This is a genomic window from Brevundimonas sp. NPDC055812 (genome assembly GCF_053616535.1).
On record NZ_JBSHDX010000009.1, the window covers coordinates 1 to 183,090 of the forward strand.

176 protein-coding genes and 3 tRNA genes are annotated in these 183,090 nt (G+C 68.5%); 81 read left to right on the forward strand and 98 right to left on the reverse strand.

Going from position 1 to position 183,090, the window contains the following annotated elements; genetic code table 11:
* Window positions 1-133 precede the first annotated feature (133 nt).
* A complete protein-coding gene (locus tag ACWGL1_RS14345; RefSeq protein ID WP_452112370.1) occupies window positions 134-1,471 on the reverse strand; it encodes a sigma-54-dependent transcriptional regulator in 1,338 nt (445 codons plus the stop codon).
* Window positions 1,472-1,485: 14 nt separating this feature from the next.
* On the reverse strand, window positions 1,486-3,336 hold the full coding sequence (locus tag ACWGL1_RS14350) for a sensor histidine kinase (protein ID WP_452112371.1): 1,851 nt from the start codon (window positions 3,334-3,336) through the stop codon (window positions 1,486-1,488).
* A 219-nt stretch (window positions 3,337-3,555) separates the two neighbouring features.
* Between ACWGL1_RS14350 and ACWGL1_RS14355 the strand changes: the two genes are divergently transcribed.
* The 3 genes from ACWGL1_RS14355 to ACWGL1_RS14365 are packed head-to-tail and all read left to right on the forward strand — an operon-like array spanning window position 3,556 to window position 9,350.
* Window positions 3,556-4,911 carry a dicarboxylate/amino acid:cation symporter gene (locus ACWGL1_RS14355; RefSeq protein ID WP_409450026.1) on the forward strand — a complete coding sequence of 452 codons (1,356 nt, stop codon included), beginning with the start codon at window positions 3,556-3,558 and terminating at the stop codon, window positions 4,909-4,911.
* Between the two features lie 56 nt (window positions 4,912-4,967).
* Window positions 4,968-8,003 carry a TonB-dependent receptor domain-containing protein gene (locus tag ACWGL1_RS14360; RefSeq protein WP_452112372.1) on the forward strand — a complete coding sequence of 1,012 codons (3,036 nt, stop codon included), beginning with the start codon at window positions 4,968-4,970 and terminating at the stop codon, window positions 8,001-8,003.
* Between the two features lie 18 nt (window positions 8,004-8,021).
* Entirely contained in the window at window positions 8,022-9,350 is a 1,329-nt protein-coding gene (locus ACWGL1_RS14365) for a hypothetical protein (protein ID WP_452112373.1), read from the forward strand.
* A 103-nt stretch (window positions 9,351-9,453) separates the two neighbouring features.
* Here ACWGL1_RS14365 and ACWGL1_RS14370 read toward each other — a convergent pair whose 3' ends face one another.
* Together ACWGL1_RS14370 and ACWGL1_RS14375 are read right to left on the reverse strand one after the other, a co-directional pair.
* The gene (locus ACWGL1_RS14370) at window positions 9,454-10,767 is read right to left on the reverse strand and encodes a metal-dependent hydrolase family protein (RefSeq protein WP_422388311.1); all 1,314 of its coding nucleotides are present in this window, start codon (window positions 10,765-10,767) and stop codon (window positions 9,454-9,456) included.
* 123 nt (window positions 10,768-10,890) lie between these two features.
* Window positions 10,891-13,824: a TonB-dependent receptor domain-containing protein gene (locus ACWGL1_RS14375; protein ID WP_452112458.1), complete on the reverse strand. Its 2,934-nt coding sequence runs from the start codon at window positions 13,822-13,824 to the stop codon at window positions 10,891-10,893.
* A 500-nt stretch (window positions 13,825-14,324) separates the two neighbouring features.
* On the opposite strand from ACWGL1_RS14375, the gene ACWGL1_RS14380 reads away from it, so the two are divergent.
* The 7 genes from ACWGL1_RS14380 (at window position 14,325) to mnhG (ending at window position 22,170) form a co-directional block, all read left to right on the forward strand.
* On the forward strand, window positions 14,325-15,812 hold the full coding sequence (locus ACWGL1_RS14380; RefSeq protein WP_312218703.1) for a catalase: 1,488 nt from the start codon (window positions 14,325-14,327) through the stop codon (window positions 15,810-15,812).
* Window positions 15,813-16,082: 270 nt separating this feature from the next.
* Entirely contained in the window at window positions 16,083-19,037 is a 2,955-nt protein-coding gene (locus ACWGL1_RS14385; RefSeq protein ID WP_291778523.1) for a monovalent cation/H+ antiporter subunit A, read from the forward strand.
* On the forward strand, window positions 19,034-19,378 hold the full coding sequence (locus ACWGL1_RS14390; RefSeq protein ID WP_291778524.1) for a Na+/H+ antiporter subunit C: 345 nt from the start codon (window positions 19,034-19,036) through the stop codon (window positions 19,376-19,378). Before ACWGL1_RS14385 ends, ACWGL1_RS14390 begins: the two co-directional genes overlap by 4 nt.
* A complete protein-coding gene (locus tag ACWGL1_RS14395; protein ID WP_338577724.1) occupies window positions 19,375-20,970 on the forward strand; it encodes a monovalent cation/H+ antiporter subunit D in 1,596 nt (531 codons plus the stop codon). The genes ACWGL1_RS14390 and ACWGL1_RS14395 overlap by 4 nt, the downstream gene beginning before the upstream one ends.
* Window positions 20,967-21,464, forward strand: a complete 498-nt coding sequence (locus tag ACWGL1_RS14400) for a Na+/H+ antiporter subunit E (protein WP_338577725.1) — start codon at window positions 20,967-20,969, stop codon at window positions 21,462-21,464. The genes ACWGL1_RS14395 and ACWGL1_RS14400 overlap by 4 nt, the downstream gene beginning before the upstream one ends.
* Complete coding sequence (locus tag ACWGL1_RS14405; RefSeq protein ID WP_291778532.1) at window positions 21,461-21,742, forward strand: K+/H+ antiporter subunit F; 282 nt, start codon at window positions 21,461-21,463, stop codon at window positions 21,740-21,742. Before ACWGL1_RS14400 ends, ACWGL1_RS14405 begins: the two co-directional genes overlap by 4 nt.
* Window positions 21,739-22,170: a monovalent cation/H(+) antiporter subunit G gene (mnhG, locus tag ACWGL1_RS14410; protein WP_291778536.1), complete on the forward strand. Its 432-nt coding sequence runs from the start codon at window positions 21,739-21,741 to the stop codon at window positions 22,168-22,170. The genes ACWGL1_RS14405 and mnhG overlap by 4 nt, the downstream gene beginning before the upstream one ends.
* On the opposite strand, the gene ACWGL1_RS14415 is transcribed toward mnhG, so the two are convergent.
* From ACWGL1_RS14415 to ACWGL1_RS14435, 5 genes are all read right to left on the reverse strand, one after another.
* Window positions 22,130-22,417, reverse strand: coding sequence for an HPr family phosphocarrier protein (locus tag ACWGL1_RS14415; protein WP_291778539.1), 288 nt, complete (start codon window positions 22,415-22,417; stop codon window positions 22,130-22,132). The genes mnhG and ACWGL1_RS14415 overlap by 41 nt on opposite strands.
* On the reverse strand, window positions 22,414-22,818 hold the full coding sequence (locus ACWGL1_RS14420) for a PTS sugar transporter subunit IIA (RefSeq protein ID WP_025976949.1): 405 nt from the start codon (window positions 22,816-22,818) through the stop codon (window positions 22,414-22,416). Before ACWGL1_RS14420 ends, ACWGL1_RS14415 begins: the two co-directional genes overlap by 4 nt.
* 77 nt (window positions 22,819-22,895) lie before the next feature.
* Entirely contained in the window at window positions 22,896-23,363 is a 468-nt protein-coding gene (locus ACWGL1_RS14425) for an HPr kinase/phosphorylase (RefSeq protein ID WP_291778549.1), read from the reverse strand.
* Window positions 23,360-24,970 carry an ATP-binding protein gene (locus ACWGL1_RS14430; protein WP_452112374.1) on the reverse strand — a complete coding sequence of 537 codons (1,611 nt, stop codon included), beginning with the start codon at window positions 24,968-24,970 and terminating at the stop codon, window positions 23,360-23,362. The genes ACWGL1_RS14425 and ACWGL1_RS14430 overlap by 4 nt, the downstream gene beginning before the upstream one ends.
* Entirely contained in the window at window positions 24,939-25,646 is a 708-nt protein-coding gene (locus ACWGL1_RS14435; protein WP_291778555.1) for a response regulator transcription factor, read from the reverse strand. The genes ACWGL1_RS14430 and ACWGL1_RS14435 overlap by 32 nt, the downstream gene beginning before the upstream one ends.
* Window positions 25,647-25,862: 216 nt before the next feature.
* Here ACWGL1_RS14435 and ACWGL1_RS14440 point away from each other — a divergent pair, with 216 nt between their 5' ends.
* On the forward strand, window positions 25,863-27,590 hold the full coding sequence (locus tag ACWGL1_RS14440) for a hypothetical protein (protein ID WP_338577728.1): 1,728 nt from the start codon (window positions 25,863-25,865) through the stop codon (window positions 27,588-27,590).
* A 13-nt stretch (window positions 27,591-27,603) separates the two neighbouring features.
* Here ACWGL1_RS14440 and ACWGL1_RS14445 read toward each other — a convergent pair whose 3' ends face one another.
* The 10 genes from ACWGL1_RS14445 to nepR form a co-directional block, all read right to left on the reverse strand.
* The gene (locus tag ACWGL1_RS14445; RefSeq protein ID WP_452112375.1) at window positions 27,604-27,945 is read right to left on the reverse strand and encodes a TFIIB-type zinc ribbon-containing protein; all 342 of its coding nucleotides are present in this window, start codon (window positions 27,943-27,945) and stop codon (window positions 27,604-27,606) included.
* Between the two features lie 146 nt (window positions 27,946-28,091).
* Entirely contained in the window at window positions 28,092-29,315 is a 1,224-nt protein-coding gene (locus ACWGL1_RS14450) for an NAD(P)/FAD-dependent oxidoreductase (RefSeq protein WP_452112376.1), read from the reverse strand.
* 39 nt (window positions 29,316-29,354) lie between these two features.
* Window positions 29,355-29,663: a GNAT family N-acetyltransferase gene (locus ACWGL1_RS14455; RefSeq protein WP_346486428.1), complete on the reverse strand. Its 309-nt coding sequence runs from the start codon at window positions 29,661-29,663 to the stop codon at window positions 29,355-29,357.
* A 20-nt stretch (window positions 29,664-29,683) separates the two neighbouring features.
* Window positions 29,684-32,584, reverse strand: a complete 2,901-nt coding sequence (gene polA / locus ACWGL1_RS14460) for a DNA polymerase I (protein ID WP_452112377.1) — start codon at window positions 32,582-32,584, stop codon at window positions 29,684-29,686.
* Window positions 32,585-32,635: 51 nt separating this feature from the next.
* Window positions 32,636-33,691, reverse strand: coding sequence for a GTPase ObgE (gene obgE / locus ACWGL1_RS14465; protein WP_343831619.1), 1,056 nt, complete (start codon window positions 33,689-33,691; stop codon window positions 32,636-32,638).
* 47 nt (window positions 33,692-33,738) lie between these two features.
* Window positions 33,739-34,869: an alanine dehydrogenase gene (gene ald, locus ACWGL1_RS14470; RefSeq protein WP_452112378.1), complete on the reverse strand. Its 1,131-nt coding sequence runs from the start codon at window positions 34,867-34,869 to the stop codon at window positions 33,739-33,741.
* A 138-nt stretch (window positions 34,870-35,007) separates the two neighbouring features.
* Window positions 35,008-35,145 (reverse strand): entericidin A/B family lipoprotein, encoded by a 138-nt coding sequence (locus tag ACWGL1_RS14475; protein ID WP_003169829.1) that lies wholly within the window; start codon window positions 35,143-35,145, stop codon window positions 35,008-35,010.
* Window positions 35,146-35,193: 48 nt separating this feature from the next.
* Complete coding sequence (phyK, locus tag ACWGL1_RS14480; protein WP_452112379.1) at window positions 35,194-36,879, reverse strand: sensor histidine kinase PhyK; 1,686 nt, start codon at window positions 36,877-36,879, stop codon at window positions 35,194-35,196.
* An 83-nt stretch (window positions 36,880-36,962) separates the two neighbouring features.
* On the reverse strand, window positions 36,963-37,565 hold the full coding sequence (locus tag ACWGL1_RS14485) for a sigma-70 family RNA polymerase sigma factor (RefSeq protein WP_312219402.1): 603 nt from the start codon (window positions 37,563-37,565) through the stop codon (window positions 36,963-36,965).
* Window positions 37,562-37,768 carry an anti-sigma T factor NepR gene (gene nepR, locus ACWGL1_RS14490; protein WP_291778589.1) on the reverse strand — a complete coding sequence of 69 codons (207 nt, stop codon included), beginning with the start codon at window positions 37,766-37,768 and terminating at the stop codon, window positions 37,562-37,564. The genes ACWGL1_RS14485 and nepR overlap by 4 nt, the downstream gene beginning before the upstream one ends.
* A gap of 197 nt (window positions 37,769-37,965) precedes the next feature.
* Here nepR and phyR point away from each other — a divergent pair, with 197 nt between their 5' ends.
* Window positions 37,966-38,757, forward strand: a complete 792-nt coding sequence (gene phyR / locus ACWGL1_RS14495) for an anti-anti sigma factor/receiver protein PhyR (protein ID WP_291778592.1) — start codon at window positions 37,966-37,968, stop codon at window positions 38,755-38,757.
* Window positions 38,758-38,877: 120 nt separating this feature from the next.
* Here phyR and ACWGL1_RS14500 read toward each other — a convergent pair whose 3' ends face one another.
* Window positions 38,878-39,144, reverse strand: a complete 267-nt coding sequence (locus ACWGL1_RS14500; protein WP_291778595.1) for a hypothetical protein — start codon at window positions 39,142-39,144, stop codon at window positions 38,878-38,880.
* Window positions 39,145-39,480: 336 nt separating this feature from the next.
* On the opposite strand from ACWGL1_RS14500, the gene ACWGL1_RS14505 reads away from it, so the two are divergent.
* Window positions 39,481-40,503, forward strand: a complete 1,023-nt coding sequence (locus ACWGL1_RS14505) for an NADP-dependent oxidoreductase (RefSeq protein WP_452112380.1) — start codon at window positions 39,481-39,483, stop codon at window positions 40,501-40,503.
* A gap of 17 nt (window positions 40,504-40,520) precedes the next feature.
* A complete protein-coding gene (locus tag ACWGL1_RS14510) occupies window positions 40,521-40,928 on the forward strand; it encodes a MaoC family dehydratase (protein WP_291778600.1) in 408 nt (135 codons plus the stop codon).
* A gap of 289 nt (window positions 40,929-41,217) precedes the next feature.
* Here ACWGL1_RS14510 and ACWGL1_RS14515 read toward each other — a convergent pair whose 3' ends face one another.
* Window positions 41,218-42,009, reverse strand: a complete 792-nt coding sequence (locus ACWGL1_RS14515) for a SapC family protein (RefSeq protein ID WP_291778603.1) — start codon at window positions 42,007-42,009, stop codon at window positions 41,218-41,220.
* Between the two features lie 164 nt (window positions 42,010-42,173).
* On the opposite strand from ACWGL1_RS14515, the gene ACWGL1_RS14520 reads away from it, so the two are divergent.
* Genes ACWGL1_RS14520 through ACWGL1_RS14530 form a run of 3 tightly spaced genes read left to right on the forward strand, consistent with a single transcriptional unit; the run spans window position 42,174 to window position 44,384 of the window.
* Window positions 42,174-42,671: a Fur family transcriptional regulator gene (locus ACWGL1_RS14520; protein WP_291778606.1), complete on the forward strand. Its 498-nt coding sequence runs from the start codon at window positions 42,174-42,176 to the stop codon at window positions 42,669-42,671.
* A gap of 5 nt (window positions 42,672-42,676) precedes the next feature.
* Window positions 42,677-43,564, forward strand: a complete 888-nt coding sequence (locus ACWGL1_RS14525; protein ID WP_452112381.1) for an alpha/beta hydrolase — start codon at window positions 42,677-42,679, stop codon at window positions 43,562-43,564.
* Window positions 43,565-43,613: 49 nt separating this feature from the next.
* A complete protein-coding gene (locus ACWGL1_RS14530) occupies window positions 43,614-44,384 on the forward strand; it encodes a hypothetical protein (RefSeq protein WP_452112382.1) in 771 nt (256 codons plus the stop codon).
* A gap of 3 nt (window positions 44,385-44,387) precedes the next feature.
* On the opposite strand, the gene ACWGL1_RS14535 is transcribed toward ACWGL1_RS14530, so the two are convergent.
* Both ACWGL1_RS14535 and secA read right to left on the reverse strand, forming a co-directional pair.
* Window positions 44,388-45,551 (reverse strand): kynureninase/PvdN C-terminal domain-containing protein, encoded by a 1,164-nt coding sequence (locus ACWGL1_RS14535; protein ID WP_452112383.1) that lies wholly within the window; start codon window positions 45,549-45,551, stop codon window positions 44,388-44,390.
* Between the two features lie 320 nt (window positions 45,552-45,871).
* On the reverse strand, window positions 45,872-48,724 hold the full coding sequence (secA, locus tag ACWGL1_RS14540; RefSeq protein WP_338577738.1) for a preprotein translocase subunit SecA: 2,853 nt from the start codon (window positions 48,722-48,724) through the stop codon (window positions 45,872-45,874).
* A gap of 277 nt (window positions 48,725-49,001) precedes the next feature.
* On the opposite strand from secA, the gene ACWGL1_RS14545 reads away from it, so the two are divergent.
* Genes ACWGL1_RS14545 through ACWGL1_RS14560 form a run of 4 tightly spaced genes read left to right on the forward strand, consistent with a single transcriptional unit; the run spans window position 49,002 to window position 51,939 of the window.
* Complete coding sequence (locus tag ACWGL1_RS14545; protein WP_452112384.1) at window positions 49,002-49,940, forward strand: peptidylprolyl isomerase; 939 nt, start codon at window positions 49,002-49,004, stop codon at window positions 49,938-49,940.
* Window positions 49,937-51,316, forward strand: coding sequence for a bifunctional glutamate N-acetyltransferase/amino-acid acetyltransferase ArgJ (argJ, locus tag ACWGL1_RS14550; protein WP_291778624.1), 1,380 nt, complete (start codon window positions 49,937-49,939; stop codon window positions 51,314-51,316). Before ACWGL1_RS14545 ends, argJ begins: the two co-directional genes overlap by 4 nt.
* On the forward strand, window positions 51,313-51,729 hold the full coding sequence (locus ACWGL1_RS14555) for a (deoxy)nucleoside triphosphate pyrophosphohydrolase (RefSeq protein ID WP_087139129.1): 417 nt from the start codon (window positions 51,313-51,315) through the stop codon (window positions 51,727-51,729). The genes argJ and ACWGL1_RS14555 overlap by 4 nt, the downstream gene beginning before the upstream one ends.
* A 27-nt stretch (window positions 51,730-51,756) precedes the next feature.
* Complete coding sequence (locus ACWGL1_RS14560; protein ID WP_291778631.1) at window positions 51,757-51,939, forward strand: Flp family type IVb pilin; 183 nt, start codon at window positions 51,757-51,759, stop codon at window positions 51,937-51,939.
* Window positions 51,940-51,942: 3 nt separating this feature from the next.
* Here ACWGL1_RS14560 and ACWGL1_RS14565 read toward each other — a convergent pair whose 3' ends face one another.
* Window positions 51,943-52,839, reverse strand: a complete 897-nt coding sequence (locus tag ACWGL1_RS14565; protein WP_291778634.1) for a methyltransferase domain-containing protein — start codon at window positions 52,837-52,839, stop codon at window positions 51,943-51,945.
* Between ACWGL1_RS14565 and ACWGL1_RS14570 the strand changes: the two genes are divergently transcribed.
* Genes ACWGL1_RS14570 through ACWGL1_RS14600 form a run of 7 tightly spaced genes read left to right on the forward strand, consistent with a single transcriptional unit; the run spans window position 52,838 to window position 57,022 of the window.
* Window positions 52,838-53,644, forward strand: coding sequence for a phosphoribosyltransferase family protein (locus tag ACWGL1_RS14570; RefSeq protein ID WP_452112385.1), 807 nt, complete (start codon window positions 52,838-52,840; stop codon window positions 53,642-53,644). The two genes, ACWGL1_RS14565 and ACWGL1_RS14570, sit on opposite strands and share 2 nt — an antisense overlap.
* A gap of 35 nt (window positions 53,645-53,679) precedes the next feature.
* Window positions 53,680-53,937: a glutaredoxin 3 gene (grxC, locus tag ACWGL1_RS14575; RefSeq protein ID WP_338577742.1), complete on the forward strand. Its 258-nt coding sequence runs from the start codon at window positions 53,680-53,682 to the stop codon at window positions 53,935-53,937.
* Window positions 53,938-54,777, forward strand: coding sequence for a carbon-nitrogen hydrolase family protein (locus tag ACWGL1_RS14580; protein ID WP_291778642.1), 840 nt, complete (start codon window positions 53,938-53,940; stop codon window positions 54,775-54,777).
* Complete coding sequence (locus ACWGL1_RS14585) at window positions 54,774-55,208, forward strand: DUF1178 family protein (protein ID WP_291778644.1); 435 nt, start codon at window positions 54,774-54,776, stop codon at window positions 55,206-55,208. Before ACWGL1_RS14580 ends, ACWGL1_RS14585 begins: the two co-directional genes overlap by 4 nt.
* A 6-nt stretch (window positions 55,209-55,214) precedes the next feature.
* The gene (locus tag ACWGL1_RS14590) at window positions 55,215-56,024 is read left to right on the forward strand and encodes an AraC family transcriptional regulator (RefSeq protein WP_452112386.1); all 810 of its coding nucleotides are present in this window, start codon (window positions 55,215-55,217) and stop codon (window positions 56,022-56,024) included.
* Between the two features lie 42 nt (window positions 56,025-56,066).
* Window positions 56,067-56,534, forward strand: a complete 468-nt coding sequence (locus ACWGL1_RS14595; RefSeq protein ID WP_452112387.1) for a DUF6265 family protein — start codon at window positions 56,067-56,069, stop codon at window positions 56,532-56,534.
* On the forward strand, window positions 56,489-57,022 hold the full coding sequence (locus tag ACWGL1_RS14600; RefSeq protein ID WP_452112388.1) for a GNAT family N-acetyltransferase: 534 nt from the start codon (window positions 56,489-56,491) through the stop codon (window positions 57,020-57,022). Before ACWGL1_RS14595 ends, ACWGL1_RS14600 begins: the two co-directional genes overlap by 46 nt.
* Here the strand turns inward: ACWGL1_RS14600 and ACWGL1_RS14605 are convergent.
* Window positions 57,009-57,554 (reverse strand): AAA family ATPase, encoded by a 546-nt coding sequence (locus ACWGL1_RS14605; protein ID WP_452112389.1) that lies wholly within the window; start codon window positions 57,552-57,554, stop codon window positions 57,009-57,011. The genes ACWGL1_RS14600 and ACWGL1_RS14605 overlap by 14 nt on opposite strands.
* Window positions 57,551-58,369 (reverse strand): bifunctional 2-polyprenyl-6-hydroxyphenol methylase/3-demethylubiquinol 3-O-methyltransferase UbiG, encoded by an 819-nt coding sequence (ubiG, locus tag ACWGL1_RS14610; RefSeq protein ID WP_452112390.1) that lies wholly within the window; start codon window positions 58,367-58,369, stop codon window positions 57,551-57,553. The genes ACWGL1_RS14605 and ubiG overlap by 4 nt, the downstream gene beginning before the upstream one ends.
* Before the next feature lie 56 nt (window positions 58,370-58,425).
* Here ubiG and ACWGL1_RS14615 point away from each other — a divergent pair, with 56 nt between their 5' ends.
* The 4 genes from ACWGL1_RS14615 (at window position 58,426) to ispG (ending at window position 64,506) form a co-directional block, all read left to right on the forward strand.
* Entirely contained in the window at window positions 58,426-59,715 is a 1,290-nt protein-coding gene (locus tag ACWGL1_RS14615) for an aspartate kinase (RefSeq protein WP_452112391.1), read from the forward strand.
* Window positions 59,716-59,778: 63 nt separating this feature from the next.
* Entirely contained in the window at window positions 59,779-62,058 is a 2,280-nt protein-coding gene (gene ptsP / locus ACWGL1_RS14620) for a phosphoenolpyruvate--protein phosphotransferase (RefSeq protein WP_291778665.1), read from the forward strand.
* Window positions 62,059-62,156: 98 nt separating this feature from the next.
* Window positions 62,157-63,293: a helix-turn-helix domain-containing protein gene (locus ACWGL1_RS14625; RefSeq protein ID WP_452112392.1), complete on the forward strand. Its 1,137-nt coding sequence runs from the start codon at window positions 62,157-62,159 to the stop codon at window positions 63,291-63,293.
* Between the two features lie 79 nt (window positions 63,294-63,372).
* A complete protein-coding gene (gene ispG, locus ACWGL1_RS14630) occupies window positions 63,373-64,506 on the forward strand; it encodes a flavodoxin-dependent (E)-4-hydroxy-3-methylbut-2-enyl-diphosphate synthase (protein ID WP_291778671.1) in 1,134 nt (377 codons plus the stop codon).
* A 30-nt stretch (window positions 64,507-64,536) separates the two neighbouring features.
* Here the strand turns inward: ispG and ACWGL1_RS14635 are convergent.
* From ACWGL1_RS14635 to prfA, 6 genes are all read right to left on the reverse strand, one after another.
* Window positions 64,537-64,611, reverse strand: a tRNA-Gly gene (locus tag ACWGL1_RS14635).
* Between the two features lie 98 nt (window positions 64,612-64,709).
* Window positions 64,710-65,663, reverse strand: coding sequence for a TraB/GumN family protein (locus ACWGL1_RS14640; RefSeq protein ID WP_338577751.1), 954 nt, complete (start codon window positions 65,661-65,663; stop codon window positions 64,710-64,712).
* A gap of 37 nt (window positions 65,664-65,700) precedes the next feature.
* Complete coding sequence (locus tag ACWGL1_RS14645) at window positions 65,701-65,898, reverse strand: helix-turn-helix transcriptional regulator (protein ID WP_291778678.1); 198 nt, start codon at window positions 65,896-65,898, stop codon at window positions 65,701-65,703.
* Between the two features lie 10 nt (window positions 65,899-65,908).
* The gene (locus tag ACWGL1_RS14650; protein ID WP_291778681.1) at window positions 65,909-66,367 is read right to left on the reverse strand and encodes a hypothetical protein; all 459 of its coding nucleotides are present in this window, start codon (window positions 66,365-66,367) and stop codon (window positions 65,909-65,911) included.
* A gap of 77 nt (window positions 66,368-66,444) precedes the next feature.
* Window positions 66,445-67,665: a DNA recombination protein RmuC gene (locus ACWGL1_RS14655; RefSeq protein ID WP_452112393.1), complete on the reverse strand. Its 1,221-nt coding sequence runs from the start codon at window positions 67,663-67,665 to the stop codon at window positions 66,445-66,447.
* A 72-nt stretch (window positions 67,666-67,737) separates the two neighbouring features.
* Entirely contained in the window at window positions 67,738-68,805 is a 1,068-nt protein-coding gene (gene prfA, locus ACWGL1_RS14660; protein ID WP_452112394.1) for a peptide chain release factor 1, read from the reverse strand.
* Between the two features lie 198 nt (window positions 68,806-69,003).
* On the opposite strand from prfA, the gene ACWGL1_RS14665 reads away from it, so the two are divergent.
* Window positions 69,004-69,621 (forward strand): response regulator, encoded by a 618-nt coding sequence (locus ACWGL1_RS14665; protein WP_312219437.1) that lies wholly within the window; start codon window positions 69,004-69,006, stop codon window positions 69,619-69,621.
* 78 nt (window positions 69,622-69,699) lie between these two features.
* The gene (locus ACWGL1_RS14670; protein ID WP_312219436.1) at window positions 69,700-70,479 is read left to right on the forward strand and encodes a sulfite exporter TauE/SafE family protein; all 780 of its coding nucleotides are present in this window, start codon (window positions 69,700-69,702) and stop codon (window positions 70,477-70,479) included.
* A gap of 6 nt (window positions 70,480-70,485) precedes the next feature.
* On the opposite strand, the gene ACWGL1_RS14675 is transcribed toward ACWGL1_RS14670, so the two are convergent.
* The 3 genes from ACWGL1_RS14675 to ACWGL1_RS14685 are packed head-to-tail and all read right to left on the reverse strand — an operon-like array spanning window position 70,486 to window position 74,161.
* Entirely contained in the window at window positions 70,486-71,088 is a 603-nt protein-coding gene (locus tag ACWGL1_RS14675) for a glutathione S-transferase N-terminal domain-containing protein (protein WP_452112395.1), read from the reverse strand.
* Window positions 71,085-71,378, reverse strand: a complete 294-nt coding sequence (locus ACWGL1_RS14680; protein WP_452112396.1) for a putative hemolysin — start codon at window positions 71,376-71,378, stop codon at window positions 71,085-71,087. The genes ACWGL1_RS14675 and ACWGL1_RS14680 overlap by 4 nt, the downstream gene beginning before the upstream one ends.
* Complete coding sequence (locus ACWGL1_RS14685) at window positions 71,378-74,161, reverse strand: M14 family metallopeptidase (protein WP_452112397.1); 2,784 nt, start codon at window positions 74,159-74,161, stop codon at window positions 71,378-71,380. Before ACWGL1_RS14685 ends, ACWGL1_RS14680 begins: the two co-directional genes overlap by 1 nt.
* A 399-nt stretch (window positions 74,162-74,560) precedes the next feature.
* Here ACWGL1_RS14685 and ACWGL1_RS14690 point away from each other — a divergent pair, with 399 nt between their 5' ends.
* Entirely contained in the window at window positions 74,561-75,829 is a 1,269-nt protein-coding gene (locus ACWGL1_RS14690) for a dicarboxylate/amino acid:cation symporter (RefSeq protein ID WP_338577757.1), read from the forward strand.
* Window positions 75,830-76,193: 364 nt separating this feature from the next.
* Complete coding sequence (locus tag ACWGL1_RS14695) at window positions 76,194-76,790, forward strand: helix-turn-helix transcriptional regulator (RefSeq protein ID WP_338577758.1); 597 nt, start codon at window positions 76,194-76,196, stop codon at window positions 76,788-76,790.
* A 10-nt stretch (window positions 76,791-76,800) separates the two neighbouring features.
* Here ACWGL1_RS14695 and ACWGL1_RS14700 read toward each other — a convergent pair whose 3' ends face one another.
* Together ACWGL1_RS14700 and ACWGL1_RS14705 are read right to left on the reverse strand one after the other, a co-directional pair.
* Entirely contained in the window at window positions 76,801-77,073 is a 273-nt protein-coding gene (locus ACWGL1_RS14700) for a hypothetical protein (RefSeq protein WP_312219428.1), read from the reverse strand.
* A 173-nt stretch (window positions 77,074-77,246) separates the two neighbouring features.
* Window positions 77,247-77,777 (reverse strand): hypothetical protein, encoded by a 531-nt coding sequence (locus ACWGL1_RS14705; RefSeq protein WP_346486257.1) that lies wholly within the window; start codon window positions 77,775-77,777, stop codon window positions 77,247-77,249.
* A gap of 149 nt (window positions 77,778-77,926) precedes the next feature.
* Between ACWGL1_RS14705 and ACWGL1_RS14710 the strand changes: the two genes are divergently transcribed.
* Both ACWGL1_RS14710 and ACWGL1_RS14715 read left to right on the forward strand, forming a co-directional pair.
* Window positions 77,927-79,129, forward strand: coding sequence for a threonine ammonia-lyase (locus ACWGL1_RS14710; RefSeq protein ID WP_452112398.1), 1,203 nt, complete (start codon window positions 77,927-77,929; stop codon window positions 79,127-79,129).
* Complete coding sequence (locus tag ACWGL1_RS14715; protein WP_338577761.1) at window positions 79,110-79,652, forward strand: FKBP-type peptidyl-prolyl cis-trans isomerase; 543 nt, start codon at window positions 79,110-79,112, stop codon at window positions 79,650-79,652. The genes ACWGL1_RS14710 and ACWGL1_RS14715 overlap by 20 nt, the downstream gene beginning before the upstream one ends.
* An 11-nt stretch (window positions 79,653-79,663) precedes the next feature.
* On the opposite strand, the gene queG is transcribed toward ACWGL1_RS14715, so the two are convergent.
* The 3 genes from queG to ACWGL1_RS14730 all read right to left on the reverse strand — a co-directional run bounded on the left by queG (window position 79,664) and on the right by ACWGL1_RS14730 (window position 82,534).
* Window positions 79,664-80,779, reverse strand: a complete 1,116-nt coding sequence (gene queG / locus ACWGL1_RS14720) for a tRNA epoxyqueuosine(34) reductase QueG (protein WP_452112399.1) — start codon at window positions 80,777-80,779, stop codon at window positions 79,664-79,666.
* 25 nt (window positions 80,780-80,804) lie between these two features.
* A complete protein-coding gene (gene fzlA, locus ACWGL1_RS14725; protein ID WP_312219418.1) occupies window positions 80,805-81,491 on the reverse strand; it encodes an FtsZ-binding protein FzlA in 687 nt (228 codons plus the stop codon).
* A 62-nt stretch (window positions 81,492-81,553) separates the two neighbouring features.
* Window positions 81,554-82,534, reverse strand: a complete 981-nt coding sequence (locus tag ACWGL1_RS14730; RefSeq protein WP_452112400.1) for a cation diffusion facilitator family transporter — start codon at window positions 82,532-82,534, stop codon at window positions 81,554-81,556.
* A gap of 127 nt (window positions 82,535-82,661) precedes the next feature.
* Between ACWGL1_RS14730 and ACWGL1_RS14735 the strand changes: the two genes are divergently transcribed.
* Complete coding sequence (locus ACWGL1_RS14735) at window positions 82,662-83,468, forward strand: undecaprenyl-diphosphate phosphatase (protein WP_338577806.1); 807 nt, start codon at window positions 82,662-82,664, stop codon at window positions 83,466-83,468.
* A gap of 75 nt (window positions 83,469-83,543) precedes the next feature.
* Here ACWGL1_RS14735 and ACWGL1_RS14740 read toward each other — a convergent pair whose 3' ends face one another.
* The 7 genes from ACWGL1_RS14740 to ACWGL1_RS14770 form a co-directional block, all read right to left on the reverse strand.
* The gene (locus ACWGL1_RS14740) at window positions 83,544-84,515 is read right to left on the reverse strand and encodes a complex I NDUFA9 subunit family protein (protein WP_291778731.1); all 972 of its coding nucleotides are present in this window, start codon (window positions 84,513-84,515) and stop codon (window positions 83,544-83,546) included.
* A gap of 130 nt (window positions 84,516-84,645) precedes the next feature.
* Window positions 84,646-86,313 carry an amidohydrolase gene (locus tag ACWGL1_RS14745; protein ID WP_452112401.1) on the reverse strand — a complete coding sequence of 556 codons (1,668 nt, stop codon included), beginning with the start codon at window positions 86,311-86,313 and terminating at the stop codon, window positions 84,646-84,648.
* 230 nt (window positions 86,314-86,543) lie between these two features.
* Complete coding sequence (locus tag ACWGL1_RS14750) at window positions 86,544-88,508, reverse strand: M1 family metallopeptidase (RefSeq protein ID WP_452112402.1); 1,965 nt, start codon at window positions 88,506-88,508, stop codon at window positions 86,544-86,546.
* Window positions 88,509-88,559: 51 nt separating this feature from the next.
* Complete coding sequence (locus tag ACWGL1_RS14755) at window positions 88,560-89,819, reverse strand: multidrug effflux MFS transporter (protein WP_291778739.1); 1,260 nt, start codon at window positions 89,817-89,819, stop codon at window positions 88,560-88,562.
* A 157-nt stretch (window positions 89,820-89,976) separates the two neighbouring features.
* Complete coding sequence (locus tag ACWGL1_RS14760; protein WP_338577810.1) at window positions 89,977-91,098, reverse strand: HlyD family secretion protein; 1,122 nt, start codon at window positions 91,096-91,098, stop codon at window positions 89,977-89,979.
* A gap of 13 nt (window positions 91,099-91,111) precedes the next feature.
* On the reverse strand, window positions 91,112-92,812 hold the full coding sequence (locus ACWGL1_RS14765; RefSeq protein ID WP_312219513.1) for an efflux MFS transporter permease: 1,701 nt from the start codon (window positions 92,810-92,812) through the stop codon (window positions 91,112-91,114).
* Window positions 92,809-93,369: a TetR/AcrR family transcriptional regulator gene (locus ACWGL1_RS14770; RefSeq protein WP_452112403.1), complete on the reverse strand. Its 561-nt coding sequence runs from the start codon at window positions 93,367-93,369 to the stop codon at window positions 92,809-92,811. Before ACWGL1_RS14770 ends, ACWGL1_RS14765 begins: the two co-directional genes overlap by 4 nt.
* Before the next feature lie 146 nt (window positions 93,370-93,515).
* Between ACWGL1_RS14770 and ACWGL1_RS14775 the strand changes: the two genes are divergently transcribed.
* Window positions 93,516-93,740, forward strand: coding sequence for a hypothetical protein (locus ACWGL1_RS14775; RefSeq protein WP_452112404.1), 225 nt, complete (start codon window positions 93,516-93,518; stop codon window positions 93,738-93,740).
* 25 nt (window positions 93,741-93,765) lie between these two features.
* On the opposite strand, the gene ACWGL1_RS14780 is transcribed toward ACWGL1_RS14775, so the two are convergent.
* From ACWGL1_RS14780 to hppD, 7 genes are all read right to left on the reverse strand, one after another.
* A tRNA-Leu gene (locus ACWGL1_RS14780) sits at window positions 93,766-93,850 on the reverse strand.
* Between the two features lie 89 nt (window positions 93,851-93,939).
* On the reverse strand, window positions 93,940-94,947 hold the full coding sequence (locus tag ACWGL1_RS14785; RefSeq protein ID WP_452112405.1) for a fumarylacetoacetate hydrolase family protein: 1,008 nt from the start codon (window positions 94,945-94,947) through the stop codon (window positions 93,940-93,942).
* 75 nt (window positions 94,948-95,022) lie between these two features.
* On the reverse strand, window positions 95,023-95,310 hold the full coding sequence (locus tag ACWGL1_RS14790; RefSeq protein WP_291778756.1) for a hypothetical protein: 288 nt from the start codon (window positions 95,308-95,310) through the stop codon (window positions 95,023-95,025).
* Window positions 95,301-95,774 (reverse strand): methyltransferase family protein, encoded by a 474-nt coding sequence (locus tag ACWGL1_RS14795; protein WP_452112406.1) that lies wholly within the window; start codon window positions 95,772-95,774, stop codon window positions 95,301-95,303. The genes ACWGL1_RS14790 and ACWGL1_RS14795 overlap by 10 nt, the downstream gene beginning before the upstream one ends.
* Complete coding sequence (locus ACWGL1_RS14800; protein WP_452112407.1) at window positions 95,771-96,871, reverse strand: isoaspartyl peptidase/L-asparaginase family protein; 1,101 nt, start codon at window positions 96,869-96,871, stop codon at window positions 95,771-95,773. The genes ACWGL1_RS14795 and ACWGL1_RS14800 overlap by 4 nt, the downstream gene beginning before the upstream one ends.
* A 99-nt stretch (window positions 96,872-96,970) precedes the next feature.
* Window positions 96,971-97,156: a hypothetical protein gene (locus ACWGL1_RS14805; protein WP_125900454.1), complete on the reverse strand. Its 186-nt coding sequence runs from the start codon at window positions 97,154-97,156 to the stop codon at window positions 96,971-96,973.
* A complete protein-coding gene (hppD, locus tag ACWGL1_RS14810) occupies window positions 97,157-98,242 on the reverse strand; it encodes a 4-hydroxyphenylpyruvate dioxygenase (RefSeq protein WP_452112408.1) in 1,086 nt (361 codons plus the stop codon).
* A gap of 223 nt (window positions 98,243-98,465) precedes the next feature.
* Here hppD and ACWGL1_RS14815 point away from each other — a divergent pair, with 223 nt between their 5' ends.
* Genes ACWGL1_RS14815 through ACWGL1_RS14825 form a run of 3 tightly spaced genes read left to right on the forward strand, consistent with a single transcriptional unit; the run spans window position 98,466 to window position 100,245 of the window.
* Window positions 98,466-99,047 (forward strand): YqaA family protein, encoded by a 582-nt coding sequence (locus ACWGL1_RS14815; protein WP_346486234.1) that lies wholly within the window; start codon window positions 98,466-98,468, stop codon window positions 99,045-99,047.
* A gap of 55 nt (window positions 99,048-99,102) precedes the next feature.
* Window positions 99,103-99,642 carry a disulfide bond formation protein B gene (locus tag ACWGL1_RS14820; RefSeq protein ID WP_452112409.1) on the forward strand — a complete coding sequence of 180 codons (540 nt, stop codon included), beginning with the start codon at window positions 99,103-99,105 and terminating at the stop codon, window positions 99,640-99,642.
* A gap of 12 nt (window positions 99,643-99,654) precedes the next feature.
* Complete coding sequence (locus ACWGL1_RS14825; RefSeq protein ID WP_452112410.1) at window positions 99,655-100,245, forward strand: demethoxyubiquinone hydroxylase family protein; 591 nt, start codon at window positions 99,655-99,657, stop codon at window positions 100,243-100,245.
* A gap of 26 nt (window positions 100,246-100,271) precedes the next feature.
* Here ACWGL1_RS14825 and ACWGL1_RS14830 read toward each other — a convergent pair whose 3' ends face one another.
* The 5 genes from ACWGL1_RS14830 to ACWGL1_RS14850 all read right to left on the reverse strand — a co-directional run bounded on the left by ACWGL1_RS14830 (window position 100,272) and on the right by ACWGL1_RS14850 (window position 107,718).
* Window positions 100,272-101,240: an esterase-like activity of phytase family protein gene (locus tag ACWGL1_RS14830; protein WP_452112411.1), complete on the reverse strand. Its 969-nt coding sequence runs from the start codon at window positions 101,238-101,240 to the stop codon at window positions 100,272-100,274.
* Window positions 101,237-103,135 (reverse strand): cobaltochelatase subunit CobT, encoded by a 1,899-nt coding sequence (cobT, locus tag ACWGL1_RS14835; RefSeq protein WP_452112412.1) that lies wholly within the window; start codon window positions 103,133-103,135, stop codon window positions 101,237-101,239. The genes ACWGL1_RS14830 and cobT overlap by 4 nt, the downstream gene beginning before the upstream one ends.
* A 48-nt stretch (window positions 103,136-103,183) precedes the next feature.
* Window positions 103,184-103,924 carry an NYN domain-containing protein gene (locus ACWGL1_RS14840; protein ID WP_338577822.1) on the reverse strand — a complete coding sequence of 247 codons (741 nt, stop codon included), beginning with the start codon at window positions 103,922-103,924 and terminating at the stop codon, window positions 103,184-103,186.
* Between the two features lie 127 nt (window positions 103,925-104,051).
* Window positions 104,052-106,904, reverse strand: coding sequence for a M16 family metallopeptidase (locus tag ACWGL1_RS14845; RefSeq protein ID WP_452112413.1), 2,853 nt, complete (start codon window positions 106,902-106,904; stop codon window positions 104,052-104,054).
* A gap of 76 nt (window positions 106,905-106,980) precedes the next feature.
* Window positions 106,981-107,718, reverse strand: a complete 738-nt coding sequence (locus ACWGL1_RS14850; protein WP_452112414.1) for a hypothetical protein — start codon at window positions 107,716-107,718, stop codon at window positions 106,981-106,983.
* A gap of 145 nt (window positions 107,719-107,863) precedes the next feature.
* On the opposite strand from ACWGL1_RS14850, the gene ACWGL1_RS14855 reads away from it, so the two are divergent.
* The 3 genes from ACWGL1_RS14855 to ACWGL1_RS14865 all read left to right on the forward strand — a co-directional run bounded on the left by ACWGL1_RS14855 (window position 107,864) and on the right by ACWGL1_RS14865 (window position 110,358).
* Window positions 107,864-108,259 carry a very short patch repair endonuclease gene (locus tag ACWGL1_RS14855; RefSeq protein ID WP_338577825.1) on the forward strand — a complete coding sequence of 132 codons (396 nt, stop codon included), beginning with the start codon at window positions 107,864-107,866 and terminating at the stop codon, window positions 108,257-108,259.
* A 96-nt stretch (window positions 108,260-108,355) separates the two neighbouring features.
* Window positions 108,356-109,423 (forward strand): DNA cytosine methyltransferase, encoded by a 1,068-nt coding sequence (locus ACWGL1_RS14860; RefSeq protein ID WP_338577826.1) that lies wholly within the window; start codon window positions 108,356-108,358, stop codon window positions 109,421-109,423.
* 53 nt (window positions 109,424-109,476) lie between these two features.
* Complete coding sequence (locus ACWGL1_RS14865) at window positions 109,477-110,358, forward strand: NaeI family type II restriction endonuclease (protein WP_452112415.1); 882 nt, start codon at window positions 109,477-109,479, stop codon at window positions 110,356-110,358.
* A gap of 3 nt (window positions 110,359-110,361) precedes the next feature.
* Here ACWGL1_RS14865 and lepA read toward each other — a convergent pair whose 3' ends face one another.
* Entirely contained in the window at window positions 110,362-112,170 is a 1,809-nt protein-coding gene (gene lepA, locus ACWGL1_RS14870; protein ID WP_291778800.1) for a translation elongation factor 4, read from the reverse strand.
* A gap of 332 nt (window positions 112,171-112,502) precedes the next feature.
* On the opposite strand from lepA, the gene ACWGL1_RS14875 reads away from it, so the two are divergent.
* From ACWGL1_RS14875 to ACWGL1_RS14890, 4 genes are read left to right on the forward strand one after another with little or no spacing between them, the layout of a single operon-like run.
* Window positions 112,503-113,225 (forward strand): hypothetical protein, encoded by a 723-nt coding sequence (locus tag ACWGL1_RS14875; RefSeq protein ID WP_312218834.1) that lies wholly within the window; start codon window positions 112,503-112,505, stop codon window positions 113,223-113,225.
* A 57-nt stretch (window positions 113,226-113,282) separates the two neighbouring features.
* The gene (locus tag ACWGL1_RS14880) at window positions 113,283-113,687 is read left to right on the forward strand and encodes a hypothetical protein (RefSeq protein WP_291778808.1); all 405 of its coding nucleotides are present in this window, start codon (window positions 113,283-113,285) and stop codon (window positions 113,685-113,687) included.
* Complete coding sequence (locus ACWGL1_RS14885; protein WP_452112416.1) at window positions 113,684-114,415, forward strand: C39 family peptidase; 732 nt, start codon at window positions 113,684-113,686, stop codon at window positions 114,413-114,415. Before ACWGL1_RS14880 ends, ACWGL1_RS14885 begins: the two co-directional genes overlap by 4 nt.
* 4 nt (window positions 114,416-114,419) lie before the next feature.
* Window positions 114,420-115,106, forward strand: a complete 687-nt coding sequence (locus ACWGL1_RS14890) for a hypothetical protein (RefSeq protein WP_452112417.1) — start codon at window positions 114,420-114,422, stop codon at window positions 115,104-115,106.
* Window positions 115,107-115,160: 54 nt separating this feature from the next.
* Here ACWGL1_RS14890 and ACWGL1_RS14895 read toward each other — a convergent pair whose 3' ends face one another.
* Both ACWGL1_RS14895 and ACWGL1_RS14900 read right to left on the reverse strand, forming a co-directional pair.
* Window positions 115,161-116,510 carry a transporter gene (locus ACWGL1_RS14895; protein ID WP_452112418.1) on the reverse strand — a complete coding sequence of 450 codons (1,350 nt, stop codon included), beginning with the start codon at window positions 116,508-116,510 and terminating at the stop codon, window positions 115,161-115,163.
* Between the two features lie 29 nt (window positions 116,511-116,539).
* On the reverse strand, window positions 116,540-117,295 hold the full coding sequence (locus tag ACWGL1_RS14900) for a Crp/Fnr family transcriptional regulator (RefSeq protein WP_291778820.1): 756 nt from the start codon (window positions 117,293-117,295) through the stop codon (window positions 116,540-116,542).
* A gap of 286 nt (window positions 117,296-117,581) precedes the next feature.
* Between ACWGL1_RS14900 and ACWGL1_RS14905 the strand changes: the two genes are divergently transcribed.
* The gene (locus ACWGL1_RS14905; RefSeq protein ID WP_291778823.1) at window positions 117,582-118,349 is read left to right on the forward strand and encodes an IclR family transcriptional regulator; all 768 of its coding nucleotides are present in this window, start codon (window positions 117,582-117,584) and stop codon (window positions 118,347-118,349) included.
* 12 nt (window positions 118,350-118,361) lie between these two features.
* On the opposite strand, the gene ACWGL1_RS14910 is transcribed toward ACWGL1_RS14905, so the two are convergent.
* Entirely contained in the window at window positions 118,362-119,546 is a 1,185-nt protein-coding gene (locus tag ACWGL1_RS14910) for an NAD(P)/FAD-dependent oxidoreductase (protein WP_452112419.1), read from the reverse strand.
* A 125-nt stretch (window positions 119,547-119,671) separates the two neighbouring features.
* On the opposite strand from ACWGL1_RS14910, the gene ACWGL1_RS14915 reads away from it, so the two are divergent.
* From ACWGL1_RS14915 to ACWGL1_RS14950, 8 genes are all read left to right on the forward strand, one after another.
* Complete coding sequence (locus ACWGL1_RS14915) at window positions 119,672-120,922, forward strand: aromatic ring-hydroxylating dioxygenase subunit alpha (RefSeq protein WP_291778830.1); 1,251 nt, start codon at window positions 119,672-119,674, stop codon at window positions 120,920-120,922.
* 2 nt (window positions 120,923-120,924) lie between these two features.
* Window positions 120,925-121,398 carry an aromatic-ring-hydroxylating dioxygenase subunit beta gene (locus tag ACWGL1_RS14920; protein WP_291778833.1) on the forward strand — a complete coding sequence of 158 codons (474 nt, stop codon included), beginning with the start codon at window positions 120,925-120,927 and terminating at the stop codon, window positions 121,396-121,398.
* Entirely contained in the window at window positions 121,395-121,724 is a 330-nt protein-coding gene (locus ACWGL1_RS14925) for a non-heme iron oxygenase ferredoxin subunit (protein ID WP_291778837.1), read from the forward strand. Before ACWGL1_RS14920 ends, ACWGL1_RS14925 begins: the two co-directional genes overlap by 4 nt.
* Window positions 121,725-121,728: 4 nt before the next feature.
* The gene (gene gtdA, locus ACWGL1_RS14930; protein WP_452112420.1) at window positions 121,729-122,781 is read left to right on the forward strand and encodes a gentisate 1,2-dioxygenase; all 1,053 of its coding nucleotides are present in this window, start codon (window positions 121,729-121,731) and stop codon (window positions 122,779-122,781) included.
* Window positions 122,778-123,476 (forward strand): fumarylacetoacetate hydrolase family protein, encoded by a 699-nt coding sequence (locus ACWGL1_RS14935; RefSeq protein ID WP_452112421.1) that lies wholly within the window; start codon window positions 122,778-122,780, stop codon window positions 123,474-123,476. Before gtdA ends, ACWGL1_RS14935 begins: the two co-directional genes overlap by 4 nt.
* 73 nt (window positions 123,477-123,549) lie before the next feature.
* Window positions 123,550-124,884: an MFS transporter gene (locus ACWGL1_RS14940; protein ID WP_346522368.1), complete on the forward strand. Its 1,335-nt coding sequence runs from the start codon at window positions 123,550-123,552 to the stop codon at window positions 124,882-124,884.
* Between the two features lie 4 nt (window positions 124,885-124,888).
* Window positions 124,889-125,518 (forward strand): maleylacetoacetate isomerase, encoded by a 630-nt coding sequence (gene maiA, locus ACWGL1_RS14945; RefSeq protein WP_452112422.1) that lies wholly within the window; start codon window positions 124,889-124,891, stop codon window positions 125,516-125,518.
* A 54-nt stretch (window positions 125,519-125,572) separates the two neighbouring features.
* The gene (locus tag ACWGL1_RS14950) at window positions 125,573-127,021 is read left to right on the forward strand and encodes an alginate export family protein (RefSeq protein ID WP_452112423.1); all 1,449 of its coding nucleotides are present in this window, start codon (window positions 125,573-125,575) and stop codon (window positions 127,019-127,021) included.
* A gap of 45 nt (window positions 127,022-127,066) precedes the next feature.
* Here the strand turns inward: ACWGL1_RS14950 and ACWGL1_RS14955 are convergent, their stop codons facing one another.
* From ACWGL1_RS14955 to ACWGL1_RS14965, 3 genes are all read right to left on the reverse strand, one after another.
* The gene (locus tag ACWGL1_RS14955; protein WP_452112424.1) at window positions 127,067-129,676 is read right to left on the reverse strand and encodes a M14 family zinc carboxypeptidase; all 2,610 of its coding nucleotides are present in this window, start codon (window positions 129,674-129,676) and stop codon (window positions 127,067-127,069) included.
* Window positions 129,677-129,704: 28 nt separating this feature from the next.
* On the reverse strand, window positions 129,705-132,215 hold the full coding sequence (locus ACWGL1_RS14960) for a TonB-dependent receptor (RefSeq protein WP_452112425.1): 2,511 nt from the start codon (window positions 132,213-132,215) through the stop codon (window positions 129,705-129,707).
* A gap of 302 nt (window positions 132,216-132,517) precedes the next feature.
* The gene (locus ACWGL1_RS14965) at window positions 132,518-132,733 is read right to left on the reverse strand and encodes a hypothetical protein (RefSeq protein WP_452112426.1); all 216 of its coding nucleotides are present in this window, start codon (window positions 132,731-132,733) and stop codon (window positions 132,518-132,520) included.
* A gap of 225 nt (window positions 132,734-132,958) precedes the next feature.
* Here ACWGL1_RS14965 and ACWGL1_RS14970 point away from each other — a divergent pair, with 225 nt between their 5' ends.
* Complete coding sequence (locus ACWGL1_RS14970; RefSeq protein ID WP_312219798.1) at window positions 132,959-133,351, forward strand: TadE/TadG family type IV pilus assembly protein; 393 nt, start codon at window positions 132,959-132,961, stop codon at window positions 133,349-133,351.
* Between the two features lies 1 nt (window position 133,352).
* On the forward strand, window positions 133,353-134,999 hold the full coding sequence (locus tag ACWGL1_RS14975; RefSeq protein ID WP_452112427.1) for a TadG family pilus assembly protein: 1,647 nt from the start codon (window positions 133,353-133,355) through the stop codon (window positions 134,997-134,999).
* A 19-nt stretch (window positions 135,000-135,018) separates the two neighbouring features.
* Here ACWGL1_RS14975 and ACWGL1_RS14980 read toward each other — a convergent pair whose 3' ends face one another.
* Entirely contained in the window at window positions 135,019-136,371 is a 1,353-nt protein-coding gene (locus ACWGL1_RS14980) for a M23 family metallopeptidase (protein ID WP_291778870.1), read from the reverse strand.
* Window positions 136,372-136,801: 430 nt separating this feature from the next.
* Here ACWGL1_RS14980 and ACWGL1_RS14985 point away from each other — a divergent pair, with 430 nt between their 5' ends.
* The 4 genes from ACWGL1_RS14985 to ACWGL1_RS15000 all read left to right on the forward strand — a co-directional run bounded on the left by ACWGL1_RS14985 (window position 136,802) and on the right by ACWGL1_RS15000 (window position 140,886).
* Window positions 136,802-139,912, forward strand: coding sequence for an intermembrane phospholipid transport protein YdbH family protein (locus tag ACWGL1_RS14985; protein ID WP_452112428.1), 3,111 nt, complete (start codon window positions 136,802-136,804; stop codon window positions 139,910-139,912).
* Between the two features lie 88 nt (window positions 139,913-140,000).
* A complete protein-coding gene (locus ACWGL1_RS14990; RefSeq protein WP_040346241.1) occupies window positions 140,001-140,189 on the forward strand; it encodes a YnbE family lipoprotein in 189 nt (62 codons plus the stop codon).
* A gap of 20 nt (window positions 140,190-140,209) precedes the next feature.
* The gene (locus tag ACWGL1_RS14995; protein WP_291778881.1) at window positions 140,210-140,569 is read left to right on the forward strand and encodes a YdbL family protein; all 360 of its coding nucleotides are present in this window, start codon (window positions 140,210-140,212) and stop codon (window positions 140,567-140,569) included.
* A gap of 8 nt (window positions 140,570-140,577) precedes the next feature.
* Window positions 140,578-140,886 (forward strand): hypothetical protein, encoded by a 309-nt coding sequence (locus tag ACWGL1_RS15000; protein ID WP_452112429.1) that lies wholly within the window; start codon window positions 140,578-140,580, stop codon window positions 140,884-140,886.
* A gap of 4 nt (window positions 140,887-140,890) precedes the next feature.
* On the opposite strand, the gene ACWGL1_RS15005 is transcribed toward ACWGL1_RS15000, so the two are convergent.
* The gene (locus ACWGL1_RS15005; protein WP_452112430.1) at window positions 140,891-142,042 is read right to left on the reverse strand and encodes a DNA cytosine methyltransferase; all 1,152 of its coding nucleotides are present in this window, start codon (window positions 142,040-142,042) and stop codon (window positions 140,891-140,893) included.
* A gap of 96 nt (window positions 142,043-142,138) precedes the next feature.
* Between ACWGL1_RS15005 and ACWGL1_RS15010 the strand changes: the two genes are divergently transcribed.
* The 5 genes from ACWGL1_RS15010 to ACWGL1_RS15030 all read left to right on the forward strand — a co-directional run bounded on the left by ACWGL1_RS15010 (window position 142,139) and on the right by ACWGL1_RS15030 (window position 145,833).
* Window positions 142,139-142,603, forward strand: a complete 465-nt coding sequence (locus tag ACWGL1_RS15010; RefSeq protein WP_452112431.1) for a COG3650 family protein — start codon at window positions 142,139-142,141, stop codon at window positions 142,601-142,603.
* An 82-nt stretch (window positions 142,604-142,685) separates the two neighbouring features.
* Window positions 142,686-143,819: an acyltransferase family protein gene (locus tag ACWGL1_RS15015; RefSeq protein ID WP_452112432.1), complete on the forward strand. Its 1,134-nt coding sequence runs from the start codon at window positions 142,686-142,688 to the stop codon at window positions 143,817-143,819.
* 32 nt (window positions 143,820-143,851) lie between these two features.
* Window positions 143,852-144,382 (forward strand): CHAP domain-containing protein, encoded by a 531-nt coding sequence (locus ACWGL1_RS15020; RefSeq protein WP_343831755.1) that lies wholly within the window; start codon window positions 143,852-143,854, stop codon window positions 144,380-144,382.
* Window positions 144,383-144,438: 56 nt separating this feature from the next.
* Complete coding sequence (locus ACWGL1_RS15025; RefSeq protein ID WP_312219474.1) at window positions 144,439-145,281, forward strand: tryptophan 2,3-dioxygenase; 843 nt, start codon at window positions 144,439-144,441, stop codon at window positions 145,279-145,281.
* 69 nt (window positions 145,282-145,350) lie between these two features.
* Window positions 145,351-145,833, forward strand: coding sequence for a PA2169 family four-helix-bundle protein (locus ACWGL1_RS15030; protein ID WP_452112433.1), 483 nt, complete (start codon window positions 145,351-145,353; stop codon window positions 145,831-145,833).
* A 102-nt stretch (window positions 145,834-145,935) separates the two neighbouring features.
* Here the strand turns inward: ACWGL1_RS15030 and rplS are convergent, their stop codons facing one another.
* The 4 genes from rplS to ACWGL1_RS15050 all read right to left on the reverse strand — a co-directional run bounded on the left by rplS (window position 145,936) and on the right by ACWGL1_RS15050 (window position 150,725).
* Entirely contained in the window at window positions 145,936-146,352 is a 417-nt protein-coding gene (rplS, locus tag ACWGL1_RS15035; protein WP_291778912.1) for a 50S ribosomal protein L19, read from the reverse strand.
* Window position 146,353: 1 nt separating this feature from the next.
* Window positions 146,354-147,079, reverse strand: a complete 726-nt coding sequence (gene trmD, locus ACWGL1_RS15040) for a tRNA (guanosine(37)-N1)-methyltransferase TrmD (protein WP_119412608.1) — start codon at window positions 147,077-147,079, stop codon at window positions 146,354-146,356.
* 38 nt (window positions 147,080-147,117) lie between these two features.
* A complete protein-coding gene (locus ACWGL1_RS15045; protein WP_452112434.1) occupies window positions 147,118-148,959 on the reverse strand; it encodes a DUF885 domain-containing protein in 1,842 nt (613 codons plus the stop codon).
* A 101-nt stretch (window positions 148,960-149,060) separates the two neighbouring features.
* Complete coding sequence (locus ACWGL1_RS15050; protein WP_452112435.1) at window positions 149,061-150,725, reverse strand: thiamine pyrophosphate-binding protein; 1,665 nt, start codon at window positions 150,723-150,725, stop codon at window positions 149,061-149,063.
* A 95-nt stretch (window positions 150,726-150,820) separates the two neighbouring features.
* Here ACWGL1_RS15050 and ACWGL1_RS15055 point away from each other — a divergent pair, with 95 nt between their 5' ends.
* Window positions 150,821-150,958 (forward strand): entericidin A/B family lipoprotein, encoded by a 138-nt coding sequence (locus tag ACWGL1_RS15055; RefSeq protein WP_291778924.1) that lies wholly within the window; start codon window positions 150,821-150,823, stop codon window positions 150,956-150,958.
* A 75-nt stretch (window positions 150,959-151,033) separates the two neighbouring features.
* Entirely contained in the window at window positions 151,034-151,465 is a 432-nt protein-coding gene (locus tag ACWGL1_RS15060; protein WP_291779882.1) for a YidB family protein, read from the forward strand.
* A 9-nt stretch (window positions 151,466-151,474) separates the two neighbouring features.
* Here ACWGL1_RS15060 and truA read toward each other — a convergent pair whose 3' ends face one another.
* The 7 genes from truA to pdxR (ACWGL1_RS15095) form a co-directional block, all read right to left on the reverse strand.
* Window positions 151,475-152,224 (reverse strand): tRNA pseudouridine(38-40) synthase TruA, encoded by a 750-nt coding sequence (gene truA / locus ACWGL1_RS15065; RefSeq protein ID WP_452112436.1) that lies wholly within the window; start codon window positions 152,222-152,224, stop codon window positions 151,475-151,477.
* Entirely contained in the window at window positions 152,224-153,198 is a 975-nt protein-coding gene (fmt, locus tag ACWGL1_RS15070; RefSeq protein ID WP_452112437.1) for a methionyl-tRNA formyltransferase, read from the reverse strand. Before fmt ends, truA begins: the two co-directional genes overlap by 1 nt.
* A 27-nt stretch (window positions 153,199-153,225) precedes the next feature.
* Window positions 153,226-153,456 (reverse strand): hypothetical protein, encoded by a 231-nt coding sequence (locus ACWGL1_RS15075; protein ID WP_291778934.1) that lies wholly within the window; start codon window positions 153,454-153,456, stop codon window positions 153,226-153,228.
* Window positions 153,456-154,028: a peptide deformylase gene (gene def, locus ACWGL1_RS15080; protein WP_452112438.1), complete on the reverse strand. Its 573-nt coding sequence runs from the start codon at window positions 154,026-154,028 to the stop codon at window positions 153,456-153,458. Before def ends, ACWGL1_RS15075 begins: the two co-directional genes overlap by 1 nt.
* Before the next feature lie 72 nt (window positions 154,029-154,100).
* Window positions 154,101-154,508: an acyl-CoA thioesterase gene (locus ACWGL1_RS15085; protein ID WP_338577858.1), complete on the reverse strand. Its 408-nt coding sequence runs from the start codon at window positions 154,506-154,508 to the stop codon at window positions 154,101-154,103.
* Window positions 154,509-154,606: 98 nt separating this feature from the next.
* Window positions 154,607-154,786: a hypothetical protein gene (locus ACWGL1_RS15090; RefSeq protein WP_452112439.1), complete on the reverse strand. Its 180-nt coding sequence runs from the start codon at window positions 154,784-154,786 to the stop codon at window positions 154,607-154,609.
* A 96-nt stretch (window positions 154,787-154,882) separates the two neighbouring features.
* The gene (gene pdxR, locus ACWGL1_RS15095; protein ID WP_452112440.1) at window positions 154,883-156,349 is read right to left on the reverse strand and encodes a MocR-like pyridoxine biosynthesis transcription factor PdxR; all 1,467 of its coding nucleotides are present in this window, start codon (window positions 156,347-156,349) and stop codon (window positions 154,883-154,885) included.
* A 117-nt stretch (window positions 156,350-156,466) separates the two neighbouring features.
* Here pdxR (ACWGL1_RS15095) and ACWGL1_RS15100 point away from each other — a divergent pair, with 117 nt between their 5' ends.
* The 3 genes from ACWGL1_RS15100 (at window position 156,467) to pdxY (ending at window position 158,899) form a co-directional block, all read left to right on the forward strand.
* Window positions 156,467-156,703 carry a thioredoxin domain-containing protein gene (locus tag ACWGL1_RS15100; protein WP_291778949.1) on the forward strand — a complete coding sequence of 79 codons (237 nt, stop codon included), beginning with the start codon at window positions 156,467-156,469 and terminating at the stop codon, window positions 156,701-156,703.
* 109 nt (window positions 156,704-156,812) lie between these two features.
* Entirely contained in the window at window positions 156,813-158,081 is a 1,269-nt protein-coding gene (gene glyA, locus ACWGL1_RS15105; protein WP_452112441.1) for a serine hydroxymethyltransferase, read from the forward strand.
* Between the two features lie 17 nt (window positions 158,082-158,098).
* The gene (gene pdxY / locus ACWGL1_RS15110) at window positions 158,099-158,899 is read left to right on the forward strand and encodes a pyridoxal kinase (RefSeq protein WP_452112442.1); all 801 of its coding nucleotides are present in this window, start codon (window positions 158,099-158,101) and stop codon (window positions 158,897-158,899) included.
* Window positions 158,900-158,905: 6 nt separating this feature from the next.
* Here pdxY and ACWGL1_RS15115 read toward each other — a convergent pair whose 3' ends face one another.
* The 4 genes from ACWGL1_RS15115 to pdxR (ACWGL1_RS15130) form a co-directional block, all read right to left on the reverse strand.
* Entirely contained in the window at window positions 158,906-160,063 is a 1,158-nt protein-coding gene (locus ACWGL1_RS15115) for a DegT/DnrJ/EryC1/StrS family aminotransferase (RefSeq protein WP_452112443.1), read from the reverse strand.
* A 43-nt stretch (window positions 160,064-160,106) separates the two neighbouring features.
* Window positions 160,107-160,868 (reverse strand): YggS family pyridoxal phosphate-dependent enzyme, encoded by a 762-nt coding sequence (locus ACWGL1_RS15120; protein WP_452112444.1) that lies wholly within the window; start codon window positions 160,866-160,868, stop codon window positions 160,107-160,109.
* Window positions 160,865-162,001, reverse strand: coding sequence for an alanine racemase (gene alr / locus ACWGL1_RS15125; protein WP_452112445.1), 1,137 nt, complete (start codon window positions 161,999-162,001; stop codon window positions 160,865-160,867). Before alr ends, ACWGL1_RS15120 begins: the two co-directional genes overlap by 4 nt.
* A 116-nt stretch (window positions 162,002-162,117) precedes the next feature.
* Window positions 162,118-163,608, reverse strand: a complete 1,491-nt coding sequence (gene pdxR / locus ACWGL1_RS15130; RefSeq protein WP_452112446.1) for a MocR-like pyridoxine biosynthesis transcription factor PdxR — start codon at window positions 163,606-163,608, stop codon at window positions 162,118-162,120.
* 115 nt (window positions 163,609-163,723) lie between these two features.
* On the opposite strand from pdxR (ACWGL1_RS15130), the gene hemA reads away from it, so the two are divergent.
* Window positions 163,724-164,971, forward strand: coding sequence for a 5-aminolevulinate synthase (gene hemA / locus ACWGL1_RS15135; protein ID WP_452112447.1), 1,248 nt, complete (start codon window positions 163,724-163,726; stop codon window positions 164,969-164,971).
* A gap of 3 nt (window positions 164,972-164,974) precedes the next feature.
* Here the strand turns inward: hemA and ACWGL1_RS15140 are convergent, their stop codons facing one another.
* A complete protein-coding gene (locus ACWGL1_RS15140; RefSeq protein ID WP_452112448.1) occupies window positions 164,975-166,666 on the reverse strand; it encodes a M1 family metallopeptidase in 1,692 nt (563 codons plus the stop codon).
* 105 nt (window positions 166,667-166,771) lie between these two features.
* Window positions 166,772-167,068, reverse strand: coding sequence for a 50S ribosomal protein L28 (gene rpmB, locus ACWGL1_RS15145; protein ID WP_291778975.1), 297 nt, complete (start codon window positions 167,066-167,068; stop codon window positions 166,772-166,774).
* Between the two features lie 228 nt (window positions 167,069-167,296).
* Between rpmB and ACWGL1_RS15150 the strand changes: the two genes are divergently transcribed.
* Window positions 167,297-167,782: a DUF3617 domain-containing protein gene (locus ACWGL1_RS15150; protein ID WP_452112449.1), complete on the forward strand. Its 486-nt coding sequence runs from the start codon at window positions 167,297-167,299 to the stop codon at window positions 167,780-167,782.
* A gap of 53 nt (window positions 167,783-167,835) precedes the next feature.
* Here ACWGL1_RS15150 and ACWGL1_RS15155 read toward each other — a convergent pair whose 3' ends face one another.
* From ACWGL1_RS15155 to fdxA, 3 genes are all read right to left on the reverse strand, one after another.
* Window positions 167,836-169,077, reverse strand: coding sequence for a benzoate/H(+) symporter BenE family transporter (locus ACWGL1_RS15155; RefSeq protein ID WP_452112450.1), 1,242 nt, complete (start codon window positions 169,075-169,077; stop codon window positions 167,836-167,838).
* A gap of 196 nt (window positions 169,078-169,273) precedes the next feature.
* Complete coding sequence (locus ACWGL1_RS15160) at window positions 169,274-169,813, reverse strand: CarD family transcriptional regulator (RefSeq protein ID WP_291778987.1); 540 nt, start codon at window positions 169,811-169,813, stop codon at window positions 169,274-169,276.
* Between the two features lie 309 nt (window positions 169,814-170,122).
* The gene (gene fdxA, locus ACWGL1_RS15165; RefSeq protein ID WP_003166185.1) at window positions 170,123-170,464 is read right to left on the reverse strand and encodes a ferredoxin FdxA; all 342 of its coding nucleotides are present in this window, start codon (window positions 170,462-170,464) and stop codon (window positions 170,123-170,125) included.
* Window positions 170,465-170,633: 169 nt separating this feature from the next.
* Here fdxA and ACWGL1_RS15170 point away from each other — a divergent pair, with 169 nt between their 5' ends.
* On the forward strand, window positions 170,634-171,284 hold the full coding sequence (locus ACWGL1_RS15170; RefSeq protein WP_291778991.1) for a YceI family protein: 651 nt from the start codon (window positions 170,634-170,636) through the stop codon (window positions 171,282-171,284).
* Here ACWGL1_RS15170 and ACWGL1_RS15175 read toward each other — a convergent pair.
* Both ACWGL1_RS15175 and ACWGL1_RS15180 read right to left on the reverse strand, forming a co-directional pair.
* Window positions 171,281-171,565: an RNA-binding S4 domain-containing protein gene (locus tag ACWGL1_RS15175; RefSeq protein ID WP_291778995.1), complete on the reverse strand. Its 285-nt coding sequence runs from the start codon at window positions 171,563-171,565 to the stop codon at window positions 171,281-171,283. The genes ACWGL1_RS15170 and ACWGL1_RS15175 overlap by 4 nt on opposite strands.
* Entirely contained in the window at window positions 171,562-174,081 is a 2,520-nt protein-coding gene (locus tag ACWGL1_RS15180) for a helicase-related protein (RefSeq protein ID WP_452112451.1), read from the reverse strand. The genes ACWGL1_RS15175 and ACWGL1_RS15180 overlap by 4 nt, the downstream gene beginning before the upstream one ends.
* Window positions 174,082-174,365: 284 nt before the next feature.
* On the opposite strand from ACWGL1_RS15180, the gene ACWGL1_RS15185 reads away from it, so the two are divergent.
* Window positions 174,366-174,442 (forward strand) — tRNA-Arg (locus ACWGL1_RS15185).
* Window positions 174,443-174,521: 79 nt separating this feature from the next.
* Here ACWGL1_RS15185 and ACWGL1_RS15190 read toward each other — a convergent pair.
* From ACWGL1_RS15190 to ACWGL1_RS15215, 6 genes are all read right to left on the reverse strand, one after another.
* Entirely contained in the window at window positions 174,522-174,698 is a 177-nt protein-coding gene (locus ACWGL1_RS15190) for a hypothetical protein (protein WP_312218230.1), read from the reverse strand.
* Between the two features lie 308 nt (window positions 174,699-175,006).
* Window positions 175,007-176,296: a copper resistance protein B gene (locus ACWGL1_RS15195; RefSeq protein WP_338577871.1), complete on the reverse strand. Its 1,290-nt coding sequence runs from the start codon at window positions 176,294-176,296 to the stop codon at window positions 175,007-175,009.
* Entirely contained in the window at window positions 176,293-178,080 is a 1,788-nt protein-coding gene (locus ACWGL1_RS15200) for a copper resistance system multicopper oxidase (protein ID WP_452112452.1), read from the reverse strand. Before ACWGL1_RS15200 ends, ACWGL1_RS15195 begins: the two co-directional genes overlap by 4 nt.
* 132 nt (window positions 178,081-178,212) lie before the next feature.
* Complete coding sequence (locus ACWGL1_RS15205; RefSeq protein WP_452112453.1) at window positions 178,213-178,767, reverse strand: RNA polymerase sigma factor; 555 nt, start codon at window positions 178,765-178,767, stop codon at window positions 178,213-178,215.
* A gap of 7 nt (window positions 178,768-178,774) precedes the next feature.
* Complete coding sequence (locus ACWGL1_RS15210; protein ID WP_291779014.1) at window positions 178,775-179,215, reverse strand: Spy/CpxP family protein refolding chaperone; 441 nt, start codon at window positions 179,213-179,215, stop codon at window positions 178,775-178,777.
* Window positions 179,212-179,493, reverse strand: a complete 282-nt coding sequence (locus ACWGL1_RS15215; protein ID WP_452112454.1) for a hypothetical protein — start codon at window positions 179,491-179,493, stop codon at window positions 179,212-179,214. The genes ACWGL1_RS15210 and ACWGL1_RS15215 overlap by 4 nt, the downstream gene beginning before the upstream one ends.
* 141 nt (window positions 179,494-179,634) lie before the next feature.
* Between ACWGL1_RS15215 and ACWGL1_RS15220 the strand changes: the two genes are divergently transcribed.
* Window positions 179,635-180,369, forward strand: a complete 735-nt coding sequence (locus ACWGL1_RS15220; protein WP_452112455.1) for a PepSY domain-containing protein — start codon at window positions 179,635-179,637, stop codon at window positions 180,367-180,369.
* Window positions 180,370-180,379: 10 nt separating this feature from the next.
* Here the strand turns inward: ACWGL1_RS15220 and copD are convergent, their stop codons facing one another.
* Both copD and copC read right to left on the reverse strand, forming a co-directional pair.
* Window positions 180,380-181,285, reverse strand: coding sequence for a copper homeostasis membrane protein CopD (gene copD / locus ACWGL1_RS15225; RefSeq protein ID WP_452112456.1), 906 nt, complete (start codon window positions 181,283-181,285; stop codon window positions 180,380-180,382).
* Between the two features lies 1 nt (window position 181,286).
* Window positions 181,287-181,664 carry a copper homeostasis periplasmic binding protein CopC gene (gene copC / locus ACWGL1_RS15230; protein ID WP_312218240.1) on the reverse strand — a complete coding sequence of 126 codons (378 nt, stop codon included), beginning with the start codon at window positions 181,662-181,664 and terminating at the stop codon, window positions 181,287-181,289.
* Between the two features lie 277 nt (window positions 181,665-181,941).
* Between copC and ACWGL1_RS15235 the strand changes: the two genes are divergently transcribed.
* Window positions 181,942-182,931: a cation diffusion facilitator family transporter gene (locus ACWGL1_RS15235; RefSeq protein WP_452112457.1), complete on the forward strand. Its 990-nt coding sequence runs from the start codon at window positions 181,942-181,944 to the stop codon at window positions 182,929-182,931.
* Window positions 182,932-183,090 lie beyond the last annotated feature (159 nt).

Consider the following 183,090-nt stretch of genomic DNA (forward strand, 5'->3'; position numbering starts at 1 on the left):
GTGCTGTGGCTGGCGGCCGACAATCTGTTCGACGCCGAGGTCGAGGTCTCCGAAACCGCCGGCGGCGTCGCCGGCTACGCCCCGCCGCGGACCCTCTCCCTGGGCCTGCGAGTGGAATACTGAAGCCGCCCCGCTAGCCGTTGCGAAAATCGCCAGGCTTCAGATTGTGACGCTTGAGCTTGTCGTAGAGGGTCTTGCGGGGGATCTTCAGTTGGAGGATGGCGTCGTTGACGTTGCCCCCCAGGGCTTCAAGCGTATCCTTCAGTATGCGCTTTTCGAACTGGGCGACGCGATCGACGAGGCCGCGCTCCTGTTCTCCAGCCGTCTCGCGACCTTCAAGACCCAGGGCGAAGCGCTGCGCGAAGTGGGAGAGTTCGCGGATGTTGCCGGGCCAGGCATGCTCCAGCAGGCGAGATCGGACGTCGTCCGTGATGATGGGCGTTTCGCCGTCGGCCTTGATCGGCGCGCGCGCCAGCAGGCTGGCGAACAGCAGGGGGATGTCGTCGCGACGCTCGCGTAGAGGCGGAACGCGAAGGCGCACGACGTTCAGGCGATAATAGAGATCCTCACGCAACTGGCCGTCGGACAGGGCGTGGTCGAGGTCGCCGGTCGCCGAGGCCAGCACCCGGATATCGACGGCGCGCGGTTCGGACGCGCCGATCGGATGGACTTCGCGTTCTTCCAGCACGCGCAGCATCTTGACCTGGGCGGCGGTGGGCATGGTCTCCACGGCGTCCAGAAACAGCGATCCGTTGTGGGCGCGTTCGACGTGGCCGACGCGGCGTCGCAAGGCGCCGGCGAAGGCGCCCAGCTCATGGCCGAACAGTTCGCTCTCGATCAGCCCGTCCGGCAGGGCGCCGCAGTTGACCGCGACGAAGGGGTGAGGCCGGCGGCGCCCCCCGTTGTGCAGGGCGCGGGCCACGGCTTCCTTGCCGACGCCGGTCTCGCCCTCGATCAGCACGTCCATGCGGGCGTCGGCGATCTGGGCGATAGTGGCGCGCAGCGACCGGATCGCCGGGCTGTCGCCCAGCAGCGGCAGCTCCAGTCCGGCCTCGGACGACAGGGCGGTCAGGCGCCGGTTGTCCAGAACCAGGGCGCGCTTCTCCAGCGCGCGCGTCAGGCTTTCGGACAGGCGTTCAAAAGCGAAGGGCTTGGCCACGAAATCATAGGCGCCGCCGCGCATGGCGGCGACGGCCTCGGCCACATCGCCGTGTCCGGTGATGAGGATGACCGGCAGGGCCGGGTCCAGAGCCTGAAGCCGGCTCAGCGTCTGGCGGCCGTCCAGGCCGGGCATCCGCAAGTCCGTGACCACCACGCCGGGGAAGTCGGCGTCGATGTCCGTCAGCGCCGTCTCGGCCTTGCGATAGGCGCGCACCGTCAGGCCCTCGACCTCCATCCGCTCGGCCAGGGCGCTGCGGAAATCATCGTCGTCCTCGATCAGGGCGACGGTCTCAAGACGCGGAAACTCCATGGCGCGCGCCTCCATCACGCGGCTTTCAGGCTGACGACGAAGACGGCGCCCGTTTCGGCCGGGCGCAGGTCCAGCTCGCCGCCGAATCCGGCGACGAGGTCGCGACAGATGACCAGGCCCAGCCCCAGGCCGTTGGCCTTGCTGGTCAAGAAGGGGGTGAAGAGCTGGTCGCGGATGGCGTCGGCCACGCCGGGGCCGTTGTCGGCGATGCTGAGTTCGACCAGCCCGCCGACCCGTCGGACCGTCAGATGGATCTTGCCGTCGGCGCGCCCTTCCAGCGCCTCGGCGGCGTTCTGCATCAGGTTGACGATGACCTGCTCCAGACGAAAGCGGTCGGCGATGACCTGCACGTCCCCGCCTCGGGCCCGCACCAGTCGGACGCCCCCCTGGCGCAGGCGCCCGCCCAGCAGCAGCAGGGCGCCGTCGATCGCTTCGTTCAGCGATACGGGGCGAAGCTGCGGCTCCGACTTGCGCGAGAAGGCGCGCAGTTCCTGGGTGATGGCCCCGATCCGGGCGGTCAGCTCGCCGATGCGGCCCAGGGCGCGCACCGCCTTGGCCCCCTGGTCCCGCTCCAGATAGGCCGACGCCGTCTCGGCCTGGGTGCGAATGGCGGCGACGGGCTGGTTGATCTCATGGGCCACGCCGGCGGCGATCTGGCCCAGCGCCGCCAGCTTGCCGGCCTGGACCAGTTCATCGCGCAGGGCTTCGCGACTGGCCTCGGCGCGCATCCGCTCCTCGATCTGGCGATTCAGGGCGACGTTGGCCTGACGCAGGTCGCGGGTCCGCTCCTCGATGCGACGCTCCAGCTCCTGGCGAGCGGCCTCGGCGGCGCGCTGCCGCACGACGGCCTGCTGGCGGCGACGCAGAAGCACGGCGGCGACGCCGAATGCGAGGGTCGCGATCAGGGCGGCCAGAACGCGGGCGTTTGCGACGCTCGTCTCTATGGCGCCTCGGTCGGGGGTGAGCAGATGCAGCGTCCAGCCCGGCGTCATGGTGTCGATGCGGGCGTGCATCCAGGGGCGATCGACGCCGTCCAGAGGCGCCTCGATCAGGCGCGTGGCCCCGTTGTCAGGCGTCCGGAAGGGCAGGGGCGTCAGGGCGCCGTCGCCTAGGGTCTGGTCGGCCAGGGTCAGGCGGCGGCTTTCGGCGTCCATCGGCCGCAGGGTCCGGAAGCGCCAGGTGGGAATGCTGGTGATCAGCACCACGCCGCCGGGATCGACCACATAGGCCGGTTCGCCCGAGGCGCGCCATTCGGCTTCCAGGGCGTCGAACTCGACCTTGACGACCACGACCCCGATGGCGCGGTTCCCGTAGACGACCCGACGGGCCAGGAACAGGCCGGGCGTGCCGCTGACCGTCCCCAGGGCGAAGAACTCGGCCGAGCCGTCCCGCATCGCCTTCACGAAATAGGGGCGGAAGCTGTAGTCGGCGCCGATGAAGCTGATCGGCTGGCGCCAGTTGCTGGCGGCGCGGGTCACCCCGTCGGTCCCGATGACATAGATGGCCGAGGCGCGGGTCTGGTCGGCCAGGGCCTCCAGCCGCTGATTCAGCATCGCCGGGTCGGGGCGAGAGCTCAGCAGCAGTCTGGCGACGTCGGCGTCGGTCGCCATGGCCGGCGCCAGGGCGCGATACTTCTCCAGTTCGCTGCGCAGAACCGCGGCGTGGAGGGCGGCGGCGGACTCCGATTGGCGCGCCAGTTCGGCCGAGGCGCCCTTCCGGGCGGTCTCGCCCAGCCCATAGGCCGCCGTCGTCGCCACGACCAGCCAGGCCAGGATCAGGGCGATCCAGAGTCTCGCATGTCGCCGTAGGAGACCTTCCGAATGTGATGAAGCCGCCGGGGTCGTCATCTTCTCAATGTGCGACATTCCGCACTTTTGCGCCACAAGTTCGAGCGGTATTTCGCACTAAACGCATGACCTTAAAGTGCGGTGTGTAAAAATAATATTTGTTATCAATAAGTTGTGGTATCTTTCGGGGGCCGTTTCCTCCTGGCGGCGCTGTGGCCACACTGGGGTCGAAGCGTGGCGAAGATCGCGCCGAGAGGAAATCCGCGAGCGTGCTGCTCGCCATCAGGAGCGACCTTCTTGATTCCCATCGCGTCAGAGACGGCGGCTGTCGCGCGCCGCCCCTTCTATCGGCATCTCTATTTCCAGGTGCTCGTCGCCATCGTACTGGGCGGCGCGATCGGCCATTTCTGGCCGAACGTCGGCGAAAGCCTGAAGCCGCTGGGCGACGCCTTCATCAAGCTGGTGAAGATGGTGATCGCGCCGGTGATCTTCCTGACCATCGTCACCGGCATCGCCGGGATGCGCGACATCGGCCGCGTCGGCCGGGTGGCGGCCAAGGCCTTTGGCTACTTCCTGGTCTTTTCGACCCTGGCGCTGATCGTCGGCCTGATCATCGCCAACGTCGTGCGGCCTGGCCACGGTCTGAACATCGATCCGGCCACCCTGGATAGGGGCGCGGTGGCCCAGTACGCCCAGGCGGCGCATGAAAGCACCATCGTCGGCTTCCTGACGGGCATCATTCCCGACACCGTGGTCAGCGCCTTTTCGACCGGCAACATCTTGCAGGTCCTGTTCGTCTCCATCCTGTTCGGCATCGCCCTGGCCATGATCGGCGATCTGGGCAAGCCGGTGATGACCTTCCTGGAGTCGGTCAGCGCGGCCTTCTTCAAACTGGTCGCCATCCTGATGAAGGCGGCGCCTATCGGCGCCTTCGGGGCCTTCGCCTTCACCATCGGCGCCTACGGCATCGCCTCGGTCGCGAACCTGTTCGCCCTGATCGCCACCTTCTATCTGACGTCCGCCATCTTCGTGGTGGGCGTGCTGGGTCTGGTCGCCATCGCCAACGGCTTCAACATCCTGAAGCTGATCCGCTATCTGAAGGAGGAGTTGCTGCTGGTGCTGGGCACCTCCAGCTCCGAGGCCGCCCTGCCCAGCCTGATCTCCAAGATGGAGCGCGCGGGCGCCGCCAAGTCGGTCGTCGGCCTGGTCGTGCCGACCGGCTATTCGTTTAATCTGGACGGCACCAACATCTATATGACTATGGCGGCCCTGTTCATCGCCCAGGCGCTGAACATCGACCTGAGCCTGCAGGACCAGATTCTGCTGCTGCTGGTGGCCATGCTGTCGTCCAAGGGGGCGGCCGGCATCACCGGCGCCGGCTTCATCACCCTGGCCGCCACCCTGTCGGTGGTGCCTTCGGTGCCGGTGGCGGGCATGGCCCTGATCCTGGGCATCGACCGCTTCATGAGCGAATGCCGCGCCCTGACCAACTTCATCGGCAACGCCGTGGCCACCATCGTCGTCGCCCGCTGGGAAGGCGAACTGGACCGCGATGCGCTGAAGGCCGCGCTGGACGGCGGGCCTCAGCCTCTGGCCGCCGCGCCGGATCCCGCCGCCGGACCGGGCGACGACCTGGTGCTGGCCGACGACTGACCCTGAACCACGACCTCAACGACATGATCGCCGCACACGGCGACTGGGAGAGAGACATGAGAAACCCATCCAAGATCGCCCTGATGGCGACGACCGCATCGACCGTCCTGTTCGCCGGGGCGGCCCTGGCCCAGGAGGCCCTGCCCGCCGAGCCCACCCAGGTCGAGGACATCGTCGTCGTCGGCACCAACATCCGCGGCGCGCGCACCACGGCGGCCCTGCCGGTGGTGGTGGCCGACCGCGAGCAGATCGAGGCCACCGGCGCCACGACCGGCGACGAGCTGATGCGGACCATCCCCCAGATGGGCGACGTCCTGTTCGATTCCGCCAACAATCCCCAGACCTCCAACTCGGCGCGCGGCGATGTGAACTCGGTCAATCTGCGCTCGCTGGGCGTGGGCAACACCCTGGTGCTGCTGAACGGCCGTCGTCTGGTCCAGCACCCGACCAGCCAGGGCACCTCGGACACCGGCACGGTGCCGGTGCTGAGCTACAACTCCAACGCCATCCCCGTGTCGGGGCTTGAGCGGCTGGAGGTCCTGCTGGACGGCGCCGCCGCCATCTATGGCGCCGACGCGGTGGCGGGCGTGGTCAACACCGTCTTGCGCGACAACATCGACGGCCTGACGGTCAGCGCCCGCTACGGCGGCGCCGAGGGCACGCAGATGCGCGACACCGAGTTCAACCTGTTCACGGGCAAGAACTTCGATCGCGGCAACGTCTCCCTGTTCGCCAACTACGCTCAGCGCACCGCCCTGTGGGCCTCGGATCAGGACTTCACCCGCTCGGACGATCTGCGTCCGCTGTTCGCCGACCACCCCGACTTCGCTGACGTCCAGTCGCTGGACGGCCGCTCCTCGCATACGCCGTGGGCGCGCCTCTCGGTCGGTTCGCGCCCGGTGATCCGTTCAAACGGCGTCGCCGTGACCAACTCAGCCGGGTCCTTCCGCTTCCAGCCGTCCAGCTTCGGCTGCGGGATCGACATGGGCGACGACATCTGCCTGTCCAGCGGCAACCACAACTTCAACACGACCAACCGCGACATGCGGTACGACACCCGGCATGAGACGACCGTCCGTCCGTCGGTCGAGCGGATGAACCTGTTCCTGACGGGGCGCTACGACCTGACCGACAGCGTCGAGGCCTTCGGCGAGATCGGCTATTATAGCGCCCACAGCCGCGCCGTGCAGCCGCCGGTGGTCAACCTGAACCAGATCTGGATTCCGGCCAGCAACTACTACAACCCCTTCGGCCCCGTGACCTTCGCCGACGGCACGGCCAATCCGAACCGCCTGCCGGGTCTGACCGGCGTTCCCGCCGAGGGCCTGCCGGTCCTGATGACCAACTACCGCTTCGTCGACACCGGCTTCCAGGTGGTGAAGGTCGACAACTATCAGGCGCGTCTGCTGGGCGGCCTGCGCGGCGAGTGGCGCGGCTTCAACTGGGAGACGGCGGTCGTCTACTCCGAGGCCGAGGCCAAGGACGTCTCGCCCAACGTCAATATGACGGCCCTGCAGAAGCAGTTGGCCCTGTCGACGCCCGACGCCTACAACCCCTTCAGCGGGGGCTGCGTCGCCACCACCAGCTATGGCGACTGCTCGCCCAGTTCGCAGGCGGCGATCGACGCCATCGTCTTCGACCTGCGCCGGGTGTCGCGCACTACCCTGACCATGGCGGACTTCAAGCTGTCGCGCGGCGATCTGTTCCAACTGCCGGGCGGGCCGGTCGGCATGGCCTTCGGCGTCGAGGCGCGCCGCGAGACCCAGAAGGACGACCGCGACGCCAATCTGGATGGGACCTTTACCTTCACCGACATGGTCAGCGGCGAGACCAACCTGTCCAACGTTTCGGCCGTCAGCCCCAACCCCGACACCTCGGGCAGCCGCGAGGTCTTCTCGACCTATGTCGAGTTCGCCGTGCCGGTGGTCTCGCCCGAGATGAACATTCCTCTGGTCTATCAGCTGGATGTGCAGCTGGCGGGCCGTTACGAGCACTATTCCGACTTCGGCTCGGTGGCCAAGCCGAAGATCGCCGCAGCCTGGGACGTGGTTCCGGGCGTGCGGGTCCGCGGCTCCTATTCGCAGGGCTTCCGCGCGCCGAACCTGGAGCAGACCCACGCCACGGAATACGCCCGCCTGGCCAGCGGCACGGACTATGTCCGCTGCGAGGCTGACCTGCGCGCCGGCCGTATCAGCAACTTCTCCCAGTGCGCGCAGAACACCTCGGGCGCCTCTCTGCTGGTGGCGGGCAACCCGGACCTGGAGCCGGAAGAGAGCACCAACACCTCCTACGGTCTGGTGCTGCAACCGTCGTTCATCCCCGAGCGTTTCGGCGCCTTCACCTTCACCATCGACAAGTGGCGGATCGAGCAGGAGAAGATCGTCGGCCTGCTGGGCGCCCAGACGGCGCTGGCGCTCGACTATCTGAACCGCGTCGAGGGCGGCTCCAATCCGCTGGTCAACCGTCGCGCGCCGACGCCTGAGGACATCCTGCTGTTTCAGGGTACGGGCCTGACCCCGGTGGGCGAGGTGGTCTCGATCAACGACCGCTTCATCAACCTTCAGCCCCAGACCGTCAGCGGCCTGGACCTGGCCATGAACTGGTCTCTGCGTCGCACCAAGTACGGCACCTTCATCGTCAATGTGAACGCCAGCAAACTGGACGAATTCACGCGCGATCCGGGCGACATCGTCAATGAGCTGTACGCCGCCCGCGAAGCCGGAACGATCAATGCCGGGACGACCCTGCCGGACTCCTCTCAACTGGTGGGGCAGAACGGCCGTCCCGAATGGCGCCTCAACGCCAGCCTGACGTGGCGCAAGGGCCCCTGGCGCGCAGGAATGACGAGCCAGTACATCAGCGACTTCCAGCAGCCCGGCCTGCTGGGCGCCTCGGGCGACCCGTGGGTCGTCGACGCCCGCCAGACCGTCAACGCCTATGTCGACTATGAATTCCCGACCGAGACGCGCCTGCGTCTGGGCGTCCGCGACCTGACGGATCAGGGACCGCCGCTGGCCGACAACGGCTATCGCGGTTCGGTGCACAGCCCGTGGGGCCGCTACTGGTACGTCACGGCCACCAAGTCGTTCTGATCCGAGGAGGCGATAGGGATGCGTCTGTTTTCGATGCTGGCGGCGGCCGCCGCCGTCACGCTGACCGGCGCGCCCTTCGCCGCCGCCCAGGATGCGCCTGCGGCCTCGTCGCCGGCGCCCGCCCCGGCCGTCTGTCCCGATTTCCTTCCTCAGCAGGCGCACTGCTGGTCGGGGCGGGCGGCCAAGGGCGGCTACTACTGGATCGCCGTGCCCGAGAATTGGAACGGCTCGCTGATCGTCCACGCTCACGGCGGGCCGCGCACGGGCGCTCCCCGGGCCGATGATCCGCTGGAGGACCTTGAGCGCTTCTCCATGACGGTGAAGGAGGGCTTCGCCTGGGCCGCCTCGACCTATCGCCGGGGCGGCTACGGCGTGCGCATGGCCGCCGAGGACACCGACGATCTGCGCCAGATCTTCTGGGACGCCTTCGGACGTCCGCGCCGCACCCTGCTGCACGGCCAGTCCTGGGGCGGCAATGTCGCGGCCAAGGCGGCCGAGCTCTATGCGCGCGACGCCGAGGGCCAGGTGGTCTGGGACGGCGTGGTCCTGACCAGCGGCGTCCTGGCGGGCGGGACCGAGGCCTACAGGTTCCGCGCCGATCTGCGTGCGGTCTATCAGTATTACTGCCAGAACCATCCCGCGCCCGACGAGGCGCAGTACCCGGTCTGGCAGGGTCTGCCCGAGGGCGTCCGCCTGACCCGCGCCCAACTGGCCCAGCGGGTCCAGGCCTGCACGGGCGTCGGCCTGGCTGCGACCGAACGTTCGCCGGAGCAGAAGCTGCGGCTGGCCGATATTCTCAACGTCGTGGGCATAGGCGAGGGCCAGCTTGTCTCTCACCTGGCCTGGGGGACCTTCCTGTTCCAGGACCTGGTGCAGCGGCGTCTGGACGGCCTCAATCCGTTCGACAACAGCCGGACCGTCTATCAGGGCTCGCACGACGATGCGGCGCTGAACGCGGGGGTCGAGCGGTTCGCGGCGGACCCCATGGGCGTGGCGCGTCTGGCCTACGATGCGGACCTGTCCGGCCTGATCGTGGCCCCGACGATCACCATTCACGGCAAGGACGATCCGACGGCCTTCGTCTGGCACGAGGCGGCCTATCGTGACCGCGTGGCGGCGGCGGGGCGCTCAAGCCTGCTGGTGCAGACCTTCACCGACGAGGCGTCGCACAGCGCCCTCAGCCCGCCGGAATACGTCGCGGTTTTCGAGGCGCTGATGGCCTGGATAGACGGCGGAACGAAGCCGGAGCCGCGCTCGGTGGCGGCGCTCTGCGAAGCCGCGCGGGCGCGCTATGACGCCGCCTGCTTCTTTGACGAGGACTATGCGCCGACGATGGGCGGCCAATAGCGGAGCCTGCCGAAGGCTGACTTAGAGCCGGGCGCAAAAAAGAAGGGGCGGCTCGCGCCGCCCCTTCAGATCCTTCCGATCGCGGACGCCGAGGCGTCGGCGGTCAGTCGTTGCGATAGGTGACGCCGCCCTTCATCACGTACTTAACGTGCTCCAGGGTGGTGACGTCGCTCAGCGGATCGCCCGAGACGGCGATGACGTCGGCGGCGTAGCCGGGCGTCAGGCGACCGATCTCGTCCTGCAGGCGGAAGTGGGTCGCGGCGCCGACGGTGGCGGCGCGGACGGCTTCCAGCGGGGTCAGGCCGGCCTGGACCAGCAGGGCGAACTCCTTGGCGTTTTCACCGTGCGGCGAGACGCCGGTGTCGGTGCCGAAGGCGATCTGGACGCCGGCGCGGTGAGCGCGGCGCGCCATGTCCAGCATCTGCGGACCGGCTTCCAGCGACTTCTTGCGCTGGTTCGGGGTGAAGAAGGTTTCGGGACGCGCGGCTTCGCGAGCGACGAAGTCGCCGGCCAGCAGGGTCGGCACCAGCCAGCCGTTGTTGGCCTTGAAGATGCGGATGGATTCGTCGTCCAGGAAGGTGCCGTGCTCGATCGAGTCGCCGCCGGCGCGCAGGAAGCTGTTGATGCCGTCCGTGCCGTGGGCGTGGGCGGTCACCGTGCGGCCCATGAAGTGCGCGGTCTCGACGATGGCCTGCAGTTCTTCGTTCGAGAATTGCTGGTTCAGGCCGGCGCCGGTGTCGGACAGGACGCCGCCCGTAGCCGTGATCTTGATGATGTCGGCGCCCGCGCGCACGCGCTCGCGCACCGAGCGACGGCAGTCGTCGGCGCCGGAGCAGACGCCGTTCTGCCGCAGCACCGGCACCAGGGCGCTGTTCACGCCGTTGGCGTCGCCGTGGCCGCCGTGCGGAGTCACCGTGCCGGCCGAGACCAGCAGGCGCGGGCCGGGAATCTTGCCCGCCGCGATGCCGTTGCGCAGGGCGATGACGGCGTCGCTGGCGCCGCCCAGGTCGGCGACGGTGGTGAAGCCGGCCTGCAGCGTCACCAGGGCATAGGCCGCGCCCTGCACGGCGGAGTCAGCGGCGGTGTTGGTGAAGCGGGCGACGCGGTTGCCTTCGCCTTGCTGATTGGTGATGTGGACGTGGCTGTCGATCAGGCCCGGCAGCACGAACTTGTCGGACAGGTCGACCACGTCGCCTTGGCCGACGAAGCCGTCGACGATCTCGCGCACGCGGCCGTTCTCGATCACCAGGGTCTGGTTCTGAGCCACGCGGCCGGTGGCCGGGTCAGCCAGCAGGCGCCCGGCATGAATATAGGAGACGTTCGGCGCCGAGGCCGCCTGCTGCGCGACCGCCGGGGTCGAGGCCAGAAGGGCGGCCGCCAGGCCGACGAACCATGACTTCTTAGATGACAACTGCAATGTCCTCCTCCACGCGGCGAAGGTCGCCGCCCCATTTGAAAATGTCGCCGGCCCGCCGGGCCGGGATCAGGTGCGGCGGGAAAAGGTCCCGCCGCGTCTGGCTTCAGGTCCCCTGACGGAGACCTAGAAGGTCTTGGTGACCGCAACCGTGTAGTAGCGGCCGATGGTGTCGTAGTTCTGCGGGTCGTAGGTGCCGCGGACATCCCCGACCTGCGGCGGCGCCTCGTTGAACAGGTTCGTCACGGTGAAGCGCAGGGAGGTGTCGTAAGGCAACGTCACACGGGCGTTCAGATCGAAGACGTCATAGGCGTCCACGCCGCGCGCGGTGCTGGTCGGCGAGGTCACGCGGGCGCTGTTGATCATCTCCGACATGTGGCGCCAGCGCAGGCCGACGTTCCAGCTTTCACGCGAGTAGGTGACGCTGGTCGACGCCTTCCATTCGGGGTGCGCCTGGCCGGCGTTGGCTTCGATCGCCGTCCCCCAGGTGCCGGCGTAGTCGTACGTCGGCGCGCCCGGCAGGGCCTGAATCTCGAAGCTGTTCAGGTAGCTGATCGCCGAGCTGACGCTGAGTTGACCCTCGTCCGGCAGGCCGATATCGCCCAGGTGCAGGCGCCAGTCCAGCTGCAGGTCGATGCCGGTGACGTTGAACTGGCCCAGGTTCAGCAGAGGCTGACGCGGGTTGATCATATAGCCGTCGTTGGTCCCGCGATCCTGCAGGGTGCAGTAGTAGTTGTTGGGATCGAACGTCGGGTTGTTGCCGCCGTCGTTGAAGCAGTAGCGGATGCCGTTGCCGACGCCCAGGACGCCGACCGCATCAGCCACCTTGATCTGATACCAGTCGATCGAGGCGCTGATGTTGCTCAGCCACGGCGACTGGAAGGTCGGCTGCAGCACCGTGCCGAACGAATAGGTGTCGGCCGTTTCTTCCTGAAGGTCGGGGTTGCCGCCGGTCAGGGCGAACACCTGGGCGGCGCCGAACTGGAAGTCGTTGATCAGGGCCGAGGGCACGCCCAGCGACACGCACAGGGCCTTGACCTTTTCGGCGTCGGGCCCGTTTCGGAACGAACTGCGGTAGTCGCAGGGATCGCCGTTTGTGTTGCTGGCGGATGGGGTGCCGATATCGACCGTGGCCGACGAGACGGGCGAGTAGAGTTCGCCGACGCTCGGCGCCCGCACCGCCCGATTGTAGCCGCCGCGCAGGCGCACGATGTCGTTCACCTGCCAGTTCAGATCGGCCTTGTAGGCATGGACGCCGCCGACGGAGCTATAGTCGGAGTAGCGATATCCCAGGTCCATCTCCAGCGACTTGACGAAGGGCAGGTCGCGCAGCAGCGGGATCAGGAATTCGGCGAAAACCTCGGTCGTGTCGACGCTGCCCGAAGACGCGCGCAGCTCGCTGTAGCCCAGGATGTCGCTGGTGCCGTCCGGCTGGTCCAGGGCGCTGTCGGGACGGAAGTCGAACTGGTTGTAGCGATAGCCCAGGCCGGCGGCGAAGCGGACTTCGCCGGCGGGCAGGTTGAACAGGCCGCCCTGCATGGAGGCCTCGGCCATGCGCTGGGTCAACTCATTGGTGTTGGTCGTATTGCGGCGCACATAGTTCACGCACTCGGCCGAGGGGTCGTGATTGCCGAAGGGGTTGAAGCCTCCGGCGCAGAACTCGGACCCTCCCGTCGGGCTGTACAGCAGGCGAGTGATGGCAGAGCGGCTGACGCCGCCGGTCTGCACATTCTCGAAATCAGCCTGGGAGGCGCTGGCGTAGGCTTCCCAGGTCCAATCCTTGTAGCCGACCTGACCCGACAGGCCGCCGATGAACTGATAGACGTTATAGGCGTAGGACTGCAGGCGCTCCCCGGCGAAGTCCAGGTCCTTCCACAGGGCGAAGTCGGCGGTCGGGTTCGGGCGCGACGCCAGGATATGGGCGAAATCGGCCCCGATGTAGGGATTGGTCACCGGCGCCGACAGGGCATAGGCGAGGCCCGCCAGGGTCGGGTTGAACGTCCCTTCCGACTCATAGCTGGTCAGCGAGCCCTGCAGGAAGAAGTCGATATTGGGAGCAATCTCATAATCGACGCGGCCGAACAGCGAGTAGCGCTCGTTGTCGTTCTGGATACGGCCCTTGTTCCAACCCCACAGCATGTTGGTGCCGGCGGCGTTCAGGAAGTGGCCGTCGGTTTCCGGGTCTTTCAGGTTCATGACCGGCGAGGCGCCGCCCAGGTTGAACAGGGTCTGGTCGCCGGTGTTGAAGCCGATCTGGCCGTTATAGAAGTCGCCGGCGCCCAGCACCGGATTTACGCCGTACTGGCCGACGAAGACGTCGTTGACGGCGTCCAGCGTGGGACGGTTGCTGCCGAACCAGGCGGCGCCTTGGGCGATGATGGCGGTGTTGGACTCGCGATTGCGCGTGAAATAATAGTCGCGCTTCGACTGGTAGGCGACGTCGCGCATCGAATAGTCGAGCGAAACCACGGCCCTGCCGCGATCATTGGCGAAGCTGTCCCCGGCCGTAACCGACAGGCGGAAGGTCTCGCCGTCGCCATAGTCGCTGACGCCGTATTGCGACGCCACGGTCACGCCGCTGAAGTTGCGCTTCAGGATGAAGTTCACGACGCCCGCGGTGGCGTCGGAGCCATAGGCCGTGGAGGCGCCGCCGGTGATGACCTCGACGTTGCCGATCAGAGCTTCCGGGATGACGTTCAGGTCGACCGAGCCGTCGGGGTTCGACGGCTGCAGGCGCTTGCCGTCCAGCAGCAGCAGGGTGCGTTTGGAGCCCAGGCCGCGCAGGCTGGCGTAGGCCTGGCCGCCGTTCAGCGAGGTTGAGGACGAACCGGCCGTGCTCTGGCCCATGGCGCCCGAAAACTGCGGCATCTGGGTCAGGGCCTTTTCGACCGTCACCTGGCCGGTGTTCTCAATCGCCTCGGTTGTGACGGAGACGAGGGGACTGTTGGAAGCGTAGTCGCGGCGGGCGATACGCGAGCCGGTGACGACGATCTCGCCCACTTCGACCGCGCCGGATTCTTCGGGCGTTTCCTGGGCGGAGACGGTTCCCGCCGCGCTCATCAAGGCCAATGACGCGCACCCGCTTGCCAACAGAGCACGATACATCACGGGGCGAACGCCCCGAGAAACGCAAAACAGCATGAAATCCCCTCTGATGCTGACGGTTCTTTGCCAGCAGCTCCCCTCACGGCGCCGCTTGATTTAGAAAGATGCTTCCCTTCGCCAGCCTAGTTGCTGGCAATAATTTTGCCCATGGGGCGGGGGTTGAAATCCAAAAATCTAAATTAATGTCTGAAAACGGCGGGCAAGACGAAATTTCCTCCTCGTCAGGGCTTAGTGAAATGGGGCTTTTTTGGGGAAACTCCAGGCGGGGCCGGGTCGCCTCCTCGCATGGCGCGGCATCCCAGGCGCCAACCAAGACGCTGAATCCTCCGAGGGGCTGTGCGGCCCAGAACCCGCCGTTTTTCTGCGACTGCGCCGGTTGCGTTTTTGCGGCGCTGGTCCATCTCATAAGCGAGGCTCGGCTGTACGGGAGCGCCGGGCGCCAGAGGAGATAGGCGATGACCCAGCAGAATTCAGGTTCCACGACGGGCGCGGGCGCACCGGCCGTCAGTGATCGGAACTCGCTCACCGTCGGGCCGAACGGGCCGATCGTGCTGCATGACGTGCACTTCCTGGAGCAGATGGCTCACTTCAACCGGGAGAAGGTTCCCGAACGCCAGCCGCACGCCAAGGGCTCCGGCGCCTTCGGCGAGCTGGAGATCACCCACGATGTTTCAGCCTACACCAAGGCGGCGCTGTTTCAGCCGGGCGCCAAGACCGAGATGCTGGCGCGCTTCTCCACCGTGGCGGGCGAACAGGGCAGTCCTGACACCTGGCGCGACGTGCGCGGATTTTCGCTGAAGTTCTACACGACCGAGGGCAACTACGACCTGGTCGGGAACAACACCCCGGTTTTCTTCGTGCGCGATCCGATGAAGTTCCCGCACTTCATCCGCAGCCAGAAGCGCCTGCCCGACTCCGGCCTGCGCGACAACCACATGCAGTGGGACTTCTGGACCAACAACCCCGAGACCGCTCACCAGGTGACCTATCTGATGGGTGAGCGGGGCCTGCCGCGCACCTGGCGCGAGATGAACGGCTACGGCTCCCACACCTATATGTGGATCAACGCGGCGGGCGAGAAATTCTGGGTCAAGTATCACTTCCACACCCGCCAGGGCATGGCCTTCTTCTCGAACGCCGAGGCGGCGGCCATGTCGGGCGCCGACGCCGACTTCCACCGCCGCGACCTGTTCGACGCCATCAAGCGCGGCGAGCATCCGTCGTGGGATCTGTCGGTCCAGGTCATGCCCTATGCCGAGGCGGCGACCTATCGGATCAATCCCTTCGATCTGACCAAGACCTGGTCGCACAAGGACTATCCGCTGATCCCGGTCGGGCGGATGACGCTGAACCGCAACCCGGAGAACTTCTTCGCCCAGATCGAGCAGGCGGCCTTCTCGCCGGGGAACACGGTGCCCGGCATCGGCCTGTCGCCGGACAAGATGCTGCTGGGTCGGGCCTTCGCCTATAACGACGCCCAACGAAACCGCATCGGGACCAACTTCCACCAGCTGCCGGTCAACCAGCCCAAGGTTCCGGTGAACACCTATATGTTCGACGGGCAGATGGCCTATCACCACTCGGGCGCCCAGCCGGTCTATGTCCCCAACAGCGGCGGCCGCGCCTGGTCGGATGAGACCGGCCCGGTCCATGACGGCTGGGAGGCCGACGGCGACCTGGTCCGCAGCGCCTATACCCTGCACGCCGAGGACGACGATTTCACCCAGCCGGGCGTCCTGGTGCGTGAGGTGTTCAACGACGACCAGCGCGCCAGACTGGTCGATCAGGTGGCGGGCAGCCTGCTGGGCGGCGTGCGCTCTCCGGTGCTGGAGCGCGCCTTCGACTACTGGAAGAGCATCGATCCCGACGTCGGCGCCCGGATCGAGGCGGCGGTGCGCGCCGGCGGCGCGCCTCGACCGGCCGAGGGCATGGGCGAAGGCTGAGGCCCGGATTTCACGATCTGAACTGAAGACGCCCCCCGTTCCCCGGTCGGAGCGGGGGGCGTTCCGCATCTGCGGGCGCGCCCGTGCGTGTTGACAATGATTGTCGAGCGCAATGTGATGGTTTTCGCGCCTCAATCGCTCCTGCTACGGTCACAATCGCGCCAACTCGTCGCTTTGACGCAAGCGCGTCATTTCCCTTAGGAAAAACTCTGGCAGAACGAAAAGGCGCGATCCGCAGTCTTTCGGGCGCCGCCCCACAACCCATCGGAGATGATCGACACGCCCGTGCCCGCCAGCTTCCTCCTGCTCGTCATTCTCGTCCTGCCCTTTCTGGGGGCCATGATCGCCTCAGGGCTGCCGCGTCATGCGCGGACCTCTGCGGCCGTCCTGTCGTGGATCATCGCCCTGATCAGCGTCGGCTGTCTGGCGGTGCTCTGGCCCAGGTTCCAGGACGGCGAGGTGTTGAAGCTGACCCTGGCCTGGCTGCCGTCGCTTGGGGTGAATCTCACCATCCGCCTGGACGGCCTGTCCTGGCTGTTCAGCGCCCTGATCCTGGGGATCGGCGCGCTCGTCGTCCTGTATGCGCGCTACTACATGTCGCCGAAGGATCCGGTGCCGCGCTTCTTCTCCTTCCTGCTGGCCTTCATGGGCGCCATGCAGGGCGTGGTGCTGTCGGGCAATCTGATCCAGCTGGTCGTCTTCTGGGAGCTGACCAGCCTCTTTTCCTTCCTGCTCATCGGCTACTGGCACCAGAACGCCTCGGCGCGCGAGGGCGCGCGCATGGCGCTGACCATCACCGCCACCGGCGGGGTCGCCCTGCTGGTCGGCATGATTCTGATCGGCCGGATCGTCGGCAGCTATGAGCTGGACGCCGTCATCGCCGCGCGCGACGTCATCCTGGCCAGCCCCCTCTATCCGGTCGCCCTGGGTCTGATCCTGATCGGCGCCCTGACCAAGAGCGCCCAGTTTCCGTTCCATATCTGGCTGCCGCGCGCCATGGCGGCGCCGACGCCGGTCAGCGCCTATCTGCATTCGGCCACCATGGTGAAGGCGGGCGTCTTCCTGCTGATGCGGTTCTGGCCCGTCTTCGGCGAGACCGAGATGTGGTATTTCGTGGTCGGCGGCCTGGGGCTGACGACCCTGCTGGTCGGCGCATGGTGCGCCATCTTCCAGCACGACCTGAAGGGCCTGCTGGCCTATTCGACCATCAGCCACCTGGGCCTGATCTGCCTGCTGCTGGGGCTGGGGTCGGACCTGGGCGCCATCGCCGCCATCTTCCACACCATCAACCACGCGACCTTCAAGGCTTCGCTGTTCATGGCGGCGGGCATCATCGACCACGAGGCCGGCTCGCGCGACATGCGCAAGCTCAGCGGCCTGATCCGCTTCATGCCGATCACCGCCACCCTGGCCATGGTCGCCGCGGCCGCCATGGCGGGCGTGCCCCTGCTGAACGGCTTCCTGTCCAAGGAGATGTTCCTGGCCGAGGCCCTGGCCAGCACCCAGACCTCGGCGCTGAACCAGGCCCTGCCGGTGCTGGCGACCCTGGCCAGCGCTTTCAGCGTCCTCTATTCGCTGCGCTTCATCCATACGACCTTCTTCGGCCCGCCGCCGACCGAGCTGGACCGCGTTCCGCACGAGCCGCCGAGCTGGATGCGGCGTCCGGTCGAGGTGCTGGTGGCCCTGTGCCTTCTGGTCGGGGTGTTTCCGGCGGTCACCGTCGGGCCCTTCCTACGCAGCGCCGCCGTGACCATGCTCGGCTTCGACCTCCCCTATTACAGCCTGGCCCTGTGGCACGGCTTCAACCTGCCGCTGTTGCTCAGCGTCATCGCCATGGCGGGCGGGATCGGCCTCTATGTCGTGTTCGGCAAGGCGCTGAACGCCAATCCGCGCGGCGGCCCCTGGGGCATGAAGCGGCTGAACGGCGGCTATCTGTTCGAAAGGTCCCAGGTCATCCTCATGGACCTGTCGCAGTGGATCGTGCGCCATCTGGGCGCGCAGCGCCTGCAGCCGCAGCTGCGGCTGATCCTGTTGACGGCCCTGCTGTCGGCGGCTGTGGCGGCGGCGGGCGGCTTCGTCCTGACCTGGCCCGAGTTCCGTGTTCCCCAGCCGCACAACCTGGCCTTCGCCGCCCTGTGGCTGGCGGGCGGCTCCTGCGCCCTGGCCGCCGCCTGGCAGGCCAAATATCACCGCCTGGCCGCCGTCATCCTGATGGGCGGGGCGGGCCTGGCCAGTTGCCTGACCTTCGTCTGGCTGTCGGCGCCCGACCTGGCCCTGACCCAGCTGGTGGTCGAGGTGGTGACGACGGTGCTGCTGCTGTTGGGCCTGCGCTGGCTGCCCAAGCGCCTGGCCGAGATCCATGTGCCCGAGTCCGAGCAGCGCCGCGCCCGCTGGCGTCGTCGTCTGGACCGGGTGATCGCCATCTGCGCCGGGGCCGGCGCGGCCTTGATCGCCTGGGCCGTCATGGTGCGCCCGCCGGTCGAGGGCGTGTCGCGCTTCTTCGTCGAGCGGGCCTATGAGGAGGCGGGCGGCCGCAACGTCGTCAACGTCATCCTGGTCGATTTCCGCGCCTTCGACACCTTCGGCGAAATCACCGTCCTGGGCGTCGTCGGCCTGACGGTTCTGGCCCTGCTGCGTCGCTTCCGTCCGGCCAGCGACAGCCTGTCCCAGCCGATGCAGAAGCGGGTCCAGGATGCGTCGGACCGCGCTCGCGAGGGCCGCAGCGAAGGCGACACCCTCAGCGACACCATGATGATCCCCGGCGTGGTGATGCGCTGGCTGTTCCCCTTCATTATTCTGCTGGCGGTGCACCTCTTCCTGCGCGGGCATGACCTGCCCGGCGGCGGCTTCGCGGCGGGGGTGGCGCTGTCGATCGCCTTCATCCTACAATACATGTCGTCCGGCGCCCGCTGGGTGGAGGAGCGGCTGGAGATCCGCCCGATCATCTGGATCGGCGTCGGCCTGTTGATCGCCGCGATCAGCGGCGCCGTGGGCTGGATCTTCGATCAACCCTTCCTGACCAGCTACTTCCAGTACGCCGATCTGCCGCTGCTGGGTCGCGTGCCCCTGGCCAGCGCGGTGCTGTTCGACCTGGGCGTGGTGGTGCTGGTGGTGGGCGCCACCGTGCTGATCCTGGTCGCCCTGGCGCACCAGTCGCTGCGGCGCGCGCGCATAGAGGAGGCCGAAGCGGAAGCCGAAGCCGAGCAGAAGGGAGGGGCGCAATGACCCAGATCGTTCTGGCCCTCGCCATCGGCGTTCTGACCGCCTCGGGGGTGTGGCTGATGCTGCGCCCGCGCACCTTCCAGGTCATCATCGGCCTGTCGCTGGTCTCCTATGCGGTCAACCTGTTCATCTTCTCCATGGGGCGGCTGCGTTCGGGCGCGGCGCCGATCACCAGCAAGGGCGCCGAGGATCCGGCCCTCTACGCCGATCCGACGCCCCAGGCCCTGGTGCTGACGGCCATCGTCATCAGCTTCGCCCTGACGGCCCTGTTCCTGGTGGTGCTGCTGGCCTCGCGCGGCGAGACCGGCAGCGACCATGTCGACGGCCAGGAGGCGCCCGAATGACCGACTGGCAGGAACATCTGATCATCGGGCCGATCGTCCTGCCCATGGTCATTGCGGCGGCCATGCTGCTGTTCGACGAGCGCCGCCGCCTGTTGAAGGGCGGTCTCAGCCTCTTCGCCATGGCGGCCATCCTGGCCATGGCCCTGGCCCTGCTGCATGAGAGCGCCACCGGCGCCACGGGCGGGGGCGACACTGCCCGCGTCTATCAGCTGGGCGACTGGCCGGCGCCGTTCGGCATCGTTCTGGTGGCGGACCGTCTGTCGACCCTGATGGTGGCTCTGACCAGCGTGCTGGGCGCCTGCTCCATGATCTTCGCTCTGGCGCGATGGGACCGGGCGGGGCCGCGTTTCCACGCCCTGTTCCTGTTGCTGGTCATGGGGGTCAACGGCGCCTTCCTGACGGGCGACCTGTTCAACCTCTTCGTCTTCTTCGAGATCATGCTGGCGGCTTCCTACGGCCTGGCCCTGCACGGTTCGGGCGAGGCGCGGATTCGGGCGGGCCTGGCCTATATCGCCGTCAACCTGACGGCTTCCATGCTGTTCCTGATCGGGGTCAGCCTGATCTACGGCGTCACCGGCACGCTCAACATGGCCGACCTGGCCGTGCGCATCCCCCAGATCGCCGAGGCGGACCGAGGCCTGTTCCACGTCGGCGCCGCGATCCTGGGCGTAGCCTTCCTGACCAAGTGCGCCATGTGGCCGCTGGGCTTCTGGCTGACCACCACCTATTCGGCCGCCAGCGCCCCGGCCGCCGCCGTCTTCGCCATCCTGTCCAAGGTCGGCGCCTATGTGATCATCCGCCTCAGCTTCCTGTTGTTCGCGGCGGACAGCGGCGCCTCGGCCGGGTTCGGGCAACTGTGGATCCTGCTGGGCGGTCTGGCGACCATCGGCTTCGGCACGGCCGGCATCATCGCCGCGCGAGACCTATCGATCGCCGCCGCCTACGCCGTCATCGTCTCGTCCGGCACGGTGCTGGCGGCGGCGGGCACGGGCAACGCCGACGTCCTGGGCGGGGCGGTCTTCTACCTGGTGGGGTCGACCCTGGCCTGCGGCGCCCTGTTCATGCTGGCCGAGGTGCTGAACCGGGGCCAGGACCCCGGCGCGCGCTCGGGCCGCGCCGTCTTCGAGGACGAGTATATCGATCCCTTCGACGACGAAGAGCGCAATGAGCCCGGCCTGGTCATTCCGGCCGCCGTGGCGGCTCTGGGCGGCGCCTTCCTGATCTCGACCCTCATGATCGCCGGCCTGCCGCCGCTGGCGGGCTTCATCGGCAAGCTGGCCATGATGGACGCCCTGTCAGGCCTCGCCGGCTGGGCGGGTTACGGGGTGATCGCCGCCCTTTCCCTGGCCTCGCTCGGGGCCCTGATCGGGCTGACGCGCCTGGGCATGGCGGCCCTGTGGGCGCGAGACGACGACGCCGAGCCGGCGGTCGTCGTCGGCGCGGCCGAGGGCGTGGCCATCGCCGGTCTGCTGGCGGCCTGCATCTTCCTGGCGATCTTCGGCGAGGCGGGCTTCGCCTATGCCGACCACACGGCCGACTGGCTGGTGCGCCCCGACGCCTATGTCCGCGCGGTGCTGGGAGGCGGCTCATGATTCGGGCGGTTCTGCCTCACCCCATCCTGTCGCTGGCCCTGTTCGGCGCCTCCCTGCTGCTCAGCGGGTCGGTTGCGGCGCCCGCCCTGGCCCTGGCCCTGCTGATGGCCCTGGCCGCGCCTCACATCATGCGCGCTCTCGAGGTCGAGCCGGTGCGGGTCAGAAGGCCGCTGACCCTGGTGAGCTTCGCCATGGTCGTCACGCGCGACATCATCCGCTCCAACTGGGAGGTGGCCCTGGTCATCCTGGGGCTGAACGCCTCGCGCGAGAATCGCGTCTCGGGCTTTGTGCACATCCCGCTGGAGATGCGGGATCGATACGGCCTGGCCGTGCTGGCCGTGATCATCACCAGCACCCCCGGCACCATCTGGGTCGAGTACGAGGACGCGACCGGCGTGCTCCTGCTGCATATCCTCGACCTTCAGGCTGGCGACGACTGGGCGGACCGCATCAAGAATCGCTATGAGCGCCGCCTGATGGAGATTTTCGAATGAGCGGCGCCGTCTTCTACTGGGCGCTGGTCGTGGCGCAGTTGTTCCTGGCCGGGGCGGCCCTGATCGGCGTGTGGCGCATCGCCAAGGGGCCGCGCGCCCAGGATCGCATCCTGGGCCTGGACACCCTCTATCAGGCGGGGATGCTGCTGGTCGTCGCCTTCGGGGTGCGGACGGGCAGCCACCTGTATTTCTATGCGGCCGTGATCATCGGCATGCTGGGCTTCACCTCCTCGGTCGCCCTGGCCAAATTCCTGATGCGCGGCGAGGTGATCGAATGACCGGATTTCCCGCGAACGTCCCGGCCTGGGCGGCCCTGCTGGCGGCGTGTCTGGTTCTGGCCGGGTCCGCCCTGACCTTCCTGGGCGCGTTCGGCCTAGTGCGGCTCAAGACCTTCTATGAGCGGGTCCACGCCCCGACGCTGGGGGCGACGCTCGGCATGTTCCTGATCCTGGGCGGGTCGGTGGTCTATTTCACCGCGGCCGAGGGGCAGTTCATGCCGGTCGAACTGCTGGTGGCTGTCTTCTTTACGGTGACGACGCCGGTGACGCTGATCATCCTGGCGCGCGCCGCCCTGTTCCGCGACCGCACCGATCGTTCGGGCGACGGGGTGAGGGTGCCGCTGGAGGGCGAATGCGCCGGCGTGGTCCGTACTCCGCCGGACCTGACTACTGATCCTCGTCGAAGCGACGCGCCACAAGATCGGTGAGGGCGGCGACGGCCTCGGCGGCGTCCGGCCCTTCGGCCTTCACCTCGACGCCGCAGCCGATCCCGGCGCCCAGCATCAGAAGACCCATGATCGAGCGGGCGTCCACGGTCACCCCGTCGCGCGTCACCTGAATCTCGGCTTCGAACTCCGAGGCCAGCTTCACGAACTTGGCCGAGGCGCGGGCGTGCAGGCCGCGCTGGTTGCAGATGTTCAGGGTCGCCTGGGCGGACGGGACGACGTCGCTCATTTCTCGCCCGCCAGCACCCACGACGCCACCGAGATATATTTGCGGCCGGCGTCCTGGGCGTGGGCCACGCAGGCTTCCAGGCTTTCACGGCCGCGCACGCTGGCCAGCTTGATCAGCATGGGCAGGTTCAGTCCGGCGATCACCTCGGCGCCGGTCTGCTCCATCACCGAGATGGCGAGGTTGGAGGGGGTGCCGCCGAACATGTCGGTCAGAAGGATGACGCCTTCGCCTTCATTGACCGCAGCGGCGGCGTCGACGATGTCGCGACGCCGACGCTCCATATCGTCCTCGGGACCGATGCAGATGGCGGCGACGCCGCGCTGCGGCCCCACCACGTGCTCCATCGCCGACAGGAATTCGGAGGCCAGGCCCCCGTGGGTGACGATCACCAGCCCGATCATATAGGCTTCACCAAAGACATCCCCAGCTCGCCTCGACGAGCGACAAGCCTCGTTTCATAGGGCAATCGCGGCGCGGATCAAAGAGCGCTGTCGCCGCGCCGGCTCGCAGCCCTCATGGCGCGGTTGATGGCGGCCGCCACGACCAAGGGCGCGGAGGCGGGACGAGGGTTCAGAACCAGACGCGGCACGGCGACGCCGTCGATCACGTCCTGGGCCGCCTCGGGCATCCGTTCGACCGGTCCATGCGTCAGGTGCAGCGACAGGGCGATCCGCGTCGAGGGCAGGAAAGGGCGGCTGACGACGCCCAGGCCGCGCACCTCCATCCGCCCGGCGATGGTCGCGGGCGCAGCGGCGTAGAGGGCGCCTTCGCAGGCGAACACGTCCACCCAATCGTCGCCGACCAGCCTCCAGCCGACCTGCATCAGCCGCAGGGCGAGGTCGCTCTTGCCTGCGCCGGACGGCCCCTGGATCAGGACGCCGCGCCAGACGTCGTCGATGCGGACGGCGGCGACTGTGGCGTGCAGGGGCTGGCGCGGCGGGGTCACGCGCGTTTTCCGGTCGCGGGCAGCCGCACTTCGAAGCGGGCCCCGACCACGGCGCTGTTTGCGTCGATGCGGTTCTCGGCGTGGACCCGTCCGCCGTGGGCGTCGATGATCTGGCGCACGATGGCCAGGCCCAGGCCCGAGTTGGCGCCGAAGGCCGTGCCCTTGGGGCGGGAGGTGTAGAAGCGCTCGAACACCGTCTCCAGATTCTCGGCCGGGATGCCGGGGCCGTCGTCCTCGATGCGGATGCGCAGGGGAACGTCGGGCTGGCTGTCGTCGCGTTCCAGACGGACCCGCACCTCGCCCTCTGACGGGCTGAAGGAGCGGGCGTTGTCGATCAGGTTGCGGAACACCTGGCCCAGGGGAATGTCGCGGCCCACCACTCGGGCGTTCTCGGCGGTCGAGGCGAAGCGCACCGGCGGCTCGCCCGGCTTCTGCCCGGCCTCATAGACGCCGATGATGTCGCCCAGCAGCTCGTTCAGGTCGATGGCGCGCGGGCGATCGCGCGACAGTTCGGCGTCGAGGCGCGAGGCGTTGGAGATGTCGGTGATCAACCGGTCCAGCCGCCGCACGTCCTGTTGCAGCAGATTGGTCAGGCGGGCCCGCTGCTCTTCGGTCTTGACCAGCGGCAGGGTCTCGAGCGCCGAGCGGATCGAGGTCAGGGGGTTCTTGATCTCGTGGCTGACGTCGGCGGCGAAGCGTTCGATGGCGTCCATACGGGTCGACAGGGTGTCGGTCATGGACTCCAGGGCGCGGGCCAGATCGCCGATCTCGTCGCGACGATCCTCGAGATCGGGCAGGGAGATGGCGCGCGCGCGCTGCAGCCGCACCTGGTCCGCCGCCGCAGACAGACGCATCACGGGGCGCGCCACGAACAGGTGCAGAACCAGGGACGCCAGCAGGTTGACCGCCAGGGCCACCAGGGCGAAGGGCGTCAGGGCGCGGCGCTGGGCGGCCAGGGTCTCGTTGACGTCACCCGCCTCCAGCGTCAGCACGCCCAGGACCTGCTGCACATGGCGCACGGGCAGGGAGACGGAGACCACCCGTTCGCCCTCTTCATTGCGACGGATGGCGGCCTGAGGCACGCCCTGCAGGGCGCGTTCGACCTCGGCGGACAGTTCCGCATCGGCGCGGGCCAGGCGCGCGGTCTCACGCGCGGACGGCTCGCTGGGCGCCAGGGCGGTTCCCGCGGGATGGGCCGGGGGGAGGGGCTCGCCCGGAATGGTGTCGCTGACCCGATAGGAATCGGACACCTCGATCCCGTCCATGTCGAACAGGCGGGCGCGCTGTCCGGCCGGAATGAAGTTGTCGCGCAGCCACAGGGCGGCCGCGCGATCGTCCAGCATGGGATAGGGGTCGCCCTGGGTGATGCCCAGTTCGCCCAGGACGTTGGCCAGCAGCTCAGCCTGGACGCCCAGGGATTCCTGGCGCGCCTCGATCAGGCCGCGCCGCCATTCGTTCAGCGCCAGGGCGCCGCCGAACAGGATCAGCAGGCTGAGGAGATTGAGGGCCAGGATGAAGCCGCCCAGGCGCGATCCGCCGAAGCGGAATCGGCGCCGCGCCCGGACGTCTTCGGCTTCAGCTCTCGCGGTAGCGGTATCCGACGCCATACAGGGTCTCGATAGCGTCGAACTCGGGGTCGACCATGCGGAACTTCTTTCGCATCCGTTTCACATGGCTGTCGATGGTGCGGTCGTCGACATAGACCTGATCGTCATAGGCGGCGTCCATCAGATTGTCGCGGCTCTTCACGAAGCCGGGACGCTGGGCCAGGGCCTGCAGCAGCAGGAACTCGGTGACGGTCAGCTTCACCGGCCGGCCGTCCCAGGTCGATTCGTGGCGCGCCGGGTCCATCGACAGCTTGCCGCGCTTGATGGCCTTGCCGGCTTCGGCGGCGGCGGGGTCGATCGGATCCAGGCCTTCCACGCCCGCGCGGCGCAGCAGGGCCTTCACCCGCTCGATCAGCAGGCGCTGGCTGAAGGGCTTGTGGATGTAGTCGTCGGCGCCGAGGTTGAAGCCGAGAATCTCGTCGATCTCCTCGTCCTTGGACGTCAGCATGATGACCGGAATGCTGGAGGTCTGACGCAGGCGGCGCAGCACCTCCATGCCGTCCATGCGGGGCATCTTCACGTCCAGGATGGCCAAGTCGGGCGGACTGGTCTCTAGCGCTTCCAGGCCCGAGGCGCCGTCGTGATAGGCGGTCACCTTATGGCCGTGGCTTTCCAGCGCCAGAGAGACGGAGGCCACGATGTTCTCGTCGTCGTCGACCAGGGTGATGTTAGCCAAGGGCTTCTCCTTAGTGCGGGCGGGGCGATCGTCTGATCGGCCGCCTTATCCGGTAACGCGCGGCAAGCGTAACCGTTCTATGCAATCGCGGTGACTTTACGGCCACTGCAAAATGGTTCGCATGACTCTGCCTTTCAACCCGCGCGAGGAAAAGGCGAAACCTCGCCTTAAAGCCTGAAGAGGCAGGATGGCCGCCTTGTTGTCTCTGAAGGCGCCATGGCCGGTCCTGTCCACTACGAAATCTACATCCGCCGCACGCCGCCGGACGACTGGTCCCTGTCGCAGGCCACGGAGGATCGCCGCCGCGCCATGGAGACGGCCGAAGACCTGATGCGCGACCGCCAGGCCGTGGCGGTGCGCGTCACCAAGGAGACGCTCGACCCCGAGACCATGGAGTTCGCCAGCGTCGTCATCCTGACGCGGGGCGCGCCCGAACTGAACCGCAGACGTCCGGCGCCGGTCGAGCCGCGCGGCCCGGCCTGTCGCGGCGTGCACGACCTTTACGCCCCTCACGGCCGCGAAACCATCGGCCGGGTCCTTGAGGACTGGCTGGCCCGTCAGACGGCGACGGCCTTTGAGCTCCTGCATCGCCCGGATCTGGCGGAGCGGCTCGAGGCGTCGGGCGTGGAGCTGCAACACGCCATACAGAAGGTGGCCGTGCCGGAGGCCCAGGCCGTTCCCGGTCAGTCGGTGCACGATCTGATGCGCCACTATCAGCGCCTGGCCGAGCAGGCGATCGAGCGGCTGCTGAAGGCCGGTCGAGACAGGGCGTTCGCCGATCTGGAGACGCAGCTTGTGGCCGATCTGGCGCACGGCCTGGCCGGCGCGCCGGATCGGGCCTTCCTGATGGGCGGGGCGGTGGCCGGGTCTCTGCGCGGCCTGGTCGGGGCGCGAGCGCGGTTGGAGCGGCTGATGGACATCTGCGACCGTGCGCCGGTCGAGGGCGCTCCGCGCGCCCTGGTCTTCGTCTCGGTCGAGCAGATCCTGTGCGAACTGCTGGGTTCACGGGCGGGACTGGCCCAGATTCTGGGTCCTGGCCTGGATCAGGGCTCCAGCCTGGCGGCGGCTGTGCGGATGGTCGCCCCGCGCGAGGTCGGCGCCATTCTCGCCCATGATCCGCGCCTGGCTCTGCTGGTGCCGCCGGTCGAAGGTCCGCCCGCGCGACTGGGCGAGCGGCTGGCGGCGGGCGAATTCCCCCTCCTGGCGGCCGCCCTGGCGCGAATGGTGCTGCGCGAGCTGATGAGCCAGCGCCGCCTGCGGCCCGGCGACGCCGTAGGCGAGATCGACATCCTGCGCGCCCTGGCCACGGCCCTGACGGCCACGGCCGGACGACTGCTGACGCTGGAAGAGGTGCAGACCGCCTTCATCGAACGCTCGCGCAGTCTGGTCGCCGCCGATTTCGTCGCCGCCTATGTGTCCGACTGCACGTCGGTCCTGGCCGAGGCGGAGCGCCTGACCCGTCTGTGCGAGAACGTCACGGGCGGCGCCAACAAGCGGGCGGCGGCGCGCTGGCTGGACGCCTGCGTGGCCTCCCTGCGCTTCGAAACCGAGATGCGCGGGCGCCTGACGACGGAGACCGCGCCGCCGGGACAACGCCTGCTGTCGCTGGTCGCCCTGCAGCGGTCGGTGCGCAACGCCGGCCTGCCTGAGCGCGAGACCCAGGCCATCGTCGACGCCCTGGGCATGGTCGGAGGCGCGGTCGAGGCCGACGCCCGGCTGACGACGCAGATCGCCCGCGCGCCTGTCCCGATCCCGCAGAAGCTCGCGGCCCTGCTGCGTCTGGCGGCGGCCGAGACCGGTCCGACCGGCCCGGTCGCCGAGCGCGCCCGCGCCGAGGCGATGCGGCTGATGCGCGCGCCCGACACCCGCGCGGCCTTGGGGGCCGAACCGCAGGCGGCTCAGGCCCTCCGACCCCTGATGCAGGCGGTCGGCCTAGCGGCCTGATCGCTCTTCCGCGTCAGTCGAAGATGTCGAAGATATCCAGCCGCTTCTTCTTCTTGCGGTGGTGATAGTCGTCGTCGCGGCGGCGGTCGTGGTCATAGCGGTCGTCGCGATGACGCGGCGGTTCGCGATAGGTCGGCTGGGCTCCCCAGGGTTGCTGAGGCTGAGCAGGGGCTGGTTGCGGCGGTGCGACGTAGGCGGTGGCGCGCCCTTCGTCGGTCGCCGATTCCATCAGCTTTTCCAGCTCGCCGCGATCCAGCCAGACGCCGCGGCAGGTCGGGCACATGTCGAACTGGACGCCGTGGCGGTCCAGCGTCTGCATGGGCGCATTGTCGTTCGGGCACATCAGCAGGGGCATCGTCATCCTCTTTCGTCGTTGAAGCGGTCCGACATCACGCCGCCGAAGCGCCGCCAGAGGGGCCCGTCCCGCTAGAGGAAAAGACGTAGGGACGGCCCGCCCGCGCGACAACGCGCCGCGTCGCCGCAGGCTCTGTTTTCACGCCGTCAGCAGTGCTGGCCCGCCGCCCAGCCCGACGACCAGGCCCACTGGAAATTGTAGCCGCCCAGCCAGCCGGTGACGTCCGCGACCTCGCCGATGAAGAACAGGCCGGGGACGGTCTTGGCCTCCATCGTCTGCTGGTCCAGGGCGGCGGTGTCGACCCCGCCCAGCGTGACCTCGGCGGTGCGATAACCCTCCGAGCCGACCGGCTTGACCGTCCAGGCGTTGACCGCCTCGGCCAGGGCGCGCAGCTTCTTGTCGCCGACCTCGGCCAGCTTGCCCGACAGGTTCTCACGCGCGCACAGGGCCTCGGCCAGACGGCGCGGCACGACGTGGCCGACGGCCGTGTGGACCGCCTGCTTTCCGTTCTCGGTCTTGGCGGCCAGAATTTCGGCGGCGGCGTCGCGGTCAGGGGCCAGATCGACGGTGATCGCCTCGCCCTCGCGCCAGTAGGAGCTGATCTGCAGGATCGACGGCCCGGACAGGCCGCGATGGGTGAACAGCAGCCCCTCGCGGAAGACGGTTTCCTTGGCCGGACGGCCCGCGCCCGCATCCTTGGGCGCCTTGTGCCGCACCACGGCGTCCACTGACACGCCCGCCAGAGGCTTGAGCTGCTCCAGCAGGCCTGGCTCGAACGTCAGGGGCACGAGGGCTGGCCGAGTGTCGGTGACGCGCAGGCCGAAGCGCCGCGCGACCTCATAACCCCAGCCGGTGGCGCCCATCTTGGGAATGGACTTGCCGCCGCTCGCCACGACCAGCGAGGCCGCCGTCACCCGCGATCCGTCGTCCAGATCGACCTGAAACCGCTCGCCCGCGCGCTCCACCGCCTTGACGCCGAGGCCCAGCGACAGGGTGACGCCCGCCGCCTTCATCTCATCCGTCAGCATACGGATGATCTGCTTGGCGCTGTCGTCGCAGAACAGCTGGCCCAGCGTCTTCTCGTGCCAGGCGACGCCATGGCGATCGACCATCTTGATGAAGTCATGCTGGGTGAAACGGCGCAGGGCCGACAGGGCGAAGCGCGGATTTTCGCCCAGAAAATTGGCGCCGCCGGTCCCCAGATTGGTGAAGTTGCAGCGCCCGCCGCCCGAGATGCGGATCTTCTCGCCGGGCGCGCGGGCATGGTCGATCACGCGCACGCGGCGGCCGCGCTTGCCCGCCTCGATGGCGCACATCATGCCGGCCGCGCCGGCGCCGACGATCAGGACGTCGATGTCTGAAGACTTCATCGCCCCGCCCTAGCAGGCGGCGGGGCTTGAAGCGATGCCCTACAGGCCCAGCATGGCCCGATAGGTCGGATGCACCTGATCGGCGTATTCCGGGTGCTTCTTCAGATAGCTGGAGAAGAAGGGGCAGGTCGGCAGGATCAGGAGGTCTTTCGCCTTCAGATCGGCCAGGACGTGCTTGGCCATGCGGCTGGCGATGCCGCGGCCTTCCAGCGGGACCGGCACGAGGGTCTCGGTGATCAGCCGCCCGCCCGCGACGGGGTTGTAGATGACCACGGCGGTCTCGCCGTCGACATCCAGTTCGTAGCGTTTGGCGTCTTCGTTGTCGCGGATTTCGGGGTCCAGGCTCATGTCGTCATCCTTGGTTGGCGTTAGTGCGCGTCGTCCCAGTTGCCGGCGGCCTTGGCTTCGACGTCCAGCGGAACGCTCAGGGCCACGGCCGGTTCGGCGGCGGTCTCCATGACGCGGCGGATCACGGCGACGGCGCGTTCGGCCTCGGCCTCGGGGGCTTCGAACACCAGTTCGTCGTGGACCTGCAGCAGCATCCGGGTCTGGAGACCGGCCTCGGCCAGGGCGCCGGGCATCCGGATCATGGCGCGGCGGATGATGTCGGCGGCGGCGCCCTGGATCGGGGCGTTGATGGCCGCGCGCTCGCCGAACTGGCGCTCGGCGCCGGACTTGGAGTGGATGGCCGGGATGTGGATGCGCCGCCCGAAGACGGTGGTGACGAAGCCCTGCTCCTTCACCAGCGCCTTGGTCCTGTCCATGTAGTCGCGGATGCCGGGGAAGCGCTCGAAATAGGTCTTGATGTAGGCCCCGGCCTCGCCCTGGTCGATGCCCAACTGGGCGGCCAGGCCGAAGGCGCTGATGCCGTAGATGATGCCGAAGTTGATGGCCTTGGCCCGGCGGCGCGTCTCGCTGGGCATGCCCTCGACCGGCACGCCGAACATCTCGGATGCGGTCGCCGCGTGGATGTCCAGACCGCTCTTGAAGGCGCGCTTCAGCTCGGGAATGTCGCCGATGTGGGCCAGCAGGCGCAGCTCGATCTGGCTGTAGTCGGCGCTGATCAGCACATGGCCCGGCGAAGCGATGAAGGCCTGACGGATCTGGCGGCCGGTCTCGGTGCGGATCGGGATGTTCTGCAGGTTGGGATCGGATGAGGCCAGACGCCCCGTCGTCGCCGCCGCCAGCTGATAGGAGGTGTGGACCCGGTTCGTCTGCGGGTCCATCGCCGCCACCAGGGCGTCGGTATAGGTGCCCTTCAGCTTGGACAGCTGACGCCAGTCCAGAATGGTGCGGGGCAGGGGGTGGTTCTGGGCCAGATCCTCCAGCACGCTGGCGTCGGTGCCCCACTGGCCGCTGGCGGTCTTCTTGCCGCCGGGCAGGTTCATCTCGCCGAACAGGATCTCGCCGATCTGGCGCGGGCTGCCGACGTTGAACGGACGCCCGGCCAGCTTGTGCGCCTCTTCCTCCAGCTCGGCCATGCGCTGGCCGAAGGTCGAGGACAGGGAGCGCAGCCGGTCCGGATCGACCCGCACCCCGGCCCGCTCCATGTCGGCCAGGACGGCGGGCATGCCGCGCTCCAGCGTCTCATAGACATTCGACAGGCCCTCGGCCGCCAGGCGCGGCTTCAGCACGCGATGCAGGCGCAGGGTCACGTCCGCATCCTCGGCGGCGTAGCAGACGGCCGATTTCAGCTCGACGTGCTTGAAGCTCTTCTGGCTCTTGCCGGTCCCCGCCACGCTCTTGAAGGTCATCGGCTCGTGGCCGAGGTGCAGCCGCGCCAGCTCGTCCATGCCGTGGCCGTGCAGACCGCCTTCCAGCACGTAGGAGATCAGCATCACATCGTCGATCGGGGCGACGCGCACGCCGCGCCGGGCCATGACGGCGAGGTCGTATTTGATGTTCTGGCCGACCTTCAGCACTGACGGGTCTTCCAGCAGCTCCTTCAGCCGGGCCAGGGCCGTCGGCTTGTCGATCTGCTGCAGGGGCGGACGGGCGTCCCCGCCGTCCCCGAAGTCCAGGCCGCCGTCGCCGGTCGGTTCATGCTCATGCGTCAGGGGGATGTAGCAGGCCTCGTTCGGCCCGACCGCCAGCGACAGGCCGCACAGCCCGGCGTGGGTCGAGGACAGGGCGTCCGTCTCGGTGTCGAAGCCGACCACGCCCGCCGCCTTGGCCCGCGCGATCCAGCGGTCGAGGTCTTCCAGCGTCTGTACGCACTCATAGCGGTCGAGGTCGATGGCGTGGATTTCGGCCGGGGCGGCGACCTCGGTCTGGCCATAGCGCGGCGTGGCGACCGGCGCGCTGGGCTGGCGCGTGAAGGCCGAGCCTTCCTTCTGCGGCGTTTTGCCGTCGCCGACACGGCGGGCCAGCGACTTGAACTCCATCATCTCCAGGAAGGCCGACAGGGCCTCGGGATCCGGGTCGCGGATGATGAAGTCGTCGATCGGCTCGGGAATCGGCGCCTCGCAGTCCAGCGTCACCAGTTCGCGCGACAGGCGGATTTGGTCGGCGAAGTTGATCAGGGTCTCGCGGCGCTTGGGCTGTTTGATCTCGCCCGCGCGGGCCAGAAGCGTATCCAGGTCGCCGTACTCGCCGATCAGCTGGGCCGCCGTCTTGGGGCCGATGCCGGGGGCGCCGGGGACGTTGTCGACGCTGTCGCCTATCAGGGCCTGGACCTCGACCACCTTGTCGGGCGTGACGCCGAACTTCTCGAACACGGCCTCTTCTTCGAGGCGGCGGTCCTTCATCGGGTCGTACATGACCACGCCGTCGCCGATCAGCTGCATCAGGTCCTTGTCGGAACTGACGATCACCGCCTCGCCGCCCGCGTCGCGCGCCTTGCAGGCGTATGTGGCGATCAGGTCGTCGGCTTCGTATCCGGCCATTTCGACGCAGTGGACGCCGAAGGCCTTGGTCGCCTCGCGCACCAGCGGGAACTGCGGGACCAGATCCTCGGGCGCCGGGGGACGGTGGGCCTTGTATTGGTCGTAGAGATCGTTGCGGAAGGTCTTCTCCGAATGGTCGAAGACGGCGACCAGGTGTGTCGGGCCGTCCTCGCCCTTCATGTCCTTCAACAGCTTCCACAGCATGTTGCAGTAGCCCTGCACCGCCCCCACGGGCAGGCCGTCCGACTTGCGGGTCAGCGGCGGCAGGGCGTGATAGGCGCGGAAGATGTAGGCCGAGGCGTCGATCATCCACAGCCGCAAGGGCGGCCCGTCTTGGGTCAGCGGGCGGGCGGGGATTTCGGATTCGGCGGTCGCGTCGGTCATGGCGCGAACATAGGGGGCGGCGACGCCCCCGTCATCCGGCCATGTGATGGATTACGGCTGCCAGCCGCCCGGCGTTTCGGGAATGACGTCCTCGCCTTCGTCCGAGACCTCGCCGCGGGTCTTCTTCACCTCGGCCCAGGCGGCGCGCAGCAGTTCGGTCACCCCCTCGCCCGAGACGCCGGACACCAGCATGGGGCGACGACCCGCGACGGCTTCCAGCGCCGCCGCCTTCTCCTCGCGGGCCTCGGGCGTCAGGGCGTCGATCTTGTTCAGCGCTAGGATCTCGGTCTTGTCGGCCAGGCCCTCGTCATAGGCCTCCAACTCGCCGCGGATGATGCGATAGGCCTCGACCACGTCGTCCTGCGTGCCGTCGATCAGGTGGATCAGGCTGGCCGACCGCTCGACGTGGCCCAGGAAGCGGGTGCCCAGGCCTGCGCCCTCGCTGGCGCCTTCGATCAGGCCGGGGATGTCGGCGATGACGAAGCGTTCCGACGGGCTCAGGTCCACCATGCCCAGGTTCGGCGTCAGGGTGGTGAAGGGATAGTCCGCCACCTTGGGCCGCGCCGCCGAAACGGCCGACAGGAAGGTCGACTTGCCGGCGTTGGGCAGGCCCGCCAGACCGATGTCGGCGATCAGCTTCAGTCGCAGCCAGATCCAGCGCTCCTGACCGTCCTGACCGGGGTTGGCGTGGCGCGGCGCCTGGTTGACCGGCCCCTTGAAGCGGGTGTTGCCCCAGCCGCCGTTGCCGCCGGACAGCAGCTTCACCTTCATGCCCGGCTCGTCCAGATCGACGAGCACCGTCTCCTTGTCCTCGTCCAGCACCTGGGTGCCGACGGGGACGCGCAGGACCACGTCCTCGCCCTTGGCGCCGTGCATCTGGCGGCCCTGGCCGTGGTGGCCGGTCTGGGCCTTGAAATGCTGTTGGTAGCGGAAGTCGATCAGGGTGTTCAGCCCATCGGCCGCCTCGACCCAGACATCGCCGCCCTTGCCGCCGTCGCCGCCGTCGGGGCCGCCGTTGGGAATGAATTTTTCGCGACGGAACGAGACGGAGCCCGCGCCGCCGTTGCCGGAGCGAATATAGATCTTGGCCTGATCGAGGAACTTCATGGGCGCCTTATGGCCCAGAAGCGCGGCGAATTACAGGTGGGTGCGATTCAGCCCCTTGCCCGAGTATCGGCCCAGACGCCGAAGGGATCGCGCCAGTCCATGCCCAGCGCCTGGCCCACCGCCGGATGGGTGATCTCGCCCTTCAGCACGTTCAGCCCCTTGGCCAGGTGCGGGTCGGCGCGCAGGGCGTCCAGCCCCCGGTCGGCCAGGGCCAGTCCGAAGGGCAGGGTGGCGTTGTTAAGGGCCTCCGAACTGGTGCGCGGCACGGCGCCGGGCATGTTGCCGACGCAGTAGTGGATCACCTCGTCGACCACATAGGTCGGATCGTCGTGGGTGGTCGGACGCGAGGTTTCGAAACAACCGCCCTGGTCGATGGCCACGTCGATCAGGACGCTGCCCTTCTTCATCGACGCCAACTGGTCGCGGCGCACCAGGGTCGGGGCTTCGGCCCCCGGCGTCAGGACGGCGCCGATCACCACATCGGCCTTGGGCAGTTCCTCCTCGATGGCGTGCAGGGAGGAATAGCGGGTGATGACCCGGCCGCCGGTCACTTCGTCGATCTGGCGCATGCGGGGGATGGAGCGTTCCAGCACCACCACCTCGGCGCCCAGACCCATGGCCATGCGTGCGGCGTTCAGCCCCACGACCCCGCCGCCCAGCACCAGCACGCGCGCCGGCGCCACGCCCGGCACGCCGCAGAACAGCAGCCCCATGCCGCCCTTGTGCTTAAGCAGGGTCTCGGCCGCCGAGAAGACGGCGATGCGCCCGGCCACCTCGGACATCGGCGCCAGCAGCGGCAGGCCGCCGTTTCGGTCCGTCACCGTCTCATAGGCCACGGCGGCGCAGCCGGAGGCCAGCAGGGCCTTGGTCTGCTCGGGGTCGGGGGCCAGGTGCAGATAGGTGAAGAGGATGTGGTCTTCGTTCAGCAGGGCGAACTCGGCCGGCTGCAGCTCCTTGACCTTCACGATCATGTCGCTGCCGGCGAAGACCGTCCGGGCGTCCGGCGCGATGCGGGCGCCCGCCTTGACGTAGTCGCCGTCGGCAAAGCCCGCGCCTAAGCCCGCCCCGGTCTCGAGGACGACGGCGTGGCCATGGGCGACGTACTCGCGCACGGCGGCCGGCGTCAGGCCGACGCGATGTTCATTGGTCTTGATTTCTCGGGGGCAGCCGACGCGCATGTTATTTTCAAAGTCCTGGCCCTGGCATAGGGCGCGGGGACGCTAAACAAGCGGCCAGGGTCGCGCCAGTGAAAAATAAAACCCCGCCAGGCGAAGCGCGCGGCGGGGTTCCGGGGGCGTCGATCCTTCCGTGAAGGATCAGTTCTTGGCGTCCCTGGCCGCGCCTTCGACGGCTTGTCCGGCGGCCTGTGTGTCCCTGCCGACGCCCTGGATGGTGTTGCAGGCGGCGGTGGTCAGGGCGGCGGCGGCGACAGCCAGAATGATGAGTTTGCGCATAGGAAGCTCCTGAAGGTTTCGGGCTCGGCGCCCGTCCCGGAAACAACGCTACGCTTGAGGGGCGGTTCCGCTGAGACGGAAGGCGGCAACCTCGCGCACCTGGGCGCCGCCGTGCGCCTCCGGCGTGGCGAAGGTCAGCCTGGCGATCAGGCCTCCTTCGGGCGCCGGGACGATCTCGGCCTCGCCGCGCAGCTGTTTGGCGAAGGCGATCATCAGGGTGCGGCCGACCCCGGCCGCAGCGGCGTCGGCCACGCCGGGGCCGTCGTCCTGCACCTCCAGGACGCTGGTGTCGCCTCGGACGCGGAAGCGCACCTGAAGGTCGCCGCCGCGCCCGGCGAAGGCGTGCTTCTGGGCGTTGGAGACGGCCTCGACCACCCATAGGGCCAGGGGCGCCAGCTTGTCGGGGTCGATGACCAGGGGATCGGCTTCGATCGTCGTGGTCACCAGGGGGCCGCGCACCGCCTCGCCGGCGATCAACTGGCCGACCAGTTCGCGCAGGAAGGTCTCGGAGTCGGCCTCGCGGACATGCTCGCTCTGGTAGAGGATGCGATAGATCAGGGCCAGGGCGGCGATCCGCTGCCGCGTGTCCCCCAGGGCCGCGCGGGCGCTGGGGTCGGCCACGGCCCGCTGCTGCATCGACAGCAGGGAGGAGATGATCTGCAGGTTGTTCTTCACCCGGTGATGGATCTCGCGCATCAGCGCGTCCTTCTCGTCGAGGGCTTCCAGCAGGGCCTTGTCGCGCCGGGTGATGTTGTCGCCCAGGACGCCGAGGGTGCGGGCCAGGACGCGGATCTCGGCCGGGGCGTGCTCGGCCTGCACGGGGCGGACCGAGAAGCGGCCTCGCGCATAGATGGCGGCGACCCGCTCCAGATAGCCGAGCCAGCGCACGACGATCCGTTCCGACAGCAGCATCACGGCGGCGAAGGTCGCCAACCAGGCGCCCAGCGGCAGAAGCAGGGTGCCGAACGGATTCAGCCGCGCCCACGACAGCAGGCCGGGCGCGGGCGCGGACAGCAGGACGAAGACGTCGCGCCCCGACAACGGCGCGCCGGCATAGACGTGACGACGGCCGCGCGCGTCCTTCGCCTCGAACAGGGCGGTGTCGCCACGCTCGGCCTGGGCGGCCCAGGCGGCGATCGCCTGGGGATCATCGAGTTGGAAGGCCGCGGGGTCGGTCGCGGTCAGCACCCGGCCGGAAGCATCGATCACCGCGGCCTGGGCTCCGAGCGGCAGGGCGGGGTCGCGGATGTCCGGCTGCAGCGCCGACAACGGCAGGACGGCGGCCATCGCGCCCTGGAAGGCGCCCATGGGACGTTCGGAACGCACCCCTACCAGCAGGGCGTTCGGCTGGCCGGACGTCCATTCTATGGCCACGCTCTCGCCGCGCCGCAGCCGTTGATACCAGGCTCGTTCGCGGACCTGGGCCGCCGTGGGCGGGCGGGCGTCGCGCGAGGCGCAGACGGGCTCGCCCGTGGGGCTGAAGCGGGCCAGGGCGACGATGCTGTCCATCCGATCGACCAGGGCCGTCAGGCGCGGCTCGCAGTAGAAGCCGACGCCCTCTGGAGCCAGGGCGTGCAACAACACCACGGTGCTGTCGATATTGTTCTTGGCGTGAGCGGCGCTGCGGTCGGCGGCCAGTTGCAGGTCGATGCGCTGTTCGGCCGCCTGGCGGCGAAACCCGGCCTCGGTCTGGATCGCGGCCAGCAGCAGGATGGGCAGCAGGGCGATGGCCATGGCGACGCCGAGGCGGAACCGGATTCCCTGCACGCTGGGTCTTCCGAGCTTTCGCCCCAGAAGCCGGCCGACCCGCAGCACGACTAGCGCCGCCCGGAGCCGCTCAGCCTGTCGGCGTCGGCCAGGATGGAGCGCATCGCGTCCCCGGCGGACTTTCCGTCGCGGGTGTAGCCGCCGCGCTCCAGCGTGGCCTGCAGCGCCTTGCGGGCGCGGGACACCCGGCTCTTCACCGTGCCCACGGCGCACTGGCAGATTTCGGCCGCCTCCTCATAGGCGAAGCCCCCGGCGCCGACGAGGATCAGCGCCTCCCTCTGCTCCTCGGGCAGGGTCTGAAGCGCCTGGCGCAATTCGTCCAGGGCGACGGGCGCCTCGGGATCGTCGACGGCGATCAGGGTGCGCTCGGCGGCTTCCTGGTCCAGCTGGGTCTGGCGCCAGGAGCGCCGCTTTTCCGAATAGAACTGGTTGCGCAGGATCATGAAGGTCCAGGCCTTCATGTTCGTGCCCATCTGATAGCTGGCCCGGGCGTCCCAGGCCTTCATCATGGCTTCCTGGGCCAGGTCGTCGGCCGAGGTGGGGTCGCCGGTCAGTGTACGGGCGAAAGCGCGCAGATGGGGGATCAGGGTGACCAGTTCGGCCTTGAAGGCGCCGTCGTCGGCCGACGGGGGCCGGGATGGAGTGCTGGTCACTGTCCCTCCTTGGAGGAAGACGCCTGATCCGCGCGTCTGAGAATCTCGAGGAACTCGTCGGGGACGGGCTCGTTCACGACCTCGTCGAACATGTGGCGCAGCTTCACGCCGATCGCCTGCTGACGCAGGCGAACCTCTTCAAGCCCTCGATCGCGCGACGGTGTCCCGTCGGGGTGAGCGGGGGTGTCCTTGGTGTTGATCATCGAGTTTACGGCTGCCGCCCAAGCCAGTTGAAACGCCTGTAGAAGCGGAAAACGCCGCCTCTTGCATACGGTTCCTAGCCTTCTGCGTTTTTATGCTCAAGCTGGCGAAGGAACCGGGAACCGTGGCGCATTTGATACGTTGAGACCGCTAGTGCGCCGACACGTGCGCGGCGCTGAGATTGTCGGGGAAAGACCGTATGAGCCTTCTGGCCAGACTTGCGCCTCATCTGCCCTATGTTCGTCGTTACGCCCGTGCGTTGACCGGCGACCAGGCCACGGGCGACAACTATGTGCGCGTGGCCCTCGAGGCGCTCGCGGCGGGCGAGCGCCAGCTGCCCACGGACATGACGCCGCGTGTCGCTCTCTATCATGTGTTTCACGCCATCTGGTCGGCCACGGGGGCGCAGCTCGAGGACGGCGCGGCGGTCGAGGGCGACGACGCGGCCCACCGTCTGATGCGGATTTCGCCGCGCTCGCGTCAGGCCTTCCTGCTGACCGCCCTGGAGGGCTTCACCCCGTCCGAGGCCGCCCAGATTCTGGCCGTCGATCCGCGCACGGTCGAACGCCTGATCGCCGAAGCGCAGTCGGACATCGACGCCGAACTGGCGACCGACGTCCTGATCATCGAGGACGAAGCCATCATCTCGGCCGACATCGAAAGCCTGGTGAAGGAGCTGGGCCACCGCGTCACCGGCACCGCCACCACCCACGACGAGGCCGTGGACGCGGTGTCGCGTCACAAGCCGGGTCTGGTGCTGGCCGACATCCAGCTGGCTGACGGCTCTTCCGGCATCGACGCGGTCAAGGACATCCTCAAGCGCTTCGACGTGCCGGTCATCTTCATCACCGCCTTCCCCGAGCGGCTGCTGACCGGCGAGCGCCCCGAGCCGACCTTCCTGATCACCAAGCCCTTCCAGCCGGAAACGGTGAAGGCGGCGATCAGCCAGGCGCTCTTCTTCCACCCTTCGCGCCAGAAGCAGGCCGCGTAAGGGCGACCCGACGGGACCGTTTCGAAAGGCCCCGAGCGCCGTCTCGGGGCCTTTTCCGTGTCTGGACCATTGAGCGAACATCCGGGGTTCGCAGGCGATCGCATGTGAACCGATGTCGCTCTAGGTGGCGGGTTCGGCCAGCGCCGCAGCCGGAGCTTCGGCCGAAGCCTCGACCGGCGCGGGTTCGGAGGCGCCGTCTTGACGCGCGAAGCCGCTGTTGCTGACCGCCCACATGCCGATCAGCAGGACGGCGGCGGCTCCGGCCGAGAGCAGCAGGATCATCAGGATTCGCCGCCCGCCGCGGCCCTGGCGGACATACTGCGCCTCGACCGCATGGTGCGTGTTCACGGCGTCGGCGGAATGGGAATGCGGGTCTTGATGGGTCATCGGCTCGCCTCCTTGTCGCGGTTAGAAAACCTGTATGGCGAACGTCGCCGTCGCGCGGCCGTTCCTTCGACGTCGAGAGCGCCAGGAAGTCGGCCGAGGCGGGAACCGAGTTGCGCGCCCGTCGTTATCCGATCGCCGAGGGCTATTCCCCCGGACCGGCCTGACCGTCGGTCTTCGCCCTCGCCTCATTCTCGATGATGCGACTCCTGGCGGACCCTGAACGGGTCCGCCTTCTTTTTTGTCGGCAAGCGGGCTCCGGGACGCCTGATCCGCTTGCTCTGTGAGGAAGAGGCGTCACTATGGGTCTTGAAAGAAAACGCTCAGGGAGGCGGAATGATGAGCCTGCGCAACAGACAATGGATCCTGCGTCAGCGGCCGCACGGCCTGATCCAGGACGGCGATCTGGAGCTGGTGGAAAGCCTCGTGCCGGAGTTGAAGGACGGCGAGGTTCTGGTCCGCACCATCTATCTGTCGATCGACCCGACCAACCGCACCTGGATGAATGATTCCGAGGGCTATCTGCCGCCCGTCGGCCTGGGCGACGTCATGCGCGGCCTGACCCTGGGCGTAGTCGAACAATCGCGCGGCGAGCGGTTCAGGGAAGGCGACCTGGTCATGCCTCTGTCGGGCGCCTGGGCCGATTACGCCGTCGTGCCCGAGGCCGGGCTGCGGCCGGTTCATCGCGCGCCGGGCCTGCCGCTGACCGCCAACCTGTCCGTGCTGGGGATGACCGGCATGACCGCCTATTTCGGCGTCACCGACGTGCTGAAGGCCAAGCCGGGCGAGACCCTGGTCATCTCGGCGGCGGCGGGCGCGGTCGGCTCCATCGCCGGCCAGGTGGCCAAGCAGCGCGGCTGTCGCGTCATCGGCATCGCCGGCGGCGCCGAGAAATGCCGCTGGCTGACCGAGGACCTCGGTTTTGACGGCGCCGTCGACTACAAGAACGAGGACGTCGGCGACGCCCTGGATCGGCTGGCTCCGGACGGGATCGATCTCAATTTCGAGAACGTCGGCGGCGACATCATGATCGCGGTGTGGAACCGGCTGAAGGTGCACGGCCGCATGGCCGTCTGCGGCCTGATCTCGGCCTATAACGCCACGCGGATGCCGCCCTCGCCCAACTTCGCACGCATCATCACCCACCGCTTGGACGTGAAGGGCTTCCTGGTCCTCGACTACGCTCATCGGGCCAAGGAGATGGTCGCCGAGATGGGGCCGTGGCTGGCGGACGGGAAGATTCACTGGAAGGTCCATGTCGACGACGGCCTGGAAGGCGCGGTCGGCTCGCTGAACCGCTTGTTCACGGGCGACCATGACGGCAAGCTGATGGTTCGGGTGTCGGAGGAACCGGCCGCCTGACCGAGGGAAGACCGCGCATGACCGAGCCGCTGCACATCCATTTCGAGGATCTCGAGATCGGCCAGGTCATCCCCCTGGGGGCCTGCGCGGTGGATGCGGCGGCGCTGGACCTGTTCGCAGAACGCTTCCTGCCGGGGTGGGACGTGGCCTATGGCGCGCCCGAGGCCATGGTCTACGCCCTGTGGAGCCGCCTGGCCGCCGACCGCACCAGCGGCTGGGCGGGCGCCAAGACCCTGGCGGTCGACGGCCTTCGCTTCCTGCGCAGCCCCCCGGCTGGCGAACTGCTGCGCGGTCGCCTGACCATCATGGGCAAGGATCCGGTCGGCGACGAGAAGGGCGTCGTCATCGCCCAGCAGGACCTGCTGGACGAGGCGGGGCGGTTGGTCTTCTCCTGCCTGACCCGCGCCCTGGTCGCGCGCCGCTAAGGTCGCGTCCTTCTCCCCCTGTGGGAGAAGGTGGACGGCGAAGCCGGACGGATGAGGGGTTTCGCGCCCCTGACCGTTAGCCGGCGTCAAACTTCGGAGAGACCCCTCATCCGGCCCTGGCGGGCCACCTTCTCCCACAAGGGGAGAAGGATAAGAAAAACGCCCCGCCAGTGTCCTGACGGGGCGTTTGATCTTTTTGACTTCTAGCGGCCTCAAGTAGCGCGAAAGCGCGTTAGGCCCTCGAAAGAGCCCTCACGCCGGCGAACGCGCGTTAGGCTCCTCAAAAAAATCAGGCGTTCGCGGCGACGGGCTGCTGCTTGGCGGCGCGGGTCAGGGCCATGGCGATCAGGCGATCCCAGCCCAGCAGCGACACCAGGTGGGCGTAAATCTGGCCCAGGGCGCCGTTGTCGCGCAGTTCGGCCAGCTTCTCGGCCGGCAGGGCCTTCAGCTTGTCTTCCGAGACGGCGAAATATTCGGCGATCTTCTGCGGCGTTCCGGCCGAACCGTCGGCGTTGCGCGGGGTGTAGTTGGCCTCGCGCACCTCGAACAGGTCCAGTTCCTTCAGCAGGGCGACGAAGGACTCGCTGCGCACGCGCTCCTGCTCGAAGTTGTTGCAGAACTCCATGCCGAAGTTGACGTAGCCGCTGGGCTGGCCGTTTTCGAACAGGGGGGTTTCGCCGCCTTCGACCACGAAGGGGGCGGCGCGGTCGATGCACAGCACCAGGCGCTTCTGCTCGTCGTCATTGGCGAAGACGAAGGGATAGCGGCGGACGTAGGCCGGGATGTAGGCGTCGGGGCGGAAGTCGCCGTCCTCGATGAACAGGTTCTCGGCGGCGTTCAGGCCCATGGCGGCGACCGGCTGCTTGGCGTCGCCGACGAAGATGACTGGATAGGACAGGGCGGCCGGGGCGAACTCGGTCACCGTCAGCGGCACCACATTGGTCTGGGCGACGAAGGCGTAGGGCTTGTCCGCCGGGGTCACGCCCAGCTTGCCGTGAGCCTCGGCCGACAGCGGCTCGGGCTGGGAATAGAACAGGACGTTGCCCGACAGGGGGCTGTTCGCTTGGGTCGCGTCGGTCATGAAAAAGGATCTTCTGAACAGAAAGGTCGGTTCTTCTAGCCTATGGCCGGAGCCTCCGCAAACGCCGCTGTTTGGCCACATTGCGTCAGCGACCGGCGGCGTCGCGCGCGGGTGCGACCGTGGATGCGGTTGCAGCGGCGGTCATGACCTCCTAGCTGTAGGCCATGGGTCTGGCCTGCGATCACGAACACGCTGAACACCATCTCGGCGCCGCCGAGGTGGACCGCGCCCTGGCCGCCGTCGAGGCGCGCTGCGCCGCCGACGGCGAGCGCATGACCGCCCCGCGCCGCCGGGTGCTGGAGCTGCTGCTGACGGCGGGCGAGCCGGTGAAGGCTTATGACCTGATCGCCCGCTACGGCCTGGACGGCCAGGCGGCCAAGCCCCCGACCGTCTATCGCGCGCTCGACTTTCTGGAGCGCCGGGGCCTGGCGCACCGCATCGCCTCCATCAGCGCCTATGTCGCCTGCACCGCCGACGCCCTGGGCGAGGACAAGGGGCACGCGGCGGCCTTCCTGATCTGCGATTGCTGCGGCGCCGCCGAAGAGGTGGCGGTTCAGGGCGGCGACGCCTTCGCCCGCGCCGCCGCCGGCGCCGGCTACGCCATCGAACGCACCACCATAGAAGGGCATGGCCGCTGCCCGGCCTGTCGCGTGGCGGCCTGAACCTGATGGACGCCCTGGCCCTGTCGGCGCCGCGCCGGATCAGCGTCCCCATCGACAACCGCTGGGGCGGCGGCGAGATGGCGGTGCTCGACTTCGGCGATCCCGAGCGACCGGTCGATCTGGTCTTCGTCCACGCCAACGGCTTCAACGCCCGCACCTACCGCACCCTGTTGCAGCCTCTGTCCAGCGCCCTGCGCATCTGGGCGCCTGACTTGCGCGGCCATGGGGCGACGCGTCTGCCCGCCGAGCCCGAAGGCCATCGCAGCTGGAAGGATCACCGCGACGACCTGATCGCCCTGCTGGAGGCGACCGGCGGCCCGCCCGTGGCCCTGGCCGGCCATTCCATCGGCGGGACCAGCGGCCTGCTGGCCGCCGCCGAGCGTCCCGACCGGGTGTCGCGCTTGCTGCTGCTTGACCCTGTGATCTGGCCGCGCCCCATGGTGATGGCGCTGAATCTGCCGCTGGCCGGGCGGTTGTCGCGACGCTTTCCCATCGTCTCGCGCACCCTGAAACGCCGCGCCGTGTTCGACAGCCGGGAGCAGGCCCTGGCCGCCTATCGGGGGCGGGGCGCCTTCAAGGGTTGGCCGGATCTGATGCTGGCCGACTATCTGGCCGACGGCCTGATCGAGACCGACAAGGGGTTGGAGCTGGCCTGCAGCCCGGCGTGGGAGGCCTCGAACTACGCCGCCCAGGCGCACGACCCCTGGCGCGCCCTGGCCCGCTATCCAGGTGCGGTGCGCATCCTCAAGGGCGAGACCGGCAGCCTGTGCGCGGTTCGGCCCGGCGGGCGTCGGCCCGATTTGCAGGTCGAGACGGTGGCGGGCGGCGGCCATCTGTTCCCCATGACCCACACAGAGATCACCCGCGACGCTCTGTTCGATCTGGCGGTCTGACCTCGGCGGGGGTTGTCGTCGGGCGGTTCGATGCTAGTCCTGACGGAAGATGACGTCGTCCGCCGCCCCTTCCCAACTGCCGCGCATCCTGCTGGGCGTCGTGATCGGCGCCGTGCTGGGCCTGCTGATGCTGGGGGTGGCGCTGGCCGCCTGGTGGCTGGCTGTGGCGCGCCATACGCCGCAGCCGATCGTCGCGCCCGAGGGGTTCGAGGCGCGTCTGGAAGCGGCGGCCGGGCCCGCCGCCTTCGGCCTTGCCCCCGTCTATGTTCACGGCGCTGCCAGCGGCGCCGACTGGCTGGCGCAGATCGCACCCGAGCTGGAATCTCAGGGGTATGACCTCCGTCCGACGCCGCCCGACGCTCCCGCGCTGGCGCGCGAGATCGAGCGCCTGGCTCGCCGGTGGGCCGAACCGCCGCGTCGTCCCCTGCTGATCTGGCGGGGGGCGACCGGCTTGGCGCTGTGCCGGTGCGATCATCCCCGCGCGCGGGCGCAGGCGCGTCAGTTGCTCGCGGCCGCAGCCTCGCTTGATGGAGCGCCGTCGTCAGCGCCCCCGGCCGTCGTCTCGCGCCGCGCCGCCGAACCGTCGGGCCCGGCCTATCCGCGTCTCGGGCCGCCGCCGGCCAAGACCGTTGCGCCCTCCGCGCCGCTCGCCGCAGCCCCGGCGCGGGCTGCGCCTCCGGCCCCCGCCTTGCCGGGCGATCCGGCGCCGAGGGCCAAGGCGCCGCCCTCGCCGGGCCGATCCTCGCCCGCTCGCCCGTCCTCGCCCCGTCGCACGGATCCGCCCGAGGCCCGGCGCGACGCCGACAGCCTGTTCTTCTGAGGCCTAGTCCAGCCGGGCGCAGGCGTGGATCAGCCGCGCCACGTCGTCCTCGCTCTGATACAGGCTGAAGCCGAAGCGGATCACGTCGTCGCGCACGTCGGCGATGACGTTCATCTCCTGCAGGGCCGTCTTCCAGCGCGGGGCGTCGGCGTGACGCAGGGCCAGGAAGCGGGCGCGCGGCTCCGCCCCCTCGACCGGGTTCAGGATCTCGGCCTTGTTCAACGTCCCGGCGTCTCCGCCCTGGATCGCCGTCTGAAACCGGGCCTGAAGGCCGCGTGCGTGGCCGGCGATCATCGCCGTGGTCAGGCCGTGCTGGTCCAGCATCCGGCGCACGGCGTTGAAGCGGTACAGGGCGCTGGCGTCGAAGGTGGCCCCCCAGAAGCGGCCGCCGTCGGTGCGGTACTGGACGCCGCCGGGCGGGCCTTCCAGATGGCCGAACTCGGCAAACCAGCCGGTCACGACCGGGCGCGGGCCGAAGCCGGGCGGGGCGTGCAGGAAGCAGGCGCCTTCGCCCGCCATGGCGTATTTGTAACCGCCGGCCAGATAGAAGACCCGATCCGCCACGGCCGACAGGTCCGTCGGCGTCGCCATGAAGCCGTGGTAGCCGTCCACCACCACCCACGGTCCCGCCGGATCGGCCATCTCCGCCAGCTCGCCGATCCGCTCGAACAGGCCGCCGGTGCGGAAGAAGACCTGGCTGACGAAGATCAGGTCGTGACCGCCTGCCCTGGCCGCCGCGACGAAGCGGTCGGCGAAGGTCTCGAACGGCGCCAGAGGCACGCGGGTGACGACCGCCTGTCCCGCCTCCTCCCAGCGTTCCGACTGGCGGCGGAAGGAGTGGAACTCGCCGTCGGTGGCCAGGATGCGCACGGGCGCCCTGTCGACCGCCGAGACGATGCGCAGCAGGATTTCATGCGTATTGGGCGCGAAGATCAGGCTGTCGGGGGAGGGCAGGCCCAGCTCTCCGGCTACATGGCCCTGAGCCTCGGGAATGACGTCGCCGAACACCAGGTCCCATTTTCGGTCGGCGAAGCGGTTGGCCTCGGCCCAGGCCTGAACCTGGCCGTCGAAGCTGGCGTCGGGCCACAGGTGGTGGCTGTGGGCGGCGAAATGCAGGCGTTCCGGATCAAGGCCGAGCGCGCGCGAGAACAGGGGCTTGTAGTTCATGGCCGCACGCTAGCGGGCCTGCGCGGCGCCGTCACGCGCTTGCTTTTCACCTCGTCATCCTCGGGCTTGACCCGAGGATCGCGGCTTCCGCCTGCACGACTTGAGCAACGTTGAGCGCGCCCAGCACTGGATCCTCGGGTCAAGCCCGAGGATGACGGCGTGTGGGGAGAAGAGGCGTGTCTGGTGCGGCGCCATGGCGCGAGACGGCCCAAAGAAAAAGGCGGGCCGCTTTCGCGAACCCGCCTCTCTCAACTCAGTCCTTGGCGCTCAAGCAGCGAGCGACCGCGTCGCGAGCGTAGCGCCGCGCGCGTCAGCGCGCCTTAGATCAAACTACCATGGCAGTGCTTGAACTTGCGGCCCGAGCCGCAGGGGCAGTCGGCGTTGCGGCTGGTGCGCTCCCAGCCGATGGGCAGAGCCTCGACCGGCAGTTTGGAGCGGTCGTCGCCTGTCAGTTGACCTTCGGGATTCTGAGCCATCGGGTTCAGCATCTCGTTCTCGCCTGTGCCGGGGTTCAGGTGGATTTCCTGGAACTCGGGCATCTCCATCGGCGGGGGCGCCTGGAACTGGAACTCGACCGTCATCAACCAGCGCGTGACGTTGTGGCGCAGGTCGTGCAACAGCGTCTCGAACAGGTTGAAGGCCTCGGTCTTGTATTCGTTCAGCGGGTCGCGCTGGCCGTAGCCGCGCAGGCCGATGACGCCGCGCAGGTGGTCCAGATGGACCAGGTGCTCGCGCCACTGCATGTCGATCATCTGCAGCATGAACTGCTTTTCCAGACCGCGCGTCTGGTCGGCGCCGATCAGCTCCAGACGCTCGGCGGCGCGGGCGTCCGCGGCGGCGAGGATGCGTTCCTCGATCTCCTCGTTGGAGACGCCTTCCTCCGCGGCCCAGTCATGCAGGGGCAGTTCGAGGCCGAGGGTGGACTTCACCCGCTCGTCCAGGCCGTTGATATCCCACTGCTCGGCATAGGCCTTGGGCGGCATGTAGCGCTCGACCAGATCGTTGATCGCGTCGTTGCGGAAGTCGGCGACCAGTTCCGACAGATCCTCGGAGTCCATGAACTCCTGGCGCTGTTCGAACACGGCCTTGCGCTGATCGTTCACGACGTCGTCGTACTTCAGCACGTTCTTGCGCATGTCGTAGTTGCGGGCCTCGACGCGCTTCTGGGCGGTCTCGACGGCACGGTTCAGCCAGGGGTGGCTGATGGCCTCGCCCTCGGCCACGCCGAAGGACTTCATGATGCTGTCCAGACGGTCGCCGGCGAAGATGCGCAACAGGTCGTCTTCGCACGACAGGTAGAATTTCGAGGTGCCGGGGTCGCCCTGACGGCCGGTGCGGCCGCGCAGCTGGTTGTCGATACGACGGCTTTCGTGGCGTTCGGTGCCCAGGACGAACAGGCCGCCGACGGACATGGCCTTCGCCTTGGCGGCGGCGATCTCGGCCTTGAATTCCTCTTCCTTGGCGGCGAGGGCTTCGGGCGTCACCTCGACGGCCATGTTGCGCTGTTCCTGGGTCCAGCGCTGGACGCGCATCTCCAGGTTGCCGCCCAGCTGGATGTCGGTGCCGCGGCCCGCCATGTTGGTGGCGATGGTCACCGCGTGCGGCAGGCCCGCCTCGGCGACGATATAGGCTTCCTGCTCGTGCTGACGCGCGTTCAGCACATTGTGCGGAATGCCGCGGCCGGTGACGTATTCCACGTCATAGGCCAGGTCGCCGGCCTTCTGGGCGTCCTTCTCGCGGCCCTCGTATTCGGGCTTCACCTTGCGCGAGACTTCGACCTGATAGTCGTAGTCCTTCAGCAGGTCGGACAATTCCTCGGACTTCTCGATCGACACCGTGCCGACCAGGATCGGCTGGCCGCGCACGTAGCAGTCGGCGATCTGGGCGGCGATGGCGCGGTTCTTCTCGGCGAAGGTGCGATAGACCTCGTCGTCGTAGTCCTTGCGCTGGATCGGGCGGTTGGTCGGCACTTCCAGGACGTCCATCTTGTAGATGTCGAGGAATTCCTGGGCCTCGGTCGCGGCGGTGCCGGTCATGCCGGACAGCTTTTCGTAGAGGCGGAAGTAGTTCTGGATGGTCACCGAGGCCAGGGTCTGGTTCTCGGGCAGGATCTTGACGTCCTCCTTGGCCTCGATGGCCTGGTGCAGACCTTCGGACAGGCGACGGCCGGACATCATGCGGCCGGTGAATTCGTCGATCAGGACGATCTCGCCGTCCTTGATGATGTAGTCCTTGTCGCGCTGATACAGGGTGTTGGCGCGCAGGGCCTGGTTGACGTGGTGGACCAGGCTGACGTTGGCCGGGTCGTACAGGTCGACGGTGTCCTCGGCGAAGTGGCCGCCCTGTTCGAGCATCTGCTCCATGCGCTCCGAGCCCAGCTCGGTCAGCAGGGCCTGGCGCTGCTTTTCGTCGAGGTCGAAGGTCGCCTTGTCCTTGACCAGCTCCTTCACCAGGGCGTCGACGATCTTGTAGAGGTCCGACCGGTCCTCGGTCGGGCCCGAGATGATCAGCGGCGTGCGCGCCTCGTCGATCAGGATGGAGTCGACTTCGTCGACGATGGCGAAGTGGTGGCCGCGCTGCACCATCTCGCGACGGTCGTAGACCAGGTTGTCGCGCAGATAGTCGAAGCCGAATTCGTTGTTGGTGCCGTAGGTGATGTCGGCCTGATAGGCCATCTGGCGCTGGCCCTGCGACAGGCCGTTGACGATGACTCCGACTTCCAGGCCCAGGAAGCGATAGACCTTGCCCATGGTGTCCGCGTCGCGGCGGGCCAAGTAGTCGTTGACGGTGACGACGTGAACGCCCTTGCCGGCCAGGGCGTTCAGATAGACCGGAGCCACGGCCACCAGGGTCTTGCCTTCGCCGGTCCGCATCTCGGCGATGCCGCCCTCGTGCAGGATCATGCCGCCGGCCATCTGCACGTCGTACTGACGCTGGCCCAGAACGCGCTTGGAAGCTTCGCGCACGACGGCGAAGGCCTCGTTCTGCAGCTTGTCGAGGCTTTCGCCGCCCTCGACGCGGTCCCGGAAGGTCTGCGTCATCATGCGCAGTTCATCGTCCGAGAAGGCCTCGAACTTGGATTCAAGGGCGTTGATCTTCTGGACCTGGGCCTGGAAGGCCTTGACCTTGCGGTCGTTGGAGGAACCGAGAAGTTTCTTGGCGAAGCCGAGCATGGGCGATCCGGGTCAGGCGGTCGAGCGGCTGAAGGCTCTGAGAAAGACAGGTTTCGCCCGGTCGGGAGGCCGCGATCACGCCGACCCCAGGCCTTCCCTGCAGTCAGGGCGCGCGAAGGGCCGCGCATACGATCGAAAATCCCTCGACTTGGGCGCAGGCGGGACTTAAGCACCGCCCTTACCCCTGTCAACGCGAGGGCCTTTTTAAGGGCGGCGCGGCGCAGGCGCGAACGGCCGTTCCGGCGGCCTGCCCCCAGACCCCTGTCAGGAGCGTCCGATGCGAGCGCGGCGTCCCCTCCACAGCCTGTTCCTGATCGCCGCCGTCGGGCTGGCGCTGGGCGCCGCCGCCTGCGGGCGCGGCGGGGATGAAGCCGCGCCGGAGAAGAACGACCGCGTCGTCGCCAAGGTCAACGACCGCGCGGTCTGGGCCTCGGACGTGCGCCGCGAGGCGGTGGCCCAGGGGCTGATCGGCGAGGACGATCCTCTGGACCTGTCCTCCGAACTGTTCCGCCGGGTGATGGACGAGGTGGTCGACCAGAAGCTGCTGGCCGCCGAGGCCGAACGTCGCGGCCTTGATTCCAGCCCGGCCGCCCAGCGCCGTCTGCAGGCCGTGCGCGAACGCATCCTGGGCGACATGCTGGTCGAGAAGGTGGTGTCCGGCGCCGTGTCCGACCAGGCGGTCGAACGTCTTTACGCCGAGCAGCAGCGTCTGGCGCGCACGACCGAGGAGGTTCGGGTGCGGTTGATCCTGGCGCCGACAAAGGAACAGGCCGACGCCGTTCTGGGCGTTCTGGGCCAGGGCGCGGCCTTCGAGGCGGTCGCCGCCCAGCGCTCCATCGACGACGCCACCCGCTATTCGGGCGGCGACCTGGGCTATTCGACGCTGGACGTCCTGCCGGGGGCCTACGCCTCCGCCCTGCAGGGCAAGACGCCGGGTCAGGTCGTCGGGCCGATCCAGACCGAAACCGGCTGGGCCGTGCTGAAAGTCGAGGACCGTCGCGCCGAGACGCCCCCGACCCTGGAGCAGGCGCGGCCCCAGATCGTGCGCTACCTGACCTATGAAGGCGTGCGCCAGCTGCTGGAGCAGCTGCGCGGCAAGGCCGAGGTTGAGATCACCCTGGACGAGGCGAAGGCGCCATCGCCTGCCGCCACGCCTGCCGCCACGCCTCCCGCCCGGAAAACCTCCGCTCCTCCCGCCGCCGGAACCGCCACATGAGCCAGCCGTCCAAGTCCGCCTCGACCGGCAAAAAGATCGAAACCGCCATCGAGAAGGCGCTCGACCCGCTGGCCTCGGCGCTGAAGCGCGCGACGCAGTCGGCCGCCCAGGCGGTCGCCGCCGCGCCCGGCAAGCCCGGCCTGATGATCTCGCCGCTGGCCGTGCCTTTCCCGGCCATTCCGCCGATCGGCGGGGTCGAGATCGCGACGGCGCAGGCGGGCTTCTACAAGCATGAGCGCGACGACCTGGTGGTCTTCCGCTTCCCGCAGGGGGCGTCCTGCGCGGGCGTCTTCACCCGGCACAAGGTCGGCTCGGCGCCTGTGGACTGGTGCAAGCGTCATCTGGACGCCGACAAGGGCGGCGAGGGGGTCAAGGCCCTGGTCGTCAACGCCGGCTGCGCCAACGCCTTCACCGGCAAGGCGGGCGCCGATGCGGCGCGCCGCACGGCCTCCGAGGTCGCCAAGCGCTTCGACTGCCGCCAGCGCGACGTCATGCTGGCCTCGACCGGCGTCATCGGCGTGGTGCTGGACGACAAGAAGATCACGGCCCGCCTGTCTGCGGTCGAAGCCGGTCTGAAGGCCGACAACTGGACACAGGCCGGTCTGGGCATCATGACCACGGACACCTTCCCCAAGGGCGCCTACGCGGAGTGCGAGATCGAAGGCGTCAAGGTCCGCATCGCCGGCATCGCCAAGGGCTCGGGCATGATCGCGCCGGATATGGCGACCATGCTGGCCTTCATCGTCACCGACGCCGACATCGCCCCGCCGGTGCTGAAGGCCCTGCTGAACCTGCACGTCCGCACCACCTTCAATTCGGTGACGGTGGACGGCGACACCTCGACCAATGACACGGCTCTGCTGTTCGCCACGGGCGCGTCCGGCGCGCCGCGGATCGGCCGCGTCGGCGACCGCCGCCTGAAGGAATTCTCGGCCGCGCTGGACGACGTCATGCTCGACCTGGCCCACCAGCTGGTGAAGGACGGCGAAGGCGCGACCAAGTTCGTCAAGGTGACGGTCGAGGGCGCCGCTTCGCCCGCCTCGGCGCGCAAGCTGGCCAAGTCGATCGCCGACAGCCCGCTGGTGAAGACCGCCATCGCGGGCGAGGACGCCAACTGGGGCCGCATCGTCATGGCCGTGGGCAAGACGGAGGAGGCGGTCGACCGCGACCGTCTGGCCATCCGCTTCGGCCCTCACGTCGCCGCCGTCGACGGCGCCCCTTCGCCGACCTACGACGAGGCGGTCATGAGCGCCTATATGAAGAACCCAGAGATCGACATCACCGTTCATGTCGCCTCGGGCCGGGCCTCGGCTACGGTGTGGACCTGCGATCTGACCAAACGCTACATCGAGATCAACGGGGACTACCGCTCGTGAGCGAGACGCCCGCCGTTCCCACCGTTCTGGTCGTCGCCGTCGCCCTGATCGACCCGGACGGCCGCGTGCTGATCGCCAAGCGTCCCGAGGGCAAGCAGTTGGCGGGCCTGTGGGAATTCCCCGGCGGCAAGGTCGAGCCGGGCGAGCGGCCCGAAGCCGCCCTGATCCGCGAGCTGAAGGAAGAGCTGGGCATCGACGTGAAGGAGGCCTGCCTGGCGCCCTTCGTGTTTACCAGTCACGCTTACGAATCCTTTCACCTGTTGATGCCACTCTACCTGTGCCGGCGCTGGTCCGGCGTGGTCGAGGCGCGCGAACACGCGGGTCTGGCCTGGGTGAAGCCGGACAAGCTGTCGGCCTATCCCATGCCTCCGGCCGACGAACCGCTGATCGCCTGGTTGCGCGATCTGCTCTGACGGGCCGACGACAGGGGAGGGCCGGGCGTGAAGGGTTTCATCTGCCGGTTCCATCGCGACGAAGGCGGCGCCACGGCCATTGAATACGGCCTGATCTGCGCCCTGATCTTCCTGGTCATCATCGCCGCCGTCACCGCCTTCGCGGTGCGATCGAACGCCATGTACGACTACATCTCGACGACCATCAGCGCTGCGATCAGCGGAAGCTGAGCCTCAGTCCTCCTCGCCGGTCTGCTCCCTGACGCCCAAGGCGTCGGCGAGACGCGTCTTGGCCGAGCCGCGCCTGGCGGGCTTCTGCTGGCTCTCGTGCGGCGCCCATCCGGCCAGATGCACCATTTCGAAAGTAGCGGGGATGCGCCCGTCCGCCTCGGCGTGACGCTCGGCGTAGAGTTGGGCGGCACGGGCCAGCACGGCGCGGCTGAGGGGCCGGATCGGCCCGGCCAGCACGTTCGTCTCGCCCATCGCCCGCAGGTCGCGCATCAGGGCGAAGGGATCGCCATAGCGCACCGTCACCCGGTCCACGTCCGTCACCGGCAAGGCGAACCCGGCCCGTTGCAGCAGGACCGCCCCGTCGAAGCCGTCGGCGAAGGGCGAGACGCGCGCCTGGGCGCCGCCGTTGATCTCCAGCTCCGCCTCGGTCAGCACGCCGCGCAACTCCTTCAGCGTCGCGGCGCCGAACAGGCTGGCGACGAACAGGCCGTCCGGCTTCAGCGCGCGGCGGATCTGGCTCAGCGCGCCCGGCAGGTCGTTGGCCCAGTGCAGGCCCAGAAGATTGATGATCAGATCGGCCGATCCGTCCTCAAGCTCCAGCGGTCCCGCGCCGGGCGCGGCGCGCTCGGCGGTCGAGCCCACGGCGCGCACCTGCGCCACCCGTTCGCGCGCCGGACTGTCGGCCAGGGCGCGGGCGAAGACGCCGGGGTGCGGCGACAGGTCGACGGGCGTCTGAAACTCGCGCAGGATCACCTCCAGACTGTTCACCGCATTGTCGGCGGCGCGCAGGTGCAGGAAGTCGGCGTCGGGGAAACGTCGCCCGGCGCGGCTCAGGCGCGCGGCGCGGCGGGCGGCGTCGAAGATGATCGGGGGACCGGAGGAGGGAGAGGGGGCGCTCATGTCGGTTCAGGATGGGGGCTGGCGAGGTCGATTGAAAGGCGTGAGCTCGCCTTTAGCATCCGGCGCGCGCGATGCGGGCCGGGGCCTGCTGGATATTCTATTGCCGCCCGTCGCCCACGACAGCCGCGAGGCCTCGGCCTCTGCGGGCCTGTCGCCCGACGCCTGGAGCCGGGTGGCCTTTCTGGAGGCGCCGGTCTGCGACGGCTGCGGCGCGGCGTTCGAATACGACGGCGGCGATTTCGCGGCGGATCGGTGCACGGCCTGCGTCGCCAGCCCTTACGCCTTCGGCCGGGCGCGGGCGGCCTGCGTCTATGACGAGGCGTCGCGTGGGATCATCCTCAAGTTCAAGCACGGCGACCAGCAGCAGTTCGCCCCCCTGTTCGCGCGCTGGATCAGCCGTTCGGCCGCCCCCCTGATCGAGACGGCCGACGCCGTGCTCCCCGTGCCGCTGCATCGCGCCCGCCTGCTGTCGCGGCGGTTCAATCAGGCCGCCGAGATCGCCCGGCCGCTGGCCCGCGCGGCGCGCCTCGACTACCTGCCTGACGCCCTGATCCGCGCCGCGCCGACCGCCAGCCAGGGCGGCAAGTCCGCGCGCGGGCGGCGGCTGAACGTCAAGGCGGCCTTCGCCGTGACCGAGGCCGGGCGCCGACGCATCAAGGGGCGTCATCTGCTGCTGATCGACGACGTGCTGACCACGGGGGCCACGGCCGAGGCCTGTGTGCGGGTGCTGATGGAGGCCGGAGTCCGCGCCGTGGACCTGGCTGTCATCGCGAGGGTGAAAAACGCGCGCGAACCGCTTAAGTGAGGGGGAACCTTCCCATTCGCCTTCAGGAGCTCCCCTTGGCCGACGTCGTTCTCTACACCAAACCCGGCTGCCCCTACTGCATCCGCGCCATGGCCCTGCTGGACCGCAAGGGCGCGGCCTATACGAACATCGTCGCCTCCAACGACCCCGAGAAGAAAGCCGAGATGGTCGAGCGCTCGGGCGGCGCCGCCACCTTCCCGCAGATCTTCATCAACGGGAAACACGTCGGCGGCTCGGACGACATCCACGCCCTGGACCGCAAGGGCGAGCTGGACGCCCTGCTGGCGGCCTAGGTGATCGACACGCTCGACATTGCGCTGATCCAGACGCGGACGCCGGCGACGGCGGCCGCGGGGCTGGCGCATGTCGAGCCTCTGATCCGCCAGGCGGCGGCTGAGGGTGCGCAACTGATCCTGACGCCCGAGGGGACCAATTTCCTCGAACAGCGCCGGGCCTTGCGCGACGCCGCCCTGTCGGACGAGGACGCCGATCCCGCTGTCGCCGGGCTCAAGGCCCTGGCCGCCGAACTGGGCGTCTGGCTGCTGGTCGGCTCGGTCATCGTGCGCTCGGGCGCCGAGGGCGATCCGCGCGCCGCCAACCGGTCCCTGCTGATCGACCCCAGCGGGGCGATCACGGCCCGCTATGACAAGCTGCACGTCTTCGATGTCGACCTGCCGAACGGCGAGACCTATCGCGAAAGCGCCTCGGTCAGGCCGGGCGAGGCGGCGGTGGTCGCCGACAGCCCCTGGGGCGGTTTGGGTCTGACCATCTGCTACGACCTGCGTTTCCCGCATCTGCACCGCGCCCTGGCCAAGGCGGGCGCGAGCCTGATCGCCGTTCCCGCCGCCTTCACCCGCCCGACCGGCGAGGCGCATTGGGAGGTTTTGCTGCGCGCCCGCGCCATCGAGACGGGCGCCTTCGTCCTGGCCGCGGCCCAGGGCGGCGCGCATGAGGACGGCCGCCAGACCTGGGGCCGCTCCCTGGTCGTCGGCCCGTGGGGCGAGGTCATCGCCCGCCTCGACCACGACGAACCGGGCGTCCTGCACGCCCGGCTGGATCTTCAGGCCGTGGAGAAGGCGCGCGCCAGCGTGCCCGCCCTGCGCCACGACCGCGACTTCGACCTGCCCCTATGATCCGTTACGCCCTGTCCTGCGACCACGACCACGGCTTCGAGGCCTGGTTCGGCTCCTCGTCCGACTATGACGACCAGGCGGCGCGCGGCCTGGTCGAATGCCCCTTCTGCGGTTCGACGACGGTGAGGAAGCAGGTGATGGCCCCGGCGGTCTCGGGCACGAAGAAGAGCGCGCCTGCGCCGGACGCCATGAAGCAGGTCCAGTCGATGATGATGCAGGCCGCGCGCGAGGTGCGTGATCACGTCGAGCAGAATTTCGACTACGTCGGCGACGCCTTCGCCCGCGAGGCCCGCGACATCCACGAAGGCCGCAGCGAGAAGCGCGAGATCTACGGCGAGGCCACCCCCGCCGAGGTGAAGAAGTTGAAGGACGACGGCGTGCCTTGCGCCCCCCTGCCCAGCCTGCCGCCCGATCCCAAGAAGGCGAACTGACCGCAGATGGGGGAGGGGGAGCGGTATGAGGAATTCGCCCCGCCTGAACCTTTGCGCCCCTTCGTGCGCCTGCTGTGGACCTACGCCGCGCCAAGCCCCAGCGGGGGCGTGCAGCACATCGCTCCGGACGGCTGTCCCGAACTGGTGGTCGACCTGGCCGCCCCCTATGAGGAACAGGACGCCGACGGCGTCTTCCGCCTGCAGCCGCCGGTGATCTTCGTCGGTCAGATGACCCGGCCCATGGCCATCCGTCCGGTCGGCCCGGTCGAGATCGTCGCCGCCAAGTTCGAGCCGGACGGGGCGCGGGAATTTCACGGCCGCCCGCTGATCGAGGCGACCGACCGGCGGCTGGACCTCGTGGCGCGGCTGGGCGACTTCACGACGCCGTCCGGCGATCCGGCGGGGCAGGCCGCCGCCCTGGGCGCCTGGCTGGAGGAACAGCGCCGGGCGGGCGACTGGCGCATCGATCCCGCTGTCCGCGCTCAGGTCGCCGCCGCCGAGAGCGATCTTGAGGGGCCGCCTTTGAGTCCCGCCGAACGCCGCGCCCTGCAGCGCCGGTTCCGCGACCGCGTCGGCGTGGCGCCGCGCACCCTGCGCTCGGTCTTTCGTTTCCGCCGTATCTTCGATCATGCGATGGGCCAGGACGCCGACGCCGCCTCCTGGCTGGAGGCCGGCCTGGCCGCCGGCTATTTCGACCAGCCGCAGATGGCGCGCGACTTCCGCCGCTTCCTGGGCTGCACCGCCACCGCCTGGGCGCGCGAACAGGTTGAGCTGGCGCGGCGGCTGGCGTCGCATTCCTACAAGCCCGCGCCGTGAGGGCGGCGTAACCTTCCTTCCGTCCTTGAGGAGGGAGAGCCCATGTCCGTTTCCAGCCTGCTGGCCGCCGCCCTGTTGCAGACCGCAGCGCCCGCGACGCCTGCGCCCGATCTGTCGTGGCTGGCAGGCTATTGGCTGGACTGTTCCGGCGGGCGCGAGGCGTCCGAGACCTGGAGCGACCCGCGTGCGGGGCTGATCGTCGGCCACTCAGTCACTGTGCGCAATGGCCGCAGCGGCTTCGAGAGCGCCCGCATCGCCCCCGTGAAGGACGGCGGCCTGGCCTATTTCGCTCAGCCGGGCGGCGCGCCCGCGACCCCCTTCCGCCTGATTGACAGCGGCCCACAGCGGGCGGTTTTCGCCAATCCGGACAACGACTTTCCGCACCGCATCATCTATGACCGCGCGGGGGATGTGCTGACCGCCCGGATCGAAGGGGCGGACGACGACGAGAACCGGAGCGTGCAATGGCGATTCAACAGGGCGGAGCTGAACGCCCGCTGTCCACTCTGACCTGGCGGCCGATGACGGCGGACGATCTCGACGGCGTGGTCGCGGTGGCTCAGCTGTCCTTCCCCGATCATCCGGAAGAGCGCGCCTGCTTCGCCAACCGTCTGGAACTCCACCCTGAAGGCTGCTTCGTCCTGGCCGCCGAGGACGGGCCGGTGATGGGCTATCTGGTCGCCTATCCGTGGGTGCGGAACGCCGCCCCGGCGCTGAACGTGCTGATCGACGCCATCCCGGCCGAGGCCGAGGTCGTCTATCTGCACGACCTGGCCCTGCACCCCGACACGCGCGGCGGCGGCCACACCCGGCCGGTGGTCGAGCGTCTGGCCGAGCAGGCCAAGACGGCGGGCTGGCCGGCGGTCGCCCTGGTGGCGGTCAATGACGCATCCAGCTTCTGGGCGCGCAACGGCTTCGAGATCCAGAACCCGCCGGGCATGGCCGAGAAGCTGACCAGCTACGGCGACGACGCCCGCTATATGGTCAGGCCGCTGTAAGCGTCTTCAGCACGAAGGCGAGGCGCTCGGCGACGGGCGCCTGGGGCAGTACGATCAGTTCATAGCCGAAGCGCGGATAGGTCTCGGCCATGGCCTCGAAGGTGCGGCGGGCCTCGTCCAGATCCTGTTTGCGCTCGGCGTCCTGGCCGAAGATCTCGGGCCAGACCGGGGCGATGAAGACGCGCCGGTCATAGCGGATGTCCTGCGCCGCCCGCTCCACATGGGCCGGGACCGGCAGGCCGCACAGGGTCAGATAACCGACCACGTCCGGAACGCCGCGATCGAAGAAGACGGGCCCGGCGGCGTCCTCGGCGCCGGTGTGAGCCTCAAGCTCGCGATCCAGCATCAGTTCGGCGAACAGGGCCCGGTCCTTCCACGGCAGGGCCTCGCCGTCGATCGCCTGCTGGCGGCGGATGATGGCGCGCCCGGCCTCGGGCGAGGTCGCATGGCCCGCCGCCGCCAGCGCCTCCAGCAGCGTCGTCTTGCCCGAGCCGGGACCGCCGGTCAGGACGATGCGGCGCGGGCCGCTCATGCGTCGCGGGTCGCCATCATCATGTAGTTGATGCCCACGTCGTCGCCCTCGCTCCAGCGGTCGTTCAGCGGGTCATAGGCGAGGCCATAGGGGCCGATGACGGTCAGGGGCTCGCCGTCCAGCATGGCGCGCAACTCCTCGGGCTTGAGGAACCGGCGCCAGTCGTGGGTGCCCGCCGGCACCCAGCGCAGCACATATTCCGCCGCGACCTTGCCCAGCAGCAGGCCCTTCAGCGTGCGGTTCAGGGTGGCGACGATCATCAGGCCGCCCGGCTTGATCAGCCTGGAGCAGGCGCGGATGAAGCTTGTCGGATCGGCGACGTGTTCGATGACCTCCATCGTCAGCACGACGTCGAACGGGCCGGCGCCGGCTTCCACCATCTGTTCGACCGTGGCGGCGCGATAGGCGATGTCCAGGCCGACCTGTTCGGCATGGGCGCGGGCGGTGCCGATGTTCTCGGACGAGGCGTCGATGGCCGTGACGTCAAAGCCCATGCGCCGCATCGGCTCGGCGATCAGGCCGCCGCCGCAGCCGATGTCGATCAGGCTGAGTCCGTCGAAAGGCGCGCGCGCCTTCACGTCGCGCCCAAAATGTTCTGCCGCCCGATCGCGCACGAATTTCAGTCGAGCCGGATTGAAGCGGTGCAGGGGGGCGAAAGGGCCCTTGGGATCCCACCACTCGGCCGCCTGGGCCGAAAAGCGCGCCACGTCGGCCGGGTCGATGCTGGGCCCTTCGGCACGATCGGTTGCAAAGGGTGAAAAACCCTCTTCGCTTTGGGGTTTGCGCGGATCGAGGCTGTCGTTAGAAGCGGGCATGGGCAGAGGCATGGACCGCCTTCGCCCGCCATGCAAGCAGGGGATCAGACGCCAGGATGACGCGGGCCGACACGAACCGGTTGGTGATGAAGTTCGGCGGCACGTCCATGGCCGACCTTGAACGCATCCGTCGCGCGGCGCGCATCGTCGCCGCCGAAGCCGCCAGAGGCAAGAAGGTGGCCGTGGTCGTCTCGGCCATGGCGGGCAAGACCAATGAGCTGGTCGCCTGGACCGACGGCGTGGGCGCTGCGGCGCCGGGTCTGTACGGCGACGGCGCCCTGTCGGACGATGAATACGACGTGGTGGTCGCCTCGGGCGAGCAGGTGACCTCGGGCCTGCTGGCCCTGACCCTGCGCAACATGGGCCTGAAGGCGCGCAGCTGGATGGGTTGGCAGATTCCGATCCTGACCGACGACGCCCACGGCCGCGCCCGTATCGAGGAGGTGCCGGGCGATGCGCTGGGGGCCGCCGTCGACGCCGGCGAGATCGCCATCGTGCCGGGCTTCCAGGGCGTGACCGGCGACGGGCGCATCACCACCCTGGGCCGCGGCGGGTCGGACACCTCGGCCGTGGCCGTGGCGGCGGCCCTGGGCGCGCCGTGCGATATCTATACCGACGTGGACGGCGTCTATACGACCGACCCGCGCATCCAGAGCCGCGCCCGGCGCCTGGAGAAGGTGTCCTACGAAGAAATGCTGGAGATGGCGTCGCTCGGCGCCAAGGTGCTGCAGACCCGCTCGGTCGAGCTGGCCATGCACAAGCGCGTGCCGGTGCGCGTCCTGTCCAGCTTTATCGAACCGGACGAAAACGGAATTCTGCCGCAACACGCCGGCACCCTGATTTGCGACGAGGATGAGATCGTGGAAAAGCGCATCGTTTCCGGCGTGACCATGAGCCGGGACGAAGCCCGGATCACGCTGTTGGGCCTGTCGGACCGGACGGACGCTCCGGCCGACGTCTTCACCCGCCTGGCCGAGGCCGAGGTCAACGTCGACATGATCGTGCAGAGCCAGGCCCGCACCGAGGGCGCGGTCAACCTGACCTTCACGACCGGCCGTCGCGACGCGCGCCGCGCCGCCGATCTGATGAGCGCGGCCAAGGCCGATATCGGCTTTGAGGAAATCCGCGTCGATGACGACGTGGCCAAGGTCTCGGTGATCGGCGTGGGCATGAGAAGCCACGCGGGCGTGGCCCAGACCATGTTCCGCGCCCTGGCCGACAAGGGCGTGAAGTTTCAGGCCATCTCGACCTCGGAGATCAAGATCAGCGTCCTGATCGACTCCGATTACGCCGAGCTGGCGGTTCGGGCGCTGCACGCGGCCTACGGACTGGACGCGGAAGACTAGGATAACGGAATCGCCCCCCTATCTGGGAACTGAAGGCCAGAGGGCGGCAAGGCGGGAGAGACCATGGTCAAGGGCGGGTCAGTGACGGCGAGGGGGCCTCGCCTCCTGCTGCGTCAGATCCGCGAGGCTCTGGCCGGCGCCGGCGGCGGCGCGCCGGCTCAGGATCGACTGAACATGGTGGTGCGGATCATCGCCCGCTCCATGGTGGCCGAGGTCTGCTCCATCTACCTGCGGCGCGCCTCGGGCGAGCTCGAACTGTTCGCCACCGAGGGTTTGAACCCCGACGCCGTCCACAACACCCGCCTGCGCCCCGGCGAGGGTCTGGTCGGCGAGGTGGCGCGCACCGCGGCGCCGCTCAGCCTGTCGGACGCCCAGTCGCACCCCAGCTTCTCCTACCGGCCCGAAACCGGCGAAGACCCCTATCACGCCTTCCTCGGCGCGCCCCTGCTGCGCGGCGGCCGGGCCATCGGCGTCCTGGTCGTCCAGAACCGCGCCGCCCGTCGCTATGACGAGGAGGAGGTCGAGGACATCCAGACCATCGCCATGGTCCTGGCCGAGACGGTGGCCTCGGGCGAGCTTCTGGCGCTGGAGGAGCTTCGCGACGTCGAGGTGGCGCCCCACCGCCCCGAACGGCTGAAAGGGCAGAAGTTCGCGGAAGGGTTGTCGTTCGGCCAGGCCGTGCTGCATGAGGCGCCGATCGCGCCCGAACAGCTTCTGGCCGACGACCCCGCCGCCGAGGAGGCGCGGCTGAAGGATGCGCTGGAGCGTTTGCGCACCAGTATCGACGCCCTGCTGGAGGGCAGCCAGGGCAAGCTGGGCGGCACCCCTTACGAGGTGTTGGAGACCTATCGCATGTTCGCCGACGACCGGGGCTGGAACCGGTCGCTGGAGGAGGCGGTGCGCTCGGGCCTGACGGCCGAGGCCGCCGTGGACCGCGTCCGCAACGAGCATCGCGCCCGCTTCGCCAACGCCCGCGACCCCTATATCCGCGAGCGGCTGCACGACTTCGAGGACCTGGCCAACCGCCTGCTGCGGCTGATGGCGGGCGACCATCCGGGCCAGCGCGACCTGCCCGACGACGCCATCCTGGTGGCCAAGAACCTGGGCCCGGCGGATCTGCTGGAATATCCGCGCGACCGGCTGCGCGGCCTGCTGCTCGAGGAAGGGTCGGCCGCCAGCCACGCCGCCATCGTCGCCCGCGCCCTTCAGATTCCTTGCGTCGGCCGCCTGCAGGGGCTGCGCGACCGCCTGACCGAGGGCGATCAGGTCATCGTCGACGGCGAGACGGGCGAGGCCTACCTGCGCCCCCGCCCCGACATGCTGGCGGCGGTCGAGAGCCGCATGGCCGTGCGCGAGCAGCGACGCGCCGAGTTCGACCAACTGCGCGACACGCCGGCGGTCACGAAGGACGGCAAGCGCATCATGCTGCTGACCAACGCCGGCCTGGCGGTGGATCTGGAGAATCTGGACGCCACAGGGGCCGAGGGCATCGGCCTGTTCCGCACCGAGTTCCAGTTCATGGTCTCGGACGAGCTGCCGCGCCTGGACGCCCAGACGGCGCTCTACAAACTGGTGCTCGACGCGGCGGGCGACCGGCCCGTCACCTTCCGCACGCTCGACATCGGCGGCGACAAGGTGCTGCCCTATCTCGACAACGAGCGGGAGGAGAACCCGGCGCTCGGCCGCCGCGCCATCCGTCTGGGTCTGGATCGTCCTGCCTTGCTACGGATGCAGCTGCGCGCCTTGCTCAGCGCCGCCGCCGGGCGCGAGCTGCGGGTCATGTTCCCGATGATCGCCACGGTGGACGAGTTCCGGGCCGCCCGCGAACTGGTCGATGTCGAGTGCGACTGGGCGCGGCGCCGGGGTCGGCCCCTGCCGTCCCTGCTGCGTGTCGGGGCCATGATCGAATGCCCCAGCCTGCTGTGGCACCTGGACGCCCTGCTGCCGCTGACCGACTTCGTCTCCATCGGCACCAACGACCTGCTGCAGTATATGTTCGCCGCCGACCGGACGAACCCCCGCGTGTCGGACCGCTATGATCCCCTGTCGCCGCCCGCCTTGCGGGCCTTGGCCGAGATCCAGCAGAAGTGCGCCGACAGCGCCACGCCCGTCTCCGTGTGCGGGGAACTGGCGGGCCGCCCGCTGGAGGCCTTCGCCCTGATCACCCTGGGCTACAATCGCCTGTCCGCCCCGGCGGGCGGGGTGGGGCCGGTCAAGCGCATGATCCTGTCGGCCGATCTGAACGCGGCGCGGCGGGGGATGAACGTCCTGCTGGGCTCCTCGGCCGGGTCGGTGCGCGGCGAGATCGAGTCGCTGGCGCGCAAGCTGAACGTCGAAGTCTGAACAAGCGCTGCCGCTTTCGCGCGTTGCCCGCGCTCTTCGCCTCGTCTAAGCGGGGATGACGGGCGCACGGGCGCCCGGCGTGACGGAACCCCGACCCTATGGACCAGGATCGGCAAGCCGCGTTCGACTTCGACGCCGACGCGACGCTGGATCAGACCCCTGAGCCGACGCCCCAGGCGGCGTCGGACGATCCCTCGGATGATTCCCTGGGCGCCTCCCTGCGCGCCGCGCGCCTGGCCTCGGGACTGTCGCTGGCCCAGCTATCGACCATGACGCGGGTGCACGCGCGCTTCCTGACGGCGCTGGAGCAGGGCGAGTATGCAGTCCTGCCGTCGCGCATCTTCTCCATGGGCTATGTGCGCGCCTATGCGGGCGCCCTGGGTCTGGACGAGCTGAACGCCGTCGAACGGTTCAAGCAGGAGTACCCCGACGCGGCCGTGCCGCTGCAGCCGCCGACGGGCGCCGCCCTGCAGCAGATGCGTCAGAACTCGCCCAAGATCCTGGGCGTGATCGGCGTCTTCCTGGCGGTGGTGATCGGCTGGAACGTCTTCCAGCGCATCAACCGCATCGAGGCGCCGCATCCTTCCGATCTGGTCGCCGTGCCCGAGGACTGGGCCGAGCAGGCCGACCGCCAACGGGACCGGGCCCTCTATCTCGGCGCGCCCAGGGCCGCTCCGCCGGACCAGACCACGCCGGCCATGTACGTCACGCCGGGTCTGGAGGCGCAGCTGACGGGCGTCGATCCTGACGACCCCAACGCCGTCCCGCCGCCCGCCCCGCCGGTCCAGGCGGCCTTCAACCCGCGCGGCGCCATCTACGGCGCCTCGGCCACGGTGTCGCAGGTGACCCTTCAGGCCCGCAAGCCCGCCATCCTGGTCATCCGCCAGGGCGACGGCCGCATCCTGTTCGCGCGTCAGCTGGCGGCGGGCGAGGCCTGGCGCGCGCCGCCGAGCCTGTCGGTCACCATCGACACGCCTGATCCAGAGGCCTTCGACGTCTATCTGAACGGCGAGCACGGCGGCGTGCTGCCCGCGCCTCAGTCTCCGCTCGGCGCGCTCAACAACCGCGCCCAGGCCGCCGCGCGCGAGTCCGAGGCCCGCGCCGCCGCCGCCGTCGAGGCCCGCGCCCGCGCGGCTCAGGCCGCTGCGGCCGCCGCTGCGGCAGCGAGCGCGACGACGGGGCCGCAGCCGTATCAATCTGCGCCGGCGACCGCCGCTCCCCCGCCGGCCGCCTGACCCTCTCTGCCGGCCAAGGCGCGATCTTTCGCCGCCTGTCGTGGTTTTGCCGTTCTTCCTGTCCTATGTTCCCGGCGTCATGAGCGACCATTCCGAACTCGGCCACATCCGTCCCTGGCGTCACATCGAGCGCCGCAAGAGCCGCCAGATCATGGTCGGCTCCGTTCCTGTCGGCGGGGGCGCGCCGATCAGCGTCCAGTCGATGACCAATACGCCGACCGCTGATGCGGCGGCGACGCTGGAGCAGATCCGTCAGCTGGAGGAGGCCGGGGCCGACATCGTCCGCGTCTCCTGCCCGGATGAGGAGTCGACGGCGGCCTTCCGCACCATCGCGCGCGAAGCTCGCGTCCCGCTCGTGGCCGACATCCACTTTCACTACAAACGCGGCATCGAGGCGGCCCAGGCGGGCGCGGCCTGCCTGCGCATCAACCCCGGCAACATCGGCTCGATCGAGCGGGTGAAGGAAGTCGTCCAGGCCGCTCGCGACCATGGCTGCTCCATGCGGATCGGCGTCAACGCCGGCAGCCTCGAGAAGGAGTTGCTGGAGAGGTACGGCGAGCCCTGTCCCGACGCCATGGTCGAGAGCGCGCTGAACCACGCCCGCATCCTGCAGGACCTCGACTTCCACGAATTCAAGATTTCGGTGAAGGCCTCCGATCCCTTCCTGACGGTCGCCGCCTATCAACAGCTGGCCGAGGCGATCGACTGTCCGCTGCACCTGGGCGTGACCGAGGCCGGTCCCTTGCGCACCGGCACCATCAAGTCGGCCATCGGCATGGGGAACATGCTGTGGGCGGGCATCGGCGACACCATCCGCGTGTCCCTGGCGGCTGATCCGGTCGAGGAGATCAAGGTCGGCTTCGACATCCTGAAGTCCCTGGGCCTGCGTCACCGGGGGGTGAACATCATCGCCTGTCCGTCCTGCGCCCGTCAGGGCTTCAACGTCATTGAGACGGTGGGGATTCTGGAGGAGCGGCTGGCGCACATCTCGACGGCCATGTCGCTGTCGATCATCGGCTGCGTGGTCAACGGACCGGGCGAGGCCCTCTACACCGACGTCGGCTTCACCGGCGGCGGCAAGGGCGCGGGCATGGTCTATCTGAACGGCAAGATCGCCCACAAGCAGGCCAATGACGGCATGATCGACGAGATCGTCGCCCAGGTGGAAGCCAAGGCCGCTGAACTGGACGCCGCCCGCAAGGCCGCCGAATAGTCGTGAAAGCGGAAAACGCCGGCTGAGTGTTGGAGCGGGTAGCGAGAATCGAACTCGCGACATTCAGCTTGGGAAGCTGACGTTCTACCTCTGAACTATACCCGCGCCGCGCCAAGGCGGACGGCGAAGATATAGGGCGCGGGGCAAAAGAAAAGGCCCGGCGAACCGGGCCTTCCGTTTTTTTGCACGGCGACGGCCTCGGGTCAGTCGCGAACTTCCTCGACGGCGACGCCGCGCTTGGCCAGCATGGCCTGGACGCTGTCGGAGCCCGCCAGGTGGCCGGCGCCCACCGAGATGAAGGCCGTGCCCGAGCCTTCCAGCAGGGTCACGATCTGATTGGTCCAGTCGGTGTTGCGGCGCGTCAGCATGACCTCGTACATCTCGGGCGATTCCGCCTTCATCTCCTGGCCTATCAGGACGTCCAGGCCGTCGACGTCGCCGGTCGACCAGGCGCCGACCATACGGCCCAGGAACTCCGGCGCCTGATCGAACTCCTTCAGGCCCGACCTCAGCATGGCCAGTTGCGCCTCTTCCGACATGTCGGCGATGAAGCCGATCTGCTGAGGCATGGTCTCGAAGCCCTTGATCGGCTTGCCGGTGGCGGCGGCGCGAGCGTGCAGCACCTGGTCCCCGCCGTTCTGCGGCAGGTAGCCGGCCTTGGTGATGCTGGCCATAGCCAGCTGCAGGGCCGCGAACCACGGGCGCAGCGGGTCCAGTTGCGCGGCCGTCGCGCCGATGGAGCGGGCGGCTGCGTCGAGGTCAGCCTGTTCCTCGGCGGTCAGCAGACTGGACAGGGGGCGATCGGGCGAGACCCCCTTGGCCTGGATGATCGGCACGGCGCCGGCCGCGTCGTTCAGATCGGCGATCTCGAACCAGTATTCGTCGGCGCTGGCGAAGGCGCGGTCCAGTGTGGCGCTGCCCCAGGGCGTCTCGGGCTTCAGCACATGGACGGTGCCGAACAGATAGAGGGTGGAGTCCTCGTCCTTGACCACCCACAGGCGCGGGCCGGACCCGGCCGGAGCGGCGACCACGGCGGCCGGATCAGCGGCGGCGGGCGCCGTCTGGGCCAGGGCGGGCGTCGTGGGGGCCAGCAGGACGGCGGCCAGGGCGGCGGCGGAGACGGAGGCGGCGGCGCGGCTCCAGAGTCGATGGATCATGTCAGGCTCCCAGGGGCGCAAGAGGAAAGGAAGACGCTCAGCCTTCCTCGTCGATGAAGATGGATTCGATGGGCATCTGGAACAGGCGGGCGATCTTGAACGCCAGCGGCAGGGAGGGGTCGTAGCGGCCGGTTTCCAGCGCATTCACCGTCTGGCGCGACACGCCCAGTTCCTCGGCCAGGTGCGCCTGGCTCCAATCGCGCTCGGCGCGCAAGACCTTGAGACGGTTTTTCATGGAATGCCCCCTACCGGTGCGACCACCACCACCAGGCCCAGGCGATGAGATAGCCGATGAGCATCAGCAGCAACATCCCGAACGCACCGGTGGCGGCATAGGCCGCAGGGTCGTTTCTCCCCGCATACCAGGCAGGAATTTGAACCATCTTCGCCTGAGGCAGCGCCGCAAGAATGACCAGAACTCCGCCGACCGCCATGCCGGTGTTGCCGCCCCAGTACCAAGCCCATTTGTGAGCCTCGCGGGCGGCCTCATCGATCGACCGCATCCACTGCAGACCGATCCAGAGGGAGATTCCCATAGCGGCGACCGCGAAGGCCCCCAAAATCCAGATGGCCGGGCCGTTGCCGGTCAATCGGCCTGACCCTTCCAGGTAGCCGACCACCACCCCGGCTGTGAAAAGCACAACGAGCATGACCAGGATGGCCACGATAGATTTCACAATGAGCTTACGCTTGGCGTCGGCCACTGGCCCCTCCCGAAACTGACAAGGAAGTTTTACAGTGGCGCCGATCTCAGTGTCAAGCGACTTTGTCTCTTTGTCGGCTACTCAGCAGTGGGAGCGTTCAGCAGCTCCGGGCGGCTGAGGGCGCGGGGCGACTGCTCGACCGCATTCAGTTCGGGCAGTTCCTTGCCTTCATGGTCGACCTTCAGGTCCTCGAAGCGGCGGGCCGAGACCATGACCTGGCTCTCCAGCGAGCCGACGAACTGGTTGTAGCGGCTGACGGCCGCGTCCAGCGCCTTGCCGACCGAGGCGGCGTGGCCGCCCATGACCGACAGGCGCTTGTAGAGCTCCTTGCCCAGCTTGGCGACATCCTCGGCGTTCTTGGCTTGCTCCTCGGCGCGCCAGCCGTAGGCGACGGCCTTGCACAGGGCGAACAGGGTGGTCGGCGTCACGATCACCACGCGCGAAGCCATGGCCGTGGTCATCAGGTCCGGCTCGTGATCCAGAGCCGCAGCCAGGAAGGCGTCGCCCGGCACGAACATGGCGACGAAGTCGGGGCTGGGCTTGAACTGGTCCTGATAGGCCTTGGACGACAGTTGGCGGACGTGGGTCTTCATGCTGGCGGCGGTGCGCAGCGACATGGCGCGGGCCTGGGCCTCCTCGTCGCCGTCGGCCTCGTCGGCGAAGGCCAGGGACACCTTGGCGTCGATGACGAACATGCCGCCGCCGGGCAGTTTGACGATGAAGTCCGGGCGCTGCTGGCGGCCCTCGTCATTGGCGGAAGAGTTCTGCTCCTCGAAGTCGAAGCGGCCGGCCATGCCCGCCGCCTCTAGCACATTGCGGCAGGTCTGCTCGCCCCAGCGGCCGCGACGGCCGGTGTTGCCCTTCAGCGCCTCGGTCAGGCGGCGCGCCTCGTCGCGGGTGGCGGTGGAGGCGGCCATCAGCAGGCCGAGCTGCTCCTTCAGCCCGCCGGTCTCGTCGGCGCGCGCCTTCTCCAGCGCCGTCACGTGTTCCTGAAACTTGGCCAGGGTCTCGGACACCGGCTTGAGCTGAGCCTCCATCCGCTCGCGCGCGACGCGGTCCTGGGCCTGGAAGGTCTCGGTGGCGCGGGCGACCAGCTTGGACGCCACCGCCTCGGCCGACTGGGAGGCCTGGGCCTTGAGAAACTCCGCCATGGAGTCCCGGCTCTCCTCCATCAGGGCCAGCCGCGCATCGGCGGCGTCCAGCGCGCCGCGCGTCTTCTGCCAGCCCATATAGGCCCACAGGAAGCCCCCCGCAGCGACCGCTGCAAAGGCCAACAGGATGAGTTCCAGCATGTTCATGCTCCGTTCCTAGCGGGAGTCGGAGCCAGGTTAAAGCGGGGCGACGTCAGGTGCGGACGCGCCTGCGCGCCCTCAGCCCAGTTCGGCTTCCAGATCGGCCAGGCGGGCGGCCTGGTCCTCGGCGATCAGGGCGTTGAGCATGGGGTCGAGATCGCCCTCGAGGATCTGCGGCAGGCTGTGCAGGGTCAGACCGATGCGGTGGTCCGTCACCCGCCCCTGCGGGAAGTTGTAGGTGCGGATGCGCTCGGAGCGGTCGCCCGAGCCGACCTGGGACTTGCGTGCGTCGGAACGAGCGGCGTCCTTGGCCTGACGCTGCATGTCGTACAGGCGGATGCGCAGGTTCTTCATCGCCTTGTCGCGGTTCACGTGCTGCGACTTTTCCGACGAGGTGGCGACGATGCCGGTGGGCAGGTGGGTGATGCGCACCGCCGAGTCGGTCTTGTTGACGTGCTGACCGCCCGCGCCGGACGAGCGGTATGTGTCGATGCGGATGTCCTTGTCGAGGATCTCGATCTCGACGTCCTCGACCTCGGGCAGGACGGCGACGGTCGCCGCCGAGGTGTGGATGCGCCCGCCCGCCTCGGTCGTCGGCACGCGCTGGACGCGGTGGACGCCGCTCTCGAACTTCAGGCGGCCGAAGACCCCCTCGCCGCTGACGGTGGCGATGATCTCCTTGAAGCCGCCGGCGTCGCCCTCGGCGGCGCTGTCGATCTCGACCCGCCAGCCGCGCGTGGAGGCGTAGCGCGAATACATGCGGAACAGGTCGCCGGCGAACAGGGCGGCTTCGTCCCCGCCCGTGCCCGCGCGCACCTCCAGCACGGCCGAGGCGTTTTCATCGGCGTCGCGCGGGGCCAGCAGCAGGGCCACATCGCGCTCCAGACCGGGCAGGCGCTCGCTCAGTTCGTCCAGTTCGTCGGCGGCCAGGGCGGCCATTTCCGGATCGGCGGCCATGGCCTTGAGGTCGTCCGCCTCGGCGCGGGCGCGGGCCAGGGCCTGGACCGCATCGGCCACCGGCTTCAACTCGGCGTGCTCTTTCGACAGGCGGACGATCTCGGCGCCGTCCGTGGCGGCGCCCATCCGGGCCTCCACCTGATGGAAGCGGTCGAGCACCTGATCGAGCCGGGCCTGTGGCAGTCGCAACGGCGTGTCCTTGCAGAGAAAATCGAGGGCGGAGCCTTACCTGCGACGCGCCGCCGTGTCGATAAAAACGCCTCTACACGCGCGCATGGAGCGATTGTGAACAGCCGTCACAAGCTTGTCAGCTCGGTTTCGTCACCGTCTCAAACGCCCTAGCTCCCACTCCAGATTAACCGGGCTGAAACGAAACGGAGACAGGGCATGACCCATGAAAAGCCCCCGGAGGGGGTCTCGGCGGGCATTGCGCCGGGCGCCGACGTCGCGCGCCTTTGCGCCCTTTACGACGGGCTTCTGACGCCGGGCGGGGCGGCGCTGAGCCCGGCCGCCGAACAGGAACTGAAGGCCCTGGCCAAGATCTTCGACCTGGACGCCGAGCGGCCCGCTGTCGAACTCTGGCCCTATGTCCGCGCCGTTCTGGTGCGCCAGGCGCCGCCGGAGACCGCTTCGACGCCGGCCGAGGTCGAGCCTCGGACCGTGCTGCTGGTCGAGGACGACGCCGACGCCGCGGCCGACCTGACCGAGGCTCTGGACGCCGCCGGGCACCGCGTGGTCGGCCCGTTCCACAGCGCCGAGGCGGCCGAGGCGGCGACGGCTCTTCACCCTGTCGACCTGGCTCTGCTGGACATCAATCTGTCAGGCGAGGCGACGGGCGTCGACCTGGCCCGCAGTCTGAAATCGCGCTGGGGCGTGCCGGTCATCTTCCTGTCCGGCGACGTGACGGCGGCGGCGCACAACGCCGAACTGGCAGCCGCCATGGTCATCAAGCCTTACAGCGGCCGCGACGTGCTGGACGCCATCGCCCGGCTTGAGGTCGCCTGAGGTCGTGGCGCGAGCCATTGCCAGGCGCGTCGCGACCTGCGCCTGATGGTCGCCGAACATCCGTCGTCGAGGCGCTGAATGGACACCTTCTTCCTGTTCCTGCTGGTCGGCGTCCTGGCTCAGGCGGTCGACGGCGCCCTGGGCATGGCCTACGGCGTCATCTCCTCCTCAGTGCTGCTGGCGCTGGGCGTGCCCCCGGCCACGGCCTCGGCCAGCGTCCACGCCGCCGAGGTCTTCACCACCGCCGCCTCGGCTGGAAGCCACGCCTGGCACCGGAATGTCGAGTGGCGGCTGCTGGCGCCCCTGGCCGTGGCGGGCGTGATCGGCGGAGTTCTGGGCGCCTATGTTCTGACCGGATTGGAGGCGGCGGTGATCAAGCCCTTCGTCGTCGGCTATCTGGCGCTGGTCGGCGTATGGATTCTGTGGCGCGCCGGACATGACGTCCGCCCGCGCCATCTGCCTGCCTGGGTTACGGCGCCGCTGGGCCTGGTCGGCGGCTTTCTGGACGCCGTGGGCGGGGGCGGCTGGGGGCCGACCGTCTCCTCGACCATGGTCGGCGCCGGGCATGAGCCGCGCAAGGCGATCGGCACGGTGAACACGGCCGAATTCTTCCTGACCGTCGCCATCTCGGCCACCTTCGTCTGGGCCCTGGTCACCGGCCACTGGGAAGAGGCAGGCGCGCTTCAGAACCATGCGGCGGCCGTCGGCGGCCTGGTGGTCGGCGGCCTGATCGCCGCTCCCTTCGCCGGCCTGATCGTCAAGAAGGTGCCGCGCAAGGCCCTGGCCTATGCGGTCGGCGTCCTGCTGCTGATCCTGGCCGCCTTCCAGGCCGTCCAACTGCTGAAGCTGATCGGCTGAACCCGCCTAGCGCGGGAAGGTGTCGACGAAGCTGGGACGTCGCTCCAGCGCCGACTGCATGGCGACCAGGTTCGGGCGGCCCGTCTTCCAGTCATAGTCCGGATGGCGGAAGCCGATCCAGGTGACGGCGATCCCGGCCGTCAGGACGCCCATGTCCAACGCCTCGGCGTCCGGCGAGGCGGCCTCCAGCGCATCCAGGGCGCGGCCCATGTTGACCGTCCAGCGCTCGATCCAGGACGACGAGCGCTCCTGCTCGGGCCGACGCTTCTCCAGCACCAGCTTGACCCCCATCTCCAGCGCGGCGTTGGCCAGGGTCTCCAGCCGTTTGACTCTCAGGCGCTCCGCTCCTTCGGTCGGCAGGAGGCGCGGTCCGGACCCGAGCGCGTCCAGATATTCGGCGATGACCGGGCTGTCGGTCAGCGGCCGGACGTCCTCGGCGATCAGGGTCGGGACCTGCACCACGGGATTGGTCGACAGAAGCTCGGGCGCATTGGCGTAGGGATCGACGACGATCTCCTCGATCCGGTCCGCCAGCCCCTTCTCCCGAGCGACGATGCGGACCTTGCGCGCGAACGGCGAGGGGGTGGTGATGTAGAGCTTCATCGTCATTCCGCCGTCTTGTCGGCCGCCGGGGGCGCCACGCAGCGCTTGTCGCGGAACAGGGCCCATTCCTCGCACTGACGGCCGTCTTCGAAGATGCAGACGCCGTATTCGCCGCCCTGGGCGTCGCGACGTATTTCCGACCGGCCGCCCTCCTGTCCGCAATGGACCGAGGCGGGATTGGCCATGCCGACGGCTTGGGGCGACGAAGGCTCGGTCTCCTTCGGCGGAGCGCAGGCGGCCATCGTCAGCAGCGCTCCCGCCAGGGTCAGGCGCGTCAGTCCTGTTCTCATACTCATCAGCGTCCTGCCTCCTTCGTCACGGCGGGGCCGTAGAACAGGGCGTTGAACAGTAGTCGCGACGACGCTCGCGCCTGGGCGCGGTTCACCACATCGGGACCCAGAACGATGACCCGGCCCTGGCCGTGCTCCAGGTCCAGCACGGCGTCGGCGCCCGACAGCCGTTCCGGACCGATGGCCCAGCCGCTGGAGACGGCGACCTGCTGCGGATACCGCACTAGGCCGGCCCCTTCGCCCGCATGGCGGAAGCCCGTGTTGCGGTTGAAGAAGACGTTCATCTGGCGCGGGGCGCCGAAGGTCAGGGGGCGGCTGTTGTCGACCTCGGTCTTCAGCACCGCGCCGGGGATGAAGAAGTCGGTCGAGGCCAGGGGCTTGCCGTCGGCGCCCGTCAGTACGTCCTGCACCGGCGCGCCCATGGCGGCGGCCAGGCGGTGGGCCGAGCCGATGGTGACGACGCTGCCGCCCGCCCGCGCGAAGGCGTCCAACTGGGGCACGGTCGTCTCGGCGGTGATGTGGCCCAGCCAGCCGCGGTATTCGGCGGGGATGCTCTCGGGCGTCGGCTGCGGGCGCTGGGCGGCGGCGGAGAGGTCGGCCGGGATCATGTCCGAGGCGAAGACCAGGACGTCGAAATCCTTGTTCAGGTCCCCGGCGTCGAGACGCTGCGGATAGACCACCTCGAACGGATACTCGAACTGCTCCAGCATCCACTTGGTCCAACCCGAGGCCATGGAGCCGCCGTAGCGATCGACCAGGCCGATGCGCACCGGCTTCAGGGCGATCTGCTCGCCGCCCGGCGCGCGGGCGACCGCGTGGGCGTTCAGGCCCAGGTCGCGCACGGCCGCCTCGACGATCGGGCGGGCCTTGTCGTCGGCCGGAATCCACAGGGCTCCGGGCGGCAGGGTCGCGCGACCCGCGCGGGTCTCGCCCTCCTGCCAGTAGACGGGCAGACCCGCAGCCAGCAGGCGGTTGGTCAGGATGTAGCCGTTGACGGGCGCATGATCGATCAGCCAGCCCGCCCGGCCCGATCCCTCGATCCGGCCCGGCGGCGGGGCCATGACGTCGGCGACGCGTTCGGTCGGCGCCTCGAAGCCGTCCAGGATGCGGTCGAACTGCACGCCCATCTGCATGGCCAGGGTGTAGCCCGTGGCGTCATAGGGCAGTTTGGGCGGGCCGCCCGGATACTGCAGGTCGTGCGGGTGGTCCTGCGGCTCGAACATGTCCAGGACGTGCGGGCGATAGGCCTGGGCCGTCTTCACCACATAGGAGCCCGCCGGATAGGTCTTGCCGCCCACGGTGAAGGCCTGGGTGGCGCGATCCACATCCACGCCGGTCTTGATCAGGCTGTTGAGGAAGGCGACGGCGGTGGGCAGGTCGGCTTGGTCCGCCGGGATGACATAGCCGCGCGGGTCGCGCCGGGCCGGGTCGCGCAGCACGCTGTCATAGAGCGCCGGATCGGCCCCCTGGCGGGCGTCCGAAGGGCCGGCGACGGCCTGAAGGGCCTCGACGCTCGCAGGCGTGACGCGCCAGGTGTCGGCATTGCCCTTGTCGATGGCGTTCTGGCCCATGCGCCAGATGTTGAACAGCACCCGATCCTTGTTGCGCGAGGCGTAGTTCAGCACCGCCCGGTTGATCGATTGCGAATATTCGATCGACTGGGCGAAACGCCAGGTCTGGGGCGCGATCGGCATGGGCAGGTCGTTGCGCGGCAACTGGTTGTCCGGGATCAGGCGGATCTGGCTGGGAGTCGGATGGCCGGTGATCTCGGTCAGCAGGCCGACCGCGTTGTGGAAGTAGGTGACGGAGCGCTCCATCCCGTTGTTCCACGTCGAATAGTTGGCCCCGCTGCGCATGGTCGAGCCGGGCTTGCCCTCCTCGATCAGGCGGCTGTGCATGGCGGCCCCGACCTCGGACAGGGTGCTCATGACCAGGGGGTCGTAGTTGTAGTTGAAGGGGTCGCGGAACGGCGGCATGAAGACCACGGTCCCCGCCGGCGCCGTCTGGTGGTGGTTGTAGATGATCTGCGGGAACCACTCGCGGAAGAACTGCCGGTTGACGTTGGTCGTCTCGGTCATGGCCGACAGGTAGTAGTCGCGGTTGTTATCGTGGCCGACGTACTTCTGATACAGCACCGGGATGCTGTCGTACTCGCGCTTCAGCGGGTCCGCGTTGCGCATGTACCAGGTCGAGACCAGCTCCCACCCGTCCGGGTTCATCGGCGCGAACAGGATGACCACGTCGTCCAGGATGCGCTTGGCCTCCGCGTCCTCGGCGGTCAGCCATTCATACAGGGCGGCGATCAGGGCCTGGGGCGGCACCGTTTCGGTGGAGTGCAGGCCGCCGTCGATCCAGACCACGGCCTTGCCCTCGGCGGCCAGGGCGCGGGCCTCGTCCTCGCTGACGCCCTCGGCCTTGGCCAGGCGCCGCGCGATCTCCTGATAGCGGTCGATGTTCGCCAGGTTCTGCGGCGAGGAGACGACCGAGAGATACTGCGTCCGCCCTTCGGAGGACTTGCCGATCTCTAGCAGCTTCATCCGGTCCGACTGGCCGGCCAGGGTGTGCAGATAGCGCTCGAACTGGGTGTAGGTGATCAGATGATAGTCCGCCCCGACCTCATGGCCGAACGCCTCCAGCGGGGTGGTGAGGGTGCGGGCGGGGGCGGCCGTGGCCGCGACCGGGGCCGGCGAGGCGGCGGCTTCAAGCGCCAGGACGCTGGTCGAAGAGAGAGCCAGGACGGCCAGCCCGGCGGCCAGTCGGCGTGCGGGAGCAAGGGCGGGTCGGGACATTGAAGACTCCTGATGCGTTCACTCGGCGAGCCTTCTGCGAGGCCTGATTTGCAGCTTGGCGTTTTCGAGCCGCAGACGCAATTTGCCTTCAACCGTTTTCGAGCGCCGCGCGGGCGCAATTTTCTTCGCGGTTTCGGGCGATGAGGGCGAGATCGCCCCTTTTCCGAATCTTCTTCTGGAGTTGGCGAATTTTCCGATTTCGATCGGAAAACCCTTCGCTTTTCGATCGAAATTCGACGGCCAATCCCTGACCGGCGCGCCTAGATCTCGAGGAGTTCGTTGGAGGTCGGGGGATTTTCGTTTATTCGCTGCCTCTTCCTTTTGGGCGGGTGGGGAACCTCCATCGGTTTGTAACTGGGGTCCGGCGGCGCCGGGCCTGCAAAGCTGGACGACTTTTGTATGAAACGTTTGTTCGCCTACTTCATCGTCGGGGCGATGATATTGGGGGTCCTGACGGGCTGGGGCCTCAATCATTTTCTCACGGCTGACCAGGCCTCGGCCGCGGCCTCTAATCTCAACGTGGTGACGGATGTCTTCCTGCGGCTGATCAAGATGATCATCGCGCCGCTGGTGTTCACGACCCTGGTGGCGGGCATCGCCCATATGGAGGACGCCGCCTCGGTGGGGCGGATCGGCGTGAAGACCATGACCTGGTTCATCGGCGCTTCGGTCGTGTCGCTGGTGCTGGGCCTGGTGATGGTGCAACTGCTGCATCCGGGCTCGGGCATGCATCTGCCGGAAGCGGTGGCGGCGACGGCCCCGGCGGCCTCGACCGACGCCTTCTCCCTGCATGGTTTCATCGCTCACCTGGTGCCGACGTCGATCTTCGACGCCATGGCCAGGAACGAGATCCTGCAGATCGTCGTCTTCTCCGTCTTCGTCGGCACGGCGGTCGCGGCCCTCGACGACAAGGCGCCGGCGGTGCTGCATCTGGTCGAACAGGCCGCCTCCATCATGCTGAAGGTGACCGAGTTCGTGATGAGGCTGGCGCCCTTCGCCATCTTCGCCGCCCTGGCCTCGACCATCGCCACCCAGGGCCTCGAGATGCTGGGCACCTACGCCAAGTTCGTCTTCGGCTTCTACGGCTCCATGGGCGTGCTGTGGTTCCTGCTGTTCCTGGCCGGCGCCGTGGTGCTGGGCAAGCGGGTCGTCCCGCTGTTCCGGGCCATCCGCACCCCGACCCTGCTGGCCTTCTCGACCGCCAGTTCGGAGGCCGCCTATCCCCGCATCCTGGAAGCCCTGCCCAAGGTGGGGGTGCGTCGCCGCATCGTCAGCTTCGTCCTGCCGCTGGGCTATTCGTTCAATCTCGACGGGTCGATGCTCTACTGCACCTTCGGGACCATGTTCATCATGCAGGCCCACGGCGTGCATCTCAGCGTGTCGCAGCAGATCTTCATGCTGCTGCTGCTGATGGTGACGTCCAAGGGCATCGCCGGAGTGCCGCGCGCCTCGCTGGTGGTGATCATGGCGACCCTGACCTACTTCGGCCTGCCCGAGGCGTGGATCGCCATCGTCCTGGGCGTCGACCACCTGCTCGACATGGGGCGCTCGGCCACCAACGTCGTCGGCAACTCGGTCGCGGCGGCCGTGGTCGCCAAGTGGGAGGGCGAACTGGAGGATATGCCCGTGGATGGGGCCGACGGGGCGGAGCAACCGGCCGTCGCCTGAGGGCCTCTTCGACATTCAGATGGAAGCGGCGGCCTGCGAAGGCCGCCGTTTTCAATTGCGATCCAACCTTATAGCCAGCGTTCCCGTTCACAGGTCGCGCCCATATGTGTCGAAAATTGCGCCAATCGCCGCGAAAGCTTGGCCGTAGAATGCGAAATACGACCCATTTGGCGCAATAGGAGTGCGCCGCCTGTGGATATGTGTTAAGAATTCATGAGTGCTCAGGCGTTGTCTTCAAAACGCGGCCGGCTTCTTCGTGAGGCCGTGCGCCAGTCCTGGAGCGTTGGCGTTGGAACAAGCTGTGTGGGAGAGCCGGGCGGGACGCCGGGCTTTGGAGGGGCCGCTGTTCGCCCCGGATCGAAGATTGAATCCTGACCGTCGCCGACGGCCTTGGTCGGCGCCGGCGGATGACGCCGAAGGCCAGCGAAATCGCGCTCTGGCCGCCTGGATCGATCATGAGGCGCGCGCGCGTCTGCTGGTCACGCGGGCGCTGGAGGTGGCGTGGATGAATGAGGCGGCCCGCATGCTTCAGGCGGACGACGACCTGTTCAAGGTCGAGGGCGGTCGGTTGGCGACCCGTTCCCGCGCCCTGCCTCGTCTGATGTCGCAAGCGCGCGCGGATGAGGCGCGATGCCTGACCGCGCCGGGTTCGGACGGCCGGACCTGGGTGCTGTGGGCGCGCGAGGTGGCCTCGGCGCCGAACTGCCTGATCGGCCTGACCGTGCAATGCGTCGGCGGGGCTGTCCGCTTCCAGGCCCTGATCGAGACCCACCTGCTTTCGCCCTCCGAAGGGCGGATCGTGGAGATGCTGCTGGCGGGACATGAGACCGGCCGCATCGCCCAGATCATGGATGTCTCGCTAGAGACCGTGCGCTCCCATCTCAAGCGGGCCTATCAGAAGATGGGCGTGCGCAGCCGGGGCGAACTGTTCGCCCAGGCCCTGGCCTTCGTCGTGCCCTGAACGAAGGGGCTTAGGGCGCGGTCGGCGCCGTCAGCGGAGCCGCTCCGCCTTCGACCGGCGCGGAGGTTGCGGCCGGAGCTTCGACCGTCTTGTCGAACAGCAACGGCCCCATGGCGAAGGCCGCGACGGCGGCGCCCGCCGACAACGCCAGCACGGCCACCACCCCATAGGCGATCAGCGAACGCGACCGACGACGGCGAAAACCGCCCGGCCGCACGTTGCGCACCAGCACATAGGGGCGGTTCGTGAAGGCTTCGGAGCCGATGATGTTGTGCTGGGACAAGAAGACGCTCCCGACTTTCCTTGAACGGAGCGGCTCACAGAGCGGCTTCTTGGGGCCAAAGGATGGCGAACGCCGGTCAAACGACGACGGCCGCGCGAGGAACGCGGCCGTCGAAAAAGGCTCAGCTAACGGCTCAGTTTATGGCTACGCTAACGGCTCAGCCGGGGCGGGTTTCAGCCGCCGAGCGTCACATTGACCGCCCGGCCGCCGCGCGTCTGGACCCGGCGCATCAACACCATGACGTCGTCGTCGGCCTTGACCGGGGCGATCAGGAACCAGCTTCCGTCCGGCAGGTTCGAGAAGCGGAAGCCGCCCTCGGCGCACGGCTCGGCCCGCTCGAAGGACCGGTAGTCCGCGCCCTGTTCGCCCGCCGAACGCGCGCGCACCACGGCGGCCGGGACGGCGGCGCGGTCCGAGGCGCCGTACAGGCGATCGATCCGGGCGCGGGTGTAGCGGGTGTCCGGGATCAGGCCGACGTTGCCGGCGCACTGGAAGGCGCGGCCGTCCTGGACGAAGGCCACGCGGCCCTCGATCGAGGCCTGACCCGCACGGGCGGACCAGGCGAAGTCGTCGGCGTTGAAGACGGCCGGTCCGACGGCCGCGCCGCCCATGGGCGTGGTGGCGCAGGCGGACAGGGCCAGCCCGCCGAGGGCGACGGCGACAAGGCTCTTGAAGGGGACGGGCGAGCGCGAGGAGGTGGTCATGAGGGCGGCTCCCGGTTTCAGTTCAGGCGTCGACCCGGCATGACCTTGGGGGACGGGGCGAGTCAAGGTTGCTCGCCGTCTCGTGCTGCTCCACAAGAGGACCGTAGACCGGACGAAAGAGGCCGGCCGCAAACAAAATCAGGGACTTCATGACCGTCACCATCGACGACATCCGCGCGGCGCAAAAACGCATCGCCGGCCAGGTCGACCGCACGCCCGTCCGCTATTCCCGCCGCCTGTCGCAACTGACCGGCGCCGAGATCTGGATCAAGTTCGACAATCTGCACTTCACCGGCAGCTTCAAGGAGCGCGGCGCCCTGAACCGGCTGCTGCAGCTGACGCCGGACGAGAAGAAGCGCGGCGTCGTCGCCGCCTCGGCGGGCAACCACGCCCAGGCCCTGGCCTATCACGGCGGCCGTCTGGGCGTGCCCGTGACCATCGTCATGCCCGAGGGCACCCCCTTCGTGAAGGTGGACGGCACCCGGGCCCACGGCGCCAATGTCGTCATCCACGGCCTCGACTTCTCGGGCTCGACCGAGGAGGCCAGGCGGCTTCAGGCCGAGCACGGCTATGTCTTCGTCTCGGCCTTCGACGACGAGGGCATCGTCGCGGGGCAGGGGGTCTGCGGCCTGGAGTTTCTGGAGGACGCGCCGGACCTCGACGCCCTGATCATCCCCATCGGCGGCGGCGGACTGATCGCCGGCAGCGCCATCGCCGCCAAGGCGGTCAAGCCGGACATCAAGGTCTTCGGCGTCGAGGCGGCGCGCTATCCGTCCTTCACCGCGCGCCGTCGTGGCGAACCGGCCCAATGCAGCGGCCAGACCATCGCCGAGGGCATCGCCATCAAGGCGGTGGGGGAAATCCCCTTCGCTCTTGCTGACGCGCTGGTCGACGAGGTCTTCGTCTGCGAAGAGGCCGATTTCGAAAAGGGCGTGGCCCTGCTGGCGACGCTGGAGAAGACGGTGGCCGAGGGCGCCGGGGCCGGCGGTCTGGCCGCCATCCTGGCCAACCCGGAACGCTTCAAGGGCATGAAGATCGGCGTCGAGCTGACCGGCGGCAACATCGACGCCCGGATGCTGGCGGTGGTGCTGAACCGCGAAATGGTCCGCGAAAAGCGGTTGATCGTCTATCGCATCCTGGGCGATGACCGTCCCGGCATGCTGTCGGCGATGGCCGCCGTCATCGGCGGTCTGGGCGGCAACATCATCGACGTGGTGCACAACCGGCTGGCGCTGGACGTGCCCGCCAAGGGGGCCGAGTTCGACATCATGGTCGAGACCCGCGACTCCCGTCATGCCGAGGAGATCGGCGCCGCCTTGAAGGACCAGGGTTATGAACTTCGCATGGGCTAAGCGCCCCCTCGGCGCCGCCCTGGCCGCGTCCGCCCTTCTGGCCCTGGCCGCCTGCGGCCGCCCGGCCGCCGCGCCCGAAGACCTGGCCAAGAACGCCGCCGAAGCCGCCGCCTTCATGAAACAGAACGCGACGGAGGAGGGGGTCCAGACCCTGCCTTCCGGTCTGCAGTACAAGGTCGTGGCTTCCGGCCCGGCGGGCGGCGTCAGTCCGGATCGCAACGATCTGGTCAAGGTCGACTATGAAGGCACGCTGACCGACGGCACGGTGTTCGACAGTTCGTTCAAGCGAGGCGCGCCCGCCGTCTTCTCGCCCGAGGGCGTGGTGCCCGGCTGGACCGAGGCCCTGCAGATGATGAAGCCCGGCGACGAGTGGATTCTCTTCCTGCCGCCGGAGCTGGGCTACGGCGAGCAGGGCGGCCCGCCGATGATCCCGGGCAACGCCGTGCTGGTGTTCCGGTTGAAGCTGCTGGACGTGGCCCCGGTGCCCGGCGGCGGCCGCGGCGTGGGCCAGGCCGCCGTCTAATCCCTTCTCCCTCAAGGGGAGAAGGACCATTCCTGCCTGACCTCTTCATCCGCCTCATCCGCCAGCCGCTCGGCGCGTTCGGCCTCGAACCGCTCCGGCGATAGCTGCGACAGCGCCCAGACCGCCGCCCCGCGCACCACGGGCGCAGGGTCGTCCAGCAGCCGCTCGACCGCTTCGATCAACGCCGGCTCGCTCGAGTTCCCCGCCGCATACAGCACGTTGCGAATGAACCGATCGCGGCCGATTCGCTTGACCGAGCTCTTGGTGAACAGGGCGCGGAAGGCGGGGTCGTCCAGCGCCAGCAGGTCCGCCAACGGCGGCGACTTCAGCGCGTCGCGCGCGTGCAGCCGCGCCTCCGACGCGCCCTGCGCGAACTTGTTCCAGGGGCAGGCGGCCAGACAGTCGTCGCAGCCGTAGATGCGGTTGCCCGTCGCGGCGCGGAACTCGCGCGGCCAGGCGCCCGCATATTCGATGGTCAGATAGGACAGGCACCGCCGGGCGTCGATCTGAAACGGCGCCGGAAAGGCCTGCGTCGGGCAGGCGTCCAGACAGGCGGTGCAGCGGCCGCAGTGCTCGACCTCGGCTTCGTCCGGCTCGATCTCGGCGGCGGTCAGGATCACGCCCAGGAACAGCCAGTTGCCGTGGGTGCGGCTCAAGAGGTTGGTGTGCTTGCCCTGCCAGCCCAGGCCCGCCCGCTGGGCCAGCGGCTTCTCCATCAGGGGGGCGGTGTCGACGAAGACCTTGACCTCCTGGCCCAGCCGCGCGGCGATCTGACCGGCCAGGATCTTCAGCCGCCCCTTGATGACCTCATGATAGTCGTCGCCGCGCGCATAGACGGAGATATAGCCCGCTGACGTTATCTCCAGCTCGGGCCGGGGGTCTTCGTCGGGGCCGTAGTTCATGCCCAGAACGATGGCCGTCTTCGCCCCGTCCCACATGGCGGTGGGGTGGGCGCGGCGCTCCAGCGTCGTCTCCATCCAGCCCATGTCGCCGTGGCGGCCCGCATCGACGAAATGGGCCAGCTTCTCGCCCGCGCTCCACGGATCGCCGGCCGAGGCGAAGCGGCACACGCCGAAACCCAGGTCGGCGGCGCGCTGTCGGATGAAGATGCGGGGATCGGCCGCCATGAGGGCGCTTTAGCTCCCGTTGACCTCAGAAGTCGAGGTCGGCGTACCAGGGCGCAGGCTGCACGCCGGGGAAGCGATCGCCGAGAAGAGGGCGGAAACAGGGGCGGGACTTCAGCTTGGAATACCACAGCTTCAGCGACGGCCAGGAGGCCCAGGCGACCTCGCCGAAATAGTCGAGCACGGACAGATGGCCCGCCGCGATCAGATCGGCCTGGCTGAGACGACGTCCGGCCAGCCATTCACGCCCGGCCGCCAGAGGCTCCAGCGTCGACAGATGGCTTTTGAGCGCCTCGCGGCCTTCCCGCAGCATCCGGGCGTCGGGCGACCCCAGCCGCAGCAGGGGCTTCTCCATCCGTTCATGCAGCAGAACGGCGTCGACCTCATCTGTGAAACGGCGGCTGAACCAGGTGGCCAGGCGGCGCGCCTCGGCGCGCTCGGCCGGGTCGGACGGCAGCAGGAAGTCGCCCTTGGTGCGGTCCTCCAGCCAGCCCAGGATGGCGTCCAGTTCGCACAGGACCAGCGGACGGTTCTTCTCCGTCACGGTCAGCACCGGCGGCATTCCCGACGGATTCATCTCGAACAGGGGGCAGTCGTCCTCCCATGGGCGGACGGCTTCTTCGCTATAGGCCGTCTTGGCCTCGCCCAGCGCCAGCCGCGCCGTGCGCGACGCGGGATGATAGGCGAAATGATAGAGGACGGCGGGCGTGGACATCGTCCGCCTTCATGCGCCCGCGCGCGTTAAGGCTCCGTTTACCGCGCGCGATTGTCGCAGGCTCAGGACCAGGGGCCCATACGCGACGAGGGCGCGTCCGGCGCGACCGGTTCCGACGCCGTCGGGCGGGCGGGGGCGAAGGCGCCGCCGTGCGGTTCGGCGGCTCCGCGCGGGTCGGCGTGGATCAGGATGTCGGCGTGGGGAAAGGCCTTCAGCACCCGCTTCTCGGCGTCCAGGAGGATGTCGTGCGCGGCCTTGAGGCTGAGCTCGGGGTCCAGGTCGACATGCATCTGCACCATCAGGGCCTGGCCGGCCATGCGGGTGCGAAGCTGGTGGACGTTGGCGATGCGGGCGTCCTCGGTCACGGCGGCGACGATGGCGGCGCGATCCTCGTCCGAGGCGGCCTGGTCCAGCAGATGGCCGGCGGCGTCCTTCAGCAGGCTGACCGCGCCCCAGGCCAGCCAGACGGCGACCACCAGACCGGCCGCCGCGTCCAGTCCCGGCGCCTTGAGGAAGGCGCCCGAGATCACCCCGATCAGCACCACCACATTGGCGGCCAGGTCGGCGGCGTAGTGGGCGCGGTCGCCCGCCACGGCCAGGGAGCCGGTCTTCTTCATCGCCTGGGTCTGCATCCACACCAGGCCCGCCGTGACGGCGATGGACAGGACGACCACCCCGACGGCCCAGCCGCCGGCGGTCACCGGGCGCGGATCGAAGATGCGCTGAGTCGCTTCCCAGCCGATGAAGACGCCGGAGGCCAGCACCATGCCCGACTGCACCAGCGAGGCCAGGCCTTCGGCTTTGCCGTGGCCGTAGCGATGCTCGTCGTCGGGCGGGGCGGCGGCCCAGCGCACGGCGAAGAAGGTCGCCAGCGACGCCACCAGGTCCAGGGCCGAATCCGCCAGGCTGGCCAGGATGGAGACCGAGCCGGACGCCCCCAGGGCGAAGGCCTTCATAATGATCAGCAGGACCGCCGTCGCCACCGACAAGGTGGTGATCCGGCGGGTGGTCTCATGGGCGGCGTCGAGAGGAGAGGCGGACATTTCCTCGCCCTTGTCGCCCAAAACAGCGCCCGCGCCAATGGCGGCGGCGGAGGCGGGGCGCTAAGGAGAGGCGGACGGGAGGCCGCAGGCTGCGGCGCGCCCGACAAAGAGACCGAGCGGAGCATTCATGGCGGACTGGCTGACGGCGATCCTTCTGGGTCTGGTTGAGGGATTGACCGAGTTCATTCCGGTGTCCTCCACCGGTCACCTGCTGCTGCTGGGGCATTTCCTCGGTTTTGAAAGCACCGGCAAGACGTTCGAGATCGTCATCCAGCTGGGCGCTCTGCTGGCCATCATCAGCGTCTATTTCAAGCGGCTGTGGACGCTGGCGACGCGCTGGCCCTTCGATCCGGAGGCGCGGCGCTTCCTGATCGGCCTGCTGGTCGCCTTCCTTCCCGCCGTGGTGATCGGCTTCCTGGCCTATGGCTTCATCAAGACGGTGCTGTTCGAGACGCCGTTGGTGATCTGCATCGCCCTCATCGTCGGCGGGGTGCTGCTGCTGTGGCTGGACCGGATGAACAAGATTCCGACCTATCTGGATGCGGACCGCTATCCGTTCCGAGTCTATTTCCTGATTGGCCTGTTCCAGTGCCTGGCCATGATTCCCGGCGTCTCGCGTTCGGGCGCCACCATCGCCGGCGGCTTGCTGCTGGGCACGGACAAGCGGTCGGCCGCCGAGTTCAGCTTCTTCCTGGCCCTGCCGACCATGGGGGCGGCGGTGGCCTACGACCTGTTCAAGAACCGCAACGTGCTGGACTTCAGCGACGTCGGCCTGATCGCCATCGGCTTCATCGCCGCCTTCATCTCGGCCCTGGCCGTGGTGCGCTTCCTGCTCGACTTCGTGTCCAAGCGCGGCTTCGGCCCCTTCGCCTGGTGGCGGATCGTGGTCGGCGTCGTCGGCATCATCGGCTTGGGCGTGACGGGCGCGCTGTAACGCCGTCGCACAGCGCGCAGCAAAAACCCCTCGGGACGCCGGTCTCGGGGGGTTTTTCTTGAGCCGTCGTTGAGATCAGGCGGCGGGGCTCTCGGCGTACTGGCCGCCGTTGCGGTAGCGCCACAGATAGGCCGGCGCGATGGCTTCCAGGCCAGAGGGTTCGACTCCTAGATCGGCCAGGCCCTTGGCGCCCGGCGTCACGACATTGTCCGTCTCTAGCAGCACGACCTGATCCCTGGTCAGGGCCGGACGCAGTCCGATCATGGCCGGGATCTGGGCCAGGGAGCCGATCAGACGCGCGACCGGGAAGGGCAGGGGCAGCAGGATGTTGCGGCGGTTGGTCTCGCGCAGGATGAACTTCAGGATGTCCTCGAAGGTCCAGACCGACGGGCCGCCCAGCTCATAGGTCTCGCCTTGGGCCTCGGGGGCGACGGTCGCGCGGGCGATCGCTTCGGCGGCGTCGGCGACATAGACCGGCTGGAACCTGGTCTGTCCCCCGCCGATCAGCGGCAGGACCGGCGACCAGGTCGCCATGGCGGCGAAGCGGTTCAGGAATTGGTCGCCCGAACCGAAGACGATCGACGGGCGCACGACTGCCGCGCCGGGGAAGGCGGCGCGCACGGCGGCCTCGGCCTCGCCCTTGGTGCGGGCGTAGTCGGCCTTGCCGTTGGCGTCGGCTCCCAGGGCCGAGATGTGGGTCAGACGCTTGGCGCCCGCCGCCCTGGCCGCCTCGGCGACATTGGTCGCGCCCTCGACGTGCAGGGTCTGGAACTTGCGGCCGCCGGTTTCGAACAGGATGCCGACCAGGTTGATCACGGCGTCGGCGCCGCGCACGGCCTCGGCCACCGCAGCCTTGTCGGTGATGTCGCAGCGCACGACCTGAACCTGGCCGACGTCGCCGGCCATGTGCAGCATGGGCGCGCTCTTGGCGTTGCGCGCGGCGACGCGCACGCGCCAGCCGCGACGGGCCAGGGCGCGCACCACCTGGGTTCCGATAAAGCCCGAGCCTCCGAACACGGTGACCAGACCGGGGGCGAAATCAGCCATCTCAGACGCTCCAACGCCAAGCCCCGGCCGCAACCGACGGCCGGAGACGAAATCCTATGCGCGGGGCTTAACCGAAGCGGCCCCCGCCCGCAACGAGAAGGGGCGGGATTCCGTCTGATCCGTCCGCCTCTCAGTCGGCCTGATGCACGATCCGCCCGTCGACCACCGTCAGCACGGCCTGGCCCTTGGAAATGTCGGCGGCGGGCACGGTCATCAGGTCGATGTCGAAGGCGGTGAAGTCGCCGCGCTTGCCCACCTCGATCGTGCCCAGCTCATTCTCGCGGAAGCTGGCGTAGGCGGGCCACAGGGTGAACATCTTCAGCGCCGTCGCCCGGTCCACCGCCTCGTCCGGCCGCCAGTCCGGCCCCTGAAAGCCGTTCAGGTCGCGGCGCGCCACGGCGGCGTAGAACTCGATTAGCGGGTCGCCCCGCTCGACCGGCGCGTCCGAACCGCCGACCACGATCACCCCGCGATCCACCAGCGTATGCCAGGCGTAGGCGCCGTCCAGCCGGGCGTCGCCCAGGCGGTCGGCGGCGAAATGCAGGTCGCCGATGGCGTGGCTGGGCTGCATGGAGGCGATGATCGGCAGGTCGTTGAAATAGTGATAGTCGCGCGGCCGGATGATCTGGGCGTGCTCGATGCGCCAGCGCGGATCGGCCAGCTTCCACTCGGACTTGGGCACGGAACGCAGCGCCTCTTCATACCAGGCGGCGACGTCGTGGTTGCCCTGGTCGCCGATGGCGTGGGTGGCGATCTGGATTCCGGCGCGCAGCGCCTCCTGATAGAGCGGCATGACCTCTTCGCGCGACGCCAGCATCAGGCCGGACGTCTCGGGCCGGTCGGAATAGGGCTCGAACAGCTTGGCCCCGCGCGAGCCGAGGGCGCCGTCGGCGTAGAATTTGATCGCGCGGGTGATGATCCGCCCGTCGCCCGCGTCACGCGGCCCGCCCGCCATCAGGGCGCGCGCGTCGCCCATGTCGATGCTGTTGTAGACCCGCAAGGGCGCCTCGCCCTCGCGCGCCATCTGCTCCAGCAGGGGCACGTCCTTCCACGGCGCGCTCATGAAATGGACGCCGGTCCAGCCATAGCGGGCGTAGACGCCGAACCCGGCGCGATAGGCCTCGCGCGTCGCCGCCGCATCCGCCTCGGGGGCTAGGCCTTCGAGCAGTGCCATGGCCCCGTCGACCAGAAGGCCGGTCGGCTGGCCGTCCGCATCCTTGAGAATCTCGCCGCCCGAGGGGGTCGGCGTCGTCGCATCGATCCCGGCCGCCGTCAGGGCGGCGCTGGACGCCGCCCGCGCATGGCCGTCGGCCCGGCTCAGCACCACCACCCGTCCCGGCGCGGCGGCGTCCAGATCGGCGGCGGTCAGGAAGCGCTTCTCGGGCCAGTGGGTCTCGATCCAGCCGCGCCCGACGATGACGCCCTCGGGGTGGGCCTCGGCCCAGGCGCTGAGTTTCTGCATGGCTTCGGCGACCGAGGCCGAACCTTCCAGATTCAGCGTCATCTCGCGCCAGCCGATGCCGTCCAGGTGGGCGTGGCCGTCGGTGAAGCCGGGGAAGAGGGTCGCCCCCTTCAGGTCCACGACCTCCAGCCCCTCGGCCGACGGCGCCGCGTCCGCCGCCCCGACATAGGCGATGCGTCCGTCGCGCACGACCACGACCTCGGCGGTCGGCCGGGCCTCAACGCCGGTATGGATGGTCCCGCCCCGGATCAACAGGTTCTGGGCGTAGGCCGCAGGCGCGGCCGCCAGCATCAGCGCGGCCGCCAGCGGCAGGGTCGTCTTCACGGTTCGGATCATCAGCGCCTCCAGTCGCGGCGCAGGGGAGCCTCAGCCGGGCTTGTCGTCAAGCTTGCTCCTCTCCCTCCGTCATCCTCCGACAAGCCGCGAAGCGGCGCTGATCGGGGGACCCAGCGCGCGTGAGCGCGAAAGACGCCGCCGCGGCGCTTGCAGCAAGATCGCCTTCGGCGCCGCTGGGTCCCCCGGTCTCCGCTGCGCTTCGCCGGAGGATGACGAAAGCGGAGGGGCGACTACGGCCGCCCCACCACCTGATCGACGGAGTTCGAGGTGACCGGGTGATACAGCGGTCGCGCCTCGGCGTAGATGCGCGTGGCGATGGGGCGGCCCCAGTCGCCTTCGGCCCACAGAGTCTGGAACAGCGGCAGGACGAATTTGCGTCGGCCCTGGCTGGTCAGGAAGCGCTCGGCCGTGGCCACCGCGGGCTCGTAGCGGTTGGCCAGGGCCGCCTGCAGCCAGGCGAAGGTCAGTTCGGCGTTGCCTTCGCTGTCCAGCTTCAACGTGCTTTCCAGATCGGCCAGCTGCGCCGGGGTCAGCCAGTCGGCGCCCGCCGCCAGGCCTTGCGGCCGCCACGACAGGAAGCGCAGGCGCTGCTGGGTGTTCCAGTCCTTCCACGGCGCAGCCGAGGCGGGGCCCTTGGCGACGTAGAAGGCCTCGGCGGCCGCATCCACGGCTTCGAAGGCGTGCGACACCGGCGCCTGGGCGTTGGACGGCAGGCCCGGCTGATAGATCCAGTTCTCCAACTGCAGCTCCGCCTCCAGCGCCGCGTCGCCCTTGACCAGATTCTCGCGGATGTCCTTCAGGAAGCCGACGTCGGTCATCGGCTGGAAGGCGTGACGGTCGAAATAGCCGCGCAGCCAGGCGTCGAACCGCTCGCGCCCGACGATGCGCTCGATGGTGCGCAGGAAGGCGGCGCCCTTGTCATAGGGGATGCCCGACAGGCCGTCGTCGGGGTCGCGTCCGGTCAGGTCCAGATGCAGGCGGGTGTCGCCCGGATCGGTGACGGCGATCTCGGCGACCAGATCGTTCCAGGCCAGGGCCTGTTCCTGCAGGGCGCGCTCGCGGCCGTAGAGCGCCTCCATGATGCGGTTCTCGAAATAGGTGGTCGTGCCCTCGTTCAGCCAGATGTCGGCCCAGGTGGCGTTGGTCACCAGATTGCCGGACCAGGAGTGGGCCAGTTCGTGCGCCACCAGCGACACCAGCGACCGGTCGCCGGCGATGATGGTGGGCGTGGCGAAGGTCAGGCGCGGGTTCTCCATCCCGCCGAAGGGGAAGCTGGGCGGCAGGACCAGCAGATCATAGCGGCCCCAGCGATAGGGGCCGTACAGCGCCTCGGCCGCATCGACCATCTGGGCGGTCGGCTCCAGCTCCCATTGGGCGGGCTTCAACCGGCTTGGCTCGGTCCACACCCCGGTGCGTTCATCGAAGGGGGCGAAGGCGAGGTCGCCCGCGCCGATGGCGATCAGATAGGGCGGGATGGGCTGATCCAGCTTGAAGCGCCAGGCCCTGGTTCCGGCGCCGGCCGCCTCGCCCTGCGGGGTCAGCTGCTCGGCTGACATGACCACGGTCAGATCGGCGGGGGCGACGATACGGGCGCTGTAGGTCTGACGGATGCCGGGGCTGTCCTGGGTCGGAATCCAGGTGCGGGTCAGGATCGCCTGGCCCTGGCTGAACAGATAGGATTTCTGGCCGCCCGCCGTCTGCTGCGGGCTCAGCCACTGCAGGGCCGAGGCGTCGGGGCGGGTGGCGTAGGCGACGACGATCTTCTGCGTCTCGCCGCCCTGGAAGGCCGGGACGCGCACGCTCAGGGGCTGGCCCTTGATCGGATCGGCGGCGCCCAGGCTCCAGTCCAGCGGGCGGCCTTCAGCGTCGGTCACGCCCTTGATGTCCAGCATCTTGGCGTCCAGCACCACCTCGGTCGCGCCGGGGCGGCCGGTCACGTCCAGCGTCGCCGTGCCCGTCAGGGTCTTGGCCGCGAAGTCGGCGGCCAGGTCCAGATCGACGTGCGTCACCCGCGCCTCGGTGGGCCGGGCCCAGGAGTGCGGGTCGTTGACGTAAGCCGTCGCCTGGGCCGACGCGGCCGGGACCAGGGGCGACATCGGCGTCGTGTCTCCGGTCGTGGCGCAGGCGCCCAGGGACGTGGCGAGGGCGGCGGCTATAGCGAGGGCGGAAACCCGCCCGACCAGCTTCAGGGTCATCGAACGCTCCGTATCAGATGCGCCCGAAAAGGCTCCCTTGCGCCCGAAAGATCAAGCCTTTGCTGCGGTCGGCGGCAGGTGATGGGCCTTGAACAGCCGCCCCTTCTCGGCCGCCAGAACCAGCGCCAACGCCGCGACGCCCAGCAGGACGAAGCCCACGGTCATCGGCACGGTGGTGCCGTCGAACTGCTGACCGATGGCGAAGCCCAGCAGGGCCCCGCCGATCGAGGAGATGAAGCCCTGGGCCGAGGAGGCCGTGCCCGCGATATGGCCCATCGGCTCCATGGCCATGGCGCCGAAATTGCCGGCGATGAAGCCGAAGCAGAACATCTTACAGGCCTGCAGGGCCGCGAACACCCACAGGCTGTCGTGTCCGGTCCAGGCGATCAGGGCGTGCAGGGCGCTGAAGCCGATGAAGCCGAACAGGGCCGTGTGGGCGATCAGGCGCGAACCCAGCTTCTCGACCAGGCGCGCGTTGAGGACGGAAGCCACGGCGATGCCCGCAGCCACCAGGGCGAAGACGACGGGGAACAGGCCCGGCGCCTTGAACACGTCGAAGAATATCTGCTGCGAGGAGTTGATGAAGCCGAACAGCGCCCCGCTGATAACGGTCATGGCCAGGGCGTAGCCCATGCCGATCCTGTTGCTGAGGGCGAAGCGGAAAGCCCCGGCGATGCGGACCATGTCGATCGGCATCCGGTCTTCGGGGTGCAGGGTCTCGGGCAGGCGCAGGCCCGCCCAGATCAGGAAGGCGCCGCCCGACAGGGCGAAGACGCCGAAGATCCACGGCCAGGGCGCGACCAGCATGATCGTCTGGCCCACGGCGGGCGCCAGGATGGGCACGCCCAGGAAGACCAGGAAGCTCAGCGACATGACCCGCGCCATCGTCCGCCCGGCATAGCGGTCGCGCACGATCGAGACGGCCAGCACCCGCGTCGCCGCCGCCCCGATCCCCATGCCGATCCGCGACAGGATCAGCATGTCGAAGGTGTGGGCGAAGGCGGCCAGAACGCTGAAGACGACATAGACGGCGATGCCCGTGAACAGCACAGGCCGGCGTCCATAACGGTCCGACAGCGGGCCGTAGAACAGCTGCGCCACGCCGAAGCCCAGCAGATAGGCGGTGATGACCCACTGACGGCTGTTCTCATTGGCTACGCCCAGATCCTCGCCGATGTAGGGCAGGGCCGGCAGCATGGCGTCGATCGCCAGGGCGTTCAGCGCCATCATCACGGCGATCAGGCAGACGAATTCGGCGAAGCCCGGCCCCTTGGGCGGAGCCTTGATCGCGGAGGAGGGGGCGCTGGTCATCGGCTCCAGATGCGGCCTGCGACAGGCTGACGCAACCCTGCAAAGGTCAAGATTTGCGCACCGCAACAATAAGTCAGGCGGCGGGCTGCGGATTCGGGGCTGTTCGTTCCTGTCACCCGCTCATCCGGGCCGAAGTCGGGAAGAGCGGGCGGCGCCTTCAGCCCTTCACCTTGATCCGCGCCGTCACCGACATGCCCGGCGCCAGCCGCTCGGCGCCCTCCTGGCCCGGATCGACGGCGATGCGGACGGGGATGCGCTGGGCCACCTTGGTGAAGTTGCCCGTGGCGTTGTCGGGGCGGATGACGCTGAACTCGGAGCCGGTTGCGGGCGAGATGCGCTCGACCTTGCCGGTCAGGACGCGTCCGCCCAGGGCGTCGACGGTGATCTCGACCGGCTGGCCGACGCGCACGTCGCGCATCTGCGTCTCCTTCATATTGGCCGTGACCCAGACCACGTCGGGGACCAGCGCCATGAACTGCGTGCCGACCGCCGCCTGCTGGCCCTGACGCACCGTCACTTCGCCCAGGCGGCCGTCGCGCGGAGCCTCGATGCGGGTATTGTCCAGATCGATCTGCGCCAGGCGCACCTGGGCGCGGGCGTTCTCGACGGCGGCCTCCAGCGAGCCTCGATTGACCACGGCCGAGGTGACGCCGGTCTGGGCCACGTCCTCGGCGGCGTGGGCTTCGGCCAGTTGGGCTTCGGCGGCGCGCAGGGCGTTCTGGGCTGTGTCGACCTGGGCCTGGGCGACCCAGCCGCCCTCGAACAGGGCGCCAACCCGCGTCGCATCGGCGCGGGCCTTGGCTGCGGCCGACTGGGCGGCGGCGATGGCGGCGCGCGTCTGGGCGACCGATCCGCGGGCCGAAGCCTGGCTCTGGGCCGAGTTGGCCAGCGCCGCCTCGGCCGAATGCAGCGAGGCCTGCGCCTGCTCCAGCCGCTGGCGATAGATCCGGTCGTCGATCGTGGCCAGCAGCTGACCCTGCTTCACCGTCTGGAAATCCTGCACCTCGACCGAGGTCACATAGCCGCTGACCTGCGGACTGATGATGGTCACCTGACCGCGCACATAGGCGTTGTCCGTGGTCTGCGGCCCGCCCGAGAAAGGCGGCAGGCGCCAGGCGTGCAGGATCAGGCTGATCCCCACCACGGCCATGGCGATCAGGGCCACGCTCCACATCACGCGGCGGCCGCTGGACGGCGGCGGCGCGGCAGGGGTCGGCCCAGACGGAGGGGGCGCAGGGGGCGCGGCGGGAGCGGACGGCGAGGGGGCGGCGTCGGTCATGGTCTTGTCCGGTTCAATCGACGGCCGTCGCGACGGAGGCGGCGGCGTCGGAGGCTTGCGTCTGGGCCTGGCGTGCGGCGCGGCGCGCCTCCAGCTTGGGCCGATAGTGGTTCAGGGCGACCCAGGCGGCGCCGATCGCGGCGGCCCCCGAGATCAGCAGGAAGACGTCGTTGTAGGCCAGCACCTGGGCCTGCTGGCTGACCTGCTGTTGCAGCAGGCGCAGGGCCGCGCCCTGACGCTGGGCCGCGTCGCCGATCACATGGGCGTAGGCGCCGCCCAACTGCTGCAGGCGCAGCACGGTCTCGGGATCGCCCAGACTGATGCTTTCGGACAACTGGCTGGAGTGGAACTTCTCGCGCAGGGTCTGGATGGTGCCGACCAGGGCCGAGCCCATCAGTCCGCCGACGTTCTGGCCGATGGAGAACAGGACGATGAAGCTGACCATGTTCTTGCCCCCGCCCTGCAGCACCTTGCCGAAGCCCAGGATCATGGTCGGGCCGATGAAGAAGGCGGCGGCGAAGGCCAGCAGGGCCTGGCTGAAATAGAGCTGGGTCGGGCGCGTCAGCACGGTGGCGTGGCTGTCGATGAAGGCGCCGACGGCGATCATGACCAGGGCGATCGAGATCGGCTTCCACAGCTTCATCGGATTGAGGGTGAAGGCGCTGACCAGGGTCCCCGCCGCCGTGGCGATCAGCATGACCACGAACAGGCCCTGCATCTGCTGCGGGACCAGCCCCATCTGCTGCAGGAAGCCGACCGCGCCGGTCGTCTGCTCGGACAACACGATGCGCACCAACAGGATCGCCAGCAGCAGCCGCACCAGGTCGCGGCCTGCCAGCCACTTGAGGTCGATCAGCGGGTTGGTCCGGTTGTATTCGATCAGGACGGCGGCGGTCAGCAGCACGATCGCCCCGGCCAGGGCCCAGCCGATCCACGCCGCCTCGGTCCACCAGACGATGCGGCCCAGACCCAGCACGGCCGTCAGCAGGGCCACGCCCGGCGCGAACAGGGCGAAGGTGACGAAGTCCAGTTTCTCGAACACCCGCACCCGCTGCGACGGCGGCATCCTCAGGGCGAAGACGGCGGGCAGGGCGACCAGCACCAGCCCCAGCTCGAACATGTAGAAGGCCCGCCACTGATCTAGGTCCAGCAGGCGCATGACGCCCAGCCGCGCCAGGGGAATGGCCAGGCTGGACAGGCCGACGCCGATGATGATGCCTTTCAGCCGGTGCTGCGCCGGAAAGGCCTGGATGATGTAGAGGATGCCCAGGGTCGACATCCCCGCCGCCGCCATCCCGGCCACGCCGCGCACAATCAGGGTGGAGCCGTAGTCTTCCAGAAACAGATGCGCCGCCGCCGTGGCCAGGAAGACGACCAGGATGATCTCGGTGAACAGGCGCAGGCCGTATTGCATCCGGAACTTGACCAGTAGCAGGTTCATGCAGGCGTTGGTCATGACGAAGACCACGGGCAGCCATGCCGCCTCCGTCGTGGTCACGCCCAGCGCCCCGGCCAGTTGCGGCAGATCGGCCGTCACGGCGGCGTTGCCCAGACTTCCGGTCAGGGCCACCAGCACCCCGACGAAGGCGTAGGCCAGCCGCCAGGGCGTCGTATGATCGGGCGTTGCGGGCGAACCGGGCAGGACCGGCCGCTCGTGCGGCTTCAGGGTGGCGAGGAATTCCTCCCACGGCAGGTCCCAGTGACGGCGGCTCATGCGGCCTCGCCGCGCGGCCGCACCGCGTCCAGCACCAGGGCCAGGGACCGCAGGCTGAGCGCCTCGCGCGCCTTCGCCGGGGCCGTCCGCGACGGAGCGCCCAGCATCAGGGCCAGGACGCGGATATCCTCGACCGTCAGGTCCGGACGCACCCGCCCCGCCGCCTGGGACACGGCCAGGGCCTCGGCCCCGGCGGCTTTCAGGCCCTGACGGATAGGCGCCAGGGCCTCGTCCTTCAGATCGCGGATCGCGCTGGACAGGCCCGCGCTGTCCAGCATCAGCCGGGTCATCTGCTCCAGAAACCAGATGAAGACGTCCGGATCGTCCAACTGCGCGCGGGTGCGCCGCGCCAGGTCGTCGATCTGCTTCAGGAAGACCGCCAGGGCCAGCTCGGAGCGGTCGGCGAAGTTTCGATACAGGGTCGCCCGGCCGACCCCTGCCTGCTCGGCGATCTGATGCAGCGGCGCGTCCAGCCCATCACGCGCAAAAGCGGTCTCCGCCGCCAGAAGCAGCTTCTCGCGACGTTCTGCGGCGTCTTGTCGCAACGGACGGGTCATGGCGCGCTAAGTGGACACTTGTGTCCGGTTAATCAAGGGGGCCTCGCCCCTTTCAATGCGCAAGTCGCCCGCAAGCTGCGCCGCGACGGCCTGTCGAGGCGGGATCGCCATGCTACACGTCGCGTGGAAGGCCATGGAGGACGATGATGTCGGCTCGCACCTGGAAGGCCCTGACGGTCGTCGGCGCCTGCGTGATGCTGTCGGGTTGCTATTCCTGCTCGCTCAACGGCGGCTGGGAGCGGCAGATGAATCCGTTCTGCGTCGAGCGAGGCGCCCTGGTCGGCGCGGCGCCGATGTCCGTCGAGGCGTCCGCCATCCCGCCGACCGGTCGTCTGTCTGGACGGGGGACGCCGGGGAAAGCGTCGCTCTGATCCTCAAGGGGGCTTGAAAGTCAGCTGGTGCCGGTGGTCGGACTCGAACCGACACTCCTTGCGGAACCGGATTTTGAGTCCGGCGCGTCTACCAATTCCACCACACCGGCACGGCTAGGCTCAAGGCGGCGCAATCTAGCGGCGGCTGAGGTCGCGTCAATCGATGAAGCGCAGCCGCCGCCAGTTTTTATCGAGCCGCTTAGACCGGCTCCACCGTCTGTTCGATGGCGCCGAACAGGCTGTGGTTCTTTTCGTCCAGCATTTCGATGCGGACGCTGTCGCCGTGCTTGAGGAAGGGAGTCCTGGCCGCGCCGGTCTGGATGGTCTCGACCGTGCGGATCTCGGCGATGCAGCTGTAGCCCAGTCCGCCCTCGGACACCGGCTTGCCGGGGCCGCCGTCGGCGTCCTTGTTCGACACCGTGCCTGAGCCGATGACGGTTCCGGCGCCTAGGGCGCGGGTCTTGGCCAGGTGGGCGATCAGGGTCCCGAAGTCGAAGGTCATGTCGACGCCGGCGTCGGCGCGGCCGAAGTCCTGGCCGTTGACCTGAACCAGCAGGGCGCCCGACAGCTTGCCGTCCTGCCAGCGATCGCCGAGCGCGTCCGGCGTGACGAAGACCGGCGACAGTGCGCTGGCCGGCTTGGACTGGACGAAGCCGAAGCCCTTGGACAGTTCAGCCGGGATCAGGTTGCGAAGCGAGACGTCGTTGACCAGGCCGACCAGGCGGATCGCCGCCAGGGCCTCGTCGCGCGTCGCGCCCAGGGGCACGTCGCCGGTGACGACCACGATCTCGGCCTCCAGGTCGCAGCCCCAGGCCTCGTCCTTCAGCGGGATGGCGTCGCGCGGCGATAGGAAGCCGTCGGAGCCGCCCTGATACATCAGCGGATCGGCCCAGAAGCTTTCGGGCATCTCGGCGCCGCGGGCCTTACGCACCAGTTCGACGTGGTTCACATAGGCCGAGCCGTCGGCCCATTGGTAGGCGCGGGGCAGGGGGGCGGCGGCCTCATGCTCGCGGAAACGGCCGCGCGGCACGGCTTCGTGCTCCAGGCTTTCGGCCAGGGCGCGCAACTGGGGCTCGCAGCGCTCCCAGTCGTCCAGCGCCGCCTGCAGCGTCGGCGCGATCAGGAAGGCGTCCGTGAACCAGTTCAGGTCGTTCGAGACGATGACGAGGCGGCCGTCACGGCCGTGCTTGAGCGAGGCGAGTTTCATGGAGAGGAGGCTAGTCTCGGCCGAGGCGCTTGGAAAGCGGGGAGATGACGGCGCCGGCGCCGTTGCAGCTCGGAATTATTCGGGAGGGGTGATCACGGCCCGCGCTTCGGCGCCGGTGCGCTGAGCGGGGTCGCGCACCTCGACCTCGACGATGACGGCGCCCGCGGGCTCGTGCGCCCACAGGTAGCGGCGCTCGATCTCGACCGTGCGGCCGGACGGAGCCATGCCCTCATAGGCGTCGCCCCAGGGCGTGACGGCCTTCATCTCGTTCCAGCGCAGGCCGCAGGCGGCGTCCAACTCCTCGATCGCCATCTCCGACAGTTCGTCGGCGTGGGGCGCGGGCGTCTCGGGGTTCACAGCCATCGGCGGACCCTTCCTTTATAGGCCTCGTATTCGGCGCCGAAACGCGCCGACAGATACCGCTCCTCGCGGGCGATGACGAAGCGGTCGATCACGATCAGGCAGGGTAGCAGCATGGCCAGGGCGATCGGGCTGTCCATGGCCACGGCGAACCCGATGTAGGTCAGGCCGAAGCCCAGATAGATCGGGTTGCGGCTGAAGCGATAGAGGCCGCCGGTCGCCAGCGCCGTCGTCGGCTTCCACGGCTCGGGCGGGGTGCCGAGGCGACGGAAGGTCCCGGCCGCGATCCCGTCCAGCAGCAGGCCGCCGATCACCAGAACGAAGGCCAGGACGCGCCGCCATTCGACCGCCAGGCCCAGGGACGGCTCGCCGATCAGGCGGCCGATCCCGAACCCGACCAGCAGGAAGGCCAGGTAGATCAGCGGCGGGGGCGCGAGGACCCCCGCATGGTCGCTCCTGACGCTCAACGCGCGCCCTCTTCATCGCCGTAGATGGCGACGCGGGCGGGCGAGGTCGAGGAGACGGCGCCGCGATACATGCCCGAGGTGTTCATCGAGAAGGCGTGGACGCCGTCCTTGCCCATGACGATGACGCCGCCGTCGCCGCCGATGCTTCCGACCTCGGCGATCTCGGCGTCGGCGGCGGCCTGGACGGTCGCGCCCTCGGCGGTGCGGCGGCAGATGTCGCGCGCCACGGTGGCGCGGATGAAATACTCGCCCGAGCCTGTCGCCGAGACGGCGCAGCCGTCGGCGTTGGAGGCGTAGGTCCCGGCGCCGATGATCGGCACGTCGCCGACCCGGCCCCAGCGCTTGGCGGTCATGCCGCCGGTCGAGGTGGCCGCCGCCAGACGCCCCTGGCTGTCCACGGCCACGGCGCCGACGGTGCCGAACTTGCGCTCGTCCAGGGGGGCTTCATTGAGGTTGAAGGCCAGGGGCGCGGCCGGCCCCAGGCGAGCCGGTTCGGCCGGGGCGCCTTCGGGGCGCGGCGGCACGGTCTCGCCCCGATCGGTCAGGGCCTTGACCAGGGCCTGCCAGCGGCTCTCGGTGAAGAAGAAGGACGGCGCCACCTCTTCCAGGCCGACGGAACGGGCGAAGGTCTCGGCGCCCTCGCCGATCATCATGACGTGGGGCGACTTCTCCATCACGGCGCGGGCGGCGGCGATCGGATGGCGGGTGCGGGTCAGGCCGGCCACGGCCCCGGCGGTCAGGTCCGGGCCGTTCATCACGGCGGCGTCCAGCTCGTTCTTGCCCGCCGAGGTGAAGACGGCGCCGCGCCCGGCGTTGAACAGGGGGTTCTCCTCCATCACCTCGACCGCAGCCTGGACGGCGTCCAGCGACGACCCGCCGCGCGCCAGCACGGCCGAACCGGCGTCCAGCGCCGCCTGCAGTCCGGCGCGATAGGCGGCGTCGCGCTCGGGGCTCAGCTGGGCGCGTTCGATCACGCCGGCGCCGCCGTGGATGGCCAGCGACCACTGCGGCGCTTCTTGAGCCCCCGGAATCTGAGCAAGGGCTGGCGCGGCCAGCAGGGCGGCGGCCGCAGCGGCGGCGAAGGCGATGGATTTCATTTCAAGCTCCCCATTGTTCTTTTCCTCCCCTTTGCCGGGAGGCGGATCGGCGGCGATAGCGGACGGAGGGCGGCGCCTGACGGCGCCCGCCGCTGAAGTCTAGCGTCTATGATGCAGGCGTCGCCACAGGCGGTGGGCCAGGATGGGGGCGAAGCCGCAGACGAGGGCGGCGGCCAGGACCATCCAGAAGCCGCCTCCCAGCCAGTACTCGCCCGCGAGCGCCCCGGCCCCGGCCGCCAGAAGCGGGCCGAGCCAGGGCAGCCAGTGCGGCGGTCGGAACCGCATTCAGGCGTCGACCTTGATGACGCCGCGGCGGATCTGGTCCAGCTCGATCGAATCGAACAGGGCCTGGAAGTTGCCGTTGCCGAAGCCTTCATTGCCCTTGCGCTGGATGATCTCGAAGAAGATCGGACCGAAGGTGTCCTGGGTGAAGATCTGCAGCAGCAGGCCCTCCTCGTCCGAACCGTCGATCAGGATGCGGTTCTTGCGCATCCGCTCCACGTCCTCGCCATGGCCCGGCAGGCGTTTGTCGATCAGTTCGAAATAGGTCTCGATGGTGTCCTGGAAGTCGACGCCGCGTTCGCGCATGGCCTCGACCGTCTCGAAGATGTTCTCGGTCGTCAGGGCGATGTGCTGGATGCCTTCGCCGTTGTAGCGACGGATGAATTCCTCGATCTGGGAATTCTCGTCCTGACTCTCGTTCAGCGGGATGCGGATGGCGCGGTCGGGCGCGATCATGGCCTGGGAGAACAGGCCCGTCGCCTTGCCCTTGATGTCGAAATACTTCTGTTCCTCGAAGTTGAACACCGAGTTGTAGAAGCCCGACCATGTGCGCATTTCGCCGCGACGGACGTTGTGGGTCAGGTGATCCAGAATCTCCAGACCGACGCTGTTCCTGCGTTCGGCCTCTTCCCAGCCCTCGATCTCGTCCCAGGCGTCATAGAGGGAGCCGGTCTCGCCGTACTGGTCGATGACATAGAGCAGGCTGCCGCCGATGCCCTGCAGCACATAGGGGTAGTCGTTCGCCAACGCCCCGCCGTGCACGTCCTCGGCGGGGCGGGCGCCGCGCGCCAGCGCGCCATCGTAAGCCGCCTTGGCGTCAGCGACGCGGAAGGCCATGCCGTTGGCTGAGGGGCCGTGATCCCCGGCGAAGTCCGCCGCCTGTCCGGCCGGTTTGCGGTGAACCAGCATGGTGATGTCGCCCTGTTTCAGGCGGACCACGTCGTTGGCGGGATTCACATGGGTCGGGGTGAAGCCCATCAGCTCCAGACGTGAAATCATCGCTTCGGGCTCGGGGCCGGTGAATTCGACGAACTCGAAGCCGTCGACGCCGAGGGGGTTTTCCTGGTCGAGTTTGGCGGCGTCCTGCATGACGCGTCTCCTCTCTCTTATGGTTTAACGCGGCCGGGGCCGTCATGGCGCGGCCGCTGATTGGGGCGGAACCTACTGGCGGGGCGGCATGGCGCGCAAGGCGGCTCTGGAGTGAAACGGCGCACGTTCCAGTGTCGCAGCCGCCCTTCGCCTCTCGCCCCCGCCGATGCGGCCTGCTATCGGGCGGGAGACGAGAGGCGGGGGCCTCGACCGGGACGCCTGAATGCTTCGCAAGCTCTATGACTGGGTCTTTTCCCTGGCCCGCCATCGCCACGCGACCCGATCGCTGGCCGTGGTGTCCTTCGCCGAAAGCTCCTTCTTCCCGATTCCGCCGGACGTCATGCTGGCGCCCATGGTGCTGGCCAAGCCGGAGCGCGCCTATTTCTACGCCATGGTCTGCACCGTCGCCTCGGTGCTGGGCGGGATAGCGGGTTACGCCATCGGCTATTTCCTGGAGCCGGTCGGCCTGCAGATGCTGGCCTGGCTGGGCAAGGCTGATGCGTTCGAGGCGTCCAAGGCCCTGTTCCAGCAGCACGGCGCCTGGGTCATCCTGATCAAGGGGCTGACCCCCATCCCCTTCAAGCTGATCACCATCGCCTCGGGCATCTTCCAGTTCAATCTGGCGCTGTTCATCGCCCTGTGCGTCGTGACGCGCGGCGCCCGTTTCTTCCTGGTGGCCTTCGTGCTCAAGCGCTGGGGGCCGCCCATGCTGGCGATCGTCGAGAAGCGGCTGGCCCTGTTCACCGTCCTGTTCCTGGTCCTGCTGGTCGGCGCCTTCTTTATGGTCAAGCTGATCGGACACTGATCGACGCCGGTCTCGGCCCGGTTTATGAGAGGCGCCTGGTTCCTGTGAGGCGCACATGAGCGCGATCTACAAATTGCTGACCCGCTGGTGGACGGCCTTCGCCCTGGCTGCGGCCCTGGCCATGCTGGCCGCCGCCCATGCGTTCGAGTGGTTCGGCGGCCTGGCGCCGTGCAACCTGTGCCTGAAACAGCGCGAGGTCTACTGGGCCGCCGTCGCCATCGCCGGAGCGGCCACCTTCTGGGCCCTGTTCAGCCGGGCCAGCCGGGGCACGCCGCGCATCGCCTCCTTCCTGCTGGCGGCGGTCTTCCTGACCGGGGCGATCACGGCCGGCTATCACGCCGGGGGCGAGCTGAAGTGGTGGGCCCTGCCGGCCACCTGCATGGCCGCGCCCAGCACCACCATCGACCTGTCGGCGCTGACGGCCCTGGTCGACGGCACGGGGGGAAGCGCGGGCTTCGTCTCCTGCGGCGATATTCCGTGGAGCTTTGCGGGCCTGTCGATGGCGGGCTGGAACTTTGTGATCTCCCTGGCGCTGGCTATCTTCAGCCTGCTGGCGGCGAAACGTCCCAAGGACGCTCGCGCGCCGAGAAGCTAGGATCGAAGCGTCATGACCGAAGCCGCCGCAACCGTTTCCGCCGCCCGCCGCATTCCCCTGGCCCGCCCCGGCGTGGGGCAGGACAAGGCCCGCCTGGCCGAGATGCTGCGCGTCGACCACGCGGGTGAATTCGCGGCCGTCCACATCTACCGCGCCCAGCGCGCCGTGCTGGAAGGCCGCAAGGGCAAGGACGTCATCGCCGCCGACCTGACCGAGATGGAAGGGCATGAAGCCGTCCACCTGGCGCGGTTCGAGGCTCTGCTGAACGAGAACCGGGTGCGCCCCACGGCCATGATCCCGCTGTGGAAGCTGGCGGCCACGGCGCTCGGCGCCGGCACGGCCCTGATTTCGGAAAAGGCCGCCCACGCCTGCACCGAGGCGGTCGAGAGCGTCATCGAGAAACACTACGCCGACCAGATCGAGGAGATCCGCGACCGCGACCCCGACCTGGCCGCCGAACTGGCGAAGTTCCGCGAAGAGGAACTGGCCCACCACGACCACGCCATCGAGCACGGCAGCCGCGAGGCCCCCGCCTACCGTCTGCTCAGCAGCGTCATCAAGGTCGGCTGCAAGGCCGCCATCAAGATCAGCGAACGGATCTAAGCCCTTCTCCCCCAAGGGGAGAAGGATCAGCGGACGTCGAAGGCCAGCATCAGCGTCTTCTGCGCCGGATTGGCGTTGTCGTCGGACAGGATGTAGAGGCGCACGCCTTCGCCCTTAGCCTCGGCGGCGATCCCTTCGAAATTATCCGTCAGGCCCGGCAGCTTCAGCTCGACCAGCACCGGTCCCAACGTCCCGTCGGCGTCCATACGGCGCACCCGCGCGCGCACGTCGAACGGCGGACGCCATGACCGCTGCATGGCGAACCAGCCGTCGCCGCCGGGATCGCGCTCCAGCCCGGTCAGCCGCCAGCTGTCGGCGGGCGGCGTCGGCTCGACAACGGTGCGGCAGCCTTCCGGCGAACAGTCCCACACGCCGCCGCCTTCGCCGCCGACACGCCAGCCGCCGGGCGCCGCAGCCAGGCCCTCCATGCCTTCATTCGGGGGAAAGTCCGCTGCCGGATACGCCCGCGCTTCGGGGCGGGCGTGCAGGCCGTCCAGCGAGCCGTAGCTCCAGATGCGGTGCTGGCGCTCGAAGCTGATCAGCACCTCGCCCTCTTCGGTCAGGGCCAGCCCCTCGGCGTCGCCCGCGACCTTGTCGATGATCGGCTCGCCCTCGGCCGTGGTCAGCCGGCGCACCCGCAGATCGTGCAGTCCCGACAGCTTGCCGTCCGCATCCAACTCCAGCCGCCCGCGCACCAGATCGCCCGAATCCGACACGGCGACGAAGCCGTCGTCGCCGGTCAGCTTCAGGTCCGACAGACTATGCAGGCTGGAGGCGGGCGCCGCGATCAACTGCACTCCGCCCGCATAGCGCACGCCCTCGGCCAGTTTGGCGCCGCCCGGCCAGCCCAGGCCGACCTGCCGCGTCGACCCGCCCGCCGGCGCCCAGCCGTCGGCTGTCGCTTCGGGCGTCCAGGGATGAGATGAGACCGCCGCCCCGGCGCAGGCGGCCAGGGCGAGAGAAATCAGGGCGGCGACATAGAGGCGGCGATTCACGCCGCGCGCTTGTGCGGAACGCGCCCGCCCTGGCCGCCGAGTCTTTGGCCGCTGACGGTCTTGGGCTCGGCCTCGAACAGTTCGGCCAGCTTCTCGGTCATGGCGCCCGCCAGTTGTTCCACGTCGACGATGGTCAGGGCGCGGCGATACCAGCGGGTCACGTCGTGGCCGATGCCGATGGCCAGCAACTCGACCGGGCTGCGCGTCTCGATCTTCTCGATCACCTGGCGCAGGTGCTTGTCCAGATAGAGGGCGGCGTTGGCCGACTGGGTCGAGTCGTCGACCGGCGATCCGTCCGAGATGACCATCATGATCTGCCGCGCCTCGGGCCGGGCCAGCAGACGGTCATGCGCCCACTCCAGCGCCTCGCCGTCGATGTTTTCCTTCAGCAGACCCTCGCGCATCATCAGGCCCAGGTTCTTCTTGGCCCGGCGCCAGGGCGCATCGGCGCTCTTGTAGATGATGTGGCGCAGGTCGTTCAGGCGGCCGGGATTGGCGGGCTTGCCCGCGCTGATCCACGCCTCGCGGCTCTGTCCGCCCTTCCAGGCGCGGGTGGTGAAGCCCAGGATCTCGACCTTGACCCCGCACCGCTCCAGCGTCCGCGCCAGGATGTCGGCGCAGACCGCCGCCACCATGATCGGCCGCCCGCGCATCGAGCCCGAGTTGTCCAGCAACAGGGTCACGACCGTGTCGCGGAAGGGGCTTTCGCTCTCCATCTTGAACGACAGGGGGCTGGTCGGGTCGGTGATGACGCGGGTCAGGCGCGCCGTGTCCAGCATCCCTTCCTCGAGATCGAACATCCAGCTGCGGCTCTGTTGCGCCAGCAGGCGCCGCTGCAGCTTGTTGGCCAGGCGTGAGACGACGCTGCCCAGGGTCGACAACTGGGCGTCCAGCAGGGCGCGCAGCCGGTCCAGCTCCATCGGATCGCACAGTTCGGCCGCGTCGATGATCTCGTCATAGGCGGTGGTGAAGGCGTGATAGACTTCGACCGCCCGGCCGTCGTCCTGGGTCTGCTGATGGTTGGGGCGATCCCCTTCGCTCAGTTCCGGGGCGTCTTCCTGGCCCTCTCCGTCCGGTTCGCCGGGCGTGCCGTCGGGGCGGGCCTGACGTTCGTCCTCGGCGGACTGGTCGTCGGCCGTGCCGTCCAGGGACTCGCCGCCGTCGCCGCCGTCCTGTTCTTCCTGCTCGTCCGGATCGGCCTCGTCCTGATCGGGCTTGTCGGCGTCGTCTTCGCCGTTCTCCTCGGGCGAGTCGCCGCCGTCGGCGTCGCCGGGGTCCAGGTCCAGCGCGCGCAGCAGATCCTTCATGCGCGCGCCGAAGGCCGCCTGGTCGTCGCCCAGGGCGGCCAGGGCGTCCAGCTCGGCGCCGGCCTTGGCCTCCAGTTCGGCGCGGACCCGGTCCAGCATGGTCTTGGCGCCGTCGGGGGCCGGCTCGCCCGTCATCCTCTCGCGCAGCAACAGGGCGGCCGCCTCGGCCACCGGCACCTGAGCCGCCTCGGCGCGCAGGGCGCCCGACTTCTCCAGCCGGGTGACCAGGGCGGAGTCGAGGTTGCGCCGCACGCCCTTCAGCTCGCGCGCGCCGACGGCCTCGACGCGGGCCTGTTCGACGGCGTCGAAGACCTCGGCCGCATTCATGTCGACGGGGCGCAGCTTGGCGTCCAGCGCCGGGTCATGGTTGGCCAGACGCAGCGCCAGCCGGTCCGCCTGACCGCGAAGGGCGGCGCTCTCGGGCGCTGCCGGGTCGCGCGGCGGGTGGGGCAGGGTCAGCACGCCGTTCGACAGTCGCGGACCGTCGCTGCCGAAATGCACTTCCAGCTCAGCCTGCTCGGCCAGCGCCCTCGCCGCATGCGACAGGGCGCGTTTGAACGTCTCGACGGGAGTCTCTGCAGCGGCCATGGGCCACACATAGACCATGCTGCGCCGGGGGGAAGGGGACGAGGCGTCCTATTGCTGCTTGAGCCGTACCCGCATGACGCCGCCGGGGCCGACCTCGACGTCGAATCGGCCTGTGGCGCGGACCAGTTCGGACAGCTTGGCGTGGCCGTAGGTGCGCTGGTCGAAGTCGGGGTAGGTGTTGCGCAGGCGGTTGGCCACGCCGCCGATGTTGACCCAGCCGTCGCCGTCCTCGTCCATGTCGGTGATGGCGGCGGCGATCAGGGCGGCCGCCTCGGCGGGTTTGCGTTCGGCGGGGGGCGCGGCGTCGGCGTCAGTTTCGGCGGCGGCTCTGCCGGTCAGGTTCTCGGTGTAGATGAAACGGGTGCAGGCCTGGCGGAAGCTCTCTGGCGTCTTGCGCTCGCCGAAGCCGTAGACCGGCACGCCCTGTTCGCGGATGCGCGCCGCCAGTCGGGTGAAGTCGCTGTCCGACGATACCAGGCAGAAACCGTCGAACCGCCCCGAGTGCAGTAGATCCATCGCGTCGATGACCAGGGCGATGTCGCCCGAGTTCTTGCCCTTGGTGTTCTGGAAATTCTGCTGCCACTGGATCGCCCAGCGGGGCAGGACGTCGATCCAGCCGCGCAGCGCCGGGCTGGCCGCGTCGCCGTAGATGCGCCGCGCCGAAGCCTCGCCCAGGGTCGCGATCTCGGTGAACAGGGCTTCGGCGATGCGGGCCGAGGCGTTCTCGCCGTCGATCAGCACGGCCAGGCGCGGGGCGCGGGCGGCGGGGTTGAAGGCGTCGGTCGGCATGAAGGCTCCGGCGAGGGGAGGAGAGGGGCGAAGGCTCGCCCCGGCCGCGCTCGGGGTCAACCGCAAAGGAAAACGGCCGACGGGTCGCCCCGCCGGCCGTCTCCATGTCCGGCCTGGTATGAAGCGCTTACTGCGCCGTCTTCGGCGCCTCGGCGGCGCGCACCTCGACCGGCAGGCCCAGGGCGTCCAGCTGCGGCTTGACCACGGCGGCGTCGCCGACCACCACCCAGACGAAGCGCGACGGCTGAATGGCGGCGCGGGCGGCGGCGTCCATCTGCTCGGCCGTCAGGGCGTTGATGCGGCCGGCCAGGGTCTCCTGATAGTCGTCCGGTCGGCCGAACAGGGCGTTCGACCGCAGGGCGTTCAGCACCTGGAACGAGGTCTCATAGCTGCCCGACAGGGCGCGGGTGTCGCCCAGGACGGTGCGCTCGCGCTCCGCCGGGGTCACGCCCTCGGCGCCGAGGAAGCGTTCGTACTGGCCGATCAGGGCGGCGATCGACTCGCCCGTGCGGTCGGCCTGGACCGGGGCGTTGACGATGTAGGGGGCGCGGTTCTGCAACTGGCTGATCGTGCCGCGCACGCCGTAGGACCAGCCCTTGGTCTCGCGCAGGTCGGCGTTGATGCGCGACAGGAAGTCCGTGCCCAGCACCGTATTGGCCGTGGTCAGGGTCAGGATGTCGTCCGTCCCCGACACCGGCAGCACCTGGCCGCCGTAGATCAGCGACTGCGGCGACTGCGGCCGGTCGATCAGCACCACCCGCGCCGAGGTCTGCGGCAGGGCGGCGTCGAAGCCCTTGACGCCCTTGGCCGTCGTCGGGGCGCGCCAGTTTCCGAAGGCGGCCTCCAGTTGCGGCCTCAGTTCCGCCAGCGGCAGGTCGGAGACGACGAACAGCCTGGCGTTGTCCGGGCGGATCCAGCGGGCGTGTTCGGCCGCCAGGTCGTCGCGCGTCAGGCCGCGGATCACCGCCTCGTCGCCCGAACCGCCGAACGGGCGGCCGTAGGGGTGGCTCTCGCCGTAGATCAGCGGGGGCAGGGCGCGGCCGGCGATGGCGGCGGGCTGGGTCTTCTCATTGGCCAGGGCGGCCAGGCGCGTGGCGCGCAGGCGCTCGATCTCGGCCGGGGCGAAGGCCGGGTTGCGCACTACGTCCGACAGCAGGGCCAGCGACGGCTGCAGATTGGTCGTCACCGCCGACAGATTGGCCACGGTGCGGTCCATCGACGAGCCGACGGAGACGTTGGCGCCCAGGCGCTCCTGCGCTTCGGCCAGGGCCTTGGAATCGCGCGTCGTCGTGCCTTCCTGCATGACGTTGAGCATCAGGGTGTGGGCGCCCAGGCGGTCGGCGCGGTCGGCCGCGACCCCGGCGTCGAACTCCAGCGCCACACGGGTCACCGGCACGGTTGTCGAGCGGGCGTAGACGATCTCGATGCCGTTCGACAGGGCGGCGCGCTCCACCGCCGGGAAGTCGACGTTGGAGACCTGGCCGATGGTCGGGGCGGCGTCGCGGGCTACGCGCTGGATCGGCTCGGCCGGAACCGGGGTCGCGCCCGAAGGGGCGGCGGCGGCCTCGGCGTAGGCCTCGCGCTCGCCCGGCATGACGATCTGGCTGTATACGGGGCGGCTCAGCCACTTGCGCAGGGCGGCCTGGACCTGGGTCGGGGTCACCGCCGCATAGGCCGCCAGCTCCTTCTTGTAGAAGTCGGGATCGTTTGAATACAGCTGCCCTTCGGCCAGGACCGAGGCCTTGCCGTTGGCGGTTTCCAGTCCCTGGATGCGCTGCGAGGCGTAGCGGGTGACGACGCGGTTGATCTCGTCCTGCGTCGGGCCGTTGGCGATCAGGTCGGCCAGCACCTCATCCATGCGCCGGGCTACGGCGTCCGCATCGGCGCCCGGCTTGACCATGGCGGAATAGCTGAACATGCCGACCCGCTGGAACACCTGATTGCCGGCCGAGACGCTGGAGGCCGTCTGCTCGTCGCGCACCAGCACATTGTCCAGGCGCGAGCTGGCCAGGCCGCCCAGCACCGAGGCGCCGACGCTCAGCGGCACGGAGTCGGGGTCGCCCAGGCCCGGCACGACCCAGGTGCGGCTGATGCGGGTCTGGGCCACGCGGTCGTGCAGCACCTGTTCGACCGGCGCCGCCAGGGTCGGCACGGGGGCCGCCGCCGGGGTGTTGACCGGACCGCGCGCGATGACGCCGAAATACTTCTCGGTCAGTTCGCGGGCCTTCGCCTCGTCGATGTCGCCCGACAGGACCAGGACGGCGTTGTTCGGGCCGTAGTTCTGGCGGAACCAGTCGCGCACCGTCTCCATGCTGGCCGCGTCCAGGTCGGCCATGGAGCCGATGGTCGAGTGGCGATAGGGGTGCCCCTCGGGGAACAGGGCTTCCAGCGTGGCGTAATAGGTCATGCCGTAGGGCTGGTTGTCGCCCTGGCGCTTCTCGTTCTGGACGACGCCGCGCTGCAGATCCAGCACCTCCTGGCTGACCTGCCCCAGCAGATAGCCCATGCGGTCGGATTCCAGATACAGGGTGTAGTCCAGCGCCGGGGTCGGCACTGTCTGGAAATAGTTTGTGCGGTCGAACCAGGTCGTGCCGTTCAGGCTGGTCGCCCCGGCGGCGTTCATCGTCTGGATGTGGCTGGAGGGCGAGTTCTCCGACCCGCCGAACATCAGGTGCTCGAACAGGTGGGCGAAGCCGGTCGAGCCCTTGGGCTCGTCCTTCGATCCGACATTGTACCAGACCGACACGGCGACGACGGGGGCCTTGCGGTCCTCGTGGACCAGGACGGTCAGGCCGTTGTCGAGCTGGAAGCGCTTCCACGGAATGTCGACGCGGGCGATCAACTCCGACACCGGCGCCCCGCGCAGGGGCTCGGCCTGGGCGGCGGTCACGGTTGCGGCGGCGGCCGCAGGCGCGGCGATAACGGGCGTGCTCACGGCCAGCAGGGCGGCGAGCGCAACGGAAGAGGCGGCAAGGCGCATGATGTTTTCAGTCCCCAACGGATCATGTTGAGGCGGACCTTAACCGCGCACGCCGGCGCTGCAACGCGACACATTGTTATATGAAGAATTCTTCATCTTCTTCGGCGCGCTCGGCCTGCGCTTGATCGGAGCGGGGGGCCAGGCCCGCCGCCGCCTCCAGTTCGCGCACCCGATCCCGCAGCGTCTTGCGCTCTCGCATCAGGGCCAGCCATTCTTCCATGCCCGCCTCGCGCTGCGCGGCGTTGACCGCCCAATACTCCTGCTTGGCCGGATGCGGGTCCGCCTCGTCCCAGATCGCCAGTCGGCTGGAGGCGCACTGATCCTCGTTCAGCGCCAGCGCCTTGATCAGCTCCAGCGGAATGTCGTCCAGCGTCACCTCGCCGCGCGCCCGCGCCCGCTCGCCCCTTTGCGCCATCCGGCCATAGGCCTCGGCCAGTTGGGCCAGGGCCTTGGCCTCGTCCCACATCCGTCCCCGCATGGCTCGCGCCGAGGCCCGCATCGCCGTCTCGGCCAGAACCTCCGCCGTCTCATCCGCCTCCTCTTCGGAGGGGGCGAACAGAGCCTCGGCGCGAACCGCCTCGGCCGCCGCCCGCTCGGCCTGCATCCGCTCGCGCGCCTCGGCCTGTTCGCGCGCCCGCGCGTCGCCCCAGTCGCGCTTGGTCGCGCCATGGACGGTGATCCGCTTGCGCAGGGCGTGCTGCGACACCCGCCACCGCTCGCTCAGCTCCGGCACGGTCGCCCCGTTGCGATAGGCCTCCAGAATGATCTCCCACGTCGCCCGCGACAGGCGATAGTGCGCGGGCTTGGCGTCCAAGGTCTCCTCCATGCGCGCAAGGATAGGACCGGCGCCGACTCAGGCGGGCTGCGGCGGCGGAAAACAGGCCGCTCCGATGAAATGAAAGCGTCAATTACGACAGATTGCGATCGCTGCGGGCGACTGGGCGGCTATACTCAGGCTCATGCAGCCTCTGAACGCCCGCACCACGTCGGCGATGTCTAAGGTCCGACAAGTGCGAACGACGCCTGAAGAGCGCGTCGCAAAGGTTCTTCGTGAACTGGGCAAGGCCTACCGGCGAAATGTCCGTAACTTGCCGGGGAAACCGGACTTCGCCAACCGCTCCAAGGGTTGGGTCGTGCAGGTTCATGGGTGCTTCTGGCATCATCATGACTGCAAGCGAGGAACGGTGCCGGTCAACAATCGGGAGGAGTGGTTGGTTAAGTTCGCGGCGAACCGAGTGCGGGATCAACGCGTCGAGGCTGACTTGCGCGGCATAGGCTTTGAGGTGGTCACGGTCTGGGAGTGCGAGACCCGCCATCACGCCGCTCTTGTGGAGAGATTGATCAACCTCAGATAAGGGCTTCATCCGAGCCTAACCCTTGGATGGTATGCTGTTGACACGCGAATCGTGTTCGCGTTTTGTTTGCGTGTATTTAAGGAGGGCGAAGCCGCCATGACATTGCGCCTGATTGACCTTTTCAGCGGCGCCGGCGGCATGAGCTTGGGCTTCTACGACGAGCTGTTTTGCGGCGGGTTCACCCCGGTGCTGGCGATCGACAATGACGCCGCCGCCGTCAAAACTCACGAGCTCAACTTCCCAGGCGAGGCCGTTAAAGCCAATATCGAGGAATGGCTTCTCCAGAATGAAGTGCCGCCGGCCGACGTGGTGATCGGAGGCCCTCCCTGCCAAGGCTTCAGCTTGCTGAACAAGAAGCGCGACGGCGACGCTCGTCGCGCCTTGTGGGAGCCCTTCATCGAAATCGCCGAGCGTTCGGGCGCGCGCGCCTTCGTGATGGAGAATGTGGCGGAACTCTACCGCTCGCCCGAGCGCATTCTAATTGAGAAGAAGGCGCGTCAACACGGCTTTCAGACACAGGCCGCCATTTTGAACGCCGCGGATTACGGGGCGCCGCAAACGCGCAAGCGCACGATCATCCTGGGCTGGCGGGATGCGAACAATCTCCCGAATTTTCCGCCCTTGCCGACGCACGCCGACCCTAAACTGAAGAGTAATCTCCCGCGTTGGAGGACGGTCCGCGACGTTATCGGAGATCTTCCCACGGACCCGTTCGGCACGGAGATCGGCGAGGCTAAGACCTTCGACTTGCACTTCGGGCGCAATCCTACGGAAAAAAGCATGCAGCGTTATCGGGCGGTGCCGCCCGGCGGCAATCGTTTCGATCTGCAATCCAATCGCCCGGACATCACTCCCAACTGCTGGATTAGGAAGACCAGTGGGGGAACAGATCTGTTCGGCCGACTGTGGTGGGACCGCCCTTCAGTCACGATCCGCACGGAATTCTATAAGCCTGAGAAGGGGCGGTATCTCCATCCGGAGGCCCATCGCCCGATCACTCACCGTGAAGCCGCGCGCCTCATGGGCTTTCCGGATGAGTTCAAATTCTCCGGTACGAAGGTAGAGGTGGCCCGCCAAATCGGCAACGCCGTGCCGCCGAACTTGGCGGGCGCGCTCGCTGCCACTGTGCTGACGGCGCTTACTGACCGTTCAATGGCTGCATAGTCGTTATCCGAACGGGAAGCGTTTCGTAACCAATCTGCCGTCCAGATGGCGGCATGCGAAAAGTGCCTCCATCCTTAGTTTTGCCGGGCCACCCCGACCATGTCTTTCTTGACCGGTTGGCGAGAGAGATCGCCGGGCGTCTCGGCACACGGCCTGCAGACGCCTTCGTGGGTGCGGTGATCGAAGCGATTGAGTTTGTTCTCGATCCCATACGGACCGGCCGCACGACACTTTCAGAACTTGATAATGTCGAAAAGACATTCATCGGCTTGAAAATTGAGCACTTCGTCCGAGATCTGCTCGATGCGCCTAAAGGCGTTCGTGACCTCACGCTCTTGGATCACGATGTGGATATAAAGAATACGGTCAGCCGATCGTGGAGTTGGATGATCCCGCCGGAAACCTATCGCGATGAGGAGCCCGTCATTCTGCTCGCAGCCGACGAAGACGAGCGCAAATCTTGGATGGGTTTGATGGTGGCGCGCGAAGCGTACCTCGGTGCGCCTAATCGGGACGGCAAACGCGGGGTGCTTTCTTCAGCTTACGCTAACATCCTCTGGCTGGCATCGGGTGTCGCCTGGCCGCCCAATCGCTGGGCGGGCCTCGATATGAAGCGCTTTCGTGAACTCCGTCAGATAAAGATCGGGAGGCGGCGAGCCGCGATGTTCTTTCTCGAAAATGATCGACGGATCACACACCGGACTGTTCTTGCGGCGCTGCTCTTCGACCAAAAGGACCCGATGAAGCGACTCCGGGCGAACGGCGGCGCGCCCGATGTTCTGCGACCGCTGGGAGTTGCGCTGTTGTCAGGGCGTTATGATGCGCCACTGGCCCGAAAACTCGGTTTTCAGCTGGCGACCGACGATTTCGTCGCTGTGAAGCCCAGGTCGGACGAGGAATTGAATCTTCTTCGTAATGCCGCAGATTTGGACTGATCCTCAATCCTCGTCCATCTTCAGCGCAGCGATGAAGGCTTCCTGCGGGATCTCCACCTTGCCGAACTGACGCATGCGCTTCTTGCCGGCCTTCTGCTTCTCCAGCAGCTTCTTCTTGCGGGTGGCGTCGCCGCCGTAGCACTTGGACGTCACGTCCTTGCGCAGGGCGCGCACCGTCTCGCGGGCGATGATCTTGCCGCCGATGGCCGCCTGGATCGGGATGGTGAACATGTGGGGCGGGATCAGCTCCTTCATCTTCTCCACCATGCCGCGGCCGCGCGTCTCGGCGCGGGCGCGGTGGACCAGCATCGACAGAGCGTCCACCGGCTCGGCGTTGACCAGGATCGACATCTTCACAAGGTCGCCGACCTTGTAGTCGGTGATCTCATAGTCGAACGAGGCGTAGCCCTTCGAGATCGACTTCAGCCGGTCGTAGAAGTCGAACACCACTTCGTTCAGCGGCAGCTCATAGACCACCAGGGCGCGCGCGCCGACATAGGACAGCTCGATCTGGTTGCCGCGGCGGTCCTGGCACAGCTTGATCACGCCGCCGAGGTATTCGTCGGGGGTCAGGATGGTGGCCTTGATCCACGGTTCGCTGATCGTCTCGATCTGCATGACGTCCGGCAGGTCGGCCGGGTTGTGCAGGTCCATCTCGGTCCCGTCGCGCAGGCCGATCTTGTAGACGACCGAGGGGGCCGTCGCGATCAGGTCGAGGTTGAACTCGCGGCTCAGGCGCTCCTGGATGATCTCCAGGTGCAGCAGGCCCAGGAAGCCGCAGCGGAAGCCGAAGCCCAGGGCGGCCGAGCTCTCCATCTCATAGGTGAAGCTGGCGTCGTTCAGGCGCAGCTTGCCGATGGCGGCGCGCAGGTCCTCGAAATCGGCGGCGTCGACCGGGAACAGGCCGCAGAAGACCACCGACTGGACTTCCTTGAAGCCCTTCAGCGGTTCGGCGGTGGGCTTCTTCTCGTCGGTGATGGTGTCGCCGACCGCGGCGTGGGCGACTTCCTTGATCTGGGCGGTGATGAAGCCGACCTCGCCGGGGCCGAGCTGCTCGACCGGGGTGTTCTTGGGCAGGAAGACGCCGACGCGATCGACCAGATGGGTCGAGCCGGTCTGCATCATCTTGACGCGCATCCCGGCCTTCAGCACGCCGTCGAACACGCGCACCAGCAGCACCACGCCCAAGTAGGGGTCGTACCAGGCGTCGACCAGCATGGCCTTCAGCGGGGCGTTGATGTCGCCCTTGGGCGCCGGCAGGCGGGCGACGATGCCTTCCAGCACGTCCTCAATGCCCAGGCCCGACTTGGCCGAGCATTCGATGGCGTCCGAGGCGTCCAGGCCGATGACGTCTTCGATCTGGGCCTTGACCCGCTCCGGCTCGGCGGCCGGCAGGTCGATCTTGTTCAGGACCGGGACGATCTCGTGGTTGTTGTCGATCGCCTGATAGACGTTGGCCAGGGTCTGGGCCTCGACGCCCTGCGAGGCGTCCACCACCAGGATCGAGCCTTCGCACGCGGCCAGCGAACGCGACACCTCATAGGCGAAGTCGACGTGCCCTGGCGTGTCCATCAGGTTCAGGACGTAGGTCTCGCCGTCCTTGGCCTTGTAGTTCAGGCGCACGGTCTGCGCCTTGATGGTGATGCCGCGCTCCTTCTCGATGTCCATGTTATCAAGGACCTGTTCCGACATTTCGCGCGCGGTCAGGCCGCCCGTGAACTGGATCAGGCGGTCCGACAGGGTCGACTTGCCGTGGTCGATGTGGGCGACCACCGAGAAGTTGCGGATGCGTTCGATAGGGGGCGTCGTCATGGTTCGGCGCGCGTAGCACGGCTGGAGAGATTGCGCCACGTCAGCCGTATGGCGGCCTCTGGGCGAATAATGACGCCGTCGCCCGAAAAAAGTCACGACTTCGCCAACTTTATTCCGGGTGACGTTTTGATCAAATGAAAGGCCGTTCTGCGTCGTAGGCCGGACTTGCCACTCCATTTGATCGAATTTCCGCCCGGCTGACGGTCGTGCTGCAAGAATTCTCTAGAAAAATCAGAGGTTCTCTTCAGGGGAACGACGGCTGTCATCCGACGATTTGGGCCTTCGGAGGTGGAGGAGCCTCCTTTGAAACCCTTTTGATTGGAGGCAAAGAAATGCGTGCCAAATTGATGACGTCCGCTGCGGTCCTGGCCGGAGCCCTCGCCTTTGCGGGCATGGCTCAAGCCCAGTCCTCGAGCGGGCCGAACGGCGCGGTCGGCGGCAATACTTCGGCGACCGATTCCTACAACAGCGGCGGCAACAGCACGGATGTGGATCTGGGCGTCGCGGACTCGTTCAACACCGATAATTCCACCGACCTCGATGTCGGCATTTCGGATTCGCTGAACGATAATTCGGATAATTCCACCAACACCAACCTGGAGTTGGGCGTTTCGGATTCGTTCAACGACAACTCGGATAACTCGACCAATACCGAGGTCGGCATCTCCGACTCGTTCAACACCGACGCCTCGACGAATACCGACAACTCGGTGAACACCAACCTGGAGTTGGGGGTCTCTGATTCCTTCAACGACAATTCGGTGAATGACTCGGGCAACGACAACTCCACCAACATCGGCAACATCCGCGTCTCCCTGAACATGCAGGAACTCAGCGCCAACGTCAGCGACCTGAGCTTCGACATGTCGGAAGACGGCCAAGGCCCGCAAAACGGCCGGATCCGCACCGGCGACATCAACCAGAGCGGCGGCGCCTTTGCAGGCTTCGCCGGCATCCAGACGGTGAGCAACAACACCGGTCTGGCCTCGGTTGGTCAGGCGGCCACGGCGATCAGCGCCAACGCCAACGTCACCTTCGGCGGCGGCGGCAACTAGGCCTTCGTTTTCGGCGGCCGGTTCTCCGGCCGCCGAACTTCTTCCTGGGAGGGAACCATGCTCAGCCTTCTGTCGACCCTGGCGCTGCTGGGGGCGGCCGATCCGAATTCGGCCTCTCCGCCGTCGCCCCCTCCGCCCCTGATCATCATCGCGCCGACCCAGGCCGACCCCTCGGCTGCTGTCGCGGGCGCTCCGCGTTCGCTGGCGATTGAGGAATTGGACGCCCTGCACGGCCGCCAAGGCGCGCCATCCGTCCTCATCGCCAGCGACCAGCTGCTGCAGGCGACGAACAGCGGAAACAGCGTCAACGCCAATACGGTCACGACCGGCGCCATGCGCATCGACGCCAACGCCTTTTCCGGCTTCAACGGCATCGGCAACTTCGTCATGAACAGCGGCAACAACAACAACCTGCAAGGCGCGATCACGATCAATATCGTGACGACGGCGCCGAACCCGTGACACGCTGGACCGCCCGGTTTCCGCCCGGCCTGGGGCTGGCTGTCGGGGTCAGCGTCGCGGTCCTGTCCGCGCCCTCGGCTCAGGCTGAGATTCTGCTGAACAACGGCCCGGCTGCAGGGCGGGTGAAGGTGGTTAGCTATCGCGACCTGCCGTTCCGCACAGTGGTGCGCCAGCAGTATGACTTCAGCTGCGGTTCGGCCGCCCTGGCCACACTGTTGCGGCACCACTACGGACGTGATGTCGGCGAGGCTCAGATTTTCCGCGCCATGTTCGCCGACGGCGATCAGGAGACCATTCGCCGCGTCGGCTTCTCCCTGCTGGACATGAAGCGGTATCTGGATGCGCGGGGCTATCCCGCCGACGGCTTCCGGCTGAGCCTGGATGAGCTGATCGAGATGAACGCCCCGGCGATCGTGATGATCGACACCGCCGGCTACAAGCATTTCGTCGTCTTCAAGGGCGACGACGCGGGGCGCGTCCTGGTCGGCGATCCGGCCCTGGGGCTGAAGATCTATTCGCGCGACCAGTTCACCGACATGTGGAACGGGGTCGCCTTCGTCGTCCGTCAGCCGGCGGACACCTTCAACGACGCCGAGGAATGGCGCGTGTGGAACCGGTCGCGGCCGGGTCAGGCGCTGCAACCCATGTCCCTGGCGGAACTGACGCGGGAGTTGCCGCCGCTCTATCAGGTGACGACGCGGTTCTCCCTCGATCCTTATCTGAGGTGACGCCATGCGACGCGCGCGATCCAGCCTCCTTATGATCATCAGCCTGGCGGCGCCGATCTGCGTTGCGGCGCCGGCCGGCGCCCAGTCCGCCGCCTTCGCCGCCGAACTTGCGGGCGGTCCTCTGTCGGAGCCTTCGGGCGCGCCGCTGCAAGCGTCGGCGCCGCCGGCGTTGGCCGTGACGGTCTCGGACGGTCCCCGGATGATGACGGACGCCGACATGGCCGAGGCGCGCGGGGGCTTCATGACGGTGGCGGGCTTCACCTTCGGCTTCGGCGTCGTGGTGCGCTCCTACGTCAATGACCAACTGGCCCTGCAGACCCAGCTGACCTGGACGCCGACCGGCGCCATGACCGAACAGGTCCAGCACAACGTCCCCGGCGTCTCCGACCTGGCGGGCGCCATGGCCGGCCTGATGGCGGGCGGCGTTGATCTTCGCGGACTGAACAACGCCGGCGGCGTGGCGGTGATCGACGGGAACGGCGCCACGGCCATCCTGCACAACATCACGACCAGCCAGTTGCAGAACCTCATCATCAACAACGCCGACAACCGCGACATCCGTCAGGATATGGAGTTGAATCTGGTTTTGCCCGACCTGGGGATGATCCAGACCAACAGTCAGCGGTACAACTATGGCTCCAACATCGCCCGCGACATCGACTGGGCGGGTCTTCGGAGCCCCGGCGGCTAGGTTGGTTGGCGGCGCGAGCCAGGGCAGGGGCCGCCGCGGCGGCCCCTTCTCATGTCAGAACACGATCGGCAGCCGCAGGATGAAGCGCATGTCCGGCGCATCCTCGGTCACGCCGAACTCGAAATTGCCGTTCAGGCTGTATCGGTCGTTGATCAGATAGGACATGCCGAACTGAAGGGCTCCGACCTGCAGTTCGTCAGACTTTTCCGTGATGTCGTTCAACTGGCTCGAGGTTGGGCGGATGTAGTTGTGCTTATAGCCCAGAGAGAAGGAGAAACGCGGGTTCAGCGAGAAGCCGAAACCGATCGCCAGGCCGATGGCGTCGCCCGGATCGACCTTGCCGATGTGGATTTCGCCTTCTGTCTTGTCGATGTCGCGCGGCAGGTGGGCGAAGTAGCTCAGGCTGCCGAAGATGACCGCCGGGTCGCTGGGATAGAGGAAGCTGATGCTGGGCTCGACGCCCCAGAAGCCGGAGCCGGTGGCCAGGCGCGTGGCGATGCCGAACTCGTCGCGATCGATGTCGAAGGGGCCTTCACCGGTGTCGCTCTTGACCCTCAGGCCGGCGATGAAGATGGGGCGGCCGCGCTCGCCGCCGTTGATCTGATAGCGGACGGCGGCCTCGACGTCGCCGACGCCGTCGCCGCTCAGGTCGATGGTGCGGGTCACCGCCTCGTCGCGCTGCTGCACGGTGGTGATGGTGTCGTTGCGCCAGACGTAGGGCGCGCGGATCTCGGCCTCCAGTCGGGGGGCGATGCCGTATTTCGCCGCCAGGGTGACGACGCCGGTGTCCCGGTCGGCCTCATTGGCCTCGATCACGCCGATCTGCACGCCGGGCACGATCTCAATGCCGCGGAACACCAGGCGATTGGCGCTGGAGCGCGTGTATTCGGTCGACAGGTCCACCGTCAGCTTGCCCGGCTGGCTCAGCACGGCGATGCCCTCGGGGATGGCGGCCAACTGTTCGCGCCGCACCTCGGGCGCGGGCGGCGGCGGCCCCTCGGTCGGGGGCAGGGTCGGCTGAGCCGGTCCGTTGGGCGCGATGGTGCTGGCGACTTGCCGGCCGGCGCGCAACTGGTCGAGCGTGCGATCGGCGAAGATCGCCCGGCCCGAGGCGTCGGTCTGCACCTGCCAGCGGGAATCGACGGCGGGCGGAGGGACGGCGGCGCGTTCGGCCAACAGGGCTTCCTGCGCCTCTATCCGACGTTGCTGTTCGACGACCAGAGCCTCCAGCCGCGCGACCCGGGCCGTAAGGTCCTCGTCCTGGGCGAGGGCGGCGCCGGGCGCCAACAAGGCCGCCATGGCCGCCGAAACGCCGATCATCCGCAGGGCGGAGCCGGCGCGTCCCGGCGGGCGGCGGGGGAAGAGAGGCGGACGGGGCCGAGACGGTTGTCGATAAAGGCTCATGACGCTCGCTCTCTCTTTTCGCTTCGGTTTCAGTGAAGGGCGTGTTCGTCGACGCCATAGTCGCTGGCGGCGCGCAGATAGGCTTCGTCCAGCAGGGTCACCCAGCCGCTCTGCATGGCGATCAATCGCTGGCGTCGCATCTGTCCCAAGGTGCGGCTGACATGGACCAGGCTCAGCCCCAGGGCGTCGGCCAGGGTCTCCTGGGTCAGGGGCAGATGCAGACGGTCGCTGGTGCACAGGCCGGCGCGTTGCAGCCGATCGCGCAGTTCCAGCAGCAGGTGGGCCAGGCGGGCCTGGGCCGACTGCCGGCCTAGGCGTACCACATGATTCAGCAGGCAGGCTTCCTCGTAGCGGCGAGAGGTCGCCAGGGCCCGACGCAGCCGGTCGTGACGCGGATCCTGCAAGGCGAGAATTTCGCGCAGCATCAGGGCGTCGACATATTCGACCCGCGTCAGGGCGATGACGGTCGTCTCGTCCAGCGGCCGCGGATGAAGGCTCAGCCCCATTGAATCGCCGGGCAGCAGGAAGCCGAAGATCTGACGCTGGCCGTCGGCCAGGATGCGCTGCCGACAGGCCCAACCGCTCAGAATCAGGCGAGGCGAGGCGGCCCGCCCGTCCGGATCGAAGGCCTGACCCGCAGGAACCACTTCCTGAAAGACGCAGAGGCGCCGCACCAGGGCGCGCTCTTCATCGCTCAGCCGGTTGATGGAGGTGAGGTTGCGCAGCGCCGCCAGGTCGCCTGGCGTGGACGCCGAACGGCGCACGCTGACCGCGCGCGTCACCATGCCCTTACGGGCAGGCGCGACCGACCCCCTCCGGCGGTCCGGCTTGCGTCCCTCTCCCACACCATCTCAGGCGTTCCTCCGGGACGGGAAACGGCGACCGCACGACGGTCGTTCCTGCCAAGGCGCAAAAACGTTGATTTTAAGTTAATTTTAAGGAGACGGCTGCGCGCATCGGCCGGACCGGCCGGATATGACCGGCTGCGATCAGCCCTTCCCTTGTCAGTGAGCGGCTGACTCCGCATGAGAGAGAAGGGCCGAAGACGAGCCGGCATGAGGGGGCGGTTGAATGGTGGAAACGACGGATCGGCGACAGGGCATACAGTCGGTGGGCATCGGCCTGCGCGTGCTGGACGTGCTGGCGTCGCTGGACGGAGCGGCGGCCCTGGGCGCGATCGCCCAGGCGTCGGATCTGTCGGCGTCGCAGGCGCACCGCTATCTGGCCAGTCTGATCGCGGCGGGCATGGCGCGGCAGGACGCCGCGACGGGACGTTATGAACTGGGGCCGGGCGCCTTGCGGTTGGGGCTGGCGGCCCTGTCGCGCATGGATGTCTTCCGCGAGGCCGCCATCGCCATCGGCGACTATGTGCGCGAGACAGGCCGTACGGTGCAGATGGCCGCCCTGGGGCCGTCAGGCCCCATCGTGGTGCGCTGGATCATGGGGACGCCGCCGATCTCGACCTCGCTGACCGTCGGCGCTCCGCTGCCGCTGCTGAGTTCGGCGACGGGCCATGTCTTCCTGGCCTTCAGGCCCGAGAACCAGACCCGGGCCATGGTCGAGCGCGAGACCCAGCCGCAGTTCCAGCCCATCGACGTTGAAGCCCTGCGCGCGCGGGTCCGCCGCGACGGCTATTCCGCGATTCGCGGGGACCTGATCCCCGGTCTGCGCGCCACCGCCGTGCCGATCTTCGACCTGCAGGGCGAGGCGGTCTTCACCGCCACGGTGCTGGCCACCGATCTGTTCAAGCCGGAGAACGACGATCAGGCGCGCGATCGTCTGATCGAGGTGTGCGACCAGATCACCGCCGCGACCGGCGGCATACGTCCCCAGGTCTGACGCGAGCGCGCTTCAGGCGGCCTTGCGCAGGTCGACGGACGGATCGGATGCGATTTCGGGCTTGAGAGTCTTGCCGATCAGCCGGCGGGCGGCGGCGAAATCGCGCGGTCGATCAAGGCAGACGGCCCCGACCAGAGCGCCCTGACGCAGGTAAAGACGCACGCCTTCTCCACGCTCCACAACGACGTCTGCGGCGGACGGGTCTCCGAGAATCTGCAGGTTATGCCCGCACTGGTCGGTCCAGAACCAGGGCGCCGGTTCGGGTTCGGACGGCAGGCCGAGGATCGCCAGCGCCGCCTTGCGGGCCGAGGTCTGAGCGTGAGCCCAGGTCTCCATGCGTCTCGCCGCGCCGTCCTTCAGCCGCGCCGCCACGTCGCCGATGGCGAAGACGCGCGGATCGCCCGGCGAGCGATAGTCGTCGTCCGTCAGCACGCCGCCGTCGATCGGCAGGCCGGACGCTTCCGCCAGTTCGACGCAGGGGATGATGCCGATCCCGACGACAACCAGGTCGACGTCGAGCGTCTCCCCGCCATCCAGCGTCGCCGTGACGCCGCCGTCGGGCGTGTCGTCCAGGCCGGTCAGCGAGCGGCCCAGGCGGACGTCGACGCCGATGCGCGCGTGAGCCTCGGCCAGCCACTGGGCCGCCTCGGCCGGAATGTTGCGCCCCAGAAGCCGCTCGCCCGCTTCGACCACCACGGCGGACAGGCCCATGCCTTGCAGGGTCGAAGCCGCTTCCAGACCGATGACGCCCCCGCCGACGATCAGGGCGCGCGCGCCGGGCCGAGCGCCCGCGGCCAGGGCGCGCGCATCGTCCGTGGTCCGCAGATAATGGACGGCGGGATGGTGGGGCAGGGGCAGGCGCCGCACCCGCCCGCCGGTCGCCATGATCAGGGCGTCGAACGGCTCGGCCGATCCGTCGGCCAGGCGGACTTCGCCCTTTTCGCGGTCGATCGCGACGGCGGGACTGGCGGTTTTCAGGACGGCGTTCAGCGCGCTCCAGCGTTCCGCCGGCGCCAGCCAGACGGGTTCCGGTTCGGCTCCGCTCAGGAATCCCTTCGACAGGCTTGGACGTTCGTAGGGGGGGTGCGGCTCATCGCCGATGAGGGTCAGGATCCCAGAAAAACCCAACTCTCTCAAGGCGATGGCGGCCATTCCGCCAGCGTGGCCGGCGCCGACGACAACGATGCGCTCCGTCATTTGTGATCTCCTCAGGTCATTGCACTACATGCAACGCATTTGACATAGATCAAAAACCACGACACCAAGGCGGTCAACGGCGACGTGAGATCGCCGCTTCGAATTGTCAGTTCGGGAGCTTTTCAGTGACCATCGCCATGCGCCCTCCAGAGGGCCGTCAAGCGCGCGCCTGGCCGGCCGATGTCGACGCCGCGGTGCCCTACTGGGTCTATACGGACCCGGAAATCTACGCCGAGGAGCTGCAGAAGATCTGGTACGGCCCCCACTGGCTGTACGTCGGCCTGGAATGTGAAATCCCCGATGTCGGCGACTGGAAGACCACGACCCTGGGCGAGAAACCCTGCGTCATGGTCCGCTCGGGCGAGGACGAGATTTCGGTCGTCGAGAACCGCTGCGCCCACAAGGGGGTCAAGTTCTGCCAGTCGCGCTTCGGCCACTCCAAGGAGCTGATCTGCCCCTATCACCAGTGGTCCTACGCCCTGAACGGCGACCTGCAGGGCGTGCCTTTCCGCCGGGGCGTGAAGCGCCAGGGCGGGATGCCCGCCGACTTCGATCTGAAGCAGAACGGCCTGACCAAGCTGCGGGTCGAGGTGGTCAACGGCGTGGTCTGGGCCACCTTCTCGGACGAGACGCCGCCGTTCCGCGACTACCTCGGCGACAAGTTCTGGAAGCACTACACCCGCGTCTATGACGGCCGGAAGCTGCAGGTGCTGGGCTACAACCGCCAGCACATTCCCGCCAACTGGAAGCAGATGCAGGAGAACATCAAGGACCCGTATCACGCCGGGCTCCTGCACGTGTTCTTCGCCACCTTCGGCCTGTTCCGCGCCGACCAGAAGTCGGCCGTCGATATCGACGACGAGGGCCGCCACGGCATCCTGATCTCGCGCAAGGGCGAGCAGGAAAAGACCGAGGACATGGCGGACATCCGCAACTTCCAGGGCGACCTGGTGCTGGAGGACCCGCGCGTCATGGACGTGGTGCAGGAGTTCCCCGGCGAGGAGACCGTCGGGATGATCACCATCTTCCCCAGCGTCATCCTGCAGCAGCAGGTCAACAGCCTGACCACGCGCCAGATCGTGCCCAAGGGGCCGGGCGGGTTCGACTTCCACTGGACCCACTGGTGCTACGCCGACGACACCGACGAGATGAAGCTGCGGCGCACGCGCCAGGCCAATCTGTTCGGACCGGCGGGCTTCGTCTCGGCCGACGACGGCGAGGTTCTGGAGATGACCCAGCAGGGGGCTATGGGCTCGCCTGACGCCAACATGATCCTGCAGATGGGCGGCCGCGAGATCGCCCCGACCGACCACCAGGTCACGGAGACCGCCGTGCGCGGCATGTGGCGCTACTGGCGCAAGGTGATGGGGCTGTGAGCATGAGCGAGACCATCACCCGCGACGAGGTCCGCGACCTTTACGACGCCTATTATGCGACGCTTGACGATGTCGATCTGCACGCCTGGCCCGAGTATTTCACCGAGGACTGCCTCTATCGCGTGATCCCGCGCGAGAACCATGAGGCGGGCTACACCCTGTGCACCATGCAGGCCGAGAGCCGCGGCATGTTGAAAGACCGGGTGACGGGGCTGACGCGGACGCAGATGTACGCCCCGCGATACTACCGCCGCTTTCCCACCGCGCCGCGCATCGTCGAGCAGGACGAACAGGGCGTGCGCGTCCGCCACAACCTGCTGGTGGTGCAGACGCTGATCGACAAGCCCTCGGACATCGTGCTGTCGGCCGTCTGCCATGACCGCATCGTCCGCGACGGCGACCGGCTGCGCTTCGTCGAGCGCATCGTCGTCTTCGATTCCGAAATGATCCCGAACAGTCTGGTGTATCCCGCATGACCGATGTCGCGACCCTGTCGTGGGCGGCCGCCCTGCCGCCCTCGGCCCTGGATGAACACGGCGTGGCCAAGGCCGTCGTCAACGGCCTGAGCGTCGCCCTCTATGTCGTGGACGGCGAGTATTTCGCCACCGCCGACCTGTGCACCCACGGCCAGGCCAGCCTCTCCGACGGCTATCTGGACGGCGAGCTGATCGAGTGCCCGCTGCATCAGGGCACCTTCAATGTGAAGACCGGCGCGGCCGTGGACGCGCCCTGTTCGGTCGCCGTGCGCACCTTCCCGGTGAAGCTCGAAGACGGCGTCCTGCACGTCGGCATGGAGGCCTGATCACATGACGCAGCTGACCAACGACAACCGCGCCCAGCTCGAGACTCTCTATCAGCAGATGGAGCCGGAAGGGCTCTACCCTCTGTGGGAGAAGCTGGCCGCCCTGGTTCTGCCCCAGCCGCAGTCGCCGGCCCAGGTGCACAAATGGGTCTATGCCAACGCCCGCGACTATCTGATGCGCGCCGGCGACCTGATCAGCGCCAAGGACGCCGAGCGACGGGTGCTGATCCTGGAGAACCCCGGCTTGCCGGGCCATTCGGGCATTACGCCCAGCCTCTACGCCGGCCTGCAACTGATCCTGCCGGGCGAGGTCGCCCCGGCCCACCGTCACGCCCAGTGCGCCCTGCGCTTCGTGCTGGAAGGCGAGGACGCCTATACGGCGGTCGATGGCGAGAAGGCGGTGATGCGCCCCTTCGATCTGGTGCTGACGCCGGGCGGCCAGTGGCACGACCACGGCAATCCGACCGACAAGCCGATGATCTGGTTGGACGGTCTGGATATCCCGACCGTGCGCCATTTCGACGCCAGTTTCGCCGAGCACTATCACGAGGACCGCTTCCCGGAGCAGGCCCCGGCGGGCGACAGCCTGAACCGCTACGGCCGCAACATGCGTCCGCTGAAGGGCCACACGGCGGACCGCCGCCCGGCGCACCAGCCGCTGTTCCACTACCCCTACGCCGAGTGGCGTCCGGCCCTGGACGCCCTGGCCGAGAGCGGCGCCGAGATCGACCCGCACCTGGGTCATGCGCTGGAGTTCATGAATCCGATCGACGGCGGCCCGATCATGGCCACCATCTCGGCCCATGTCCGCCTGCTGCCGAACGGTTTCCAGACGCGTCCGCGTCGCGCGACCGACGGGACCATTTTCGTCGTCGTGGAAGGAACCGGCGAGGCCGTGATCGAGGGCGAGACCGTCGCCCTGAACCCCCGCGACATCGTCGTCGTCCCGTCGTGGAAACAGGTGGTGTTCAAGGCCGAGAGCCAGCTTGTGCTGTTCGGCTACTCGGACAAGGCCTGTCAGGAAAAACTGAATCTTTACAAGGAAGAAAACGCGTGAGCCTGCTGTTCCAACCGCAAGCGCCGGTCCTGGCCAAGACTTCGACGGGCGACGATTTCCCGGTTCGCCGCATCTTCTGCGTCGGCCGCAACTACGCCGCCCATGCGCGCGAGATGGGGCGCGACCCGGACCGCGAACCGCCCTTCTTCTTCACCGCCTGGGCCGAGACGGTCGTGCCGGATGGAACGACCATCGCCTATCCGTCCAAGACGGAGAACTTCCACTATGAGGCCGAACTGGTCGTCGCCGTGGGCAAGGGCGGGCGCGACATCGCCGTCGAGGACGCGCTGGACCACGTCTGGGGCTACGCCACGGGCCTGGATATGACCCGCCGCGACCTGCAACTGGAAGCTCGCGCCCAGGGCCGTCCGTGGGACACCGGCAAGAACGTCGAACAGTCGTCGCCGCTGGGCCTAATCCTGAAGGCGGGCGGGGGCGACTTCGACCCGAACAAGGGCGCGATCAAGCTGACCGTCAACGGCGAGGTCAAGCAGGACGCCGACCTAGCCGACCTGATCTGGCCGGTGGCGGACATCATCGCCTATCTGTCGACCCTGTGGGAGATCCAGCCGGGCGATCTGATCTACACAGGCACGCCGGCGGGCGTCGGCGCCGTGGTCGAGGGCGACGAGATGGTGGTGACCATCGACGGCCTGACGCCGCTCAATATCAAGGTCGGTCCGAAGGCCGCCTGATCCCCTTCAACGCATCATCAGCAATCACGGAGAGGCGCGCGTCAGACGCGCCCTCCGCAGGAGGACTACACATATGGCAGCCATGGGCGAAGGAGGCGGCAACGCCGTCATCGACCGGGCCAGATTCGGCCCGCTGCAGTTCGGCGTCACGGCGCTGTGCTTCATCATCGCCATGCTCGACGGCTTCGACACCCAGTCGATCGCCTTCGTCGCGCCCAAGATCGCCGAGGACTGGGGCCTGGCCCCGTCGGCGTTCGGCCCGATCTTCGCCATCGGCCTTCTGGGCCTGACGGTCGGCGCCTTCACCCTGAGCCCGGCGGCGGACAAGTTCGGCCGCAAGACGGTCATCCTGATCTCGACCCTGATCTTCGGCCTGTTCGCCCTGCTGACGGCGTTCTCGACCTCGATGAACGAGTTGTTGATCTACCGCTTCATCACCGGGGTCGGCCTGGGCGCCGCCATGCCCAACATCATCGCCCTGACCAGCGAGTACGGCCCGGCGCGGCTGCGCGCGACCCTGGTGACGGTCATGTTCTGCGGCTTCCCGCTGGGATCGACCATCGGCGGCCTGGTTTCGACCTGGCTGATCGCGACCTGGGACTGGCATTCGGTCTTCGTCGTCGGCGGCGTCCTGCCGCTTCTGCTGCTGCCGGTTCTCTACTTCATGCTGCCGGAATCCGTGCGCTTCCTGGTCGCCAAGGGCGCGCCGGAGCACAGGATCGCGCCCATCGTGAAGAAGATCGACGCCAGCGCCTCGGTCGACGAATTCATCGCCGGCCTGAAGCATGAACAGTCTTCGGCGGCCAAGGGCTTCTCGGTCTTCCAGCTGTTCCGTGAGGGCCGCACGCCCGTGACCCTGCTGCTGTGGGTCGCCTTCTTCATGAACCTGCTGGTCATGTACTTCCTGGTGAACTGGCTGCCGACCCTGCTGAAGGGAGCGGGCCTGCCGCTCAGCATGGCCATCCTGTCCACCTCGATCCTCAACCTCGGAGGCGTCGTCGGCGCCATCGTCCTGGGCCGGATGATCGACAGGATCAGCCCCTATGTCGTCCTGGGCGCGGCCTACGCCGCATCGGCCGCCTTCATCGCCCTGCTGGCTTTCGGCGGCGCCAATCTGCCGGTCCTGCTGGTCGGCGCGGCGCTGTCCGGCTTCGGCGTCGTCGGCGCCCAGATCGGCTGCAACGCCCTGACGGCGGCGGTCTACCCGACGGCCATCCGCGCCACGGGCGTGGGCTGGGCCCTGGGCGTCGGCCGCATCGGCGCCATTGTCGGCCCGCTGGTCGGCGGCGTGCTGCTGGCCGCCGGCTGGACGCCGCAGTCGCTGATCCTGCTGGCCGTCATCCCCGCCGCGATCGCCTCGATCGCCGTCTTCACCCTCGGCGGCGTGCGCCGCCGGGCCGGAGTCTGACCCCATGATCCTGCACGGCTATTTCCGCTCCACGGCCTCCTGGCGCGTTCGTATCGCTCTCGGCCTCAAGGGGTTGGAGGCCGTGCAGGTCGCCCACCACCTGCGCAAGGGCGAGCAGCGGGCGCCGGCGTACCTGGCGCTCAATCCGCAAGGGTTGCTGCCGTCGCTCGTCACCGACGACGGCGCGGTCCTGACCCAGTCCCTGGCCATCATCGAATACCTGGACGAGCTCGCGCCCGAGCCGGCCCTTCTGCCCGCCGAGCCGGTGCTGAAGGCCAAGGTCCGGGCCGTGGCCCAGGCGGTCGCCTGCGACATCCACCCGGTGCAGAATCTCAAGGTGCTGCAACGCCTGCGCGAACTGGGCTTGGGTGAAGAGCTGGTCCAGGCCTGGGCGTCGACCACGATCGAGGAAGGTCTCGACGCCGTCGACCGACTGCTGGCGGATCAGCCGGGTCCCTTCGCCTTCGGCGACGCCCCAAGCCTGGCCGACCTGTGCATCGTGCCGCAGCTGGGCAACGCTCGCCGCTTCGGCGTCGAACTGCGCTGGCCGCGCCTGCTGGCGCTTGAGGCGGCCTGTCTCGAACTGCCCACCTTCCAGAACGCCGCGCCCGGCCAGCAGCCCGACGCCGAATAATCATCCCAATCGAACCGAGCGCGGAGCCAACTGCGCCCTTTCCCGGAGGAAACCATGACCATCGCCGCTGCGGCCGCCGCCGCATTGCTTTCGCACGCCCCCATGCCCGCCGACGCCGAGGCGCCGATCCAGACCGCGCCGGCCGCCGCGCTTGCTGCGACGCCTGCGGCTCCGGTCTCGCCGCCGCCGTTCAAGCTGATCAACCACGATGAGAATTACGCCTACCTGGCCGACCCGGCGAAGCGCACCTCGACCTGGTCGAGGTTCAAATATGTCCCGGTCGGCGGGGAGGACAGCCCCGTATGGGCCAGCTTCGGCGGCGAACTGCGCTTCCGCGCCGAGCATCGCGACAACGAACGCTTCGGCCGCGGTCCGCAGGACACCGGCGGCGATTTCCAGACCCGCGCCCGCCTGTGGGGCGAGCTGAACCTGGGCTCTTCACTGCGCGCCTTCGTCGACGTGCAGGACGCCCGCACCTCGGGTCTGGCCAGCGGCGAGCCGGTGATCGAGGAGAACCGCACCGACCTGCATCAGGCCTTCATCGAGGCGAAGACGGGTCTGGGCGGCGGAAGCTTGCGCGTCCGCGCCGGCCGTCAGGAGTTCGGCCAGGGCGGCTTCCGCCTGTTCGACATGCGCGAGGGCGCCAACGCCCGGGCGGCCCTGGACATGGTCTGGGTCATGTACGACAGCCCGACCGGCTGGAGCGGCGGCGCCTTCGCCGGCTATGCGCTGCGCGAGGGCAAGGCCTCGTGGGACGACGCCACCAATTTCGACTATCGCCTGTATGGCGCGACAGCCGCGAAGACGCTGGGGCAGGGGGCGACGGCGCCGAAGCTGGAGCTGCTCTACGCCAACACCGATCGCCTGACGACGCCGTTCGATGGTCAGCTTCCCGGCCGCGACGACCGCGACACCCTGTCGGTGCGCCTGTCGGGCAAGGTCGCGCCCTGGGACTATGAGGTCGAGGCGGTCAAACAGTGGGGCTCGTTCCGCGATCTCGACATCGACGCCTGGTTCATCTCGGCCGTCGGCGGTCGCACCTTCGCGGATGTGAAGTGGTCGCCGCGGGTGGCCGTGCGCCTGGACGTCGGCTCGGGCGACAAGAACCCGAACGACGGCAAGCTGAACAGCTTCAACCCTCTGTTCCCGCAGCCGGCCGCCCTGCGCACCGATCTGGGCTTCGCCAACCTGATCCTGCTGCAGCCCGAAGTGACGGTGCGTCCGTCGCCCAAGCTGACGCTCGGCGCCAACACGGCCGGCCTGTGGCGCCAGAGCAAGGACGACGGTCTCTACGCCCTGTCGGGTCTGGTGCTGCGCGGGGCGGATGAAGGAGAGTCGTCCTATGTCGGCTGGCGCACGGGCGTCTTCGCCCGCTACGCCCTGACGCCCTATGTCTCGCTGATGGGCGTCGCCAACTACACCAAGGCCGGCGATTTCCTGAAGGAAACCGGCACGGCCGAGAATCAGTCCTACCTGGGGACCTTCCTGACCTTCAGGTTCTGAGCGGGATCAGAACCTGAAGGCGGACAGCCTCCTGTCGAACCCGGCCTAACGTCGCGAAGGCGAGGAGAGGTGGTTCGACAGGAACAGGGCGTTGATCAGCAGACGCTCCGTCCCCAGCCAGTATTTGCGGTGGGCCGGGTCGTCGGCGAACAGGACGACGTTGCCCGCGCCGATCGGGTTCACCTGAGCCCAGACCGAACCGGCTGAGCGGGCGCGCAGGGCTTCGGGCAGGTAGCCGTTGACCTGCGGGTCGGTCTCGATCCGCACGACGTTGGCGAAGGGATCGGCCACGGGGGCCAGGACGACGTCCGTCTCCTTGTTCACGAACAGCTCGCGGCGCGACAGGCCGAAGGCCAGCGGGTGGCTGATGTCCGCGTCGGCCGACAGGGCGTTGCCCGCCGTCCGTTGTTCGCCCTGGATGGCGCTGCGGTCGGCGTAGTCGCGGCGCTCGACCTCGGCCTTCTTCTCGTCTTCTGAGGCGGCCTGCGGGGCCAGTCCGTTGGCGGCGGCCCAGCGCGCGGCGTTGCCGAACACCACCAGGGACCCGCCCGCCCGCACCCAGGCCTTCAGTGCGTCCACCGTCGGCTGGCCCAGGTTGTCGTAGCGCCCGCCGGACAGGACGATGCTGTCATAGCTTCCCAGCGGCACGCGGCCCAACTGGGACGGGTCCAGCCGCGTCGCCGGATAGTTCAGGCGTTCGCTGAGGGCGAACCAGGTCGAGCCGATTTCGGTGGCGTTGACGCCCTCGCCCATGACCAGGGCGATGCGCGGCGCGCGCACGACTTTCACGTTGTCGCTGCCTAGATCGACGCCCGCGACGCTCGCGCCGGTCGAGACGGCGTGGGCGACCACGCCCGCCTCGCGTGCGGCCGTGTCGACGGCGGTGCGCAGGGCGGCGGCGTCCAGCGACTGTCCCGCCGTGGTCACGACCAGGGAGCCGCGCCCGAAGGCGCTGTCGCCCGCCGCCGTCCTTGCGGTCAGCGGCTCGAACGCGGCGCGGACGCGCACGTCTTGACGCAGCAGGGCCGCCAGAACCCGCGGGGCGTTCAGGTCGCGCCAGTTGACGACATAGGCGTAGGCGTCCTGCGGCCCGCTGACGCCGCCGGTTGCGACGGGCGCTTCGGTCACGGCGGACCCGTGGGCGGGGACGCGGCGCAGGCCGTCGCTCTTCAGGCCATAGGCGAGGGCGACGGAATAGGAGGTGCTGCCATAGACGCTGCCCTTGGTCGGCGGCGTCCGGTCGAAGATGGAGTGGACCAGGCGGAACTGCGGCTGGGCCGAGGGCACGACATAGGCGCTGCCCGGCTCATAGGCGCGGCCGTTCTGCGTCACCCGCTCGGTCAGGGGGTGGACCTGGATGTGGTGGGCCAGCAGCAGGTCCAGCGTCTGGCGCGTCAGGCCCGGATCGGCCGCGTCGCCGAAGACGAAGGCCTGGCTGGAATGGCGCCGCCCCTGTTCGACGGCCGAGCGAAAGAAGTCGCGCTGGAAGGCCTGCAGCCCGGCGCGCTCAGCGACGGCGCCGCGGATGGTGGCCAGGCCGACATTGGTCTGGTTGCGGATGGTGAAGGGGAAGGTCAGCGGGCCGTTGGCCGTGTCCTGCACCAGGCCGCGCGAACTGGCCTGTTCGACCGTCACCCCGACCCCGCCATGGAAGTCGGGATAGGTCGAGCCGTAGACCGGCGAGAAGTTGTCGAAAACCTCGCGCGTGTAATAGAGCGAGCCGAGGCTATCCAGCGCCTGGGCGTGATAGCGGGCCAGCGTCACGTTCCACTCATAGCTGGCGCGCGGCAGCAGCGGGCTTTCCATGCTGGCGGGCGAGGGCTCGAAATAATAGGTGCTGCCCGCGCCCATCTCGTGGAAGTCGATCTGGATGTTGGGGCGCCAGCGGTGGAAGGCCTCCAGCTTGGCGCGGGTCTCGCGTTGCGTCACCGCCAGCCAGTCGCGGTTCAGGTCGGTGAAATAGTGGTTGGTGCGGCCGGCGGGCCAGGCCTCGACGTGTTCCTTGTCCTGTGGATCCGAGACGGCGGGCTGGTTCTTCCAGGCGTTGTGCCAGTTGGCGGCGCGGTCGCGGCCGTCGGGGTTCTGGGCCGGATCGATGACGATCACGGCCTTGTCCAGCCAGTCCAGCACCTCGGGCGAGCGCCCGGCGGCGAGGTAGTAGGCGGTCAGCAGGGCCGCCTCGCCGCTGGAGGTCTCATTGCCGTGGACGCTGTAGAACAGGCCGACGACGACCGGGGCGTCGGCCCCCGCCGCCGGACCGCCGGGATCGCCCGCCGCGATATGGGCGCGCTGAATCTGGTCGATCCGGCCCTGATTGGCGCTCGAGGTGATGACCACGGACAGCAGGGGCCGCTGTTCATAGCTGCGGCCGATTTCCTCGACCGTCACCCGATCCGACAGGCGGGCCAGTTCGCGCAGGTAGTCCACGATGCGGTCGTGGCGGGTGTAGTGCGTGCCGATCGGATAGCCGAGGAAGGCTTCCGGCGTCGGGATGGCTGAGTCGAAATCGCCCGCCGGCGCCTGAGGGAAGAAATAGGCGCTCTGGGCCAGGGCTGGAGCGGGCGCCGTCAGGGCGACGCCGCCCAGCAGGATCGCCGCCGCCGCGCCGCCGGTCAGGATGCGACGGAGGGATGAACGGGCGTGTTGAACGCTCATGGTGTCAGGTCTCGATGCGAAAAAGGGATCAGAAGCGGACGTCGAAGCCGACGCGGAAGTAGCGCCCGCGCAGATCGTACTGGCCGAAGTCGTAGGGGGCGCGCACGCCGGGGAAGGAGGCGTCGTGCGGCGGCGCTTCGTCCAGCAGGTTCTCGATCTTGGCGTAGAGCGTCACGCGCTCCAGCCCGGACCACGCCGCATACAGATCGAACTGGTGATAGGCGTCCACGCGCGATTGTCCCCCGACTTCCGGCACCTGATCATAACCCGAGGTGTAGTACCAGGTCAGGTTGGCGTCGAAGACGTCGCGGTTCCAGGCCAGCCGCGTCGTCGCCTTGTGCGCCGGCAGGGTCGCGCCCCGGTTCGACCCGGCGTAGTCCAGCAGCGGTCCGCCCGCCGCGTTCGGCCGCTTGTATTCCAGCAGGTGGGTATAGGCGCTGGAGGCGGTGAAGGTCCCCCAACCGTCTGTGCGCCAGCGCTGGCTGAAGTCCACGTCGAAGCCCGACGTCTCCAGCGCCGTCAGGTTGCGATAGCGGTTGTAGACGGCCTGCAGCTTGCCGCGTTCGTCGCGGACGACGTCGGCGGGGTCGTTGCCCTGGACGATGGCGGTGGTGTTGCCCGTGCCGATCAGGTTGTCGAGCTTGATCTGATACCAGTCGATGCTCAGCGCCGTGTCGCGCGTCGGGGTGAAGACGATGCCCAGATTGTAGGAGCGGGTCTTTTCCGGCTCCAGATCAGTGTTGCCGACGGTGAAGAAGGTCGGGCTCTGGCGCGAGTTGGGCAGGTCGGGATCATAGGGGTCGATGACCGAGCCGTAGGAGATCATGGTCGAGGCCGAGTTCTCCGACAGCGACGGCGCCCGGAAACCGCGTGAGGCCGAGGCCCGCAGCGCCAGCCACTCCAGCGGCTTCCAACGCACGCCCGCCTTGGGCGAGAAGGCGCTGCCGAAGTCGCTGTATTCGTCCGCCCGCGCCGCGACCTGGATGTCCAGATTGCTCAGGACCGGGATGTTGAACTCGGCATAGGCGGCCCAGACGTCGCGCTCGCCGTCCACTGCGGCGATGGCGGGGCGGATCTGCAGCCCGGCGTCGATCTGCCACGGATTGCTGGAGACTAGGCTCTCATGCCGGAACTCAACCCCGGCGGCGTAGCCGACCTGACCGGCGGGCAGGTTGAACAGCTCGCCGGAAATCTTGAAGTCGGCCCCATAGAGGCGCGACTCCGCCGGACGCAGGGTCGACAGGCGGATGCCGTCCAGCACGGCCTGCGGCGTGGCGCCCGGCTCGTGCAGGTTCAGCGTGCCGTTGGCCAGGGCGTCGGCCAGGTTCCAGCGATGAGCGAAGCCGCCGGACACCGTCTCGCGCTCGTCGCTGCCCGAGGCGAAGACGGCGGCCTCCCAGTCGAAGCGGTCATGGCGCCCGCGCACCCCGGCCAGGGCGCGATAGGACTTGGACTCATTGGTCTTCAGCGTCCGGCCCAGGTCGAAGAAGGTGTATTCGATCGGCGTGGCGACGCCGTAGGGGTTGTAGGGGTTGTTGGCGGGCAGCAGGTTCGACACCGGCTCGGCCAGCCCGGTCTCGGCGTTCAGTGCGAACCGCCCCCCTTCCAGCGTGAAGAAGGGGCTGGAGCCGAACAGGGACGCCCCCTCGACATAGGAATAGAGCACCTCGCCAAAGGCCTCGATCTGCGGCGTCAGGCGCTTGGTTCCGAACAGATAGGCCTGATAGCGGTCGGTCGAAGGGATCAGCGTCGTGTGCGGCGCCAGGTTGATGGCGCAGGTGTCGCCGGACAGGCCGTCGATCGGGGCGCTGGCGGTCAGCACCATGCCCTCGGGGCACTGGCCCTGGGCGTTGAGGAAGGGCACGGACCGGCCGTCGACCAGGAAGCGCGCGCCCTTGGCCGACCAGCCGTTCCAGCGGCCGCCGGGCAGGTCGTCATAGATGCCCGACTTGGTCAGGTCGCGCTGGTCCTGATCCAGCCGATTGCGGGTGTAGGCTTCCAGCGACAGCAGGATGTTGTAGCCGTCCGTCTCCAGGTCGCCATGCCCGGCGACCAGTTTGGCGGTGGAGGTCTCCAGCCCGCCCTGATCGGCGAGGCCGTAGCTGGCGCCGAACTCCAGACCCTGGAAATTCTGGCGGGTGATGATGTTGGTGACGCCCGCCACCGCGTCCGAGCCGTAGACGGCCGAGGCGCCGTCCTTCAGCACCTCCAGCCGCTGGGTCGCCACCATCGGCAGGGCGTTCAGATTGACGAAGGTGTCCGACAGGCCGCCGCCGGGGAAGCCGTAGTTGGCCACGCGGCGCCCGTTCAGCAGCACCAGGGTGTTCTTCTGCGACAGACCGCGCAGGCCGATGCCCGCCGCGCCTGACGACCAGCCGCTGTTCTGCGTCTCGTTCGAGCCGTTTCCGGTATTGGCCGAGATCGAGCGCAGCAGGTCCGCCGTCGTCGACTTGCCCGAGCTTTCCAGCTCCTCGCGCCCGATCACCTGGACCGGGTTGAAGCCTTCGGTGTTGGCGCGGCGGATGTTGGACCCGGTCACCACGACGTCCGCGACCGAATGAGCCGCCGCAACCTGGGCCTGGTCCGTTAGATTTTCATCGCTTCGGGCTTGTGCGGCGCCGCACGCGCCTGCGGCCGAAAGAAAGGCGAGAACGGTCAGGGAGGGCCTGATCATGGGGATGCTGCACCGCAATAAGTGTCACAATTGGGCGCGCAATAAGGCATGCCAAGCTGGCTTGCATAACTTAGAAATTCTATTTGTATGGCGAGAAACGGTAGCCGATGACACCGGCGCTGCGGTCGTTAAATGCTTCCGTCCTGCGCCCTAGACGCGGCGAGTCCCTATCCTTTGCTCGGTTTGGGGCGAGGGTCGCCGCCGCCGCCCTGCTTCTTGAAGGTGTCCCCGATCTCCCGCGCGTCAGGACCGTCCGGTCCGGCGCGACGTTGAGACTCGCGCCCGACCCGGCGCACCGCTTCGTCGGGCGTGTCGGCGTCAGGCTTCCCGCCTGGAATGGCGGCGTTGCGCTCCCGTCCCTTGGATTGCTGTCTGTCGCGCATGGCTCTCTCCTGTCGTGATCACTCAGAGTGAGGCGGGGAGCCCCGGAAATGGTTCCCGACGAGGGAGCAAGGTCGAGAAGCCTCCTGATACGGCCGACGGTTTGCGATGCGGCCCGAGGGACGGAGTCGAAGCGTTCATCACGCGCCTACATTCTCTCTTAAGTTGTGATGCTGATCCTGCTCGTGTCACGAGGTGCGATGATGCGACATGAACAGCGTATCAGGATGGCGAAGCGGCAAGGGGCGGCGGCGGTGGAGTTCGCCATCGTCGGGCCGGTGTTCTTTCTGCTGCTGGCGGGAATGATCGTGTACGGCGGCTGGTTCTGGATGGCGCATTCGGTCCAGGCGGCCGTGTCCGAGGGCGCACGCGCCGCGATCGCCGGGCTGGACGCCGTCGAACGCGAACAATTGGCGCGCGAAGTCGTGGAGACCCAGCTGAAGGACCTCGGGCTCAAGGCCGCCGACGCCGTCGTGGCGGTCCGCGCTGAGCCGGGGCGTTTCCGGGTCGAGGTGGCCTATGACGCGGGCGGACATCCGTTGATGGCCCTGTCGCCGCTGACCGTGCCGCCGCCTCGCATCATTCGCCGCACGGCCGTCATCCGCGTGGAGGAGGCGTGAGATGGGCCGGCGTCGCCGCCTTTCCAGCGATGACCGGGGCGGGGTTGCGGTCATGGCCGCGGTCTTCGGCGCCCTGATCTGCGTCCTGGCGGCCCTGGCGGTCGATGTGGGATCCATGGTTCTGAAGGGACGCGAAGTCCAGGGGGCGGCGGACCTGTCGGCGCTGGCGGCCGCTCAAACCTTATCCGACCCGCCCGAACGGACCGAGGCCGCCGCCCGCCTCACAGCCCAGGACAATCTGGTCGATCTGGCCGGAGCGCGGGTCCAGCGGGGCGTCTATACGCCTGACCCCCGGTTGAAGCCGCGCGCGCGTTTCGCCGACGGCGGGTCCAGACCCAACGCCGCCCGCGTGACCTTGAGCGCCCCGGCGCCCCTCTATTTCGGTCGCTGGATACTGCGGCGAGACAGCGTGACGGTGTCGAAATCGGCCACGGCGGCGCTGCCCGGCGGCCCGCCCAGCGCCGTCTTTTCCATCGGTTCGCGCCTGGCGGGGCTGGACGGCGGATTGGCGAACGCCCTGCTGTCCGGCCTGCTGGGGAGCAAGGTGTCCCTGACGGTGATGGACTATCGCGCCCTGGCCGACGCCCAGGTCAACCTGCTGCAGTTCTCGGACGCCCTGGCGGCTGAGCTAGGGGTGACGGCGGGAGATTATGACGCCTTGCTGACGCATGAAGCCCAGACGGGCCAGGTGCTGAGGGCGCTGGAGGCCGTCGCCGGGTCGGGCGCAGAAAGCGCTCTGAGCAAGCTGACCCGCTTGCCGGTGAACGCCGTGGTCAAGCTCGAGGAGTTGATCGGCGTGGATGCAGATGCGCGCGGCGGCTTGCGGCGAGGGCTGGACGCCGAGGTCTCGGCCATGGACCTGCTGATGGCGACGCTGCAGACCGCCAATCAGGATCGTCAGCTGGCCCTTGATGTGGGGGCGCGCGCCGGACTGGCGGACCTCGACGTCATGCTGGCGATCGGCGAACGTCCCAATCGCGCGCCCTGGCTGACGGTGACCGGCACAGGCGAACCGATCATCCGCACGGTGCAGACGCGCCTCTATCTTGAGGCGACGGCCTTGGACAAGGTTCCGCTCGTGGGGCTGCTGGCGCAGGTGAAGGTTCCCATCCTGATCGAAGCGGCCAGCGCCGAGGCTCGGCTCAAGGCGATCGAGTGCGAGGGAACGCCGCGCGTTCTGATCGAGGCGCGGCCCGGCGTGGCGCGCGTGCGCCTGGGCCAGATCGATCCCAAACGCCTGCGGGACTTCAAGTCCGAGCTCAAGGTCAGCCCGGCCAGGCTGGTGTCCGTATTGCTGATCACGGTGGAGGGCGTCGCGGACATCCAGGTGGCGGATCTGGATTGGAGCGAGCTGCGCTTCACGGGAAGCGAGATCGGGTCGAGCCAGCCCAAGAGCGTCCGCGCCAAGGGCTTCGTGAACGGCCTGATCGTCACCCTGCTGCGGGACACGCGGTTGACGGCCCTGGGGATACCCCTGCACCTCGTCACCCAGTTGCTGGCGGGCGTGCTGACGCCGCTCGGGCCGGTGCTGGACGGCGTGGTTCAGCCTCTGCTGGAACTGCTCGGCGTCCGGCTGGGAGAGGCGGATGTGTGGGTGCACGGCGTGCGCTGTCCCAACCAGGGCGGTGTTCCGCAACTGGTCGGCTGAGCGGTCGAAGAGAGTGCGATCAGCCTTCGGCGGGACGCAGGCCGGTCGAGGCCTGCTGGACCACCGGGCGACGCTGGCCGCCGGCGGCGATGATGCGATCGATGCGGGCCTTCTCGGCGCGGAAGGCGTTCAGGTCGGCGCCCGCCAGGACGGTGCCTTCCTGGGTCTTGATGCCCGAGGGATTGATCCGCTGGCCGTTGCGCCAGATCTCATAGTGCAGGTGCGGACCGGTCGAGGCGCCGGTCGAACCGACATAGGCCACGACCTGGCCTTGGGTCACGCGCTGGCCGGCGCGCATGCCCGAGGCGTAGCGCGACAGGTGGCCGTAGCCGCTTTCCAGGCCGTTGGCGTGGCGAATGCGCAGCCAGTTGCCGTAGCCGCCCCAGCGCCGGGCCTCGACCACCACGCCGTCGGCGGGCGCCACCACGGGCGTGCCGGTGGAGGCGGCGAAGTCCATCCCCTGGTGCATCTTGCGATAGCCGGAAATGGGATGGGTGCGAACGCCGAAGTTGGAACTGACGCGGCGGAAGTTCTGCAGCGGCGTGCGCATCATGGCGGTGCGCGTGTTCTTGCCCGTGGCGTCGAAATACTGGGCCGTCTTCGAGCCGGCGGGCTGGAAGCGGTAGAAGGCGTGACCCTTCAACTCGGCGTAGAGCAGTTCGCCGGTTTCGACGGTGCGGCCCGATTCCGTGACCGTGCGATCGAACACCAGGGTGAATTCGTCCGAGGCGCGCACGTCGCGCTGCATGTCGAACTTGTGGGCGAACAGCTGGCTGGCGCGACGCACCACGGCCGAGGTGGCGCCCAGTTCGCGGGCGCTGGCCGACAGGGAGCGCTGCACCTTGTCGTTGGCGACGACGGTTTCCTGGGCGATCTTCTCGTCCAGCGAGCGCAGGCGCAGCGCGCCGTCGAAACTGCGCGACACGGTCAGTTGGCTGGCCGGACCGGTGCGCATGGTCAGGCCGATCAGGCGGGCGTCGCCCAGGCCGCCGCGCGGCTTGGACACGGCGGTTTCGAAACGCAGGCCCGCGCGCAGATCCTTGAGGTCGAAGGCGCTGGCGACGGTGGCGGCCACGGCCTTGGCCTCGTCGGCGCCGATGCCGGTGCGGCGCACGGCCTGCTCGAAGGTTTCGCCGCGGCGAATCTGGACGGGAATGGCTTCCGGCGTGGTCATGCCGGCCGGTGCGGCGGCGGCGGCGTAGGCCTGGGCCTCCAGGGATTCGATCTGCTCCGCCGTCAGGACCGGAACTTCCTCGGCCTTGACCTGTTCATACCCACGACCGGCGAACAGGGCGATGCCCACGGCGGCGCAGGTCGTCAGCAGGTGCGGCGCGAGCCGGACAGGCTGGCGGCGAGGATCGAACTGAGCCATGGGTCCCCGGCAAGTCGGCGACGCGTTCCGCGCCAAAACAGTCGAATCTCGACGCGCTTGCCGATCGTCCGGCGAACGCGAAGCGAGCCGTATAGCCCGCACGTCCCATCTTGGGAAGATGGAATGTTACGATTGGTTAACATGGCCGCGATGATCTGCAGTAATTTACCGTTCTGCGTGAGTCTCTCGCCAAACTTCGCCTTCTTGTAGTCGAGGTCGGCTGGTAGTGGCGCAGGTGTCACGTCGCAGTGCTCATTCTGCAACGACTGTTGTTGTCGCGCATTCTGTGGCGTTGTTCCCCTTCCTGTTAAGTTGAACGCCGCTCCCCTTGACCGACGACATAGCCACTTCAGGGTCCGACGCCGGATCCGCCCAGTCCCCTGGCGCGCCGTCCGGAAAGGGAAGGCCGCGACGACGGCTGGCCAGGACGGTGCTGATCATTCTGGCGTTGCTGCTGGTGCTTGCGGCGACGCTTTATCTGAACCGGCGGGCGGCGGCGCGCGAGCTGCTGGTCGGCTGGCTGGATCGCAAGGGCATCGACGCCGACGTCGAGGTCGAGCGGCTGGAGCTCAACGGCTTTGTCGGCAAGGTCTCCATCGGCGATCCAGAGAACCCCGACTTCAAGGTCGAACGGGTCGAGGTCGACTACGCCGTGGGCCTGCCGTGGTCGAAGGCCGGACTGGGGGTGACGCCCAGCCGCATCCGCCTGGTCCGTCCGATCGTTCGAGCGGCGTGGAAGGACGGGAAGCTGTCGCTGGGCAGTCTCGATCCCCTGGTCGAGGAATTCACCGGCAAGCCGCCCAGGCCGGATTCCCGCGCGCCCCTGGTCATCGTTGAAGGCGGCCAGGCGCGGCTCGACACCGAATACGGCCCGCTGCGTCTGCTGGCGGACGCCCGGATCGACGACGGCAAGCTGATGCGGCTGTCGGGACGGATGCCGGCCGCCTCGCTCAAGAGCGGCGAGACCGAGGCGCGCGGCCTGGCCGGCGTGATCGATGTGACGACCGCGGGCGACCGTACGACGGTGAAGCTGGACGCCCAGGCCGAGCGCTTCGCCGTGGCGGGCGTCGGCGGCCAGGGGGCGGCGCTGAGTCTCAGCGGCGACCTGCCCTACCCGGACATGAAGACCCGGCGCGGCGACGGTCGGGTCGGCCTCAACGCGCGACTCACGGCGGATGAACTGGCCGGCGCCGGGACGACGGCGCGCCAGGCGGTCGCGACGATTGAGTTCGCCGGGGCGGTCGAGGGCTGGCTCAACGCCTACAGCCTCAAGGGCGAGGCGAAGGGGACGGCGACGGCGGACCGCCTCCAGGGCGAGGGAATGGAAATTCGTCAGGCGGCGCTGGATCTCGGCCGCTTCGTCCTGTCGACCTCAGGCGGGACGGAAGCCGAGGAGATGAAGTGGCGGGCGGCTTCGCCCCTGCGGCTGACGGCGGCGTCGGGCCGGTTCGGCGAGACCCGTTTGACCCAGGCGGTCCTCGTCTCGACCGCCCTGGAGGCCGGCGGCAAGGGAGAAGCCTTCGAGGTCCAGGGGCCGGCGACCCTGACCGTTCGGCGCCTAACGACGGGCGATGTGACGCTGGATGGCGCGGGCGGGCGTCTGGACGTCGATCTGGTGCGGGATTCCATCACGCGGATCAGCGCCGCCGGAGCCCTGGCGGCGGATCGTGTTTCGGCGCCAGTGCTCGGCGCGCCTCAGGCCGACGACATTCCCGAACTCGCCGAGTTGAAGCGGGCGCTGGGGGCCTTCGCACTGGATGCGCCCCAGGTGCGGCTGGTCAGCGACAACGCCGGGGTGGAGCTTGTCCTGCTGCGGCCGCTGACCGCCCGCCCGGCCAACGGCGGCGAGCTGCAGTTGTCCTCGGCGAGGGCGCCGGCGCTGTCCATGAGGGCGGGCGGCGCAGCGCAGGGCGCCTTCAGCGTGGCGTCCAGACGCGGCGGCGGCTTGCCGGAAGCGCGCTTCGACGGCGTGCAGTGGCGGATGACGCCAGGCGGATTCGCCGCGACGCTGAAGGGGGAGGCGGCTCTGGATTTCGGGCCTGCGCGCGACATCGCCTTCAGCACCCGGGGTGAACTGGTCTCCACGGGCGGACGGCTGACCTATACGACGGACGACTGCATTCCCTTGACGGTGCGCAAGCTGGACCTGGGCGAGAACTCGGTTGAGGCCGTGACCGGCCGGGCGTGTCCGACATCGAACCCGCTGGTCGTGGTTCAGAACGGCCTCTGGCGCGCTCGGACGCGGCTGGTCGACGTGGCGGCCTCCGTGCCTGTCTTCGAGGCGGGCCTCTCCGACGCGGAGGGCGAACTGACGGTCGACGGCGGGCCAAAAGGGGTGTCGATGCGCGTCGGGGTCGCCAAGGCCCAGGTCGCGGATAGGGCCGATCCGGTCCGCTTCCTGCCGCTTCAGGCTAAGGGCGAGGCGCAACTGGCGGATGACGTCTGGACGGCCGCCTTTGACCTCAGCCGCCTGGACCACGCCGTCGGGCGGGTCGACGTGCGTCACGACGTGAGGGCCGAGGCGGGCGGGGCGGTGATCTCGGCGCCCAATCTGACCTTCACCGAGCATGGGCTGCAGCCCGACGACCTCAGCCCGCTCGTCGCCGACTATGTGAAGTCGCCGGTCGAGGGCTCGGCCGGGTTCGAGGGGCGTTTCGACTGGACGGCCGAGAGCGCGACCAGTTCAGGCGTCCTGACTGTGCCCGATCTGGATTTCACCAGTCCGGCGGGCAAGGTCCAGGGGCTGAAGGGGCGGGTGGAGTTCACCAGCCTGACGCCGCTGATCACCGCGCCGAACCAGACGCTGACGGCCGACCGGGTGCAGACGGTGACGCCGCTGACCGATCTTCAGCTCTCCTTCGGTCTGGACGAAAAGGCCCTGACCATCGGCGGCGGTCAGATCCAGGCGGCGGGCGGGCGCATCAGCGTCGAGCCCCTGTCGCTGCCGCTGACGCCGGGCGAGGGCTGGGGCGGCGTGGTCGTGGTCGAGGGCGTGCAACTGAACGAACTGCTGAAGAGCGCCAATCTTCAGGACAAGGCCGAGTTCGACGCCGTGGTGTCGGGGCGACTGCCCTTCACCTATGACCCCAAGGACGGCTGGCGCATCGTCGGCGGGGTGCTGAACGGGGTGCGGCCCGGCCGTCTGTCGATCCAGCCCGAGGTGTTCGACGATCTGGCCGCAGGCGGCGGGGGCGAGGCCGGGGTTCCGCCCAACACCATGCAGGACCTGGCCTATCAGGCCATGCAGGACCTAGCGATCAGCGACCTGACCGCCGAGGTCAACAGCCTGGATGAGGGGCGCCTGGGCGTCCGGTTCCGCATCAACGGCCGCCACGATCCGCCCGAGCGAGAGCAGCTTCGCCTGACCTTCATGGAGCTGATCCGGCGCGACTTCCTCAATAAGAAGCTGAACCTGCCGTCGGACACGCCGATCGACCTGACGCTGGACACGACCTGGAACGCCAACCAGATCATTTCCGACCTGCTGGAATATGCGCGTCGGGGGGAGACGCCCGTGCTGACGACGGATGAAACGCCTTGAGTCACGGCTGCGCTTTGTTCAGAACCCATTCACACGCCGCAGCGTTTAGTGGCGGTGACTTCCAACGCCGCCTTCGGAGATCGGCCTCATGATCAGCAAGCGTCAGATCGTCGCCATGCTCGGCCTCGGCGCCGTCAGCCTGGCCGCATGCGCGCCTACGGTGAACATCAAGTTCAGCGAGCCGCTGCAGATCTATGCCAAGCTCGACGCCGACATCCGCATCAAGCTGGACCAGGAACTGCAGAACCTGCTCCGCGAAAACCCCAACCTGTTCTGATACGAAAGGGGGCTTTAGACATGACTTACCGCAAACTCTTCGTCGCCGTGGCCGCTGTCGCTGCTCTGGGCGTCGCCGCCGGCGCCGCCGTGGCGCAGACCGCCTCGCAGAAGGCCCTGGTCGATCAGGCCAAGGCCGCCGGCGCGGCCGGCGAGCAGGCCGACGGTTACGTCGGCGTGCGCACCTCGGTCGACGGCCCTACCCAGGCCGCCATCAGCGCGACCAACGCCGGTCGCCGCCAGGCCTACGCCCGCAGCGCCTCCGACGCCGGCACCTCGGCCGAGGTGGCGGGCGCCCGGATGTTCGAGACCCAGCTGCTGCCGCGCATCAGCTCGGGCCAGTGGTACAAGAACGCCCAGGGCCAGTGGGTCCAGCGCTGAGCTGAGCCATGACGAAGGCCTCCAGAGGCGGGCGACTGGTCCGGCTTCTGCGGTCGCTGGTTCTCGCCGTCGCCATATCGGCCGTCAGCACGCTTGGGCTGGCGGCCTATTGGCGTCTGATCGGCGGGGGCGAGATGAGCCTGCATGGCTGGATCGCCATGGGGCTGGGCGTGCTCGGCACGGTCGGCCTGGCCTGGGGGCTGATGGCCCTGGCCTTCCGGTCCGATCGCGACGGCTGGGACGATCGGGTGGACAACCATCTGGATCCCGGCATCGAAAGCGCCGAGGACCGCAAGGACGACGAGCTCTACTATTGAGGCTTCAGGCGGCGGCTTCGGCCCGGCGTCCGGTCAGGGCGGGAAGGAACAGGCCGCGCGTCAGGGCCTCGACCACAGGCACGGCCACAGCGTCGCCCATCAGCTTCAGCGACGCGCTTTCGCTGGCGGGCAGGCGATAGGCGTCGCTCACACCCATCAGCCGCGCGGCCTCGCGTCCGGTCAGGCGGCGCATGGCGATGCGTCCGCCCTCGACGATCACGACATACTGGCGCGACGACCCGCCGGACGGCGTGCGCAGGCAGCCCGCCAATCCGTCGAAGCGCATCTCCAGCCGCTGCAGCTTCTCGCCGTTCTTGACCCGCACCCGGCGGAAGGCCGCGCCGACGCGCCGCTCGCCGGAGGCCTGGATCGCCTCCAGCCGGGCGCGGTGCAGCGGCGACAGCATGGCCAGCAAGGCTTGTGTCTCCGCTGGGGCGAAGCAGGGCGCGTCGCTTTCCAGCACGGTCGCCAGGTCGAGGTTGCGGCGCGGCGGAACGGCCAGCCGCCACCAGGCCCAGTTCGTCTTAACCGGCTCCGGCAGGCGCTCCCAGGCGGCGATCAGGCGCGAGGAATGGAAGGGCTGGGTCGGGGCGGGCAGGCGCGGCCCCTCGACGCCGCGCATGGCGACGATGAACAGGCGAGGGCGCGACTGCGGCAGCCACAGTCCGGCGTCGATCTCCAGGGCGCCGACCGTATAGCCAGCCTCGGCCATGGCCCCGCAGACGGCGGCGAAGTCCTGCCCCTCGCCCGAGGTCAACAGGCCGACGACGTTCTCCAGCACGATGATGCGCGGGGCGCGGCCTTCGGCGTCCAGCCCCTGCATCAGCTTCCAGAAGCCCCAGAAGGCGCCCGAGCGTTGCGCCTTCAGACCGCCCCGCGCGCCCGCCAGGCTGACGTCCTGACATGGCGATGAGGCCCAGCACAGGTCCGGCGCGCCGGGAATCTGATCCGGCGTCACGGTCCAGACGTCGTCGTGGATCAGCGGCGTATCGGGATGGTTGGCGCGGAAGGCGCGGGCCTTGGCCGCGTCGATGTCATTGGCCAGAACGGTGCGGAAGCCTGCACCGTCCAGGCTCAGTCCCAGACCCGCCAGGCCGCCGCCCGCGAAGAACTCGCAGGCCGTCAGGTCAGCGTCGGGGGCGGGGCGAATCGGCATGAGGACACACTAACCCAGGCGAGCCGCTTTGGCGCCTGTCTTGACGGGGTGAAGGCAAACCCGGACTTTGGCCGGAAACCTTCTGAAAGGACCGCCATGCGCGTCGCCCTCTTCTCCGCCGCCGCCGTTTCTCTCGCCGTTTCTCTGACCCTGGCCGCCTGCTCGCCGCCTGCTGAAAAGGCGGCGGAGCCCGCCAAGGCCGAGCCGCGCGCCCTGGCCGGCGTCGATCTGGATCAGCCGCTACGGGTGCTGGGAACCGAGCCCTTCTGGGCCGTGGAGATCACGCCGCAGGGCCTGACCTATTCCGGCGTCGACCGGCCCGAGCAGAAGGCCGCCAACCCCGGCCCGGCCCTGCAGGGCACGGTCGCGACCTGGACGACCAAGACTGAGGCGGGCGCGGATCTGGCCGTCACCCTGACGGCGACGGACTGCTCGGACGGCATGAGCGACCGCACCTATCCCCTGACCGCCAAGGTCGAGATCGGCGACGAGACCCTGACCGGCTGCGCCGCGGCCACGGCGGCGATCGAGAGGGCCGGGGAGAGCGGTCGCGTAGAGTAAGGCGAAGCTGGCGCCCGGCTTGCATTGAGCGCTGTTGCGCGGCCGGGCTGTCCCCGGTCGGTTCACCGGCCAGGATGGTCCCATGACGCCCGTAGCGACGCCGATCGACATCCGTCCCCTGACCTCGCTCAGGTTCCTCGCGGCCCTGTGGGTCGTGGTCTATCTGATGTGGCCCAATCTGGCGGTCGGCGGCATGCCCGCCCTGGCGGCCAAGGGCTATCTGGGGGTCGAGCTCTTCTTCGTCCTGTCGGGCTTCATCCTCAGCCACGTCTATCTCCAGGCGTTCGGCGAGAAGCGCTTCGGCTACAGGGGCTTCCTGTGGGCGCGCATCGCGCGGGTCTATCCGCTGCACCTGTTCACCCTGTTCGGCGTCATGGCCCTGGGGCTGGCGGCGACGGCGGCGGGCATGGCGATCGATTCCGGCATCCTCAGCTGGAAGACGCTGCTGCCCAATCTGCTGATGGTTCACGCCTGGGGTTTCGCGGGCGAGGCGGGCTGGAACCATCCGTCTTGGTCGATCTCGGCCGAGTGGTTCGCCTATCTGACCTTCCCGCTCTTCGCCGCCGCAGCGTGGAAGCTGCGGAACCGGCCCTGGCTGGCGACGGGCGCGGCGGCCCTGTTCCTTGTGGCCCTCTATGTCGGGTTCGAACGCGTCGCGGGCTATCGCCTGACGGAGGCGACGTTCAAGTGGGGGGCGCTGCGGATCGTGCCCTGCTTCGCCTACGGCTGCGCCCTCTACCTGGTTTACCGGCGTGCGCCCCTGCCGCGCGCGGGCCTGCTGGCCCTGGCGGCGGCGGTCGTGATGGCGTTCAGCGCCGCCCTGATGAGCTGGGACGGGATCACCGTCCTGTCCGGCGGCCTGCTGATCCTGGCCCTGGCCGGCATTCCGGCGGACAGGGCGGGCGTCCTGGGTTCCGCCCCTGCAGTCTATCTCGGCGAGATCAGTTATGCGGTCTATATGCTGTGCGCCCCGTGGCAGATTCTGGCGGTCAATGTCGTGGCGCGCCTGACGGGGGCGGAGGACAAGCAGCTTCCGCTCGTACTGTGGCTGGCGATCATTGCAGGCTTGATTGTCGCCGCCGCGATTGTTCATCAACTGATCGAGCGTCCGGCCCGTACGTTCCTGCGCGGCTGGGCGACCAAGCGGCGATCATCTGTGGATCAGTCGGGGAAACAGTCGGAAACAGTTCTTCAACATTCTGACCCTATCGTCTAAGGCTTGTCCGCGTTCAGTCGGGAGCACGCCAGATGATGAAACGGCTCACAGCCGCCGCCCTTGCGGCGACCCTGGGATTTTTCGCCTTCAGCACCACCCCGGCCCAGGCCGGCGACCCCTACTGGCAGTGCGTGACCTTCGCGCGCATGTTCTCGGGCATTCAGATCTTCGGCGACGCCTGGACCTGGTGGCGTCAGGCCGTCAGCAAGTTCCGCACCGGCGACGCGCCTGAGACCGGCTCGGTGCTGGTGTTCCAGCCGCACGGCCGAATGAGCGCCGGCCACGTCGCCGTCGTCTCCGATGTCCTGACCGACCGCGTGATCCGCGTCACCCACGCCAACTGGGGCGGCAGCCGCGGCAAGGTCGAGGAGAACGTCACCGTCGTCGACGTCTCATCCTCGGGCGACTGGAGCCGGGTGAAGGTCTGGTACAACCCGATCAACGATCTGGGCACCACCGTCTATCCGACCTACGGCTTCATCTACAACAACGCCCGTGACGCCTTCGCCAACGGTCGCCAGATGGCCGCCAACGCCGTCGCCGAAGACCGCGCCGCCAACTAGTTTCTCAAGTCAAAAAGGGTCTGGCCCCGCCCGGCTGATCGGGCGATAGCTGGCGTATGACCGACGCAAACGACATTCGCGGACACGCAATTGAAACGGCCAAGCATGAGCCGCAGGGCGTGACCTACGCCGGCTATCTGGCCCTCGACGACATCCTGTCCGCCCAGAAGCCGCGCTCCGACCAGCATGACGAGATGCTGTTCGTCATCATCCACCAGACCAAGGAACTGTGGCTCAAGCAGATCCTGCACGAGGTGGCGCTGGCGCAGACGCTGGTGCGGGCCGGCGATCTGGTGCCCGCCTACAAGAGCCTGGCGCGGGTCAGCCGCATCCAGGCGGTGATGACCCAGAGCTGGGACATCCTGGCCACCATGACGCCCGCCGACTACCTGAAGTTCCGCGGCGATCTGGGCGCCAGTTCGGGCTTCCAGAGCGACCAGTTCCGACGCCTGGAGACCATGCTGGGCCTGAAGGACTCGCGCTTCCTGCGCTTCCACGCCGAGCGTCCGGCCGCCCACGCGGCGCTGCAGGCGGCGCTGGAATCGCCCAGCCTCTATGACGACGCCCTGCGCCAACTGGCCAAGGCGGGCCTGCCGGTGCCCGACGCGGTGCTGAACCGCGACGTCAGCCAGTCCTATGAGGCGAATGAAGGCGTCGAGGCCGCCTGGCTGGAGGTCTATCGCGACACCGAGCGCTGGTGGCCCCTGTATCAGTTGGCCGAGAAGCTGGTCGATCTGGACGACGCCCTGCTGACGTGGCGGCACAAGCATGTGGTGACGGTCGAGCGCATCATCGGCCGGCGTCAGGGCACGGGCGGCACCGACGGCGTGGGCTATCTGGTCGAGACGCTGAAGCGCCGCTGCTTCCCCGAGCTGTGGTCCCTGCGCACCAAGCTTTAGGGCGGGGCGCAAGGCGCAACCTTCGCCGCTGGCAGGGGTTTTCCTCTGGGACAGCAACGGAGGTTTCCGATGGCCGGCAACAGCCACGACATCAAGATCCTCAACGGCTTGGTCGAGGGGCTGGTCGACAGCGCCGACGGCTATCACCAGGCCGCTCTGGAGGCGGCCGACGACGCCTATCGCACCTGGTTCGAGGCGCGGGCGGGCGAGCGGCGGCGTCTGGCCGAAGCGTTCAAGGCGGCGGTGCGCGAACGCGGCGGTTCGCCGGAGGAAGATCGCTCCATCCTGGCCAAGGCGCAGCGCGCCTTCAGGGACGTCAGCCACGCCTTGCTGCGCAGCGAGGTCTCCATGATCGACACGATCGAAAACGGAGAGGAGCAGTTGAAGGCGCGGTTCGAGCGGGCGCTGGCGGACGACGCCCTGTCGGCCACGACCAAGGAGAGCATTCGCCGCGCTTACGGGGAGGTTCGGGCGGGGCGCGATCAGACGAGCGCGCTGAAGCGCGGTCTCGACGCCCGGCGCGAGGCGGATGATCCGCTATATCCGAAATAGTCGCGCCTTCCTCCCGACGGGCGAGGGGCGTTCGCGAACAATAAAAAGCCCCGGCGTTTCCACCGGGGCTTTTGATCTTCAGCGCGAAGCCGAAGCCTGAAATCAGGCCTCGTCGCCGGCCTTCTCGGTCGTGCCGGTGGCCGGGACGGCGACCTTGCGGGCCGTCTGGCGCTCGGCGATCCGGGCCGACTTGCCGCGGCGGTCGCGCAGGTAATACAGCTTGGCGCGACGGACGACGCCGCGACGCTTCACTTCGATGGAGTCGACGTTCGGCGACAGGATCGGGAAGCGACGCTCCACGCCTTCACCGAACGAAATCTTGCGGACCGTGAAGGTCTCGTTCACGCCGCCGCCGTCACGGGCGATGCAGACGCCTTCGAACGCCTGGATGCGTTCGCGCTCGCCTTCCTTGATGCGCACGTGGACACGCAGGGTGTCGCCGGGCTGGAAGTCGGGGATGGTCTTGCCTTCGAGCAGGCGGGCTTTTTCTTCGGCAGCGAGTTGCTGGACGATGTTCATGTCATTTCTCCGGAGCTTGTTTGCTCTTTACCTGTAAGTTGGCGAGATGCCGCTCCCAGAGATCCGGGCGCCGCTCCCGCGTCGTTCTTTCCCTTTGTTCCTGACGCCATTGGGCGATCTTCTTGTGATCGCCTGACAACAGGACTTCCGGGATGTCGTGGCCCTCGAACGTCCGCGGCCTAGTGTACTGCGGATGCTCAAGCAGGTCGTCTTCGAAGCTCTCGGTGGACAGGCTTTCCGCCGCACCCAGAACCCCCGGAACCAACCGGACGCACGCCTCGATCGCCACCATGGCCGCCGCCTCGCCGCCGGCGAGCACCGCGTCCCCGACGGAGACCTCCTCGAACCCCCGGGCGTCGAGCACCCGCTGGTCCACCCCCTCGAAACGGCCGCACAGGACGACGATGCCGTCGGCCTTGGCCCATTCCGTAACCCGCGCCTGCGTCAGGGGTCGACCGCGTGCGCTCATGTACAAAAGCGGCCTAGGCGGGCCTTCCAGGCTGTCGAGAGCCCTGGCCACCACGTCCGCTTTAAGCACCTGACCGGGACCGCCACCCGCAGGGGTGTCGTCCAGGAAGCCGCGCTTATCTTCGGAAAACGCGCGAATGTCCAGCGTCTGCAGGTCCCACAGCCCCTTCTCGCGCCAGGCGGTGCCGATCAGCGACACCCCCAGCGGTCCGGGAAAGGCCTCGGGGAACATGGTCAGGACGGTGGCGGTAAAGGGCATGGCGGCCCTTTACCGCTCTACTGTCGCAAACGCGAGCCTCAGGCGGCCGGCTTGCCGCCGCCCTTGGCGATCCAGGCGTCGACCAGGTCGCCCAGCACGTCCAGCGGTACGGCGCCCGAGCCCAGGACGACGGTGTGGAAGTCCTTGATGTCGAAGCGGTCGCCCAGCGCCGCCTCGGCCTTGGCGCGCAACTCCTCGATCTTCAGCTCGCCGATCTTGTAGCTGGTCGCCTGGCCGGGGTTGGTGATGTAGCGCTCGACTTCCTTCTGAATGTCGCGCTCGGACAGCAGGGAGTTGTGGCGGAAATAGTCCATCGCCTGCTCGCGGCTCCAGCGCTTGGCGTGCAGGCCGGTGTCGGTCACCAGACGCACCGCGCGCCACAACTCGGTCGAGAGGCGGCCGAAGTCGGAATAGGGGTCCTGGTAGAAGCCCATCTCCTTGCCCAGGCGCTCGGCATACAGGCCCCAGCCTTCGGAATAGGCGCCGTAGCCCCCGAAGCGGCGGAAGCTGGGCAGGTGCTCCATCTCCTGCGCATAGGCGATCTGGAAGTGGTGGCCCGGCGCGCCCTCGTGATAGCTGATGCCCTCGATCTGGGGCTTCAGCACCTGGGTCATGTCCGACAGGTTGACGTAGTAGATGCCCGGGCGCGAGCCGTCGGGCGCGGGCGAGTTGTAGAAGGCGATCGACGCCGTCGCCTCACGGAACGGCTCGACGGCGCGAACCTCCAGCGGGGCCTTGGGCAGGGTGGAGAACCACTGCGGCGCCACGGCCATGACCTGGGCCACGAAGGCGCGGGCGTCGGTCAGATAGGCTTCCTTGCCCTCGGGCGTGTTCGGATACTGGAACTGCGGGTCCGTCTTCAGGAAGGCGAAGAAGTCCTGCAGCGTGCCGGTGAAGCCGACCTGGGTCTTGATCGTTTCCATGTCGCGCTGGATGCGGGCGACCTCGTCCAGGCCGATCTGGTGGATCTGGTCGGCGGTCAGGTCGGTGGTGGTCGAGAGCTGCAGGCGCGCGTTGTAATAGGCCTCGCCGTTGGGCAGGCGCCACACGCCCGCGTCGCTGTCGGCCTTCGTCTGCACCTGGCCGAGCGCCGTCAGCACCGTGTCGAAGCCGCGCTTGTAGGGGCCGGTCAGGGCTTCGCGGGCCGAGGCCAGCAGGCGGTCCTTGGTCGCCTGATCGGCGTCGAGGGCGGCGATCTTCTTCTGGAAGTCGGCCCAGACCGGGTTGTCGGCGCCGCCGTCGAACGGGGCCCCGGCGATCACCGCGCGGGTGTTGTCGATGGAGGGTTCGAAGACGAAGCGCGGCGAGACCACGCCCTTGCCGGCGCGCGCCGTCAGGGTGTCGGCCACCTGGCCCATATAGCGTTCGGCGGCGTTCAGGCGGGCGACATAGGCCTCGGCGTCCGAGACGCTGCCGATGCGGTGGTTGTTGATCAGGAAGACCGGCAGGCTGGTCGTCGGGTTGCCGTTGGCGGCGAACTGGAAGCCCCAGTCGCGCCACTGGTTCGACAGGCGCGCCTGTTGCACCCCGTGTTCGAACAGGCGCCAGGACAGGCGGCTCTGCTCGCTCAGCTTGGTCGGGTCGAACTGGGCCTTCATCTGGGCCAGCTGGGCTTCCTGCAGGGCCAGCGAGCGTTCGGCGGCGGCGTCGGAGACGTCGTCCAGCTTGTCATAGTCGGTCTTGCGGCCCAGCGAGGTCATACGCTGGGGGCTGAGGGCCACGCGCGCCTCGAAGGCCTGTTCGAAGAAGGCGTTGAGCCGTGCGTCCTCGCTCTGGGCCTGGATGGTCGCGGCGGCGGACGCGGCTCCCTCGGCCATAGCAGCGGGCGCAGCGGCGCAGAGCGCCAGCACGGCGGCGGATGAAATCAGAAGACGACGCATGAGAAAGACCCCCTCGGTACAATAAGGGGCGCACTCTTTCGCGAAGCGTGGCGGGACGCAAGCGCGGAAGCCGCCCCTCTCCTGTTGGGAGGGGGTAAGGACTACTGCCCGCGTAAATCCGTGATCGTGCGGCCCGGCGCGATCTGTTCGGCGTCGGTGATCAGGTGGATCAGGGCGGGGCGGCCGCTCGCCGCCGCCTCGCGCGCCGCTGTCAGGGCCGCTGGGAAGTCGCCGGTCGTCTCGCAGCGCACGGCGAAGGCGCCGAAGGCCTCGGCGTACTTCACGAAATCGGGGTTCTTCAGGTCGGTGGCGATGACGCGGGTCGGGTATTCCCGTTCCTGGTGCATGCGGATGGTGCCGAAGGTTCCGTTGTCCACGACCACGACAATGACGCCGAGGCCGTACTGGGCGGCGGTGGCCATTTCATTGGCGCTCATCATGAAGTCGCCGTCGCCGGCGATGCAGACGACCTCGCGCGAGGGCTGGGTCGCCTTGGCGCCGAGCGCGGCCGGATAGCCGTAGCCCATGGCGCCCGAGGTCGGGGCCAGCTGGGTGCGACGGGCCTGATGGCGGTGAAAGCGGTGCAGCCAGGCGGCGAAATTGCCCGCGCCGTTGGTCAGGATGGCGTCTTCCGGCAGGGCCTGCGCCAGATGGGCGATGACCTCGCTCATATTGACCGCGCTCTCGACCTCGATGGGCGAGGAGAAGGCGAGGAAGTCGGCATGGGCCGTCGCGCCCTGTTCGGTCCAGACGCGCCCCGGATCGATGGTCGACAGAGCCAGGGCCGCCAGCGAATTGTCCGCCGCCGCCGACAGGGCGGGCGCCCAGACGCGGCCCAGCTCTTCCGGCCCCGGATGGATGTGGATCAGGGTCTGCGCCGTCTTCGTCCGGTCCAGCAGGGTGTAGCCCTGGGTCGGGTTCTCGCCCAGCCGTGCGCCGACTGCCAGCAGCAGGTCGGCGTTCTTGACCCGCGCGACCAGCCTGGGGTTCGGCCCAAGGCCAAGGTCGCCCGCATAGCCGGGATGGTCGTTGCGGATCAGATCCTTGCGGCGGAAGGACAGGGCGATCGGCAGGCCCAGACGCTCGGCCCAGCCGGAGATCGCGTCGGTCGCTTCATCGGTCCAGCCCGAGCCGCCGAGGATCAGCATCGGGCTTTCGGCGCGCGACAGGCGCTCGCGCACCTGTTCGACAAAGGTTGGGTCGAGGGCCGCCTTGGCGGGCGCGACCGGGCGGATCGGCGCGGGGCCGCCGTCTTCGTGCAGGATGTTCTCGGGCAGGGCGACGACGACCGGGCCCATGCGACCCTGCTGGGCCGTGGCGAAGGCGCGCTCGACCACTTCCACCGTGCGTTCGGGGCTCTCGATCTCGGTCGCCCATTTGGCCAGGCCGCCGAACACTTCGCGGTAGTCGACCTCCTGGAAGGCGCCGCGGCCGCGGTCGGTCAGGGCGATCTGGCCGACGAACAGGATCATCGGCGTCGAATCCTGATGCGCCGTATGCACGCCGATGCTGGCGTGGGTCGCGCCCGGCCCGCGCGTGACCATGCAGACGCCGGGGCGGCCCGTCAGCTTGCCGTAGGCCTCGGCCATGTTGGCGGCGCCGGCCTCGTGGCGGCAGACGATGACCTGGATCTGGTCGCGGACATCGGCCAAGGCGTCGAGAACGGCCAGATAGCTCTCGCCCGGCACGCAGAAGACCTTGTCGACCCCGTTCATCACCAGGGTTTCGACCAAACGGCGGGCGGCGGTTCCGGAAGCTTGCGTCATGGTTTCGCCGTTAGCAGATTGGAGGATGAATTGGCCATGCAACCTTATGGCCAAGCTTCACGTTGAAGCGCCAAATCGACCACGGGGATTTCATCATGCGCAAGCTCATTGTTTTCGGCGTCATCGCCGCCGCCCTGGCCACCGCAGCCTGCAACACCGTTTCGGGCATCGGCCGCGATCTGTCCGCCGCCGGCCAAGCCGTCACCTCGGGTTCGGAACGCGCCAAGAGCTGACGTCGACGGCGTCGCCGTGATCGCGGCGCCGTCTTTTACCTTCCGGCCACAAATCCGCAGAGGAAGTCTGTCATTCTGGCGGCGCAAATCGGAGGAATTGAGATGGGACTTCTGGATAATGTTCTGGGCGGCCTCGGCGATGACGCTGCCGGCGGCCTGGCCGACCTGCTGAAGGGGCAGGGCGGCGTGGCGGGCTTGGCTGAAAAGTTCGGCCAGAACGGTCTGGGCGACGTAGCCGCTTCGTGGATCGGCAAGGGCGGCAACGCCGCGATCAGCCCCGAGCAGATCGCCGCCGTCATCGGCTCCGGCCCGATCGCCGACTTCGCCCGGAAGCTGGGCGTTTCGCCGGAACAGGCCAGCGAGACCCTGGCCGGGCTGTTGCCGGAAGCCATTGACCGCCTGACGCCGAACGGCTCGGCGGAGGGCGCGGACGACATGCTCGGCGGTCTGTTGAACAACCTGCCAGGCGGCCTCGGCGGCGCCCTGGGCGGCCTGTTCAAGCGCTGAAGCCTGGGGTCAGGCCTCGGCCTCATAGGTGACGCCCGTCAGATAGAGACCGTCTGACGGCGCCACCGGGCCGCATCGCGCGCGGTCCCTGGCCGCCAAGGCATCGGCCAGATCGGCCGGGCTCCAGCGATTTAGGCCCACTTCGACGATGCTGCCCGTCATGGACCGCACCTGACGGTGCAGGAAGCTGCGCGCCTCGAACACCAGATGCACCTCTTCGCCGACGCGGGAGACGCGGGCGACGTCCAGCGTCTTGAGCGGGCTGGCCGCCTGACAGGCGGCGTCGCGGAAGGTGGTGAAGTCGTGATGGCCGATCAGGTGTTGCGCGGCGGCGTGCATGGCCTCGGCGTCCAGGGGCTTCCTGACGTGCCAGACACGGCCCCGGTCCAGCGCCGGACGGCCGGGCCGGTTCAGGATGCGATACAGGTATTTGCGTCCGTTGGCGGTGAAGCGGGCGTGCCAGTCGTCGCTGACGGGCGTGCAGTCCAGCACCGCCACGGCCTCCTTCACCAGATGGGCGTTCAGGGCGTTCATCACCGTCTGCGCCGGCCAGTCGCGCTCCAGATCGACATGACAGGTCTGGCCCGTGGCGTGGACGCCCGTGTCGGTTCGCCCAGCGGCGGCGATGCGCACGCTCTGGCCGCTGAAGGCGGCGATCGCCGTCTCGATGGCGCCCTGCACGGTCGGCTGGCCGACCTGGGCCTGAAAGCCGTTGTAGGCCGAGCCGTCGTATTCGATGGTGAAGCGGTAACGGGGCATTATCCCTGGGGGCCGCGATCAGAAGGCTCCGCCTTCTCGACCCGATGCGGCCCGTCCAGAACCACACCTGCCGGAACCGGAAAGCCGCGCAGCATTTCCTCGGCCGATTGCGCCGCCTTGCCGGGACGCTGCACGCGGGTCAGGCGCACCGCGCCGTCGCCGCAGGCGATGGTCAAGGCGTCGTCCAGCACCTGACCGGGCGCGCCTTCGCCTTCAGCCAGGACCGACATCAGCGCCTTGACGCGGACCGGCTCGCCGTCGGCCTCGACCTCGAACCAGGCGCCGGGGAAGGGCGACAGGCCGCGGATGTGGGCGTCCACCTCTGCGGCCGGGCGGCTCCAGTCGATGCGGGCTTCGGCCGAGGTGATCTTCTTGGCGTAGGTCGGCTCGCCCGTCTGCTGCGTCTCGGTGAAGCCGCCGCGTTCGATGGCGGCCAGGGCGCGCGGCCACAGGGCGGCGCCGACATGAGCCATGCGGTCGCCCAGAGAGGCCGCCGTGTCGTCGGCGTGGATGTCCATCAGTTCGGATAGGATGATGGCGCCTTCGTCCAGGCCTTCGCTCATCCGCATGATCTGGACGCCGGTCTGACGGTCTCCGGCCATGATGGCGCGCTGGATCGGAGCGGCCCCGCGCCAGCGCGGCAGCAGCGACCCGTGGAGGTTGAAGCAGCCCAGACGCGGCGCCTCCAGCACTTCAGGCTTGAGGATCTGGCCGTAGGCGACGACGCAGGCGGCGTCGAGGTCCAGGCTCTTGAAGACGTCGATGGCTTCGGCCGCCTTCATGCTCTCGGGCGTGAACACCGGCAGACCCATGGCCTCGGCGAAGGCGTGAACGGGCGACGGCGTCAGCTTCTGGCCCCGGCCCTTGGGGCGCGGCGGCTGCGAATAGACGGCGACGATCTCGTGCCCCGAGGCGATCAGCTCGGCCAGGGACGGCACGGCGAAGTCGGGGGTTCCCATGAAGGCTAGGCGCATGGGCACGCCTTTAGACCGTGGGGCCGATTACATCCAGCGGGTATAGACGCCGCCGCCCTCGTCCCACTCGCCGCCAGCGTCTAGGGCGTCGTCGAAATCGAGCAGGCGGTCGATGACCAGACCCGCCACCACGCCGACGGCGGCGACAGCCAGCAGGGTCGCCAGACTGGCCGCGCCGACCTTCTCGTTGCGGGTCAGGCGGCGACGGCCCCCTCTATTGACGGTTCTCGGATCAATGTTGCGGGTCTTGCGAGCCATCAGGCGGCCATCCTCGCTTGCTTCTTGACCTTGGCGACCGCGCGGTCTCGGCGCAGGCGCGACAGGTGGTCGATGAACAGGACGCCGTTCAGATGGTCCAGCTCGTGCTGGAAGCAGACGGCGTACAGGCCTTCGATCTCTTCTTCGATCGTCTCGCCCTGATAGTTCATGTAGCGCACGCGCACGCGCGCCGGACGCTCGACCGCGTCGTAATAGGTCGGGATCGACAGGCAGCCTTCCTCATAAGAGAACATCTCCTCGGACGACCACAGGATCTCGGGGTTGACGAAGAAGCGCGGGTTGCGGCGCTCCAGCGCCTCTTCCTCGGTCTGCGGCTCGTCAGAGGCGCCCTCGACCGGCTTGTCGTCCAGGTCCATGACGACCACGCGGGTCAGCTCGCCGACCTGCGGCGCGGCCAGGCCGATGCCCGGCGCGTCGTACATCGTCTCCAGCATGTCATCCATGAGGGCGCGCACGGCGTCGGTGACGCCGCCTTCCACGGGCGCGGCGACAGTCTTCAGGATCGCCAGATCGGCGGCGTTATCGATAGTCAGGATACGACGAATGGCCATGCGGGGGAGGTAGGGCCGCCGCCCCCGAACGTCAAGAATTACCGACTGTCGGGCTGGGACTTCCGATCAGCGTCAGGCCGGGGGCACTTCGCGCGGCTTGCGGTCCTGATCGATGGCCACATAGGTGAAGACGCCCTCGGTCACGCGGACCGACTGGGCCTCGGCCTGGCCGCGCGCTCGTTTCCAGGCCTCGACGTGGACGCGGATCGAGGTGCGGCCGACGCGGATGATCTTGGCGTAGATGGAGACTTCGTCGCCGACCGAGACCGGCTGGTGGAAGACCATGCCGTCCAGGGCCACGGTGGCGCAACGGCCACCCGCGCGCTCGAACGCCGGGGTCGCCCCGGCCAGGTCCATCTGCGCCAGCAGCCAACCGCCGAAGATATCGCCTTCCGGATTGGTGTCGGCGGGCATGGCGATGACGCGGCCGACAGGCTGGCCTTCGGGCAACAGGGCGGCGGCTTTGTCGGCGTCGGACACGGATGACCTCTCGGGCGGCTTCGTCAGGGCCGGTTCATGCGCCCTGACCTGGAATGACGCAAGTCATTGGCCGGTTGCGGCCTCCGGAGATCACGGCTTCAACCCGAGCAGACGGCGACGACGCCGATGACGGCGGCGGCGACCGCCACCGAAAGCGGCAGGACGAAGATCTGGATCAGGGCGGTGCGCCGCGTGGCGCCGCCCTCGGGCTTGTCCTCGCCCTCGAAGAGTCGGCGTGGCCGGGGCGAGGTCGTCTTGCGGCTGGACGGCGGCATCATCTTGAACCCTTTCAGACCCATGCGGCGACGGCCGCGATCAGGTCTGAGGGTGGCGACAAGCCGGATGGTCCAGAAGTTCCAGTTTGGATTGATCGATCAGGCCGGTTGCGCCGCCTTCAGCCGGTCGACGGCGCGCACCAGTTCCGTCTCATCCAGACTGGCGAAGCCGATGCGGAAGGCGTTGGCGGCGGGACTCCCCTTGGGGGTGGGTTCAAGCTGGAGCTGGCGGCCGTGGGTCAGGATCAAGCCGGATCGCTCAGCCTCGGCGGCCCAGGCGGCGGCGTCGATGTCCGGGTTCACGCGGAGCCACAGGGCAAGCCCGCCCGCCGGTTTGTCGAAGGCGACGGCGCCGTCCAGCCGGGCGGCGATCTCGGCGCACAGCAGGTCGCGGCGCTGCTCATAGATCTTGCGCGCCTTGCGGGCGTGGCGGCCCAGGTCGCCGTCGTCGATCAGCCGCGCCAGCGCCCGTTCCAGCGGCAGGTCGCCCTGACGGTCGATGGCTTCGCGCCGCGCGGTCATGGCCTGGACCAGGTCTGGCGCGCCTGTCGCATAGCCGATGCGGACCACGGGCGAGAGCAGCTTGGACACCGATCCGATATGGATGATGCGGTCCTGATCGCGAACCTGATTCAGGGCTCGGGCGGCCAGCGGCAGGACCGGGCGGCCCTCGAAACGGTATTCGTGATCATAGTCGTCCTCGATCAGGATCAGGCCATGACGACGCGCCATTTCCAGCAGGCGCAGGCGCCGCCCGGCGCCCAGCGTCACCGTGGTCGGGAACTGATGATGGGGCGTGACATAGACGGCGCGGATGGCCGGGTCGCGCGCGAGCAGCGCCTCCAGCCGTTCGACGTCCAGCCCCTGCGCATCGACCGGGGCGCCGACCACGCGGGCGCCTGCGGCGCGAAACGCCTTCCAGGCCAGCGGATAGCCGGGATCTTCGACGGCGATGGCGTCGCCGGGGTTCAGGGCGGCGGCGGCCAGAAACAGGGCCATCTGGCTGCCGCGCGTGATCAGGATGTCGTCGGCGCTGACCGTCAGGCCGCGCTCGGCCGACAGATAGCGGGCCAGCGCCGTCCGCAGCGACGGCGCCCCGCGCGGGTCGCCGTATCCGGGCAGCGACTTCAGTTCGGCGCCGGTCAGCGATCGGCGGAACGCTCTGGCCAGCTCCAGTCCCGGCATCAGGCGCGCATCGGGCGCCCCGTCGGAGAACTGCATCGGCGGCGGCGCGGGCCGGGTCTGCGGCAGGGGCGAGGCGAAGCGCGCGGCGGCGGGGCGAGCGCCCCAGTTCTGCGTACCCAGATCGGGCAGGTCGCGGGCGACGAAGGTGCCGCGCGACGCCTCAGCCGTCAGCCAGCCCTGCAGCACCAGTTCCTGATAGGCGGCGTCGACGGTGTTGCGATGAACGCCCAGCGTGCGGGCCAGGGCGCGGGTGCCGGGCAGACGGTCGCCGGGTTTCAGCCGTCCACGCTCGATCTCGCGTATCACCGACCCCGCCAGATTGATGAACAGGGGCCGGGCGGGGTCTTCGATCAGTTCAATGACGACGGCGCTGCGTCCCATAATCCGGCCTATCAGGTTTCAGTAAAGCGGCTCTTCTGACAGGGCCGATAGGCCGGGTATCCCACGCGCATTCCCAGGCAGCAACACCGCTGCGGGATCAGAAACAAGGGATAGGCCATGGCCGAGAAAGCCGTTTTCTATCACGCAGGCTGCACCGTCTGCGTCGACGCCGAGCAGCGCTTCGTCGGCGCGCTGAACCCGGCGGCCTATGATGTCGAGGTGGTTCACCTGGGCGAGGCGCCGCAGCGTCTGGCCGAAGCCGAGGCCGCCGGCGTGCAATCGGTTCCGGCCATCGTCATGGGCGGCGCCGTCTATCACATCAATCACGGCGCGGACCTTTCGGCCCTGCGTTGACGCTCTTCGGCCCGGCTTCACTCCCCCGAAGCCCGGCCGCTAGGCGGGTCGGCGACCCTCCTCCTCACAGGCCGACCCGCCCCTTTTTCATTTGGACGGCGGAGACGACATGGTTTTCGATCTGGCGACGCGGGCTCTGGACCCGGAATTGGCTCATGCCCTGGCCCTGGAGCAGAAACGCCAGCAGGACAGCATCGAGCTGATCGCCTCCGAAAACATCGTCAGCGCCGCCGTGCGTCAGGCGCAGGGCTCTGTCCTGACCAATAAATACGCCGAAGGCTATCCGGGACGCCGCTACTACGGCGGGTGCGAGGCGGTCGACATCGCCGAGAAGCTGGCCATCGAGCGCGCCTGCACCCTGTTCGACACGGCCTACGCCAATGTCCAGCCGCACTCGGGCGTCAACGCCAACCTCGCCGTGCTGTTCGCCCTGATCAAGCCGGGCGACCGCATCATGGGGCTGGACCTGGCCTGCGGCGGCCACCTGACGCACGGCTCGCCCGTCAGCCTGTCGGGCCAGTGGTTCGAGGTCAGCGCCTATCGGGTGCGCGAGGATGACGACCTGATCGACTATGACGACATGGAGCAGCGCGTTCTGCAGGACCGGCCGCGCCTGATCTATGCGGGCGGCTCGGCCTATCCGCGCCGCATCGACTTCGCCCGGATGCGCCAGATCGCCGACAAGGTCGGGGCATACCTGGTGGCCGACGTGGCACACTACGCCGGGCTGATCGCGGCGGGCCTCTATCCCAATCCGACGCCGCACGCCCATGTCACCACCTCGACTACGCACAAGACCCTGCGCGGCCCGCGCGGCGGCCTGATCCTGTGCAACGACCCGGAACTGGCGCGGCGCATCGACAAGGCGGTCTTCCCCGGCACCCAGGGCGGGCCGCTGATGCACGTCATCGCCGGCAAGGCGGCGGCCTTCCACGAGGCGCTGCAACCGGACTTCGTCGAATACTCCAAGGCGGTAATCGAGAACGCCCGCGCGCTGGGCCAGACGCTGGCTGACGGAGGCTTGCGCCTCGTGTCGGGCGGGACGGACTGCCATCTGGTGCTGGTCGACCTGCGCCCCTTCGGCCTGACCGGCAAGGCGGCGGTCGAGGCGCTGGAGGATCACGGCCTGATCGCCAACAAGAACTCGGTCCCCTATGACACGGCCTCACCCATGGTGACGTCGGGGCTGCGGCTGGGCTCGCCGTCCTCGACCTCGCGCGGGTTCGACGCCGAGGCGTTCCGCACGGTCGGCGGCATGATTCTGGCCATCCTCAAGGGTCTGCGCGACGGCGATCTCGACAGCGCGGCGGTGAAGGCGCAGGGAAGAGAACTGACGCGGGCCTATCCGATCGCCGGACCGGCGCTGACGCCCGCTTAAGGAGGTTCCGAACGCGCGTGCGGGTCATCTCGATTCAAAGTCAGGTCGTCTACGGCCACGTCGGCAACAGTGCGGCCGTCCAGCCTATGCAGGCCATGGGGCTGGAGGTGGCGGCGGTGCCGACCACCTTGCTGTCCAATCACCCGCACTATCCCACCATGCGCGGCCGGATTCTGGAGACGGAACTGGTCGCCGACCTGCTGCTGGGGGTCGAAGAGCGCGACCTGCCCATGACATCCGGGGCGGTGGTGACGGGCTATATGGGCTCGGCCGCCAATGCGGCGGCGACGGCGGGTTTCCTGCGGCGCTGGAAGGCGAAGAACCCCGCCCTGCTGCACATCTGCGACCCGGTGATCGGCGACGATGATCTGGGCGTCTTCGTCGCCGAGGGCCTGATCGAACAGTTCCGCGACGAGCTGACGCCGATGGCCGACATCATCACGCCTAACCAGTTCGAACTGGGCCGACTGGTCGGTGAACGGCCCGATACGGTCGAGGGGGTGATCGAGGCGACACACATCCTGAACGCGCGCGGCACGGAGCGGACGGTGGTGACGGGCTGCGTCCTGACCGACACCGCGCCCGGCGAGGTCGAGACGGTGACTGTCGAGGGCGGCGTCGCCCATCGCACCTCCATCCCCCGCATCCCGATCCGTCCCAGCGGCACCGGCGACCTGTTCACCGCCTATCTGACCGGCTGGTTGATGCGCGGCGAAAGCCTGCCGCAGGCCGCCGCCCGCGCCACCGCCGGGGTCCAGACCGTTCTGCTGCGGACCCAGGCGGCGGGCGCCTTCGAGATGCGCCTGACCGAGGGCTGAAAGCCCTCAGCCGAAGCTAGCAACGGCGGCGATCACCCGGTCTTGCACGGCCTCGTCCAGATAGGCGCTCATCGGCAGGCTGATGACGCGCTCGGCCTTGGCCTCGGTCACGGCCAGACCTCCGGGGCCGACCGGGTGCTGGCGATAGGCGGGCTGGCGGTGCAGCGGGATCGGATAATAGACGGCGGTGGGCACGCCTCGCGTTTTCAGATGGGCAGCCAGCGCGTCGCGGTCGTCATGCTCGACGGTGAACTGGGCCCAGACCGAGCGGCCGCCGGGAATGACCACCGGCGTCGCCGCCACATGACCGGCCAGCCCCTGCACATAGCGTTCGGCGATGCGGTTGCGGCGCTCGATCTCGTCCGGGAAGATCTTCAGCTTCTCCAGCAGGACGGCGGCCTGTAGCGTGTCCAGCCGCCCGTTCATGCCCAGACGCGGGTTCAGATATTTGGGGTCGTGGGCGAAGCCCTGCGCCGCTGCGTCCGCCGCTGTCGCCTGACCGTGGACGCGCAGGGAAACGAGCTGATCCATCAGCGCCGGTTCCTTCAGCAACACCGCCCCGCCGTCGCCGTAGGCGCCCAGCGGCTTGGCAGGAAAGAAGCTCAGCGTCGTGGCGTCGGCCCAGTGGATCGGGTGATGGCCGTTCAGGGTGCAGCCGAACCCCTGCGCCGAATCCGCGATGAGCTTCAGCCCGTGTTTTTGTGCGATCTGCGACAGGGCGGGATAGTCGGCGGGCTGGCCGAACAGGTCCACGGCGATGACGGCGCGGGGCTTCAGCACGCCCTCGCGCTCGACCGCCTCCACGGCGGCGCGCAGGTGGTCGGGGTCCATCGTCCAGGTGTCGGGGCAGATGTCGATGAAGACCGGCGTGGCGCCCGCCAGCGCGACCACCTCGGCCGTGGCGGCGAAGGTGAAGGCGGGGCAGAAGACGGCGTCGCCCGGCCCTACGTCCCACGCCATCATCAGCAGCACCAGCGCATCCGTCCCGTTGGAGCAGGACAGGGCGTGCGGCGCCTGGCCGAAGTCGCACAGGGCCTGTTCAAAGGCGCCGACCGCCGGACCCATGATGTACTGGCCGCTGGCCGCGACCTCCATCAGGGCGGCGTCGATGGCCGGGCCGATGCGGCGGCGCTGGCTGAGAAGATCGATGAAGGGAATGGTCACGCGTCGATTACTCCGGGGAGGGGGAGAAAAGCCGGCCCGGCTTTCAGGCCAGACCGGGCCAGTAGTGGGCGTTCGGCGTCGGGCGCGGGCCGAAGATGGCCTGGCCGACGCGCACCACGGTCGCGCCTTCGCGCACGGCCAGTTCGTAGTCGCCGGTCATGCCCATCGACAGGCCGGTGATGCGTGCATCGATGCGCTCGGCCTGGTCGCGCAGGGACCGCAGCAGGGTGAAGCAGGGCCGCACCCGATCCGCATCGTCGCTGAATATGGCCAGCGTCATCAGCCCCTGCGGCTTCAGCCGGGGGAAGGCTTCCAGCCGTTCGATGAAGTCCAGCGCATCATCGGGATGCAGGCCGAACTTGCTCTCCTCGCCCGAGGTGTTGACCTGGACATAGACCTTCATGTCGCGGCCGTCGGTCTCCAGTCGCTTGTTCAGCACCTCGGCCAGCTTGAGGCTGTCCAGCGCATGAAACTCGTCCGCCAGACGGGTCAGGTATTTGACCTTGTTCGACTGAAGGTGGCCGACGACGTGCCAGCGCATCGACAGATCGGCCATGGCCTCGGCCTTGTCGCGGGCCTCCTGCAGCTTGTTCTCGCCGAAGTCGGTGACGCCCGCCGCCCAGGCCAGACGCAGGATCTCGGCCGGAACCGTCTTGGTGATGGGCAACAGGCGGACGCTGTCGATCGGCCGCCCCACCTGTTCGCAGGCGGCGGCGATGCGGCGATGGACCAGCGCCAGATTGGCGGCGAACCGCTCGCGCGGATCAGAACCAAAGCGTTCGAGATTTTCAGGCGAAAGGGTCACGAAACATACTCCCGACACAGGCGGCGGCCCAGCCGCGCGATGACTTCATAGTCGATGGTCGCGCCGTCCAGCGCCAGCTGTTCCGGCGTGCGGTTGGGGCCGAGCAGCTCCACCTGATCGCCCGCTTTCAGCGCATCAGGCGGCAGGGCGCTGATATCCACGACCAGACTGTCCATCGAGATGCGCCCGACGAAGGGCAGCAATCGCCCCTCGAATGCAGCGGCGCCGCTCGCCGACAACTGGCGCGGCCAGCCGTCGGCATAGCCCACGCCGATGGTCGCCAGACGCATTCCCTTCGCCGCCGTGACGGCCCAGCCGTAGCCGACGCCCGCGCCCGCAGGCACGGCGCGGGTCTGGATGACGCGGCCCGTCACCTCGACCACCGGCTGCATGGCCTTGGCCGAGGGCGAGGCGTCCAGCCCGAACAGGGCGGCCCCGACCCGGCACAGGTCGTAGTGATAGTCTTCGCCCAGCCAGCACCCGGCCGAGTTGGCCAGCGAGCGTGGGATACCCGGTGGCGCGTGGGCCAGTATGCGCTCAAAGGCCTGACGCTGGCGCGCATTGCCTGCGTGGCCGGGCGTGTCGGCGACGGCCAGATGGCTGAGGATCAGGCGCGGTTCGATCCAGCGGATCGGGCCATCGGGGTCGAAAGCCCATGCGGCGTCTTCGGGCGGCAGGCCCAGCCGCGACATACCGGTGTCGAACTGGATCGCCGCCGCCAGCGGCCGCCCGACGGCCCGGCCCAGACGCGCCCAGCTCTCCATCTGCTCGCGGCTGTTCAGCACCGGGATCGCCCCGGCGGCCAAGGCGGCGTATTCGGCGCCCGGCGCCAGGCCGTTCAGCACGAACAGTTCGGCGTCGGCGGGCAGGACGCGGCGCAGATCCACCGCCTCGAACAGATGGGCGACGAAGAAGGCCCGGCACCCGGCGTCATAGAGGGCGGGCGCGATGCGGGCCGCGCCCAGACCATAGGCGTCGGCCTTGACCACGGCGGCGCAGGCGGCGGGCGCGATCCTGTCGCGCATGGCGCGATAGTTGGCGGCGACGGCGCTTAAGGATACGCGAATCCGGCCGCCGCCGTGGTCGGATCGGCGGCCCGGCTGGTCGGTCGGGAACAGGGCGAGGGCAGGCAAGGGACAGAAGCTTTCACGGCGTCGGCTGACCGCCGACCTCCGCACCCTAGCGGGCGCTGTCCCGGCCATTCCCCGCCACGTCGGCGCAGATCGTCAGACCGCTTTGTAAGCGCCGATCACGCGGGGAAGATTTTTACCAGCCGATCGACAGCGGCGTCGATCTCGGCCGGGGTCGAGGCGGCGAAGCCCATCAGCCAGCCGGGACGGCCCGCGCCCGCGTCGTGCAAGGGCGTCAGCCCGGTCAGGTGAACGCCGACGCGCCGGGCCGCGCGCACCGCCTCGGCCTCGTCGAAGCCGTCCTTCAGGAAGCAGGGCATCTGCAACCCTCCGGCGGGCCGGTCGGGCGTGACGACGTGGGGCAGGCGCGCCGTCACCGCCGCCTCCAGCGCGTCCAGCCGTTCCGCATAGACGCCGCGCATGGTGCGGACATAGGCGCCGAACCGGCCGTCCTCGATGAAGCGGGCCAGCGTCAGTTGCGCCACCGAGGCGGTGAAGCCGTCCATCAGGCTGCGCGCCGCGACCATCGGCTCGACCAGCGGGCGCGGCAGGATCAGATAGGCCAGCCTCAGACCCGGAAACAGCGACTTGGTGAAGGTGCCCAGATACAGGGTCCGGTCATGCGGGTCCAAGCCCTGAACGCAGGCGGTGGGTCGCCCGGCATAGTGGAACTCGCTGTCGTAATCGTCTTCCAGAATCCAGGCGTCATGCTCGGTCGCCCACTGGATCAGCGCCAGCCGCCGGTCCAGCGACAGGGTGCGCCCCGTCGGAAACTGGTGCGAGGGGGTGACGAAGACCGCCCGCCCGTCCTCACGACGCGCCAGCAGGTCGTCGGTCCGCAGTCCCTGCGCGTCGACCGCCACGGGCAGGCGTTTCAAGCCTGCCGCATCCAGCGCCTTGGCGGCGCCCTGATAGGCCGGGTCTTCGATGAAGACGCCGTCGCCGGGATCGGCCAGCACCCGCGCGCACAGGGACAGGGCCTGCTGCGAACTGGTCAGGATCAGGATCTGGTCGGGATCGGCCCGCGCCCCGCGTTCCAGGTTCACATAGCCGGCGATGGCGCGGCGCAGGCGTGGATGGCCCTGCGGATCGCCGTGGTGCAGGGCGGCGGCGCCCTCCTCGCGCAGGGTCTGGCGGTGCAGTCGGTCCCACTGGGCGAAGGGAAATAGCCGCGTCTCCGGCACGCCGGGCGAGAAGGCCAGCGGGGCGTAAGGGTCGCGCAGACCCCCACTGTCGGCCATCGCCTGCCCGCGCTTGCTCAGGGGCGGCGCTGTCGTCGGCTGCAGGGCGGGGCGGCGGCCCGCCGGGCGCAGCACCCCGCGCTTCAGGCCCAGTTCGGTCAGCTCGCAGACGAAGCTGCCGCTGCCGACGCGCCGCTCGATGAAGCCCTCGGCGTGAAGCTGGGCATAAGCTGTCTCGACCGTGTCGCGCGATACGCCCAGCGATCGGGCCAGCGTCCGCGACGAGGGCAGGGGTCGCCCCGCCGTCAGCGACCGCTCGACGATCAACTGGCGCACGGCGCGCTGGATGCGGGCGTGCAGGGGCAGGCCGGACTGGGCCGGGTGGTCCATGAAAGCCTGAACCGATTCCAGTTGGGCGCGCTTCAGCAATGGTCTGCGGCTTCTTTCCAAAGTGGCCGGAATGATCCGGCCAATCTAGCGTTAGGTGTCACGCCCCCGGCGGGATGGCAATATCGCCGCCCGTCCTGTGATGGGATGTGATGTCATGGGCGCTTTCGATTTCGCCGACTTCTTCAGCCGCGATCTGGACGATCTGAAGCAGGAGGGCCGCTATCGTGTCTTCGCCGATCTGGAGCGGCTGGCCCCCGACACCCCCTATGCGCGCGATCACCGACGCGGGCGGACCATCATCATCTGGTGCTCGAACGACTATCTGTCGATGGGCGTCCACCCCGAGGTGGTCGAGGCGGCGCAAGGGGCGATCCGCACCTATGGCGCGGGCGCAGGCGGCACGCGCAACATCTCGGGCACCAGCCATGAGCACGTCCTGCTGGAGCGCGATCTGGCCGATCTGCACGGCAAGGAAGCGGCGCTGCTGTTCACATCGGGCTATGCGGCCAATGACGCGGCCCTGTCGACGCTGGCGTCGCGCCTGCCGGGAGCGGTGATCTTTTCCGACGCCCTGAACCACGCCTCCATGATCGAGGGGATGCGCCGCTCGGGCGTGGAGAAGCACATCTTCGCGCACAACGACTGGCGCGATCTGGACCGGTTGATGAGCGGGGTCTGCCGCTACCGGCCCAAGCTGGTCTGTTTCGAGAGCTGCTATTCGATGGACGGCGATTTCGCCCCCATCGCCGCCATCTGCGATGTGGCCGAAAAGCACGGCGCCTTCACCTATCTGGACGAGGTTCACGCCGTGGGCCTGTACGGCGCGCGCGGCGCGGGCGTGGCCGAACGCGACGGCCAGTCGCACCGCATCAGCATGATTCAGGGCACCCTCAGCAAGGGGTTCGGCGCCATGGGCGGCTATGTGGCGGGCGATGCGGCGGCGGTCGATTTCGTGCGCAGCCATGCGCCGGGTTTCATCTTCAGCACGGCCCTGCCGCCCTCGGTGGTGGCCGGGGTGCGGGCGGCCCTGCGCCATCTGAGGGCTGGCGCCGCGCCGCGCCGGGCGCTGGTCGCGCGCGCCGCCTCGATCAAGGCGGGGATGCAGCGACTAGGTTTGCCGGTCCTGCCCAGCCCCAGCCATATCCTGCCGGTGATGATCGGCGATGCGGCCACGGCGCGGGCGGTGACGGACGCCCTGATGGATGAGCACGGCGTCTATATCCAGCCGGTCAACTTCCCCACCGTGCCGCGCGGGACCGAGCGGTTGCGCGTCACGCCGACGCCGCTGCACAGCGACGACGACGAGGATCATCTGCTGGGGGCGCTGGCCGCCGTCTGGGCCGACAACGCCGACTGGCGCCGGTTCGCGGCTGAGGCCCTGCGGACGCTGGAACCAGCCTGAGCCTCAGTCGGCGGTCGAGGCTTTCCACCGCTCCAGATACTCCAGCCGCCTCAGCACCTTTGAGCCGGGGTCCAGCAGGATGTGCGCGCCGGGCGGCGCTTCGAACGTCGCGCGGCCGTCGGTCATGGGCAGGGCGCGTAAGAGCCCATCCACCTCAACCTCGACCGGCAGGGGGAAGGGGCGGCTGTTTCCGGTCTTCCACTCCAGCGTCACCTGGTCGCCCTGCCGCGTCATGATCAGATCGGGCAGGGCGGCCTGATAGAGGTAGGCGTCGAAGAACCAGCCCAGGTCGCGCCCGGTCACCTCGTTGACGATGGTCACGTATTCCGGCGTCGTGGCGTAGCGCGGCTGGAAGTTCCCCGGCCGCGGATCGGGGCGGCCATAGACCAGGCGACGCAGGCTCTCATAGAAGGCGTCGTCGCCGATATGCAGGCGCAGGGTGTGGGCGATCAGCGCCCCCTTGTAATAGAGATCCAGCGCCGGGCCGGTCTTGTCGTCATAAACGGTCCCCGCGTCCTGCGGCTGGCCGGACACGACCGGGAAGCGGTTGGCCAGCGTCAGCCGCATGGTCTGAAGTTCGGCCTGCATGGCCCGCTCGCCGTTCAGCCAGCGGGCGTAGAGGGGCTGCATGTATGTGCCGAACCCCTCATGCAGCCACATGTCGTCCCAGTCGGCGTTGGTCAGCTGATTGCCGAACCACTCGTGCGCCAACTCGTGCTGCAGCAGCCAGTCGTAGCCCTTGCCGTCCAGCTTGTAGCCGTTGCCATAGGCGTTGATGGTCTGGTGCTCCATGCCCAGGTGCGGGGTCTCGACCACGCCCATCTTCTCGTCGCCGAAGGGGAAGGGGCCGATGGTCGCCTCATAGAAGTCGAGCATCTGCGGGAACTCGTCGAACAGCGCCTGCGCCTTGGCCGGGTCGGCTGAGGCCAACCGCCAGAAGCGCAACGGAATCACGTTCCCGAACCGGCTCTGATAGTCGGCGGCCATTTCCACATAGGGACCGACGTTCAGGCTGATGGCGTAGGTGTCGGGCTGGCGCGCGGTCCAGTTCCAGGTGGTCGTGCCGTCGCCGTTGTCAGCCTTGCCCAGAAAGCGGCCGTTGGCGGGGGCGCTGAGGCTTGAGGGGACGGTGATGTGAAGGTCGACCCGCTCCGGCTCGCCCTGTGGATGGTCGATGCACGGCCAGAACAGGTCGCAGCCCTCGCCCTGAACCGCGCTGGCGATCCACGGCTGGCCGTCGGGCGTCGTGGTCCAGACGAAGCCGCCGTCCCACGGCGCGCGCTTGGCCTGATGCGGGCGGCCGGAATAGGCGATGCGGACGGAAACGCTGTCGCCCGCTGTCAGGGGCCGGGGCAGGGGGATGGTCAGCCGTCCCTCGGGGTTGGACCAGTCGGCGACCGCCTGCCCGTCCACGGTGATGGCGGCGATGGCGAAGACCGCGTCGAGTTCGACCACGACCGCCGCCGTCAGCGTCGTGGCGGTGAAGTCGAGGACAGCGACGCCTTCCAGCGACTGGCCTTCCGGCAGCAGCCTGAACGACAGGTCCGCCTTGTCGAAGCGCAGGGCCAGTTGTTCCGCCGTGCGCGGCGTGCCGCTGGACAGGGTGAAGGCGGTGGTTTCGCGCGCCGCCTCCTGCGCCAGAACGGGCGAGGTCAGCAGGGCCGTGGTCAGGCAGAGGGCGGCGAGAGGGCGCAAGGCTGAGGCTCCGGCTGGACGAGCCCTGAGGGTAGCGGGAGCGCGCGCAAAAGAAAAAGGCCGGTGTTTCCACCGGCCTCTTCAAAATCCGTCAGTCGACGCCGATCAGGCGGCGGCTTGCTCGGCCAGCTTGGCGCGGACCTGGCGCTTGATGCGCAGGGCGGCGGTCGACAGCTGCTCGTCGCGGGCCTTGACGATGAAGGCGTCCAGGCCGCCCTTGAAGTCGAGGGTGCGCAGCGCGGCGTTCGAGATGCGCAGCGAGAAGGTTTGGCCCAGAGCGTCCGACTGAACCTTGACCGTCTTCAGCGACGGCAGGAAACGGCGCTTGGTCTTGATGTTGGAGTGGCTCACGTGATTGCCGACCATGGGGCCGATACCGGTGAGTTCGCAGCGACGCGACATCTTAAGATCCTCAAGGTCACATCCGCCATACCGGTGCGGACGCATGAAACAGGGACGCAGCGAGCGACGGGGCCCGCGCGAGAGGGGGCCGTATAGAGGAAGGACTCGCTGGGCGTCAAGACTGGAGTCGTCATCCCGAGCGACAGAGTCATTGTGAAGGCGAGGGATCGCCTTCGTTCAGCAGTCGTTCAAGCCGTGACTATATAGAGCAGACCCATGATGAGTCCCATGAACGGCAAATCGATGAAGACCTTGATCCCCTTCGCCCGCCTGATGGCGGTTGCCGCCCCGGTGGTCGCCGGGGCCGTCATGCTGGCCGCGCCTGCGTCGGCGCCCCAGGCGCAGTCGGCCGCCCAGTCCGAAGTCCTGCCCGGATACTGGGAATACACCACCAGCGTCATGGGCGCGCGCGACACTGAGCAGAAGTGCGTGCGGCCCAGCGAGATCAACCGCTTCTTCGGCGGCCTGTCGACGCGCAAGTGGGAGTGCACCTATCCGACGCGTCAGGTCGGCGACGGCCGCGCCCGCTTTGAAGGCAGCTGTCAGGACCGGAAGGGTCGCCGCATCAATGTGCGCCTGAACGGCACCTATGAGGAACAGGCCTTCCGCTTCAACGGCGGCGCCCAGCTGGCGCGCGGCACGCCCTACATCCCCGCCAGCATCACCGCGCGACGACTGGCCGCCCAGTGCCCGGCCGGGGCGGAATATTTCTGATCTACGCAAAAAGCACGGAGGCCGGGATGGGTGTCCCGGCCTCTTTTTTCGTCTCAGCGGGCCGGGCGTTCCGGCGTGACGCGACTGGACAACAGGCCCTTGGCCCATGTGACGAGTCCGCCGGTCAACGCCGCATAGGCGATCAGGCCGATCACCAGCCCCCAGAAGGCCCCGCCGATCCCGAACAGCTGGATATTGGCCGCCGCCGCCAGAAAGGTGATCAGGGCCGCCTCGCGCGATGACGGCTCGCTCAGGGCGCCCGCCAGACTGCCGCCGATGGCGCCCAACAGGGCCAGTCCCGCCAGCGTGGTGATGAAGACGGCGGGCAGGGCCATGAAGACCGCCGCCAGCGTCACCCCGAACACCCCGATCAGGATGTAGAACACCCCCGCCGCCACGCCCGCGATCCAGCGCCTGGACGGGTCTTCATGCGCCTCCCTGCCGGTGCAGATGGCGGCGGTGATGGCGGCCACGTTGAAGGCGTGCGAGCCGAAGGGCGCCATCAGCAGCGACCCCAGCCCCGTCACCGTCACTAGCGGACTGGCGCTGACCTGATAGCCGTCGTTCCGCAGCACCAGCATCCCCGGCATATACTGGCCCGTCAGGGTGATCAGGAACATCGGAATGGCCAGACTGAGCAGGGCCTTGAACGAGAAGGCCGGCATGGTGAAGACCGGCGCCGCAAGCTTCAGTTCCAGCCCTGACAGGTCGACTCGTCCCTGCGTCAACAGGAAGCCCAGCCCCAGCACCAGTATGCCCACCACCGCATAGCGGGCGGTGAACCGCTTCAGCACGACGTAGGTCAGGATCAGCAGACCCGCCAGCAGAGGATCGACGCCCACGCCGCCGAAGGCCTGAACTCCGAACGGCAGCAGTATCCCCGCCAGCAGGGCGGCCGCGATGGCGGGCGGGATCAGGCGGATCACCCTGTCGAACCCGCCCGACAGCCCCAGAACCACGAAGGCGGCCGCTGAAATCAGATAGGCGCCGATCGCCTCGGCATAGGATGCGGCGGCCAGCGCCGTGACCAGAAAGGCTGCGGCCGGCGTCGACCATGCGGTGATGATCGGCGCCTTGTAGCGCCAGCTCAGCCACAGGCCCGTCGTCCCGACGCCGATGGAGATCGACCAGACCCATGACGCGGTCAGTTCAGGGCTGAGACCCGCGACCCTGGCCGCTTGGAACACCAGGATGAAGGTCCCGCCATAGTTGACGATGACCGAGATCAGCCCGGCGACGACCGGGTGCAGCAGATCGCTCCATCGCAGGGATGGAGAGGGGGCGGGTATGGACATGGAGCGGAGCCTCTGCGAACGACGATGCGCGCGCTCCTAGAGGATCAATGGCCGGTCCAGCCTGTCCATTTAGGCGTAGTTGAGCAGACCATTTCGTTTCTTCGGCGGCGCGTGGGCGCGCTGGATTCGGCCTCAGCCATGAAAAAGGCCCGGCGTCGCCGCCGGGCCTTTTGTCGATACGCCATCGCGCCTGAAATCAGGCGGCTTCGGCCTCGGCGGCCGAGGGGACGGGCTTCTTGGCGCTGAGCGACTTGCCCAGCAGGGCCATGGCGGCGTCCTTGTCGATCTTGTTGGCGGCGGCGACTTCGCGAGCCATGCGGTCCAGGGCCGATTCATAGAGCTGGCGCTCGGAATAGGACTGTTCCGGCTGGGTCTCGGCGCGGTGCAGGTCGCGGACCACTTCGGCGATGGAGATCAGGTCGCCCGAGTTGATCTTGGCTTCATACTCCTGGGCGCGGCGCGACCACATGGTGCGCTTGACGCGGGCGCGGCCCTTCAGGGTGGTCAGGGCCTTGGACACGGTGTCGTCGGCGGCCAGGGTGCGCAGACCGGCGGTCTTGGCCTTCTTGGTCGGGACGCGCAGGGTCATTTTCTCGTGTTCGAAGGTCACGACATAGACTTCCAGCGCCATGCCGGCGACTTCCTGAGTCTCGATCGCGGCGACCTTGCCGACGCCGTGCGCGGGATAGACCACCGCATCGCCAACCTTGAATTCCAGACCGGTCTTGCTCGTCATGTCATTCCTTTCCCGAACCGAAGGGAGAGATCGTCGCCGCGTCTTTCGAAAGCAAAAACCGCCCTTCCGCCGGACCTGGGTCAGGCGGTTGAGCGGAAGGTCGCATTGTCAGACGCGAAAGCGGATCACCGAACCTCTGGCCGACCCCGTCCTCGCGGCGAGGTTCTGTCGTAAATGCGGGCGGCGCGCAGGACTGCGGAACCGCCCGTTTCGAATAGGGAGGAACCTATCATAAAATTAGGAAATCTCAAAACATCCACAGGGCGGTCGACGACAGCCGGCACATTGTGACTGCATTGTGGCGAATTCTTAGGAGCCCTTGCCCGGCTTGGGGCTGAAATACTTCTCGAACTTGCCGGTTTCGCGCTCATACTGCTCGCGATCCGCCGGGGGCACGCCCTTGACCGTAATGTTCGGCCAGACCTTGGCGTATTCTGCGTTGACCTGCAGCCACTTGCCGTCGGGTTCGTCCTCGGTGTCGGGGACGATGGCGTCGACGGGGCATTCCGGCTCGCATACGCCGCAGTCGATGCACTCGTCGGGGGCGATGACTAGGAAGTTCTCGCCCTCATAGAAGCAGTCCACCGGACAGACCTCGACGCAGTCCATGAACTTACATTTCACGCAGGCGTCGGTGACGATGTAGGTCATGGCGTTCGGGCGGGCCTGTGGCAGCGAGGAGGTCGAGGGCGGGCACATGGCCCCGACGGAACCAACTGTCAACCGAAGGCGCTGTTGCAAAGCTGTTCAGGCTCGACGGCGCCGGGCCGCGCTTCATCTTCGTGACGCCGGATCACCATCCGCTCGGAGGCCTGTCCCCATGCGTTTCAACCAAGGTTTCATCACCCATTCCGCCGTTGGCCGCATCGGCGCGGCCAGTCTGGCCTTGAGCCTTCTGGCCGGCGGCGCGGTCGTCGCCCAGGCCGCCCTGACCAGGGTTCCGTCCGAGGTCCAGTCCGGCGACTACAAGCTGGATCCCGAGCACGGCAAGATCACCTGGTCGGTCGATCACCTGGGCTTCTCCACCTATGTCGGCCAGTTCGTGAACGTCCAAGCCGAGCTGAAGCTGGACCCCGCCAACCCGTCCGCCAGCACCCTGACCGCGACCATTCCCTTGACGGACGTGGCGTCGAATTCGGACGGGCTGAACCGTCATCTGCAGACGGCGGACTTCTTCGACACCGCCAACCACCCGGTCGCGACCTTCCGATCGACCCGGATCGTGGTCGACCCCGACGACCGCGACGAGGCCACGGTCCATGGCGACCTGACCCTGCACGGCGTCACGCGCCCGGTGGTCATGGAGGTCGAGTTCAACCAGGCCGGCCCGACGCGCGGCGGCTACAAGGCCGGCTTCGACGGCGAGGCGACGATCAAGCGGTCCGACTTCGGCATCACCTTCGGCCTGCCGGCCCTGGGCGACGAGGTGAAGCTGCACATCGAGGGCGAGTTCGTGAGGGCGGCGGGCTAGTCCGCCGTGTCCAGCGGCTCATAAAGCGCGCGGGCTTCCTCGGCAGGTCCGCGCCGTTCGCCCATCTGCACCACGCGAACGGCGATCAGCCGCCCGCCCTGGGCGAACATCACCTCGTCGCCGGGATGGACGCTGCGGCTGGGCTTGTCGAGGCGGGTCTGAGCGCCGTTGTGCGTCAGGCGGATGGCGCCCTTCTCGACCATGGCGGCGGCCAGGCTGCGCGTCCTGGCGAAGCGCGCTCGCCACAGCCAGACGTCGATGCGGCAGCTCTCCAGGCTCATTCAGCGGCCTTGCCGCCCGCCGTCCGCCGAGGACGCCGACGTGGCCTGCGCGCCGTCTTGGGCTTGGCGGCGGGGCGCACGGGCTGCGTCAGTTGGGCCAGGGCGGCGAAGGGGGAATCCTTGGGCGGCGGCGTCGGCTTGCCCGGGCGCGGCGCCCGTTCGGCGCGCGGAGTGCGAAGGGCGGCGTGGATCGCCCTGGCCTGATCCGCCGTCCAGCCGAGCGCGTTCAGCGCTTCATCCGACAGCGGCGCCTTGCCCGCCGCGCGCTGGGCCTCGGCCAAGGCCTCCAACGCCTCGACCGGGGCGGTCCAACGGTCGACCGCGCGTCGTCCGAACGCCGACAGGGCGCGCGCTGACGGCGGCGGCTCCGGCAGATTTAGGAGGCCATCGCCCGCCAGCCCCTTCGTCGCCTCGCGCGGCAGGAAGGCCTGAGCCAGGGCGGCGCAGCGCGGCTTCATCACGCCGGGCAGCCACACCGAATGGGCGCCGACCCGGATGGCGAAGGTCTTCAGCGTGCGCCGCTCATGCTGGCTCAGGGCCGCCAGATCGCGCTCGACCTCGCGCCGGGGGATCAGGCCGCCCGCCTCGATCAGTCGGAACGCCAGTCCGCGCGGCAGGCCGGTCAGGTCGCCGCTCTCGATCGCGTGGCGCAGGCGTTTCAGCGGCTTCAGCGCCCGCCCGGCCTCGCCCGCCAGCCAGGCCTCCATGCGCCGCTCGGCCCGCTCACGCGCCGGGACCGGCCCCAGCTCGCCCAGCAGCCGCACGCGCGGCGAGAAGGGGTCTTCGTTGGTGATGCGCCCGGTCTGGGCGCCGGTCCACAGCACGCCGCCGTCGGGTGTGAGGGAAAAGGCCGCGTCGTCGTCCGCCGCCAGCCGTCCCAACCGCCGCGCCACCTCCGGTCCCACGGCCCGCGTCGCCGCCTGCCGCAGCGCCCGGTCGGCCATGGCCGAACCGCCCGCATCGACGGTGAAGCAGACGCCGTCCAGATGACCGACGACCTCGCCCTCGACCGTGACCTCGCCGTCCTCGGCCACGCCCGCCACCACGTCCGACCGCACGTTCAGCGCCCGCATCAGGGCCGCCGTGCGCCGGTCGACGAAACGCGCCGTCAGCCGTTCGTGCAGCACGTCGCTGAGTCGTTCCTCCAACGCCTTGGTCCGGTCGCGCCATTCCTGTGCCCCTGCCATCCAGTCGGGCCGGTTGGCGATGTAGCTGAGCGTCCGCACCCCCGACAGCCGCGCCGAAAGCTGGTCGATCTGCCCGTCGTCGCGGTCCAGATCGTTGAAGCGCGGCGCCACCCAGTCCTCGGTCAGCCGCCCGCGACGGCTGGTCAGGGCGGTGAAGATCTCCTTCGACAGGCGGGCGTGTTCGTCCAGGGTCGTCTTCTGGAAGTCCGGCAACTGGCACGCCTCCCACAGCCGCATCAGGGCTCCGCGCGAACGGGCGATCTTCCTGACGTCCTCATCGACCGCGAAGCGCCGCAGCAGGGTCTCGTCCAGCGCCTGGGCCGTCAGCCGCAGGCCGTGCCGATCCGGCGTCACGGTCAGGGACCGCAGCAGGTCGGGCAGCGTATCGAAATCCAGCCGACCGCAGCGCCACTCGGCCGCCTCGACCGGATCGAAGCGGTGCTCGACCACCTGTTCGACCAGATCCTCGTCCAGCTCTTCCGCCTCGCCGGTGACGCCGAAGGTGCCGTCGCGCAGGTGTCGCCCCGCGCGCCCGGCGATCTGGCCGATCTCGGCGGCGTGCAGCCAGCGCGTGCGCCGCCCGTCGAACTTCCGCAAACCGGCGAAGGCCACATGGTCCACGTCCATGTTTAGCCCCATGCCGATGGCGTCGGTGGCGACCAGGAAGTCCACCTCGCCCGACTGGAACAGCTCGACCTGGGCGTTGCGGGTGCGCGGACTGAGCGAGCCCATGACCACGGCCGCCCCGCCCCTCTGACGGCGCAGCAGTTCGGCGATGGCGTAGACCTGCTCGGTCGAGAAGGCGACGACGGCGCTGCGGCGGGGCAGGCGGGTCAGCTTCTTCGATCCGGCGTAGCTCAGGGTCGAGAGCCGGTCGCGGGTGACGATCTCCGCATCCGGAACCAGCGACCGCATCAACGGCGCCATCGTCCCGGCCCCCAGGAACATGGTCTCGAACCGGCCGCGCGCGTGCAGCAGTCGCTGGGTGAAGACGTGGCCCCGCTCGGGATCGGCGACCAGCTGGATCTCATCCACCGCCAGAAAATCGACGGACCGCTCCAACGGCATGGCCTCGACCGTGCAGACGAAGAAGGCGGGACGCGCCGGGACGATCTTCTCCTCGCCGGTGATCAGGGCGACCGAGGCCGCCCCGCGTCGCTTGACGATCCGCTCATAGATCTCGCGCGCCAGCAGGCGCAGCGGCAGGCCGATCATGCCCGAGGCGTGGCCCAGCATCCGCTCGACCGCCAGATGGGTCTTGCCGGTGTTGGTGGGGCCCAGGATCGCCGTGACGCGCGAAGGGGCCATGCCTGCGGAACGGTCGCTCATGACCGACCCAAGGTGGCGAACCGCGTCGGCTTTCACAAGCGCCGCAGCGGTAGGATGCGAACGGAGAGTGAAGGGTAAGCGGAACCTTACCGGCGCCTGGAACACGGGCGAAACGAATCATGACCGAATCAGCGACGTTCGCCGATTCAGGCTTTGTTCCCTACTAGGGATTGTAGCTTAACGGCCTTTAACCACAAGACGAAACCGGGGCGGGCGCCTTGGCGCTCGCCAAGTCTCCCCGAGGGCTTCCCTGCGGCGGCAACCTCCTTTAGGCAGTGCGCCGTGGCCCCGTAGCTCAGCTGCATAGAGCAAGGCTTTCCTAAAGCCGAGGTCGGAGGTTGGAGTCCTCCCGGGGTCGCCATTCCCCTTTGTTTTCGACGGATCCGGGCGGGTCGACAGGCCGCGAACCGGGCTCCGGTTGGGCCGAAGCCAGGCGGGCTCTAGACGATCTTCTCCAGGGCGCGATCATACCGTTCTCGTGCAACCGCCAGGGTGGCGCGCGCCTGGGTCTTGGCCGACGGCTCGTCCAACTGGCGGCGGTACGCCTCATGCGCGGCGCGTAGGCCCTCAAGGGCGTTGTCCCACTCGACGTAGATGGGGGCGTTGTAGTCGATCATCCCTCTGATCCTCCCGTGGACATGGAGGGGGAACGGATGTCGGGCCGCCTCGGTCATGCGGCTAATCTTCGCGCCTCGCCTGACGTTGTTCGGCCATGCGGGAAAAGCGGGGTCGGGCGAGGGCTTAGAACAGCAGGTAGGATCCGAGTTCGACGATGAAGACGACGTCCGCGATCACCAGCGCGGCGAGAATGGCGATCAGGATGTAGTGCGGTTCGGGGCGTGCTGAGTGGTCGTTCATGGCGCTCTCCTTCCGAGAAGCAATGCTCCAGCACGCCAACCGATCCTGAAATTCTGCGAGAAGGGCTTTAGAACCAGGCCTTGACGCCGACGACGAGGCGCGTGTCCTCGGGATCCTGGCCTCTGGCCCTGGCGTAGTCGGCGGTCTCGCCCAGCGAGCGGCTCCATTCGACGCCGACGTAGGGGGCGAACTCCTTGCGGATTTCATAGCGCAGACGCAGCCCCGCCGTGACCGAAGTCAGGCCCGAGCCGATCTCCAGCTCCGGGATGTCGCTGGCTGACAAGGCCATCTCGATCGCCGGCTGCAGGATCCATTTCTGGGTGATGCGCTGGTCGTACTCGGCCTCGACGCGGGCGGTCAGGTCGCCTTCGGTCGACAGGAAGGCGGCCGCGCCCATCTCGAACCAATAGGGGGCGACGCCCTGGACGCCGACGGTCAGGTGGGTGGCGTCCTCGCCATCCGGACGGAAGTCCTGGCGCACGCCTGCCTGCACGTCCCAGAAGGGCGCGATGGCGCGGCTGTAGAGGGCCTGGACCTCGACTTCGTGCAGCTTGCCGTCGATCTCGCCTTCGCCCTCGGTTTTCCACCAGAAGCGATTGATGTCGCCGCCGGTCCAGCCCTGGGCGCCCCAGTTGTAGGTGTCGGCGCCGTCGCCGAACCCGGCCTCGAGGGAGTCGATCAGCACGGCCGTCGAGCGGATGTCGCCGTTCTCGGCCAGAAGCTGCTTGCGCGCCGCCGCCATGACAGCGGGGTCGAACAGCAGGTCGGCGGCGTGGGCCGGAGCCGAGCGAGCGGCGGCCGGAGGCGGTGTCTCGACCATGCGGCCGCCGACGGCGTCCACGCTGGTCGGGATGTTCGGCCCGCCGCGCGCGGCGCTCATGTCGTGACCCGCATGCGGATCTGCGGGCGCAGCGCCATGCCCGGCGTGCGGATCGGCCTGAGCCGCCGGAGTTGGAGCCATATTGTGACCCGCGTGGGTGTCGGTCGGGGCCGCGTTGTGACCGGCATGCGGATCGGTTTGAGCGGCTTGGGCCTGGGCCTGGGCTTGGGCCGACGCCATGTCGTGGCCGGCGTGGGGATCGGCCGCAGCCGCGCCATGTCCGGCATGGCCGCTCATGTCATGACCGGCGTGCGGATCGGCCTGAGCGTCGGAGACGGCGGCGCCGTGCATGGGGCAGGGCTTTCCGTCGCGCATCATGGGACAGTCGGGCGCGGGCGCGGGGGCGGCGGCCGGCGTCTGGGCGGCAGGTGTCGGCGACGCCGCGGGAGCATGACCGGCATGGTTCTGCGCGACGGCGGATCCGGCCGCGATCATCAGGGGCAGAGCCGCGACGGCGGCGAACAGGGCGCGGCTCATCGGGCGGCTCCATCCAGCGGGCGAACGGTGACGACGTTGAACATGCCCGCGTGCATGTGCATCAGTAGGTGACAGTGGAAGGCCCAGTCGCCGGGCGCGTCTGCGGTCAGGTCGAAGGTGACCTTGCCGCCGGGGGCGACGTTGACCGTGTGCTTCAGCGGCTGATGGCCGTCGTGGCCGTTGACCAGTTCGAAGAAGTGGCCGTGCAGGTGGATGGGGTGGGCCATCATGGTGTCGTTGACCAGGGTCACGCGCACCCGCTCGTTCAGCTCGAAACGGATAGGCTCGACCAGTTCCGAGAATTTGCGGCCGTCAAAGCCCCACATGAACCGCTCCATATTGCCGGTCAGGTGGATTTCCATGGTGCGCGACGGCGCGCGGCGGTCCCGGTTCGGCGTCAGGGCGCGCAGGTCGGCGTAGACCAGCACGCGGTGGTCGACGTCTTCCAGGCCCTGAGGCCGGTCGGCCAGCCGGTTGGACGGGGCGGGCGAGATCATGTCCACGCCGACGCCGACCGCCATGTCGGCCGGGGCGTTGTTCGGATCACGCATGCTCATGCCGCCATGATCCATGCCTGCGTGATCCATGGGGGCGGCAGGGCCATGTCCCATGGCCGAATGATCCATCCCCGCCATTGAGCCGTGATCCATGCCGCCCATGCCCCCGCCCATGCCCATGTCCTTCATGGCCAGGTTCGGAACCTGGCGCAGGGGCGGAACCTCGGCCGTCATGCCCAGGCGGGGGGCCAGGGTGGCGCGACCCATGCCCGAGCGGTCTATAGCTTCGGAGACGATGGTGTAGGCGCGGTCCTCAAGCGGGCGGACGATGACGTCATAGGTCTCGGCCACCGAAATCTGGAACTCGTCCACCTCGATCGGGCGGACGTGCTCGCCGTCGGCCTGGACCACGGTCATGGGCAGGCCGGGAATGCGAACGTTGAAGATCGACATGGCCGAGGCGTTGATGACGCGCAGACGAACGCGCTCGCCGGGCCGGAACAGGCCGGTCCAGTTCTCTTCCGGGCCATGGCCGTTGACCAGATAGGTGTAGGTCGTGCCGTTGACGTCGAGGATGTCGCGCGGGTCCATCCGCATCGAGCCCCACATCCGCCGCTCGGACAGGCTCATGCGGTCCGAACCGTCCAGCAGGCCCGCCAGGGTCGTCTTCTGCTGGTTGAAGTAGCCGGGGCTCTTCTTCAACTTGTCGAGGATTTCGTGCGGATGCAGGAAGCTCCAGTCCGACAGGACCAGGACGTGTTCGCGGTCATAGGCGACCGGGTCGGCGCCGGCCGGGTCGATGACGATGGGGCCGTAGTGGCCCATGGCCTCCTGAAGGCCCGAATGGCTGTGATACCAATAGGTGCCCGACTGCTTGATCGGGAACTCATAGACGAAGGTCTCGTGCGGCTTGATGCCGGGGAAGCTGACGCCCGGCACGCCGTCCATCTGGAACGGCAGCAGCAGGCCGTGCCAGTGGATGGAGGTGTCCTCCTCCAGATGGTTGGTCACCGACAGGCGCACGTTCTGGCCTTCGCGCATACGAAGCAGGGGCGCGGGCAGCAGGCCGTTGACCATGAAGGCGTGGCCGGTGCGGCCGCCGACGGTGAAGTCGGCGTGGCCCACGCTCAGGTCGATGTTCGACCCCGTCAGCGTCGGCAGATCGGCGCGCAGGCCCGGCGATCCGGTCTGGGCCCAGGCGGGCAACAGGCCCTGCAGGCCCAGTATGCCGCCGCCCATGGCCGCGCCTCGCAATAGGGTTCGCCGGTCCAGTGATGTTGTCGCCATGAGGGTCTCGGAGCAGGCCGCTCGCCACGAGGCGGAGCGCAAAGGAGGGTTCGTCGGGAATACGCGGCCCTGGCCGTCATCCCTCATTCGACGGATGGCGTCCGCGAGCGTCAGGACGTCGCAGGCCCGATCTCAGCGTAAAAGCCGCAGATTCAACTTTTGCCGGGCGCGGGCGATGCGGGTTTCCACCGTCTTGGGCGTGACGCCCAGCACCTCGGCGATCTCGGCGTGGCTGCGACCCTCCAGCGAAGCCAGCAGCAGGGGCGCCTTGAGGTGGTCGGGCAGGTCGGCCAGGGCGCGATCCATTTCGGCCATGCGGCGGCGGTCGTCCAGCCGGGTTTCGGCTTCCGGCGCATCCTCGCCCACAGCCATGGCTTCAGGCGTGTCGAGGCCCATGACGCCGCGCACGATGCGGCGCACCGCGCGCTTGCGGCCCCAATCGCGGCATTTGTTGACGGCGATCGAGCGCAGCCAGGTCGCGAAGGGTCGGGTCGGGTCGTAGCGCCGGATGGCCAGCCAGGCGGAGACATAGGCCTCCTGCAGCAGGTCGTGAGCCTCGTCCGCATCGCCGACATAGCGTCGAACGAAGCGATGCAGGTCGCCGCTGGTCGCGGCCATCAGGCGGGAGAAGGCCTGGCGGTCCCCGCGCGCTGCGCGCGCCTCGTCTGTGTCGTCGTCGGCCGCCACCTCGGCCTTACCGAGGCTCTTGCGTAAGAGCGCCGGCGATTTCCTTGTCGAAGACGCGGGCCTGTTCCGGCGTCAGGACCGCGCGCATCTCGAACACATGGGCGATGGTGGCCTTCTGCAAGGCGCCCATGGCGTCGTGGAAATGGTCGACTGCGGCGCGGACCTCGGGGCTGTCGCCCTGGCTGGCGGCGATCGCATTGGCCAGTTCGCGATTGGCGGCGCGGACGTCGGCCTCCAGCGTTTCGCGTCGTTCGGCGAATCCGGCCTCGATCTGGTCCAGGCGGGCGTCCTGGTCCGCAGTCAGGTCGAGCTTCCGGTGAACGATCTCGTGCAGGCCGGGGGTCTCATGCTGCCTCATCATCCAGCCTGCGCCCAGCCAGGCGCCGCCGGCGCTGGCCAGGGCGGCCAGGACGACCGTCAGGGCGATCGACTTCCAGTTGGTCGTCATCCGCCGACCTCGAAGCTGGTCATCGGCGACAGCCCCGCCGAGACGCTGAAGACGTGAATGTCCGAGGGACGCGGCTTGAACGCCTGTCCCAGGACGCCGCCGTTTGTCACGCCGACCAGCAGGGCGACAGCCATGACCGCCAGCCGCACCTGACCTGCGCTGCGCTGCGCCTGGCGCTCCTCGATCCGGCGCCAGACGCGCCCCTCCAGATCAGCCAGCCGGGCGTCGTCGTCGCCGGGAAACGGTCTCGTCAGCATCCGCTCGATGTCGTCGGTCATTGCAAAATCCTCGCGGCCTCGACGGAGAATACGCGGCCTGTCGCTGTTTCCCTTGAAAGCGCATGAGGGCGCGCGCGTCGATAGGCGTATAGGTTTCATTCGGCCGTTGCGGCCGCGGCGCCTTGAGCTTGAGGGGAAGCGATGAAGGTTCTGCGTTACTCGACCCAGATTCACAAATGGGTGGGCCTGGTGGTGGGCCTGCAGGTGCTGTTCTGGGTCGGAGGCGGCCTGGTCATGACCGCGATCCCGATCGAAACGGTGCGCAGCGAACACCGGCTGAAGGCGTCGACGCCCGCGGCTCTGCCGCTGGAGCAAATTCTTCCGTTGGCTGAGGTTTCTCGTCTTTCCGGGGTGACGCCGGTGCGGGCCGAACTGAAGATGACACAGCGCGGGCCCGCCTGGATCATGACGCCGGTCGAGGGCGCGTCCGTCACCCTGGACGCCGAGACCGGCCGGCCTTTCGCGGGGATGAGGGCGGGCGAAGCCTCGGCCCTGGCCGCCGCAGCCTATCGTGGCGAGGCGGCGCCCAGGTCGGCCGTCCTGCTGGATCAGGCGCCGAAGGAAACCGGCCGCGACGGGCCGATCTGGCGCGTGGACTTCGACGATGCGGAACGCACGGCCTTCTATCTGTCGCCGCAGACGGGGGAGGTGGTCACGCGGCGCTCGGCGATCTGGCGCTTCTATGACTTCTTCTGGCGGCTCCACATCCTCGACTTCAAGGACGGCGACAACTTCAATCATCCGTTGCTGATCGGCCTGACCGTGCTGACGCTCAGCATGGTGGTGACGGGCTTCATCCTGTTGTGGATCCGGTTGGCGCGCGACCTGAAGACGGCGGGGGCGGTGCGGGCGGCCCGTCGCAAGGCCGCCCTCTAGGAAGACGTCGTTACAGCGCCGCTGGGGGCGGCAGGGTCCCCATGACGGCGATTACGGCCAGGATCGTCAGGGCCAGGACGAATTCGACCGCCAGGCTCCTTTTCAGGTGCGGCAAGGCCTGGCCGGCGTCCCTGGTCATCAGGGGCGCCAGGCGGAAGCGGTGAGCCGCCGCCAGGGCGACCATCAGGCCGAACAGCGCCAGCTTGATCATCAGAAGGACGCCGTAGGGGCTGTCGCCCAGGCTGAGCGCCCTGGACAGGCCGACCAGATAGGCGCTGTTGATCAGGCCGGTCACGAGCAGGGCGCCGACGGCCGCCGCGCCGACCCCGGCGAAGCCGGTCAGGCTGCGCGCCACGCCTGCGTCCCAGGCGGCGTCGCCCGATGGTCGACGCAGGATCAGGACGGCGAAGGCGGCCAGGGCGCCGATCCAGACCGAGGCGGCGACGGCGTGGACGATGTCCGAGATCAGATGCACCGCATGGCCTGACCCTTCGGTCGCCGCGCCGTGGCCGGTCCAGGCGAAGCTGGCCGAGATGATGACGCCCAGCAGCGTCAGCCCGCCCCACATCAGACGACCCGATCGCAGCAGCAGGGCGGCCGCCAGCGCCAGAACGGCGGCCAGCGTCCGCACGACCATGGCCTTGCCTAGTCCCATGCCGGTGATCATGAAGCTCAGCGAGGCGGGTTTGACGGCCTCGCTCAACGACCCGGCCATCATGGCGGTCTGAGCCAGCAAGGCGGCGGGCGCGGCCAGCGTCAGCGCGGCCGCCGCCCAGATCAGGGCGGGGCGCGGCCAGCGCAGATTTAGCGGCCCGATCGCTCGCGCGCTGTAGAGCATGAAGGCGGGCAGGCCGAGCAGAAATGCGCCGGCGGCGTATTGCACGCCGCGCAGGATGACGATCCAGACCTCGATCATCTCAGCGGACGACGAAGTCGTAGCTGCCGGTCATGCGGTGGCCGTCAACGGAGGCGATGCGCCAGTTGACGACATAGGCGCCGGCGGCCAGCGGACGCGCCAGCGCGCCGGTAATGGTCTTGCCGTCCTGGCTGACCTCGGTGCGGATCGTCGCCTTCGTCCCGGCGGCGTTGACCACGTCGAAGCTGGAAAAGGCCGGGGCCACACGCTCGCTGAAGATCAGGGTCACCGTGCGCGGCGCCGCGACGGTCGACTTGGCGGCGGGCGTGGCGCTGACCAGGCGAGCGTGCGCCTGAGCAGAGACGGGGGGCAGGACGACAGAAGCCAGGGCGACGGCGGCGGCCAGGCTGGGGTAGGCGAGGGGGCGAAGGAAGGACATGACAGGCTCCGGTTGAGAAGGGGGCTCAGTCAAACTACGCAGCGACACGGGGCGTCCCTCGCGAAGCCGCCTGGAGGTCAGCCTGAACCGGCGGCGCGGGGGAACTCCTTTCCGCGACGCGCGCTGCTCCCGGGAAGGAGGTCGCCGTGGCTCAAATTCCCTCGCCCGCGCACCCGGACGGCGACATCGGCCTCCTGAAGGCGGCGCCGGATGCGTTCGACCTGATGTTTGAACCTTTCCCGATGGAGAGCGGCGCTCACGGCGGGTCTGACCGCAGGTGAGCCGGGCGAGCGACAGGCCGGAGGGGCCGGGCGAGACCCACCCCCTCAAGGAGAACATCGTCCTCCTCGGCGCGCTGGCCGCCAATCTCGGCATCGCCGTCGCCAAGTTCGTCGCCTCGGCGATCAGCGGCTCCTCCTCCATGCTGACCGAGGGCGTGCATTCGCTCGTCGACAGCGGCAATCAGATCCTGTTGCTCTACGGCCAGCATCGCGCGAAACGCCCTGCGGATGGGCTTCACCCCTTCGGCTACGGACGCGAGCTCTATTTCTGGGCCTTCGTCGTCGCCATCCTGATCTTCGCCGTGGGCGCCGGCGTGTCCATCTATGAAGGCTGGCTCCACATTCGAGATCCGGAGCCTCTGGGCGATCCGCGGATCAACTATGTGGTTCTCGCGGTGGCGGCCCTGCTCGAAGGCGGCTCCTGGGCCATCGCCGTGAAAGCGTTCAACGCCAAGCGGCAGGGGGCCGGCTGGTGGCGCGCGGTGCGACGCTCCAAGGATCCGGCGGGGTTCATCGTCCTGTTCGAGGACAGCGCCGCCCTTCTCGGCCTCGCCATCGCGGCGCTGGGCGTATGGACGAGCCATGCCCTGGGCGAGCCGCGCATCGACGGCATCGCCTCGATCGCCATCGGCCTGATCCTCGCCCTGGTCGCCGCCCTCTTGGCCCGCGAGGCCAAAGGGCTGCTGATCGGAGAAAGCGCCGACCCGGAACTGGTCGGCGGCATCTGGGCCGCCGTAGAGCGAAGCCCCGGCGTGGCGGCGGTGAACCATGTGCGCACCATCCATACCTCGCCGGACGCGGTGTTCGTCGCGGTCAGCGCGGATTTCGAGGACGGCCTGGCGATGGGGGAGGCCGAGACCCTGATCGAGGCGCTCGAAACCGAATTGAAGCAGCGGTATCCGCAGCTCACCTCGATCTATATCCGGCCTGAAAAGGCGGAACTGGCGCTGCGGCAGGCGCCGCCCACGGCCGCCCGGGTCGGCTAGAGGCTTGGGAACGGCGAGACCAGGGTCTTGATGTCCGGTTGGCAGGCCCGCTTCCGGCGCCTAGTGGAAATCCCGCGATCCCGGCAGGATGCGGACGTCCCGCGGATGCCGGTGCGACGGGCGTCGCGGCGGTTGCGGGTTAGCGACGACATCGGCGCG

Excerpts from the sequence above, each read along its gene's own strand:
- phyK (WP_452112379.1), bottom strand. The coding sequence starts at position 36,879 with ATGGCCATCGCCCTGCTGCCCATCCTGCTGCTGGCCGCGATCCAGACC.
- rplS (WP_291778912.1), bottom strand. The coding sequence starts at position 146,352 with ATGAACATCGTCCAGCAACTCGCTGCCGAAGAAAAAGCCCGCCTGCTC.
- ACWGL1_RS14685 (WP_452112397.1), bottom strand. The coding sequence starts at position 74,161 with ATGTCCCGACCCGCCCTTGCTCCCGCACGCCGACTGGCCGCCGGGCTG.
- mnhG (WP_291778536.1), top strand. The coding sequence starts at position 21,739 with ATGACCGGATTTCCCGCGAACGTCCCGGCCTGGGCGGCCCTGCTGGCG.
- ACWGL1_RS15100 (WP_291778949.1), top strand. The coding sequence starts at position 156,467 with ATGGCCGAGAAAGCCGTTTTCTATCACGCAGGCTGCACCGTCTGCGTC.
- ACWGL1_RS14505 (WP_452112380.1), top strand. The coding sequence starts at position 39,481 with ATGAGCCTGCGCAACAGACAATGGATCCTGCGTCAGCGGCCGCACGGC.
- ACWGL1_RS14715 (WP_338577761.1), top strand. The coding sequence starts at position 79,110 with ATGAACTTCGCATGGGCTAAGCGCCCCCTCGGCGCCGCCCTGGCCGCG.
- ACWGL1_RS14545 (WP_452112384.1), top strand. The coding sequence starts at position 49,002 with ATGCGAGCGCGGCGTCCCCTCCACAGCCTGTTCCTGATCGCCGCCGTC.
- ACWGL1_RS14975 (WP_452112427.1), top strand. The coding sequence starts at position 133,353 with ATGGGCCGGCGTCGCCGCCTTTCCAGCGATGACCGGGGCGGGGTTGCG.
- ACWGL1_RS15025 (WP_312219474.1), top strand. The coding sequence starts at position 144,439 with ATGACCGACGCAAACGACATTCGCGGACACGCAATTGAAACGGCCAAG.
- ACWGL1_RS14760 (WP_338577810.1), bottom strand. The coding sequence starts at position 91,098 with ATGACCGACGCCGCCCCCTCGCCGTCCGCTCCCGCCGCGCCCCCTGCG.
- ACWGL1_RS14365 (WP_452112373.1), top strand. The coding sequence starts at position 8,022 with ATGCGTCTGTTTTCGATGCTGGCGGCGGCCGCCGCCGTCACGCTGACC.
- ACWGL1_RS15150 (WP_452112449.1), top strand. The coding sequence starts at position 167,297 with ATGAACGGCAAATCGATGAAGACCTTGATCCCCTTCGCCCGCCTGATG.
- ACWGL1_RS14590 (WP_452112386.1), top strand. The coding sequence starts at position 55,215 with ATGGGGGAGGGGGAGCGGTATGAGGAATTCGCCCCGCCTGAACCTTTG.
- ACWGL1_RS14990 (WP_040346241.1), top strand. The coding sequence starts at position 140,001 with ATGATCAGCAAGCGTCAGATCGTCGCCATGCTCGGCCTCGGCGCCGTC.
- ACWGL1_RS14860 (WP_338577826.1), top strand. The coding sequence starts at position 108,356 with ATGACATTGCGCCTGATTGACCTTTTCAGCGGCGCCGGCGGCATGAGC.
- ACWGL1_RS14770 (WP_452112403.1), bottom strand. The coding sequence starts at position 93,369 with ATGACCCGTCCGTTGCGACAAGACGCCGCAGAACGTCGCGAGAAGCTG.
- ACWGL1_RS14980 (WP_291778870.1), bottom strand. The coding sequence starts at position 136,371 with ATGGCTCAGTTCGATCCTCGCCGCCAGCCTGTCCGGCTCGCGCCGCAC.
- truA (WP_452112436.1), bottom strand. The coding sequence starts at position 152,224 with ATGCCCCGTTACCGCTTCACCATCGAATACGACGGCTCGGCCTACAAC.
- ACWGL1_RS15005 (WP_452112430.1), bottom strand. The coding sequence starts at position 142,042 with ATGCCGATTCGCCCCGCCCCCGACGCTGACCTGACGGCCTGCGAGTTC.
- ACWGL1_RS14455 (WP_346486428.1), bottom strand. The coding sequence starts at position 29,663 with ATGAGCCTGGACCCCGAAATCCGCGACAACGAAGACGCCAAACGCTAC.
- ACWGL1_RS14400 (WP_338577725.1), top strand. The coding sequence starts at position 20,967 with ATGATTCGGGCGGTTCTGCCTCACCCCATCCTGTCGCTGGCCCTGTTC.
- ACWGL1_RS14825 (WP_452112410.1), top strand. The coding sequence starts at position 99,655 with ATGACCGAAGCCGCCGCAACCGTTTCCGCCGCCCGCCGCATTCCCCTG.
- ACWGL1_RS14375 (WP_452112458.1), bottom strand. The coding sequence starts at position 13,824 with ATGAGCGCGGCGGGAACCGTCTCCGCCCAGGAAACGCCCGAAGAATCC.
- ACWGL1_RS14940 (WP_346522368.1), top strand. The coding sequence starts at position 123,550 with ATGGCAGCCATGGGCGAAGGAGGCGGCAACGCCGTCATCGACCGGGCC.
- ACWGL1_RS14525 (WP_452112381.1), top strand. The coding sequence starts at position 42,677 with ATGGACGCCCTGGCCCTGTCGGCGCCGCGCCGGATCAGCGTCCCCATC.
- ACWGL1_RS14420 (WP_025976949.1), bottom strand. The coding sequence starts at position 22,818 with ATGATCGGGCTGGTGATCGTCACCCACGGGGGCCTGGCCTCCGAATTC.
- argJ (WP_291778624.1), top strand. The coding sequence starts at position 49,937 with ATGAGCCAGCCGTCCAAGTCCGCCTCGACCGGCAAAAAGATCGAAACC.
- ACWGL1_RS15215 (WP_452112454.1), bottom strand. The coding sequence starts at position 179,493 with ATGACCGACGACATCGAGCGGATGCTGACGAGACCGTTTCCCGGCGAC.
- ACWGL1_RS14845 (WP_452112413.1), bottom strand. The coding sequence starts at position 106,904 with ATGCGCCTTGCCGCCTCTTCCGTTGCGCTCGCCGCCCTGCTGGCCGTG.
- ubiG (WP_452112390.1), bottom strand. The coding sequence starts at position 58,369 with ATGCCCGCTTCTAACGACAGCCTCGATCCGCGCAAACCCCAAAGCGAA.
- ACWGL1_RS14520 (WP_291778606.1), top strand. The coding sequence starts at position 42,174 with ATGGGTCTGGCCTGCGATCACGAACACGCTGAACACCATCTCGGCGCC.
- ACWGL1_RS14955 (WP_452112424.1), bottom strand. The coding sequence starts at position 129,676 with ATGAGCGTTCAACACGCCCGTTCATCCCTCCGTCGCATCCTGACCGGC.
- ACWGL1_RS15190 (WP_312218230.1), bottom strand. The coding sequence starts at position 174,698 with ATGATCGACTACAACGCCCCCATCTACGTCGAGTGGGACAACGCCCTT.
- ACWGL1_RS14655 (WP_452112393.1), bottom strand. The coding sequence starts at position 67,665 with ATGAACATGCTGGAACTCATCCTGTTGGCCTTTGCAGCGGTCGCTGCG.
- ACWGL1_RS14890 (WP_452112417.1), top strand. The coding sequence starts at position 114,420 with ATGCGACGCGCGCGATCCAGCCTCCTTATGATCATCAGCCTGGCGGCG.
- ACWGL1_RS14675 (WP_452112395.1), bottom strand. The coding sequence starts at position 71,088 with ATGACGATGAAGCTCTACATCACCACCCCCTCGCCGTTCGCGCGCAAG.
- ACWGL1_RS14380 (WP_312218703.1), top strand. The coding sequence starts at position 14,325 with ATGACCCAGCAGAATTCAGGTTCCACGACGGGCGCGGGCGCACCGGCC.
- gtdA (WP_452112420.1), top strand. The coding sequence starts at position 121,729 with ATGACGCAGCTGACCAACGACAACCGCGCCCAGCTCGAGACTCTCTAT.
- ACWGL1_RS14840 (WP_338577822.1), bottom strand. The coding sequence starts at position 103,924 with ATGCCGACCGACGCCTTCAACCCCGCCGCCCGCGCCCCGCGCCTGGCC.
- ACWGL1_RS14645 (WP_291778678.1), bottom strand. The coding sequence starts at position 65,898 with ATGAAAAACCGTCTCAAGGTCTTGCGCGCCGAGCGCGATTGGAGCCAG.
- ACWGL1_RS14790 (WP_291778756.1), bottom strand. The coding sequence starts at position 95,310 with ATGGCTGTGAACCCCGAGACGCCCGCGCCCCACGCCGACGAACTGTCG.
- ACWGL1_RS14395 (WP_338577724.1), top strand. The coding sequence starts at position 19,375 with ATGACCGACTGGCAGGAACATCTGATCATCGGGCCGATCGTCCTGCCC.
- ACWGL1_RS14820 (WP_452112409.1), top strand. The coding sequence starts at position 99,103 with ATGAGCGCGATCTACAAATTGCTGACCCGCTGGTGGACGGCCTTCGCC.
- fmt (WP_452112437.1), bottom strand. The coding sequence starts at position 153,198 with ATGCGCCTAGCCTTCATGGGAACCCCCGACTTCGCCGTGCCGTCCCTG.
- ACWGL1_RS15195 (WP_338577871.1), bottom strand. The coding sequence starts at position 176,296 with ATGAGCCGCGCCCTGTTCGCCGCCGTCGCGGCTCTGCCCCTGATGATC.
- ACWGL1_RS14565 (WP_291778634.1), bottom strand. The coding sequence starts at position 52,839 with ATGAGCGCCCCCTCTCCCTCCTCCGGTCCCCCGATCATCTTCGACGCC.
- ACWGL1_RS14600 (WP_452112388.1), top strand. The coding sequence starts at position 56,489 with ATGGCGATTCAACAGGGCGGAGCTGAACGCCCGCTGTCCACTCTGACC.
- ACWGL1_RS15015 (WP_452112432.1), top strand. The coding sequence starts at position 142,686 with ATGACGCCCGTAGCGACGCCGATCGACATCCGTCCCCTGACCTCGCTC.
- ACWGL1_RS14680 (WP_452112396.1), bottom strand. The coding sequence starts at position 71,378 with ATGAGTATGAGAACAGGACTGACGCGCCTGACCCTGGCGGGAGCGCTG.
- ACWGL1_RS15090 (WP_452112439.1), bottom strand. The coding sequence starts at position 154,786 with ATGATGCCGCCGTCCAGCCGCAAGACGACCTCGCCCCGGCCACGCCGA.
- ACWGL1_RS14865 (WP_452112415.1), top strand. The coding sequence starts at position 109,477 with ATGCGAAAAGTGCCTCCATCCTTAGTTTTGCCGGGCCACCCCGACCAT.
- ACWGL1_RS15220 (WP_452112455.1), top strand. The coding sequence starts at position 179,635 with ATGAAGGTTCTGCGTTACTCGACCCAGATTCACAAATGGGTGGGCCTG.
- ACWGL1_RS14605 (WP_452112389.1), bottom strand. The coding sequence starts at position 57,554 with ATGAGCGGCCCGCGCCGCATCGTCCTGACCGGCGGTCCCGGCTCGGGC.
- ACWGL1_RS14585 (WP_291778644.1), top strand. The coding sequence starts at position 54,774 with ATGATCCGTTACGCCCTGTCCTGCGACCACGACCACGGCTTCGAGGCC.
- polA (WP_452112377.1), bottom strand. The coding sequence starts at position 32,584 with ATGACCGACGCGACCGCCGAATCCGAAATCCCCGCCCGCCCGCTGACC.
- ACWGL1_RS14665 (WP_312219437.1), top strand. The coding sequence starts at position 69,004 with ATGACCCATGAAAAGCCCCCGGAGGGGGTCTCGGCGGGCATTGCGCCG.
- ACWGL1_RS14765 (WP_312219513.1), bottom strand. The coding sequence starts at position 92,812 with ATGAGCCGCCGTCACTGGGACCTGCCGTGGGAGGAATTCCTCGCCACC.
- ACWGL1_RS14440 (WP_338577728.1), top strand. The coding sequence starts at position 25,863 with ATGGCCGGTCCTGTCCACTACGAAATCTACATCCGCCGCACGCCGCCG.
- ACWGL1_RS14445 (WP_452112375.1), bottom strand. The coding sequence starts at position 27,945 with ATGCCCCTGCTGATGTGCCCGAACGACAATGCGCCCATGCAGACGCTG.
- ACWGL1_RS14745 (WP_452112401.1), bottom strand. The coding sequence starts at position 86,313 with ATGATCCGAACCGTGAAGACGACCCTGCCGCTGGCGGCCGCGCTGATG.
- ACWGL1_RS14385 (WP_291778523.1), top strand. The coding sequence starts at position 16,083 with ATGATCGACACGCCCGTGCCCGCCAGCTTCCTCCTGCTCGTCATTCTC.
- cobT (WP_452112412.1), bottom strand. The coding sequence starts at position 103,135 with ATGGCCGCTGCAGAGACTCCCGTCGAGACGTTCAAACGCGCCCTGTCG.
- ACWGL1_RS14615 (WP_452112391.1), top strand. The coding sequence starts at position 58,426 with ATGACGCGGGCCGACACGAACCGGTTGGTGATGAAGTTCGGCGGCACG.
- copC (WP_312218240.1), bottom strand. The coding sequence starts at position 181,664 with ATGTCCTTCCTTCGCCCCCTCGCCTACCCCAGCCTGGCCGCCGCCGTC.
- fdxA (WP_003166185.1), bottom strand. The coding sequence starts at position 170,464 with ATGACCTACATCGTCACCGACGCCTGCGTGAAATGTAAGTTCATGGAC.
- ACWGL1_RS14910 (WP_452112419.1), bottom strand. The coding sequence starts at position 119,546 with ATGACGGAGCGCATCGTTGTCGTCGGCGCCGGCCACGCTGGCGGAATG.
- maiA (WP_452112422.1), top strand. The coding sequence starts at position 124,889 with ATGATCCTGCACGGCTATTTCCGCTCCACGGCCTCCTGGCGCGTTCGT.
- ACWGL1_RS14735 (WP_338577806.1), top strand. The coding sequence starts at position 82,662 with ATGGCGGACTGGCTGACGGCGATCCTTCTGGGTCTGGTTGAGGGATTG.
- ACWGL1_RS14530 (WP_452112382.1), top strand. The coding sequence starts at position 43,614 with ATGACGTCGTCCGCCGCCCCTTCCCAACTGCCGCGCATCCTGCTGGGC.
- ACWGL1_RS14995 (WP_291778881.1), top strand. The coding sequence starts at position 140,210 with ATGACTTACCGCAAACTCTTCGTCGCCGTGGCCGCTGTCGCTGCTCTG.
- ACWGL1_RS14920 (WP_291778833.1), top strand. The coding sequence starts at position 120,925 with ATGAGCGAGACCATCACCCGCGACGAGGTCCGCGACCTTTACGACGCC.
- ACWGL1_RS14880 (WP_291778808.1), top strand. The coding sequence starts at position 113,283 with ATGCTCAGCCTTCTGTCGACCCTGGCGCTGCTGGGGGCGGCCGATCCG.
- ACWGL1_RS14405 (WP_291778532.1), top strand. The coding sequence starts at position 21,461 with ATGAGCGGCGCCGTCTTCTACTGGGCGCTGGTCGTGGCGCAGTTGTTC.
- ald (WP_452112378.1), bottom strand. The coding sequence starts at position 34,869 with ATGCGCGTCGGCTGCCCCCGAGAAATCAAGACCAATGAACATCGCGTC.
- ACWGL1_RS14450 (WP_452112376.1), bottom strand. The coding sequence starts at position 29,315 with ATGAAGTCTTCAGACATCGACGTCCTGATCGTCGGCGCCGGCGCGGCC.
- ACWGL1_RS14430 (WP_452112374.1), bottom strand. The coding sequence starts at position 24,970 with ATGGCGTCGGATACCGCTACCGCGAGAGCTGAAGCCGAAGACGTCCGG.
- lepA (WP_291778800.1), bottom strand. The coding sequence starts at position 112,170 with ATGACGACGCCCCCTATCGAACGCATCCGCAACTTCTCGGTGGTCGCC.
- ACWGL1_RS14535 (WP_452112383.1), bottom strand. The coding sequence starts at position 45,551 with ATGAACTACAAGCCCCTGTTCTCGCGCGCGCTCGGCCTTGATCCGGAA.
- ACWGL1_RS14755 (WP_291778739.1), bottom strand. The coding sequence starts at position 89,819 with ATGACCAGCGCCCCCTCCTCCGCGATCAAGGCTCCGCCCAAGGGGCCG.
- ACWGL1_RS14900 (WP_291778820.1), bottom strand. The coding sequence starts at position 117,295 with ATGGTGACGCGCGCGGTCAGCGTGCGCCGTTCGGCGTCCACGCCAGGC.
- ACWGL1_RS14750 (WP_452112402.1), bottom strand. The coding sequence starts at position 88,508 with ATGACCCTGAAGCTGGTCGGGCGGGTTTCCGCCCTCGCTATAGCCGCC.
- ACWGL1_RS15055 (WP_291778924.1), top strand. The coding sequence starts at position 150,821 with ATGCGCAAGCTCATTGTTTTCGGCGTCATCGCCGCCGCCCTGGCCACC.
- ACWGL1_RS14905 (WP_291778823.1), top strand. The coding sequence starts at position 117,582 with ATGGTGGAAACGACGGATCGGCGACAGGGCATACAGTCGGTGGGCATC.
- ACWGL1_RS14970 (WP_312219798.1), top strand. The coding sequence starts at position 132,959 with ATGGCGAAGCGGCAAGGGGCGGCGGCGGTGGAGTTCGCCATCGTCGGG.
- ACWGL1_RS15180 (WP_452112451.1), bottom strand. The coding sequence starts at position 174,081 with ATGAGCGACCGTTCCGCAGGCATGGCCCCTTCGCGCGTCACGGCGATC.
- ACWGL1_RS14895 (WP_452112418.1), bottom strand. The coding sequence starts at position 116,510 with ATGAGCCTTTATCGACAACCGTCTCGGCCCCGTCCGCCTCTCTTCCCC.
- obgE (WP_343831619.1), bottom strand. The coding sequence starts at position 33,691 with ATGAAGTTCCTCGATCAGGCCAAGATCTATATTCGCTCCGGCAACGGC.
- ACWGL1_RS14785 (WP_452112405.1), bottom strand. The coding sequence starts at position 94,947 with ATGAAACTCGCCTCGCTCAAGCACGGCCGTGACGGCCGCCTCGTCATC.
- ACWGL1_RS14415 (WP_291778539.1), bottom strand. The coding sequence starts at position 22,417 with ATGAGCGACGTCGTCCCGTCCGCCCAGGCGACCCTGAACATCTGCAAC.
- ACWGL1_RS14625 (WP_452112392.1), top strand. The coding sequence starts at position 62,157 with ATGGACCAGGATCGGCAAGCCGCGTTCGACTTCGACGCCGACGCGACG.
- ACWGL1_RS14510 (WP_291778600.1), top strand. The coding sequence starts at position 40,521 with ATGACCGAGCCGCTGCACATCCATTTCGAGGATCTCGAGATCGGCCAG.
- fzlA (WP_312219418.1), bottom strand. The coding sequence starts at position 81,491 with ATGTCCACGCCCGCCGTCCTCTATCATTTCGCCTATCATCCCGCGTCG.
- trmD (WP_119412608.1), bottom strand. The coding sequence starts at position 147,079 with ATGCCCTTTACCGCCACCGTCCTGACCATGTTCCCCGAGGCCTTTCCC.
- ACWGL1_RS15175 (WP_291778995.1), bottom strand. The coding sequence starts at position 171,565 with ATGAGCCTGGAGAGCTGCCGCATCGACGTCTGGCTGTGGCGAGCGCGC.
- ACWGL1_RS14705 (WP_346486257.1), bottom strand. The coding sequence starts at position 77,777 with ATGACCACCTCCTCGCGCTCGCCCGTCCCCTTCAAGAGCCTTGTCGCC.
- queG (WP_452112399.1), bottom strand. The coding sequence starts at position 80,779 with ATGGCGGCCGATCCCCGCATCTTCATCCGACAGCGCGCCGCCGACCTG.
- ACWGL1_RS14345 (WP_452112370.1), bottom strand. The coding sequence starts at position 1,471 with ATGGAGTTTCCGCGTCTTGAGACCGTCGCCCTGATCGAGGACGACGAT.
- ACWGL1_RS14800 (WP_452112407.1), bottom strand. The coding sequence starts at position 96,871 with ATGAAATCCATCGCCTTCGCCGCCGCTGCGGCCGCCGCCCTGCTGGCC.
- ACWGL1_RS14390 (WP_291778524.1), top strand. The coding sequence starts at position 19,034 with ATGACCCAGATCGTTCTGGCCCTCGCCATCGGCGTTCTGACCGCCTCG.
- ACWGL1_RS14595 (WP_452112387.1), top strand. The coding sequence starts at position 56,067 with ATGTCCGTTTCCAGCCTGCTGGCCGCCGCCCTGTTGCAGACCGCAGCG.
- ACWGL1_RS15170 (WP_291778991.1), top strand. The coding sequence starts at position 170,634 with ATGCGTTTCAACCAAGGTTTCATCACCCATTCCGCCGTTGGCCGCATC.
- def (WP_452112438.1), bottom strand. The coding sequence starts at position 154,028 with ATGGCCATTCGTCGTATCCTGACTATCGATAACGCCGCCGATCTGGCG.
- ACWGL1_RS14360 (WP_452112372.1), top strand. The coding sequence starts at position 4,968 with ATGAGAAACCCATCCAAGATCGCCCTGATGGCGACGACCGCATCGACC.
- ACWGL1_RS15050 (WP_452112435.1), bottom strand. The coding sequence starts at position 150,725 with ATGACGCAAGCTTCCGGAACCGCCGCCCGCCGTTTGGTCGAAACCCTG.
- ACWGL1_RS14815 (WP_346486234.1), top strand. The coding sequence starts at position 98,466 with ATGCTTCGCAAGCTCTATGACTGGGTCTTTTCCCTGGCCCGCCATCGC.
- ACWGL1_RS15075 (WP_291778934.1), bottom strand. The coding sequence starts at position 153,456 with ATGGCTCGCAAGACCCGCAACATTGATCCGAGAACCGTCAATAGAGGG.
- phyR (WP_291778592.1), top strand. The coding sequence starts at position 37,966 with ATGAGCCTTCTGGCCAGACTTGCGCCTCATCTGCCCTATGTTCGTCGT.
- ACWGL1_RS15000 (WP_452112429.1), top strand. The coding sequence starts at position 140,578 with ATGACGAAGGCCTCCAGAGGCGGGCGACTGGTCCGGCTTCTGCGGTCG.
- ACWGL1_RS14350 (WP_452112371.1), bottom strand. The coding sequence starts at position 3,336 with ATGTCGCACATTGAGAAGATGACGACCCCGGCGGCTTCATCACATTCG.
- ACWGL1_RS14875 (WP_312218834.1), top strand. The coding sequence starts at position 112,503 with ATGCGTGCCAAATTGATGACGTCCGCTGCGGTCCTGGCCGGAGCCCTC.
- ACWGL1_RS14710 (WP_452112398.1), top strand. The coding sequence starts at position 77,927 with ATGACCGTCACCATCGACGACATCCGCGCGGCGCAAAAACGCATCGCC.
- ACWGL1_RS14515 (WP_291778603.1), bottom strand. The coding sequence starts at position 42,009 with ATGACCGACGCGACCCAAGCGAACAGCCCCCTGTCGGGCAACGTCCTG.
- ACWGL1_RS15200 (WP_452112452.1), bottom strand. The coding sequence starts at position 178,080 with ATGGCGACAACATCACTGGACCGGCGAACCCTATTGCGAGGCGCGGCC.
- ACWGL1_RS15045 (WP_452112434.1), bottom strand. The coding sequence starts at position 148,959 with ATGCGTCGTCTTCTGATTTCATCCGCCGCCGTGCTGGCGCTCTGCGCC.
- ACWGL1_RS15010 (WP_452112431.1), top strand. The coding sequence starts at position 142,139 with ATGCGCGTCGCCCTCTTCTCCGCCGCCGCCGTTTCTCTCGCCGTTTCT.
- ACWGL1_RS14640 (WP_338577751.1), bottom strand. The coding sequence starts at position 65,663 with ATGATCCATCGACTCTGGAGCCGCGCCGCCGCCTCCGTCTCCGCCGCC.
- hemA (WP_452112447.1), top strand. The coding sequence starts at position 163,724 with ATGGGCGCTTTCGATTTCGCCGACTTCTTCAGCCGCGATCTGGACGAT.
- ACWGL1_RS14950 (WP_452112423.1), top strand. The coding sequence starts at position 125,573 with ATGACCATCGCCGCTGCGGCCGCCGCCGCATTGCTTTCGCACGCCCCC.
- ACWGL1_RS14740 (WP_291778731.1), bottom strand. The coding sequence starts at position 84,515 with ATGGCTGATTTCGCCCCCGGTCTGGTCACCGTGTTCGGAGGCTCGGGC.
- ACWGL1_RS15210 (WP_291779014.1), bottom strand. The coding sequence starts at position 179,215 with ATGACGACCAACTGGAAGTCGATCGCCCTGACGGTCGTCCTGGCCGCC.
- ACWGL1_RS14570 (WP_452112385.1), top strand. The coding sequence starts at position 52,838 with ATGTCGGTTCAGGATGGGGGCTGGCGAGGTCGATTGAAAGGCGTGAGC.
- ACWGL1_RS14690 (WP_338577757.1), top strand. The coding sequence starts at position 74,561 with ATGAAACGTTTGTTCGCCTACTTCATCGTCGGGGCGATGATATTGGGG.
- ACWGL1_RS15155 (WP_452112450.1), bottom strand. The coding sequence starts at position 169,077 with ATGTCCATACCCGCCCCCTCTCCATCCCTGCGATGGAGCGATCTGCTG.
- pdxR (WP_452112440.1), bottom strand. The coding sequence starts at position 156,349 with ATGGGACGCAGCGCCGTCGTCATTGAACTGATCGAAGACCCCGCCCGG.
- ispG (WP_291778671.1), top strand. The coding sequence starts at position 63,373 with ATGAGCGACCATTCCGAACTCGGCCACATCCGTCCCTGGCGTCACATC.
- ACWGL1_RS15020 (WP_343831755.1), top strand. The coding sequence starts at position 143,852 with ATGATGAAACGGCTCACAGCCGCCGCCCTTGCGGCGACCCTGGGATTT.
- ACWGL1_RS14730 (WP_452112400.1), bottom strand. The coding sequence starts at position 82,534 with ATGTCCGCCTCTCCTCTCGACGCCGCCCATGAGACCACCCGCCGGATC.
- copD (WP_452112456.1), bottom strand. The coding sequence starts at position 181,285 with ATGATCGAGGTCTGGATCGTCATCCTGCGCGGCGTGCAATACGCCGCC.
- ACWGL1_RS14500 (WP_291778595.1), bottom strand. The coding sequence starts at position 39,144 with ATGACCCATCAAGACCCGCATTCCCATTCCGCCGACGCCGTGAACACG.
- glyA (WP_452112441.1), top strand. The coding sequence starts at position 156,813 with ATGGTTTTCGATCTGGCGACGCGGGCTCTGGACCCGGAATTGGCTCAT.
- ACWGL1_RS14775 (WP_452112404.1), top strand. The coding sequence starts at position 93,516 with ATGTCGGCTCGCACCTGGAAGGCCCTGACGGTCGTCGGCGCCTGCGTG.
- ACWGL1_RS15030 (WP_452112433.1), top strand. The coding sequence starts at position 145,351 with ATGGCCGGCAACAGCCACGACATCAAGATCCTCAACGGCTTGGTCGAG.
- ACWGL1_RS14805 (WP_125900454.1), bottom strand. The coding sequence starts at position 97,156 with ATGCGGTTCCGACCGCCGCACTGGCTGCCCTGGCTCGGCCCGCTTCTG.
- hppD (WP_452112408.1), bottom strand. The coding sequence starts at position 98,242 with ATGCAGGACGCCGCCAAACTCGACCAGGAAAACCCCCTCGGCGTCGAC.
- rpmB (WP_291778975.1), bottom strand. The coding sequence starts at position 167,068 with ATGTCGCGTCGCTGCGAACTCACCGGTATCGGCCCCATGGTCGGCAAT.
- secA (WP_338577738.1), bottom strand. The coding sequence starts at position 48,724 with ATGCTCGGCTTCGCCAAGAAACTTCTCGGTTCCTCCAACGACCGCAAG.
- ACWGL1_RS14475 (WP_003169829.1), bottom strand. The coding sequence starts at position 35,145 with ATGCGCAAACTCATCATTCTGGCTGTCGCCGCCGCCGCCCTGACCACC.
- ACWGL1_RS15160 (WP_291778987.1), bottom strand. The coding sequence starts at position 169,813 with ATGACGAGCAAGACCGGTCTGGAATTCAAGGTTGGCGATGCGGTGGTC.
- ptsP (WP_291778665.1), top strand. The coding sequence starts at position 59,779 with ATGGTCAAGGGCGGGTCAGTGACGGCGAGGGGGCCTCGCCTCCTGCTG.
- ACWGL1_RS14670 (WP_312219436.1), top strand. The coding sequence starts at position 69,700 with ATGGACACCTTCTTCCTGTTCCTGCTGGTCGGCGTCCTGGCTCAGGCG.
- ACWGL1_RS14965 (WP_452112426.1), bottom strand. The coding sequence starts at position 132,733 with ATGCGCGACAGACAGCAATCCAAGGGACGGGAGCGCAACGCCGCCATT.
- ACWGL1_RS14925 (WP_291778837.1), top strand. The coding sequence starts at position 121,395 with ATGACCGATGTCGCGACCCTGTCGTGGGCGGCCGCCCTGCCGCCCTCG.
- nepR (WP_291778589.1), bottom strand. The coding sequence starts at position 37,768 with ATGATCAACACCAAGGACACCCCCGCTCACCCCGACGGGACACCGTCG.
- ACWGL1_RS14855 (WP_338577825.1), top strand. The coding sequence starts at position 107,864 with ATGCAGCCTCTGAACGCCCGCACCACGTCGGCGATGTCTAAGGTCCGA.